We start from the raw sequence: 230,686 nt of genomic DNA, 5'->3' as shown, positions 1-230,686 counted from the left end.
AAGATATCCTAACCATGCCAATGGAAGTAGTAAACCAAAGGTGACAAAAATCAACACGGTAATAATTGCACCATAAAGCCAGACATTAAAGTGGAAATTAATGGCTTCTTTGGCATTTTCCCTCACAACGGGGTCATCACTGACGAATAGCATGGCAATAGGTACACCAACAGATACAAATGCCGTACTAAAAAAGATGGCTCCGTGACACAGTGCTGATAGAAGCTTTCGCTTGTCCGTGTCGTACATTTAGTATCTCCGATTAAATCAAGTTTTAACTTACCCTATCGACCCTATCACGAGCATCGTTGTCTTAAGATTAAAAGACTCGCTAAAGTTGGAAAAAGTTAAGTTAAGTTAAATTACAAGGCGATCGCATATCAATTATGTCTACTGAACTTCAATCTGAACTCGATCAAGCTGTTAAACAACGTCGCAATTTTGCGATTATTTCCCACCCTGATGCTGGGAAAACTACGCTGACAGAAAAGCTACTTTTATACGGAGGTGCGATTCACGAAGCTGGAGCCGTAAAAGCACGCAGAGCGCAGCGCAAAGCGACTTCTGACTGGATGGCAATGGAACAACAAAGAGGTATTTCCATAACTTCGACGGTGTTGCAGTTTGAATATCAGCATTGTCAAATAAATTTATTAGATACCCCAGGACACCAAGATTTCAGTGAAGATACTTACAGAACTTTAGCCGCAGCGGATAACGCGGTGATGTTGATTGACACGGCTAAGGGATTGGAAGCGCAAACCCGAAAGTTGTTTGAAGTGTGTAAAATGCGGGGTATTCCGATTTTTACATTTATCAACAAGCTTGATCGCCCAGGCAGAGAACCTTTAGAATTGTTGGATGAAATTGAGCAAGAATTAGGCTTGCAAACTTATGCGGTAAACTGGCCCATTGGGATGGGCGATCGCTTTAAAGGTGTATTCGACCGACACAAACAGCAAATTCACCTCTTTGAACGCAGCGCTCACGGTAGTCGCGAAGCCCGGAATACAATAATTGACTTAGGCGATGCAAAAATAGAAGAACTATTAGAAGAAGAACTTTACTATCAACTGAAAAACGATTTAGAACTTCTCGAAGGAGTCGGACCGGAACTTGATTTAGATTTGGTGCATCAAGGAAAAATGACCCCTGTATTTTTCGGTAGCGCCATGACCAACTTTGGGGTAGAATTATTCCTCAAATACTTCCTCGACTACGCCCTGCAACCAGGTGTTCATAATAGCAGCGTCGGCGAAGTTCCCCCCACCTATCCGGAGTTTTCGGGATTTGTTTTCAAACTTCAGGCGAACATGGACCCGAAACATCGCGATCGCGTGGCATTTATCCGCGTCTGTACAGGGAAATTTGAAAAAGATATGACGGTGAATCACGCTCGCACTGGTAAGATTATCCGTCTATCTCGTCCCCAAAAATTATTTGCTCAAGAACGAGAATCCATTGATGTAGCTTATGCAGGGGATGTTATTGGTTTAAATAATCCTGGTGTTTTTGCGATCGGCGATACAATTTACGTTGGGCAGAAGTTGGAGTATGAAGGTATCCCCTATTTCTCGCCAGAATTATTCGCGATTCTCAGAAATCCCAACCCCTCTAAATTTAAACAATTTCAAAAAGGTATTTCCGAATTGCGCGAAGAAGGTGCAGTACAAATTATGTACTCAACTGATGAAGCCAAACGCGATCCAATTTTGGCAGCAGTAGGTCAGTTGCAATTTGAGGTGGTACAGTTTCGCTTGCAAAATGAATATGGTGTGGAAACCCAGCTGGAATTATTGCCCTACAGCGTCGCTCGCTGGGTTGAAGGTGGTTGGGAACCTTTGAATAAGGTGGGACGTTTATTCAACACCACTACGGTCAAAGACAGCATGGATCGCCCAGTATTGCTATTCCGGAATGAATGGAATTGTCAGCAATTAGAACAAGACCATCCAGAATTGAAATTGAGCGCAATAGCGCCGGTGTTTTCCAGTCAACCAATGGAGGGATAATTCATTGGTTATGGCACTCATCGAACCCGGATGATTTATGAGGATAAGTTCACAGAAATTGGAGTCCAGGAATTTCTATGCCGACCAATGCCGAATCACCTTTGGAGGCTGGTTTGGCTGCCCTGAAACAAGGGGATTATAAAAATGCGATCGCTCAACTAGAACCGATTGCTAGCAATACTGATGCTCGTTTGGTTACTGTATTGCAAGCTAAAGTCGGGTTGGTGATGGCTTATGCACGCAGCGGCGATAACTCTAGAGCGATCGCCCTGTGTCAAACTCTTACAGAGATTAACAATCCTCAAGTTAAGCAGTGGGCAGACCGCGCCCTCAAAGAATTAACAAAACCAAAAAAATCTGATATACAATCAAAAAAATCGGAAACTGCATTTGTCCCGATTAAAAATTCCCACGAAAATTATCGCCCAGAACCGGAGCCACTTAACCCATTAAATTCGTCGGTAACACAAGTAGTAGTCAAAATTAATAATCCCAGCAACGAATCAGATAACTTTTTACCACCAACTAATCGACTTGCCAAAAATACACAAATGTATTGGCGTCATGCTGGACGCGCAAAGGTATGGCAACCGAGGCATAAATCAAATTTACTACCTTTACGGCTGCTCACAGCAGGAACATTCGTTGCTATCTTTTGGGTGATCCGGGCAATTCTGAGGCTGCTGATGCATTGGAGCAATAATATTTTATCTAATATCCGCTTGCAGCCTTTGCAGCTTTTTTATCGAGATCCAACTCAATTTCTATTGATAGCATTGGGCATTCTGATATTAGCATCCCCTTGGTTGTTAGATTGGTTGCTGGCTAACTTTTATGGAGGGCGAGATTTGCCAAAAGAAACCTTAAATATTCACAGTCGAGAGACGATACGACTGCTACAACGTTACTGTCAACAACGACGGTGGCGATCGCCCAAATTAAGCGTTTTACCAATCGCGGCACCAATTGCCTTGAGTTACGGTTATTTACCCCGCACTGCTCGAATTGTAGTTAGCCAAGGGTTATTAGAGCAACTAGCAGATGATGAAATCGCTACGATATATGGCAGTGAGTTGGCGCATATTGCCCACGGTGATTGTGTGGTAATGTCTTTGCTCTTGCTGGTAACTTTGCCGATTTATCGAGTATATGAACAAGTTTCCCAGTGGACGGACAAAATATCAAACAAAATTTTGCAAGTACCGGGAGTAGTTATATCTAGTCTGGCTTATGGGGTTTGGTGTTTGCTAACTGGCACGGCTTTATGGTTATCTAAGGTGCGGCTTTATTATAGCGATCGCCTAGCTGCCGAAATCACCGGTAATCCGAATGCTTTGGTTCGCGCTTTACTAAAAATTTCTATTGGGGTTGCAACTGATATCGAAAAGCAAGAACAGACTTCTGGGCAGCTTGAAAGTCTGAATATCTTAGCACCAGTCAGCTATCAACAGAGCCTTTGTTTAGGTAGTATTGCTGGGAAAATTCCTTTTGAATCATTTTTAATGTGGGATAGTCTCAATCCTTATCGTCAATGGTTTACAATCAACAATAGTCACCCAATAATTGGCGATCGCATCCAACGCCTTTGTGAAATAGCTCGTCATTGGCATCTAGACCTAGAACTATATCTCACCAACCAACAACCTTTAAAAATCAAGCGTCATTCTCTTATTTTACAAATCGCGCCTTTTTTAGGAATTCCTTTTGGTTTGATGTTTGCTGGTATTTTATGCCTAATCTGGCAAATAGCATTCGCATTCAAGTTGTTAAATTTGAAGTGGATATACGACGATTGGTCATTCGTTACAGGTTGCGTACTTATTGGCATTAGCATCGGTATTTTCATGCGGATTCTTTATTTCTTTCCCGATGCAGATATGAAACCTTCGATACTGCAAAGTTTCTGGACTGATGCTAGCAACATTGTACACACTGGCGATCGCTTGCCCAATTTCTTAGCTAACCCATCAGCCCTTCCTATCGATAGTATCAGAGTGCGTCTTGTCGGTAAGTTATTAGGTCGTCGCGGCACTAGCAATTCCCTAGAACAAGACTTAATTTTACAAACTAACACTGGTTTAGTGAAATTACATCATATTTCTGGGCTGTTACAGTTAGCCAATCCCCAAGACTGGATTGGTCGGCAAATTACTGTCACAGGTTGGTTTCGTCGAGGTGCTACTCCTTGGATTGATATCCAAAGCTTAGAAACTCAAAACGGTCAAACTATTAATAGTCATCATCTTCTTTGGTCTATGATTTTGGCAGTTGCAGCACTAGCTTGGGGTGGGTACATCCTTCTGAAGGGGTAGTTGATGGTTAATGGTTGATGGTTGATGGTTAATGGTTGATGGTTGATGGTTGATGGTTGATGGTTATCCACTAACCACCATCCACTAACCACTATCCACTAACCACCATCCACTAACCACCATCCACTAACCACCATCCGCAGAATGTAAACAAAAGTTGCAGATTATTTTCGCCCATGTTAAATTTATTTGCAAAAATCGCAACTGAGATAACTAAGCTTCCGAGCTTAAGGTTTAGTTTTGTCTGTTTGAACCAATTTATCTGCCTCAATGCTGACAACAGAGCAACAAATCAACCAGCCATTAGGTGGTTTTTATTTCTCAAACACAAAAAAAGGGAGAAAATATGTATTTTATGTTACGATGCAATCATGATATTGTCGTAAATGTCAGCGTGGAACTGGCTACGTAGAAAATACCGTGGTAATGTAAAGAATGGCGTTTGGTTATCCCGAACAAGGGCATAGAAAAAGTTTTTTGTGGCAGGCAGTGTGCCGTTAAATTTACAAATCTTAGAATTAAGGTGTAAAAGAGCGTTGTCGCGCTTGACTATTAAACAATTTGATCCTGGCGAAAAACTGTATTGTATAGGTTGACAGTTTGGAGTGTAAAAGTTGGTTCATGGCAGTTTTGATCAAAAGCATCTATATAAAAGCCAAAACCAAGGGATTGTTTTCTTGCCCAATCATAATTCATCTAATGGAGGTATAGTTCATGTCCGTTCGCCTATACATAGGTAATTTGCCGAAAGAAGAAATAGACCGTCAAGAACTGCAAGCAGTTTTTGCTGAAGAAGGTGAAGCTGTCACCACCAAACTAATCAAAGACCGGAAAACAGGCAAATGTCGTGGATTCGGTTTTCTGACAGTTAACGACGACGAACATGCAGACCAAATTATTGAAAAATATAATGGTCGCACGTTCAAAGACACTGCCATTAAGTTAGAGAAGGCATTACCTCGCACGAAAGGTGAGGAAAATGAAGACCAGCAGCAGCCGCAACCGCTGCAACAAGCAGTTCCGAAACCAGTTACTGTAAGTAACGCTGGAAACCCTGTTCCTAACACTGGTGAAAAAAGCAGCCGTCGCGATAAAAGCTCTAAAAAGCCTCGTCGCGGTGGTGGTAGTGCTTCTAGCAATACCAGCAGCAGCACCAACGACTCTGATGCGGTTCGTCCAGATCCCCGTTGGGCATCTGAACTAGAAAAGCTCAAGGAAATGTTAGCTGCACAAGCGACAAATTAATTCATGTCGCAGATAAATTAAAAATTAAAAATCAATTTAAGTTGATTTTTAATTTTTAATTGTCGTTTAATTTAGCTAAGGGGTAGTTGCAGCGATTGTTGTAAATGCGATCGCAATTCTTGGGCAAACTGCTCTCTATGGCTAAAATTATCAGTGCGAATTGGTTTGCGTTCAGGATCTAACATCCAGCCGTAATCGCTACCTAGACGTAGCTTGTCTTGGTAGTCGGCAATTGAGACAATAAGCCCAGGTGAAGGACTGTTGTCTACACCGAGGACGCGAAATACATAATTAAAAGTATTCTGCTTGCCAGAAACGACGGTAGAGGGTTGACCGTATTCAGCCAAGAGATGCGATCGCACAAGCGCGACTAAACCAGGTTTTTCCAAATCATCCAGAGTGCGAACTGCCAGAGTCAGGGCGAAGTAAAACTCTTCAACAGGAATAAATTCTAATTGCATAGGCATATTTTACCGCTTCATGTTCCCATAAATTAGGCGATGGGGTGAAAACACCCAAAATCATAGACTTCTTGCACTCCCAAAGGGGAAAGGGAAGGGGAAGTCCTTAGCATACCTTTATAACAGTTGCATATTTTTGTATATATAAATACTTTTTATTATCTAAAGATAGATTTTTTAAATGGTTCCCATAAATGAATTCTCAAGATTGATTCATCTTCGGTGATATAAACTATTACTTTCTTATATATTTATTATTATTTATCAGAAAGTATTTTATGTTACAAAAATGTCGCAGGTAGTAATATAGTATATTCTCCAAGTTAAACTTCAACCACTTACTTGTCTGCAAAAAAAATGTAGTAAGGGCATTGTTTGGATTATAGAAATATATCTTAGCCCTTAAATAACACTTTTTTCAGGAGATAAATAAGTGAAAGTTCCAGTTTTGAAAGTGTTTATACATATAAGTATTGGGCATCTTTTCCAAATGAAAAGATGTCTAAAAACGTATGAATTAGCAATTTGAAGATAGGTTAATTTACGTAATGTTCCGGAAGTGATTAAGTTTATTTTATGAATGTTATTAGAAATAAATATAGGATTTTCTGTATAAAGCAATTAAATATAGACACTTAACCAAAAAGAATATTTCTACTAGCAGATGTGAAAAGATATGTGACATATTAAATTAAAATAACAATATGTAAACTTTATTGACTAACTGTGAAGTAAAAGCTAGGCGCAAGCTTGGAATTACCTAAAACTTTCTTAAATCAGCAACACAACACACAAATCATGGACTCTACAACTCAACGACGTATTGCCTTAATTTCAGTCCACGGAGATCCCGCGATTGAGATTGGAAAAGAAGAAGCTGGAGGACAGAATGTTTACGTGCGGAATGTGGGTGAAGCATTGGGTCAGTTAGGATGGCAAGTTGATATGTTTACCCGCAAAGTAAGTGCAAAGCAAGAGACGATTGTGCAACATAGCGAAAATTGTCGAACAATTCGTTTGCAAGCTGGTGAACTTGAGTTTGTACCGCGTGATGATCTTTTTGAGTATTTGCCAGAATTTATAGATAATTTTCTTCAATTCCAAGCAGAAAATGGCTTTACATATTCGTTGATTCACACAAATTACTGGCTGTCTAGCTGGGTAGGAATGCAATTGAAGAAAATTCAAGGAAGCAAACAAGTTCATACCTACCACTCTTTGGGAGCAGTTAAATACAACACAATAGAAGATATTCCTGAGATTGCTAGTCAGCGTTTAACAGTGGAAAAAGAAGTGTTGGAGACAGCAGAAAGGATTGTAGCGACCAGTCCGCAAGAAAAAGAACACATGCGCGAATTGGTTTCACATAAAGGTAATATCGATATTATTCCCTGCGGTACAGACATTCGTAAATTCGGTTGCATTGATAAAGTTGCAGCTAGAACCAAATTGGGAATAGCAAGCGATGCCAAAGTTGTAATGTATGTGGGACGTTTTGACCCCCGCAAAGGTATAGAAACCTTAGTGCGTGCAGTGGCTGAGTCTAAGTTGCGTGGAAATGAAAACCTGCAATTAATTATCGGTGGTGGTAGTCGTCCTGGTCAAAGCGATGGCATCGAACGCGATCGCATCGAAAGCATTGTCAAAGAATTGGGAATAAGCGATATTACCACTTTCCCAGGTCGCCTCAGTCAAGAAATTCTGCCAACTTACTACGCAGCTGCGGATGTTTCTGTAGTTCCCAGTCACTACGAACCGTTTGGACTAGTAGCGATTGAAGCGATGGCTTGTAGTACACCAGTAGTCGCGAGTGATGTCGGTGGATTGCAGTATACAGTTGTTCCTGAAGAAACTGGTTTATTAGCACCACCACAAGATGTAGCCGGTTTTGCAGATGCAATTGACCGAATTCTACTCGATCCAGAATGGGCAGAAAAATTAGGTAAAGGTGGTAGAAAGCGCGTTGAAAGCAAGTTTAGTTGGGATGGTGTCGCAACTCAGCTAAGTGAACTTTACACCGAACTGTTGCAGCCAGAGTCAGTACCGCCGGCAACAGCAAAAGAATTAATGCAGTCAACAAGCGAATTAGTGCAATCAACAGCAAAAGAACTAGTGGATTCAACAGTAGAATTAGTCCAATCAACACTAAAAGAACCACTTTTGGTTGCGAAATAACGCTCTTAGGTAACAGATAATGGTGAGTGAGGAATTTGGAACTAAGCAATAATTTGCCGTTCCTTGTCCTCACTCACCATTATCAGGGGAGGGGAAAAGGGGAAAGGAAAAAATTATATTCGTTTAATCAGTGGACTTTTTACTTTTTAAATTATTTATTAGACATCGACCGAATTTAAATATGCGTTATCCAGAATTATTAGAGACGTAGCACTGCTACGTCTCTACATTCTTTTTGACTATTAGACATCTCCAGAAAAGACGTAAAGACGTTCCGTCGGAACGTCTCTACATTCTTTTTCGGAGATGTCTATTATATAGATGAAGACAAATCTCATGCCTATGCACTGTTCTAATGCAGCATATAAGAATGGTGTAAATGCAAAGCCCTTTATCGTCAAAAATCGCACTATAAGTTAAAACTCAGCGATAGAATCAATTAACTTAAAACCCCAAGGTTTGAGAGCTGCGATCGCTAGTTCTCTATCTACACCATCATAAGCTTCCCATTCGGACGGGTGATCTTTAGGATGTCCGTCACCGACATTACCTGCAACTTTTATTATCGGAGAGTTTGACAAGCGATCGCGCTCCAGCCCTTTTGGAAGTGCTAGTTTAAGTTTGTGACCGATGAACTTCGATCCGGTTGAATTATTAGCTACAGATTCACGGATTAAACAGATATCACCAGCAGTCCCCCAAGTAGTTGGGTAGATGTGGAGAAAAGATATATAGCTTTCTGGTTTGATGGCTCTTTTTAGAACTTCCATTATCTGTAATCCTTACAGTGTGAGTGAAAAATCATATAAATATTTTCTCTCACTAGCTGCAACTATTTTTATTTTGCAAGCCTGCTCAAGATACAGTTTATCCAAGTAAGTGCTGCTGTATATATCTGGGAAGTGCAATCTCCTGCAATGCGATCGCTCCTAGAATTATGTATAGAGCTGACGGCTACTTGTCAACCGAAAAGTATTGAAACTCTCATCGGATCAATGGATTTGCGTTTTGTGCTGCTGAAATTATGGTTTGCTCAATTCTCTTCAACCTAGTCTCTGGACGTTTTGCACTGTCAATCCAAAATAGAATGTTCTTCTTCAATGAATTACTAAACCCCTCGAAATTATGGTTGGCTGAAGAGTTTGCTTCTAAGGCTTGCTTCAAATCTATCGGAATGGTCAATGCTTCAATCGCATCCAAGGAGTTCCATGAGCCATCTTGTTTGGCAGCTTCAATTTTTTCTAGACCTACCTGAGTCATCAAGCCTTGTTCGATTAGCTCTTGAATATATTGCTTATTTAATTTTGACCATACACTTTTGGGTTTGCGAGGTGTGAAGATTTGCTGATAACGGTCTTCATCCAATGATTTTACTTTACTGTCAATCCAACCAAAGCATAAAGCTTCTTTGACTGCTTCGCTGTATTTAACGCTTGTTTTACCGCTTTTGACCTTGTAGTAAATCAACCATATACCAGGCAAGGTGAGATGAAACTTTTCCAACCACTGCCGCCATTTTTTGCGATCGCTGGCATAAATAGATTCCAGTTGGTCATCAAATTTTGGCATTACCGAAGATTGTAGGGGATTTTAACGTTGAAAGCCCAATAGATAACTTTAATAGGACTTACGCACTCAGTCACGAGAAAACAAGATTTTGAGATTGCTTCCTTGCGTCGCAATGACGGAAATACGTAGTTCGTGCGTAAGTCCTAAAGAAGCATATCGCTAACGATCGCACTCTTTCTCTCCAAATCACACCAAATTTATACCACACAACACCCATCAATTGTAACTTCAAACTGCGATCGCTCTCTCTTACCTCTTCCTTCGCGGTTCAATTCTCATTCCTAATTGACAAAGCGCGATCGCATTTTCTATCTACAGCAGCTTGTCTAGTGTAATCGGCAAATCGCGGACGCGCTTGCCTGTTGCGTGGTAAACTGCGTTGGCGATCGCCGCAGCAACTCCGGTAATGCCAATTTCACCAATTCCCTTGATGCCAAGGGGGTTTACATGGGGATCGTGCTCATCCACAAACAACACTTCAATTGCCGTAACGTCTGCATTAACTGGCACATGATATTCAGCTAAGTCACGGTTGACAACACGTCCTAGATTAGGGTCAATTACAGTGTGTTCCATTAACGCCATGCCAATACCATAGACAATCCCACCAACGAGTTGACTATTGGCTGTCTTCGCATTCAGCAAGCGTCCAACACCAAAGCTGCCTACCCAGCGCGTTACCCGGACTTCACCCGAATCAGGGTTAACCCGGACTTCTGCAAACTGGGCGCCAAATGAATGCATGGAATACTTATCTTTTTCCTCTCCCGGCTTGGCATCTGCACGCGCTTCGATCATTTTCAATTTATGCCGTCCGAGAATTGCTCCATAAGTTTCGGTTGCGGATGATTTATTCTTTAAGAAAAGGCTGCCATTCTCGGCAATCACATCCTCAGCATTTGAGCCGTAGAGAGGCGATTTTTGATCGGCAAGTGCCAATTGCATCAGCTTACTGCGAGCTTCAGTTCCCGCCAAATGTACCGACGAGCCTACACTAGCAGCGGTTTGTGAGCCACCGGAAACCGGCGTTTCTGGTAGATTAGTATCACCCAACTCGATGCGGATTTTCTCAACTGGTATACCGATCGCTTCAGCGGCAACTTGAGTCATTACAGTATAAGTTCCCGTACCAATATCTTGGGAACCAGTTCGGATAACGGCTGTACCATCTGCCATAATTTGAGCGATCGCCGATGCTGGAGAACGGTAAGTAGGGTGTGTAGCCGTTGCCATCCCCCAACCGATCAAATAATTGCCATCCCGCATCGAACGAGGGGTAGGATTGCGCTTTTGCCAGCCAAATCGCTCTGCCCCTACTTTGTAACACTCTCTGAGTGACTTGCTCGACCAAGGCAATCCTTTACTCGGATCGACTTCAGCATAGTTACGCAAACGCAACTCCACCGGATCGATCTTCAGTTTGTAAGCAAGTTCGTCCATTGCCGATTCTAAGGCAAAGGAGCCGGAAGCTTCTCCTGGCGCACGCATGAAAGTTGGTGTTCCCTGATCAAGCTGAACTAGACGATGGCTGGTTTCAATATTCGCGCAAGCGTACATCATCCGTGCGCTTTTACCAACCGGTTCGATAAATTCATCGAATGTTGAAGTCTGGGAAGTTCCAGCGTGTCGCAGTGCGGTTAATTTTCCTTCGCGGGTTGCACCTAGAGTAACTTGTTGAATTGTTTCTGGTCGGAAGCCAACAGATCCATACATTTGGATGCGTCCCAACACCAGCTTAACTGGACGCTTAACCTGCCGTGATGCGATCGCTGCTAAAGGCACATGCGACCAAGCCGAACCTTTGCCACCAAAGCCACCACCGACATAATAAGACATAACGCGGACATTCTTTGGTTCAATTCCCAATACTCCGGCAACTTTTTGTTGAGCGGGAAAAACCCCCTGAGTGGCATCATACAGCAGCAATTGATCGCCTTGCCAAACCGCTGTTGTCGCATGAGGTTCCATCGCATTGTGATTTTCCACCGGGGTGGTATAAGTTTGCTCGACGCGGACAGCAGCACTTGCTAGTCCCTGAGTGACATTGCCTACAGATGCATCGGGTGGTTCGTTTCTGGGAATTTTCCCCTTAGGGATGTATGCTTTAGAGAGGTTCTCCCGCATATTTATGGTCGGCTTCTCTTCCTCATAGCGAACTTGCACCAACGAGGCAGCGTGCATCGCTTGTTCAAAGGTATCGGCAACCACAATACCAATATGCTGACCGCTATAAAGTACAATGTTATCTTGTAGCACTTGCAGCTTGCGACCGCCTCCTTTATCTCCAAATGCTTTTGGTGCGTTGAGGTGAGTAATAACTGCTAGTACACCCGGTAATCGCTCCGCTGCTTTTGGATCAATTTGAGTGATTTTACCTTTAGCGATCGCACTTTGAATTGTCACTCCATATGCAAGCTTGGCAACGGGAAACTCAGCCGAGTAACGCGCACCACCAGTTACTTTCAGATATCCATCAACTCTATTTAGCGGTTTACCGACAACTTTGTTTCTATCTGGTGTATTCATGCCATCCCTCCCACCGTTGTCAGTGCCTTGACAATTGTGCGTTTAGTTAGTTCTACTTTAAATGCGTTGTACTTTTGCGTTTTCGCTCCCCGGATAGCAACCTCAGCCGCTGCTTGAAATGTTGCCTGGTTTGGTTGCTTATTTACGAGTGCTTTTTCAGCTTCGTAGGCACGCCAAGGCTTTGTTCCTACCCCACCAAGGGCAATGCGTGCCGTTTGAATGATCCCATTTTGAATATCTAATGCAGCCGCAACTGATGCCATTGCAAAGGCATAAGAAGCGCGATCGCGTACTTTTAAATAGTGCGATCGCTTTGCAAAATTAGAAACAGGCAAGTCAACGGCAACAATTAACTCACCATGTTGCAAAACTGTTTCCCGTTCTGGTGTACTGCCCGGTACAAGATGAAAATCTACCAGGGGAATACTACGCGCTCCCTTGGGACCCCGTGTCTGCACAACTGCATCAAGTGCTACCATTGCCACAGCCATGTCAGAAGGATGAGTGGCAATGCAGCGATCGCTTCCGCCGAGAATAGCATGAATGCGGTTGTAGCCCTCAATCGCCGGACAGCCGGAACCAGGAACCCGCTTGTTACATGGCATAGAAGTGTCGCGGAAGTAGTAGCAGCGAGTACGTTGCAGCAAATTTCCGCCTACTGATGCCATATTTCTTAGTTGCGGTGATGCACCAGACAACAACGCTTCAGACAGCACAGGGTAGCGATCGCGAATCATTGCATCATATGCAACCTGGTTATTACGTGCCATTGCCCCAATCCGCACGCTGTTACCCTGCATTTCTATCTTGGTTAGCGGCAGTAAGTTAATGTCAACTAACTCTCTTGGTGTCTGCACATTCAGCTTCATCAAATCGATTAAGCTAGTACCACCGGCAAGATACGAGGCTTGAGCAACTGGAGTCACCAATGCTACAGCATTATCCGCTTGTCCTGGTTTCTTATAGCTAAACGGCTGCATCTTTTTTTCCTTCTAACACATCGCGCACAGCATTGACAATATTTGGATAAGCACCGCAACGGCAGATATTGCCGCTCATCAGTTCGCGAATATCGGCATCAGATTTAGCGTGTCCTTCTTTTACCAAACCCACCGCCGAACAAATCTGTCCCGGTGTACAATAGCCGCACTGAAACGCATCGCGGGCAATAAACGCGGCTTGCATTGGGTGGAGTTTTTCTCCTTGTGCTAAACCTTCGATAGTTGTAATTTTCGCGTCGGTGTGCATAATGGCAAATGTCAGGCAGGAATTAATTCGCTGCCCATCAACTAGCACCGTACAAGCACCGCATTGACCGTGGTCGCAACCTTTTTTAGTACCAGTCAAATTTAAACGCTCACGCAGCACATCGAGTAGTGTGACACGAGGATCGATTTTTAGCGCGTGTTGTGTTCCATTTATATGTAGTTTGACATCAACAAAATTACTTGGTATTGCTGATAGAGTATTAGACTGAGGGTTTGCTTGAGCTTGGGTCTTTGTTCCCAAATTCTCCAACATAGCCCCCAATGTACTTGCGATCGCAACCTGACCAAACCTTCGGCGTTTAAACCTCAGCCTCATATCTACAATTTTAAAGTTGTAAGTTTAACTCGCATATTAGAAAAAATGTTGTAGTAAAATATCTGTCCGCAGTCTGAAGTTGTCTTGAAGACAAAGTTGCGATCGTTATTTGCCTAACAGATGTACATTTTAAATTAATCTTATAACTTAGCATCTTCAACCAATTATTGCTACTCTTAAGGCAGTAAATTACGATTTATTCACAGATTTATATCTTCAGCTTAAACTTCATCCTATGCTCATCGAATTTAGTGTCGGCAACTACAGATCGTTTAAAGAGCAAGTCACCTTTAGTATGGTGGCAGCTAACCTTGTCGCACAAGATAAAAAGCTTGATGAAAACAACGTTTTTGAAATAGATGATGATTTAAAACTACTTAAAAGCGCGGCAATATATGGTGCAAATGCTAGTGGTAAAAGTAACCTGGCTAAAGCTTTAAATTTCATGAAATGGTTCATGGTTAATTCTTCTAAAGAAACTCAAAGCACCGAAAAAATAGGTGTTGAGCGATTTCAACTTAGCAGTGAAACCGAAGCTAAACCATCTTTGTTTGAAATAGTATTTTTAATGAATGGCAAGAAATATAGATACGGATTCGAGGCAACTCGTGACAAAGTTGTCTCTGAATGGTTATTTTATGTTCCTAAATCAAGAGAAACTAAACTTTTTAAGCGCACACTGGACAATATTAGTGTTTCTAAAGCATATAAAGCTAATGGTATTCAGGAGAGGACAAGAGATAATGCCCTCTTCTTGTCTGTATCTGCTCAATTTAATGTCAAGATTGCAGAAAAAATCTTAGATTGGCTGACTAACAGTATCAATGTTGTCTCTAGTTTAAATGATAGAGGCTATCGAGGATACACAGTTAGTTGTTTCATGAATAACGAAAATAAAGATGAAATTCTTCAGTTACTCAAAAAATTAGATTTGGGATTTAGCGATGTACAGGTAGAAAAAATTGAGGTGACTGTTGATTCTTTGCCTAGTGAACTGCCTGATGAAATAAGAAAAATTATTAGAACAAATGCGGCAGTAAAAGCAATATCAGTTAAAACCATACACCGAAAATTTGATGAAGCAGGAAATATTATATCTACAGAAATTTTTAATTTAGATAATCAAGAGTCTGAGGGAACTCAAAAAGTCTTTGCTTTGGCAGGACTTCTTGTTGATACACTGAAAAATGGTAAAGTTCTAATCATTGATGAATTCGATGCTAGAATTCATCCTTTGATCAGCCGTGCAATTGTTGAATTATTTAATTCCAACGAAACGAATTCAAATAATGCTCAGTTAATATTCATGACTCACGATACGAATTTACTTAGCAATCAGCTTTTTCGTAAGGATCAGATTTGGTTTGTTGAAAAAAATAGATATGGTGCAACAGATTTGTACTCTTTAGCAGAATATAATATACCTAACGATGCGTCATTTGAGAGTGATTATATTAAAGGTAGATATGGTGCAATTCCATATATCGGAAGTTTGAATCATCTAATCGACTCTCATGCCTAGAAAAAAGGAAAACTATCGTGGATATCACGAACGAAAAGTTAATACTAGGGAAATCAGGCAGAGATTCTTGATTGTATGTGAAGGAGCAAAAACCGAACCTAACTACTTTAGGAGTTTTCGTGTTTCTAAAGATGTCGCTGAAATAAATGTGCAGGGTAGGGGAGAGAATCCAAGCAAATTAGTTGAAAGCGCAAAGGAACTAAATCAGCAAGATGATTACGATCAGGTTTGGTGTGTTTTTGATCGTAATTCTTGGACTAAAGAAGATTTTAATAATGCTATTAATAATGCTAATGATCAAAAATTTAAAGTAGCTTATTCTAATGAAGCGTTTGAACTATGGTATGTCCTGCATTTTGAATTTCTCAATACTGGTATTCCTCGAAGTGATTATCTTCGGAAGCTAACTTCTTTACTTGGTCGTAAATATCAGAAGAATAGCGAAATGATTTATGATGAGCTACTTGAGAAGCAATCTTTTGCTATTAGAAATGCTGAAAAACTTCTCAAACAATACGATCCTCACAATCCAGAGAAAGACAATCCATCAACAACAGTGCATCTGTTAGTGCAGGAACTGAACAAGTTTATTCAGTAAACAGACTCTCCGCGTCTACGTACTACTCACCAATTAGTGCGTAGACGCGGTTTTGTAATTGCATCACTCCGTTATGCCAATACGTCGGTTCGTTATGCCAATACGTCAGTCCGTTATGCCAATACGTCAGTCCGTTATGCCAATACGTCGGTCCGTTATGCCAATACGTCGGTCCGTTATGCCAATACGTCAGTCCGTTATGCCAATACGTCAGTCCGTTATGCCAATACGTCAGTCCGTTATGCCAATACGTCGGTCCGTTATGTTAAATCAACCTTTCTAACCTTGCCCTATCTGAAAATTTCACCTTTCTGTTATTTTTTTTGTTGCAATGGGTACATTAAATATACAATTTACTAAGTATGCATGTATGGCTCCCCAAAATACAACAAACCGTTTGCGCTCTCAAACTATTAGTCAAGATATTGACTCATTGCACGGTTTGCAAACCGTCAGCACCTATAACACAACCCGTGCTGATGCCTCTAATGCTAACTTACAGCAAGCTTATCAGGCGATGTTGATTTCTCAACAAACCGAAACCGAGAAACTAGCTATATATCGTGCTGCTGCTGATGCTGCCCGATTAGCAGAATGGGAATTTCATAATGCTGTTTTAGCGATGAAAGAAGTCGTGCGGGGGCAATATGGATCAGATAGCGATCAAGCTCAAGCGGTGGGATTGAAGAAAAAATCAGACCGCAAGCGTCCTTCGCGCAAAAAGTCGGTTGCAATGGCAAGTTAATCAAGGTGAACTATTTTAGTGTAAAGCGATCGCCCTTAAAGAAAAGTTGGCGATTGCTTTTTTTAAGTTTTTAATTGCAGCGTTGCGGCAAGTCCCTGAAACAGAAGCGACTTGACTGTTATAGAACTTACGCACTGTACAAAACCACTATCTTGTGTATTAACGTAAATACGTTGTTCCAGGCGTTTGAATGTCACTTATGATTGTTGGCGATCGCAATAATCAATTGAAAAATCTAGCTAGAAGCCTTGAAAACTATACCTGTCATTTTGGCTTTTCTGTCAATGCGTAAGTCCTAAATATATCCTTGAGCATAGGGAAGATGACGAAGCGTTTTCAATTTACGTTGAAAGATTTAAAAACCCTGAGGCAAAGGTGTATCCACCACCGAAAAGTTTAGATGACCCAGAAATTGACATAATACTTCGTGAGCATTTGGAGCAGCGGCACAATCCAGCGTAAAAGTAATGGTATTCTAATTCAGTTAAAGTCCAATGTGCTTTCGTTTCCAGCCATTCGATAACTTCTTGTTTTTGCTGCGAACCAAGTAACCGCTATGATAGTTGAGGTCTGCTATGCTTTGACTAGATGAAAATAGAAGCATAGCGATCGCCAACACTTGAATGTCAATAATTAATCGCTTTGCAACCAGTTGACTTTACCACTCTCACAGCTGCTTGTAGCGAAATCCGCGCTAACTGGCTACCATCACGCCTAGAGCAAGTTCATCAGCGCGATCGCTATACTATTGCTGTGGCATTACGCACCTTAAAACATCGAGGTTGGCTAGAGATTTCTTGGCATCCTCAAGCTGCTCATATTTGTATTGGCGATCCGCCACCCAGAAAACCTGATACATTTACATTTAGTCAACAATTAGTCCATCAATTAGGTGGTTTAGCGCTGGTTGCAATTGAAGCGATCGCACCTTGGGAACGTGTGATTAATTTGCAGTTTGCTCGTCGTCCAGGTGAAACCGCATTATATCACCTGTATGCTGAAATCATGGGCAAATATAGCAATGTCATCCTCACTGATGCCAAGAATGAAATTATCACTGCCGCACATCAAGTTAGTCAGCAACAATCTACTGTCCGTCCAATTCAAACTGGACAATTTTACGAAATTCCACCCAAACTTACTAATACTACCCCCAATTTGAGCGAATCTCAACAACGCTGGCAAGAACGAGTCAGCTTAGTACCAGGAGCGATCAAGCGTCAGTTACTCAAAAGTTATAGCGGTTTGAGTGCAGCACTGTTAGATACTATGTTACAGGTAGCTTCGTTAGATCCAGAAGCCGCAACCGATACCTTGCAACCCGACGATTGGCAAAGATTATTTCAGCGCTGGCAAGAATGGTTACAAGCTTTGGAGGAGCAAAAATTTCACCCAGCTTGGACAAATAATGGATACACTGTAATGGGTTGGGGTGGAGTTGCACCAGTCAAAGATATCCAAGAATTAGTTTACCGCTATTATACAGACGAAATCAATCAACAGGTATTTTCTCAACTCCGCCATCAGCTGACTCAGAAGCTAAATAATATTTTGGCAAAATTACGGCTGAAGGCTGATACATTTAAAAAACGCTTGCAACAATCAGAGCAAGCCGATGAATATCGCCAAAAAGCTGATTTATTAATGGCGTATCTGCAAGAATGGGAACCAGGGATGAAGGAAATTACCCTTGCAGACTTTGAGAATGGTAAACCTGTAGCGATCGCACTTCAACCCGATAAAAATGCAGTGCAGAATGCCCAAAGCCTTTACAAACAGCATCAAAAACTCAAACGTGTCAAAAATGCTGTAGAACCGTTGCTAGCAGAAGTCAATGGTGAAATTGGATATTTAGAACAAGTAGAAGATGCGATCGCGCAAATAGACAAGTATCAAACGATAGAAGATTTAGAAGCTTTAGACGAAATCCGCGAAGAACTGATTGGACAAAAGTATCTAGAAGATCCAGAATACCGCAACCGCACTTCTAATGAAGCTGCTAGCACTAACTTTCATCGTTACCGCACTCCCAGCGGTTTTGAAATCTTAATTGGTCGCAACAATCGCCAAAATGATTATCTAACGTTTCGTGTCGCCGGCGATTATGATTTGTGGTTTCATGCTCAAGAAATTCCCGGTAGCCATGTTCTACTACGTTTAGAACCCGGTGCTGTGCCAGAAGAAGCTGATTTGCAATTTACCGCCAATCTTGCTGTATACTACAGTCGCGCTCGTCAAACCGATCAAGCACCTGTAGTCTATACTGAGCCAAAGCACGTTTATAAACCCAAAGGAGCCAAACCGGGAATTGCCATTTATAAACAAGAGCGCATCCTTTGGGGACAACCGCAATTAGTCAATAAGTAATGGGCATTGGTAATTGGTAATCGATAAGAATCATCTCCTTGTCCCCTTGTCTCCCACTCCCCCACTCCCCCAATATCCATTGAATTATTCTTAAAGATAGAGGCTGATTGTTTTTTTCTTATCTTTTTTTATTAAATCGCAATAAAAAAAGTGTGTTGACTGCTACAATATTGTGAAGAAAGATTGCTCGTCAAGTTTTGGGAACGCGCAATTCGGATTAACTCTTTTGAGAAGACAACGTTAAAACATTTTAAAGACCAGCTGTGGGAGGCTGGTCTTTTTTTTATATCCGTGTTTTTCTAAAAGCTACTTTTGTTTCTTGTCGTTCCACAACTACTCCGTTAAATCCACAATAGATTTTCTTTTTCTTCCTCCTGACAGGGTTTGAAAATGGTGGACTTTACTTAGATATAGAATAATCAAGTAATAAAAAATACTAAATAATAATATTTTTAAGTATACAGGACTTACGCACTCATCTCACCAAAACCTTGAATTGAAGTAGGGGCAATTCATGAATTGCCCCTACAAGAAGATTTTTCGGCTTAGAAGGTGAAGGTGGTTCTCAAGGCACCAATCACAACATCATCGTTATTATTGTTATGATCTGGCGCTGTTAACCAAATTACTCCTGGGGTGATAGAGATATTGTCGCTCACTTGATACTGGTAGAAAGCTTCAATGTGATATGAAGTATCTCTGTCTCTGGAGATTTCATTGATGCTGGAACCTGTTACTTTTGGTTCCATCCCAAAAATGATACCAGCTAAATTGCCTTTTTTACCCAAGTCTGGGAATCCCAAAGTTACTGCCCAATTCCAAATATCAAGTTCTCCCCGGTCAACTAATCCTCCCTCAGTGGATAAATTGCGTGCGTTAGTGTAGCCTACCCAACCACCCAAAACAAATTTATCGCTCAGACCTAACGATGCTTCTATACCGTAGGAATTACTCGCAAACGGTACATTCACTTCACCGGGTTCTCCCGTAACAGCAGGAGGAGCAACAAGTTGAGATCCCAGGAATGATATCGGATTTGCCCGATTGCTGCCAGTACCCAACTCTTGATTGTAGGCATTGATGTAAGTAAAGCCAATGGTAAAGCGATCGCTTGGTTTAAATGTTAGCTGTGCCAACGCTCCATAAGGTCCATTGAACAAACCATTATCAGAAGTCGGATCATTAGCTGTACTTCCTAAATACCCTAACGAAAGAGATAACTTATCACCGAACTCTTGATTTATTCCCAACCCCGCACCATCCAGATGGTAATAAATTGAGTTACGCACACCAAAGCTCGATAAAGCACCAGATCCACCATCTCCATCAAAGATATTCACAGTATTAGTAATGTCGTCTGCTGCACCGGCATTGGCAAGAACAATCACCTGTGTCTTTTCGCCAATGGGAAATTTATAATACAATGCATCAATGAAAGCATCATTGCTAGCATCTGCACTAGTTTCGCCAAAAAATAGACTACCCTCTGGTGTGCGAATGTTAGGGCTGACAATATTATTAGTCTGGATTCTGGTAAAAAGTTCATCTTTGCCTGTGAAGCTAGTATTAAATTCTATACGTACCCGCGCTCCCAGTGTTGTATTTTGCTCTTCAATTCTCTCATCATTAACTCTTCTTCCCCCCAAAACATCGCTGACAACAGCGACAACTTCACCACTTAGTTTAGTTGTGGTAGAAAATTGATTGGCTTCTAACTCGGCAGTTTTTGCTTCTACTGCATCCACACGACCACGCAGAGTAGCCAATTCCGCAGCAAATTGCTCTTGCAATCTTTGCAATGTGGCTAAATCTTCTTTTGTTACCAAATCAGTTGTAGCTGTAGCGATTAGTTCGTTAACTCGATCTAAACAAGCATTCAAACCAGCCGCAAACTCATACCTTGTCATCGCTCGATTACCGCGATATGTGCCATTCGGGTATCCTGCAATACAGCCATATCGTTCTACCAACGATTGCAACGCTTGGAATGCCCAGTCTGTGGGTTTGACATCTGAAAGCTGAGAAACTGAGTTCACTTGTGACATCTTTTGGTCTTCGGTGTTACTCTCACTCACTAGCGGGTCAGTTATTTCCCAAGTGGTTGAAGTTTCTCCTCCCATAGCTCCAGAACCAACAAATAGCATCGCACCGAACACTGCTGGAGTAGCCAACAAAGACTTCCATACTGTTTTCATTTTTTTGCTCACACCTACTACTGTCTTTCTATGACAGCTTGTCTTATTAAAAAGTCTTCTCAATTAATTTATCAGATTAACAGATTTTTAATAATAAAAAATTATTACTCTTGAAGTAATATCAAGTTCGGATAATTAGTTATAATTCCCGCAGTTATTGCACCCCACCCCCAGCCCCTCCCCGTGAACGGGGAGGGGAGCAAAAGCGTAGCTTTGGCGGGGTGGGGTTCTTCGGTTTTAATAAGTAATCAAGCGAACTTGAAGTAAAGCCAGAGGAGAAGCGGCATTATGCTATTGCAAATATATAGATAGCAGACTTTGGCGCGTTAGCCGTACCCTGCGGGAAGCAAGCTATGCGGAGCGTCTCGTAGAGAATGCTTTGGCAGAGCCATCGCTCTTTTAAATATATTGCAAACATACCGAGAATGAGAATTATTATTCTCATTCTGAGATAGAATAAGTCTCATTGTCAATACGCAAGCGTCTTTTAAAAGGGGAAAAAACAGTGTTCTCGAATCGTGTAGTAAATAAAACAGGCAGCAGCATTTTGTCTTTTGTTGCTTTATTACTGCTGACCCTTGCAGGATGTAGCCAAGCAAACACAAATCAGGCAACAAGTTCAGTTAAATCACCGAAAATACAAGAGGCTACATCTTGGCAAAGAGGCAAAACAAAGATAGTGACAACGTTTTTACCGATGTATATATTTACCAAAGCGGTGACTGGAGATGTAGCAGATGTAGAAATTTTACTGCCTCCGGGTACGGAGGTGCATGAATACCAAGCTACACCGAACAACGTGAAAGCGATCGCAACTGCAAATGTATTGGTAAAAAATGGCTTGGGTTTAGAAGAATTTCTCGAAAATACAGTAAAAAATGCCCAAAATCCTAAATTAGCTCAAATTGATGCCAGCAAAAATATTAAACCTTTAAATGAAATTTCTCCGGTAGAAAAAACCACGAAAGAAGAACACGAACACGCTGAGAGAAATCCCCACGTCTGGTTAGATCCAGTTTTGGCTAAACAGCAAGTTATCAATATTCGCGATGGTTTAATAGTTGCTGACCCGGCAAATAAAGCTACTTATGAAGCGAATACAGCAAATTATATTAAACAATTAGAAAGTTTAAATAACGAATTTGAACAGACTTTAGAAAAGACTCCTAATTGTACCTTTGTCACCTTCCATGATGCATATCCATACTTAGCACAACGCTATAAACTAAAACAGCTTGCTGTAGTAGAAATTCCAGAAGATCAACTTACACCAGGAGATGTGCAAAACGCAGTTAATGCAGTAAAAAAGTACAAAGTTAAAACTTTATTTAGCGAACCAGGAGTAGATAATAGATTGCTATCTAGTCTTTCTAAAGATTTGAATTTGACTTTACGTCCGCTGGATTCTTTGGAGACTGGTAAAACAGATCCACAATATTATTTTGAAGCGATGAAAGCTAATTTGCAAACTTTAGAAACTGCTTGCAAATAAAGACGCGAAATTTCGCGTCTCTACAAATTAGGAGTTAAAAAGTATTGTGCCTGTTAATAACATTCAGACAATGGACTAATAACTAATGACTAATAACATTCCTGTTTTAAAAGTAGACGGATTAACTGTATATCAAGGCAAAACAACTGCCGTGAGAGATGTTTCTTTTGAATTATTGCCACAAACAAATACAGCTATAGTTGGTCCCAATGGTGCGGGTAAAAGTACTTTAGTCCAAGCGATTTTAGATTTGATTCCGCGCAGTAGTGGCACAATTGAAATATTTGGTCGCCCAATTACAAGGTTAGGGCATTTACGTCATCAGTTGGGTTATATGCCGCAAAATTTTATATTTGACCGCAGTTTTCCGATTTCTGTTAGTGAATTGGTAGGACTAGGATGGGTGAAAAAAGGGGACAGGGGGGATAGGAGGGACGACAAGGGGACAAGGGGACAAGGGGACAAGTCATTTTTTCATAGGTTGTGGAAACAAGATTCGGAAAAATCAGTAGCAGTAATAGAAGCTTTGCAAAGAACGGATGCTTACCATGTCCGAAATCAAGCTATTGGTACTCTTAGCGGTGGTCAATTAAAGCGAGTGTTGCTAGCTTATTGCTTAGTGATACCAAGGAGACTTTTGATATTAGATGAAGCTTTTGCTGGAGTCGATATGCAAGGTGTGGCGGATTTTTATGCTTTGCTGAATGAATTAAAGCAGGAAGAGGGTTGGACGGTGTTGCAGATTTCTCATGATATTGATATGGTAAGTCGGCATTGCGATCGCGTTCTTTGTCTTAATCAAACTATTGTTTGTACTGGAAAGCCAGAAATTGCTTTATCCCCAGAAAATCTGTTAGCAACATACAGTCCTCTTTTCAGTCGCTACCATCATCACCACAACTAAAAAATTAAGTATTAAGTCTGATTTATCCTTCATCCTTTTCATCAAGGTGTTCTGCAACAGCTTGGTAAAGATGGAAAATATGGCTGTCGTGAAGTTGATAGAAAACATTGCGACCTTGTTTGCGATAACTTACTAAGCGCATTGCTCGTAAGTTTCGCAATTGATGAGAAACAGCAGATTCACTCATTTCTAATAATGCGGCTAAATCGCTGACACAAAGTTCTTCTTTAGCTAAAACAGAGAGAATTCGCAAGCGATTAGCATCCCCTAAAAAGCTAAAAAATTCTGCCATACGTTGGGCTTTATCGCTACTAAGAAGCGATTCTTGTAGGGGTTTAACATTATCACCACCTATCTCGTCTTTTAGCTCATTGTGTATATCTTCTGTATTGGGAAGAGAATTAGTCAGAGTATAAGCAACAGTATTTTTGGCTGACATAGCGGGAAAAATTCAAGTGCAATTACTTTATGAGTCGAAACATTATATACTTCCAGTATAACTATTACAGAGTATAAGAAATTACTAATGTTTTTAAGCGATGATAGTCTGTTAAGTTGGCTAGCTGTCACCAATGGTAATGACTTAGTGACGTTGTTAGAATTTCCCTTCATGCAACGTGCGATCGCTGGTGCTGTTTTAATGGGAATACTTGGCGGTGTTTTAGGTAGTTTTGTCACCTTGCGTTCCTTATCTTTTTTCAGCCATGCTGTTGGTCATGCTGCTTTGGTAGGGGTAGCGTTAGGTGTGTTATTACAGTTAAACCCCACTTGGATGTTACTACCGTTTACTTTAGTTTTTGGCGTTGTTGTCCTCTACTTGATTGACAAAACCGATTTAGGTAGCGATAGCGTTCTAAGTATTGTCTTGTCAGGGGCATTAGCTCTAGGCGTAATTCTCACTAGCCTGATTCAAGGATATCGCGGCAACTTGATGAGTGTACTGTTCGGCGATATTCTCGCTATCAATACCACAGATTTAATTTTGACACTGTTAGTGCTTGTCTTAAGTAGTATATTCTTACTTTCAACCCTGCGGCAGCAAATTTTATTAACCCTTAACCCCGCCGTAGCAACAATTCAAGGCATTCCAGTACAATTGTATCGCTACGCATTTGTAGTATTGCTGTCATTAGCCGTTGCTGTGGCAATTAAAGCCGTCGGGGTTTTACTGGTAAATGCCTTTCTAGTAATTCCTGCCTCAATTGCGAAACTAATAAGTCATAACTTTAGCCGCTTTATGGTAATGTCAGTTATTTTCGGCTCCACCACCAGCATCGCTGGCATAATCATGTCGGGTCTTTTTAACTTTGCCTCTGGTCCAAGTATTGTTATTGTGCAGTTTATCGTATTCGTAGCTGTTTTTAGCTGGGTCAAGTTGACTATGAAAGGGGCATAAATTTTTCTTTCCTTCAGCTAGTTGACGAACCCTTATTAGTTTGCTACTATTAATAATCGTGGCAAGCAAACGTCCCGCCGGGATAGCTCAGTTGGTAGAGCAGAGGACTGAAAATCCTCGTGTCACCGGTTCAAGTCCGGTTCCTGGCATATGCTACACAAGGCTTTCAAGCTTTGTCAATTTAGTTAAAACTTTATCTGCCTCCTACCTGCCTAAAGACAGTTTATTTTAAGGGTTGATTTATCAGGTTTATTTATAAAAGCTGATGAATCAACCATTAGAGTGAATATGCTTTTTGATCAATTGGTGAAAGCGATCGTCGGCTGAAATTATATCGGGGATGGGGACAGAAGTAAGGGCAGGTGTCGCTGTCCCAACCTCCTTCAATCTACTAGAGTGAAAAAAAACTATTTTCTGAATACAGACACAATGCAACAGATAAGCAGCTTGAACACAAATTTAACCGACTTCGCGGGCTAATTAAGCAGCTTGCGGGCTTTTTAAACAAAGAATCTGGCTTTATTCTTCGGGATGACGAATACTAATATGTTCTCAAACTTAAGTGTTCGATCTATTGTGGTGATTATTTTGGTGGTCGGGTCGTTTGCTTTGGCGATCGCAGATCATAATTTTCGCCCAACGTTAACACTTTATGTAAACGGCGCATTTTTACGGAAAGGCTGACAAGTGTAACCGCACCTTGGGCGCGAAGGACTCTGCGTTTAGCGCAACGACTGAGCGCAATTGGTTTATCTCTGGGCGGTGCAGCAGGGGTAAGACTCTCAGAGCAATTGGGGGTAACAACTTCTCGTAACACGCTATTAAAATTAGTACGCTCAATCCCACTCCCGCCAATCGTAACGCCACCTTGTACTTCAAACTTTTTCTTGACTTCTGAATTCTGACTTCAAACTTAGTTATGAGCTATAGAAATCAGTTCATTACCATTACTTATCAAAGGGTAAAAAACTTAGGTAATTATGAGAGCGAACGGCTAGAAATGACGGTTGAGGTAAATGAAGATGAAGACGAGGACGAGGACGAGGATGAAGACGACGACGATTATTAACCCGCCTGACGAGCCGGACTAACTCACCGGCGAAACTCCCCTTTTCTTGGGGAGTCGCGGATCGAGTCCAAATCAATCTGCCTGTAAAACGTGTGCAGTAACTTAGGGCTTTTACACAGAAATAAAAGCTTTTTCATCTGTAGTATAAATGAACTATGGGTTGCCCAAAACTCTTGATTAGACGTAGCAGTGCTACGTCTGGTACATCTTTTCCACTCCTATGTCTATTGTATAATTAATTCCGTAAGACTACTTATATCTTAATACGGTTGGTGTTAAGGATTATTGGTGGAAATCCTAGATGTGTAGAGACGCGAAATTGAACTTCGTCCCGCTTCGCTAACGCGTCTCTACATTCGGTTGGTGATAGATTTACAGTCCTAACTCAACTGTATTGACTTATATCTGACATCAAAACAAAAAGACGCTAAGTAATTCTTAGCGTCTTTGCGCGAAAATATTATCTTTAGCGGTTAACTTTAAACCATCTCTGATGGTGCTTGCATTATTGGTTGGGGTTGGGGTTGAAACATGAATAGGGAGTATACCACATCTCGGCGGATATTCACCATCATATCCAAGAAAAGTTCATATCCCTCGCTCTTGTACTCAATCAGGGGGTCTTTTTGACCGTAGCCGCGTAGTCCCACAGATTCTCGCAAGGCATCCATTTGTTGTAAGTGTTCGCGCCAGAGGGTATCAATCCGCTGTAAGATAAAGAACCTTTCAGCTTGTCGCATCAGTCCGGGCTGCACTTGGTCAACTTGAGCTTCCTTCATATCGTAGGCAATTCGCACCTGTTCGTGAAGGAAAGCTTTAATTTCGCCAATTGTCATCTCTTCTAATTGATTTGGCTGCAAGTCTTCCAGCAGATAGACGAATTCTTTGACTTTCTCAACTAGCTTTTCTAATTCCCACTCTTCTGAGGGCAAATCGGGGTTGATGTAATAGTCAACGATCTCATCCATCGTTTTTTCAGCGTACTTGATAACCTGTTCTTTCAAGTCTTGCCCTTCCAACACTCGACGACGTTCAGCGTAAATAGCGCGACGTTGATTATTCATCACTTCGTCGTACTCAAACACCTGTTTGCGGATGTCGTAGTAGTAGGTTTCGACTTTTTTCTGAGCGCCTTCTAAACTGTTGGTGAGCATCTTCGACTCAATGGGCATATCCTCTTCAACATTAAAGGCTTCCATTAAGCGGGCAACGCGATCGCCTCCAAAAATCCGCATCAAGTTATCTTCTAAACTTAAGAAGAATCTTGTCGAACCAGGGTCCCCTTGGCGTCCTGCACGTCCACGTAACTGATTATCTACCCGTCGCGATTCGTGGCGTTCTGTACCAATTACGTGCAAACCGCCTAACTGCACTACTTCTTCGTGTTCCCGACTAGTAAACTGTTCGTATTCGTGCTTGACGCGGTTATAAGCTTGGCGCAGAGTTTGAATTACTACGTCGTCAGTTGGCGCTTTTTCTGCCGCTACAGCTACTTTATCTTCTGCTTCTAATTCGGGTAAACTGCGCTCACCATACTCCCGCACTGCGACTTGTACAGCTTCTTTCAAAAGTTGCTCTGTTTCTTTTGACAGTTGAATCGGGAAGACTTGTGGCGAAGCCTTCCAAGTTTTCACCTTTTTACCAGGGACAAAACCATGTCCACCACTAGATACTTTGGGTAAACCACCATCTCTGTGGACACCAAAAGTATCTTCATCTTCGGGTTGGACGATGCGGGGCATAAAGTATTCCCGCAGCTTCAGACGCGCCATATATTCAGAGTTACCACCCAAAATGATGTCAGTACCTCTACCAGCCATGTTCGTGGCGATGGTGACAGCACCTTTACGTCCGGCTTGGGCGACAATTTCTGACTCTCGTTCGACGTTTTCGGGTCTTGCGTTGAGCAATTCGTGGGGAATATTTTGCTCCTTGAGAAGCCCGCTGAGATATTCTGATTTTTCTACGCTGGTGGTTCCTACCAGCACAGGTCTACCGATTCGGTGCATTTCGGCGCATTCGTTGGCGATCGCCCTCCATTTCCCAGGTTCAGTTTTAAAGACCATATCAGACAAGTCTTGACGCAGCCTTTTCCTGTTGGTGGGAGTTACAGTTACTTCCAGTTTGTAAATTTTTTCAAACTCAGGTTCTTCTGTCTTTGCTGTTCCAGTCATTCCTCCCAACTTGGGATACAACAAAAACAAATTTTGATAAGTAATCGTCGCCAAAGTTTGCGTTTCCGGCTGAATTTCTACGTGTTCTTTAGCTTCAATTGCTTGGTGTAGTCCATCACTCCAGCGTCGTCCTGGTAACACCCGACCGGTAAATTCATCGACAATTACCACTTCCTCATTGCGGACGATATAATTTACATCCTTGAGGAAAAGTTCTTTTGCTTTAATCGCATTGAAAATAAAGTGTGCCCACGGATCTTCCGGGTCGAATAAATCACTTACTTCCAAAAGATTTTCAGCTTCGGCAAAACCTTCATCGGTCAACAGCACGTTCCGCGCTTTTTCATCGACCTCGTAATGGTCATCTTTTTTCAGAGTAAGTGCAATTTCCGCTGCTTGCAAATATTTTTCTGTCGGTCTTTCTACCTGTCCAGAAATAATTAGAGGTGTCCGCGCTTCATCAATGAGAATTGAATCTACTTCGTCAATTACGCAGTAGTTAAATGGACGTTGCACAACATCTGCCATTGATGTTGCCATATTATCACGCAAATAGTCAAAACCGATCTCGCTGTTAGTCACATAAGTGATGTCACAGTTGTAGTTTTTTTGACGTTCGGCGGGAGTCATATTTGCTTGAATTAGCCCCACACTCAACCCCAAAAAGCGATGCACCTGTCCCATCCATTCCGCGTCTCGACGAGCCAGGTAATCGTTTACGGTGATAACGTGTACACCTTTACCGCTTAAAGCATTTAAATAACTTGGCAAAGTCGCAACCAGGGTTTTGCCCTCCCCGGTTTTCATTTCGGCAATTTGCCCTATATGCAGCATAGCACCACCTAAGAGCTGCACATCAAAATGTCGCAATCCTAAAACACGCCTAGCTGCTTCCCGGACAACAGCATAAGCTTCTGGCAAAAGATCATCTGTAGTTTCACCTTTAGCAAGTCGTTCTTGAAACTCTGCTGTTTTACCCTTTAACTCTTCATCAGAAAGAGCTTTAACTTCTTCTTCTAAGAGGTTAATTTCAGTAATGTAAGGTTGGTATTTTTTAAGTTTACGAGCGTTGGGATCGCCCAACAAAGTTTTTAGCATGGCAGTTTATTCAACTAAATCAAGAGGGATGGAGATTAAAGGTTTGGCATTTATTATAAGCATTTAAGCCAACCGAGCCGTGGCAGCGCAAGGTCGATAATTTGAAACTTATTTCATAGTATCATTTTGGCTTCAGCTAAGGGAGATGGGGAGACAGGGAGACAGGGAGACAGGGAGACAGGGAGACAGGGAGACAGGGAGAGGGGGAGACAACGAAGAAAATTCCCCTTGTCCCCTTGTCCCCTTGTCCCCTTGTCCCCCACTCCCCTTGTCCCCCACTCCCCTTACTTCCACTCTGGACTTAGGCTACGAAAGTTGAAGTCGGTGGCACTTGGGTGACAGCTGACACAGCTACCTACTTGTAGTGGGCGTGGTAGTTGCACTTTGGGATGCAAAGCTTTAAAATAGCGGGAATCCTTGAAGCGATAAGGTGTTGGTTCTTCTTTCAGGTGGGAACGGGAAAAAGTTAACAGATATCTCCACACGAGGATGCGGGGTGGATCGACTAGGGGTTTGAGTTGTACACCGTAGTGCTGGGAATCTTGCAGAAGATTTTTCCAAGTTTCGGTGGGAAAAACTGCTGGTGGAAGGGCAATGTGACAATTAGAGCAGTTTTCTAGATATAGTTGTTGTCCTAATTGGTATTGTGCCGGCACTATGTCAACCGTACCGATTTCTGATGTATTTGTAGCTGCTTGTACATTAGTTGCCAAAGCCAGAAGCCAGCCCATAGCCAGACTCCACGCTAAAATTATCACCATTAAACCGATAGTTTTTCGCTTTGTTGGACGGGATTTACGCTTCACAAGATTTGACATTTCTCTCACTCACAGATATTTAGATGATTTAATTTCACTTTAGAACTTTAACTAATTCCTTGGCTTAGTTAGGTAGGAAAGTCAATAAAAAGGCGATCGCAGTTGGCACTCAGTCAGTGTGGAAGAATTTGTATGTTTGCTTGAGAGCGATCGCTATCTATGAATAAAGCAGCAAATCAAATGTCAGCAATTTCTGCTTGTATATCTAAATCGCTAGCCATTGCAGCTAACTGTTCATTCATATATTTTTTATCAATAAATTTATATGCTGTTAGCTTCTTTTCTTGCACTTGTCTTTTAATACGTTCTAGAAGCCATTCTTGTTCTTCTAGAGACAAAGTACGGATTGAACGCTCTATTTCTAATAAATGTGGTGATATCATATTGCCTTTGTGCTAACAACAGCCGATTTTATAAACATAATGTACCATCAGTCTCAGCTTCAGCCACACTGGAAATTTAAATGCGAGATTTCATGAACGGAAGCGCAGATTATACTTGCGACGTTGTTACAGCACTTCCCGGTGTCATGAGGTACAAGAACCCCACCCCCAACCCGCTCCCCGCAAGCGATGAGGGGGCTATTATGTACCTCATAACAAAGGAATCTGCTGTATAAAGCAAACTCATCAAAAGAACGGAACCGCGCTGCCTCAAAATCATCCAACCCACGCTGGATGCCGTCAATAGCTTCTTGGGAGTCTTGCGCTTCCCACTCCAAAGCGCTAGCCAGCATTTGGGCTGCAACAATACTTACATCCTGCCCGCTTTGTGGAGCGAGGAGAGTATATCCGTTTATGCATCTGAATTATCGGCTATTTGAATTTCTTGCTCGTATTGCGCGTAGTTTACCGCCGTAGGCATCGCGGATTCAATTATTTCATTACTAACATCTGAAATATCGGATTTGGAATAAATTGTAGTGAGTATAATTCCTTCCTCAGTTTTCAGATAATAAATGACTCGATAGCCTCCACTTTTTCCTTTTTGGATGTTGCTATTTTTGAGACGAACTTTGAAAACCTGATATTTAACTCCAGCAATTCTATCGCCAAGGATTTCACCTGCTTTAAGTTGGTCAATTAAGGGTTGGAGATCGGTACGAATTGAACGATAGCGTTTGGCAAGTTCTCGAAGATCCCTTTTAAAACGAGGTGTAAGAGCAATCTGAATTGGCGATGGTTCACTCTGCATCGATACCTGACCACATTTCTGAGAGGGGAATAGTTTGTCCAGTTAAAGCCTCGTGTAATCCTTGGCGAATACCTTCAATAACAACTTCTGTAGGTGTTTCATCTGGATCTGTTTCGTCATCTTCGGAAAGTAAGACGATAACACGAACGCGCTGTGGTTTGATGAATCCCAGCGATTTATCGAGCGTAAGTTGTCCACTCTCATTAATTGTCGCTGTGGTTTCAATTGCTTTCATAGATGGTGATAGTGTTGTTAAATATCGAGTCAATTCAACCTACTTCTAGTCTAGTGCAGCATAAGCGCCTTTATCAGGAAAGGCACTTATGCTGGAGGCACTTATACACTTATGGAATTCTGATTCCTGCCCTCTGCTATAATATTTTTGCAATTAAAATTGAACAATAATTATTTTTTAAGATACATAAAAATTATAAGGTATTTTTGCTTTCTGTGGTAAAGTACTTGAGAGCATACGCTTGTATTGTTTATCCTGTACATTTCGAGTTTGTTGATTTTGAAAAAGAAGGTGGAGATTTCGTGTCTAATATAGAACCTTCAAATAATTCTTCAGTACCCTTATCTTCTAGAAAAGCAAATTTTTCATGGAACGTATTCAAAAATTCATTTCTTTTACCTATATTTTCTATTGGGCTTCTAGCTGGAAGCGGTTACTTATTTTATACTGGAGAACCTGAAGCTGGTGCTGCATTAAGTGGATCTGCAATGAAACTGCAATTAATTTATCGTAGAGACCTAGCAGTGCTACGTCTCTACAAATACCTAAATGCTCATCTCTAACATTCGCTGCATCGGACGCAACGCTGCTAATCGGATCTCTTCAGACATCGTAATTTCCGGCGATCGCTTCTTCATTGCCAAATACAACTTCTCCAGCGTATTCAACCGCATAAACGGACACTCATTACAATTACAATTATTCATCGGCGGTGCGGGAATAAATTGTTTGTGCGGTGCTAATTTGTGCATTTGGTGAATGATTCCAGGCTCTGTAGCCACGATGAATTCTTTTGTTGGACTTTCTTGACAATATTTGAGTAAAGCCGCTGTAGAGCCAATAAAGCTGGCGTGGCGCAATACGGAAGTTTCACATTCTGGGTGAGCGATCGCCTCCGCTTGGGGATGTGTTATTTTTAACTGCACCATCTTCTTCTCAGAGAAGGTTTCATGCACAATACAGCTTCCTTGCCACAGTACCAAGTCTCGCTTTGTTTCTTCCATCACATACCGTCCCAAGTTGCGATCGGGAGCAAAAATAATCGGCTGCTCTTTCGGTATCTGCTCCACTATTTTGACAGCGTTGGAACTAGTGCAGATAATATCACTCATCGCCTTAATTTCGGCAGAGCAGTTGATGTAAGAAATCACCAAATGTCCTGGATGAGCAGCTTTAAACTCTGCAAAATCCTGCGGTGGACAACTATCAGCTAAAGAACAACCAGCAGTCAAATCTGGTAAAAGTACCAATTTGTCAGGATTAAGAATCTTTGCCGTTTCTGCCATAAAGTGAACACCAGCAAAGACAATTACATCAGCATTAGTTTTAGCTGCTGCATTTGCCAGTTGTAGTGAATCGCCAATAAAGTCTGCGATATCCTGAATATCTGGCTCTTGATAATAATGCGCCAAAATTACCGCGTTGAGTTCTTTTTTCAAACTCTCAATCGCGGCAAATAAATCCCGTGGTAATGCACCCAGTTGGGTGTTTTCTCGTTGAGCAAGTGCAGTGTTAAACACAGTTAGGAGTTGCTAAGAGATGCAAGTAATTGTCTTGTAGAATTAATTATAGTAGTTTTTACCAAAAATAGAGGGAGGATTACCCACCTTCTTTGCGAATGTGCCAAAATAAGCTTGAGTTTCCTATGCTGGTAAGAAGATGGCAAGGAAGATGGCATGAGCAGTCAGAAAAAAACAAGCATGGTGAAAATAGCTGTAGTCGGAGATGTTCACGACCAATGGGAGGAAGAAGATGGAATTGCGCTGAAACATCTGGGTATTGACTTAGTGCTATTTGTCGGCGATTTTGGCAATGAGTCGGTTTCGGTGGTAAAAGCGATCGCACGAATTGACATCCCCAAAGCTGCGGTGATGGGAAATCACGATGCATGGTACTCGGCAACTGATTGGGGACGCAAGAAATGTCCTTACGATCGCACTAAAGAAGATTGGGTACAGCAACAACTCGATTTATTGGGTGAAACTCATGTAGGTTACAGTAAGCTGGATTTTCCCGATTTGAATTTATCTGTGGTGGGGAGTCGTCCCTTTACCTGGGGTGGACCGCAGTGGAAATATAATGATTTTTACGAACAAAGGTATGGAGTGACGAGTTTTGCTGAATCTAGCGATCGCATTGTGGCAGCCGCAAATAGCGCCGCTTATGAGACAATTATTTTTATCGGTCACAATGGACCAGTTGGTTTAGGCGATCGTCCTGAAGACCCTTGTGGTAAAGATTGGGAACCAAAAGGTGGAGACTTTGGAGATCCAGATTTTAGTGAGGCGATCGCCCGAACTCGTGCTGCTGGTAAAAGCATTCCTTTGGTAACATTTGGTCATATGCACCACAGTCTGCGATTCACAAAGAAAATGCTGCGAAAGTCTGTTATAGCGACAGAAAACACGATTTACTTAAATGCCGCGAGTGTGCCGAGGATTGTACAAAATAATAGCGATAGACTGCGTAATTTCTCTATAGTCACCTTGGAAGCAGGGGTTGTTTCCCAAGTCTCTTTGGTTTGGGTTGGCAAAGATTTCACCGTTGCTTCCGAGGAAATTTTATATGAACAACCTAATCAAGTAGTGCAAACAGCGTAAATGATGGTATAGTACAATATGTCTGTCTTAGCTGACAGTCTCCTGGAGAGGTGGCAGAGTGGTCGAATGCGCTCGACTTGAAATCGAGTGAGCCGAAAGGTTCCGTGAGTTCGAATCTCACCCTCTCCGTTTGATTATTTGTAATAGGTTCAAGAAGTACGCAGAAAATTTGGACTGCCAGAGTGAAAGTTTATTGGACAGAAACAGCTTTCGATTTAAGTACGGCTAACCGAACCTATAGCTTTAAGTTCCTCGTTTTAATACTTGTATAGCTTTAAATCCTTCCCATGTTTGGCTAAAGAATACGATGGGAATAATCAAACCTACTGGTTTACCAGTTTGAATCATATTGTAAATACCAGTTAATAAATTTAGAAGCATAAAACCTACAGCAATTAACAAAGCAAGTTTTGATTTACGCTGTACGAAAAAACCCAAAAGTAAGTAAAGTAAACCAAAAGTAAAAAAGAGAATTCCTATTATCGTTGCTTCGCTGAATTTATTGCCAGCAACAAATGCTAATATCCCCAGAAAAATATTCAAAACTCCAACTGCATAGACTGCACGGTAGGCAGAAGATAATTTTTTTCGGTAATCTGATATTTGTTGTGTTTTACTAGTCATGATTTGTTAAATTTATATTGCTCAATTAAATTTTTATTTTTGAAGTGTAGAAATCTAATTGCTCTAATCTAAATCTTGCGAAAAAATTAGAAATCTGGGAGAGCTTTTTTCTTCCAAACATGAGAAATATTTTTGTATTGACGGTCTAGTTGGGTGGTTGCACAAGTAAGCGATCGCGCTTTTTCCTCAAGCTGGCTTATCTGTTTCATGAAACTAACCGCAAACCCCAACATAAATAATGAAAATACTCCTGTAAAACCTTGAGTAACAATATAGGCAACGCAACTACCAAACGCACTAATAAATATAATGATTTGAGCTAGCGCTCCATACATATTAAGCCGCACAATAGATTTATATTCTTCTAAAGATTTATCATTAGCGATCGCTGTATTATTTTCCAGAAATTTCTCAAGTTGAGCTTTCACATAAAAAGTTATAGCAATCGATAACAACGATAGTCCAATATACGCAAAACGCAAAAACATTGTTTTACCCCATAAAAATAGTTGGCTAATTACTGCTATGAATAGCATGTATTCTTTATACAATTAATGGTAAGAATTAATCCTGGGCGATCATACGGAAAATTTAATCTTACGTGATAATACTTCCATATACCGTTTTTGAAGTAGCAATTACTTACTTCTTAGCATTAGTGTCTACACTTGTAATTGGTCTTGTTTATATTGATGTACTCAAAATTTACAAGCAAGTACAATTTGAGGGTAAGAAGATATCTGTATCTGAACTAGGAACAATGTTGCGTGAGAGAATTGAATACTATACAAAACCTGGTTGGGAAAGTTTGAAATTAATTTTAGTCAATGGTAGCGGGAACTTCGCTCCGTCTATGTAATTTACACCCAACAAACAATTTAGCGATCGCACAGACAAATAATTTGCGCGATCGCCTCGTCTTTATTTTTGGCTTGCATCATGCTAGCATAAAGGATAAATCCTGCTTGGAGGTCAACCAATGGCTACCCTTTATGTCAGAAATTTACCCGATGATTTGTATGCAAAGCTGCAAGAGTTAGCTGCATCTCAGCACCGTTCAATAAATGCCCAAGTTATCACTTTGTTAGAACAAGTCTTAACAACTCAAGCACAAGAAACAGAAGAACAAAAGCGACAAAATATCCCAAAAGTTTTAGAGGAAATTCGTCAACGTCGTGAAAATCGTCGGACTGATATCGAATGGCTCGATAGCACTGCTATGATCCGAGAAGATCGCGATAGATGACTACTCCTTTTAGGTGCGTCGTGGATGCTTTTGAGGTTCCGCTCTTGTCCTGAATTAAAATGCCGATCAATTGAAATATTCAAACAACCAAATAAACCATCTTAACCACAACTATAGCGTTTCCTAGTCTGCTGAGGTACAAATTTATCTGCGTCCATCGGCGTTTATCTATCTTCCGAAGCGGTTAATTCAATATTCTGTACCTCATGAATGTGGGAATCGCTATATCATCGACGCATTAACCAAGGTAATGGTACGGCTAAGTTAGTCTTAGCTTTTTTTTTCGGATTGTAAAATCACGGGTTTGTGATAATTAGATGTATAACCAGGTAAAATTTCTACCCCAGGCTGAGTTAACCTAAGTGTTAAAGAAAGTCGTACTTTACCACTTTGATTACGTATAGAACGATGTACAAGATTATCAGTAAATAACACAAATTCCCCAGGACGTAACACTACAGGAATAGCTTTTTTTGCAACTTCATCAGGTATCTCAAAAAAGTGATTACCACTAAAAGGATCGGTTACTTTTATCTGACAATTTTTAAAGTAAGTATTAGGTATATACTCAAAACCATTATATTCATTAACTTCTGTCAAAGCTATATAAGCATGGATAGTTTTACCATCCCCTTTAAGTAATTTAGGATAAGAATCTTGATGCCAAAAAGGAATTAATTGTTGACTTGGATAATTTACCCATAGTTCCGATCGCCATAATACTAAATTCTCTCCTAAATGTTCAGTCAGCTTTTCTAATAAGCTCTTATTGTGACATAATTGCAAAATTATGGGTGAGTCTAAATGTCTCTCCATGTGAAAAGATTTTTTTAAAAGTTGAACTATTATAATGGAAAAAGACCCCAAATCAAATTTAATCAATGCTAATAATAGCTGAGTAAAGATTATTCTTTTTGGCAATATTGGCAAGACTTTATTTAAAATATTTTTGGTAATATCAGCCAGTTCATTGCTGCTTAAATTGAGAGAATTTGGTCCCCAAATGCCATCAGTTTCATCATAAGTAATTTCCTGCAAATTCTGCTGTTGATTGCAACCAGTCCATAATAAACTACGTTCCCATAATTGCTGTAATATTTCTTGATTTTCTGTTATTTGAGGTAATGAAATTTCTTTGTTATGACTATCTAAAAATTTTCCACTAATATTTTGATAGTCTGGGGAAGTAGTACAAACCAAAGTACTATATGCTCCAGCTTCCGGGGAAAGACCTAAACCTAAATATTTACTGAGGCGATGCCATATAGTAATATTTGATTGCACAAAACCTGGATGAATTGCGTTAACAGTAACTTGAGAATTATTTAATCGTTGAGAAAGTTCTTGGGTTAATAGCAATAAGCAGAGTTTAGAAATCGCATACAGGTTTAGAAAATTTAACGGTGTTCTTTTTACTAATAAATCCCAGTTAATACCACTTGGATATAATGCTAAATCTGACGAGATCATGATAATGCGACCAGGTGCAGATTTTTGGATTTTTTCTAGTAATAAATAAGTGAGCAAGAAGTGACCTAAATAGTTAGTTCCCCAAATTAGTTCAAACCCTTCTTTTGTTGTACCTCTGCGGTTAAATATACCTGCATTATTGACCAATATATGCAACGGTAAATTTTTGTCATTGAATAGTCTGACACAGTTATGAACTGAATCTAAAGAAGCTAGGTCAAGTGGTAAAAATTCCACATTTTGATTAAGAGTAGTTTGCCGGATGTATTCTATAGCTTTTGCTGCTTTAGTTGCTGAACGACATGCAATAAATACATGATTACCTAATTTGGCTAAACCTACAGCCGTCATTAAACCTACACCGGAATTACCACCTGTAACTAGACAGACTTGCATAATTGACTATTTCTCAGTATTTACTCACAACCAGTTGCCAATCTTGATTAAAATGTATCTTATTCACTTTCTAGTTAAGTAGGTAAACATAATTAATTACACAATGTCCGAAGCGAATGTAGCAAAGCGAAATGTTCGCGGAGCGTCTCCGACAGGAGAAGCAATCCCAGCACTTGCGATTGCTTCCTTGCGTCGCAATGACTGTAATTAATTTTGTTTGGTTACTTAGGTTTTCCAGAGAATTTACTGTTTAAATAACAGAATCTAATAATACTATCACAGGGTAGCTTTTCACTTTCCCCCCTAAAAATAAGAGTTTGCAGTCAGCAATTCCCAATTCAAATTTTGACAGTGGGTACAGTCTACCTTGAGGATAAAGAGCGATCGCTCACACCATCACCAAACAAATTTTTTTCAAAAAAGGTTGAGATGAACATTTGGTAAGTGTTAGCGTCTAAATGGTGACACAGGAGTTGAACGGATTTACCAAAGTATGAAGCGTTTTATCAGCCTTGCCTTAATATCTACCATTCTCGCACCTTATGGTGCGAGCGCTACACCACCCAGAAACCCAGACAAAACTGTAAATTGTGAAATCTTGGTTGTTGGTGGTGGATTATCTGGGGTTGCGACAGCTTACGAAGCTTTACTCGCTGGTCGCACAGTTTGTCAGACAGAAATTACCGATTGGTTGGGGGGACAAATTTCTTCTCAAGGAACATCTGCGTTAGATGAACGTCCAACGCAACGTGCTAAACAATTCTATTCTCGCGGTTATCTCGAATTGCGAAACCGGATTGAGAAGAAATATGGCAAACTTAACCCTGGTAACTGCTGGGTAAGCGATTCTTGCTTTCTTCCCCGTGATGGACATGAAATCCTCACTTCTCTGCTCAAAGATGCGGAAAAACGCGGTAAAGGCAAGTTACAATTTTTTCCCAACACCGTAATTAAGGATTTGGAACTTAGTAGCGATCGCAAAATCATTAATAGTGCGATCGCGATCGAACACAAACCAACTGGTTCTACACCGCTCAACACTTATACTTTATCTCAAAGCATCGAAGACGCTTATCGCTACGAAAATACATCTAAGTTCACTAAAAACATCATTCGCTTCGTCCCCAAGCAAAGAAGTAAACCTGGTAACAATGCACCTAACTGGTACGTTGTAGACACCAGCGAAACCGGCGAAATTATTGCTCTTGCTGATGTTCCTTACCGTTTGGGTATTGACGATCGCACTTACTTAGAGCCTTCTTCCTCTAGTGCCACAAATGACCAATATTGTACTCAAGGCTTTACCTACACCTTTGCAATGGAGGCAACCAAAGACCCGCAACCGCAAACAATGCCTTCATTTTATCAGCAATATTCCCCATATTACAGTTATGAATTAAAGCGTTTAGCAAGCTTTCCCTTAGTTTTTACCTATCGTCGCATCTGGAGTCCCCAACCGGGAGAAGCTGGACAATTTGGCGGAGTCAAGTTTACAAATCCCGCACCTGGGGACATCTCCATGCAAAACTGGACTTGGGGTAACGATTATCGCCCAGGAACCGCCCAAGATAATTTAATCTATTCGCGTCAACAATTGCAAGCTAGCGGGCAGTTGCAGCCAGGAGGTTGGCTGGGTGGATTGCGGACAGACGCTTTACGCAAAGCTGAAGAAAATGCCCTTGGATATTATTACTGGTTAGTAGCCGGGACGACAGATTCGCAATTAGGAGATGGGACGAAACAGCCGCAACCCAATAACCGCTTTCTTTCTGGGCTAAATTCCCCGATGGGGACAGTGCATGGTTTATCGAAATATCCTTACATGCGGGAAGGACGAAGAATTATCGGGCGTCCTAGTTGGGGACAACCCGCAGGCTTTACAATTTGGGAAATCGATATTTCTCGCCGCGATTACAGCGATCCGTATTACGCAACAACACTGGGAGATAAAGAGTATCGTCGGTTACGAGCAGCACTTTCAGGTTTAGAAGCTGCTTCAGTACTTTCCGGACAAACCCCCGCACAAAACGCTATGCGGCGGACTCGTTCAACAATTTTCCCTGATGCTATAGGTATCGGTCACTACGCGATAGATTTCCATCCCTGCATGGTGAACAGTCCAGCCGAAGCACCCGGTAATAAAGAACGTGAGGGTGAAAGACGCGGCGCCGGACAAGCTTATCCCTTCCAAATAGCCCTGAGAGCGATGATTCCCCAGAAAATCGACAATTTGCTAGTTGGGGGCAAAAGTATTGCCACCAGCCACATTGCTGCCGCTGCATATCGAGTACACTCATTTGAATGGTCGGCTGGTGCAGCTGCGGGAACTATTACTGCCTTTGCTTTGAAAAATGCGATCGCACCTTACCAACTAGTAGACAATTTGCCGCAACCAGAACCGCAACTCGAAGCCGTCAAACGTCTCTTACAACAAAATGGCAATCCCACTGCTTTCCCCGATACCTCAATTTTTAATGAAAATTGGGAAGATTGGAAGTGATTGGTTGCTTGATGGTTGATGGTTGTTAGTTGATAGAGGACTCATATTTGATTTTTCAAAAGATACGTAGGGTGTTGCACACCCTTGTATCTTACAACAATTATATTTTCTTTATTAAACTTAACAAATCAGCAAGTAACTAAACATAAACATAACTACGCAATCTAATTTATTGAGTTACAGAGAAGCAAGCATAGCTAAAATAATTTGAATTTTCCCCTATGATACTTACTCACTGCTGTTGTTGAAGTTTTAGGCAAGTAAGTCTTCATGATTGTGGTTCATTAAGGAAATCAGAAATTTTTGTATTATTTTATACTTAAATTTCTGAAATAATGCCGTATTTATTCTTGTAGGCTGATTTGAATCATTTAGTGGTTGTAGAATTACTTATTTTCATAATTTAACCATATACTTATGCTTCTAAGGGGTGCTACAGATAAAAGACAAGTAGCTTTAAACTAAAGTCATAAAACTTGCTTTTGAATCGGCTGGTGGTTCTCTTGTGACCATACAGTCCGCGAACGACACAAGAAACCTCCTTTCTTGGCACTGGAGTAAAAATATTTTTAGGGTGCTATTTCCAATAAATTCCTATTTACAGTTTTTGAACTAATGAGTCTATCTAGTTCTTTTACGGATTTTTCCTTAGCGGAATTGTTCCAATTGATTGACCAAGGGCGAAAATCAGGTTGCTTGAGTGTATGTACTTTACCAGACCTTCATGCTGCTGGATCTAAATCCCTACATTACTATATTTGGTTCCGCCAAGGGCGTATTGTGGCTGCGGCTAATCGCTTAAATGGTCAGGAATTAGTATCTAAGATAATTAAAAGGAAGTGGTGTAACCCGCAAAGAGAAAATATTTCTAGAAGTGCTACAGGAACACCTTTGGGTTTAGAGTTTAAAACTGAAGGATTGCTGAGTGCGGAACAACTTAACTTATTATTTGCCAGTCAACTGCAACAAGTTCGGGAACTGTTTGAAATTCAAACTGGTGTATTTAAACTTGATAGCAAGGCTACTTTACCTTGGACAGAAATGACAGGATTAAGCCTAAGAGCAACTGAAGTAGCACTGATGGCTTTGAGAGCATTGAAAAACTGGGAAGTATTAGCTGATGTGCTTCCAGATATCAGTTCTGGTATTAATAGTATTACACAAAACAAACCACAATTTCGCTTGAATCCTTTCGAGTGGCAAGTGTGGGAGTTTGCAAATGGAACTGTTGATTTAAGTGCGATCGCTTTTCAACTCAATCAACCTACACTAAGAGTTCAGCAAGCTGCTTTTCGACTAATGCTTGCAGGTTTGGTAGAAGAAATTTCTTTCCACCAATGTACACCTGAACTAAATAATTACCCGATGGATGAAACTCAAGTAAACCCCTCTATTTGTGGGCAAACAAAAGTCCCAGAACCAAACATGCTGAAGCTAAGTACAGCATTTTTACAAAATTTAGTCGGCTTTTTAAGGAGTAAAGCTTAATGGAAATCCTACGCATAGTAATTACAGGTGGCGTAGGTGCAGGAAAAACAAGTTTGATTCGCACAATTAGTGAAATTGATGTTGTTGACACGGACAAGAAAGTTACCGATGAATTAGCAGAACTGAAAGCTAAAACTACAGTAGCTATGGACTTTGGGCAGATAACCATAGCAGCCAATCAATCACTGCATCTTTATGGGACACCAGGACAAACGCGATTTGACTTTATGTGGGACATCCTAATTAGTAAAGCTCAAGCTTACATCCTGTTAGTAGCTGCACACCGTCCCGATCATTTCCGTTATGGTCGCAAAATTTTCAAATTTATGAATGAAAGGGTGCAAATTCCTTATTTAATTGGGGTGACTCATACTGATTGCGCGGATGCTTGGGAATTAGAAGATGTAGCGTTAGCTTTGGGCTTTGTGGATGAATCTACTCGACCCCCTTTCATAGCTGTAAATGCTACCGAAATAGCTTCAATAAAAGAAGCATTAATGGCGATCGTTTTAGAATTAGCCAAATCTCGCTAGCATCAACTTTAACAAACAAAGTAAATGCAAAAAAAAGAATGCCAAAAGTAAAAAAGGACTCTTGCTTTTGTTAGCGTTTTCCTTTTAACTTTACCTTGGTAGTAAATTATCGAAACCTATGTCATGGAAATAACTCTATTGCAATAAGCAGTTTACCGCTTATGCCTCTAGGCAAAATCCTGAAGCTATTGGCAGAGGCATTTCAGAAAACGCCTACTAAGTCTGTAAATGCATCAAAATTGCCAATAACGGAGAATACGACCTTACCAACAACTACCGAAAATACTGAAACATTACCCCTAATTACAAAATCTCCGTCACCAATAAGTACGGAAAAAACGGAAAATGCATCAAAATTGCCAATAACTGAGAATACGACCTTACCGACAACTACCGAAAATACTGAAACATTACCCCTAATTACAAAATCTCTGTCACCAATAAGTACGGAAAACACGGAAGTAGATTTACCAATAATTTTGGAGAAAAAAGTCATGATTAACACTTCGATGCTACAAGACGAACTGCAAAACTTTGTCAGCGGCACCTCTGAGGTTCAAGGCGCAGCTTTAGTCAGTCCTGATGGGTTGGCTTTAGCTTCGGTTTTACCAGGAGGTATGGACGACGAACGTACCGCCGCAATGTCTGCATCTATGCTTTCTTTGGGTGAACGCATCGGACGCGAACTAGCTCGCGGTAACGTTGAGCGGATTGTGGTGGAAGGTGAGAAAGGTTATGGAGTTTTGGTTGGCTGTAGTGGTGACGCTGTTTTATTAGTTCTGGCTAATGCATCAGTCAAACAAGGCTTGTTGTTTCTAGAAATCAAACGAGCCGTTAGCAGAATAGCACCTTTGCTTGGTTAGCTAATGACACAAAGCAACCCGTATTCAGATTTGTGGATTGCCGATTTTCTCTCTTAAGTTGCCATGATTAATTTACAACTAATTTGTAACTTTAATTGCAACAACATAAAAGAAAAAATGAGGAAAGTTTTCTTAGATTGAATCTGATGATTTATCAGGTCTGGGTCTACTGTAATCAAAAAAGTTGGTTTTTATTAATCTTAGGAGAAACGCAATAATGGCTTTAGAACCACACTCCTTTATGTCCACAATGGAAAAGCGTATGGGCTTTACAGATGAGGACAAAGCTCTACTAAAATCTGAGGCAAGCTGGGGAGTAGAAATTGCTCCAGAGATGGCAGACCACTTTTATGCTTATCTTGGGCGCGACCCAGAAATGGATGAGATTTTACACGCTAGTGAAGGGCGGATTCATCGTTTGCGGGAAACGTTTATTGAGTGGTTTTATGAGATGTTTACAGGCATGGATGAGTGGGGAAATGACTATGCCGATCGCCGTTGGAAAATTGGTCTAATTCACGTCCGCATCGGCATTGGACCTCAGCATGTTGTGCCAGCGATGGCAACGGTAATTCATCAGGTAGGTAAACGCTTAAAAAATGATGGTAAAAGCGAAGACCTCAAAGAGTCTCTTGCCCGAATTTGCATGATTGATTTGGCTTTTATTGAGCAAGCTTATGTAGTAGTTTCTTCGACGGCTGTACTTAATGAAACTGGCTGGTCAGAGGCTTTATTTAGGCGCTTAATTGCTAGTGGTGCAAAAGCGATGTAACACAGCACTCAATACGGTTCGGTTAAGGGAAATTGTAGAAATTGTAGGTTGGGTTGAACGAAGTGAAACCCAACAAAGCCTTGGAAATGTTGGGTTTCGTTCCTCAACCCAACCTACAAATTTTTGTTTTTTTAGCTTAACCGAACCGTATTGACACAGCACTTAGTCCTCAGGCTGAAAACCTGAGGCTATACAAATAAAAAAATAATTTGTAGAAGAATCTTTTATGTTACGCCCAACACTTGGAGATTTCAGCAGTATAGTTTGTTTCAAATCGGCAATTGTCGGCATGGAAGATGCTTTGGGTGAAAAAGCAACAGCGATCGCTTTAATTGCAGCCGGTCGCAGTCGTGGTAAACATTTAGCACAAGAGTTAGGTTTAGTCGCAAACTTGTCTCTAGACGATATTGCCTCAAAACTTAGGTTTGCTTTAGGTAAAGAAGGCACTTGTTTATGCATCATTAACCGTATCGAAGCTCAAGCAGATGTTATCAAAGTTTACACTTCGGAAACTTTATGTTCTGCCGGGGAAGCTTTAGGTTCAGACCGTAAATGTACTTACACCCTTGGGGCTGTTTGGGGAGTATTAGAGCAAACCCTTGGTAAGCGCTTGCAAGGAAAACACGTTGAATCTGTGCTTCGCGGTGGTGAGTACGATGTATTTGAGTTTACTCAATTGAATTGAGAATTGCTACAACTAACTACTATCCACTAACTATTTTTCATGTTGTTCGTAAGCAGCGACAATTCGTTGAACTAAAGCATGACGCACGACATCTTTTTGAGAAAATTCACAAAAGGAAATGCCTTGAACATCTTTTAAAATACGTAACGCTACCGTTAATCCAGATTCTTGGTGAGGTAACAAATCGGTTTGTGTTATGTCACCTGTAATTACCATCCGAGAATGAAACCCCAAACGAGTCAAAACCATCTTCATTTGAGATGGTGTGGTATTTTGAGCTTCGTCTACAATGATAAAAGCGTTATTGAGAGTGCGTCCCCGCATGTAGGCTAGGGGTGCAACTTCTATTACACCGCGTTCCATCAAATTCGGTACTTTTTCGGGATCGATAAATTCATTGATGGCGTCGTAGAGTGGACGGAGATAGGGATTTACTTTTTGTTGTAAGTCTCCAGGCAAAAAGCCGAGTTTTTCACCGGCTTCGACGGCAGGACGAGTTAAAATAAGTTTTTCAAATTCGTTGGACAGAAGTGCTTGCACAGCAACGACAACAGCGAGGAAAGTTTTGCCAGTACCAGCAGGACCGACGCAGAATGTCAAGTCTCGCTGACGTAGAGCGTTAATGTACTGTCGCTGACGAAAAGTTTTGGCACGGATTTCTTCTCCGCGACGAGTTCTGGCAAGAACATCTCGCTGCAACTCGTGTAATTCTTCTTCGCGATCGCTATCCAAAGCCTGACGAGCTGTTAAAATATCGGCGCTAGTGATGGTATTACCTTGAGTCCACAAATTTTCAAGCGATCGCACTAATCGACTAGCTAAATCAATTTGTTTTTCTGTACCAGCAATGTGTAATTCCTGTCCCCGTAGCACCAGGTTAGCTCCTGTTTGCCTGGATATGGTTTTGAGATTTTCTTCATGTTGTCCCGCTAGTGCGATCGCGCTCTCGATATTTTGCAGTTGAATTGGCAAGGCATCTACCTACTTATTTCTTAATGTGTGAGGAATTGTTCTTTTTGACATCCTCCTCAGCAATAATCGGAGTAAGGCTACTTAATTTAGGGTCGCATGGCAAGCCACACGACCTTAAATATAATTTTGGGGATAAATTACTTCCTAGTCGAAACTAGATCGGACGCGGGGTTTAACAATAGGTCTTGGTGAGTCGTTTCCTTCTCTTGGTCTCGATTTGGGTGCTGGTAATCGCTCTTCGGAGTCTTCATCAAAAGACATACCTTCTCGACCTTGGGCATTACTGCCGTAGATATCTAGGTATACTGATTGTCCAGCTGTTTCGGCGGCTGCGGCAATAACCGTGCGAATCGCCTGGATATTACGTCCTCCGCGACCAAACACTTTTCCTTTATCTGAACTGTCAAAGGCTATGCGAATCCAAATTCGTTTGAGGATGTGAGAAATTTCACAATCGACGCTCAAAGACTGCGGAGATTCCAAAAACGGCTGCACTAAAAACTTTACCAGCCTAACGTAGTCAGGACTGGCTGTCTTCGATTTTGTTTCGTCGTTATGATGCGGCTTTTGCACTGAGCTGTTCAAAAACATTAGCTTTTTGTAAGATGCTACGCACGGTGTCAGTTGGTTGAGCGCCTTGTTGCAGTCGCTTCACGATACCGTCAACATCGAGTCGGACTTCATCGGTTCTGGGGTTGTAGAATCCAAGTTCTTCTAGAGGACGACCATCGCGGCGAGCGAGGCTGTTAATAGCGACAATACGATAACTTACTTCCCGTTTTTTTCCGTATCGCTTCAAGCGCAGTTTAATCATGATTGAGAAAATATTCTCCTATGCGTGACCTATGAGTTTGTAGGTTGTTGATGTTGGAATGCTAATTTTAGCACTAGCCTAGCATTAACTGCCATGAGTCAATGGGGACTGGGGACTGGGGACTGGGGACTGGGGATTGGGGACAAGGGGGAATTACCCATGCCCATTGCCCCATGCCCCATATCCTAAAGATTACCAAAGCCTTTTTTCTTTTTATCCTTCTTTTTCTTTTTGGCAGTTGCAGCACCAGTATTATAACCTCGCCATCCTGGGGCGGGGGGACGATTGCCTGCTGGGTAGGGGTTGCCCATACCACCACCGCCGAACATACCGGGCATACCTGGGATACCACCACCTTGACCCATTTGTTGCATGAGCGATCGCATTTTTTGGAAATCAGCTACCAACTTACTCACATCGGGTTCTCTATAACCAGAACCACCCGCAATTCGCCGACGTCGGCTGGGAGAACTTGCCAACAAATCAGGATCGTGGCGTTCCTGTTTGGTCATAGAGTTAATCATTGCTTCACAACGCTTGAGTTGTGTTTCTCCCTGCTTTAGCTGATCGTCTGATAGCTTGTTCATCCCTGGAATCATCTTGATGATACCACCCAGCGATCCCATGTTTTTCAGCAGGCGCAGCTGTTTGAGAAAGTCAGTAAAATCGAACTTTGCGGATAAGATTTTCTCCTGCATTTTCTCGGCATCTGCCAAGTCGATTTCTTCTTGAGCCTTTTCTACCAGCGTCAGAACATCGCCCATTCCCAGAATTCGCGATGCCATCCGCTCAGGGTAAAATGGTTGGAGAGCCTCGACTTTTTCACCCACACCGACAAACTTAATCGGTGCCCCGGAAATTTGCCGCACTGATAAAGCCGCACCACCACGGCTATCGCCATCAAGTTTGGTGAGAATCGCTCCAGTAATGCCGATTTGCTCGTGGAAGGTGCGGGTGAGATTTGCCGCTTCTTGACCGGTCATTGAGTCCACCACCAAGAGCGTTTCGTGTGGTTGGACTACTTCTTTGATGCGGGCTAACTCTCCCATCATCTCTTCATCGATTTGCAAGCGACCCGCAGTATCGATAATCACTGTATCAACACCTTCGGCTCGACCGCGTTCGATACCTTGACGGGCAATTTCTACTGGATCGGCATCGCTTCCCAGTTCAAAGACTGGCACGTCAATTTGCTTACCCAGTGTTATCAACTGGTCAATAGCTGCTGGACGATACACGTCTGTTGCCACCATTAAGCAGCTACGTTCTAATTTACGTAAATGTAAAGCTAACTTAGCTGTGGCTGTGGTTTTACCAGTTCCCTGCAACCCAGCCATCAGCACAACGGTGGGCGATTTTTCAGCTTGTGCTAAGGGAACATTCACATCCCCCATCACCTGCACCAGCTCATCGTAAACAATTTTAATGAACTGTTGGTCAGGTCGCACGCCAGCAGTTACCTCGGCTCCCTGAGCTTTTTCCTCGACTCCGGCAATAAAATCTTTGACTACCTGAAGATTGACATCTGCTTCCAACAAAGCGCGACGCACTTCTTTCAAGGCGTCTTGAATATTGGATTGGGAAATCTTGTCCTGTCCTCGCAGTTTCTTCCAGGCAGCTTCTAAACGGTCAGATAGAGCATCAAACATAATTTGGTTACAGGTAATTAGCCGACAAGGAAGCTAGCAATAGTGTTTGGGTGCCACTGTTTAACTTCCGGTATTTTCAGGTGCTATTTACCAGCTTAGTGGTTTTCATTCCGTCTGTAGCTACCGAATACCTAGTACCCCGCACTCCCCCAACTTTAAAGGGGAATGGGGATTTGAAGAGGGGGAATGGGGAAAAAAAAAGAATTATTACCAATGCCCAATGCCCAATGCCCGATGCCCAAAGTAATGTAACATTTCTATATCACAATATATGTTGAGTTATGATTAATACAATTTATGGATTTCCTAACAACAGACATTTCCAGTAGTAAGTGCGATCGCTCTCCCCCACTTTTGAATTTATCCAAGCACCAAATGACCCAGCCAAAGTTTCAGATATTTAATAAGTGTCATAAATTATACACGTAAATAAAATAATTTATACATTAAAAATGATACATTATTTTGAGGATTAGAAATTTATCAATCAATTGAGGATGCGATCGCCTTATATATTCTTATCAAAATTCCCTAATTAATCCACCACTGCATGACTGATAAAAACTTCTCTAGTTTTCATACGTCTAACAAAATGCTTTGGTTATGCCACGTTATGTCAGCAAGAGTGCATCATATCGTCTAATTTCCTATTTTGCCTTAGAGTGTTCCAAAAAATAAATGATCCAAAACCCGTCATTGCGTTCGCGTTAGCGTGCGCGGAGCGCTCACGAAACGAAGTATAGCGTAGCAATCGCAAAGACGCTGCTTTGAACATTACACTTTGCTCCATTGGCTTCGGACAATTGGGCATTTTTTTACTTGGAGTACTCTTAGGACTTGCGGACTGAATCACTGATAAATTCTGGGCTAATTAAACTAAATTGTAAAAACAACAAGGAAAGTATTTAAGGATGACTCTAACTAATCGTAAAAATAGTACTTTTTCTCAAAAAGCGAAAGCAGAAATCATTTCATTGCTCAAGCCGATTATTATTCTGGCTGCTATAGGTCTTATAGTGATGCTGCTGACCAACGGTAAACCACCAGCACTTGTGGTTGGTTTGAGCTTTGGCTTAATTGCTTGCTTTGTAAGCATAAGCCAACAGAAGCGGCTTTTGCAAAACTCTAAATTGACATCTCAAACTGACAATTTATCAGCAGTTAACCTCAACGATGCGGAAATTAAAAAGCTATCAGTTCATCAAGATTTGCTACAAAAATTAGTTGATAAAGTATCTGAAGAACAATTAAACAAAGCTCACTTTATCCTTGTTAACCTCAGCAATGCCAGCCTCAATAATATCATCCTTGATGATGTATATTTCATTGGTACTAATCTTAGGAATGCTCAGTTAGTAAATGCCAGCTTTTTAAATGGCAACTTCTGCGGTGCTAACCTCAGCAATGCAAATCTCAGTAGTGCCAACCTCAGCAGTGCCAATCTCAGCAGTGCAAATCTCAGCAATGCAAATCTCAGCAATGCAAATCTCAACAATGCCAACCTCAGCAGTGCCAACCTCAACAATGCTCATTTAATGGGTGCCAACCTCAGCAATGCCAACCTTAGCGATGCCAACTTCAACAATGCTCATTTAATGAGTGCCAACCTTAGTGGTGTCTATTTATGGAATGGCAAGTTGAACGATGCTCAATTAATCGGTGCGAACTTCAGCAATGCTTACATGAACAGTGCCAAGTTGAAAAATGCCAATCTCAGCAGTGCCGATCTCAAAAATGCTAAACTGAGCAATGCCAAACTTAAGGATGCTAACCTCAGCAATGCCGACTTGAGAGGGGCAGACCTCAGCAGTGCTAATTTGAAGAATACTAACTTTAGTGATGCTAATCTCAAAGATGCAAATTTATGTGGCGCTAATTTAGAGGATGCGAACTTAAATAATGCTGACTTGAGAAATGCTGATTTGAGAAATGCCAACTTCAATAATGTGAAAGTCGAGAAAACTCACTTTGGATATAATCAAAGCTTTTCTGAAGAGATGAAGCTAGAGTTAAAGCTTTTAGGGGCAATTTTTGAGGGTAATTGGTAACAGTTGACACTATATGGTGGAAGGTTGTATGACTAGCAAAACTTTGATTCAGCCAGAAGAAATAATTCACTTATCTGGTATTAGTTGGCAAACTTATGAAACTTTGCTGGCAGAACTTAATCATAGTAGGCGCCTGCGACTTACTTACAATCGTGGCAATCTAGAAATCATGGCACCTTCTCCTGAACATGAAATTTACAAAAAGACAATGGGTCGATTTGTGGAAACCCTAAAATAGTTGTTAGGTAGAGACGTTCCGCCGGAACGTCTGTACGGGAGTTAGGAGTTAAAGGGTTATTTTTTTAGCAATAACTACTATTCACCAACCACTATCCACTAACAAACAACCAAATCCTCTACAGCGCTGGCTTTATTTGGCAATGCAGCTGTTAAAACTTCACTGCCTTCTGTTGTAACTAAAACATCATCTTCAATGCGGATTCCCCGTACATCGGCAAATTGAGATAAACGCTCCCAATTGACGATTTGATGATACTTTGAGCGCAGGTTAGCATCATTTAAAATCGCAGGGACTTGATAAAAACCAGGTTCGATTGTAACTAACATTCCGGGACGGAGGGGACGATTTAAACGTAGGTAGCTTAAACCAAAGCGATCGCTTCTTTCTCTTTCCTCTTCATACCCAGCTAAATCCCCCAAGTCTTCCATATCATGCACATCCAAACCCAGCAAATGACCGATTCCGTGGGGGAAAAACAGCGCGTGAGCATCCATTTCTACTAAGTCTTCCGGATTTCCTTTGAAAATGCCTAAATTTACTAAACCTTCAGCAATGACGGTGCAAGCTAGTAAATGAATATCTTCATACTCTACACCAGGGCGCATTTTGGCAATGCACGCATCATGAGCCGCCAATACTACATCATAAATATCTCTTTGGGTAGATGAAAATTTTCCCGATACAGCCCAAGTGCGAGTGACGTCAGCTGCCCAACCCATTTCAGTTTCCGCACCGACATCAGCAAGTACTAAATCACCAGGTTGCAAAGAATGGTGATAGTGTTCATTATGCAGAACTTCGCCATGAACGGTGACAATACTGTTGTAGGAAGTAGTCATGTTATGTGCTATAATCACTGCTTCCATCGCTGCCCGCACTTCGGCTTCTATTTTGCCGTTAGTTGTAGCACGCATACCAGCTTTGTGCGCTTCGACGGTAACAGCAGCGGCTTTTCTTAACTCGCTTAATGCAGTATCGTCGTGGGTAAGTCGTACTGTAACAATTGCTTTGGCTAACTCTAAGTCAATTCCGGCTGGCTGAATTTGCGGTAAAACTAATCTATCCAATAGTTGCGACTGCTGAGTCCAAGTAGCAGCATCTTGCACAGCAATTGTTGCCGCACCTTTTATTGATAATTCTAATTCCACCATTGGTTTAGCAACATCCGCGCCAATTTTTTGGGCGATTTCTTCACGAAAAGGCGTTTCTCCATGCCATAAAGCGCTACTAGGTTTAGGATCGTCCATGAATAGTTCTAACTTCCCAGTTTCTAAGCGAATTACCGCGTTTGGCAAGGGAAGTCCCGCAAAATAGAGGAAATGACTGCTAGCGCGAAAAGGAAAGACATTTGCTGGAAAGTTACGCGGACTGGTGTTTCCTGACCAAAGAATTGCGGGAAAATCAATTAGGCTGGCTAGTTTTTGTCTTCGCTGCCGTAGAGTATCGACGAGGGAGTTAGAAGTGTTTTGTATCAGCATTGGGAAATGGGCATTGGGCAATGGGCATTGGGCATTAGACATCGATCGCTCTTTTATGATGCGTTATCTGAAACCCTTGTAGAGACGTAGCAGTGCTACGTCTTTACACTCATTTTCACTCCTATGTTTATTGGGCAATGGGCATTGGGCATTGGGTATGGAGAATTGGTAATAATTCTTTTCCTAATCCCCAGTCCCTAATTTTTGTTGTCGTCTTTATCGTCGTCTCTGTCGTCATCTTTGTCGTCGTCATCTTTGTCGTCATCTTTGTCGTCGTCATCTTTGTCGTCATCTTTGTCGTCATCTTTGTCGTTGTTAGACCGGATAGGCTTTTGGTTAGTCTGATTGTTGTACTGAGCATATTGTTGATTTTGTTGCTGGGTTTCAGTCTGTGGCTTTGGTTCGTCGTTACCGCAGCTGACTAACCCCGCAGAAGTTAGCGCGGTTGTTATAGCAGCAAGGATGTTGGCGATCGCCTTGCCTCTAATTGCGGATTTAATGGACAAAAGTGGAAAACGCATAAATATATCCGTCGTTACGATGAATTAATTTACAGTACTACGTCACGTTCTTGTTGTTATCTAACTATCGACAAGGATCTCAACGAGTGAATTTGTCACAATAGTTAAATGAACTTATTTCTCAGGTAAAAAAATGTCTGCTAAAAATCAAGCTAAATTGGACAATACGCCAACTGGCGATTGGTCGATTGAGCAATTGCCGGGATTAAGTCAGGAAGAACTAGCCCAACTCCAAAATTGCGGTATCTTTACCACAAAAGCGCTGTTTCAACAAGGAAATAGTTTGCAATCTAAGGTAGCGCTGGCAAATAAATTACAAGTTCATCTTCAGTATGTAAATAAGTGGGTGGCTTTGGCGGATTTGGCTCGGATTCCCAGTGTGGGGACGCAGTATTGCGGATTATTGCTTCATGCAGGTATAGGTTCGGTGGCACAGTTGGCAGAAACTCCCACCCACAGATTGCATCAACAAATTATGCGCTTGCAGGTAGCAACCATGCAGCGAAGAGATTTATGTCCGGCGATCGAGTTAGTTCAACAATGGTGTCAGCAAGCAAAAACAGTTTTGCGTAATTGATTATACTGCAAATGTTTCTTGGGCAAAGGCAATTTTTTCTTGAACTCCTGAGAGTTTGGGCAAAGCACTATCAATGGCTTCAAGTCGATGAATAAGCCCTTCTCGATTGGCAATTTGAATTGAAAGACCGGGACGAGCGTTTATTTCTAGTAACAGCGGTCCTTTTTCTTCGTCTAAAACAATGTCAACGCCGAGATAGCCAAACTCTGTTTTGTCGCCTAACTTGGCAGCTATTTCTAATATAGTTTGCCAGTGGGGAATTTGGCGATCGCGCAACGAATGTTTCGTTTCCGGATGATTATCAATGTAGCTGTTTCTCTGAATACCCGCCAGCGTCTTACCAGTCGATAAATCAATACCCACACCCACACCACCTCTATGTAAATTAGCCTTACCATCAGAAGCCCGTGTGGGGAGACGCAACATTGCCATTGCCGGAACTCCGCGATAAACAATTACTCGAATATCCGGAACTCCTTGATAAGCAATTTCAGCAAACACAGGATCGAATTGCACCGCATATTCAATAATCGCTTGATCGGTTTGTCCTCCTAACGAAAACATGCCGCTGAGAATATTGTAAATGTGATATTGTAAGTCTCCGGGTTTGAGAATTGAACCGCTAGCTTTGCGATAGCCCTCATCTGTTACATCACTAATCACTACAATCCCATCCCCACCGCTACCACGAGCAGGTTTAACAACAAAGGATTTGTGTTGTTTAATAATATTTGATAAGTTTCTCACCTCACCTTGGAATGAAATAACTCCATAAGTTTCTGGAACCGGCACACCAATAGTTTGAGTAATTTTTTTCGTCTCTAGTTTATTGTCCGCATAGCGATATAGCTGACGCGGATTGCTAGCAAAGATGTAGTCTAAGTTGCGAGCATTAATTCCTAAAATGCCGCTACGCCGAAGTGAAGATGAAAGCATACCAGCTTATACCTGTGTTTGATTTAACTGTCGTTGTAATGACCTAAATCGAAAATATTCAATTAGTTTGTAGCCGTTGTAGCGTCCGACAAGAATATTCAAAGCTAAAACTAACAGCAATAGTTCCGGGAAGGCAAATGCTAAATGCTGCACGTAGTCATTAATGATGCAGAAATACCCAATTGTGGCTGCTAAAAGGCTACCGAGTCCGGCAATTATGGTTTCTTTTGCTCCTTCTTCTTCCCATGTCACTGCTGCCCGTTCGATTGTCATCGCCAGAATCACAATTGGGAACAAAGAAATTGACAAGCCCAGCCTAATATTAAAATGTTCCATTACAATTGCCAGAGCAGCCATTATTAAGACGGTTGCTGTTAAAATTGCGGCGAGTCGAGGCACAATTAAAAGCTGCAATCTATTCAAATAGGCACGAATCAAAAGCCCGATAATTACAACTAAAATAAACAGCGGAACGCCAACAATCAGTCCAGTTTGGCGGAAGGAAAGGGCAATTAATATTGGTGTGAATGTCCCAAAGGTTTGCAATCCAATTATCTGGTGCAAAATGGAAATAACTAAAGCACCAATTGGAACTAAGACAAGTACCTGAAAGACTCGCTGATTTGCTAGTGGCAGGTTGAACAAGGAGTAGTCTAAAAGTGGATTTAAGCCTTTTTCATCTTGCAAAATTGCGCTTGTCAGTCCTTTGTCAGTGTTGGGTTTAACAACGACTTCTAAAGCGATATTGTTTACACCTTTGGCTTGTAAGACACGATCTGAACCGTACCACCATGTTAGATAGCGGTCTTGCTCTCTAAAGCTATAGTCGATGGGATCGAAGGCTAACCAGCGATCGCCTACTTGAATTTCTAGCCACTGAATAAAGTCGGTGGAATATACTTCTTCACTTCTCAGCAAAATACCGTTACCAACTCGTGCCGGAATGTTGGTTTTATTCAACAAAAATGCGGCTAATTCTGGGGTAGATTCTTGATTTCTCAAGTTTCTTCTGATAGCTTGAACTCGAATGTCATCTTTCAAAAGAGATATTTGATAGATTTTATTGGCTAAAGATTGGCGATCGGTTGATTGACTTTTAGCCTCATTCAACAGCGCGTTAATTTCTGCACTTGGCGAATTTTCCTTGAGATTATCTTCAACTCTAGCGGTATTTTCGCCAAATCTTACAAGTTCTTGATCGACCAATCGGCGTCCGGAAATTGGAACTACTTCGGTTCCTGCTGTAGCGGTATCTTTCCGGCGAATTATTGCTCGGTAAAATATAAACTTATTATTAGCGTCATCCTGCCTACTAAATACAGCTATTCTATTTAATGAATTCTCCAAGGTTTTGATTTTACGTTCAAATCTTCCATCCGTAAAATCTTCACTATCAATTCTGTACCGTTGAGATTCTTGGGGAAGATAAAGTTGAATGCTTGTTGACTTTGCCTCTTCTTCTGAAGGCAGTAATGATTGCTGAGAATTCAACGATAACTTTGCTTCAACGTACCAACTTCTATAAGCTTGGTTGGGAAACAATGGTACATCTGAATTAGAAAGTTTATGGAAAAAGATTGCTAGTCCAATCGCTGTTAAAAATAATGCTAACAGCAAAGCGCGAAAAGTCCGATTCACTATTGTGCCTCCTGAGTTGCACATGATGGTTGTGCAGTGAACGTTGCAGATGAATCAACAGCCAACTTGCCTTCTTTTAGCATGTTGCGTCCGATTAAAACTGGATAGTTAAAATCTTGTCTATCTGCAAGGTTTACTTCCTCTTCAATCCATCGACCCGCAATACAGAATTTCATTCCTACGACCGGACGACGTATATCAGCACCTTCGCGACTTTTAATTTGCACCCATCGCACAATCGGACGCTCAAAAACCTCTCCGTTTTTCTTTCCATCCCTAAATCTAAATTTAATCATTCCACCAGATTCTGATTTGTTATCTGGCTTTTCTAAAATTTCGGCATTTATAGAGGTTGTTGTCGCACCTGTATCAAGCTTTGCTTTAACTTCTTTCTCAACACCAGGAATTATTACTTTTTCTACCCACCCGACAGTTTTTGTTTCTTGTTCTGAGGAATTAACGGCTTGAGTCTTTTGCAAACTGCATCCCGCTCCAAATAACAAAGTAATAAATATGACAAAGAAAATTGCTTTGCTGGGATACGGCGTATCCAATTTAAATCTATTTTTCATGATCGCTAACCATCTATACTGAACAAAATTCTATTTATAAGTAAAAGTACTTTACTATATTTGTTAATACTATCGATCTAAAGGTAGATTTGTTACGTTTTATCAGAATATATTTGAGATTGCGGAACGAAAAATATGTTAAATATAATAAAAAATACTTAATTTTAATGATAAAAAATATTACAATTAAGTTTGAATTAAAATTTGCATAAAAAACTATACCAAAATAATGATTTAAAGGATTTTTAGATAATTAGTGAATTGAAAAGTAAATTAAGCAAATAAAGAGTTATGAATTTAATTTAACTCCTAACTCCTCACTTTTAATTCCTCACTCTTTCACCAGGACTCCATTAAGAAATATATCAGCGAGTCCTTCTGCCATTTGTTGCATTTCTTGAGGAGAGGCATCAGGTTGCATTAAGGTATTATTGGAAAAGCCTGCGATCGCAAACATTCCTAAAAAAACTTTGGCAACCAGTTTAGCATTCGTTTGGCGATAGATGCCTTTATCCATCGCACTTTGAAAGAAAGCTTCAGCAACATCGCTCATTTTATCAATGACTTCTAATTGAATGCGATCGCGTAAATCTGGGTGAAACTGCGCTTCTAAAAAACAAACTCGCATCAAATCGACATTTTTGTGCATATTCCACATCCGCCGGCGCATCACTTGTGCGATCGCCTTATAACTGCCCATTTCACTCAATTCTGTCAGCAAATCTGTCAGAATCTCCACCCAGCCGTTAGTCGCTACCTCAATCAAAATCGCCTTTTTATTCGGAAAATGACGAAACAAGGTACCTTCAGCTACACTCGCTGCCTGGGCTAAATCGCGGGTAGTCGTACCGTCAAATCCCTGTGAAGCAAACAACCGAAGTGCTGCGCTTAAAATGCGGGTACGGGTTTGTGCCTCAGCAGGTGGGGAAGAATTAAAAACTCGCATAATATTTATGGTGATATCTCCGGAACAGGATTTGTAGCATTATTGTCTAATGTGAAGTATAAAAATCATAGAAAGCTTAATACAAGATTAACGCCTTGTTTTATTAGAGTATGGGGAATTGGGCATCGGGCATTGGGCATGGGGCATTGGCAATAATTCTTTCCCTCTCTTCAAATTCCCCAGTCCCCAATCCCCAGTCCCTAATCCCTAATCCCTAATCCCCAGTCCCTTTATTTTCCTTATGAAGCAGCTTAGTTACTTCTCACCAATTGTAGATTTTAGCTTTTTCTCAAGCTTGAGAATACCCATTCGTCGGCTAGTTGTAACCCTTATTTTGCCAATATTCTTTTGTTGGGGGTTGTTACCTGAAATTGCTTTCGCTAAAACGCAAACCCCACCACCTCCAACTTCGATTCAACCTTATTTAGATCGAGTAATTAAGGAATTGACGGAGTTTCGTCTTGATAATGGCATGAAGTTCATTGTCTTAGAACGCCATCAAGCGCCTGTAGTTTCTTTTCTAACTTACGCTGATGTCGGTGGTGTGGATGAGCCAAATGGAAAAACAGGCGTAGCGCACTTTCTGGAGCATTTGGCATTTAAGGGGACAACGATTCTTGGTACAAAAGACTACAAAGCAGAAAAACCTTTACTAGACCGTTTGGATCAGTTAGCTAGCCAAATTAAAACAGCGAAAGCTGGTGGTAAACAAGATGAAGTTGCTAAGTTATCTGCTGAGTTTAAAAATTTGGAAGCACAAGCAGCCAAATTAGTCAAGCAAAACGAGTTGGGGCAAATTGTCCAACAGTCGGGAGGTGTTGGTTTAAATGCGAATACTTCCACAGAAGCCACTCGCTATTTTTACAGTTTTCCTTCTAACAAGTTGGAATTGTGGATGTCTTTGGAATCTGACAGATTTCTCGATCCTGTATTTCGCGAGTTTTATAAAGAAAAAGATGTAATTTTAGAAGAACGCCGTTTGCGGGTGGAAAATTCTCCTATCGGCTTGATGGTGGAGAAATTTAACGATACTGCTTTTAAAGTACATCCTTACAGGCGTCCGGTAATTGGTTATGATGAGGATATCCGCAACCTAACACGGGAAGATGTGCGGAAGTTTTTCGATGCGTACTATGTACCGAGCAATTTAGCGATCGCCATTGTTGGAGATGTTAAACCAAATCAGGTGAAACAACTGGCGCAAACTTACTTTGGACGCTTTAAGGCTAAACCCAAAGCACAAACGCAAGTCCCCGTGGAACCGGAGCAAAAGCAAACGCGGGAAGTTATTTTAGAATTACGTTCACAACCTTTGTATTTAGAAGGTTATCACCGTCCGGCAATTACTCATCCAGATAATGCAGTTTATGACATTATTAGCAGTTTGTTGAGTAGTGGGCGCACGTCGCGCTTATATAAGTCTTTGGTAGAACAACAACGTTTGGCGCTGACTGCTCAAGGTTTCAGTGGATTTCCGGGAGATAAGTATCCGAATTTGATGTTGTTCTATGCTCTCACGGCTCCGGGTCACAATGTTGATGAGGTGGCGATCGCTTTAAGAAAGGAAATTGACTCTTTGAAAACTCAGCCTGTTTCACCTTCTGAGTTGGATCGAGTGAAGACGCAAGCTCGTGCGGGTTTGTTGCGATCGCTTGATTCTAATATGGGTATGGCGCAGCAATTGTTGGAATATGAGGTGAAAACTGGTTCTTGGCGCAATTTGTTTAAGCAGTTGGATCAAATTGCGGCTGTGACTCCTGCGGATATTCAACGGGTAGCGAGGGAAAGTTTTACACCGGAAAATCGCACTGTTGGTAAGTTGTTGTCGAAGAAGTAGAGACGACGATTTATCGCGTCTGTGTTTTGTACGCGTAACACCCAAGAATTTCGTGCCTGAACGTGTAGGGTAATAACCGCAACATCACGAAGAAATGAGAAACGAACCGCCAAGACGCCAAGAAGGAATGGAGAGAGATATGTATAAGGTAAGGGGTCAGAGGAAGAGGATAATTTTGTATTCGTTGGTGCTTTGTTTTACTCTGTTGCTTGTGGGAATGTTTGATTTTGCTGTGGCAGCGACGGGAGCGAAGCCTTATACTGAGTTGCGGTTTGCACCTTTACCTGAGGTGAAGTTGCCGAAGTACGATCGCTTTGTGCTGCAAAATGGGATGATTGTATATTTGATGGAGGATCGCGAGCTGCCGTTGGTGAGTGGTAGTGCTTTGGTGCGTACTGGCGATCGCTTTGAGCCGGCTGATAAGATCGGGTTGGCTGATTTTACTGGGGATGTGATGCGAACAGGAGGAACTCGCAAGCATACTCCCGATCAGCTAAATCAGATATTGGAACAACGGGCAGCTTCGGTGGAAACTGGTATTGGTGAGACTTCGGCTGCTGCTGGTTTTGAGTCGCTTACTGAAGATTTAGAAACGGTGTTTGGGCTGTTTGCCCAAGTGCTGCGAGAGCCGATGTTTGCTGCTGATAAACTGGAGTTGTCGAAGACGCAGGAGAAAGGTAGTATCGCTAGACGCAATGATGATCCTGATGATATTGCCAGTCGGGAATTTAGTAAATTGATTTATGGCAAGGATAGCCCTTATGCCAGAACGACGGAGTATGCAACGATAGATAAGATTAAGCGTGAGGATTTGATTCAGTTTTATCAGCAATATTTCTACCCGAATAATATGATTTTGGGGATTGCTGGCGATTTTGATTCTAAGAAGATGCGCGAACTTGTTCAAGCTAAGTTTGGTGATTGGAAGGCTAACCCCAATTTGCCTAAACTTCAGTTACCTGTGGTGAAGCAAGCTAAAACAGGTGGTGTGTTTTTTGTCAATCAGCCACAATTGACTCAGAGTAACATTCTCATCGGGCATTTGGGGGGACAGTTCAACAGTCCCGATTATCCGGCGTTGGATGTGTTGGATGGGGTGTTAAATGGATTTGGGGGACGCTTGTTTAATGAAGTGCGATCGCGTCAAGGTTTAGCTTATTCTGTTTACGGTTCCTGGAGTCCCAGCTACGATTATCCTGGGTTATTCATTGCTGGGGGACAAACGCGATCGGATGCTACTGTACAGTTTGTTAAAGCTATGCAAACTCAAATTAAGCGCATTCAAGCTGAAAAAGTCACTCCCCAGGAATTGGCTTTTGCTAAAGAGTCTACACTCAACTCGTTTGTTTTCAATTTTCAAGACCCGAAACAGACTTTATCACGTTTGATGCGCTACGAATATTACGGCTATCCGGCTGATTTTCTGTTCCGCTATCAAAAAGCTGTAGCTGCAACCACAGTTGATGATGTGCAACGGGTAGCGCAGAAATATCTCAAGCCAGAAAATATGGTGACACTGGTAGTCGGGAATCAAAGTGCTATTAACCCTCCATTGACTCAGTTAGCAGCACAGGTGACTGCGATCGATGTGACAATTCCCGGTTCACCACAACCGCAAGTGCAGAATTAATTACATCATATCCGACAAATTGTAAAGACGTTCCGCCGGAACGTCTCTACTAGTAATATTACAGTGTCTTCACACTAAACTATTGTTAAATTTATGGAAAGATGAAATCATTTTATGAAAATTTTACACAATTATATGGAGTCTTGTTTTAGTATATTTACGTAAGGATTTTTTTCTAACTGCATTACCGTTTTTTGGGTGCAAAGACGATTAAATTATTTCTCAACAACAAATTTACTTTAGAAATTTCCGAAAAAGAATGTAGAGACGTAGCAGTGCTACGTCTAATTAAGGGTTTCTGGATAAAGCATATTTAAATTCGGTAGATGTATGTTTGATATCATGTCCGTTTAATTAACAGTAATAAAAACGTCGCAACCGTCGTAGAGACGTTCCTTTCGTAACGTCTTTACTTTACATCATAAGTAATTTTCCGGACATGATATGAAGGATGATTCATAAAGAATTTTTCCAGGTAATTCTGCTTGGCAAAATTACCGCTTTGAATGCGTAACTACGACTGAATTGTAACCAACGTAAAAAGTAACTAGGAAAGCAATGTATGAAAAAATACATAAAATTCTGTAAGCGCGTCTTGTTATTAGCTACGCCGGCGATCGCCAGTTCAATGTTAGCAATTTCACCCAGTAAAGCTGCTACATTTGCTTCTTCTCAAGGACAATTCATCTTTACACAATTCAGTCAAAGCCCTACAGCAACTTCAACTAATACTGACACAGAAACCCTTGTTATTGGTATCGGTAACGGTATGGCAACTGCATTTGCTGAAGCCGAAGCAGCTTTTATCGTTTCTCCACCAATAGCATTAAATTCATCTTTAAGCATAGCCTTGGGTGAAGGTAGAGATTACTTAGGATTAGCAAATAGCCAAGCTACAGTTATAGGTAACTTCGATGTTGATGCAAATACAAATTTTTCTTTTGACTTTTTAGGTAATTTAACGTTATTAACATCTATAGACAATCCTCCGGCAGAAAATGCTAGAGCTTTTGGAGATATATCTTTCGCTTTATTCGACACTAATAATAACAGTCTTTTAGACATTTTTAGCGTTGCCGGTAATTTAACTACGGAAGGCGATGAAGATTTTATTGGTGTTCAAAAAAGTGACAATGTTATCTTCATAAATAGAGGTAGCAATTTTAATTTTGGCGGTCAAGAAGAATTTATCACAGCTTCTTTTGCGGGTTCTTTACAGCGTTATTTTCCTAATCAAACAAATTTAACTTTAATCGAAGTCAAGCGAAATCAAGCTAGAGTTTCCGTACCTGAACCTTCAACTAATGTAGCTGCTATCTTAGTTGCTGGTGTTATTGGTGTGGCATTGAAACGTAAAAAAACTAGCCGATGGGGAAATTAGAAATTAAACTGGTGTGGAAAATGCGTTTTGATGTTTTTTCTCATCTTTTTGTTCATGCGAGTTAGCTAACAATACCTCAGCGATCGCTTGAGAAATCCCAAAGCCAGGACAATGTTCCATCCAGAAAAATTCACCCACAGGATTAATCTCAAGGAATATATGCCGACCGTCAGGTGTTAAAATGATATCAATTGCTCCATAATTTAAACCAAAGTGAGCCATTAGCTGAAGTAGCTTGTTCTCTACATCCTGGGGTAAATCGTAAGGTTGCCAAGCATTGAGTAAGGCTATTCCTTGTTTTCGCCAGTCGTAACGAGATAGTTGCAAACTTTGGGAATCAACCGCAGCAGTGAATATACGCTTACCCACAATAGTTGTCCGCAACTCCAGCGCTTTGGGTATTTTCTCTTGAAATGTCATTGGACACAAATCCAATCCATGCAAATTGTCTAAATCTGCATCTGTAACCGGATTAGTAAATACTACATGCTCTTGTCCTTTGCGATCGTAGATAGCAAAGGAAGAAAGCATTTTTGCAATCATACCCTCCTCGCACTCTTGGGAAAATTCCTTAACTGCTTGGGGATTATTTGTAATCAGCGTGCGTGGTATATCTAAACCTAGCATTCGTGCTACTTGTAGTTGTAGCTGTTTATTATCGGCAAGACGGATATTTGGCAATCTATCTAAGTGAAATCCCGGTATACTGGCAATCATACCCTGAATAGTAACACGAGATTCCTGCACCGAGGCTTGTCTTAGTTGCGAGTCCATTGTGATAGGAATTTTTGCAGCGATCGCAATTCGTCGATACCAAACTGCTGATACTTCGCTCAAGTCTAATTTTTTGTTTTCATCAATTAAAATTAGTTGCTGTTTTTCTTTACCGTAGTAGACATTTAGCTGTAGTTGAGTCGGAAATTTGTCTGTATCAAAACGAAAAGCTTTTCCTCCTTGTGCTGCGATCGCTTGCATTACTAGAGGAATGCTTTCGTTATCTTGGCTATGGGTAATTATTAAAACTGTCATGAGCAAAATGCATGATTTGAAATTAAATACTTTAGGGAAGTAAAGCCGAAGCGATCGCTTCCGAAATCGGATAATCCAAATCTCGCTCTAACATTCCCCATTCCCCTACAGGATTAACTTCTAAAAAGACATATTCTCCTGCTGGTGTGACGATAAAATCAAAGGCTCCAAAAAGTAGCCCAAACCTTCCCATAAACTCTTTGATCGCAAGTTTGACAGCAATCGGCAATTCGTAAGGCTGCCATACACAAGCTTCGTTTTTCGCACAACGCCAATCAAGGGTAGATGTATTATAAACAGATGCGTCTAGCGCTCCCACAAAGAAATTACCATTAACAAATACCACCCGCAATTCCCATTGTTTGGGTATTTCTTCTTGAAAAACCATCGGACAATAACGCAGTGTTTCCCCATCAAGCAAGTCTTCTTCTTTAACAGCACTGGTGTAAAAAAAGAAAGGGGAGCCTTTCATACTCATGGAAATAGGAGTTAACAGTTTAGTCACCATTTTCCCCTTCACCTCAGAGAAAAACTCCCTCACAGATTCAGCATTGTTGGTGACAAGAGTCCGAGGGATAATAAGACCAACCTCAGACGCTACCCGCAATTGATGTAGCTTGTTTTCCGCAACAGCAATTTGCTGTAAATTATCTACCCAACGCGCTTGACGCAAACTGTCCCAAAAACCATTTAAAGTTGCTAATGACTCCCTAGCGCACGCTGCTTGGAATTGAGGAGCCAATTCTGTATTCATCTGGGGAGCAAAGATCCGACGCATCCAAACTGCAACTACCTGATTGCTATCGATAGAATGTAGATGAAAAGATGCTTGATCGTATTCGAGTTTGTGACTGCTTTTATTGCCCAGTTGCTGTTTCAGTTTCACTTGTAGGGGAAATTTATCAGTGTCCAAGCGAAACGGTTGTCCGCCCCGTTTTGATACAGCTTGTGCTACTCTATCTATTGTGAAAAAATCACCACTGTGGGTGATTAATAAAACAACATCACGCGATAGGTGCATAAAAACATTTATTTTTGTAGTGAGCGCTTCAGCGCTCTCAAAATTGACAATTTTAGGTTTGACTACAAATCAATCAAAGCTTTATTCTATGGGAAAAGCGTGATCGTCACCATCTGATGGATACTTTTGTGTCACAGCATATTCATCAGCATCTGATGGATACTTTTTGGTGACAATTCCTCCACCCCAATCATACTTATCCCGGAACTTGTTAGTGACAATTCCTCCACCATGACCACCCTCTTCGTTGTCGGAGGGGTATTTTAGCGTCACAAATGTAATACCTCCTTCAACTGCTTCCATTTCTTCAGAGGACAAATCTTCGCAGAATTGCCCTTCTAAGTAACGAGCAAAGAATGGTACTTTTGAAGAATTAAAATCTGGCTTATGATTGTCAGACATGTGGATTGCTCCTTTAGGTCAATGTAAAAAGTGTATACTCCCTTCCCACTTTCAAATTACCTATTCTCTCTTTACCTCTTACCTTGGCATACTTGGCGACTTGGCGGTTAATTCATAGGTAATCTTTTGAATGCGTGAATGCGTGACTTCCGCCTTGCGGTACTAGTAGATTGCATTTTCAGCAGGAATGAGCGCAATCTGAAACTGTGTCGTAAGCTGTCATTTGTTTGGTAGATCAATCGCTATTATCTTAACAATATCCAAATCAAAGTTTTGTCCTTCTAGAGAACGAGTTTTTACCTTCACTTTATCAAAGCCGTCAAGAGTGTAATCGACATCAGCGATAGGATCGTCGCCGATCGCCAGAGCTATTCCTCTACCCTTTAACTTAGAACCACCGTTACCCAAACCCCTGAGTGCAAGGTTTGTATCAGTGACAGCGAGAGAATTAGACCCTTCAACTGATGCATTAGCTTCTATAGTCGCACTAGCACCACCTAAAATAAACTCGCTTTCTGGAGCATTATCTAAATAGGATAAATCATTGATTAGCATCATGAGTCTTCTTTTTTAACTAAATAAATTGACGGGATTAGGTTTGTGTATTCCACTGAAAAAGTATTTGACTTTTTCTAAAATTTCCTGGCTCTCTAGGCAGGAATGAGAGTTTTTTGATCCCGGTTGCTTGCAGTTTGTTCTTGCAGCACCAGATCCAAATTATAGTGAGCTTCTGCCAAGTCAGGCTTCATAGAGATGGACTGCTGATAGTAGGCGATCGCCATTTTTAAATCTCCTGCTTGCCTACACTTAAAGCCTAAATCGTTGTTTATCGCTGCGTAATGAGCTTGTTTATCAGGGGAGAGCTTTCCTTGGGCATAAAGTGCATTGGCTAAGTTAACCTCAGCTTCAACGCAATCAGGCTTTAGTGAGAGTGCTTTTTGATAGCAGGCGATCGCATCTTCAATATCACCTCGTTGATGCAGTGCATAGCCAAGGTTATTGTATACGGCGATCGTATCAGGCTCTAGAGCTAAGATTTGATTATAGGTTTCTATCGCTTCCGATAATTGACCTTGAGTTTGATATAAATTCCCCAAGCTAAATAAAGCCTTGATAGAATTGGGCTGAATTTGAAGCAGGGTTTTTAGGAGATTTTCCGCAGTTTGGTACTCACCTTTTTGCCTCATCAACACCCCTAGTCCATAGAGTGCTTCCGGATGATTTGACTGAGTTTCCAGAATCTGACGGTATCCCTGCTCGGCTTTGGTGAGTTGGTTTGCTCGATGATCCTGAACACTCAAATGAAGCGCTAAAGGAATAATTCTGACATCAAGTTGTCTATTCTGGCAATCTTTGTATTTGACTACGATATGCTGAATCCGACGCTCTTTAGCCCCAAAAGAATACTTGTATTCTTCATTTCCCTTTAAAAAATCGTAAACTTTAAATCCATTTTGAATAGCGTATCGGATCGCCTCAGCATGGAGGATAAGTCCAGGTGGCGGATTTTTAAAAGTTTCATCGCGACCTGCGATGAAAAATAGCATGGATTTTTGATGAACATCAACAAAGTTAGCGATCGCTCCTAAAGGTGTGTCCCCTTTCCATAGAACCGGTAAATACAGACAGTTATTTTCAAAACAATGACGTAAAATAGCGCGAACGTAATCCATAATTACGTCACAGCTATCCCCTTTTTTATGTCTCCATTTTGACTCCCATAACCTGAGTAATATCTCAATATGAGACTTCAGATTGTTTGCATCAACGTGGGTAATATGAAACTCGTCAGAGCTTTCTATTTTCTTTAAAAAGCGCCTGATTTTTTGGCGAGTATTTGAACTGATATAGTTTTGCAGATATTGATTCCAGTTGTCTACCAATGAAACATAAGGGGCAATATAATTATCAGTATCTTTTCCCTGATTTTGAATGCGGTGTTGATTGAACTCAAATTTATCTCCAGAGAAATGCCTCAAGAAGAGGGACATTCGTGTATCTGTTTCTAAAATATTTTGTACATCGAAAGTAGACCATGTTAACTGCTGCTGGATGTCAGCAGCAAAGGCGGGAATTACCTCTTCTTCATAACCTGGTAGGCAAATAAGTCCCGTGTAATCTGCCACGCTATTTCCTAACATGTAGAGTTTAGTATAAAAGCCACCTCGATCCTGCTGTTCTAATACAATTTTCACCGGGAAAAATGCAACATAGGATGAATCCTGGGTATTTGGTTTGGCAGCAAATATGAACCACGGCTCATGTACCATCTGCAACCATCCAGACAGCCAAATCCAGGATAAGAAGAACTGAGCTTGAGGATCAGCCGCGTATACAGAATCCCAATTTTCTCTTATTTTCTTAAATTTTTCAAAATTATTAATTATGTCAATGTGCATATCGTTTTTGCCTCTAAATCCACATTCCGTACCCTAAAGTGTCATACTACGAATTTTGGACGGATCGCGTTACTCAAGTGAACCCATTTTTGTATAAAATTTAGCCTTTGTTGTGGATAAAAAACCGAAAAAACCGATTATCACAGTAGGGGGTGCAGAATGTTGGATTAATGGTTGGTTAAATCAAGTGAAATTGAAGTACTACTACTCCGAGATGAAGCAGTTTGGTTTCCAGTGTTTGCATATGCTGTGGCTGTTGCATCGGCTCTACTATAGTCAAGGAAACCCAAGTTTTCAACAGTTGTCTTGGTTTGAGTATCAGTATAAGTATTCTCACCGATGGCAACTGCACCTGCACCAGCTGTGGCATTTTTAAATCTGGCTGTTGTTGTGGTAACTGTACCAGCGTAAACTTTGCCACCTACTACAAGGATGCTTTCGTTAATCGAGTGTAAATAACTTAAGTCAGAGATGATTAAGAAATTTCTCACACTTACCTCACGATAAAGATGTTGATGAACTGCTGCTATTAGATTTTGCGTAACTGCTGGATCTATTACCAGATGAAACGCATACAGAAACACTTTGACTAATCTCAACCTCATCATCACTAGATGTTTGGACTACGCTTTTAGCCTCGGCAATTACTTTCCCATCAGGTGAGACTATGCGTTTAACCACAATTTTATGTTTAGTCATAATATTAACAAAAACTATTGTTTATTTTCAAAAAATAGCAATCACATTTTAGTGATTGCAGCAAATATTAACTAAGTAGAACGGCTGGCGAAGGAGACAGCATAATTAACATTATTTAACTGTCCAGTTGCTCCGCCCAATACTTGTTTACCATCTGGAGTTAAGGCACGATATCCATAATTTTGTCCGTTTGGATCGCTGAATTCTTCAAGTAAATATTCCCCTGTTATTTTTGAAGATTGTTTGGAAAATCCAGGAATATAAGTTATTAACCAGTCCAATATATCAAGTTTCCTTGCTGTATTTTCTGATAATCCGCCTCGAACTTGACTAATATTGGCTATTTCACAAAAGCTGATATCGGAAATTTTTAATTTGCTCATATGACTCCTTATGACTTATTAAATACTCGGAAAAAAACAGCCAAAAGCTATCTATAGTTTTTGGCTGTTTTCACGTAGAGCTATTTCGTTGCTCTAGTATTCAACGGTTAATAATTAGTTTGAAGCAGCAATAGAGGTGCTGCTAGAAGAATATGGAGTGGTAAAAGCGAAGGTTTGGGTAACAGTATTGTAACCTTGAGCTTCAGCTTCAGCAGTAGCTACGTTGCCGTCGATGTCAGCCTTTACATCAATATCTTTTTTGATACTGAGGTATTCCTTAACATAGAGGGTAGTTGACTTGTTATATTTACCACTGCCTAGATAGATACCACCAACAACAGCAGAACCTTCAGTAGCTTCCAAGTAGTTCAAATCTGAAATAATCATGGGTTTCTCCTGGGAATTAAAGTTAGTTTCTGGGAATTTTTATTGCGAACAACTTCTTTTTGTTGTTTGCGTCTTGAGCAAATAACTTATTTCCGTCGCTCACATTTTTAATATAACAGATTCCTTTTAAAAGTCAACAGGTTTTTCAGATATTTTTTAGAAATTTTTCTTTTATTTGTTAATGCAAATGCTTCTTAAAAATTAGCAGCAAAAAATAGGCAATAATATTTTGTGTTAATGCCTATACGCAATTTATTGATTATTTTTTAATTCTTTTGAAGCTGATAAGCCTTTAATAGCAAACTTTTTAAATAAAAAAATTTTATATTTATGTGGATGTGTATGAGATTTTTTACAAAAAAATACCATACATCCAATTTATATTGGACAAATTAATTAACAAATTACTGTCTTATAATTTATTTAATTACTATTAAGTAAAAAACTAAATTAAGCCTTTAGTAATTCATTTGGCAATTGTAAATTACTATCCGAGTCTAGCTGCGTAACGATTTCTAAACTTTCAAATTGTTGCTTTAGCCAAGCCGAAAACAATTCTGTAATAATTTGCTGACGTAACTGCTCATCTAATTGGGGTTGAATTATTTCTTCAATCCAAATTAGATAAACTCCTTTTTGGGTGCTAATGGGTTTGAGAATTTCTGGTGGACTTGCAGCAAATACAGCCGCTGCAATTTCTGGACGAAAATCTTTACGGTGTTTAAGTCCTTGATATCCACCAGCACGACGAAGTTCTGGTTCTTGAATATATAAACGGGCAATTTCTTGAAAAGTAACTTCGCCTTCTTCTAGGGCATAAAACAGTTCTAAAGCCAAGTCTCTATCATCCAAAATGATTTCATAAGTGACAGCGGCAACATAGTCAACTTGGTGTTCATAGAAAACTCTTTCTACTTGAGTCGAAAAAAGATGATTCGCTAACTTTTCATAAAGAACCTTGTCGTGAAGTAATTCTTCAAAGTCATTCAAAGATAGATGATATTTTCTCAGCCAATTCCAAGTATCTTTAGCTTTGACTAGTTTGTGTTCTAGCCGGAGTTTTTCACTTTCTTTTTGGATTTCTTCCTCCTCTACTTGAATACCAGCTTCTTGAGCAGCTTCGGCAATAATTTTTTTAAATGCGATAGCTTCTAGAAAATTAGGAATCTGACAGGATAGCTTGAGGCTGCGAATGATGTCTGAATTAGAGATAGTTAGATGTTGAGGCATAATATAATTCCTCCACTTCTTCAGGACTTACGCAACAACAACGTAATTTCGTAAAGCTCACCGGGGAAAACTTCCCCCAGTAGACTTGATGTCATTGCGCTCGTGGCATTGTGAGTGCGTAAGTCCTATTCTTTGTTATTAAACAGGGATTTTGAAGCCGAGTCTAGGTCACTTTGGTTCTAACAATGGTTCTATGCAGATGCAGATATCGTTGATAATTCCTTATCAATCTTTTCTGCTAGTTTATAAGCCATTAATTTGGGATTTCGGTAGTTACTGGCAGTTTTTCTAAATCCCCATCGTCTAGCTTCAACTTCGGAAACTCCAAACTCTGCGGCTAGTTTGTGGTAAGACCAGCCATATTTTCTCATTAGCTCAATTGGATGCATACAATAACCTTCCTCTTGCAATAGCTATATCTACATTTCAGGTAAGTTCCCGGCACTGGTAAATCTCAGACGGATTTAATATCTGAAGTACTCGGACAGAATTGATCAGACATCAACCGAATTTAAATATGCGTTATCTAGAACCCTTAGAGATGTAGCAGTGCTACGTCTCTACATTCTTTTTCCTTCACACCAAACAATAAGGGGGTAGATTGATTTTTTCAAAGTGCCGTAAAATAATCAGACTTGATACCCGTAAATTGAAAGTATCAACTACATCTCCAAACCGCCTTTTTGGAGCTTCTTAAACGGATCTAAAACGAAGTCAATCACCCGTCGTTGACGAATAATGACCTCAGCATTTGCAGTCTGTCCTGCACTTAATGGAATACGTTTTTTACCATTTTCGATATACTGCTGGTCTATGGTGACTTCTAACTCAAAGTTTTCTGTATTTCCTTGGGGTGTTTGACTAACTTTAGAGTCGGGAGAAATCCAAGTAAGTTTTCCTTGGACGATGCCATATTCTTGGAAAGGATAGGCATCAAACTTGATTTTGACAGGCATTCCCACCTTCAAGAAACCGCTATCTTGACTGGGTATCTGAGCCTTGAGTACGAAGTTAGTATTTTTGGGTGCAATTTGGGCAATCCTCTGTCCTGGTTGGACAACTGCTCCCGGTTTAGTGGTGGGAAATTCAAAAATCACACCATCAATAGGCGATCGCACGATTCGTTGCTGCATTTGCAGCTTTAAGGATGTTATCTGGCTTCCAGCTTGGGCAATTTGGGATTGTAATGTCCCAATTTGTGTATCTAAATCTTTCACTTGTTGCTGATTTCTCAACATAGCTAGTTTCCCGGTTTGCAATAGACTTTGATAGCTATTTTGTTCTTCTTGTAATCGAAGATTTGCTTGCTTAATATCTGACTCCAACTGACTCATTGTGGACTGATAGCGATTTTGTTCTTCAGCTAAACGTAATTGAGCTTGTTTGATGTCAGATTTAGCTTTTTCATAAAGTCGTTTGCTTTCTTCTTCTTCTTTTTTGAGTTGGTCAACTTGGTTTGTCGAAACGGCACCATCGTTAACAAGCTGGCTAAAACGTTGCACTTGTCTTGAATCTATACTCAAACGATTTTGAGCCGATTTCTCGTCATTTTTAGTGGTGCTAATTTGCTGCTGTGCTTGACTGACTAATGCCTGTTTTTCTAACTTTTGTAAGTTATAAATACTTTGTTTCGCATCCAGATTTTGCTTTGCCTGGTTGACTTGAGAGATTTTTTCTAAGGCTTGCGATTGATTTTGTTGCTCCTGAACGCTAAGGGTTAATTGCAGTTGTTTTTTGATGACATCGAGTTGCGCTACTTGATTTTGTAAGCCTTGCAACTTTTCTTTGACTTGTTCCATATCGGTTTGCAAAATATCCGATTCAAGTTCCAACAGAACCTGTCCTGCTTTCACGCTGTCCCCTTCTTTTACTTTGACAGCTTTGACGCTGCCACCTATGGATGTGTCTAACTTTTGGGTTGCACCTTTTGGTTCTATACGTCCTCTGGCACTTCCTGTTTCATCTACCTTTGAAAGCGTTGCCCAAGGTAACAAGACAAATGCAAAGCCTACCAGCACATACAACACACCACGAGTCCAAACTCTAGGTAAGGCATCCAACAGTTCTTCGGTGCCGTAGTACAAGTCTTGAGCGTTATCTGATGTTTGGGCAGATTCTTTGGAGTGCGTATAACTTTTATACTCATCCCCCTCATCTTGGGGGAGTGGGGATGACGAATTAACAGATGCATATGGCATAGTTCTATTTCCCAGAATAGGGTATGGGAGAGTTAAGTCTAAGAGGATGTTTGAAAAGTCCTCTTGTTGGTAGCAAAACGTTTTAGATCCCCCTAAATCCCCCTTTTTAAGGGGGAATTTAATTCCGGTTCCCCCCTTTTTAAGGGGGGTTAGGGGGGATCAACAAGTGCCTAAAATCACAGTTAACTACTTTTCAAACAACCTCTAAAATCCTTGGTAGAGACGCGAAATTTCAATCCTTGGTAGAGACGCGAAATTTCGCGTCTCTACAGGTCTAAAATCAGTAACACCAAGCGTATTACCTAGACTCAACCTGCTTGAGCTAGTTGTTGTTGATTCAAGTAGTAATAATGACCTTTTTTGGTAATTAATTCATCATGAGTACCGCTTTCTACTAATACGCCTCGATCTAAAACTAAAATCAAATCAGCATTGCGGACAGTAGAAAGGCGATGGGCAATAATTACACTTGTGCGTCCTTTGAGAATTGTTTTCAGGTTGTTCTGAATAATACGTTCTGATTCGGAGTCTAAATGACTGGTAGCTTCATCAAAAAGTAATAAACGCGGATTTCCCAACAAAGCGCGAGCGATCGCTAGACGTTGGCGTTGTCCGCCAGATAACATACCACCAGCTTCACCTATTTGGGATTCATAACCCATTGGCAGTTTCTGAATAAATTCATCAGCTCCTGCAAATCGTGCTGCTTGAATAATTTCTTCTAATGATGCTTCTGGGTGAGCGATGGAGATGTTTTCACGAATGGTACTACCAAACAGAAAGGTATCTTGATCGACTACACCAACTTGAGAACGGAGCGATCGCAACGATACGCCACTGATATCATGACCGTCAATCAATATTTTGCCATCTGTCGCCGGGTATAAACCTAAAATCAATTTACTCAAGGTTGTTTTTCCCGAACCACTGCGTCCGACAACTGCCACCATTTGATTGGGCTGAATTTCAAAAGTAAGATTTTCCAGCACATTCGTTTCACTTTCTGGGTGATAGCGGAAGGTGACATTCTGAAAGCGGATATTACCTTTAAGTCTATCCAGTGACTTGCGGGGTTTATTTTGTAAGTCTTCTTCTGGTTCCGCTTCTAAAACATCATTAATCCGTTCGGTGGAAATAACGATTTCCTGCAATTCATTCCACAGTCCAGACAGCCGTTGAAAAGGACTCAAGACGTTACCCACCAACATATTGAAAGCAACTAATTGCCCAACGGTGAGATCCCCTTGAATCACCTGCCATGCACCAAACCACATCAATCCTGTATTCACAAAGGTTTGGATCGTACCACTGAGAATTTGCAAGCGGATGCCGATTATCTGGGCGTTAAAGCCTTTTTTGATCAAACTATGCAGCAGTTCTTCCCAATGCCACCGCACCGTCTGTTCAATTGACAATGAGCGAACTGTGCGAATACCGGTCAGCGATTCTATGAGGTAGCTATTTTCTTTAGCACCAGCGTTAAAAATCTCTCTGGAAATGCGGCGTAAAATATTGGTGCTAGCTAGTGCCAAGATAAAAAATGGCGGCACAGTACACAGCACAAATAATGCCATTCGCCAGCTATAACTAAACATCAAAGCTAGATAGACAACCAATGTCAGCATATCCAGGATGATTGAGAGTGTCTGCCCAGTTAGAAAACGCTGAATTTTCTGGTTTTCTTGGATGCGAGAGACAATATCCCCGACATAACGCGACTCGAAATAAGAGAGGGGCAAGCGCAGGGTATGTTTGATAAAACCTACCAGTAAGGAGAGACTAACGCGGTTTGCCGTGTGATACAGCAGATATTGCCGCACTCCATTCATGGCGATACTAAATAAGCCAAAAACGATCATTCCCACCCCGATAGCGTTTAAGGTGGCAACGCTGCGTTGTACAAGCACTCTGTCTAGCAACAACTGGGTGAATACCGGCGTTACTAGTCCAAATAGCTGCATCAGCACGCTTGCCAAAAAGACTTCTATTAGTACCCGGTAGTGGGGTTTGACTAACTCAAAAAACTTCCAAAAGCCTGTACTTTCGGCTTTGGCTTCTTTGAGCAGAGATGTGGGTTGCAATAACAATGCATACCCTGTCCAGCCTGTGTTAAATTCGCTTTTGGTTAATGTGCGTTGTCCAAGGGCAGGATCGCCTACTATGACTCGCTTTTTCGTAATTTCATAGACGACGATGAAGTGCTTACCTTCCCAGTGAGCGATCGCTGGCAAAGATTGTTCTGCAACTTTATCTAGACTGGCTTTCACCGGACGGGTGGTAAAACCCAGGCTTTCTGCTGCCGCTGCTAAAGCACGTAAAGATGCCCCACTGCGGTTGACGTTGGTCATATCCCGCAAGCGATTGACACTAAAGTGCTTGCCCCAATAGTGACCAATCATCACCAAGCAGGCAGAGCCGCAATCTGAAGCGCTTTGTTGAGCATAAAATGGATAGCGCTTGGTGAGGCGTCCCCACCAATGCCCTGCTCGCACTTTGGGACTAGGAAAGAAAGGACGCTGTTTTTTTGGCTTTTCTTTTGATTTGGGATCGCGCTGGGGAAAGGGAATGATTTTAGCAGATGTATCAAAATGTTCTTTTGAACTTGACCTGCTTTTTCGCTGCGGACGTTCCACTGAGGCAGACTTAACAGAGGTGGAATTGATAAAAGACCCTAATTCCGGGCAGTGTTGCAGTGCCGCAGACACATCGTCACTTTTGAGAATATAAGCGATCGCTTTTTCTTTGACGTGCCAATTATTGTTATCAATTGCACATATATTACCAGGGATCAAACAGCGTCCGTCAGTATGTTGCAATTGACCGCGACGCAAGAGCAATATCTGACAACCTTGAAATACTGTTGCTGGTATCGGTCCTAGCTCTAGGTAATGCCGTGAAAAATAAGATAAGGCTTTGAGCATTCCCGGAACAGCAGAAGTATGTCCCGCAAGTTGAGAGTTTTGCCGACATAACAGCATTAAATCCCAAATTTCGGCGCGTTCTCTGATGCGATCGCTTATACTTGGATGTTGGCGAATAACGAATTGCAGCGCTTCTAAGGGGATATAGCCAAGCTTTAAATTAACAGAAGCTCTCGCAGCGTAACTTCTCAACTCTTCTTCGGGAAACAGAGTTACCTCACCAAATGATTCCCCAACACAAAGAGTAGTAATTAAGTCCTGAGCGCTATCTAAAAGTCTGCATTTACCTGCCAGGATAATGTAAATTCCCGGCTTTGCTTCTGCTGCTTGCCAAAACTCCTTAGAAGAAGGTGGTTCAACAATTTCAAGCAATGCCAAACACCTATCAAGTTCTGCTTCCTCAAGCGTTTCACCCCAAATTTGGGTAAGTTGTTGAGTTAACTGTTGCCGTGAAAACATAGTTTCCTCCTGCAAATTTCAGATAATAGTCAAGAGTTTTTAATATTTGACTAAAGATTAATCGAAACTAAGTTAGGAGTTAGTTTGCCAGTTGCAGATATTAACTCCCACATGCTTAGAGGAGTGAATTTTTCCTTCTTTGTGAAGTGGATGCGATCGCGTCCTTACGTACAGCAGGTATCGCTCATTCCATCCGACAGCAATCAAATACCGCAATATTTCTGCTAAACAACTTAATATTTTATACTTTTGCGTTGGAAATTCATCCGTGGAAGCCAGGAATATAATTTTTCTCTGAAAACTATATTTTGGCTGCAAATTCGCACCGAAATTCTTTACCCGATCTTGACATCCAAAAGGTGTTAACAATTTGCTTTTTTGCAAGTCGTATCTCTCAACAGCCTTGTCTTTAAAGAAATGTTGTGACATAATTTAATCCAGTTGTCGTCAACGTAAAACGTGGGCAAGTTCGTCTACAGCAGCTGTTTCTCTAAGCCGGCAAGCTAAAGTTTTACAGCTGTTTGCATTAATTAGCCTTTTAGGACTAATTAATTCGTTACTTGATGTGCAACTAACACCGGGTTTCCCCCCTGTGCTTTGCGAGTCTAGGGGGGTTATTACCGGGTTGTATCATTTTGTGCGTCAATATCCAAGGTTAATTAGATTCTCTGGAAATATAGCGACGCTTAAAAATTTTTAGTTACATGGCATTATGTTTTTATTTTCTTCCCTAAGCAAATATTTTCACTGAAAACGTTGCTAGATAAGGTAAGAGGTTTAGATATGTTTTTGCATCGGCAAAATCATTAAATGCGTAGATAGGCATAAGTTTTAGCTCTACTTTACCTTGTCCTCGATTTTCTTTTTCAATGCTGCTGATAAAGGTTCGCAAAATTAAGACTGCAAAACGAATTTTCAGCCAGCAGTAGTAAGCAACCTTGACAAAACATGCATAAACCATAGCTATTGAGTCCCTGATAAACAACAGTATCTGACACAGCACCTCAACTAGTGAATTAGTCGCTAGTTAAACATAGAATTTGTCAGACTTTTAGAACTTATATCAATGCGTAAGTTTTATTGTATTAATTTTAACCTCACTTTCTCAACGTCGGTTAAGCTTAGAGAGCTTTTTTCTGTTATGGGTATTGAAAAATCAACTTATGCACTTTTAGGATAAAAACGAGAAAAATCTCAGAAATTTATTCCAACCGGAATTTGATGTTCAGCAAATACTAAAGGTAAAGGCTGTAACGCGGTTGTCAAGTTGGTTCACACAACCGCTTGTTTACGAAGTGCATCAGTTCTAGCTTGACAAAAATCTGATTGACAAATGTTGTAACTCTTTTAACATAGCTCATCAGTAAATATTTGTAATATAGTTAATGAGGGTCTGCTAAAAAGTCTTATTTTGATCAGGACTTACGCACGAACTACGTATTTCCGTCCCTATCGACGCAAGGAAGCAATCTCAAAGTCTTGTTTTCTCGTAACAAGTGCGTAAGTCCTATTGATTATCTGATTGAACTCTAGATTACAGGTGATAGATACTCCTCAAAATATTTCAACTTGTTAAAAATGGTTAAGAAAATACTTTTCAACTGTTCTAGCCATGATTAATTTTTTCGTTAGCTTACCATTACCTCTTTTATAATCACCAGATTCTTAATGAATTTGAAATGATCTAAAAGTCAATTTCAGCTACAAAGGGATAGATTCTGATATTATCCACTCTCACACTTCTTTGTTAATAATACATTTCGGTATATTTAGTCAAGATATTCTGATAATGAAATCAAATCTTTATCGCAACTTTATAATTTATTAAAATGTTCATATTCTATTGTATTTAACATCACCAAATAACTTTGAGTTAATTTAAATTTTATTAACTTTGCTTGTGATAAACGTTTTATCACCTATAATTTCCAAGTTCAAATCTGTTTATGTCAAATTTTATTTTTTACAGGCAAAATTTAATCTAAAAATAGATTAATTATATTAAATGACATTTGTGCATCTACCTAAAGGAGTAAAATTTTATATTTTTTATATTCACATATGTATATTTTAAGCATCTATCATAAGTATGAAAAATTATAGTCTGACTCATATCTCACAAGAAATAAGCTTTAATCGGACTTTTCTCGACGTAGGTAGCTATATTTATAATTGTGATAAATTAAGCATATAATCTAACTCCGTAGCTAGCCACTGCTGAAACATATTATTTAGAATTTCTTGATATCTTTCAGGTGATAATTCAGCACTAATCAACTCTTCAACCATTAAAAGATGATAACCTCGGTCGGTTTTCACAGGTCCAATCAACTGAGATGGTATTGTTGTAAATACAATAGCAGCTATATCTGCCTCTATGGAACAACGGTAGACTTTTCCTTCGTAACCGCACTTCTTTCGGCGATTATCATCAATATCATAAAGGTGAGCTGCATCATAAAAACTGATTTCACCTTCTTCAATTTGATAGTAAAGTTCTTGAGCTAATTTTTGGGAATCAACAATGATTTGATAAAAGATAACTTGCTCAAAACTCTGACGATTTTGGAGAAAAAAACTTTCTACTTCTTTAGCAAACAATGTCTGAGCCAATTTTTGTGACAGTAGATGATTGCGGATTCCGACTTCCCAATCATCCGAACTAATTAATTCATCTGTTAACCATGACAAAGTATCTGTAGCTTTTTCCAAACGCTTTTCACGACGTTGACGATTTGCTTCTGCCTCAATTTCCTCTGTCGTGACAATAATCCCTCTTTTTTGTGCAACCTGACATATCACCTTTTGAAACAAAATCTTTTGACAGACTTGTTTGAAATTGATTTCGCTTTTGAGGAAGTTGACAATCTCCTCCGGTTCAACAACTAATTTTGAAATTTCATTCATGAGTTTTTAATTATCATAGCTTTGGCGAAAGCTAATAGGGCATATAAGTTATTATTACCGAGGTGAAGAATGTGGAAGCAAAAAAGGAAAAGGTTAAAAAGTATAGAGTTATTTTATTTCCGTACCTTTCCCCTTTTTTCCTTTTCTCTTTCCCCTTCTTCCTTCATCCATGCCCTATTCTCAATTACCAAAGCTATAAGTTTCTGACACACTGTTAATTAAGATTACAGAATTTTTCGGAAAATTCTGGAGCGATTTCTGGTCTTAATTCAGATTTTATGGCTTGATGCTCATGAATCTGTGTTCCCAACTGTTGATCTAAACCGCGACCACGAATTTCTGTTTGATGTTTGCCAACCACTTCTAAATAAGCTAGGTCTTTCATTTTGCTTAAGCAACTAGGTGAAAGATTACCTTCAGACCTTTTTTCGGAAGATGATTTGACGATTTGTAAATTTTCGTTGTGCTGTTGATTTGACCTTATCTGCTGAGTGTTTTCTTTGAGCAATCGATTATAGGTGCGGTAGGGAATGTAATGTAAAGGATTGTACCCGGCGAAACGTAGCATCAAAACACAAGCCCAGGAATACTTTCCGGCAAGAATGGCTTCAACTACCTGGTCTAATTGCTCAGGATTAATTGGCTTATTTAATTTGTGACTAATGTTGGTAATATCTTGATTCATGGTTTTAGGTGTCTTGGATTAAGTACTTAACTGTGGCTTTGATTTTTGGTGGCAAAATTGAAAGAGTGCATCAAGAGCGCTTTGTGAGCAGCTACTTGATTAGCTCATTCGGGGATGGGTTGGTAGATGATTGCGTGTGACAAAGAGCGATCGCTATAAAAGCTCTTCAACATCAAATTTGATTTGCACCTTGATGTTTGTTGACAAAATCTGCTGATTGCTAAAGCATTCCTAAGCAATAAAACTAAGCGGGAGCATCCTGGATAATTATTAAGAGCGATCGCACAAACGTTTGTGCCACTTACCAAAGTGACCTCTCACAGATGCGCCATTTTACAGTTTCCTGGTTTTTTTTGCATCTAGGTTCATTTCTGACCTGCTTGCTTGACTTGAGATTTCAACTGCATTTACTAAAATGATTTTTTCCATAAGCTGACCATTGATGGGAAACTCGACTGTTTGTAATCAAGTTTGTGCTTGTCCTGCCGCAATCCTGTCTGATTCCCTTTGGTGTAAAGGCAATGAACTAAGCCGAAGAGTCAGACTAAAAGCTGTTGCTTGGCTGTAAGTCAAAGGTAAATTTTTACCTTTCGTCATGACAGATGACTGGCAAGAAAAAGTCTGGGTGTGGCTTTTGGTAGATACAGCTTTGTCAAAAATTAAAATTGTGCCAACTCCTAATTTAATTCCTTTTCCCTGATAAATAGATGTATTAAAACTTACATTTTTGTTAGGAGGGCTTAAGAACAAACCGATGGTTTTCAGACTGGCAAAGATAAAATCTTCATCTTCAATCGTTAAGAGTAACATTTGTATTTATACTATTTTTTGCGGTTAATGTCATCTGCCATTTTGGCATTTTATAAGTCAAATTTACAGTTCATCTTGTGAGATTTACTTAAGTATTGTGCAACTTTATATTTTGTCCTTTATTAATTAGTTTATAGGGGGTTACACCCCTCATTTAATAATTAGTTGAGACTCTTTCTTGGTTGTCTTTATTGTCAAGTGTGCTATTAAATAAAATTCTTAATAAGACATAAACAGAAGTATATTTATGGTATTTTTTAAACCAATATTATTGATTCTTATCAATAATTCATTTGATAAAATTTTATATTATTGCTGTGGCAAGTTTTACCCTAACAGCTTACTCGTAAAGACTTTAGCTGTTATGACATAATTGAAAAATCAGCATAAAGAGCTTATAAGTTTTGCATAAAAATTTGCAATAAAATATAGATAATTAGTTGTGAAATGTGAGTAAAGATGATATAATGTTATAACCCATAAAAATAAATTTTTGACAAAAAAGACGCAGCAAATTAACCCAGTAAATTGTTGAGTTATTTAGTAAATTAGATTAAGTAGTGAATTTAACTAAAGTATTTCTGAATATAAATGTTTTGAATTTGAGACAAAAGAATACCAGTGAGATTACAGGTGCATTTGCTGTTGAGATAAGTGGTAATAAATACCGTTAATTGCCATCAGTTCCTGATGAGTGCCCTGCTCAACAAGAATACCTCTGTCTAAGACAAGTATGCAGTCAGCATTGCGAACGATACCGAGATGATGGGCAATCAAAAAAGTGGTGCGATTCAACCAGGCTAAATTTTGTTTAAACTGACGTTGTGATGCATCAATCAATATTCGGGGATTTCTCACAAGGGAGCGAGCGATCGCTATTTTTTTTAGCTGTTCATCAGATAGCATCAAACCTTGTCCCCCCACTTTGGTGTTGTAACCGTCGTGCAGCGCTTCGATAAAGGTGTGTGCTTCGGCTAACTTGGCAGCTGCGATCGCCTGATCGAGAGTAAACTGCGAGTCAAATAGGGTAATATTTTCCCAAATCGTCCCGGAAAACAGAAAACACTCTTGTTGCACCACACCTAACTGACTTCGCAACGATTGAAGAGAAACATCTGCAATATCATGTCCATCAATTAAAATCCTTCCGGTGCTTGGAGGATATAAATCAGCCAGCAAATTTACTAAAGTGCTTTTACCCGCATCGCTAGCACCAACAATGCCAATCGTTTGTCCAGGTTTCACCTGAAAAGAAATATTTTGCAAAATGTGCTGTTCACCTTGGTTGTAACTAAAAGACACATTCTCAAAAATTACCTCACCCTGAATCGGTGGCAGCACCGATAGGGGTTTTTGAGGATTTTCTTCAGGGACGCAAGCAAAGACATCATTCAGCTTTTCTATGGAAATCAGCACCTGTTGGAACTCATCCCACACTTTCACCAAAGCCAAAACTGGGTTGAGGACATTACTATATGCGATGTTAAAAGCGACAAACTGACCAATCGTCATTTGCTCGCTCATTACCAGAGTCGCTCCGCACCACAACACCGCTGTAGCACCGAGGTGATTAAGCAAATTGCTAATTAGTTGCAAGTTGTTAGCTAGTTTCTGCCCCTGAAACCGCACTTTCAACATATCCAGAAAGCGCTCTTGCCAACGGGAATTGATTGAGCTTTCCGCTGCTGCGCTCTTGATGGTGGTAATACCTGCGATCGCTTCAACTATTGATGAATTTTGCGCTGCTGCTGAAACCGCGATTTCTCGCGACACTCGATTGAGCAACGGATTTGCTGCTAAATTCAAAATTGCGATCGCTAAAACAAACAGCGAAACCAGCAATGTCAGCGGCAAGTTGTAAAAACTCATCAATCCGATATAGACAAAAGCAAAAAGTGCATTTATAATTGCACTCACAGCATGACGAGTGAGGAACTGTTGGATTTTACGGTTTTCCTGAACATGGCTGATTATATCTTCGACTTGGCGAGAAGCGAAAAATTGTAACGGCAGTTTTAGCGTGTGGCGAATAAAATTGCCAATTAATGTCAAGTCGATTTGGTTCGCAAAATAGTCTAGAAGGTGTTGATAGACTGCGGAAAACCCTATACGGCAGATGCCAAAAAAAAGAAAGCTGCCAACAAGCACATTTAATGTGATGCTGCTTTTCAATGGCATCATGTCGAGAAACAACTGAGCAAATAAAGGAGTTACCAGCCCAAAAATCCCTAACAACAATGAAGTGAGAATAATTTTCTTTAAAAGCTGGCGGTAATCCCAAAATAACTGTAAATAGGGCGTATGTGAAATTTTTTCGCTTTCAATCGCTTGGAAGCGTTCTGTGGGATTTAAAAGCACAGCATATTCTGTCCAGCCAGCGGTAAATTCTTGTCGCGAAAGTGATCGCTTACCGATTGCCGGATCGCAAATGATGACGCGATCGCCTTTAACTTCCCAAACAACTACGTAGTGAATTTGTTGCCAGTGGGCGATCCAAGGGCTAGTTTGCCATTCCAACTTACTCAAAGAAGCCCGCACAGTAAGCGTATCATATCCCAAGGTTTCTGCGGCTGCGGCTAAACCCCAGAGAGACGCACCGGTTTGGTCTATCTGTGCTAAATTACGCAAAGTGTTCATTCCTAAGCGTTTACCCCAGTATTGGCAAACCATCGCCAAACATGCTGCACCACAATCTGAAGAAGTGTGCTGTTGAATAAACGGATAGCGACACCATAAGGAAGCGATTGACCAAGGTGGGTTTGCTTGGGGAAACTCTAACTCTAAGTTGCTATAAGATGTCAATAGAGGAAATGTCTTTGCAATCGGCTGTTCTTCTTCGATTTCCTGTTGATTTGCTGTGCCAGTTTGAATAAGTGGCTGCTGATTGGCTAATTGAGGAGCCAAAGAAGCCAATTCCCAATTTTCTCGCGGTAGGTGATATAATAGTAGATCAGTTTCGGCAATCCAAGTTGCTAGGGTCATCGAATATCCCCAGCTTTCCCCGACAGATGGTGGCTGAATGTCTGATGAAGTGCGAATCTTGCCACTTGCCAGCCAAAAGCGTCCTTGGTCAGGTGGAATTGCATCATCTAAAGATGAACCAGCAATTATCTTGATTTGTTTGAAGTTGGGTAAGAGTTTTTGTAGTTTTTGGCTGGTTTGCGAACGAAATTCTGTATGGGTTTTGAAGAAAATCAGCGTTTGTCGCTCATAAGCTGTTTGCCGTAAATAATCTTTAAGATTGGGTATTTGACTGAACCACGGTTTTAAGTCATTTAGGGTAATGCAAGCAATCAAACCCGGAGTTGATGCGATCGCTCTATATTGTAAAGATTGATTAATGAAAAAATCGTCTGCCCCAAAAACCTGCTCTGCTACAAGCAACTGAGTTGACACTTTTCGTCTTTGAGTTGCGTCAAAGCCTAAAAGTCGCACTTTTCCACTGCAAACTAAGTAAACAACATTACGGCTATCTTCGTCTCCAAAGATACGGTAACTTGTCAAATCGTCACCTAGCTGAAATTCCAGAATTTTCCAAAAAGAGCTAAAGTCAAATGCTAGATTTGTATTACCAGCAACTAACCTCAACAATCCGAGGATAGCACGGGGAGTGGGATGCTGATTACTTGTATATTTCAGCTCTCCCTGAACTCTTAACGATGAAAAGGAGTTCATGGCTTAATCTTAATATCTTTTAGTAAACTTTTTAACTTTGGCAGAGCGTGCTATTATATACCAGAAAAACACTGATAATTACTTCAGCCGATTGGGTTTAGCTTTATTCCAATAGCCTCTGAAAAACGCAATTTATTGTGTTTTTAATTACTAATTGCTTTTCTATCATTTTTCGGCGGCTTTTATTGAAAAAACTGTATAAAATTAAACATTTGTTTGGTAAACCCAATTACTTATTCTACCAGTGTATTAATTGTCATCTAGTGCATTATTAGAAAATTTCGCCTATCCCCGTTAATAACCCTTCCATACCTTATCAAAATTTAACTTATCCTTTAACCGGAATTTCCAAAAATAATCAAGCAAATAACTACTATAACTTGTCCTCTTTTAGTTTAAACATAGATTGCGGATAAATGTAATTGAAAAGGATTCATTTGTATTCCACATTTTTATAGATAAAGTTTTCACAGATTGTGGCTTCACAAAAAAATCCTGATAAAAGCATTTATTTTCAAAAAAATTGTGCATTGTGAACATTATTGGTTATAGTTTTGGCTCAATCTAGTAATATTTGCATTTTCTAAACTAGTAATGTTGAGTCTTTCCTTGGCTCAAACCTAACCACTACTCATCTTTTCTATTGCTTCTTTAAATAACCGGAAAATGTAACCATAGATGTAGAAATATTTTTGCTCAAGACTTATCGCAGATTTTCTATAAGTATGCGGGTTTAATTGAGTTGACCTAGTATATATAGGTGTATAAATTAATTATGGGTTGCCTGAAACCCTTGTAGAGACGCGAAATTGAACTTCGTCCCGCTTCACTAACGCGTCTCTACAAGGGTTTCTACTATTCACCAATAACTAAGTAAATAGCCCAAATTGCCATTGGACGGAGATAAGTACTGGCACGAAATGTACCAGATGCGGTGATTGCTTCTGGTGTGCGGAATTGCAGACCATTGTCATAAATTTGCTGGACAACAGCTTGCGTCAAGCGAAATGCTTCGTTTTTCATTTTCATTTGTACCAGAAAAGCTGCCAGCCCAAAGTTAATTCCGATCCAAACTTCTAGAGGATGAGTAGCTTGAGGATTTTCTGGTGAACCATCAAGACGAAGACCGTTAGCAGCACCAAATTTGCCATTATGGAATTTGAGAAAACAAGTATTATAAACTGTTTGTAAGGCAGAAAAAGCGCGATCGCCTGAAACAATATCAGGTAAATTTAACAAACGAGCATAAAATTGACCGCATAATTGATCTGCCATTACCACATCAGAACCACTTTCACTATCAAGTCGGTAATATTGACCATTCCAAAGTTTTTCTTCGTAGATAGAGCGAGATTGTTCTAACCAACCCTCATAAGTAGATTTTCTCTCTCTTAACTCCTCTGCGACGGACACGTTCCTCAACGGGGGGGAACCCCCGCACGGAAGTGTCCTCTTCTCTGCGCCTCTGCGGTTCGTAATCAGAATATCACTTATTGCGATCGCTGCCTCTAAAGCCGCCAACCACAAACCACCACAATAAGCACTTATACCTAGCAACCGCCAATCATCAAAAGTTTGGTCAGGGGCACCGGAATTTTCTGGGATACCATCACCATCAATATCAAAATCTTTCACATAATCAAGAGTCTGCACGATCGCATTCCAGCAATCACTTAAGAATTCTATATCATTAGAACCCGTAAACAAAAAGTCACGGTATACCTGCAAAACAAAATCACAACCTAAATCCTTCCATAAATTACAATCTTGATAGCTGGTATAATTTGTTTTCTCCCAGACGTGTTCATTCGGTGCGCCTAAATCGTGAGGTGTTGCGCCTGCCGCTTTCCGGATTGCTCTCGGACTTTCTGTTTTGATAGTCAAATAGTAGCCAATGATACGCTCAGTTTCATCACTTTTTGGAATAGCCCGTGCAAAGGCACGAATTACCGCTTTTTCCAGTTCCGGAAACAGCATCAATAAAGCAAAGGAACCATATAACCGGACATCAAGACTTTCATACCAGCGGTAATCTAAACACTCTAATACTGCAAATTGACCGATAGGATCAAGTTCTGACGCTGCACTCCAGAGAGTACCACCGCTAGTGAGGTTGTAAAGCTCATTAAACAAAGCCATTTTGAACCAATTTGGCAAATCTTCGCGGTTGAGAATTGGTTGTTGCCAAGTTTGAATTTGCGATCGCCAACTTTGATATTGTTGAAGAGCAAGAGAAGCGATCGTCCAAGCATTCTTGCCACTGCGACCAAAAAAATCTGTATATCTGCGGTAATAGTTGATTCCAGAGGCAAATTCTGTCACCGGAAAATCCCAACTAAGAACAAAGGGAATTTCTAAAGTTTCCCCAGGTTGCAGAGTAAAACGAACCGCAAGCGCAACTCCTATTTGTTCCCCCACAGTTGCCGATGTTCCATCAAGATAATTCGTCAAAGAACCATCTTCTGCGAAGCTTTGCCACACATCCTCACCCGTGCCAACTGGGTTCCAGCGGCTATGGTAGAATAATTCAACTTGGGGATGTTTTACGCTAGCAATGCACCATTGCCCTTCACCTTCTTTTACAGGTTCATTAATACCAGCTTTATCCAACTCAAACCCAATATATTGACTATCTTCAACTCTTGTGTTATAATTGCCTTCGCTTTGACCCAAACGCGGTTGATACTCGTAAACTGGACTACCATCATCGCGCACTCGCACTTCAGGCGATTTGACAGCATTAGTAAACCAGCCCACCATATTTTGCCAAGTGAGCATAATGCTTAAAGTAATAGGTGCATCACTTGGGTTATGAGCAGTCCAGACAAACATCGCCACCGGATAGCTAGTTTCTTGGTAATTATTTGCCCATACAGGCGAAAACTGCTCGCAAGTTAACTGTGATTGAAACACATTTTCATACACAAACCAGCTGCGCGGATATAAAGCGTGATAATTTCCCGTAGTGACGCGATTCATCGCGTCCCCTTCCGGATACCACTTCCACCCAGCCAAACTCTCATCCTCAGGAAGTTGCGTACACAAAGCGTATGCTTGAGAAGATGTCCCATCTGACTCAAAGACACTAAATTGACAAGCGGGGATCGTTTGAAAAGTATGTTCCCCCCCGTCAATATGCCAAAGGTTAAAATCTCCCCGTGAAGAACGACCGATACAACCAGCACCGAAACCTCCTAGAGGCATTCCATGCCAGGGACCATCATCAATATTGCTGGCATAACGAACAGTATAAGGTTTGTCCCACCCTTTACCAATGGGACGGCTCCAAGCGCAAGAAGGAATTTCTGGGGAAAATTGATTTGTCATCGCCTGATGTTATAACATGCAGTCACGATTAAGAAGACTAACGCATTGGTGTCACTTTTCTCAAGTCATTTATTCAGTAAACCAAAAAGTTTTTTAGAAGCCTTGCAATGTGGGCATCTAGGGCGAAGGTGCAGTACAGTCAGACCTCACTTCCATTCCTCTCTCCTGCAAGGAGAGAGGCTTTGATTCTTGCTCCCCTTCCCTCTCTTCTCCTGTCGGAGACGCTGCGCGAACGAGACGCTTCTCTTCGAGAGGCTTCGCCAACGCGAACGTAGGGAAGGGGTTGGGGAGCCAGTGCGTTGGGCGGCTCTGCCGACTTGAAGCACCTGGCGTGGTTAGGTCTGTATTGCATCCAAGCGCAACCCGCTATATGCGATCGCACTATGCTAATAGTGAGGGTTGGGGATTATTTATGGTTTATTTTAACTTTTTCAATTTACGAATTTTCCCGTAATTACAGTTGTTTGTGCTGAAATACTCCTTTGAATGCTTATGTTGATGTTTTACTTGCAACTATATAATGTGACCTCTTGCACTCATTCCCCTAACACCCCACCCCCAGCCCCTCCCCGCAAGCGGGGAGGGGAGACTTTGACGCAAGTCAAAGGCGGGGTGGGGTTCTTTTTTTGATTTATGCAAGAAGTATAATGTGACGTATTAAACCAGTACAAGCCTTCAAGAATCAATAAACGAGGGTGATATGCCAGAAGAAGACCGCAGTGCCAAAGTTGGAGGGAGCGCTGACCGCAGCGCGATTATTACTGGCGATCGCAATACCGCTACTATCACCATCACTAACTACTATTATCGTGAAAGTACAACAGTATTACCTATTGAATCTACTGATGCTGCTGACGAAATTCTTGCCTGCCCTTATCGTGGTTTGTTTCACTTTGGTCCCGATGATGCGGAGTTTTTCTTTGGACGTGAGGTATTTGTAGAAGAACTATTCGCAGCGACTCAAAACCGTAATTTTATACCCGTGTTAGGTGCGTCGGGAAGTGGGAAATCTTCGGTGGTGTTGGCAGGATTAGTGCCAAAGCTGCAAAAAGCAGCTCGCTGGAAGTTTACCCATTTTCGTCCTGGTTCCGACCCTTTCCATGCCCTAGCTTTGGCGCTAGTTCCCCTTTACACACAAAATCTGGATGCTACTGATAAGATCATCCAAGCTCGTAAGTTGTCACAATCCCTTGGTGATGGTGAAATCTCTTTAGCTGATGTATTTGCCCAGATTCACCAAAATCACCCCACGGATCGGGTGTTGCTGATTGCCGATCAATTTGAAGAAATTTACACTTTATGCGCGGATCATAAAATTCGCCATAGTTTTCTAGATAGTTTATTAGTCAGCTTTCAATCCTCTGCTTATCAGTCCCAATACAATCATGTGCTAGTTGCAACCATGCGGGCAGATTTCTTGGGGAATGCTCTGTTATATCCCCCTTTTGGAGATGTATTGAAAACTGATATCAAGCTGATCAGCTCGATGAAGCATGATGAACTTTCACAGGTGATTGAAAAGCCTGCTGAGAAGTTGGGGGTGACTTTTGAAGGGGGACTGGTGGAACGCATATTAGATGATGTGGAAAAAGAACCGGGGAATTTACCTCTTTTGGAGTTTGCGTTGACGGAATTGTGGCAGCAGCGAAAGGGTAAACAGTTAACTCATACAGCTTATCAGCACATAGGTAAGGTGCAAGGTGCCTTGGCTCGTCATGCAGATCAGAATTATGGTAAGTTGAGCGTAGCCCAGAAAGAACAGGTACGGCGGATTTTCATCCAATTAGTGCAACCGGGTGAAGGCACACAAGATACGCGACGACTGGCAACGAAAGCCGAATTGGGTGAAGAACGCTGGAAATTGGTGAAACAGTTGGCAGATGATCGATTAGTAGTCACCAGTCAAAATGCTGCTAACCAAGAAACTGTGGAAGTTGTTCATGAAGCGTTGATTCGTAATTGGGAAGAACTGCGGCAATGGATGAAAGCAGACCGTAGCTTTCGCGCTTGGCAAGAAAGGCTGCGGTTTGCAATGCTGCAATGGCAAAAAATGCAACGGGATGAAGGGGTATTATTGCGGGGTGCAGTGTTAAAGGAAGCGGAAGAAAAGCAGAAACAACGCCGAGAGGAACTGAGCGCAGCAGAGCTTGAATTTATTCAAGCTAGTGTAGCACTGCGTCAAGGTAGTAAGCAGCGAATTTACTTGAGTTTGGGGGGGATTGGGAGTATCCTTTTACTGCCGCTGGGGATTTGGGGTTGGTTGAATTATACAACTTCCGGGCAATTGACTCAAATTCGCTGGCAATTGACTAATGTGAGCCAGCAGATAAGAAATCCTGAGTATCAATCACAAGCGGCTGTTGCCTTTCTTAAGGATAAAAATTCTGCTCAAGCCTTGAAGCTTATCAGCCAGATTCAGGATTCAAAACCCTTAATAGCCATTGCCGAAGCCTATGGCAAGCTCAACCAACCCGAAAAAGCCGCTGATTTGCTAAAGCTTGCGATCGCCTCTGCCAACCAGATTCAGGAGTCCTTTTCCAAAGCCTATGCCTTAAGTGCCATTGCCGAAGCCATTGGCAAGCTCAACCAACCCGAAAAAGCCGCTGATTTGCTAAAGCTTGCGATCGCCGCTGCTAACCAAATTCAGGATTCCGATGACAAAGCCTATGTTTTAAGTGCCATTGCCGAAGCAGAAGCGAACCTGAAAAACTGGGGACAGGCACTGCAAGCTACGCAACAATGTCCCAGTGACGATTGTAAGGTGGAATCGCTGGCGAAGGTTTTAACGGTTCATGCCGAGCAGCAGCATCCTGAGTTGAAGGAGGAGGAGAATGAGGAGGAGTGAACTTTTTTTCAAAGTAAAAATTATTGAAAAAAGGCATCGATATCTCTTGCACTATGAAGAACGCGCTCTTATTTCGATTCCATCTTCAATTTGTTGGTAAAAGATGAAGTAACGTCCAGCAGGAAAACTTCTCATTCCATTTGAAATTTCACCTCTTTCTCTGCCCATCTCAGGAAACTGAGCCAATGTAGCAAATCGCTCAATTATGCTATCAATAAGTCGATTTGCACTATCCTGGCTCTCATTAGATATATACGACCAAATATCATCAAGGTCTGAAGTTGCATCACCAGTAACAACTATACGGTTCATTATTTTGCCTGAGAGTTCTCTTTTTTCTTTTGCCCTCGTTGTTTTATTTCCTCACCAAGCGTTTTTATCGACTCGGTATCATAGACAGTAAATTCGCCACGTTCTATTTGGTCAATACCCTTTTGAATTTCTTTTTTTAGCTCCAAAAGCCGAAATTCTTTAACTTTATCGTGTTCCTGTAGGAGTCGTAAACTTTCGCGGATAACTTCGCTAGCTGAGGTATAAAGTCCAGTAGCTACTTTATCGTGGACAAGCTTTTCTAGTTCTGGAGTCAGTGAAATGTTCATAAAATTACCTGGTATGCGGGAAACAACGAATGCGTCTATCTTAATAAAATTAACAAACTATAGCAATTTTCGTTATTATCTTACACAATATACGATAAGTGCATGAAAAAAATCCTCATCCTCTCCGCCAACCCTAAAAACACAAGTAATTTGCGCCTAGATGAAAAGGAGGAGGAGGAGTGAACTTTTTTTCAAACAGCGATAATTAACGAACAGTAAATCATCCCGTAGGGTGCGTTATGCCTACGGCATAACGCACCTTGAATTGTTGGTGGTGCGTTGCGCGACAACACACCCTACTGGACTAGCTTAATGTTTGCAACCAAGAAACACCCGTCAGATTGCTATCGACTGTAGCTAATTTCAAATTGTAGTGAACTGCTGTAGCTGCAATAAATCTATCCGCTGGGTCTTGCTGCGGTAGTTCAATATGGCGACTTAAAATAGCAATTTGATAAACAAGGGGAGCCTCAAGAATTTCTAGGGTTTGTAAGGCTAAATCGATCCATGCAACTGCATCAGGTTGTAACGAGATTCGTCCCTTTTCTGCTAGGATTAACGTTTCCCAGATACTAATAGGACTAAGCCAAAGCTCGGTTGTTTCCTCTGCAATTACGGTTTGGAGGTTGGTAGATAGACGTTCGTCACCCAGGAGATACCAAAGCCAGATGTGGGTATCTAGTAAAAGTTTCACTGAAGCACTTCCCAGGTCTTAAGAGGAACTGCTGGAGTTATTAAATCTCCAAAAATTTCCCCGCTTCCTTTCATTGCTCCAAAAGTTGCACGTTTGGGTTGAGTTGTCGCAGGAGATATAATTACTAATGGTTTGCCTTCATGGGTAACAGTTAAGGGTGTTTTAGTACGTTGTACTTCTGTTAATAGTTTCTGAAGATTTTCAGGTAATTCGTTGATACTAATTTGTTGCATTTTGGGTCTAATAGCTTAGTTTATCTTTTTTCTCCCCATTCTATCTGTATGATACTGCAAAAATCCTCTCCTTAATTTCCTGCAACACATCACCATATCAAACAACACCATGAAAAAAATCCTCATCCTCTCCGCCAACCCTAAAAACACAAGTCATTTGCGTCTAGATGAAGAAGTGCGGGAAATCAAAAACACACTTGCTATATCTCCCCATCGAGACGACTTTCAACTCATCACTGAATCTGCGGTACGAGTGGATGATTTAACCCGCTTTTTGTCTAATCATCAACCAACAATTGTTCACTTTTCCGGACATGGCTCTGGTACTGATGGATTAGCGTTGGAAGATAATTCTGGACACAAGCAAGTTCTCAGTACACAAGCCCTGGCAAAGCTATTTGATTTGTTTCAGTCACAGGTGGAGTGTGTTTTACTCAACGCCTGCTACAGCGAAGCACAAGCCACAGCAATTCACCAACACATTGATTGCGTAGTGGGGATGAATCAGGCGATTGGAGATAAAGCGGCGATTAAGTTTAGTGTCGGATTTTATACAGCTTTGGCTGCGCTCAGGAATTATGAAGATTGTTTTCAAATGGGTTGTACCTCCATTGATTTGCAGGGAATTCCAGAGTATTTAACCCCTGCGATCAAAATTAGGCGACGGCGTTATCAGACAGTACAGCCAACAAATCCAGTAAAATCTGACAAGGATAATAATATGAGTAATGATAACAAAAGCGGGCAAAACCGTTCAGTTTCTATTGGAGGTAATGCCACTGGTAGCGCAATTATAACGGGAGATAGTAGCACTGCAAACGTCAATTTTCAACAAGTCAGTTTACCTGAACCTGCAAGCGTCAACATAGAGGCAGAACTCAACGCCTTACGTGATATACTAGCGAAGTTAGAAACCTCAGACCGTCGTAAAATTGACAATGCCTTTGCTGATGCCCAGGAAGAGCTAAATAAGCCACAGCCAGATAAAAACGAGGTGGGTAAGGCATTAGACCGAGCTTTTGACTATGCCAAGAAAGCCGAAGGATTTGCCTCGGCGATGGAAAAACTTCAGCCACATCTCGCTAAAACTACTGCTTGGCTAGGTGACAATTGGCACAAATTGCTAAGTTTGGTGAATTTAACAATTTAACTTTTGACTTTTGTCTCAATAGTCATTGTCAGCTACACAAATTCCCTTACATTTAATACCGTTCGTAGCTGTGCGCTGACAATGAGAACATAGAACAGTTTCGTTTTCTGTTTCTTGATTGAGCTTTATTAGAGTGCAAGCAGGTAACTTGTCTTTTTCAGTCTGGAGTTTTACAGTCATAAGGACAGAAGCATTCGTGACAGGTTAAGACGACAAAACTATTAGACATCTCCAGAAATCCATTATGCGTTGCCCGAAACCCTTGTAGAGACGTTCCACTGGAACGTCTTTACGTCTTTTCTGGAGATGTCTATTGGTCAATTCCCAATTACCCTTAATCTTAAACCAGGTACTGGAAAGTGTAGCACAGCGTAAATCAACCACCTATTCCAAATCGCCAAAAACTTTGCCCTATAAGCTTTTTGACTTTTGAATGCGTGACTTCTGCGTGTTTAATTTACCTAAAATAAATTTTTATGTTTTTTACGTGTAATTACTGGGCATTATGTTAATACTGAGTCAAAACCTTTTTAAAGTATTTTAATATGAAACCCCAGAAAAGCAACCCGAAAAAGAGTTTAATTAGGGAATTATTTGCGAAAAAAGCCCGGATATTCTGGTTAATTTGGATGTTTATCATGGCTTTTGCGGGTATTTTGCTATCAAATAGTTTGATGGGAAACCAGCAAGCTTTCGCTACGTACCCTAGAAATGACTTTCAACTTTTACAACCTGCTCCAACTCAACCAATAAGCTATTATGACTATTTTGGCAAACTGCTTAATCCTAGAGCAGCAGCGAAGTTAGTTAAACAGCAAGGACTTAACCCTAGTGCTCCCATTTCTTATCAAAAGGTAGGAGCAGTTCAAATCACTCAGGAATTAATCAACAAAGGGGAAGATATATACTTCAATCGGAAGATTGGTGATACCTTTGGTCTACAAGGGGTATTTGGTTTTGCACAAGGTTTTGCTACCATTGTGCCAGAAATTAGAACAGCGATCGCACAGTTGGGTGGTCAACCAACAACAAACTTACAAATTAGCCTTCAGAATGATATTGTCTTAGGTAGCCGGACTTTTCCTGCCGGAACTGTGCTGAATACAGGTTTAAAAGTGGAAAAGGGAGGAACTTTTCCTTTGGGATTTTTACCTGACGAGAAAACTGGCACAATTGGAATTAGCTGTGCAGCCTGTCATGCGTCTGTTTCAAATGAAGGTAAACGGCTGGCAGGAATCCCAAATGGTGAACTTGCCATTCCTTTGTTAATTGCATTGTCACCAAATACATCTGCTGGGTTTGCACGGTTGAACTTTAATCCCCTAGACCCACAATATCAAGGTAATGGTAAGACTATTATTGACAGCAAAGGTCAATCTGTAAAATTACCTGACCCTGAAAAGTTTGAAAAAGCCTTCGATGATGCCGTTTTGGATGTACCATTCGGTAATTTTGAGAGTTCACCGGATGGCATTAACAATACCACTCAAATTCCCAGTGGTTTCACCTTTAAGAATCATCCTTATTCAGCTGACGGACAGAGTGCTGTTGGTCCATTTGCTGGACTCAGTGTATTCAACAATGCGGTTCACTCCTCGGAAATTAATCTGTTAGCAGCTGCTCAATTAAGTCAAGAAACTCTGAAGATTGACTCAGAAGTATATATTGGTACATTTCTTCAGAATGCTGCCGATCCAAGGTTACGTTTACCAGATGGAGTGAAACCTTCAGTCTGGCTGCGACAGAAGCAGCAAGAATTAGGTATTCCCTTCGCAGAATTGGAAGACCAAATTTCTGCTCCCGGTGCGGGTGATTATCCCAATCTAAAACCTAGTTTAGCTACATACAATGGGTTATTTTTCAGTCCCAATAGCGACAACCCAAACGACATAGCCAGTGGCAAATTCTTCTTTGCAAATAATGCTATGTCTGCTTTCCAAAATAGCTTAGTACCACCTGCAAACCGCACACAGTCAAACTGGAAAGCCTTAAAAAGTGGTTCGGTGCAGCGAGGAGCAAAAGTGTTTCAGAAAGCCAATTGTGCAACTTGCCATATTCCCCCCTTCTTTACCGACAACACAATTCATCCCATTGATGAGATTGGTACTAACTCAGCCCGTGCCAAGTCTCGCTTAGGACTAAATAACTTGTTAGTGGAACCGAAGTTATACACTTTTGATACTACCGTTCCTGTGTCTGCTAACGCACAAGTACTGGACGTACCAACAGAGGGTATCTCCGAGAGTCCTACAACATTACCCAAGGGTATATTACCGAATGGTGGTTACAAAACAACGACTTTGCGAGGCTTATATTTCAGCGCACCCTATTTACATGATGGTGGTGTAGCAGTGCGAGAAGGAAGCCTTGCATTTTTTCCTGATGGCAGATTTCAGGTTGTTGATCCCAGTGGTTTAGGATTAACTGGTACTCTAAGCCAAGGTTTAACTGCCGATCCTGCTAGCAGTTTACGTGGGTTATTAGATCGGGAACTTCGTGAGAAAGTTGTGGGAGCCAACAAATTGAATCCTGCTTTAAGTCCAGAGCGAAGTAACCTAGATGGCACAGGTCATGAGTTTTATGTAGATAATCAGGCTGGGTTTAGTCCACAACAACAAACAGACCTGATTAATTTCTTACTAGCACTTGATAACGACCCTGGCAACTTTTAATAGATGAACGTGCCTAACATCTTCTAGGGCAAAGTTCAGTGTCGCTTTTTTGCGATCGCACCTGCGGAATATGGGCTGAAGTCCTCGTATTATCAACAGAGGACTTCAGTCCTCACTACGCAAGAATAATTTTAATAAATCGTTAACTCTAAGATAAACTAGGCAAAATTGGGCAACAAGATTGCGTTACCATCCTAATAATGTAAACCTAATTACAAAAGCTTATGGAGCCATCTCTTTCAACCGAGGTGATTCTGACGCATCCGCGCCAATCCCTCGGCAATGTACAATTTGATTGGACACCGCAACCCGGAAACTATCTCGATTTGGAAGGTAAAACCTACGCAGTTTTAGAGCGACGCCACAGATATCAGCTTAAGGCAGGACGTTACTGTTTACAAAATATAGCTCTTTACGTACAATCCGCCAAACGACCATCAGAGAATAGTTTCGTAAACGGACGTTGGGTAGTCGGAGATGCCACCTGCCTCTATAATGCTAATTCAGAAATTATTCGCTGTGCAGTTAACCCAGAAGGACCCTGTGATTCTTGCCGTTTCTATGAAAAGTTAGGAGTCGCAAAGCTGTAGAGACGTTCCGGCAGAACGTCTGTACTAAAGTTAGGAGTCAGCAATTCCCTTGTCCCCTTGTCCCCTTGTCCTCCACTCCTAACTCCCACCGGCAAACGCTTCTCCTACAGTTAGTCGGGTACCATTAACAAAATCCCAGCCTGATTGAGGACGTTTGCCGGCTTGCTGAACTTCTCGTAGCAATAATAAACCATCGCCAGTTTGAGCGATCGCTCCTATTCCCTTGACAATGCTGACCACAATTCCTGGATTACTTGACATTATTGACAAATCAGGCAACTTATGCTGTATTTCTTGTAATTCTGGTGGTAACTCACTCCAAAAAGCAGAACCAAGGGGAGCAGTGGCAGTAATTTTTAGCGGTTGGTTACGAAAGGTGGCAGTGCAGTTGGGATAAAAGCCTCTAATTTGATTGTGTAATGCAAAAGCGCTTTTTGACCAATCCAACGCATAATCTGGTTTTTTAATTAAAGGTGCATAAGTAGCTTGTGAATCGTCTTGAGCAATTGGTTGAATCTGTTGCCCTTCTAGCTGAGATAGCGTTTCCACCAGCAAATCAGCACCAATTAGAGATAGCCTAATTGCCAAATCTTGAGCATTATCCAGTAATTTAATTGGTGTAGTCGCTTTCAGCAGCATCGCTCCGGTATCCATCCCCGCATCCATTAACATTGTCGCGATCCCGGTTTCCTTCTCACCGTTATACAAACACCACTGAATCGGAGCCGCACCCCGATATTTTGGCAAAATCGACCCATGTACATTAATACAACCCAATTTGGGCATATCTAAGATTTCCTGAGATAAAATCTGCCCATAGGCAACTACGACAAACGCATCTGCCTGTAATTGTTTAAGTTTAGTTAAGGTTTCAGTATCTTTTTTTATGCGTTGGGGTTGCCATATTGGTAGGTTCGCAGCAGCGCTGACAGTTTTTATCGGTGATGGTGTAAGTTTGTTACCCCGTTCCCGGCGTTTATCTGGCTGGGTAACTACTGCCAAAACTTCAAATTCTGGATGATTCAGCAATTTTTCGAGGGTAGGTACAGCAAATTGGGGAGTACCAAAAAATACGACTTTCATAAGGGACTGGTTGTACTGGGGACTGGGGGATTGAGTATTTTGTTTAAGCTAACTAAAAAATTGCTCATTTAGCTGTAAAATAATTTCGTGCTTGTAAAAGACAGCATCGCTAACCAGGGTTATAATAAATCATCTGGCAGATAAGCCAGTATGAAGCGCATCTACTTTTGGCTTTAATTCCCTTGCGATGTCTAAGAACAAAACGTTCTGAGTTTACGCACTCAATATCGTTCCTAATAGTTCCCAAAGACTTCGGCTTTTGTATTCCGTTGATATCAATTAACTAGTAGTTTGCTTAAGTAAGCATTGTAACTTCAATTGCAATGTCTGTCTTTTGGTAGATGCAAGTAGTACTTTTAGAGTATTATTGGTTGTGCCTTTACCAAATTTTTCAGTAAGGTCATACTTTTACAGTTATCGGGGTCTCGTGTGTGGCATGAAATAAAAATAGGCTGCCTATAATAGGTTAGCTTTTAGTTTTATTAAAGCCACAAGAAACAAACACGTCATATGAGCGCAGGTTGCCAGTAAAAGTAGTAAGTACAATTGATGCGTTCAACACCCGAATCGGGCGATCGCGAAGCGCGCCCTACCGCCCTACCGCCCAAAGGGCGTTTGCTTCGTTCTGAAAAAACGAAGAAGGGGTTTTCTTCTATGAAAACCTCTTGGCGGTAATAAGGGCGATCGCGTTTATTTTGGTGTAGTTGAGTTTTAGCAGCGGCGAATTTCTGTATATCAGTAGTTCCTCTATGCTGAGTGTCAGTACGTTGCTAGCATATTCAAAGTAAAAACTCAGTACTTTTTCAAGGTATAGGGCATATTACCTGGGTTATGTAAAACTGTGCAAAATTTGAATAAAATATCTCGTTCAACCAATTGGTTTGTTGTTATACATATAATGTAGTTTGCCTCATTACTGTCTCAGCAGGTGCTCCTCGCACAGCAACCCGCCCTCTAGAGAGTTAAAACATGCTTAAAACCCTTTTGCTGTCAGGATGGTTCCGCGTACAACCATTCAGGAAGTATGTTGTCGTAGTGCTTTTGATCGCACCTTTAGTGGCTGCATTGGGTCACTCTAGTTCAGCGAAACAATCACAGGTAGCTCAAACCACTCCTGCGTCAGGAAACTCTGACTCAGAATCAGTGCAAATGGCTGCTGTTAACCTGGAAATATTACCTTTATCAGATGAAATGCAGCCTTTGACAGCAGAAGATGATTCTCTGTCAAATGAAGAACCGACTGTTGACCCTTTGGCAGCAGTTGAACTCGCACCATTAATTAAGGAAGAGGGATCTACTTCCGATCCCTTAGCAGCGGTTGAACTCGCACCATCCACGAGTGTATCTGCCAGTCAAAATAATTTAGTCCAAAGATTGAAAGCTGGTAAGCTCAACTCTTTGACAAGCGAAGATACTATTATCGCAATAGATAAGCCTGCTGATGAATCATTAGACGCAGCGACAATCTCGCCGGCAACAGGGCGATCCCAACCAAATACAACAAACATAAATGTAACTCCCAACCCTGATGAGTCTCAAACAGCACAATTAGATCCCATAGGAAGTCCTTATCCGATTCCTTGGCAATGGATACAGTCAACTCAAGAGGCTATGAGTTCCAAGGGTGGTGGAGTGCGCTATTACCGCAGTGTACCTGTACTTTCTCCGGATGGTAAATATGCTGTTTATAGCCGCGTACAATTAGAAGTCAAGCCCCAAATGCACAATAGCCGGGTTAGCAGTGTTCTGTTTATTGAAGATAGGCAAACCAAGAATTTACGGGTAGTGTCTTCAACTTCTTATAATAGAGATGCGCTATTGAAGGTTAAAGTATCATCACCAGATCCTAACGGTGAAGGGACTATTGGCGTTTTAGTTCCTCTGAGTTGGTCTCAAAAAGGCGATCGCTTTTTAGCACGTAGATTTGAAGCAGTATTTAATACATCTGATGCCTCAGATAGCGCGGTTATTTGGGATCGACAAAAAAATAATACTAATATTGTTGCCCCTAGCAATGGTAACGAAGAAGAGCATGATAAAATTTCCGTGTTGTTAGGTTGGAGCAAAACTCAGCCTGATAATGTTATGTTCCGTACTGGTGAATTAGGAGATGAAAACTGGCCTTTAGTAACAGTTTCTAGCGATGGTAAAACCGGCGCAGCAACTGAGGTAGATCAGCCGATTACTTATGGTGAACAAGTCAAACAAGTTTGGGCAGGTCCACAAGTGGCTTATCGATAGTTTATACAAAATCTTCTTATTATTCTCCCGTTGTAGCGATCTATAACGGGAATTTTTTGGGCATTGGGCATTGGGCATTGGGCATTGGGCATATGGAAGAATATCTCAAAGCAAGTGAAGTGATTGATTGGCAACATCCGACAATTGTGGAACTTGCAAAAAATATTGCATTAAAATATCAAACATCGGAAGCGATCGCTAAAGCTTGTTTTGAGTGGGTAAGGGATGAAATTTATCATAGCTACGACTATCAAATGAATCCTCTAACCTGTCGAGCTTCAGATGTACTCAAATACAAAACAGGTTATTGCTTTGCCAAGAGTCATTTGCTCGCAGCACTATTAAGAGCTAATAGTATTCCCGCAGGATTTTGCTATCAGAGATTGAGCATTAACGATAATGGTGAACCTTATACCTTACATGGTTTCAATGCAGTTTACTTACCCCAAATAGGTTGGTATCGTGTTGATGCGAGAGGAAATCGTCATAATGTTGATGCTCAATTTGTCCCCCCAAAAGAGCAATTAGCTTATAAAATTCAATTTCCCCAAGAAGCAGACTTTGAGAACATTTTCTCTGAACCATTTTCGCTAGTTGTGGAGGCTTTACAAGCTTATAGTCAATGGAATGATATACTTCTTAATCTTCCAGATGTTTCTTTGGAATTGTTAGAAAAGTATAATCTTGTTTTGAGAACTGATGTTAATTAACAATTGTAGAGACGTTCCGGTAGAACGTCTCTACGACGTTTTCGATGTTTTAGCCAAAATACCAAAAAAGTCTGGAAATCGTCTCTAGAGATAGACAATTAAGGCGCTGTCCCCCACTGCCTCATTCACAATAGTGTTAATATTGGTACGCAACTCGCACTTCAATAGGAGTAACTAGTTGTGCAGACAGATTTGTTAGGTTTAGAAATTAGCAAAGGGGAACTCAGACGTTTGACAGGATTCGATCCAGATGATGTCTTTCGACCCTCCATTATCAAAGATAAAGAAAAACGATGGGGATTTTTCTTAAATGAAATGCTTGTGGCTTTAGCGCTTACCCCGATAATTGTCGGGTTTATTTATGCATTTATCATTTTGCCGACAATTGGGTCTTCAGTTTTAATCGGAATCAGTTTACTAACTATTGTACCAATTGCCGTACTTTTTGGGCGGTGGTTGTGGCGACGAAAAACCTGTCCCCATGCACTGACAAAACTTTTAGATGAAGTTGATAAATATCATGGAGTTATTCAAGCAATAGATATTAACGATCAACTGGCAACATCGGGAAACGAAAGTACTATCAATGATAGGGACAATGTTATCGCGGCTTTGCAACTTATTAGAGAAGATTTAGTTCGCGCTATGAAAACAGAGCGTATTTTGCGAGATAATAAAAAATTACTCGCAAATAACCAAGAGTTATTTGTGAATAATTTAGCGAATCTGCAAGATTTACAAGTTAGTAGTCAGGCAAGCGAATACGCTCAACTTCTGAATGAATCATTGCAGATTGCCGTTGAGGTACAAGCGGAGATAAGAAAGTTACATTCTTCTAGTTGATTTTAATGAGCAAAAAACCAAAAATAATTGTTTTGGATGATGACCCTACAGGTTCTCAAACTGTCCACAGTTGCTTGCTATTGATGCGCTGGGATGTGGAAACTTTACGCACAGGTTTACAGGATGATTCTCCAATTTTCTTTGTACTAACTAATACAAGGTCACTACCTCCAGAATCAGCCGCATCGGTAACTAAAGAAGTTTGCCATAACCTCAAATTAGCGTTAAAAACTGAAGAAATTAACGATTTTCTGATTGTAAGTCGTTCTGATTCGACTTTAAGGGGACATTACCCCATTGAAACTGACGTTATTGCTGCTGAACTCGGTCCCTTTGATGCTCATTTTCTCGTACCTGCATTTTTTGAAGGAGGACGCATCACCCGTGATAGTATACATTACTTAATTATCGACGGCGTACCGACTCCAGTACATGAAACTGAATTTGCCCGTGATTCGGTTTTTGGCTATCATTACAGTTACTTACCTAAGTATGTAGAAGAAAAAACTCAAGGACGTATTAAAGCTGAAGCAGTAGAAAGATTTTTACTGTCCGATATTTGTGCTGGTAGTCTGGAAAGGCTAATGAAACTGAGCGGTAATCAGTGCGCTGTCGTTGACGGTGAAACTCAAGCTGATTTAAATCGCTTTGCTTTATACGTGCTGAATGCAGCGAGTCAAGGGAAACGCTTTTTATTTCGCAGTGCTGCGAGTATTTTAACTGCTTTGGCGGCATTACCTCCCCAAGCGATCGCAGCCGAAAATATGGGTTCTTATGTCCGTGAAGGTAAACCGGGTGCAATTATCGTCGGTTCTCATGTCAAAAAAACTACTCAGCAGTTAGAAAAATTATTACAAGCTGACGGTATACTAGGAATCGAAGTCAATGTACAAAGATTGCTTGATGAGCCAAATCAATCTGCTACACTGCTAACTGAGATTGTTGAAAGTACCCAAGCAGCACACAAAGCGGGAAAAACACCAGTAGTTTATACTAGTCGTCAGGAACTTTCTTTCAAAGATGTAAAAACACGGTTGGACTTTGGAGAAAAAGTTTCCGGCTTATTAATGGATATTGTCCGGGGTTTACCATCTGATATAGGATTCTTAATCAGTAAGGGTGGTATTACCTCAAATGATGTCTTAAGTAATGGTCTAGGTTTGATAAAAGCGCGTTTACTCGGTCAAATTTTAGCTGGTTGTTCGATGGTAATTACTCCCAACGATCATCCCCAGTTTCCTAACTTGCCAGTGGTGCTATTTCCCGGTAATGTCGGTGATGCTGATGCTTTGGCAACTGTATATCGAACATTAACTAAAAATAGTGGGTGAGGATGTTGTTGCCTACAACTAATCTAATATTAAACTTCTTGCACTTATTTAGGGAAAGAATAAAGGGAAAACGCAAAAGAGGTCAGAAAAAGCTTTTACCCTTGCCCACAAGAGTCTAAAAGTCAATGAATGAACTCTTAACAGATCGGGTTCAGAAAGAAGTATGAAAATCCCTCTTCCCTAGTTCCTAGTCCCTTTTGTTTTGGCTGGTGTCAAATGACTGGTGATTATGCTATTTCCGATTTAAATTCTGCCGATAATAACGCAGAGTCAATTTCTAATTTTTCTGATGTAGAAGCAAATTCTACCCCAGGTGATACAGAGTCAAATTCTGTCCTTCCCGATCGCGAGGTAGATTCTGTCCTCGTCTATTTACAGTCTAATTCTGAATCAACCGATCCTGAGCCAAATTCACCGACCGAGGAAGATGTAAAATCAAATGCCGACGCTGATGTAGATTTCACTGAAGTACCGTTGTTAGATAGCACGGTAGACAATAATATCCAAGTTCAGTGGAAAAGTGAGTCAGGAAGGCTGTTGTTAATTTTACCAACAGAATCCCAAGTGCCTCCCTCAGAAGTCAGCTGGTCGGAAATTTGGCAACAAATGAAACTGCGGTTAAAAGGTGGCGATCGCTTTCGTTTACCGAACACACCAGTGCATCTAGTGGCACGCGATCGCTTGTTGGATACCAGACAACTCCAAGAACTCGCCGAATCTTTAAATGAAGTCGAACTTCAGTTAAAATCAGTTTCTACCAGCCGTCGGCAAACAGCGATCGCTGCGGTATCATCTGGCTATTCTGTAGAACAAGTACAAGCTGAATCTACTCTCAATTTAGCCTCACAAACAGCCGCACAACCCCTAGCAGATGCCCTTTATCTGCAAATGACCGTGCGCTCTGGACTCGAAATTCGTCACCCAGGTAGTGTAATTATCTTGGGAGATTTAAATCCAGGTGGTATTGTAGTCGCAGATGGAGATATTCTAGTTTGGGGTCGTCTACGTGGAATTGCTCACGCTGGTGCCACTGGCAATCGCGAGTGTCTAATTATGGCTGTACAAATGGAACCTACCCAATTGCGGATTGCCGATGCTGTCGCTAGGGCACCCGAAACATCCCCGTTGCAATTTTTCCCAGAAGTGGCACATATCACCCCTGAAGGAATTCGCATTTCTAAAGCAAGTGATTTTTCCCGCTCGCAATTAAGTAAGATTTAAGATTTAAGGGGAAAGGGGAAATTATAGCCAAGCTATGGAGTAAAGTCCTATGTTATGTAATTAAATTCAATCCATAAATCAATCACTAAAATAATAAAACCTTTCCCCTTTCCCCTTTCCCTTCCCCTTTCCCCCTCCTGTTCGATCATGACTCGCATTATTGTTACAACCTCCGGTAAAGGAGGTGTGGGTAAAACCACAGTTTCCGCAAATTTGGGTATGACTTTAGCCAAAATGGGGCGTCAAGTAGCCTTGGTTGATGCAGATTTTGGTTTGAGAAATTTAGATTTGTTGCTAGGGTTAGAAAATCGCATCGTTTATACAGCGGTGGAAGTACTAGCTAGAGAGTGTCGTTTAGAACAAGCTTTAGTTAAAGATAAGCGGCAGCCAAATTTGGTGCTTTTGCCCGCAGCTCAAAACCGGACTAAAGATGCCGTCACTCCCGACCAGATGAAATTATTAGTGAATGCACTGGCACAGAAGTATCAGTATGTATTAATTGATAGTCCTGCCGGAATTGAAATGGGGTTTAAAAATGCGATCGCTCCAGCCAAAGAAGCTTTAATTGTCACTACCCCGGAAATTGCTTCCGTTCGGGATGCCGATCGCGTAGTCGGGTTACTAGAAGCACAAGGCATCAAGCGGATTCATTTAATAATTAACCGCATTAGACCCGCAATGGTTCGGGCAAATGATATGATGTCAGTTCAAGATGTTCAGGAACTTCTGGCAATTCCCTTGATTGGTGTAATACCCGACGACGAGCGCGTGATTGTTTCAACCAATCGCGGAGAACCTTTGGTATTAAGCGATACTCCCTCTTTAGCTGCCACAGCCTTTGAAAATATTGCTCGGAGATTGGAAGGGGAAACAGTTGAATTTCTTGAGCTTGACTCATCCTCAGATAATATCTTCACTCGTTTGAGAAGATTACTGTGGACAAAGATTGTTTAATTTCCAGTCTTCGCACACTTAGTAGCAATGATTCTTGAATTTCTCGAAAGACTTTTTTCTCGCACTTCTGACACCAGTCGCACTCAAGTTAAACGTCGCTTGCAACTGGTGATTGCTCACGATCGCGCTGATTTAGATCCTCAGACGTTAGAAAAAATGCGGCAAGAAATCTTAGCAATAGTTTGTCGCTACGTAGAAGTTGAAATGGACGGTTTAGAGTTTTCCCTCGAAAGCAACGAACGAACGACAGCCTTAATTGCTAATTTGCCGATTCGCAGAATTAAAGAAACTGTACTAACAAGTGAAAATACTGAAAAGCCTCAGTAATTTTACTAATATTAATCTGATAAACAAGCGATCGCATTAAGTAAAAATAAGAAAATTAGGGATTTGTACGAAAAGTGAAGGTGTCAGCTTGTATTCTAAATCAGGATTGTTGCTTTCATAGCTGGTATAGAGGCTTTTGCATCGATTGAGAATGCTTATAAATTGCAGATAATAAATCATAAAACCCTGATTTTGGCATTTATTAAGCGATCGCATTCTCAAGATATACTAGTTGTATGAGAAGTGCGATCGCTTTTATCTTATACAGTTTAGGTCGAACTCACCTACCCTTATGCTTAATAAAAATCGAAATCCCCTAACTACCAAAAATTGGATCAAGAAGTTGACTTGCTTTGTCGGGATTGCTGGTGTTACTACCCTGGTCACTTTTCCTGTCTTAGCCAAAGTCTATTCACGTTACGCTCTTTTTCAACCTTCTGCTTACAGCAGCGTTCCCTATCGCAATTCCAATAAAGACATTGCTCAGACGCTAATACAAGATAGTAAATTTGCCAATCTTGTGGGTGAATTAAAGCAAGCTGGTCTTCTGGATACTCTCAAGGAAGGTAATTTCACAATTTTTGCCCCAACGGATAAAGCCTTTAACGCTTTACCGAAAGATGTCTTCAAGCGATATAGTCAGTCGGAAAACCGAATGAAAGTCTTGAAATATCATTTGGTTCCCGGTCAAATTACTGAAAAAAGCGTTGATAGTGGTTCAGTTACCACTCTTGAAGGTCAGCCTGTAAAAATTGTTGTTAACGAGTCTTTAGGTACAGTCAAGTTAAATGATGCGACCGGTAAATATCCTTCTACCGTCGCTAGCAACGGTGTCATCATTGAAGTTGACAAAGTACTTCTACCACAGGACTTTTAAGTTGATCTTTGTGAAGCCGAAAAGTAAGTATCGGTAGTTTGAAAAATGTATATAACTCGTGTGGGATAGGTATTTTGCCTATCTCTTTTTAAATATTACGTTTCTGATTTGATCAGGACTTACGCAATAACTCTCTCAAACTCTTAATTCTTCTCCTTACGGAGACGCCAAGGGAGAAGGGGAGACGCTAACGCGTTGGCGGAAGCCGACGCACCAGAAGGCGGTTCGTTTTTTGGTATTTTTGCGTAAGTCCTATTGATATCATGTCCAGGCAATTAAGCAAACAGATCCGGAACCCCAAACAGCTTTAGCTCCCCTCCCCCTCCGGGTTCGCCACTTCGACGGGACGGTACAGGCAACCGCCGAGTGGACTCACCGCTTGCGGGGAGGGGTTGGGGGTGGGGTTCTTTTATTATGGGTAATTTGGCGGACATGAGACGAAGTTTCTACATCTTTACATGTTTCACTATTAAAGTGAAATGATGTAACGTCTGATTATTTGATCATGTTTAACTCTTCACGAGGAAACCCAAGTTCAACAGCTTGGTTATAAGAATTGCGTGCTTCTTGAGTTCTTCCCAATTTCTGTAAAGCATATCCTCGGTTAGCCCAGACATAAGGATCTTTCGGTTGAAGGTCTTTAGCTTTATCAAAAGCAACCAAAGCCTCATCGTAACGGTTTAGCTCTAACAATACCGCACCTTTGTTCACCCAAGCATCAGATAAGTCATATCTGCGTTCAATTGCTTTTTCAAAGGATTTTAAAGCTTCGTTATAGTCTTTCATATATTGTGCCAGCAAACTTCCTCGCGTAAACCATACTTGATAATCTAGCGGACGAATTTCAGTAGCTCGATTAAAAGCGAAAAGTGCTTCTTGAGGTTTTCCTAAACCACCAAGGGCATTACCTTTACCAACTAAAGCTTCATAAAAATTATTGTCAATTTTTAATGCCTTTTCATAAGAATCAAGCGCTTCTGGAAGACGGTTTAATTTTAGTAAGACAGATCCTCTCTCTGTCAAAGCAACCACATCGTTCGGTTTTCTTCTGAGAAGATCGTCATAAGATAACACTGCTTCTTCATAGAATTTCTTTGCAGCTTGCGATCCTTGCAAAAGTTCTGTAACCAAACCTATTTGCTGCCAAACATTTGGTTTGTCAGGATTGATTTGCTTCAATTTTTCCAGAGAATCGTTTGCTTCTTTATACTGTTTCAACCCAATATAAGCTAATCCCTTTCCACTCCAAGCTTCCGGATTATCAGGGTTAATTTTAAGTACCTTTTCATGTACTTCTAAAGCTTCTTTATATCTACGTAACTTATATAGCGCTTTACCTTTATTATTTAAGCTTTTTGGATCGTTAGGTTCAAAAAAGAGCGACTTATTATAAGATTCTAAAGCTTGCAAATCGCGCCCTATACTTAAATAAGCATCACCTCTTCCTTTCCAAGCTGTGGCAGAGTTGGGATTAATTGCTATCAAGTTTTGAAATTGTTCGAGAGCTTTTTCTGGTTGACGTATATCAAGTAAACGATTACCTTGATAAGAATAATATAAAGGTCTAATAAATGGATGAATAAATTCTATCAATAATGCGATCGCACCTAATGCTGTCAGTAGAAGTGTGATTTTCCACAATTTTGACCCTGAGAAACTACTTACTGTTGTCTTCTGGTTAGATGTTGGTGGTTGTTTAGTATTTAAATTATTAGAACTTTGGCTGACAGTTGGGAAGTCAGCTATGTTGAAAGGATTAATTGTATTTGCATTATAAGGTGTGTATAAACTACGGATAAAATCTTCTTCGTTGATTGCTGTAAAGTCACTCAAATCATTAAGAACATCTTCTACAGACTGATAACGTTGTTCATGATTAGGGTAGACCATTTTTGTTAAAATGGCAGATAAAGATTCATCAATATCAAGCCCATCAGCCCATATAATGTTGTCTTTTGCATCCCGTTTTAAATTTTTGGGTGGTATTTTAGTTAAAAGCTGGATTGCGGTAATACCTAAACCGTATATGTCACTGTAAAAACCTGGTCTTCCTGCCATTTGTTCTGGAGGAGCATATCCAGTAGTTCCAATCATTGTCTGGGTATGCTGTTCTTGAGAAGATGAGTAGTTAATATCTAATTGTTTGACCGCACCAAAGTCAATTAAGACAAACTTCTTGTCTTGCTCCCTTCTCATCACATTCGGGGGTTTGATATCACGATGAATAACATTTATTTGATGCAGATATTTTAAAATAGAGAGAATTTCCTTCAGAAAATTAATAACTCTTGCCTGTGTCCATTGCTGAACAATTAGATTTTGCAGAGGTTCACCGTCTATATATTCTTGAACTAAATAATAATGGGTTTGTCCATTTTGTTCGTCTTCAAAATAATTAAAATATTTTGGTATCTGTTGCTTTTGTTGCAAATATTTCAAAATAGCAACTTCTCTTTTAAATAAAAGTTTTGCTGTTTCAATAATATCTGAGTTTTGCGGGTAGAGTTGTTTCACCACACAAGGACAGTTAGACGACATAGTATCTTCAGCAAGAGAGGTTATACCAAAGCCTCCTCTTGCTAATTCTTTTATAATTTTGTAGCGTCCAACTAGTAATACTTCCTTCTGTTTCGCCATTTTTAGTTAACTTAGTTTTTTATGCTCAAGCGATATCGTTTAACTAAGCATTTCGAGCGGAATTCATTGTATAATTTTATTCTCCTCATTCATTGCACCCACATAGAAATCAACTTATTTATATAACCCGAATCTAAATTTATGTTAAGTGACAACTATATATTATTTTCAGCTTAACAATTCATTTTTAGCTTTAACTTAGTTTTAATTTACGGATAATCAAAGACACTTCTAGGTTTTTACCCTGAGCCGTGAGTTAACTTTTATTATGATTCTAGTGACTATAAATAACAATATGTGGTAAATAAATTTTAACTTAAATTAATCATAGTCCGTTTATTTTTATACAGCGATCGCCTTGAATAACAAAAATTTTGCTGAGGAGTACATAATACTATGATTCTGGGCAAGCATCACAGGGGCTTGAACAATCTAACTGCTTTGTTGATCGTGCAAGCGTTAATCACCTTTTCTGCTCATAAAGCCTTAGCTGAAAGCTTGACTGATGAGCTTCTGGAGGTTGAAATACCTTTTCCGGAATTTTTGACTCCTGGTTACAACACTACAGCAACGCCTCTTATTCTATCTCAAGTTCCCAATCCTGTTCCACCGATACCACCACCTTCACAGCCAAATATCAATCCTGTTCCACCGATACCACCACCTCCACAGCCAATTCCGATTCCCCAGCCATTACCAGAAACTCCTATCGAGGAAACTCCAGGGAAACCTCCTTCATCTGAACCACGCCCAGAGATTCCTGGAAGTATCACCGTTAAAAGCTTTGAGTTTGAAGGTAACACAGCATTTAATGATGAAAAGTTAAGAAAAGTTACAGAGGAATTTACTAATACACCAATTACTTTTGCGAAATTATTACAAGTTGAAGCTGTAATCACAAAGCTCTACACTGATGCTGGGTACATTAATTCTGGTGCTTTTATTCCAGCCGACCAAGCCTTTTCTAGAGAGGGTGCGGTAGTCAAAGTTGAGGTTGTTGAAGGTGGAATAGAAGGCATTAAAATAACAGGTAATCGCCGTTTGAACTCAGAGTACATCCGCAGTCGGATTAGACTTGGTGTTTCAAAACCTTTGAACCGAACTCGCTTGTTGAAAGCGCTGCAAGTATTGCAAACTAACCCCTTGATTAAAAATATTTCGGTTGAACTGTCTGTGGGATCGCGTCCGGAACAGAGTTTACTGGAAGTCAAGGTAGTAGAAGCAGACTCATTTAGAACAGAATTTTTTGTTGATAATGGTCGTGTTCCTAGTGTAGGTAGTTTTCGTAGGGGTGTGCGGATCAACGAAGGCAATTTATTTGGGTTTGGCGATCGCGCAACGGCACAATATACGAATACCGATGGTAGTAACACCTTAGACTTGAGTTATTCAGTACCACTCAATCCTCGCAATGGTACACTTACTTTATCTGGCGGATTTGCAGACACTAACGTCATTGAACCACCCTTTGATCGCATTGATATTGTAGGTGACTATTTTTACGTAGATTTGAGTTACCGCCAGCCGATAATTGAAACAGCTACCGAAGAATTAGCATTAGGTCTAACTTTATCTCGACAGCAAAGCCAGACCCAAATTTTAGGAGAAAACTTTCCGATTTCTCCTGGATCTGACGATAATGGGGAAACTCGCTTATCAGTTTTGCGGTTCTTTCAGGAATATACACAACGCACTCCCCAGCAAGTTGTAGCCCTTCGTTCTCAATTTAATCTTGGGGTAGGGTTGTTTGATGCGACTGTCAACAGCCAACCTCCTGATGGAAGGTATTTTTCCTGGAGGGGACAAGGACAGTATGTGCGACTTTTAGCACCGGAAACCTTGTTTGTATTTCGTTCTGACGCACAATTTGCAACCAGATCCCTTTTACCTTTAGAGCAATTTAGCATTGGAGGATTGCAAAGCGTCCGGGGTTATCGTCAGGATCAGTTTTTGGTTGATAATGGCTTTTTTGCTTCAGCGGAATTTAGATTACCGATTCTGCGGGTAAATCAGATAGACGGACTTTTGCAAATAGTACCCTTTATCGATTTTGGCATTGGTTGGAATAGTTCAGGGAATTCTAATCCCGATCCGAACACTTTGGTGGGAACGGGGGTAGGTTTGCAATGGCAAATGGGGGATCAGCTTAATGCTCGTCTTGATTATGGTTTTCCCTTAGTTGAGGTTAATTCAAGCGATCGCACTTTGCAAGAGCAAGGTCTGTATTTTTCGATTAATTACAGTCCTTTTTAGGCGTCGGTAAATAATTGAAAATCCTAATTGACGCTTCGGTGCAACTTATGGAAACCCCGCTTCCATTCCTCTCCCCCACAGTCCGAGAGGCTTTGATTCTTGCTCCCCTTCCCTTGTAGGGAAGGGGTTGGGGGTTAGGTTTGCGAGAAACATGACTTACATTTTTTCACTTTCTGGCTTCGTTGCTATCCCGCCTTGGAATTAATTCCAAGGCTAATAGCTAAAGTCCTCTAAAGAGGACTAAGTAGGGCTTGCTGAAAAATTTACAGGTATGTCATTACGAGCGTAACGGAGTGAAGCGAAGTAATCGCAAAGGTTATAAGGCTTTTACATTCTGTTACATAAAGGAGAAATTTCCAGTCCACGCTTTGTGGACTTAGGCTATTAGCCCGCAATTTATTGCAGGGTAGGAGAGCAACGCAAAACCAAGGTCTTTGTAGGGGGGAGGTTTACCAGAGGGTTTCAAGAATAAGTCGCACCGAAGCATTATTTCAAATCAACAACACACCTTTTGAAAATTTATTACCACAAAAGATTATGAAACCGAATTGGAAAACGCTTTTTCTCTTGACTACCTGTTGCACTCTGGGTTTGATGACCAGCGTTAGAGCGCAAATCACTCCAGATAACAGTTTGGGTGCAGAAAATTCTAATATTAATCCTGATAGTATTCAAGGTATTTCCTTTGATCGGATTGGTGGGGGTGCAACTCGTGGGGCAAACCTTTTCCACAGTTTTCAGGAATTCAACGTTAATAATGGACAGCTAGTATATTTTTCCAATCCAGCGGGAATCGCAAACATTCTCACCCGCGTTACTGGGATAAATCGCTCTAATATTTTGGGAACATTAGGTGTATTGGGTAATGCCAATCTTTTCTTGATTAATCCCAACGGAATTTTCTTTGGACCCAATGCCAGTTTAGATTTAGGTGGTTCCTTTTTTGGAAGTTCGGCAAACAGTCTTTTATTTGACAACGGGTTTGAGTTTAGTGCCACCAACCCCCAAGCACCACCATTATTAACCGTAAATATTCCCATTGGTTTGCGATTTCGGGATAGTCCGGGAGAAATTAGCGTACAGGGTCTTGGTCAAAATAATGGTTTAGCAGGCATCTCAAGTGGGTTTAATAATCCCACTTTGGAAGTACCAGTAGGACAGAATCTAACTTTAGTAGGTGGAAATGTCAATTTAGATGGTGGTGTTTTGCAGGCTACTGGAGGTCGAGTACAGTTAGGAGGTTTGACAGCAGCAGGAACCGTTGGAATTAATGCTAATCAAACCTTGAATTTTCCCGATGGTGTAACGCGAGGTGATGTATCTCTGACCAATCGGGCAGGAATCAATGTCATTGCTAATCAATTGGGTGGTGGAAGTATTGATATCAACGCTCGAAATATCGGCATCTCTGGACTAAGTTTACTGACTGCTGGCATTGCCAGTAATTTAGAAACGGCTAACAATTCAGCCGGAAATATTACCCTGAATGCAACGGGAGAAACAAGAATAAATCAAAGCCGAATTGAGAATAATGTCAACACGGGAACTATTGCTAATGGTGGTAATATCGGCATTACAACTGGTTCATTTGTCATGAACTTAGGGGACTTGAATTCCACTAACTTTGGCTCTGGTAGCGCTGGCGATATTTCTCTCAATGCCCGCAATGAAGTTTCTATTAATAGCACTAATGTATTTAGTAATGTAACGCGAAATGGTCAGGGGGGTGACATTACTATCAAAGCTGGCTCATTTTCTTTGCTCGATGGATCACCATTGCAATCCAGTGTTCGTGAAAATGGGCAGGGAAATGGTGGCAATGTGAGGATTGATGTTCCGACTGGCACTGTTAGGATTGTTGGTCGCGATTCAGATGGAAATTCTAGTAGTATTTTTAGCGATGTGCTGTCAGGAGCCAGCGGTAATGCGGGCAACATTATCATCAACGCTGGCTCTATCTTCACTGATAACGCTTTATTAAGAGCGAGAAATGAAGGTAATGGATCTGCCGGCAATATATCACTACAAGTTAGTGATGCGATCGCCTTAACAAATGGTACTCAAATCAGTTCCAGCATCTTTGGCACAGGAAATGCTGGTAACATAACTGTTCAAGCTAGTGGCACTGTTAGGATTGCTGGTAGCGATTTAGACGGAAATTCTAGTGGTATTTTTAGCGATGTACTGTCAGAAGCCAGCGGTAATGCGGGCAACATTTTCATCAACGCTGGCTCTATCTTCACTGATGATGCTTTATTAAGAGCGAGAAATCAAGGTAATGGATCTGCCGGCAATATATCATTACAAGTTGGTGATGCGATCGCCTTAACAAATGCTACTCAAATCAGTTCCAGCATCTCTGGCACAGGAAATGCAGGCAACGTGACGCTTCGGGCAGAAAATGGAGATATTTCCTTTGCTGGGAGTGACATCTTCAGTACGGTGGAGTCTGGAGGAATAGGCAATGCTGGGAAAATTGATATTATCACCAGAAATCTTTCCCTAACTGATGGTTCTCAACTGCAAACTTTAGTTCGCGCTGGACAACAGGGTAATGCTGGTAACATAACTGTTCAAGCTAGTGGCACTGTTAGGATTGCTGGTCGCGATTCAGACGGAATTCGTAGTGGTATTTTTAGCGATGTGCTGTCAGGAGCCAGTGGGAATGCGGGCAACGTTACCATCAACGCTGGCTCTATCTCCACTGATGACGCTTCATTAAGAGCGAGAAATGAAGGTAATGGATCTGCCGGCAATATATCGTTACAAGCTGGTGACGCGATCGCTTTAACAAATGGTTCTGTAATAAATTCCAGCATCTCTGGCACAGGAAATGCAGGTGATGTGACGCTTCGGGCAGAAAATGGAGATATTTCCTTTGCTGGAGGGAGTGACATCTTCAGTACGGTTGAGTCTGGAGGAATGGGCAATGCTGGGAAAATTGATATTATCACCAGAAATCTTTCCCTAACTGATGGTTCTCAACTGCAAACTTTAGTTCGCGCTGGACAAGAGAATAATGCTGGTAACATAACTGTTCAAGCTAGTGGCACTGTTAGGATTGCTGGTCGCGATTCAGACGGAATTCGTAGTGGTATTTTTAGCGAAGTGCAGTCAGGAGCCAGCGGTGATGGCGGCAGTATTACCATTAATGCTAATTCTATCTTCACTGATGACGCTTTATTAAGAGCGAGAAATACAGGGAATGGATCTGCCGGCAATATATCACTACAAGTTGGTGACGCGATCGCCTTAACAAATGGTTCATCAATAAATTCCAGCATCTCTGGCAGAGGAAATGCAGGTGATGTGACGCTTCGGGCAGAAAATGGAGATATTTCCCTTGCTGGAGATAGTGACATCTTTAGTACAGTGGAGTCTGGAGGAATGGGCAATGCTGGTAAAATTGATATTACCACGAGAAATCTTACCCTAACTGATGGTGCCCAACTGCAAACTTTAGTTCGTGCTGGACAAGAGAATAATGCTGGTAACATAACTGTTCAAGCTAGTGGCACTGTTAGGATTGCTGGTCGCGATTCAGACGGAAATCGTAGTGGTATTTTTAGCGATGTGCTGTCAGGAGCCAGTGGTAATGCGGGCAACGTTACCATCAACGCTAGTTCTATCTTCACTGATGACGCTTTATTAAGAGCGAGAAATACAGGGAATGGATCTGCCGGCAATATATCACTACAAGTTGGTGATGCGATCGCCTTAACAAATGGTTCTCAAATCAGTTCCAGCATCTTTGGCACAGGAAATGCAGGCAACGTGACGCTTCGGACAGAAAATGGAGATATTTCCCTTGCTGGAGATAGTGACATCTTTAGTACAGTGGGGTCTGGAGGAACGGGCAATGCTGGTGGCATTGACATTACTACAGGAACACTTTCTCTGAAAAATGGAGCTTCTCTAAGTGTTATTACATCTGGCATGGGAGATGCAGGCATCGTCAAAATCCAAGCTAGCGATATCTCTCTTGATGGGGTCGGAAGTACTGGATTTTCTTCTGGAATCTTCAGCACCGTGCAAGGGAATGCTGTAGGCAACGCTGGTGGCATTGACATCACTACAGGAACACTTTCTCTCTTCAATGGTGCGATTATAAATGCCAGCACTTTTGCCACAGGAGACGCAGGCACAGTCAAAATCCAAGCTAGCGATAGTATCTTTGCTTCGGGGGTAGGAAGCAATACAGTTACCAGTGGCATCCGAAGTAATGTGCAACAAAACGCCATCGGCAATGCAGGTGGTATTCAAATCTCCACAAAAAACTTATCTTTCACCAATGGCGCTCAAATAATAGCCAATACTTTAAGTAATGGAAATGCAGGCAACGTGACGATTAGTGCAAGCGATCGCGTATCTTTTACTGGAGTTAATAGTGGTATATTTGCTAACACTGCTTCTGGCTCTACAGGTAATGGGGGAAATATCACCATTCAACAAGAGCAGAATAGGTTCCCAACAATTGCGATTAGTGACGGTGCTGAAGTAACGGTAGATAGTCAGGGACAGGGACAAGGCGGTAATCTATCCATTACAGGAAATAGCTTAACCCTCGATCGCGGAATTATCAACGCCTCAACTCAATCAGCTAACGGTGGTAACATCAATTTGACATTACGAAACTTTATCCGGTTGCGTAACGAAAGCCTTATTTCTGCTAACGCAGGCGGTCAACAAGGTGGAAACGGCGGTAACATCACAATCAACTCTCCTTTCATTGTCGCTTTTCCCCAAAATAACGACATTACCGCCAATGCTGGCAACGGTAGCGGTGGGCAAGTAATAATTAATGCTACTTTGTTTGGCATAGCCCCACTCAGCGCAGCAGATTTGCAGAGATTACGTCCTGACGATTTAGATCCCAGACAATTACCAACAAGTGACATCACTGCCATTTCACGAGATAATCCGTCTTTAAGCCTTCCTGTACAAGTTGATTCCCCAGATGTTGACCCCAGTCGCGGGTTAGTTGAACTACCAGAAACTGTCACAGATACCACTCAACAAGTTGCTCAAAATCCTTGTAGACAAGGTTTAGGCAATGAATTTGTTGTCACTGGACGTGGGGGATTACCAACAACTCCTAATGAAACTCTCAGCAGTGATAATGTTCGCGTTGATTTGCTACAGCCTGTTGCCAGTTCCGGCAATTCTCCTAGCGCAAATATAAAGCCTGCAACCACTGTTACTGCCAGACGCGTACCAGCCCAAGGATGGATATTTAACGATAAAGATCAGGTAGTTCTCACAGCATACGATCCCACCAATACAGATTCTCAACGTTCTTTTAGAACTGCCGCTGCTTGTCCTGCACGTTAACATTTTTTTAACTTTGTAGTAGGCACTTCAGTGCCTAAAATAAGCGCTCTTTGCGCTTACTACGAGTTTATAAATAGTCGGACAAAAATATTTACAGTCATTGCTTCGTTCCTCGCAATGACATTGTGTAATTAATTCTGTCTGACTACTTATTTATGTTTTTCGTGTAACAATTTAGTCCGCCTAATCGCGGACTTTGTTCGTGTAGCCGCGATTTTAATCGTCGGGACTACGAGTTTATATTGATGTTTTTCGTATAACAATTTAGTCCGCCTAATCGCGGACTTTGTTCATGTAGCCGCGATTTTAATCGTCGGGGCTTCTATACCGAATCAAAAATCTGTAACTTGTGTGTACACCGTAGCCTTGTTAAGGAGAGGGGAAGGGGGTGAGGTCCTGCGCGTTAATATTTTTTGACAATTTTATTGACAAAAAAAAGATAATCTGGTATAAAACCTAAAAAGGTAAGTACGATATGGAACAGAGTTGGAAAACCCTCTTTCTATTAACCTTTTTTTGCACCTTTGGTTTAATGACCAGTGCGAAAGCGCAAATCACTCCAGATAACAGTTTGGGCGCAGAAACTTCCACAGTTGGACAGCCAAATCAAGCAATTAACGACATTCCCATCAATCAAATCGATCAGATTAATGGAGGTGCAAGACGCGGGGAAAACCTTTTCCATAGTTTTGGCGAATTTAACGTCAATGCCGGAAGAGCAGCCTATTTTTCCAATCCAGACGGGGTTGGAAACATTCTCACCCGCGTCACTGGGGTAAATCGCTCTAATATTTTGGGGACATTAGGTGTATTAGGTAACGCCAATCTCTTCTTGATAAATCCTAACGGAATTTTCTTTGGACCGAATTCTAGTTTAGATGTGCGTGGTTCCTTTTTGGGAAGTTCGGCAAACAGTCTTCTATTTGACAACGGGTTTGAATTTAGTGCCACCAACCCGCAAGCACCACCTTTATTACAGGTGAATATTCCCGTTGGTTTACGGTTTCGAGATAACCCCGGAGAAATTCGCGTACAGGGTCAGGGTAACAATCTCAGCTTTGATTCAGAAGATTTTACCTTTACAAGAGGATTAACTCCCCCCGGTCTTGTAGTCCAAGCCGGTAAAACTCTCGCTCTTGTAGGGGGTAGTGTGAACCTGGAAGGAGGAAATTTAATCGCTGATGGTGGCAGAATTGAAGTTGGCAGTGTCGCAGGTTCTAGTGTAGTCAGTTTGACACCCATAGACAAAGGCTGGCAGTTGGGATATGAAAATGTGTCTTCTTTGGGGGACATTTTTTTGTCTGGAAAGGCATCAATAGACACTAGTAGCAATGCAGGTGCTGGAGATATTCAAGTACAAGGTAGAAATGTCAAACTGACTGATGGTTCTGGAATTTTTGCTTTTACTGGCTCTGAAGCTGGGGGAACTGTTAGCGTTAATGCTTCAGATACTTTGGAAGTCATCGGCACGGGAGTATCAGAAAAAGGTTTGGTTCCTAGCACTTTATATACAGCCGTCTCCCAAAATGGCAACGGTACTGGAGGCAATTTAATTCTGCGAACTAGACAGTTTATCCAACGCGGTGGTTCACAGGTCGGATCGGATACTTATGGTGTTGGCACTGCTGGTAACACAATTGTCAACGCTTCTGAATCTGTGACACTAAATGGCATATCAGACAATGGTGCTATTTCCACTGCCTTAGGTACTGTTGTCCAGGGAACAGCAAGCGGTAATGGTGCTAGGTTAACTGTAGAAACAAAACGGCTCCGGGTAGAAGATGGGGCACTACTGGTAACTTTTACTTTCAGCCAAGGAAACGCAGCTTCATTAGTTTTAAAGGCTTCTGAGTCAACGGATGTGATTGGCTCTAACAGTGCTATATCTAGTAGAGCCTTTGGAGATACAACAGCTAATGGTGGTGCGATAAACTTGGAAACTGGAAAGTTAATTATTCGGGATGGGGCTGAAATAACTGCAAGTAGTGAAGGTACAGGAAATGCCGGCGATATTAACGTGAAATCTCGCTCTATTTTTTTGGATAACCAAGGAGGTATCAATGCTACAGCTAAGTCAGGAAATGGCGGAAATATTTACTTAAACGTGCAAGATTACTTGCGTATGCGCGGCAATAGTGAAATTTCTACCTCTGCTGGTGGAGACGGTAATGGTGGCAACATTTTTATCAATAATCTGCCAAATTACCGAGGCTTTGTGATAGCCGTACCTTCAGAAAATAACGATATCACCGCTAATGCTTCCCAAGGTCGAGGAGGAAATATTACAATCAATTCTCCCCGCATCTTTGGGCTAGTAGAACGTAGTCTAGCAGACCTTGAGAGATTAGGTGTTCCAGATTTAAATCCGATAAATCTATCCACAAGTGACATTACTGCTTTTTCGCAACAACCCCAACTAAATGGTACTATCAGCATTCAACCACCAGAAGTTGACCCCAGTCGCGGGTTAGTTGAATTGCCAGAAACTGTCACAGATACCAAACAAAAAATTGCTCAAAGTCCTTGTAGACAAGGCATCGGCAATGAATTTGTTGTCACTGGACGCGGTGGTTTACCAACAAGTCCTAATCAAGCTCTCAGCAGTAATAATGTCCGCGTTGATTTGCTACAACCTGTTGCCAGTTCCGGTAATTCTCCTAGTGCAACTATAAAGCCTGCAACCACTGTAACTGCCAGACGCGTTCCTGCCCAAGGATGGATATTCAACGATAAAGGTCAGGTAGTTCTCACCGCATACGATCCTACCAATACAGGCTCTCAACATCCTTTTAGCACTGCTGCTGCTTGCCCAGCGCGTTAACATTTTTTGACAATTTTATTGACAATAAAAAGATAATCTGGTAACAAACCTATAAAGGTAATATTATATGGAATGGAGTTGGAAAAGGCTCTTTCTCTTGACTACTTGTTGCACTCTGGGTTTGATGACCAGCGTTAGAGCGCAAGTTTCCGCTGATGGAACATTATCTACCACCGTTACCAGCCCCAATAACTTAAATTTCACCATCAATAATGGCGATCGCGTTGGAGGAAACCTTTTTCACAGCTTCAGAGAATTTTCTGTCCCCAATGGTGGTTCGGCTGTTTTCCAAAATGCTGCGGATGTGCAAAATATTATCAGCCGTGTAACAGGAGGTTCTTTATCTCAAATTAATGGTTTAATTCAAGCTCAAGGTAGCGCGAACTTATTTTTACTCAATCCGGCTGGTATTTCCTTTGGACAAAATGCTCGTTTAAGTATTGGTGGCTCATTTTTTGCGACCACAGCTGATAGTTTATTGTTTGGTGACGGGATTGAATTTAGTGCCACCAATCCGCAAGCAGCACCTTTATTAACCGTAAATATTCCTATTGGTTTGCGGTTTCGGGATAATGCGATCGCTTCTCAAGCTGGTTTTGGTCAATCAAATGCAGTGGTAAACGCGGGTAATTTAACTGTCAACCCCGGACAAAACTTAACTTTAATCGGTGGCACAGCTATAAATGCAGGACAACTCAATGCTCCTAGTGGTGAAGTTACTTTAGCTTCTGTCAACAGTGAAAGTATTGCAAGTTTACAACCAACAGGCTCACTTTTAAGTTTAGAGGTTGTTGGAGATAAACAAATTGGAAGTGACATTTCTCTCGCACCTTTATTAAATATTCCTGGTTTTACAGTCAATGGCAACGGTGGAATTGAATTCGCCGGCATTTTAGTCCCAAATCAAGCAGGCACCACAATTGTCACAGGAAGTATCAATACATCCAGTCCCACATCTGGCGGGACTGTGAAAATACTGGGCAATCAAGTAGGATTGTACCCAGGTGCGCTAATAAATGCCTCTGGAAACACTGGGGGAGGCACTGTTTTGGTGGGTGGTAATTACCAAGGACAGGGACAATTATTAAATGCCTTGGCAACCTATGTCAGCCCATCGGCAACTATTCTGGCAAATGCTTTAACTCAAGGTAATGGTGGTAAAATTGTAGTTTGGAGTGACCAGTCAAGCCGAGTATACGGGACTTTACAGGCAAAAGGCGGGGCAGAATTTGGCGATGGTGGTTTAATTGAAACATCTAGTTTCAAGTTCTTGGATGTGGCAGGTGTTGCAGTTGATGCCAGCGCTAGCAATGGCTTACCAGGAACCTGGTTAATCGATCCGCGTAATGTTAGACTGGGATCTTCTAATACCTCAGGTAGCTTTAGCGTTGGTAATCCTAACGTTTTCACCCCTAACGGTGATGATGCCATAGTTGACATCCGGGAGATTGAGACTCATCTGAGTAATGGCAACAACGTCATCATCACCACTGGCAACACTGGTACCCAAGAAGGCAATATTACTAATGATAGTTTTGGCTTCAACACAACCAACACCGTTCCAGTTTCACTAACGTTACAAGCTGCAAACGACATTAATCTCAGTGGTTTTGGCATTACTGGACTTCTTTCACTAACATTACAAGCTGCAAACGACATTAATCTCAGTAGTTTTGGCATTAATGGACCATTGAACATAGTTCTAGAAGCAGACAGCGATAAATCAGGTCAGGGCAATATTAGTATTAGCAGGGCAGCAATTGACACTATAGGAGGGCAGTTTACAGCGACTGCCGCAGGTTTGATTTCCTTAAATAATGGTGCTGGAATTAACAGTATCAATGCCAGTAACCAAGCAGCCGCTCCAATTAATATTACTGCTGCCAATCTTACTCTCGAAAGTGGTGGTGGCATCACCAGCAGGACTTCTGGGGCTGGAAAAGCCGGAGATGTCAATATTACTGCCGCCAATCTTACTCTAGAAGGTGGTGGCATTACCACCGCGACTTCTGGGGCTGGAAAAGCCGGAGATGTCAATATTACTGCCGCCAATCTTACTCTGGAAAGTGCGGGCATCACCAGCGCGACTTCTGGGGCTGGAAAAGCTGGAGATGTCAATATTACTACATCCCAATCAATTGCACTTTTGGGAAGCAGCGGCATTAATAGTCATATTGGCAACGTAGATAATCAAGGAATGGTCAGTAATACTGACGGTACAGGTGATGGGGGAAATGTCACTATCAAAACTAATTCGCTGTTAATTCAAAATCAAGCTGGTATTGGTGGTATAGGCAGAGGCAGTGGAAATTTAGGAACAGTTAATGTGACTGCTAATGATATTCAACTGCGAAATCAAGGTGTAATTAGTAGCAATGTCACAGGAAACGTAAATACTGGAAACGCAGGAGACGTGAATGTTTCCGCGAAAACAATTACATTAGATAATACCATCATTCGCAGTTCTACCGATGGTAATGGATCTGCCGGCAATATATCACTCCTTGTTGGTGATGCGATCGCTTTAACAAATGGTTCATCAATAAATACCAGCATCTCTGGCAGAGGAAATGCTGGCAATGTGACACTTAGAGCAGAAAATGGAGATATCTCCCTTGCTGGTGTGAGTAACATCTTTAGTACAGTGGAGTCTGGAGGAATGGGCAATGCGGGGAAAATTGATATTATCACCAGAAATCTTTCCCTAACTGATGGTGCCCAACTGCAAACTTTAGTTAGTGCTGGAGCGCAACAGAGTAATGCTGGTAACATTACCGTTCAAGCTAGTGGTACTGTTAGGATTGCTGGTCGCAATTCAAATGGAAATCGTAGTGCTATTTTGAGCAATGTACTGTCAGGAGCCAGCGGTAATGGAGGCAATATTATCATCAACGCTGGCTCTATTTTCACTGATGACGCTTTATTAATAGCGAGTGGAGGGAATGGACTTGCAGGAGATATCACTCTCAATGCTCGTGATGCGATCGCTTTAACAAATGGTTCATCAATAAATTCCAGCATCTCTGGCAGAGGAAATGCTGGCAATGTGACACTGAGAGCAGAAAATGGAGATATCTCCCTTGCTGGTGTGAGTAACATCTTTAGTACAGTGGAGTCTACAGGAATGGGCAATGCTGGTAAAGTTGATATTATCACCAGAAATCTTTCCCTAACTGATGGTGCCCAACTACAAACTATAATTCGCGCTGGAGCACAACAGAGTAATGCTGGTAACATTACCGTTCAAGCTAGTGGTACTGTTAGGATTGCCGATCGCAATTCAAATGGAAGTCCTAGTGCTATTTTGAGTAATGTACTGTCAGGAGCTAGCGGGAATGGAGGCAATATTATCATCAACGCTGGCTCTATTTTCACTGATGACGGTTTATTAATAGCGAGAAATGAAGGGAATGGATCTGCCGGCAATATATCACTTCAAGTTCGTGATGCGATCGCTTTAACAAATGGTTCTCAAATAAATTCCAGCATCTCTGGCAGAGGAAATGCTGGCAATGTGACACTGAGAGCAGAAAATGGAGATATCTCCCTTGCTGGTGTGAGTAACATCTTTAGTACAGTGGAGTCTGGAGGAACGGGCAGTGCTGGGAAAATTGATATTATCACCAGAAATCTTTCCCTAACTGATGGTGCCCAACTGCAAACTTTAGTTAGTGGTGGTGGAGAACAGAGTAATGCTGGTAACATTACCGTTCAAGCTAGTGGTACAGTTAGGATTGCCGATCGCAATTCAAATGGAAATCGTAGTGCTATTTTGAGCAATGTACTGTCAGGAGCCAACGGTAATTCAGGCAATATTATCATCAACGCTGGCTCTATTTTCACTGATGACGCTTTATTAATAGCGAGAAATGAAGGGAATGGACTTGCAGGAGATATCACTCTCAATGCTCGTGACCAAGTTTCCCTCAACCAAAGCAGTATCCAGAGCGACGGTAATTCAGGTAATGGTGGTGATATTACACTCAACATAGGCAACTTTCTGCGATTGCAAAATGAAAGCTTGATCTCTGCTAACGCACGCGGTCAACAAGGTGGAAACGGCGGTAACATCACAATCAATACTCCTTTCATTGTCGCTTTTCCCCAAAATAACGACATTACTGCTAATGCTGGCAGAGGTAGCGGTGGGCAAGTCATAATTAATGCTACTTTGTTTGGTATAGCCCCACTCAGCGCAGCAGATTTGCGAAGATTACGTCCTAACGATTTAGATCCCAGACAATTATCTACAAATGACATCACTGCTATTTCACGAGATAATCCGTCTTTGAATAATAATAATGTGCAAGTGACTTCTCCAGATGTTGACCCCAGTCGCGGGTTAGTTGAACTACCAGAAACTGTCACAGATACCACACAACAAGTTGCTCAAAATCCTTGTAGACAAGGCATCGGCAATGAATTTATTGTCACCGGACGCGGTGGTTTACCAACAAGTCCTAATGAAGCTCTCAGCAGTAATAATGTCCGCGTTGATTTGCTACAACCTGTTGCCAGTTCCGGCAATTCTCCCAGCGCAACTATAAAACCTGCAACCACTGTTACTGCGAGACGCGTACCAGCCCAAGGATGGATATTTAACAATAAAGGTCAGGTAGTTCTCACCGCATACGATCCTACCAATACAGGCTCTCAACGTCCTTTTAGCACTGCGGCTTGCCCAGCGCGTTAACATTTTTTTAAATTTGTAGTAGGCACTAAAGTGCCTAAAATAACCCAATACGGTTGGTGTTAAAGATTTTTAGTGGCGTGCGATTTTAATCGTCGCGGCTTCTATACCGAATCAAAAATCTGTTGCGCGGTCAAGTTTAACTGCGGGAAAGTAGGCGATACCATACGGTCAGTTCCTCGAAACGGGGTCATTTGATATTCGCCGTCAATTAATTCGCACACAAAAATTGTAGGCTGTTTGGGATTGCCGATAAATTTACGCCCGCCCAACGCAGCATAGTCCACAATCCAGTATTCGGGTATTCCCATTTCTTCATAATCCCCGAATTTATCGTAATAATCATCACGCCAATTGGTTGAAACGACTTCGACCACTAAGGGAACGGATGCGGGTAAGGATACGGTTGATTGCTTATCCCACAAGAGTTCATTTACAACATTGTCGTAATTTAGTACCAAAATATCAGGGGAATAGGTAGTGTCATCACCGGGTGTTTTTACAAACGCAGTTTTGGGAATGCGGTACGGTAGTCCCATCTGCAAAAATTGAAAAGTTATTTGTGCGGCTAAAAATCCGACAACACCCTCATGTTTGCCTGTTGGTGGGGGCATTTCGATTATCACTCCTTTGTGTAGCTCGTAACATAAGCGTGAATTTTCTGGATACCATTCGATGAATTCATCAAAGGTAAATAGTTTTGGTTCCGTTTGTGTTTGTGTTTGGGTCATAACGTGCAATGCATCTCTTTCCACTCAATGTATCGCGCTATGAATTAATTTTTTGGGATAATTTATTTTTTGGAACTCCCGAAAGAAAGTTTTCCGCAAACAAAATCAGCCCCGACGATTAAAATCGCGGCTACACAAACAAAGTCCGCCTACGCGGACTAATCTGGAAATAGGGTTTCAAATTTAATTTGGCGAGAGTAATAAAAAAGCGTTAAAAAGGCACTGCTGCTGCTTGTCCTGCGCGTTAACATTTTTTGACAATTTTATTGACAAGAAAAAGGTAATTTGGTAACAAACCTAAAAAGATAACATTATATGCAATGGAGCTGGAAAACGCTTTTTCTCTTGACTACATGTTGCACTCTGGGTTTGATGACCAGCGTTAGAGCGCAAGTTTCCCCTGATGGAACATTATCTACTACTGTTACCAGCCCCAATAACTTAAATTTCACCATCAATGATGGGAATCGCGTTGGAGGAAACCTTTTTCACAGCTTCAGAGAATTTTCTGTCCCCAATAATGGTTCGGCTGTTTTCCAAAATGCTTTGGATGTGCAGAATATTATTAGCCGTGTAACGGGAGGTTCTTTATCTCAAATTAATGGTTTAATTCAGGCTCAAGGTACCGCGAACTTATTTTTACTCAATCCGGCTGGTATTTTCTTTGGACAAAATGCTCGTTTAAATATTGGTGGTTCATTTTTTGCAACCACAGCTGATAGTTTATTGTTTGGTGACGGGATTGAATTTAGTGCCACCAATCCGCAAGCAGCACCTTTATTAACTGTGAATATTCCCATTGGTTTGCGATTTCGGGATAGTCCAGGAAATATTACTAATCAATCTGTGGTACAGGATAACACTGGTTTTGGTATAGGACTTCAGGTAAATCCAGGAAACTCCTTGGCGCTGGTAGGTGGTAACGTCAGTTTAGAACAAGGTGGAAGACTGACAGCAGCAGGAGGAAGAATTGAGTTAGGAGGTTTGGCAGGAGCGGGAACTGTAGGATTACAAACTACTGGCAATACGTTTACGTTGAACTTCCCTGCAAATGGTTTGTCAAACGTCAGTTTACTTGATGATGCACGAGTAGCTGTGCGGAGCAATGGGGGGGGAGAGATTGTAGTTAACGCGAATATCTTTACAGCAACCAATGGTGGACGACTGGTAGGTGGTATTGAAGGTATCGCAACAAGAAACGGAGGCGATATTATTGTCAATTCCAATGAGTTTAACATCTCTGGTGTTGGGCAGAGTGGAATTGGGGCTGGAATCGGTCAACAAGTAGTAGATGGTGCTTCTGGCAATGCAGGTAATATCATCGTCAATACCAAATCCTTTAATGCTTCATCAGGGGCGCAGTTGCAAAATAGTGTACTGTTTACAGGAACAGGGAATGCAGGTGATATTACCATTAATGCTGGAACAATTTCCTTTGTTAATGGTAGTTCGATAAATGCCGATACTTTTGGTAATGGAAATGCAGGCAACGTAACGATCAATGCGAGCAATATCTCTTTTGATGGAGTATCAAGCGATGGATTTACCTCTGGCATTTTCAGCAATATCGAAGAGAATGCTGTAGGCAACGCTGGTGGCATTGACATCACCACAGGAACACTTTCTCTCAAAAATGGTGCTGAAATTAGTACCGGCACCTTTGGTGCGGGAAACGCAGGGAGTGTAAAAATTCAAGCTAGCGATATCTCTTTTGATGGAGTAGGAAGCAATGGACGTTCTTCTGCGATTTTCAGCGCTGTGGCAGAGAACGGTAGAGGTAACGCTGGTGGTATTGACATCACCACAGGAAAACTTTCTCTGAGAGATGGCGCTTTTCTAACTGCTAGCACCTTTGGCATGGGAAATGCAGGCACCGTCAAAATTCAAGCTAGCGATATATCCTTTGATGGAGTAGGAAGCAATGGATTTTCTTCTGGAGCCTTCAGCGCAGTGCAAGGGGATGCTGTAGGCAACGCTGGTGGCATTGACATCACCACAGGAACACTTTCTATAACAAATGGCGGGGTTGTAAATGCTAGCACTTTTGCCACAGGAGACGCAGGCACAGTTAAAATTCAAGCTAGCGATACTATTTTTGCTTCCGGGGTAGGAAGCAATGGAGTTACCAGTAGCATCCGAAGTAATGTGGAAGATAACGCCATCGGCAATGCAGGTGGTGTTGACATCTCTACAAAAAACTTATTTTTCACTAATGGCGCTCAAATTACTGCTGGCACTTTTGGCAGAGGAAATGCAGGGAGTCTGAAAATTCAAGCTAGTGATATCTTTTTTGATGGGGTAGGAAGTACTGGATTTACTTCTGGAATTTTCAATAATGTGGGAAGTTTTGGTATAGGCAATGGCGGTGATATTGACATCACCACAGGAACACTTTCTCTGACAAATGGCGCGGTTTTAAGTGCTAGCACTTTTGGCAGAGGAAATGCAGGCAATATATCACTACAAGTTGGTGATGCGATCGCCCTAACTGACTCCAGCCAAATCGCGAGCTTTGTCGGATCAGGAGGGGAAGGAATTGGCGGTGATATCGATATTCGTGGGCGATCGCTTACTTTAACAAATGGTTCTCAAATAAATTCCAGCACCTCTGGACAAGGAAATGCCGGCAATATATCAATACAAGTTGGTGACGCGATCGCCCTAACTGACTCCAGCCAAATCGCGAGCTTTGTCGGATCAGGAGGGGAAGGAATTGGTGGTGATATTGATATTCGTGCGCGATCGCTTACTTTAACAAATGGTTCACAAATCCAAGCTAGTCTTTTTCGTCGAGTCGGCGATATTCCTGGTGGTATTGGTACAGGAGGAAGTATCAAGATTAATGCTTCAGATTTTGTCAATATTTCTGGTTTCGATCCTGTTTCGCTATTTCAGAGTGGAATATTCGCTTCCGCCGAAACAGGTTCAACTGGATCAGGGGGAAGTATAGACATTACTACTGGTGCTTTTCGTTTAACAAACTTGGGAATTGTAACAGCTGGAACTGCGAATGGTAATAACGGAGGCGATATTACCATAAATGCCAAGACTTTTGAAGTAACAAATGGACTAGTTCAAACATCTCTTTCTGGACAATCAGAAGCTGGTAGATTATTCAGTGCTGGTGATATTCAGTTAAATGTTACTGATTCCGTAAGTCTCAAAGATAGTTCTGTAATAAATTCCAGCACCTCTGGACAAGGAAATGCCGGAAATGTATCACTACAAGTTGGTGATGCGATCGCTTTAACAAATAATTCTCAAATAAATTCCAGCACCTTTGGAATAGGGGATGCAGGCAATATATCACTACAAGTTGGTGATGCGATCGCCCTAACTGACTCCAGCCTAATTACGAGCTTTGTCGGACAAGGAGGGGAAGGAATTGGTGGTGATATCGATATTCGTGGGCGATCGTTCACTCTCACAGAGGGAAGTCAGATACTAACAGCTCTTTTCCGTGAAGGAAATGGTTTAAGTGGTGGAAAAGGAAGAGCGGGAAATATTGAAATTAATGCTGCGGATTTTATCAATATTCTTGGTGTTGATACAACAGGATTCTCTAGTGGATTGTTTGCCAGTGCCGAAAGAGGTACAACCGCAATCAGTCCTCAAGCTGCGGGAAACATTAATCTTACCACTGGTGACTTTCGCATAGCAGATGGCGCGGTGGTCAATGCCTTAACTGACAATTCTGGTGACGCTGGAAACATCACCATAAACGCCAATACCTTTACAGCTAGTGGTGGCGGACAACTAATCACAACTACTCGCAACAGTGGAAATGCTGGAAATATTAACCTAAATATTCGCGATCGGATTACGATTTCTGGTAGTGACCCTAACTTTAATCAACGATTTGAACAAGCTGCACAATCTGGTCCATTTGATGACATTGTTAACAATCAAGGACCCGCAAGCGGTATCTTCGCTAACACTGCTTCTGCCTCTACAGGTAATGGGGGAAGTATCACTATTAAACCTTTGCAGAATAGGTTCCCAACAATTGCGATTAGTGACGGTGCTGAGGTAACGGTAGATAGTCAGGGACAGGGACAAGGTGGTGAAATTTCCATTACGGGAAATACTTTGAGCCTTGATCGCGGAATTATCAGCGCCTCAACTCAATCAGCTGACGGTGGTGATATTACACTGAACTTACGGGACTTTCTCCGGTTGCGTAACGAAAGCCTCATTTCTGCTTTTTCAAGGTTCGATGGAAACGGCGGTAACATAACCATTGATGCTCCTTTCATTGTGGCTTTTCCCCGGAATAACGATATTGCTGCCAATGCTGGCAGGGGTAGCGGTGGACAAGTCCTAATTAGGACTAGACGTTTGTTTGGAATAACCCCACTGAGTCTGGTAGATTTGGAGAGGTTGCGTCCTAACGACCTAGATTTTAGACAATTACCCACAAGTGACATTGTTTCATCTTCACCATTAGGTCCTCAGGTGCTATTGACTTCCCCAGATGTTGACCCCAGTCGCGGGTTAATTGAATTGCCAGAAACTGTCACAGATACCACACAAAAAATTGCTCAAAGTCCATGTAGACAAGGTTTTGGCAATGAATTTGCTGTCACTGGACGCGGTGGTTTACCAACAACTCCTAATGAAACTCTCAGCAGTAACAATGTCCGCGTTGATTTGCTACAACCTGTTGCCAGTTCCGGCAATTCTCCTAGCGCAACTATAAAGCCTGCAACCACCGTTACTGCAAGACGCGTACCTGCCCAAGGATGGATATTTAACGATAAAGGTCAGGTAGTTCTCACCGCATACGATCCTACTAATACAGGTTCTCAACGTCCTTTTAGCACTGCGGCTTGTCCAGCGCGTTAACATTTTTTGACAATTTTATTGATAAGAAAAAGGTAATCTGGTGGCAAACCTATAAAAGTAACATTATATGCAATGGAGTTGGAAAAGACTCTTTATCTTGACTACGTGTTGCACTCTGGGTTTGATGACCAGCGTCAGAGCGCAAGTTTCCGCTGATGGAACATTATCTACCACTGTTACCAGCCCGAATAACTTAAATTTCACCATCAATAATGGCGATCGCGTTGGAGGAAACCTTTTTCACAGCTTCAGAGAATTTTCTGTCCCCAATAATGGTTCGGCTGTTTTCCAAAATGCTTTGGATGTGCAGAATATTATTAGCCGTGTAACGGGAGGTTCTTTATCTCAAATTAATGGTTTAATTCAGGCTCAAGGTACCGCGAACTTATTTTTACTCAATCCGGCTGGTATTTTCTTTGGACAAAATGCTCGTTTAAATATTGGTGGTTCATTTTTGCAACCACAGCTGATAGTTTATTGTTTGGTGACGGGATTGAATTTAGTGCCACCAATCCGCAAGCAGCACCTTTATTAACTGTGAATATTCCCATTGGTTTGCGATTTCGGGATAGTCCGGGAAATATTACTAATCGATCTGTGGTAGAGGATAACACTGGTTTTCCTGTAGGACTTCAGGTAAATCCAGGAAACTCCTTGGCGCTGGTAGGTGGTAACGTCAGTTTAGAACAAGGTGGAAGACTGACAGCAGCAGGAGGAAGAATTGAGTTAGGAGGTTTGGCAGGAGCGGGAACTGTAGGATTACAAACTACTGGCAATACGTTTACGTTGAACTTCCCTGCAAATGGTTTGTCAAACGTCAGTTTACTTGATGATGCACGAGTAGCTGTGCGGAGCAATGGGGGGGGAGAGATTGTAGTTAACGCGAATATCTTTACAGCAACCAATGGTGGACGACTGGTAGGTGGTATTGAAGGTATCGCAACAAGAAACGGAGGCGATATTATTGTCAATTCCAATGAGTTCAACATCTCTGGTGTGGGACTTCAAAGTGAATTTGAGGCTGGAATCGCTCAACAAGTAGTAGATGGTGCTTCTGGCAATGCAGGTAATATCGTTGTCAATACCAAATCCTTTAATGCTTCTTCAGGGGCGCAGTTGCAAAATAGGGTACTGTCTACAGGAACAGGGAATGCAGGAAACATCTCTATCACTAGTAATTCACTATCCCTTACAAACGCTTTCATAGATTCCAGTACTTCTGGTAATGGAAACGCAGGCAATATATCACTACAAGTTGGTGACGCGATCGCATTTACTGATTCTAGTATTGTCACTGCCAATGTACAGCCAGGAGCTTCAGGCAGGAGTGGCAATATTGACATTCAAGGGCGATCGCTTACCGTCACAGATGGTTCTCAAATCCAAGCTGGTCTTTTTCGTCAAGACAGTGATCTTCCTGGCAGTATCGGCACAGGAGGAAGTATCAAGATTAATACTTCGGATTTTGTTGATATTTCTGGTTTCAGTTTTTCTAATGGACGTAGTGGAATATTTACTCCCGCCGAAACAGGCTCAAATGGACCTGGGGGAAGTATAGACATTACTACTGGTGCTTTTCGCCTAGCAAACTTTGCAATTGTAATTGCTGGAACTGCGAATGGTAATAATGGAGGCGATATTACCATAAATGCCAAGACCTTTGAAGCAACAAATGGACTAGTTGAAACAACTCTTTCTGGACAGGCAGAAGCTGGTAGATTAGTCAGTGCTGGAAATATTCAGTTAAATGTCTCTGATTCCGTAAGTCTCAAAGATGGTTCTGTAATAAATTCCAGCACCTCTGGACAAGGAAATGCAGGCAATATATCACTACAAGTTGGTGACGCGATCGCCTTAACAAATGGTTCTGTAATAAATTCCAGCACCTTTGGACAAGGAAATGCCGGCAATATATCATTACAAGTTGGTGATGCGATCGCCTTAACAAATGATTCTGTAATAAATTCCAGCACCTCCGGAATAGGAAATGCAGGCAATATATCACTACAAGTTGGTGATGCGATCGCCTTAACTGACTCTAGTACTATCACCACCAATGTACAGCAGGGAGGTTCAGGCATAGGTGGCGATATCGACATTCGGGGGCGATCGCTTACATTAACAGGTGGTTCTCAAATCCAAGCTGGTCTTTTTGCTGAAACAAACGGTGTTCCTGGTGGTAACGGCACAGGAGGAAGTATCAAGATTAATGCTTCAGATTTTGTTGATATTTCTGGTTTCAATCCTGTTTCAAGACTCCGCAGTGGAATATTTACTCCCGCTGAAACAGGCTCAACAGGACCTGGGGGAAGTATAAATATTACTACTGGTGCTTTTCGTTTAACAAACTTTGGAATTGTAACAGCTAGAAATGATAATGGTAATAACGGAGGCGATATTACTATAAATGCCAAGACATTTGAAGCCACAAATGGACTAGTTCAAACATCTCTTTCTGGACAAGCAGAAACTGATGGATTATTCAAGGCTGGTGATATTCAGTTAAATGTCACTGATTCTGTGACTCTCAAAGATAGTTCTCGCCTAATTTCTAGTAGTTTTGGAGAAGGAAATGCAGGCAACGTGACTATTTCTGCGGATGGTGCTGTATCCCTAGAGAACGTAAGCCGGATTTTCAGCACCATCGAAAGCACAGGCAAAGGCAATGGTGGTCAGGTTAATATCCAAGCTGGATCGCTTTCTTTAAAGGATGGTTCCACTGTTGGGGTTAGCACCTTTGGACAAGGTAATGCAGGCAGCGTTATTATTAAAGTCCAAAACACATTTTCTGCGGATGGAGTAGGAACTGATGGATTTTCTTCTGGAATCTTCAGCAGTGTGGCAGAGAACGGTATAGGTAACGCTGGTGGTATTGACATCAGCACAGGAACACTTTCTCTCTTCAATGGCGCGGTTATCAATGCCAGCACCTTTAACAGGGGAAATGCAGGCACAGTCAAAATCCAAGCTAGCGATATCTCTCTTGATGGAGTAGGAACTGATGGGTTTTCTTCTGGAATCTTCAGCACCGTTCAAGGGGATGCTGTAGGTAACGCTGGTGGTATTGACATAACTACAGGAACTCTTTCTCTCTTCAATGGCGCGATTATAAATGCCAGCACTTTTGCCACGGGAGACGCAGGCACAGTCAAAATCCAAGCTAGCGATAGTATCTTTGCTTCGGGCGTAGGAAGCAATGAAGTTATCAGTAGCATCCAAAGTAATGTGCAACAAAACGCCATCGGCAATGCAGGTGGTATTGACATCTCTACAAAAAACTTATCTTTCGCTAATGGCGCTGAAATTACCGCCATTACATTTGGCAGAGGAAATGCAGGCACAGTCAAAATCCAAGCTAGCGATATCTCTCTTGATGGGGTCGGAAGTACTGGATTTTCTTCTGGAATCTTCAGCACCGTCCAAGGGGATGCTGTAGGTAACGCTGGTGGTATTGACATCAGCACAGGAACACTTTCTCTCTTCAATGGCGCGATTATAAATGCCAGCACTTTTGCCACAGGAGACGCAGGCACAGTCAAAATCCAAGCTAGCGATAGTATCTTTGCTTCGGGCGTAGGAAGCAATACAGTTATCAGTAGCATCCGAAGTAATGTGCAAGATAACGCCATCGGCAATGCAGGTGGTATTGACATCTCTACAAAAAACTTATTTTTCACCAATGGCGCTCAAATAATTGCCAATACTTTAAGTAATGGAAATGCAGGCAACGTGACGATTAGTGCAAGCGATCGCGTATCTTTTACTGGAGTTAATAGCGGTATATTTGCTAACACTGCTTCTGGCTCTACAGGTAATGGGGGAAATATCACCATTCAACAAGAGCAGAATAGGTTCTCAACAATTGCGATTAGTGACGGTGCTGAGGTAACGGTAGATAGTCAGGGACAGGGACAAGGTGGTGAAATTTCCATTACGGGAAATAGCTTAACCCTCGATCGCGGAATTATCAACGCCTCAACTGCTTCAGGTGACGGTGGTAACATCAATTTGAACTTACGAAACTTTATCCGGTTGCGTAACGAAAGCCTAATCTCTGCTTCTGCTGGTGGAAACGGAAACGGCGGTAACATCACAATCAACTCTCCTTTCATTGTCGCTTTTCCCCAAAATAATGACATTATCGCTAACGCTGTTGGTGGTAGCGGTGGACGAGTCACAATCAACCGTAGCGCTATTCTATTTGGCATAGCCCCACTCCGTCGAGCAGATTTACTAAGGTTGCTTGGTGACGGCAATCTAGATCCCAGACGATTGCCCACAAGTGACATCACTGCCTTTTCAGAGCAAAATTCCAACTTTGGTGACAACGTGCAAGTGACTTCCCCAGATGTTGACCCCAGTCGCGGGTTAGTTGAATTACCAGAAACAGTCACAGATACCACACAACAAGTTGCTGAAAATCCTTGTAGACAAGGTTTTGGCAATGAATTTATTGTCACTGGACGCGGTGGTTTACCAACAAGTCCTAATGAAACACTTAGCAGTGATAATGTCCGCGTTGATTTGCTACAACCTGTTGCCAGTTCCGGCAATTCTCCTAGCGCAAATATAAAGCCTGCAACCACCGTTACTGCAAGACGTATACCTGCCCAAGGATGGATATTTAACGATAAAGGTCAGGTAGTTCTCATAGCATACGATCCTACTAATACAGGTTCTCAACGTCCTTTTAGCACTGCGGCTTGCCCAGCGCGTTAATTTTTTCTATATAACTTGACAGGAGGAATAAAGCGTGTATAAAAAACAATCTGGATTGAGTCGAAAATTGAAGGGTTTTATCCAAAGAATATATAAGAACGCGATAAAGGGTTTTAAAGTCTCACGTAAGACTTTCCAAAAATCCTCTAAAAAGCGATCGCTCACCAAAAATCGCAAAGCGTCTCCGCTCTTTCTCGCAGCTTTATTATTTATTCTCTCAGCCACAATCTCACCTGCAATCGCCAAAGCTCCTTCATCAACTTTTGTTGTCCAAAGTCCCCAGAATGCCGAGCAGCAAGCTAACAAAGCTATTCAATTGTATCGTGAGGGAAGATTCACAGAAGCGGCAGCGGCATGGAAATTAACAGCTAATGTTTTTCTGGCTCAAGGTGATAAATTAAATCAAGCAATGGCGTTGAGTAATTTATCTTTGACTTATCAACAACTCGGACAATGGGAACAAGCATCTGATGCGATCGCCCAAAGTTTACAAACTCTCAAAACCCAGCCAGAAAATAAAGAAAAACTCCAAATCCAAGCTCAAAGTTTAGACGTTTTCGGCTCTTTGCAAAGGGAAACAGGACAATCGGCAAATGCTCTCAACTCTTGGCAAGAAGCTGCAAATCTTTATGGCAAAATTAATCAACCTTTAAAAGTTGCCCAAAGTAAGATAAATCAAAGTCAAGCAATGCAAGATTTGGGACTTTATCCCCGCGCTTGCAAGACTTTATTAGAAGTGCTGAATAAACAGATTGAGGGAGTGAAAACTTGTCAAGAGTTAGGACAATTAAGTAAAGAAAAATTAACTCAAAACCTGACAAAATTTGACAATGAATCTCCTAATTTAACTGTAGCGATAGGCTTAAGAAGCCTTGGGGAACTGCTACGATTAGTTAGTCAGCCAGAGCAGTCAGAAATCATTTTAGCAAAAAGTTTAAATCTAGCTGAAAAATTGAATTCTCCCCAAGACATAGCTGCTACTTATTTAAGTATAGGTAACACTGCACGAGACATAGCTGAAAGAGAACCAGTTCGCAGCACAAGAGAGAAGTACGAAGAAAAAGCTGCTTCTGCTTATGCTAACGTGATAAAGTTGTCTCCGTCGCCAATGGTAAGACAGCAAGCACAACTGAATCAATTAAGTTTATTGCTGAATCAACTAAGTTCTTCGTTCAACCTTAAGCAACTGACAGCAACACAAGTATTTAATGAATTGACAGCAAGAGAAGAATTATGGCGATCGCTTAATTCTCAATTAAGTACTTTATCCCCCAGTCGTACCGGAGTATACCAGCAAATTAATTTTGCTCAAAGTTTTATTAACTTAATTAAGTTAGTTCAGACAACAAAATTGACCCCCAGTGCTAATTCTCAACTCCCAACATTTAACGACATTGATAAAATCTTAGTTAGAGCTACAGAACAAGCCAGAAGTTTGGGAGACAAACGAGCTGAAGCTTATGCATTGGGAAATCGTGGTGGACTGTATGAACTCACTGAAGCAACACCACAAACACAAGCCGAAAAATATACTCAACAGGCTTTGAGTCTAGTTTCAAATTTTGAAGCGCCAGACATAGCTTACCAATTTTTCTCGCAGATGGGAAGAATACGTAACACTCAAGGAGATATAGAAGAGGCGATCGCAGCTTACACCAAAGCTTATAATGCTGTTCAATCATTACGCGGTGATTTAGTCGCAAATAATGCAGAAGTACAGTTTTCTTTTCGCGATCGCGTCGAACCAATTTACCGAGAGTTAGTTGATTTAGACTTACAATATGTTGCTAGTTTGAATAAAGAAGTAAAAAATGACAAAAAAAGTCAAAAATTGCTCACACAAGCTCGGAATGTCATTGAATCTCTGCAAGTAGCTGAATTAAACAACTTTTTCCGGGAAGCTTGTGTAGAAGGAGTTGCGAAACAGATTGATGAAGTAGACAAAACAGCAGCGGTTATTTATCCAATAGTTTTAGGCGATCGCTTAGAGGTTATTCTTAGTTTACCTAACCAACCTTTAACCCTTCATACAAAAAAGATTTCTCAAGAAGTCTTTGAGGAAACTATAGAAAATGTGCAGAGGTCTTTGAAAACACCTGACAGTCAACCAAAGGGCTTTTTACCTGAATACCAAAAGTTATATAACTGGCTGATTCAGCCACTACAAAAGGAATTAGCAACAAGTAAAGTTAGTAACTTAGTCTTTGTCCTAAATGGGAAGTTGCGGAATATCCCGATGTCTATTCTTCATGATGGTAATAATTATCTCATAGAAAAGTATCCCATTGCTGTAGCTTCTGGTTTGCAACTAATCGAACCAAAACCGTTAGCTGAGATTAAATTAAGAGCATTAACAGCGGGATTAAGCGAAGTTGGTCAAGAATTTACAGGACAATTTAAGCCCTTAATATACGTAGAAGAGGAACTCAAACAAATTAAAAACTCTGGAATTCCATCTCAGCCGATCCTCAATGCTGAATTCACTACCAAAGAATTAAGAAAAGAAATTGGTGGTGCTGGTTTTCCTATAGTCCATCTAGCTACTCATGGTCAGTTTAGTTCTAAAGCTGAAAATACCTTTATTCTTGCCTGGGATAGCCGAATTAATGTTATCGACTTTGGTAACTTATTAAGAAACAGCACATTTAATCAGGGTAAACCAATTGAATTATTGGTTCTCTCAGCGTGCGAGACAGCTAGTGGAGACGAACGCGCTGCTTTAGGCTTGGCTGGGGTATCAGTCCGCGCTGGTGCTAGAAGTACTTTAGCAACACTTTGGTCAGTAGAAGATGAAAGTACTGCGAAAATTATGGGTGAATTGTATCGCCAATTAGAGCAAGCTAAAGAAAAGAAAATAAATAGAGCAAAAGTACTGCAAAATTCACAACTGAGTCTGTTAAAAGATTTGAAACAGACGAAATACAATCATCCCCATTACTGGGCGCCTTTTGTTCTAGTGGGGAATTGGCAATAGTTCAATACAGTTGGTGTTAAGCCCAAAATACCAGTGTAGAGACGCGAAATACCAGTGTAGAGACGCGAAATTTCGCGTCTCTACAGGTCTAAAATCAGTACTAAAAATCCTTAACACCAACCGTATTGGGCAATAGTTGCATCGAATTTGCCGAATTCCTGGTGTTGTTCCTGTTCGGCTTCAGTAAAAAGTTATACAGAAGATTGCGCTAAACATCGAATACACGTAGAGACGTAGCAGTGCTACGTCCCCTACCAGCCGGCTTCAATGTAAGGAAAGTGTCCCTAGTCCCTAATCCCCAGTCCCCAGTCCCTTTTTCACGGATAAAGTCCTCTGTCATTCAACGCTTGGGCTACACGACCAACCCCCAAAGTATAAGCTGCTGACCGCAGAGAAATTTGCCGTACCTGCGATTCTTGCATCACTCTTACGTAAGCTTGCACCATCAACTGTTCCATTTCCCGATTGACGCGTTCCTCATCCCAAAATAGGTAAGAAAGACCTTGTACCCACTCCAAATAACTCACCACAACACCGCCCGCATTCGCTAAAATATCCGGTAACACGATTACTCCCCGCGCTTCTAAAGACTCGCTTGCCTCAAGTGTTACAGGACCATTAGCCGCTTCTGCAACAATTTGCGCTTGGATTTGATTCACATTTTTTTCAGTGATTTGATTTTCCAAAGCCGCTGGAATTAAGACATCACAGGGTAAAGTTAGTAACTCGTCATTGGTAATTGGTGATGATTGCGGGAAACCAACAATACTTTTACGGTTCTGTGCCGCATAAGCTTTCAATGCAGGGATATCAAGACCAGTTTCGGAATAAACTCCTCCTGAACCTGTGGAAACGGCGATAACTTTCGCTCCCGCTTCATGTAGCAATAAAGCCGCTGCACTACCGACATTACCAAAACCTTGAATTACTACTCGCGCATTGGCTAAGGATTGAGAGCGATCGCCTAACGCCTCACGAACTACAATCATTACACCGCGTCCCGTTGCCATTTCCCGTCCCCGCGAACCCCCAATGGAAAGCGGTTTACCAGTCACAACCCCAGGCACAGCATGACCTACATTTACAGAGTAGGTATCCATCATCCAAGCCATCTCACGAGATGAAGTACCCATGTCTGGTGCAGGTATATCTACACTCGGACCGATATCTTTAATCAACTCGCTCATGTAACGTCTGGTAATTCGTTCTAATTCACCAACGCTGTAGCGTTTTGGATCTATTGCAATACCTCCCTTAGCACCACCGTAGGGAATACCTAGCAACGCACATTTCCAGGTCATTAACATTGCCAGTGCTGACACCTCCCGCAATGTCACCGCCGGATGGTAGCGAATGCCACCTTTATAAGGTCCCAAAATATCACAGTGCTGTACCCGATGTCCAGCTAGAACTTGCACTTCACCATTATCCCGTTTTATAGGAATGGAAACTGTGACTACCTTGCGTGGGTGGCTAAGTATTTCCAATAGACCTGGATCTAAATTTAATTCTTTAGCTGCTGCCTCTAAGTAACTACAGGCTTGGTCAAATGGGCAAATGTGCGCGGGTGTTGCAGTTTCCAAGGGTAACAGGGGTGTTGAAACCATAAAATGTTCTCCCAATCGCGGTATCCACGCGAACCGAATATATATATGGCTACCTTATCCTTTTTTTTTGAATAAAACCATTTTCGGTAACATTCGTTACAGTTTTTTGAGATAGCTTATAATATAGAAAAATCTGAAATTCAACCGTCGTAGAGACGTTCCAGCGGAACGTCTCTAATGTTTTTGCCCTGTTTGTTTCACGAGTCCGCAGCCGGTAGCCATCTGAGGAATGGCAACGGTAAAAGGTTACTAAGGTTAGCAATCACTACTAACAGCCACATAGCATCAAAGTTTGTCTCGGTAATGCCTAACTGATGCATTAAGACTGCACCTAATTCGTGGGAAACCAGTCCACCTAAGTTTGTAATTGACATCAACAGGGCAAAAAATGTCGCTTCTACTCCTGGGGGACACAGCCTTGCTGCTAGCACCAATACTGGCATATAAGCAATTTCCCCCATCACTTTGATAATGAGATTATCACCGATACTAAACCAGTGGTCATCTATACCCAAAGCCCGATTTGTGTGAGTTACCAGCAGCAGCATTGTCATTCCCAAAACTGTGGAAATAACCGTACTCCAACCAAAGATGACACGAAACGGAACGGATTTCAGGAAACGCTGAAAAATCCAGATACCAATTAATGAAGCAATACTCGTCACCAAACGCACTCGTCCTAAAAATTCTGGTTGAAAGTGTAGTTCGTTGGTACTGAAAAAGAAAAAGGCTGAATCAGCGCTTGGCATTGCTAGCAAAATGAAGAGAAATGCTGTTGGTAGCCAAATCGTTTTTTGAGAAACGGCTTTGCTTAATTGCTGCAATTGATGCTTGATTGTTGGGGAGTTGCTGCTATTGTTATCTTCCTTAGTAAGGCAGTCCCCACTTTGGACGGCAGCAGAAACGTGCCTTTGTTTTGCGTCGATAGGGAACTGACTCTCCGGTTGGGTTTTGCTTACAGGTGTTTCCGCAATCAACCAAGCTACCCCGGAAACGATGAGGGGAAATGAGGCTGTAATCAAAAATATATTGCGGGTAGTGAAATGCTCTAAAAGCATTCCGCTAAAGTAAGCTGTGATCAAACCGCCTAAGGCTACAGTACCCCAGCTAAGGGATTGTAGGGAACCTGCCGCTGCTTGAGATTCTCCTCTTGCACGTTCGACAACAAGTGAGTCAACTATGACATCACTCAAGGCAACAGATAAAGAAGTAAGAGCGATCGCTAATGTAGCTGCCCAGGAAGTGTCAACAATTGTTGCGAGGCTGACCCAAGAAATTGCTCCAAGTATCCCCGATAAAATCAAGTATGGACGACGCCGATAGCCAAAAATTGGCAAGCCATCGGAAATAAAGCCAAATACGGGTTTGATAACCCAAGGTAACATGACAATGCCCATTAATGCCGAAACCTCAGCCGGACTCAGCAATAGTTCATCTTTGAGGAAAAAGCTAACGGCTAAACGCGCCAAGCCTAAGATTCCTTGAACTAAGTAAACAGTAAGAATGGCAAGTAATTCAACAGAGGGTTTGTTGCCAAAGAAAATTTTTTCTGTTACTGAGTCTTTTACCTTGGACAAGCCAGAGGAGGAAATCAGCATTTGGTAAATACAGTTTAACTTTTATCAACTTTTATTATGATATCCATTTTCCCACCTTGGGCGATCGCTTCCAAGGAGGATATTAAAACCTTATAGGACGTATTCAGGCAGAACAACAAATAAACTAAGTACATTTTTGGGTAAGAACGAGCGCGTTTTTTAACGCACTCGTAGCGCGGAGGTAAGCGCAAAGTGACGCAGAGTTTTTATGATAAATTTTCGTCATGAATTAATGCGATCGCTGTACTAAGACGTAGTAGATTCTAACTTGCTAATAGTTTTGGACAAGGCTTTGCTGTGCGACTTTTAGGTGAATCTTAAAACTCTTTAGCCAAGGCGATCGCCGCATTTTGTCCACCAAACCCAAAACTTAAACATAACACTTGCCGAATTTCAGCTTCACGCGCTGTCGTTACGAAATCTAAATCAAACTCAGCCTCTTTCAACCCAACACAAGGCGGTAAAATTTGATTTTTTAACGCCAATAAGGAAAAAGCCACTCCCATTGCTCCCGATGCTCCTAAAGTATGACCTGTTGCGCCTTTTGTCGAACTTACTGCCACATCTTTAGGAAACAACCGCTGTATTACCATACTCTCTATTCGGTCATTCATCTGAGTACCCGTACCGTGAGCATGAATGTAATCAATCTCCGAGAAGGTTAAGTGACTGCGTTCTAAACATTGCTTTATACAAGCGATCGCACTTCTACCTTCAGGTTCAGGTCTAACGTCATGATATGCATCTGCTGTCAAGCCAAAACCGAGAATTTGACCATATATTTTTGCTTGACGCTGCCTTGCTAACTCTGTTGATTCCAAGACAAACACAGCCGCACCTTCACCTAAAACCAAGCCTTCGCGGTGTTTATCAAACGGATAAGCTCCAGTTTTCGCGCTTGCGCCCATTTGTTGAAATCCAGTTATTGTTAGCGGTGTAATGGGAGCTTCGACTGCGCCGGCAATTACTCGCTGACATTGCCCACTTTGAATGAGTAAAACTGCTTGAGCGATCGCCCAAATTCCTGTAGAACATGCAGCCATCGGTGCTAAAACTATCCCTGTTGCACCGATTTGTCGCGCTGCGGCGATCGCATTCATATGAGGCAAACTATCCAACCAAGAAAGAGGAGAGGGGGAGGGGGGGAAAGAAGAATTATTCTCCTTGTCCCCCTTGTCCCCCTTGTCTCCCCATCTCCTTGTCTCCCCATCTCCTTGTCTCCCCCTTGCCATCTCTTCCCAGGAAGCCTGATGACTGCGACTTGAGCCGATGACAACGCCACAATCAGCCAAAGGTGGAATTAAAAGAGCATCTTTCAAAGCCGAATCAACAACTAGTTGAGTTAGTATTCTTAACTCAACTGGTTGCTTACCAATCAAACCTAGAGGACGTGGTTCTAAATCTGGAAATGGTTGATGTAATTTAATTCCAGATTTACCAGCAATTAATTGCTGCCAACTATCCTCTAAGCTTGTACCCAAAGCGGAAACAAGACCAATACCAGTGACAGCAACTAATGGGGCATGGGGCATGGGGCATTGGGCATTGAAGAAATTCTATTAGAATAGAACGCGCATCGAAAATCAAGTTTCTTTAATTACCAATGCCCATTACCCAATGCCCATTGCCCAATGCCCAATCTTACTTCCCGCCATTTTTCAAATTTTCTGCACCTTGGGTGACTTCAGCAGAGTCAATGCGATCGCCTTGCTGAATTTTGTTAACTACATCCATTCCTTTGGTGACATTGCCAAATACGGCGTAGCTACCATCTAGAAAGTCGAGATCGGCGAGTGCAAAATAAAACTGGGAGGAAGCAGAGTCTGGTTGTTGCGATCGCGCCATTGCTACAGCACCAAGTTTATGTGTCAAAACAGGCGTTTCAGTAATCGTCTTGCTGTATACAGGCTGCTGTGCACCTTTTGGCTTAATTTCTAAAGGTATAGAGCGCTCAGTTCCAGTTTTTGGGTCAATAAAACCACCTGTTCCCAAAAGTTGTGTTGGTGTTTTCGGGTCTTTACTTTTGGGATCGCCTCCTTGAGCCACAAACGGTTGCGGTTGGCGCACTACTCTATGAAAAGATAACCCATCATAAACACCCCGTTGGACTAAATCGACGAAGTTGCCAGCGGTAATAGGGGCGTTTGTGCCATCTACTTCGATAGTAATCGGCGAACCTTTCACGGTCATCACTACAGTAGCCTTACCTTCGAGTCTTGGTAAATCTTTCATTCCGGGAATACTCTGATTATTTGTATTTTGAGATCCAGAGCTTGCCTCTGTAGTTGTCTTGGTGCTTGCTTCTGTAGCTAACTCGGTAGCTGTGGAGGATGGGGAAGCATTATTAGCAGCCTGCTGTGCTGAACATCCCCCCAACATCAATCCACCAACAATCACTAGAGCAAGTAAAAACTGTGGAATTTTTAAGCGCATTGTTACTTACAAAAATTTTCGGCTAGTTTTCCATTCCACTTCTTCAGTCATGTGGAATGAAAGACAGCATAAGTACTAAGCATACCCTTAAACCACCAGTGCCGCGAGGCAAATCATATTTCATAAGTAGTGAGCGCTTCAGCGCTCAAAATGGCACTCAAAGTGCCGACTACAAACAAAATACTCAATAAAACTCTGTCAAACACAGCTTTAAAGTCCTTCTAGTGGAACTTGCAAAAAGCGGGCTAACTCGGCACCTTTAACTTCTAACTCTGTTAGGGATAATGGTTGACCTACCCGTGTGAGTGGAATATCTCGGCGACCTTTAGCTCGCAGGTAAAGAGCGCGACGTGGATTTAGACCCTCTTTAAGATCCACTCGAACAGATTGTACATCTTGTGTGGCAAAGTCAAGCTGAATGCGACGGTTTTTGCCAGGAAATCCCCAGCGGAAAATTTTTATTTTCCCAGTTTCCCGATCAAACTCGTTGTATCCGCCTCCCACATCCCATAAAGTTACTAACCACAGGTATAAGGCTAAAAGAAAGCCAGCAACGGAATATAACCCCATTACCAATCCTTGAGGGACGAATACTAGTTGAGTTGGATCGCTAACTATGAGTAAATTGACTTTGAGGTAACTGGATATTGCTGCCAGCAAAAAGCCTGTAGACCCTAAGGTAACGATAGTTGCCCACAAGTAGTTGCTGAACCGACGAGAACCGAGAACTTTTTGATGTAAAACGTTTGTAGCGGAGCGATCGCCTGTATTGATGGTTGTTGATGCCGTCATTGAACTGCCTATTTCGCGTAATATCTTCACCTAAAAAAAGTCTGCCACCCCAAGAGGATGTATTGCAAGCAAGTTTTCCGACTCTAGTTTTAAGATTTCTGAGAAAACCTGTGTCAAATTGTAAAAATTCTGATATTCATATTAATTAAGAGCCTCGTGTTTGATACCTGATTTACTAACGTGGATCGACGCAAACCGGGCAAGATGTGATAAATTAAGAATCATTAAGTTACCACAAGCTAAATATAGCAGTAAGTGGTGATTATGAAGGCGCAACTGAGAAATGGCGTTGATTAATTCGCTAGATTCTCAGAATCTCAACAGCATGTAAGCTGGTGAGAGTGTCAAAAAAACGTTAATTCCTCAAAACGTCCAAAACGTCGCAATTTTAGTAAAAAGAGGATTTCCTGTAATGACCATCGCAGTAGGACGCGCCCCCAGTAGAGGGTGGTTTGACGTACTAGACGACTGGTTGAAGCGCGATCGCTTTGTATTCGTAGGTTGGTCAGGGATATTATTATTCCCAACCGCCTTCCTGGCACTAGGCGGTTGGCTAACCGGTACAACATTCGTCACCTCGTGGTACACCCACGGGTTAGCCTCATCATATCTGGAAGGCTGTAACTTCCTGACAGTAGCAGTATCGACCCCAGCAAATAGCTTGGGACACTCTTTAATGTTACTGTGGGGACCAGAAGCACAAGGCGACTTCACCCGTTGGTTTCAATTGGGTGGATTGTGGGCATTTGTGGCTTTACACGGAGCCTTTGCTTTAATCGGCTTCATGTTACGCCAATTTGAAATCGCTCGCTTAGTAGGGATTCGTCCTTATAATGCGATCGCCTTTTCTGCCCCCATCGCTGTATTCGTCAGCGTATTTTTGATGTACCCCTTGGGACAATCAAGTTGGTTTTTTGCTCCTAGCTTCGGCGTAGCGGCAATTTTCCGCTTCATCTTGTTTATCCAAGGCTTCCACAACTTTACCCTCAACCCCTTCCACATGATGGGTGTAGCCGGTGTATTGGGTGGTGCATTACTTTGCGCGATTCACGGTGCAACAGTTGAAAATACTCTGTTTGAAGATGGCGAAGGTGCAAATACCTTCCGTGCCTTCAACCCAACTCAATCAGAAGAAACCTACTCAATGGTGACAGCAAACCGTTTCTGGTCACAGATATTCGGGATTGCTTTCTCCAACAAGCGTTGGCTGCACTTCTTCATGTTGTTTGTCCCAGTCACAGGCTTGTGGATGGCAGCAATTGGAATTGTCGGTTTGGCGTTGAACCTGCGGGCTTATGACTTTGTATCGCAAGAATTGCGTGCGGCAGAAGACCCAGAGTTTGAAACTTTCTATACCAAGAACATTTTGCTGAACGAGGGTATCCGCGCTTGGATGGCTCCTCAAGATCAGCCTCACGAACAATTTATATTCCCTGAAGAGGTACTACCGCGTGGTAACGCTCTCTAATAGACCTTCGGTAATGGGCAGCGGACGTGACCAAGAATCCACTGGATTCGCTTGGTGGTCTGGTAATGCTCGTTTAATCAACTTATCCGGCAAACTGCTAGGTGCTCACGTAGCTCATGCTGGCTTGATTGTATTCTGGGCTGGAGCGATGACTTTGTTTGAAGTCGCTCACTTCATTCCCGAAAAGCCAATGTACGAACAGGGCTTGATTTTACTACCTCACCTAGCCACCTTGGGCTGGGGTGTTGGTATAGGTGGTGAAGTCATCGATACCTTCCCCTACTTCGTAGTCGGTGTACTCCACCTGATTTCTTCGGCAGTACTAGGTTTTGGCGGTATCTATCACGCCGTTCGCGGTCCAGAAACCTTAGAAGAGTATTCTTCGTTCTTTGGTTACGACTGGAAAGATAAGAACAAGATGACCAATATCATCGGATTCCACCTGATCATCTTAGGATGCGGTGCGCTTCTGTTGGTGTTGAAGGCAACGTTCTTTGGTGGGGTATACGACACCTGGGCACCAGGCGGTGGTGATGTTCGCGTAATTACTAACCCCACACTGAACCCAGCCACTATCTTCGGTTATTTGATTAAATCCCCCTTCGGCGGCGAAGGCTGGATTGTCAGCGTCAATAACATGGAAGATATCATTGGCGGTCACATTTGGGTTGCCTTTGTCTGTATAGCAGGCGGTATTTTCCACATTCTCACCAAACCCTTTGCTTGGGCACGTCGCGCCTTGATTTGGTCTGGTGAAGCTTACCTCTCCTACAGTATTGGCGCTGTGTCCTTGATGGCTTTCATCGCCTCCCTCATGGTTTGGTACAACAACACCGCTTACCCCAGCGAATTCTACGGTCCTACTGGTCCTGAAGCTTCTCAAGCTCAAGCTTTAACCTTCTTGATTCGTGACCAACGCTTGGGTGCTAACGTCGGTTCTGCACAAGGTCCTACCGGTCTAGGTAAATACCTGATGCGCTCTCCTACTGGTGAAATCATCTTCGGTGGAGAAACCATGCGCTTCTGGGATTTCCGAGGTCCTTGGTTGGAGCCTCTACGCGGTCCCAACGGTCTTGACTTGGAAAAAATCAAGAACGATATTCAGCCTTGGCAAGCTCGTCGTGCCGCTGAATACATGACTCACGCTCCTCTAGGTTCTTTGAACTCTGTGGGTGGTGTGGCTACGGAGATCAACTCTTTTAACTACGTATCTCCTCGCGCTTGGTTGGCATGTTTCCACTTTGTCATGGGCTTCTTCTTCCTGGTTGGTCACTTGTGGCACGCCGGTCGCGCTCGTGCTGCATCAGGTGGATTCGAGAAAGGAATCAACCGTGATACCGAACCAGTAATGTCAATGAAACCACTTGACTAGATTACAAAGTTTTTAACTTTCATCACTGACAATCAATAGTTTTAAGGCTCCTGTTTTTCAACAGGAGCTTTTTTTTACTATCTTGAATATTAAAAAAATTGCTCATTTTCCCTTTCCCAAATACTTCCGTCTGGCATGAGGGTAGCGATTGAGTAGTTCATCAAGCTTCATTTCATCTACTCCTACTAATCGCAATTTATCTAAACAATTCCAGAGATTTCCGCAACTAAGTCTGAAGCTTTACTCATTAATCTAGTGTCAATATCAACTTGATAATTCCGCTGTTGTAAAACCCCCATCACAACATCTTCTAAATCTGCATTTCCCTTTCTCGCACCCAAACCATTAATTGCACATTCAATCTGCCTGACGCCACAATTTAAGGCAATCAGCGAATTTTTCACTGCCATACCTAAATCATCATGACAGTGAACTGAAACCACAGCTTCATCAATATTTGGCACGCGGTTAAAAATCATTTGTAGAAGTTGCGAAAATTCTTCTGGTGATGCCAAACCTAAGCTATCAGGAATATTAATTGTCTTAGCACCACTCTTGATTGCAGTTTCAATAGCTTGACACAAAAAATCAGGCTCACTTCTAGGAGCATCAAATGCGCTCCATTCGATATCATCGCAGTAATTTCGTGCCAGAGATACACTATCTTTGATTATTGCTAATACTTGCTCTGCACTGATAGATTGATTTTTCAGATTTACCAAACTATAAGTATGAATTCTGCCTCTTTTGGCTGGTTTAATCGCTTCAGCAAGAGTAATTATTTCATCTTTATTTGCACTTGCTAATCCGCAAATAATAGAATTTTTAATTATTTGAGAAATTTGGAAAACTTCTTCAAAATCTTTTTGATAAATGCCTGGATAACCAACTTCAATAATATCTATTCCCATGTTTTCTAACAGTTGGGAAATGCTGATTTTTTGTTGCAAATTCATTTTGACACCAGGGGTAAGTTCACCATCACGCATGGTGGTGTCAAAAATTAGCACTTTGTTATTAGCTGGTGACATATGTAGAAACACGATGCTTTTGGTGCTTCGCGAATGTAAGCTTGTTTTAAAATTTTTGAAACCTTCACTCACAGGACTTACGCAATTGTAATCAGAAAACAAGACTTTGAGATTAGTTCCTTACATGGCAGTGACGTAACTGCGTAGTTATTACGTAAGTCCTGACTGAAACTATTAAAATTTACAGCAATAAGATAAATTCTTCAACGCTCACCTCAATATCTCGAATTATAGCTCTTAAAGTTCCTTTAGCAATTTCTGAGTGGTCTGGAACAATAACTTGGGCAAATGGCTCATCTCTCCGCATAATAATATGACTGCTTTCTCGACGTTTTTCGTAAAAACCAATTTTTTCTAACGCTTTAATACAATCTTTTGCGGAAATGCTAGGTAATTTGCTCACACGACTACCAAAAAGGTTTCAAAATTATCTTCGGGTACAGATAATCCATCTTCTTCTAAAGCTGTAATGTAACCTACGATCGCCTCTTTAATATTGGAGAGAGCATCGTGTTTGGTTTTTCCCTGACTAACACATCCTTTCAAGCTTGGACATTCTACAATCCAAACGCCGTCTTCGTCTTTGTAGAGAATAACTTGCCTCATATCTTAATCTATAAATAACCCTTATTCTAATATTATATTCTTTAAGTGGAAGCGCAAAGTTGGAGTAATTGCACTTAAAGAAGGGTGGTTTATACTCACAAATTTGAACAGCTTAGAGTTAGCGATCACTCTTTTACAAAAAAAGATTTGATAAAGTTAGAGGTAAGGTCTTAATTCGCTGTTGACTGCGCTTCTTGATAGATTATTTCCTGAAACTGAATTACGTCTTTTTGCGGATCGGAATGGCTTACTTTCACCGATATTTGTTCCCCTAAATTTACCGATCGCTTAAAAGTCATGGGCAATTGCAAGCCTAAATCTTCTATAAGAATTAGTGCTAAATTGCTATCTTCCCTCAACCACATCAAAACTGTAACTTGCCAAACTTGCTGTGGATGACGCCGCAAATATTCTAAAGCCCAATATCTATTAGTTTGCCTTTCCACCATCGTTAATTCTTGGGTGATGGCAGTCACTGTCATCATCACTTCTTTGAGTTCATCTGCTGTAAAGGGCAGAACTTCACCGCGCAGATGTGCCTTTAGTTGAAAGTGGGTGAGTAAGTCGCTGTAGCGACGGATGGGAGAAGTGGCTTGAGTGTAGGTATCTAATCCCAAACCGGCATGACGCAGGGGGTTGATGCTCATTTCACTTTTCGGCATACAGCGACGCATAGCACAAGCGCGGACAAATCCGGCTGGTAGCAGTAGCAATTCTTCGTCGGGGGGCAATTCTGGCTGTGGCTGACCGCGAAATGGCAGAGGAATGTTGTTAGTTTTACCGTAGTGTGCCGCAACTTCACCGGCAAGAATCATCATCTCGGCTACGAGTTGGCGCGATTTGGAGTCATCTAATATGTCGATGCTGATTTCGTCATTTTTGACTTTAATCATTGCTTCCGGCATGTTGATGCTGATTGCTCCTTGAGCATAGCGCCATTGTTTGCGTCTAGTTGCTCCGTTGGCGATCGCTTCGATTTCTGGTTCAGCTTCTACGCCCAATTCCAGCATTTCATCGACATCTTCATAAGTTAGCCGATATGTCGGTTTAATTAAACTCGCATGTATGCTATAATTATCTACTGCCCCAGATTGATTTAAAATTATCCCGAAGCTGAGAGCGCAACACACCTTACCCTGAATTAAGCTCATGGGTCCGGTTGCTAGGAGTTCGGGGAACATGGGAATCATTCCCGTAGGCAGATAAACTGTACTACCGCGTTTTCTGGCTTCTAAGTCTAATTCGTCTTCTGGCTCTAACCAGCGTGTGGGATCGGCAATATGTACCCACCAGCGTTCTTGCCCATCTGCAAGTCTTTCCCAACTTAGACCATCGTCTATCTCAGTTGTGCTTTCATCATCAATTGTGTAAACTTTTAAATGTGTGAGATCCAGGCGATCGCTATCTAAGTCTGCTGGTGGAAAATCCAAACGCTGTTGCGCCACTTCTAATACCTTGCTAGGAAACTGAACCGGAATTGACGAACGACGTAGGAATAAGTTCTCATGAGGACTCCACCAACCCAAATCAATTAATAGTTGAAAGGCTCCTTGGGGGGTGGCAGGACGCCCTAGCATGGTGATGGTTTCCAATACTGGAGCCGGGGGGGGATAAGCGCGACCCAAAGTGTCATAAGTTACACCCCCACGCACGATATCCGCAAGTAGAGCTGCATATTTTTCTACTGCTTCTATTCTATGGCGTTCGTGCCGCTGCCACTCCACCGATTCGCCTTTGAGCGCTTGTTCTACACGATCTAAAAATTCCTGCTGTCCCTTCGCTCTTAAAGCCTCTATTTCTAGCTGGTGTTTGCGTTCTGCAACAGCCGTAGCGCTTCTAGGTTCGTAACCCTCTCCCTTTTGCTTGAAATACATTTTATCATCTGATAACAAGCAATGAGCGGCGTAACACAAAGTCGCATCTGAATCAGAAAATAGCAAATTCGCCATTTCCTTGGGAGTGACGGTTTCTCCATCCTCAACCAGTAATTCCCAAGCGATCTCCAAACTTGATGGATCTAAATAATCCTTAACTTGTTCTTGAAAGCTTTTAATTTCTGAGGGCTTGTAGGTTTGCCCATTCACAGTATAGGTGATTTGTCTAGGCGCGAGGCTGTGGGACTGACTACGTTCATCTACCACAAACCAACGGGTTTTGCCGTCTGGTTTTTCTACTACACCCAGACGGCGATCGCCTTGAACTCTAAATTCAACTAGCGTCCCCTTCTCCACAACTCTCGCATCTTAATTAGTGAATACTTTTAATTAATACTTATGAGTCAGGAGTTACGAGTTAGGAGTTAATAAAAAACTCATAACTCAGCACTCATCACTCACAACTCTTTTTAGCCTTCAGCATTGATGAAAGGCATCAATGCCACAATCCGGGAGCGTTTGATCGCTAATGTTAACTCTCGCTGTTGCTGAGAAGTCAGTCCGGTAATCCGACGTGGAAGTATCTTACCTCTTTCGGTGACAAATTTACGTAATAAATCCACATCTTTATAATCGATTGGTTCTCCAGGCTTAATCGGAGACAGACGACGACGGAAATAACTCATCTTTTACTTGATTTCCTTGTGAACGGTATGTTTGTTGCAGTGGGTGCAGAACTTGCTCAGTTCTAGCCGATTGGTTGTGTTGCGACGGTTCTTTGTACTGGTATAACGTGAAACACCAGGAGAACGTTTATTTGCATTTGACCGACACTCTGTACACTCTAGGGTCACAATTATGCGAGCACCTTTACTTTTAGCCATAATCTTACAAACAGTAAAGCCTGAAGAGAATTAACACAAATTACTATTTTCTCATATTACGTCGTGTTTTTTCAACTAGTCGCTTGATTTTTATATCCAGCGAATAGCCTCGACGCGACGAAACTATCATAGTACCAGCATAGCGATCGTGCAAAGCCTGACGCATCTGGGTATCTGATAAGGCTGCCCCACAGTCTATTGCCAGGGGAATCACTAGCACTATAGCAGTGGGGTTTTTAATAATGTTGCCGAGGGCAATTGATATTAAAAGCGCACCAAAACAAATTATAGCTTCTCTTTTGAGAAGAGACTGCAAATCTGGAATTCTGCCTACTACTTGCCCATCTTCCACTTCTAGCAGCTTCATGTCGAAAGCCCAACGTCCTAAACTCTGCCCTTGATTGTTGTACACTACCAACACCCGCGTTATTCCCCAACCAATCACAAAAACTAATATTTGCACAAATTGAATGCCAATTTGATCGCTACCGAATGTCGAACTGAGTAACCAGACACCAAGGAAATCAGTTGCCAATGCCATAGCGCGTCGTCCGATGTCAACCTTAGGATAATGTTTTTGGGGTACTCGGTCGATAGTCATACAAAATAAGTGTTTATATAGGGGTTGGCAGATGGTGCGGCTGATTAATTATTGCTAGTGCATCTGCAAATCGAGTAATTGAGCGAATTCCCGGTACTGAGACAGGCTTTTGTGCTAGTTCATCCATAATATCGAATTGTATGGTTTGTTTTTTAGGCTGCTTGAATAGAACAATCCTCACAGTGCTAACTTCTGCTAATTCTTACTTAAATTCTTCAGGAACAACGATAATCCCATTCTCAACTTTGGCTGGAAATTCCACGTTAGACATAATTCATACTCCAAAACGCATCCGATCGCTCTTTTAAAACGCAAAACTCGGTGCAATGTATCTTCTAATGGCTCACGGCGTAGAATTGGTATAAGTCCTCTTCTACTAAAACGTGTATCTTTTCACTTTTTAGATATCAAGACTGCATCAACAATTGTATCAATGTTAGAGATCAAGTTACCAATTCATGAAACTTTTCAAAGTACAGTTCAAGGTGAAGGATACTGGACTGGTTCTTTAGTAGACTTTATTCGCTTGTCTGGATGTCCAGTGGGCTGCCCTTGGTGCGACACTGGTTATAGTGATGGTGGTGCCAAATTACCCCGAACTTACCGTTCCATCCACGAACTTTTAGCTGAGATAAAATCTCCCAGAGTGGTAATCACTGGTGGAGAACCATTTATTCAAAAGCATTTACCTGAATTGGTGCAAGCTCTTTTGGCAGAAGGAAAGAAAGTCAGTATTGAAACTTCTGGAGCTTTTTGGCAAGAAGTCTCTCCTGCGGTTTGGATTACTTTATCTCCCAAGGAACACGTTAATCCTAGATATCCAGTGCAGAAGCAGTTTTGGAACCGGACAAATGAAGTGAAGATAGTGATAGAAACTGGTGCAGAAGTTGACTTTTATCAAAAATATCTATCTGCTCAATCTAGCCTGCCTGTTTACTTGCAACCTGAATGGAACAATTCAGCAAAAACCATACCTTTAGTTTTACAATTGCTACAACAAAATCCTCACTATCGGCTTTCTTTGCAAATACATAAATATATTGGAATCCAATAGACATAGGAGTGGAAATTAATTATCGTTAACCGAAACCCTTGATTAGACGCGAAATTTCCCTTGATTAGACGCGAAATTTCGCGTCTCTACATCTTTTGTGGAGATGTCTAATAGACATAGGAGTATAAATTAATTATGCGTTGCCCTAAACCCTTGATGAGACGTAGCAGTGCTACGTCTCTACATTCATTTTCACTCCTATGTTCAATGACAAACTAGAGAAAGTTAACAGGGAAAGTAAGAATCGCTATGTTTTCAGTCAGTGATGCAGAAGCAATTATTTTAAATTTGGTGCGATCGCTCGATAATCAGCGAGATACAGAATTTGTCGATTTACTTGCAGATAATCGCATTCTCGCGACACCTGTCACAAGTAACTTAGATTTTCCCCATTGGGATAATTCGGCGATGGATGGTTACGCTGTGCGTTATGAAGATGTACAGAATTCTAGCGAGGAAACACCAGCGGTTTTGGAAGTTGTTGAAAAAATTCCCGCTGGGTATCAGCCTCAGTGTACAATTAAGCTGGGGCAAGCTGCGCGAATTTTCACGGGTGCGGTGATGCCAGCAGGTGCGGATACGGTAGTTATGCAGGAAAAAACTCGCTTGGAAGATAACCGCGTTTTCATCCTCACTACACCCAAACCGCAAGAATTTGTCCGACATCAAGCATCTTATTATCAAGCTGGGACAGAATTACTGCCCGCAGGAATTGTGTTGAATGCGCCGGAAATTGCCGTTTTAGCTGCTACTCAATGTACGCAATTACGTGTTTACCGCAAAGTGCGTGTAGCTATATTTTCCAGTGGAAATGAATTGGTAATGCCGGACAAACGGCTGGAACCAGGACAAATTGTGGATTCTAATCAGTATGCGATCGCTTCTTTGGTCAGACAAACTGGGGCAGAAGTGTTAATGTTAGGAATTGTTAAGGACGAGCCAGAAGTTTTAAAACAAACGATTTCTGACGCTGTTGCTAATGCCGATATCATTATCTCTTCTGGTGGGGTTTCCGTGGGAGATTACGACTACATTGAGCAAATTCTCGAATCCTTAAACGCAAAAATTCACATTCGATCTGTGGGAATCAAACCAGGTAAACCGCTGACTTTCGCTACCTTCCCAAATGAGAATTGTTTATATTTTGGTTTACCAGGAAATCCGGCTGCGGTTTTGGTGACATTTTGGCGATTTGTGCAACCGGCAATCAAAAAGATGTCTGGACTTGCTGACAATTGGCTGAGTTTTGTGAAAGCGCGATCGCATTCGGAACTGCGATCGGATGGCAAGCGGGAAACTTACCTTTGGGGTAAGTTGCATTTAATTGATGGATTTTACCACTTTCAGGTAGCTGGTGGTAGTCACACTTCGGGAAACTTAATAAATTTAGCGCAAACCAACGCTTTAGCTATTCTACCTGTGGGTAAAAGTTTAATTAATCCTGGTGAGGAAGTGCAAGTTTTGCAAGTTTTTGGGTGTTAGTTGTTGGTCAAGAGTCAAGAGTCAATAGTTATTCACTATCCAATAACAACTATAGCGTTTCCTAATCACATGAGGTACATCATAGCCCCCTCCCTGCTTGCGGGGAGGGGGTTGGGGGTGGGGTTCTTGTACCTCACTCAAGCGAGAACCGCTATAACTATTACCCACTATCCACCATCCACTAACTCTTCCCATTCCGATTAATCCAAATACCTCTGAGTCCAACTGCTTTGGCACCGTGATAATCTTCTTTAATGCTGTCGCCGATGTGCCATGCTAATTCAGGTGGACAGTTATGCTTTTCTAAAGCAGTAAGAAAAATTTGGCGATCGGGTTTAGCGGCACCTACTTGGGTGGAAATTGTAATAGAAGTGAAAAATTCTCTGAGTTGCAAATCTTGTAATACCGAATAGATGCGAGAATCGAAATTAGAAATTATCCCTAGTTGAATTCCTAAACCTTGCCAGTTGACTAATGATGCTAAAACATCAGGATAAACAAACCACGGTTCGGCTGTACCAAAGTGAATATAAAGTTCGCTAAAAAAAGCTGAAAAATCAGAAAATTGTGGGAGAACACCTGCACGTTCAAATGTGTGACAAGCTATTTGCAACCACCAATCAAACTCACGCTGAGGAATATCTTGTAGTTCTGCACCGGGAAATATCGGTGGTGAGGATGCTTTAAAGCTTTGGATAAATGCTTTATTTAAAGTATCGGCAGGAACTTGCACACCAAATTCTTGCGCTATCTGACTATAAACTTCACCGACACTGCCTTTAACTCCGAACAGTGTACCAACAGCATCTAAAAAAATAACTTTAGGTCGTTCCATAGTACCAAGTGTTGAATGCTTTAGTAAAGTAGATTTTAAATTAGTAAGGTGCGTTAGCAACTGCGTAACGCACCCTATTAAGAAGCAATATTTGTAACGCTTTCTGAAGGTAGATGGAGACTGGGGACTAAAGAAAGAGATTTTTATAATTTGTTGTGTGATGAAATCATATTATCTCATGCTGTAACCGTCGTAGAGACGTTCCGACGGAACGTCTCTACAATATGTATGAACCGTTAATGCTATCACATGAAAGTCTCTAGGACGAAAGTATTTCGATGATAGGACGTGCTAGCCAATTAAAACCAACTTTTAGCTGATGATCTAAAGTTGGCATCCGATAGAGGTAAGCTAGACGACGAGCAACAGCTGCCAAAGAACCATCTAGTTTAACTCCTAAACCGGTGAGGGTAGCATTGTCTATCCCCAGTGTCATCATTTCCCCTAACTGCTGGTAGCGGAAGGGAAGTAAAGGGCGATCGCTTAAAGTTGCCCAAATATTCCACGCTGTATAATCAGCTTGTTGAAAAGCTGCTTGGGCGGTTGCGGGAACTTGCTGACCTTCGATATCATGGGAGTCTGCTAAGTCTCCTAAAGCAAAGATTTCTGGATGGTCAATTACTTGTAGAGTTGGTGTAGTGGTAATTTGACCGCGTTGATTTTGTTTAAGGGGAAGATTTTTAACTACTGGACTAACTCGCGTTCCCACTGTCCAAATTACTAAATCTACGGGAATTGTATCAACTTGATTTTTATAATCTAGGGAAATGCTATCTTGAGTAATTGATTCAACTTTGGTTTCTAAATCAATAAACACACCCTTCGATTCTAATGCTTTTGTCGCAGCTTCACGGTTAAACTCTGGGGAAGTCCGCAAAATTTGATCGCTGAGTTCAACTAAACGAAAGCGTCCTCTTTCCCCTAATCTGTCTGCAAGTTTGCAAGCTAACTCAACACCACTGTAACCACCACCAACAATTGCGATGCGAATTTTGTCTAGTGATGATTCTTCTAAAACGCGCAGACGTTCTTCTAGATTATAAGCATCAGCAATGCTGCGGAAGGGGTAGGCGTGGGATGAGGCACCAGGAACCAAATCTAAGGGTGTTTCTCCACCAAGCGCTAAAACTAAGCGATCGTAGGGAATTTCCTGACTATTCTGTAAGTGTACTCTTTGCTGGTCTATGTCAATTTCCGATACGATTGATTGACAAAAACGTACACCTGTGCTTTGTAAAAGTTCTTCAAAGGGTGGGGCAATTTCCCAAGTTTGCAATTCCCCGGTGAGAAGTTCGTAGAGGAGGGGGGAAAATAGAAAGCGATCGCTTTGATCTACGAGAACAATTTCCGGTTTTTGGCTGGATTCCCAAGGTAACTGACTTAAGCGTAAGGCAGTATGGAGACCACCAAAGCCTCCACCAAGTATACAAATTCGTGCAGGTTGTTGAGTCATCGGTCTTTAGGTCGGCATTGGAGGGAGTTCTTTTAGTTTAATGATTTATTTCTCTCTTGTGACCATTAACCAGCTATCTTGATATTTTCCCTCATGTAGTTCATGTTTTGGCAATATTTTCACTTTTTCAAAGCCACATTTCTCGTAGCAGCGGATAGCACGAGTATTCTTCACGTTTGGATCGATGGCAATTTTCTCCGCTTGTAATTCTGCAAAAAGATAGTTGACAAGGGTTGATAATATTTTCGTGCCAATTCCTTGATTCCAATAATTGCTTTCACCGATAAATAAGTCAATTCCATAAACATTATTTGTTTCATCTAGACAATAGCTTTGTCTGTCGTTTTCCGATAAGTCATCTAGCAAGCAATATTGGATATAACCAATAGGTATATTTTCATAATAAACGAGACAAGGGATAACCGGATCATCTCCGATAACCATAGGTTTGTATGTTTCGATGATTCTTTCTATAGGGAAAGGATTATCTCTTCCTTCGTAAAATTCTAAGATTCTCTCATCAGTCAGCCATTTTGCCATTAACTGATAATCGCGTATTTCGTCTTGCATGTGACGAATCATTATTTTATCGTTTTCAATCTTCATATAAGAATTTATTTGTTAATTAATGAGGCAATTATATTGATACTCATTGCTAAAATGGTAGTATTAAAAAAGAAGGATAATATTCCATGTAATAAAGCTAAACGTCTCATATCTCGTGATGTTGTTTGTACATCAGAAACTTGACTTGTCATGCCAATGACAAAAGAAAAATATAAAAAGTCCCAAAAATCAGGTTGGCGTAGACCCAAAGGGGCTTGTCGTGAGACATCGCTAGGAAAATCTAGACCACCGGCTATTTGCTCATTACTGCTTTCATGGTCTTGATAATAATTGCGTGCATATTGCTGTGCAAATACTGTATGCACTAGCAACCAAGAACCGATAATTGTCGTCACAGCAAGTAGAACATGTAGAGTTAACAGCATTGGAGAAATTCCCTTATCAGTGAGTAAAAATCCAATAGCTAAGACACTAGCGCAAGCAGCAGCAACAATTAAAATAAAGATAGCCACACGACCTTGATATTCAAGTTTAGCATTACGTCGCATTGTTTGTGGGGTAGCCTTGAACATCATCACCAAACTCAAGGTTAACAAACAATAAATCCCACAATTCCAAGCAGCGAGAATGCGTGTAGGTAAGTGCAGTGAATGGGGAAGTATGACTAATACGAATGTGGCTAAACAAATAGAAGTAGCCAGTCGGTGTCGAGAGTCTATTTTTTTAATATAATTAGGTAAATCAGGCGATCGCATATGTTAATTAAAAGAAAAACCATAATTAAAAGTATATCTTGCTTACAATCACCGATAGCAACTTTAAATAAGAGCGTGAATTCCTCTTTTTACCAGACCATTCCAAATGTTTGAGTTCATCTTTTTTAAACGCAAAGGTACGCTAAGGTTTACGCAAAGGTACGCAAAGGTGTTAACGAAGACTCTGCGTACCTCTGCGCTTCCCTTAGCGTACCTTTGCGTTAAAATATTATGCCTTAATTCGGTGGATCTAACCTATTTACAAACGTTGCCCAAATAATCATCGGTGAACCCACAGCTAAACAGAATAACCACTGTTGAAAACTCAAAGGTGCAGTTGAAAATACTTGATTAATTAAAGGCACATGAGAAAAGACAATTTGCAAAGCGATCGCTCCCACAATTCCAAGTCCAATCGCCGGAATATCGACATTTTCTTTAATCGTCCCATCCATTTTGGCAATGAGGTTAGGCACTAACTGACTAATACTCAGCATGTAAAAAATTCGTCCTGCAATCAAAGAATTTATCGCCATTGTTCGAGCTAAATCTATATTTCCCGTCGAGGAGCGAATATATTCAAATACTCCGAAAATCACCAACCAATTAAACAAAGAAATTGCTAAAATTCGCTTTATCCGACTCCCAGAAAGTAACGGTTCATTGGGATGACGTGGTGGTTGTGTCATCACGTTTGCAGCTTTCGGTTCAAAGGCTAAAGGTACCGTCATTGTGATGGAATTGAGCATATTTAACCAGAGAACTTGTAACGATAAAATCGGTAAGTCTCTCGATAACAAAGTGCTGAGTAAAATTGTCATCGATTCTCCACCGTTGACAGGGAGAATAAAGCAAATTGCTTTCAGAAGATTCTTATAAACTGCCCGTCCTTCCTCGATCGCAGCTTCAATGGAAGCGAAATTATCATCAGTTAGCAGCATATCTGCTGCTTCTTTGGCAACTTCCGTACCTGAACCACCCATCGCAATGCCGATATCTGCTTGTTTCAAAGCCGGTGCATCGTTTACACCATCCCCCGTCATTGCGACAACTTCACCTTTTGATTGCAAAGCTTCAACTAAACGCAGTTTCTGTTCAGGTGCGACACGGGCAAATACTACACCTTCTTCGGCGACTTGTGCAAGTTCGGCTGGATTCATTTGCGCTAAATCTGCACCAGTAAAAGCCAGCACTGAACCATTTTTATTGATTCCCATGCGACGAGCGATCGCTTGTGCTGTGACTGCATGATCGCCTGTAATCATCTTTACCTGAATTCCGGCATTTTGACAAGCTTGCACGGCTTTAATTGCACTTTCACGGGGTGGATCGATCATTCCCTGCAAACCGAGGAAAATCAATCCTGTCTCTATATCACCATGATCCACCGTCGTTTGCTCATCTGACATCGGCTTTTTCGCCAAAGCTAGCACCCGCAAGCCTTGCCGTGCCATAATATTCACTTCCCGCTCAATGGTGGTTTGGCGTAAGGTTTCGACACAATCCATTGGACGTGTCTGTCCATCACTATTTAGCATCAACGTACAGCGCTGGAGAATCGCTTCTACTGAGCCTTTGACGTAAATCGTCTTTCCCTTTGCAGTTACGTGCAAAGTCGCCATGTACTGGAAATCTGACTCAAAAGGAATCCCATCTAGTTTGGGCATTTGCTTGGCAAGCATCGACTGGCTAAAACCCGCTTTTTCGGCAGATGCAATTAACGCGCCTTCTGTCGGGTCGCCCAATACTACCCACTTCCCATTCTTCTTTTCTAAATGCGAGTCGTTGCATAACAAACCTGCAATCAGACATTCTTGCAATCCACGATGGCGATTTAAGTCAACAACTTTGTTATCAATTACAATCTCCCCTTCAGGATTATAACCGACCCCAGTCAACTTATATTGATGTCCCGCCGCATAAATTGCTTGCACCGTCATTTGATTTTCAGTCAAAGTACCTGTTTTATCGGAACAAATCACAGTTGCACTTCCTAAAGTCTCCACCGCCGGCAATTTGCGGATAATTGCATGTCGCTTTGCCATTCGCGAAACGCCGATCGCTAGTGTGACTGTAACTACGGCTGGTAAACCTTCAGGAATCGCACTCACAGTTAAAGTGACGGCTGCTTCTAAAGCATCTTGGAAATCTCTGTAACTAAGTCCAACTACAAAGGTGAGGGTTGCCAATCCCAACACCATATACAGCCAATTTTGGCTGAATTTGTCGAATTTGCGAGTTAAGGGAGTGGAAACATCTGTATGTTGCTCCATTAACTGCGAAATTCGCCCAGTTTGAGTATTGTTAGCGATCGCAACTACAATACCCATTCCCTGCCCAAAGGTAACGAAACCACCTGCATACGCCATATTTTTCCGTTCGGCGAGGGGTGTGTCTATCTTTAAAGGTTGGGTAATTTTCTCAACCGCTACAGATTCACCTGTGAGCGCCGATTCATCAATTTGGAGATTTTTAACTTGAATTAACCGTAAATCTGCGGGGACTTTATCACCAGAGGTAAGCAGCACCACATCCCCAGGAACTAACTCTTGGGAAGGAATGCGTAATTTTTGACCATCGCGTAAAACTACGGTTTCTGTAGTTATCGCTTTCGCTAAAGCAGCGATCGCTCCTTCGGCTTTTGATTCCTGTACGAAACCAATAATCGCGTTGGTTGTGGTGACACCCCAAATCACTCCCGCATTCACAAAGCTGCCAGATAGCGCTTTAACCAATCCCGCACACAGCAAGATGATTAGTAACGGTTGGTTAAATTGCGTCAGAAACTTTAACCACCAAGCTTTGCTTTTCTTCGCCGTAAGTTCGTTTGCGCCATATTTCGCAAAACGCTGTTTAACTACCGCATCACTCAATCCAGTTGTTGGATCGGTTTCCAATAAAGCGATCGCTTCGGAAATTTCCCAAGAATGGCAAACTGGGGTTTGCTTTTCTGATAACCCTACGGCAGATGTTATTACTTGCATGACTGGAGACAATTTAAAGTGTTGTTTAACATTTAGCACGAATTTATAGTGCCAAAATATTTTTGGCACTAAAATATTTTGATGTTAACAATAGTTACTTTCAATGGTTTATGCTTGCACTAGCGATGAGGACTCGATAAAGGCGAAAAGCGTGTAATGTCTACTTCATTAGAATTGATTGGGCGATCGGCGGAATTTCAGCGGATAGTGGAAGTATTGGCTGAAGATGGTGACTTGCTGATTGTGGGTGTACCTGGAAGTGGACGACGTACCTTAGTGCGAAGTGCGGCGCAGGCAGTGAAAGCGATCGTTTTAGAGGTAGACTGTATACGCGCCACTGATGGTGAAAGATTTTTACAATTATTGGCTGAGACAATTAGTCAAAGCTTTGATGCAGCAGAAATTAACGCTTGGTTAGACAAGACAGCTAGAGAACTTTTTGCTTTTCATCTTGAAGAAACCGGCGGTAAACTTAAACTGCTACGTTCTCTCAACCAAAAACAGTTATGGCAAGCATTTGAAATATTAATTGAGTTACCCCAACAATTAGTTACAGGTTCAAATCAACGCGTAATCTTGATTTTACAAAGTTTCCCTCACATTCGTTCTTGGGATCGTAATAATTTATGGGAAGGGACGCTGCGACGAGAAATTAAGCGGCAAGATAGGGTGAGTTACATTTTAATTGCCACGATTGCGGAAACAAGTAACCAAACTGATTATCCTTTAGAAACGGTGCAATTAACTCCTTTAGCAAATGATGTTTTGGCGCTTTGGACAAGAGAAATTTTGCAAACAGAAGAATTGAGTTTTGATTTCCGTTCCAAAGCATTGCAACTATTTCTAAATGCCGTGCAAGGACACATTGGTGATGCAATGGCATTGATTCGCCGCTTGCAAATTTTGCGCTGTTCAGATAGTATGATTACTGAAGAAGATGTAGAGCAAGCAATTAGCGGATTGCTGAAAGATTTATCGATTACTTTTGAGTCTTTACTAATGTTACTTCCGGCAAATCAAGTGCATCTTTTAGAATGTTTGGCAATAGATCCGACTGATAAACCTCAACGTCGAGAATACATTCAAAAACATGGTCTTTCTCGTGGTGGAAGTTTACAAGGTGCTTTAATTGGACTTCAGCAGAAAGGCTTAATTTATGATGCTGAACATGGTTATAAATTAGCATTGCCATTACTAGCTTTGTGGTTGTCTCAGCGGTTAAGTTAATAGACATCTGCTAGAAAAGACGTAGAGACTACAAGGTACACCAACTACAGTATATCTTGCCTCTAATCACCGATGGCAATTATAAATAAAAGCGTGAAACCCTCTTTTTACCAGACCATTCCAAATGTTTGAGTTCATCTTTTTTAAACGCAAAGATACGCGCTCGGTTTACGCAAAGGTACGCGGAGGTTTTAACGAAGACTCTGCGAAACGAGTGCGCTTACCTTAGCGCTCCTTTGCGTTAAAACATTTTTTTTCTTCTGTTTTAACTTTCTCTAACTTTTTTGGTGGGAAGCCGATTTTGGCATTATTATAAAGACGTTCAAATTCTCGGATATAATGAGCCGCAACTACAGGATTTTCAATTACTAAAAGTGTTTCGTCAGTATATCTTGCCTCTAATCACCTATGGCAATTATAAATAAAAGCATGAAACCCTCTTTTTACCAGACCATTCCAAATGTTTGAGTTCATCTTTTGTAAACGCAAAGGTACGCTGAGGTTTTAACGAAGACTCTGCGAAACGAGTGCGCTTACCTTAGCGCTCCTTTGCGTTAAAACATTTTTTTTCTTCTGTTTTAACTTTCTCTAACTTTTTTGGTGGGAAGCCGATTTTGGCATTATTATAAAGACGTTCAAATTCTCGGATATAATGAGCCGCAACTACCGGATTTTCAATTACTAAAAGTGTTTCATCGTTACCATTATTTGCCGCTTCCGACCAATTGTGAGAACCTGTAATTACTCTTTGCCCATCTATCACACCGAATTTATGATGCAACAAATCACCTTTGGGCAATAAAGGTATACCAACTGTGGTAATGGGATTTTGCCAAGGATGGTTATTCAGTTCATATTTACATTTGTTACTCAAAGCAATCCCCATCATATCTAATGCTTCACTATATGAACGATAGGCAAATTGAGGTTCAATCAAAGCGCGAATTTGCACACTTTGCTGATGACGATTTTCTAAGATATTAACTAAAGTTTGCTCAGAAAAGACAAATAATGCCATATCGACAGAATTTTTCGCAGAATTTAAAGTTTTACCAATTAACCCGTTACTGCTTTGACTCCAAGGTTGAGTTGGAGAAGTTGGTGAAAAATGCACAGTAATTTTGCTTTCACCTAAGGTTATTTGTTCAGGTAAACGCATTGGTTTTTTCAAGCCAAATTTACTATTTGATTTTCCGGCTTGTCCATCGCCCCACATGATGTTAAACTCTTTGGTGAATAAAGCGGCTAATTCGGGACTATCTATATTCAATAAATTATTGGCGTTACCTAAACTGGTATTATTAGAATAATCTCCATGAATGTCACTCAAAGTAAAATTAGCTGAAGTAACAATCACAATGCGATTATCGACAATCACAAATTTATGATGCATCAAATCGCTACCTGCCGAGCCATCTGCTATATCATCAACTATAGGGACTTTCGCATTACGTAAAATCGCCAAAGCATCTCTTTGGTTGATTTCCTCTGAACTAAGTTGATTATCTTTGTTAATGTCTATAAATTGTCGAAATTCTTGATATCTTTCCTTTTCTCTCTTATTTAACTTACCAACTTCTGCCGCAGTGAAACTACTCCAAGAACGACTATAAGTGTTTTCTAAGATTAATCTCACCTTAACCCCAGCTTTTTGTCTATCAACCAACGCTTCTGCAACTTTCGGTAGACGCAATTCTTGTACTGCGACATCTACTGTTGATTTAGCTTGTAAAATTGCATCAACAATCTGTTTTTCTAAATCATCCCCAAAACGAGTTTGCTGTCGATAAGGTTCTTTATATTCTGAAGACTGGGAATGGTTAAAGTAAACTTGGACTAACAAATCTTGGGGTAGCGGTTGAAGACTTTTACTGCGAGACTGGACTGGTTGACAACCAGCGAGGGTAAGTATCAGTAAAAAGATAAAATAAAAATGTCTTTGGGGAGAAAAAATTTGCACCTTAGTCTGCTAATCGTTAGGTGAACAAATTTATAATTCCCAAATAATAAAGTTTTTCAACACAAAAGTTGCTAGCGTGTGTTCTCCCGCAATATAATATGCAAATTTACTTAGATTACAGTGCAACTACTCCCACTCGCTCGGAAGCGATCGCCGCAATGCAAGCAATCCTCACTCAACAGTGGGGCAATCCTTCCAGCTTACACGAGTGGGGACAGCGAGCCGCAACAGTTGTCGAAATTGCGAGAATGCAGGTTGCGGGATTAATTAACGCTGCCGATCCGCAATCGATTATCTTTACTTCTGGGGGCACCGAAGCTGATAATCTGGCAATTATGGGTATCGCCCGTTTGTACGCGGTTCCCCAACATATGATAATATCTAGTGTGGAACATTCTGCGATTTCTGAACCTGCGCGATTATTGGAAATGTGGGGTTGGGAAATAACCCGTTTGCCGGTGGATGGGAAAGGTAGAGTAAATCCTGTAGATTTAGAAGCAGCGTTGCAACCTAACACCGTACTGATTTCCGTGATTTACGGTCAAAGTGAAGTTGGGACAGTCCAACCAATTGCCGAATTAGGAAATATTGCGCGATCGCACAACGTCATATTCCACACAGATGCAGTCCAAGTAGCCGGGCGATTGCCAATAAATGTACAATCGTTGCCTGTAGATTTACTTAGTCTGTCTAGCCATAAAATCTATGGATGCCAAGGTGCCGGTGCGCTGTATGTGCGTCAGGGAGTGGATTTAGCGCCTTTGTTGAGTGGTGGAGGGCAAGAAATGCGACTACGTTCAGGTACGCAAGCAGTGCCAAATATTGCCAGCTTTGGTATAGCAGCAGAATTAGCAGCACAAGAAATAGTAACCGAAATACCGCGTTTAATTAAATTACGCGATCGCCTATTTTCTCAATTAACTGATATTCCTGGTTTAATCCCTACAGGTGATATGATTTCCCGCTTACCTCACCATATTAGTTTCTGTCTGCAACAAGCTGATGGGGAAAAAATTACTGGTAAAACTTTAGTCCGGCAGATGAATTTAGCTGGTATTGGTATTAGTGCAGGAGCCGCTTGTCACAGTGGTAAACTTAGTCCAAGTCCGATATTGTTAGCAATGGGTTATTCCGAAAAAGCTGCCTTGGGGGGAATTCGTATAACATTAGGACGCGATACCACTGAAGCCGATGTAGATTGGGTAGCGATGGTGTTCAAGCAAGTTTTGGAAAGGTTGATACCGGATTTATCTTTAGGTGACATACTCCTACACTGACTGAGTACAGAGAGCGTGTAGGCTTCTCAGAGACTCCAGCTATTGCTTCGGACGAAAACTCTCGCTTTTTTTAGACTGCACGAGATGCCCCGACCCACTGTTGAACAAGTACCAAAAAGTATGTTCTACCTTTGTACCGCTAGAATTTTACCCATTCACGGAGACGACACAAAAATGTCTATTATTGAATGGAACCCCATATTCTAGATTGTCCAGGTTCAGTGTACGACCAGCATTTTCGGCTTTGTCTGTACTTATTTATAATACCATTGATTGTGGTATTTGTCTTAAGAAATATAATGAATATGGGTTATGGCTCGACATAGTAATTAATTGTTTTGGCGTAGTCAAAAAACATTAATTACTATCTCTCTCCACTCCCGCGCATTCATCTCAGACTCCTAAAAGTGAGTGTGAGGCTTCTGCTGTTTTAGCTAAAATTTAGATACAGCATTTGTTGGAGTGTTTTCTATGTCCCTGCAAGAGCTTAAAGAGCAAGCCCGTCAACTGCCAGCAAGCGATCGCCTTGAACTCGTTCGTGCGATCATTGAATCCTTGCAAGATGTTCCAACCCAACCACCTGAGCGATCGCGCATCATCAAGCAGATGAAAGGTTTATTGAAGACCGACCAACCATCACCGACCGATGAACAGGTGAAGTCCATACTAGAAGAACGTCGGTTGGAGAAGTATCTTTAGTGAGAGTTCTGATTGATACAAATATTATTTAGAACAATAAATATAATAACTCTTACTTATGTAAAGCTATGGAGAAATAATAAGCGTTCTCTGCTACGCTCTAAAAACAATCCCAAAAAATAAACTTAACAGTTTTTTCCCAAAGAAAAGCCAATTCAACCAAAATATGATGTGAATAGCTACTATTACCCAAAATACAATTTGGTATGAAACCTTGCGACTTTTGTGACGTAATCTTCGTTGGGCGATGAATGCCCCCAACCATCCACCCATAAATTCACACAAATGTAATGTCCTTTCTGATACTCTCCAACGCCCCTGCTTTGCACGAGATTTATCATCCGCGTACAGTGTAAATGTAAGAAAACTCATTACAGGATAGAGAATCAGAGGAATTGGGTTGAAAGTCGTCAGTGCAAAATTCATTGCTCCTAAACCTGGTAATAAAGATAAGAGTAATACCTCCAATATTAAAGAAGATTTTGCTTTAGGCTTGAGTGTTTCTTTCTCTATTGCTTTATATGAGATTATTGGCATAGGTTTCGATACAACTCCCTCAATGGAAGCGTTGCAAGCATGAATTCTTCCGTCTTTATCAACCGTTAGCTGATAGCAAATCACATCATCAACTTGTGGACGATGATTTGTTTCTTTGAGTGCGGTGATATGCAGAAAAACGTCTTGACTGCCATCACTAGAACGGATGAAGCCAAAACCCTTATCATCCTTCCATGTTGTTAATTTACCTTTATGCCAAACAGGTTTCATCAAAGTCCTTGATATCAATACTTAATTCTTATAATTCCCATATAAAGATAAAATGATTCATATTAAAATTTAGAGCGTTGCTGAATTGAAATGTAAAGACGTAGCAGTGCTACGTCTCTACAAGGATTTTGGTATTACGTAAAATCCTGCGTCATACATTAAATCAGCAACGCCAAAAAATGATAATGGTTTTTTGAGCCTTTCTGCATCGCTGCCTCAAAAATAGCAACAAAACGCAGAAATATAGAACAGAAAATCTAAAATAGTAATCTCGGCGCAAATACGCCTTACAGTTTAATAGAATCTCAAATCTAAAATCGTTTAAAATGGCTGAACTTCCTAATACCTTAGAAGATGCGATCGCTCAAGCACAAGTAGCTACCCAAGCAGCGCTAACGGATGGTTATACTCGTCTCCAAGTTGAGTTAGTCTTCCCAGAACTCAAACATATGTCAGTCGCAGAGCAATTTCTACCAGCTTTTCAAGCATATGATTCTCGTCTCAAAGTTTTCTTTACCGATGCCGGTGCTGCGGCTCTTGCCCGTCGTGACTGGGCAGGTGTACCATTTAAAATTGAAGATATTGGCAGCGGTAGGATTGCTTCTCTAGAATCAAAAATTCAGCCAGAAGACGAAATTTTCTTATTTGTCGCTCCCACTTCTGTAGAAGTGCCACAGTTGGAAAAACTATGTGAATATATAGGCGATCGCCCTTTTGTCATTTTAAATCCTCGCTTAGATGAAGCAGGTGCCGTGGGTATCGGTTATGCAGCACGAAAAACACGCGATCGCTTCATTAGTACTCTTGAATCATGTTACTATCTGCGTCCTGTAGATGATGAAACAGGTGTATTTCGCTGCTACCCTCGACAGTGGGAAGTCTGGGTGCAAAAAAGCGGTAATTACGAAAAGATAGCCGATTTACCCAAAAAACCAGCCGGTGACGAATTGGATCTAATTCTAGCAAAAGGTTCACAAACCTCATCTGATGGTACACCGGCGAAAAAGCCTGGTGTATTCAAGAGTTTGCAACGTTTCCTAAAAGCGTTGAGTAGTTAAATTTTATTAACAGGAATATGTAATGGAACGCTCAAAAATAGTGGCAATTATTACAGGTGCAATTTCGATAATTTTAGCGATCGCCTATCTAATTCTTGTCCAGTTGCTAGACTTTCGAGGTGAGATGAAACCTGCCCCCATCAGCCAACTTAACCAATCAGCAGTCATTGCTTATCATCATCCAGTTTCTGACAAGGAGATAAGACTAGTATAAAATATATCTTAAATAATCTATTTTTTAGATACCCGACTTCGAGCGATAAGTCGGTTATCTTGTTTTTGAGGATCTGTGCTGATAGCGATCGCTTGCGCTCTTCATTGGTTTGGGCAGCTACGCTTACGAAAAATGCTCGTCATGCTGATGCCTGTAAATAGCATAGCAATCAGTCCTAAACCAACAAGAAAAACTTCAGAAGGCAGAAGGCAGAAGGCAACCCACCCTTACTCATAGTGGGATTGAAACAAGGACGTTTTATACCGTCCGTGCAAGCCATCTTGAGTATAATTATTTGTTTAAACTGGGCTTTAAACCCACAAAGTAAGTTTTAATTGATACTCCTAACATAAGTGCCTTCTGCCCTCGAACTTCTGCCTTTCTTGTAAATAGGTTTGCCAATACTACCGAAATAGCTACCTTGATGAATTGTCATTAATAATTCAATGTTAAAATTGGCGATTTTGGTAGCAGATAGATATGAATCGACGTGAATTTTTCGGCTGGGTTTGGACGCGATCGCAACTTCTTTAGTCGTGATTTGAACCTTGATTCTCTAATCTAAAAATCAATTCTTTGAGAATAAAGGCTGCTTAGGCAGCCCATCAACTGGACTTTTAACTACTTATTTAAGCGTGAGAAGTGTAAGTATCAATACTATTGATTTCAAACTCACACGCTCTAGAGACTACTTCTGCGGGTAATTCATCAAAACTGACTAATGGTAAATAAGAAGGGTTTGCTATTAGTTCTTTCGCCAATAAAAATCCAGCAATTGTCCAGGTTTGAAATTTCCTGGCTTGCTTACCCATTAATCGCCCTTTTTTACCATCATAATATTCGGGCCATTCATCATCACTCAAACGTGCTTCGGCAATTTCAATCGCCATTTGTGCCAGATCTATTCTGTTAGTTTTTACCGCTGCTGCCGTGAACATCCACGTTAAAACGGGCCAGCTGCCACCATTATGATAAGACCAGGGAATATTTTTGGGGTCACATCCAGTTACAATTCTGTATTCTTCATTTTCCAAAGCGGGGAAACAGATTTTCATCGGCATATCTCCCACTAAATCGTCCCATCGTTTCTCAATGAGATTCATAATCGCTTGCGATTGGTCAACACTTGCAAGATCGGAAATGATTGCCATCAAGTTACCCAGTGCAAAGAAGCGAGTATCTAGTTGCGATGGTCCAACATTACCTGCTAGATAACCACCTTTTTTTGGTAACCATTTGTCTAATTCATAATAGGGAATAGAATCTGCATATACATTGAAAAGATTAACGGCAGTCTTGCCATATTCTTCACCCTTAAAGCGATAAATTGCATTTAGGCGATTGATATCTATCCAATAATGCTGACGAATATGAGCGCATAATAGAGGTAAGCGGTTATCAATTGCTTCAACAATATCTTGATTGCCTTTACAAATTAGTAACTCGCGAGCCGCACGCAATGCAGTATAAAATAGAGTTTGAATTTCTAAAGGATGACCGTAGATACCGAGACGACGATCAATCATACAAGCCCCATCTGGAACTAATAGCGTTGGATACATATCAAAGCGAGTCGCCAAGCAAAGTTCCATAATTAACCTGATACCTTTTTGGAATTCAGGTTGATAAGCTAGAGAAAAATCTTTGGTAGAAATGACATAAGCACGCAATAAAATCATCCACCACAGACAAGAATCAACAGGTGTGACTCTAGCGATCGCGTGTTCGCCGAAATCAGCTTCTAAAGATTCTTCACCATTATTTAATACTACTTTAAAGCTAGCTGGAATCAAACCCCTACCTGGCTTATAAGCATCTAATTCTCTTTCTTTAGGCTGTAACTTTAAGGTTTCTTCGAGAAAATTACGCACAATCTCCGCTCTGCCTTTCATCAGAAAAAGTAAGGCAGAAGAAACAAAATCTCGAACAAAACACTGGTCATAATTCAGGGCTTCTACTGATACATCAAAGGCAGCTACAGTGCCTACCGGACGCCCTTGATAATAAAGAATTGATTTCTCTAGTGCTGCCCATGCTTCTTCGTCTACACTTTTAATTGTTACTAATTTGTTTAGTTGCATCGCTCTTTATATCTCCCTTGACATTGTGTAGTTATATTGTGTCTTGCGGTAGATGCACCCGAATTCTTATTTTTGCTATTCTGATCATAACAAAGACAATTTTTTGAGCAGCAATATAATTACATAATTTACCTAGTAAGTAGGATATAATCGCTGCTCAATACACAGTTTATTTGAAATTGTGATGGTTTTTGGTAAATTATGTTTATAGGAAATTAAACCTATTTTCTCTTCAATTCAGTAATAACATAATTGTTGATAAAATTGCAGTCAAATATACTTTGAAATAATTACTTTTTCTGTTGAAATAAATCTTTGAAAAAGCAAGCCATACTTAATGCACCGTATCGGGTTTACATGAAACTAAACCGGAAGCAGTCTATTTACTGAAATAAAATTGTTCCCCTATTAATTAATAATTTATAACTAATTTTCGTTATATGCAATATAATTTGCAAATTTTCGTCATCATTCTTTCATAAAAGCAAAATATTTTAACATACATATCTTTTCCTTTGTCAGCGTTCTTATCCAGTTAAAAAGTCAGAGTGTCGCTAGAGAAAGGCATACAGCCTTTACATAATTAACCACAAACAAGTAAAAGATAAATGGAGACAAAATAAAGTTATTTTTGAAACAAAAATAAAATTTGTACCCATTGAACTTAAGTAATATTATCGATGCAGCAAAAAAATTAAGTACTTTTTTTCTAGTTAGAGAAACTTTGATGGCAATATACCAGTCCGATCGCAAGAGAGTGAAAAGTTAGATTCCCGACTTCTTAAATAAATCGGGAATCTGAAGACCGTGAATTTTCAGTTGGGATTTAAGATTGCTATAGCATTCGATACAGAATAAGAAAGCAAATTACTCCGTTATTCACAGGCTAATTTGCAAAGACTATATAATTTCCGTAACTCATGAGAGGATTTGTTGCTTGTTTCGACAATAAAACAGCATTTGTTTGTTACCCTCTCCACGGAAACTACAATACCAACTATCGCATTAATACAGACACGCTTAAAAGCGCCTACAGTATGCTTGTTGGATAGTTCTTTTTTTATCCTGTTAAGATTTAAAACTTAACAGCTATTTTGTAACTATTGTTACGGATGCATAATTAAATATAGTATATCCATTTACTGGAGACAACGGGTACAGATCGGCAAGAATTTATAAAATCTTCCAGATATTCTTAAAGTTAGTGTAAAGTACAACTTCAGATCAGGTTGCGTCCAGAAGCTAAAGCTAAGGTTAATACACTACCAACAATTTGCGATCGCCCAAGTCTGCTGCTTGGTATGAGTAGATTTGCTTATGATATTTTTGTAAAAGCGATCGCTCAAACATCGCAATATTTATATTGACTGACAAGTAATTTAACTTAGGAATGTGGATTAAATTTTCCAGGAATTATACTTGATATTATACAGGGCATAATTATATGAATAATCTACAATCACTTAATTTATCAAGTTTACCAATCATATTACCCAGGTAAAATTTATGTTAAAAACCTCTCAATCTGTAAAAAGTCCTACGGTTGACCGTTTACTCAATCTTTGGGCACAGCGGTACACAGTTGATTTATCCTCTTTATCTTTAGAAAACGGAGTATCCCCTGATTCGTTGCTCAAAGCTTCATCCCCAGAGGGTCGAGCTTTAACTGCTACTAAGTTAAAGGATAATGTATTAGATATCAACTGCAACATGGCGTGGATACAAACGAAAACCCTTTACTCTTATATTCCTAACATTTTAGATTTGAACGAGGCAAGGCGAATAACTCAATTTGCCTTTAGGGTGTATAGAAAATTACTAGAAGTTTATCAAAAACAGTCCATAAATAACGTCTCCGTTTCGGGTGAAAGTAACGGTAATTCCCTTCTTATATGGGGTATACCAGCAGTTGAGGAACTAGGATACGCATTAGAACCAATATTAATGGTGTTTCAAGAACAACACATTATATCTAAGGATTGGCGTGCCCTTGGTTTTTTGACAACGCAGTTGAATTTTAGCAATAGTTTAATTCTGAAAAAACTTACACCATCTGAAAAAGTATTGCTTGCTTCTTACTTAAATTTTGTAGAAGAGCAAGTTGCTATGCCGTGGCAGCGAGTCTGCAATCAAAGTGCTAAATATGAATTGAATTCGCCTGAATTTATTATTGTAGAGCAAATATTGCCAGATGCTAGGGATATTGCTCAGAATGTTTATAATCAACTTGTAGAATTATTGCCCAATCATCGTAGTCGTCGGGGAACATTAAGTCATTCTGGTGTAACACACTCTTGCCTTCGTGACTTAAATATGTTTCAGGCTTATTTATGGCTGTGTTTTTTAGAGAAGAGTATGGCACCATTTGAAGAAGAATTACTTCCTTTGTGTCAGATGGTTGTGGAGGGAGTGGAAATTCAATGGGAAATCACAGAAAAATGGTGTCAAGTATTAGGGGATGAAATTATTAGCCGTGTGAATCCCGAACAAAAGGCTTTGTTGCTGCCTTATACTGAGCGAATGCAGGAGATATTTTTGAAAGAGCGATCGCGCTTGGGTTTTGAAGAGGAATCTTTTGAGAGAAATGTTTGATTTGTGGAAATCACCAAGGTGCATTGGTCGTTCTTTGTAGTGTGTCCGTTAGGACAAATGATACCATTCGCTAAATAGATAATTTTTCCACAAAACTTTTATGTTCTGGTGTCGATAATCCCTGCTGCAAAACAGCTAATACTTTCCCTAAGTCTCCCGATAATAATGCTGATTTTGCTAACCGCAACCCCGGAAACATTTGAGAGCAAACTATATCATCTGTGTTCGGTTCAATTTGGATATACTCGCCTTCTTGTAACCTAAACCAATCAAATTGATGGTCATAAACTCGCCAGACTAAATATTCTTGCACTTGATTACGACGATAAACTTTTAATTTTTCATGCAAATCATAGGAAGCACTAGAAGCAGCAATTTCTACTATTAATTCTGGCGCACCTTGGACATAATCATCTTTGCTAATCGTTGATTGTCCACCTTGTTCTATTCTTAATAAAGCATCTGGTTGGGGTTGATTATCGGCATCTATTAAAACTGTGCTATTATCTGCAAAACCTACGCCTGGTGTCGCTGCTTTGTAAACTCCCAGCCAAGCCATAATGTAAGCATGGGGTTCTCCATGACTTTTGATTCTTAATGGTGATGCCAAGTAAACAACTCCTTCAATCAATTCTGCTTTTTTTAGATTAGGCATAGCATGGTAGCGTCGTTCAAATTCATGACGAGTGAGCTTATCGCCACTTTCTAAAGGCGGAATTGTCAACAGTTGATAAGTTCTGTCAGTGGATATCATAATTTTCTTAGCGGATGACGACGAATTATTGACATGTTAATAATTATCAACTATCCACTATCCACTATCAACTAAAGCGTTTTAATGATGTCGGCAAAGCCGTATATGCTGATGATCAGCAACAGTAGTGCTGTAATTTGGGTGATTCGCGTCTGAGGTGAGGGAGCGATCGCTTCTCGCACTAAGATGGAAATAGACGCTCCAACTACTAAACTCAAACCCAGTATCAAAAAAGGTCTATCGGGTATAAAAGTCGCAATTGTGAGCATAGCGATCGCCAACATCAACATCAATAGCTCTACAAACCGAGGTGGGTTGTATTGGCTAGATATCACAATAGTCTGAAACCAAAAATGCCAAAATCTCATCACTGGGGATTGGGGACTGGGGACTGGGGATTGGGAAGATGAGGAAGATGAGGAAGAATGACTCTTGTAGAGACGCGAAATTTCGCGTCTCTACAACTCCTAATTTCTAACTCCTGATTTTTGACCTGTACCGTTTGCTTGTGTAGTATCTTCAGCTACCTCTACACCAAAAACGCGACAAAAGGTTTTTTCGACTTTATAGCCAGAATCAATGGATTCTAAAGGGTCTTTCCGCAGTCGGTGACGCAGACATAAAGTAATTACGCGACGAATATCATCAATTGTTACTTCGGTGCGTCCTTCAAATGCTGCGATCGCTTTCGCCGCACGATTGGTTACAATGTCACCACGCAAGCCATCTACATCAAGTTGCGAACAAACTTCCGAAATCTTTACCCGCAAGTCATAATCAATTTTCACCGAAGATAAAAGCTTCTGAGCATTGACAATTTTCTCTTGTAGTGCTTTTTGAGTAGTTTGGTTTTTATCAACAAATTCCAATGGATTTTGGTCAAATTCCGCTCTTTGCTCCACGATTTCCACTCGCAAAGCTGGTTCTTTCACCGTGCGAATTTCAGCGTGCATTCCAAAACGGTCAAGCAATTGAGGACGTAATTCACCTTCTTCCGGGTTTCCCGAACCTACTAGCACAAAACGCGCCGGATGTCTAATAGAAATACCTTCACGTTCTACAGTGTTCCATCCGCTAGCGGCAGAATCTAGTAGCACGTCTACCAAGTGGTCATCAAGTAAGTTTACTTCATCCACATAAAGGATACCCCGGTTAGCTTTTGCTAAAAGTCCCGGTTCAAAAGCTTTTACACCTTCAGATAAAGCCTTTTCAATATCGATAGTACCGCAAACCCGGTCTTCTGTAGCTCCTAGTGGCAAGTCTACCATGATGACTTTTTTCTGAACTACAGGAATTTCGGCTCCTTGTTCTATTAGAGCGCGAACTTCATCGCTCATTATATCAGGGTCGCTGGGGTCACTGTTGAAGGGGTCATTGGCAACCACGGGAATTTCTGGCAACAAATCAGCCAGCGCTCGAATGGTTGTGGATTTGCCGGTGCCGCGATCGCCCATAATCATTACACCACCAATTTTCGGGTCAATCACATTTAACAGCAGCGACAGTTTCATCTCTTCCTGACCGACAATTGCCGTAAACGGAAACACTACCCGACGTGTATTAGCTGTGGTTTGAGCAGTAGGACTCACGCTTATTACCTTATCAATATTTTTCTTATTACAGTTTTTTATTGTGCCACAGTTGCGGAGTATGGTGAAAGGTAAATTGACACTCCCCGCGATAAATCGACGGGGATTCTTGGTTCAATACTATAAAACAAGACTTTGAGATTGCTTCCTTACGTCGCAATGACGCAAATACGTAGTCCGTGTCTAAGTCCTGATTCAGATAGTCTTCAACATCATGTTAAAGTACGATCCATTAGCTTGCTTTCCCTCTTCTGACGAACTGCCCGACTCGGACGATACTCCTGTGGATAATCAACTGCAACATTTAATGCCAAATTTGCTAGAAGCTATATTAGCTATGGCTTGGGCAGATCGGATGAATTGGTTTTTTGGTGTTGATATGGGAGTATATTATGACCCTAATCTACCGCCAATAGTACCAGATGGATTTTTGAGTTTGGGAGTTGAGCGGTTTTTTGATGAAAATCTCCGTCTGAGTTATGCAATTTGGGAAGAAGAGCAAGTTCCCATATTTGTGTTGGAAGTAGTTTCTCAAAGTTATCGTGGGGAGTACACAACCAAGAAAGACGAGTATGCAAAGCTAGGAGTTTTGTATTATGTAGTGTACAATCCCAATTGCCGCCGCAAGCCACGTTTTGAAGTTTACAAGTTAGTAAATGGCGAGTATCAATTACAAGATAGCAATCCTGTATGGCTACCAGAGGTTAATTTGGGAATTGGCACGGAAACGGGAACTTATCAAAGTATTACACGGGAGTGGTTATATTGGTATGACGAGCAGGGAAGAAGATTGTTAACACCAGAAGAGCAAGCAAAACAAGCTCAACAACGTGCCGATATATTAGCAGAAAGGTTGAGAGCGCTTGGTGTAGATCCTGATTCAATTGCTTGATAAATTTGCTTATATTTTTATATTAGACACAAGAAGTAAAAATGAATGTAGAGACGTAGCACTGCTACGTCTAATCAAGGGTTTCGGGCAAGCCCTAATTAATTAATGGAGATGTCTATTATAAAAACTGTGGCTGCATAGAGCAAACTTCAGGTGATGTTGGAGAGGAGCGATCGCATCGTAATTTAGCTTCGGTTTTTGCGAATCCACACTCTCAAGTCTCGCTTTGCCTGGGTTTCTCGTTGCTGTGTGCAATTACTCAAAAACTCATAAAGCTGCTCTTTGGGAACACCAGGAAATGTTGGACTCGAAATAACTTCTTGATATTGACCATTGTGAAGCTCATAAATCTTCAATATTTTACCATTGTAGCGCCAGAATTCAGGCACCCCTAACTCTGCGTAAAGAACATTTTTGTTGATATCGGTGTGGGTGATGTCAACTTCTACGACTAAATCGGGTGGTGGATCGACGTTGAGATCGACGATTTTACCTCGCACCAGCAGTTCATTGGCAATGTAGTATCCCTGATCAGGTTCAGCCCCCGCTTTTAATCCAGGTCGATCAAGGGTGGTCGATTCCATGCTTTTAATGTTGAGATTTAACTCTTCGGTTAAAATCTCGATAAATTGCCCAATTAACCCACTCGAATTTTCGTGTGCTTCTAATGGAGTCATAATCTCCAGAATGCCGTTGTAGTAGGTCAGATGAGCGGAGCGATTTTCACCTAAGGTTTTACGGATTGTTTGATAAGCGTCCCAATCGACATGAAGAGATACACGCTTTTCTGGGAGCGATCGCTATATAAAATTCGAGAGAAAAGTTCAAAAAATCGAGAGCATTTGCTCAATACTGCTAAAGAATTAAGTTTACAGGTATTCATCAAAAAAAAATCGTTAAAATCTGCCCTAATAGCAGTTTATAATTGCGACAAAATACTGCAATATTATTGCCTAAATCTAGCCGTGAAAGTCTTGCTAAGAGTAGGAAAGAAAAATTGTTTGTAAGAGCAATTATGTTTTAATAAGGGTTTAAATTGTGTATAAGTTGTATAAGTTATACTAAAACATTCAAAAGGTAGAGGTTATATTGGGCAAAGTTTGTAATTATTAAGTATGCGGCGAAAAAACTCAAGTTGAGATTCAATCTCAACTTGATGATAATAATAGAGCCACATTTCCGAAATTCAACATACTAGAGAAATCCTAAATGAGTACTACAATTGACAACTTCACTAAAAATCTTCATGACAATTTAGAAGCGGTTGAAGATCGGGTAAAATCGTTGAAGGAAAGTATTCAATCTGCGCCGAAAAAAACTCAAATTGAGATTGAATCTCAACTTGATGAAGCGAAATCAAAGCTAGACGCTAAGAAACAACAATTCGATGAATACCGGGCAAAGCTGAAAACTCAATTCGAGGAAAAAGAATCTGAGGTAAAGTCCCATGTTGAGGAATGGAAAACGAGTCGCAAAGTAAAAAAACTCGAACATCGGGCAGATAGAGCTGAAAACCATGCAGCTACGGCAACCTACTTAGCGATCGCAACCATTGAAGAGGCTGAAAGAGCAACCTTAGAAGCGATCGCCGCCAGACTAGATGCCGAAACCGCTGCGGTAACTACAAAGAACTAAGACAAAGGACAAGCCACCTTTAATCAATGGCGATCGCACATTCAGCGGACTGAGTTTCTTTCTAGTGCCTTAAATTTAATTGAAGCAATGCTCTCAGGGGAGCATCCCAGTTTTTCAAATACCCACAGGCTGCAAGCCTGGGGCTACACAAACGTTCGCGCAGCGTCCCGAAGGGAAGCCTGCCGACCCAGACTAAGAAAGAATTTCAGCCTGGGTCGGCAGGCTTTGTTCGTATAGCGATACCCTTCTAGGGTATTGGTTAAAAAAGTGGGATGCTCCCTGCTCTCAGTGACGCAACATCACGAGCATCTTCAAAGTAGAAGACTTGATTTTGACTGAACTTTAGTCAGGTCAAAAATATAGCGATTCCCACATTCATGAGGTACAGAAAGAAAGAAAGAATTAACCGCAGATGAAGATAGATAAACGCCGATGAACGCAGATAAAATCAAAATCAAGAAAACCTATCTGAGAAAATCTATGATATTCAAAAAATTCTTCTCAACAATTTTACTTGGACTCGCATTATCAATCGGATTCTTTTTTGGTGTTGGGCAACCCTCGATGGCTGCGGCATCTTCCCCTACATTTATGGTTGGGATTAAGGTTGCACCGAGTTTGCAATTGGGAGTCGATCGCTTTCTCACTTCGATTCCATTAGGCTATTACACCATCGCCAGTGTCGAAAAGTTGAAAAGCCAGTTAGAGAATTCTCAAACCATGTTGGTGGATGTGCGAGAACCCTCTGAATATCAATCTGGACATATACCTAACGCAATTAACATTCCGCTCCGAACACTAGCGCAGAATCTGGATCAAATTCCGCACGATCGCCCTGTGGTGTTGTATTGCTCCTCCGGTTATCGTTCGGCAATGGGAGTGATGACATTACACTTGTTGGGCTATGAGAATGTGCAGGGTTTTCCACCTAGCTTTGCAGCTTGGCAAGTCGCAGGAGAAGCGATCGCTTCCAGATAATGCACCAAAACAATTTGGGATTTTATCCCAAATTTTACTCTGGAATTTCAATAAATTTTAACTTTATTAGGACTTTTGCCATGAACTCTATCTATTTTAACGGGTCTAAAATTCGCCCGATGCGCTGGCTGCTGGCTGCTTGGATCTGCGTTTTACTAGTTGTTTGCAGTCCCCTACCCGCTTTTGCTGCTGTGACGCAAATTGAAGAATATCCAGGGCAAATGCTGTATCAATCCCGGCAAAAGCTGCGAGATCAGACCGGAAATTCCTGGCAAGCGATCGCCTTCAAGCGTATTCATCCTGAAGGTAGCGCTATTGTCTCTCTGCGGCTAGTGGGCTTTCCTGGTACGGTGGAATTCGATCACACTCAACCACTGACCCTGAAAACATCTATGGGGCAAACACTGACTGCTACGGATATTTCTAGCAACATTTCTTCGGATACACTAACCCAAGCGAATGTCGCAGAATATAACATTAAGTCTATCTTACCGCAGTTGAAGTCTGAAATCCCCATTCAGCTAACTTTACCAATGGTAACTGGCTCACCGATCAAGTTACAAATCCCATTTACGGCAATTCAAGAGTGGCAAGCAGTTTCTGCTTTCTGAAAGCGGTTGAATTGGAAATTAAATTCGTCAAAAACACTCAAGGAAAAGTTACGGGATTAGTTTCGCGGGAACGGGAACGTGATACGCCTGCTCAAAAAATCAAGTGAAACAATCTGTCATTATTATCCTTTATTTATTGATATATTCGTGACAAGATATTGCAAAAAAAAAACAGTAATTGATAAAAGATGAAAATTATAAATCAAAAAGAGCGATCGCTAAAGCAAGTTGGATTTTTTCTGCTTTATACTTTTTCTATAACATGGTCGTGCTGGTTGATTATTATCATCGGCAACAGATATTTTAATACTCTTTGGTATGGTGAGCCTTTATTTTGGATACCGATGTTAATTGGCGGGGTGAGTCCAGCCATTAGTTCGTATATTATTTATCAACAGTTCAAGGAAGATTTTGTTGAAGAATCTTTTGTGAAGTTTGTCTTTGGTAAAAAAATAGATAAAAAAGTGTGGCTGATATTTGGATTGTTTTTAATTTGGCGTTTATTTATGGTTTGGATTGCTTTTGGAATCAAGAATCCTATATCCATTCTCTATATCTTAATTAGTTTACCAGGACTTATAATTGGAGGTGGATTAGAGGAATTAGGATGGCGTGGGATTTTGCAACCTAAATTAGAAAAGGTAATTAATTATTTACCTTCTGTCCTGATTGTGGCAATTATATGGAGTATATGGCATTTGCCATTATGGTTTATAAAAGGGACACTTCAAACTTCATTCCCATTTGGATTATATTTATTTTCAGTAATAATTATAAGTTCCAGCTTTACAACTCTGTATAAATACACAAATAACTTATTTTTCTGTGTAATAAGTCATGCCTGGTTTAATGGATGTATTGTTTATTCAGCTTTATATGTGGGTAATAATGGAGCCATGCAGCTAAATTTGAATTGGAAAGTAATTGTTGTTTTTTCCATCGAGCTAATAGTATCCGTCATTTTAGGAATAGCATATAGTCGGAAGAAATCCCTTCTGTATTAAGCAATGCTTTCCAAATACGAAAAAGAACTTCATTTAACAACAATTATGGATAACACCAAACCAAAAAAACACTCACCATCAAAATTATTTCTACTGGTTTTTGCTCTTAGTATATTTTTTCAATGTCATGAGAGATAGTCGATGTTTTTATCGTTTACGAGGATGAAATCTATGAAATGGCAACAATTAATTTTAGTTTTTATAACCAGCATTTGCTTAATATTTGCAGGCAATGCTCTGGCACAGACTGATATCAATATCAATAATACCAACCTCATTCGCTTCGGTGGAAGTGTAACCGTACCAGAGAATCAAGTTGTCGAAAATGCCCTAGCTTTTGGGGGGAGTGTTACCGTATCACCTAATGCCAGAGTTTTGGACACTGCGATCGCTTTTGGCGGGGATGTCATACTGAAAAAAGGAGCGCGGGTAGAAGCTGATGCTTACTCTTTTGGCGGCAAAATCGTCCAAGAAGAAGGTGCGATCGTTGGTGGTGAACGTGCTACATTCAGCGATCGACATGGCATGATGTATGGTTCCAATCGAGTCAGAATTAACTTCTTCGCTCAGTATTTCTTCAATGCCATTTTTAGAATTAGTGCCGCTGTAGTAGCAGCGATTCTCGGACTGATTATTTTGCACACCAATCCACAGTTTCTGTCTTCTTTGGCGACAAAATTGGGTCAACACCCTATTTTGACTGGTCTATGGGGAATTGGGGCGATCGTCTCTTTTGTCTTTGCCACCGTGTTTCTGGCGATTACACTCATTGGTATTCCTTTGATTCCACTCCTAAGTCTAACTGCGATCGTCACTTCTCTAGTAGGGTCATTAGGTGTGGCACTTTTTGTGGGTCAATGCCTGCTCAGTAATGGCAATTGGTCTTTACAACAGCAGTTCTTGGTGGGTTTGGCGATCGTGACAGTTTTGACACTAATTCCATTTTTCGGAGGGTTAGTAGTTTTCCTAGTCAATCTGTTGGGCTTGGGTGTTATCTTGCTGTGGCGATTTGGTGGAGAAAAACCTCAAATAGCTACTTAAATCAGCTATCTAAACTGCAAATTAAACAAAGTTAAGGCTTTAATTATGGATTATTGACTAATTCAGCAATAAATTTACTGTATTCATCTTTCATGAGTAAATCTATATTTCGTCTAATGCTTCGCCTTAATGTATGAACAGTTTCACCTGTTATGGGATTAAATCCTTCCTTTTGATATTTTTGCCAATAAAGTCCTACACCTCGCTTTTGCCAGTTAGGTAGTTGATTAAAATTAATTCCATGTTGGAATAACAGTTCGTTTTTATCAGCAACAGATAATCCTTTCATCATCGTGGTTGCTTCAGTTGCGTTTTTCCCATCACGACGCAAGCACCAATAACAATGAGCATTTAAAGCATTCCTGTGAGCATCTTCATGTCGCCACCGAAAATAATTCACCACTTCTTCTATATTAGGAAGCTGGGAAATGCGACAGTCAAAGCAAGCAACATCACCTAACAACAAAGAAAATTTAGCGCTTGCTTCCCCCGCTAAAACTGAGTTAAGTTTTCTGAGTTTGCGGTTAAAAGTAGTCTCGTGTTCAGCAAAAAGAAGGGAAATTTCATCACTTTGAGTATAAGCATACTTAATATCTATGCCACAATTCATTAGATGCTCTATCGTTGTCAGCATCATCTCTCGAAAGTGGACATCATAGGGAGATTCAAATTGATGTACTTCTTTTGTCAGGCGAGTAAAACTGCGTCCATCTAACCTAGCAACTATGTGAAGTCCCGGCAGAACACAATAATCGTGGGATGTTTCAAATACCCGCATTCTACTATCTAGTTCATCAAATTTCATTCTGCGATTCCTCAACAATAAATGAATAATCTAACTCACTTTTAACTGTATAAATAACATCAAATCCTTCTTGAAAATGCGGTTTAATTAATTTTTTATATGTGCCTAATAGTCCCACAAGCGGCACAACTTGTTTAGATATTCTTTGACTATTTCTTCGCTTGCACTCTTCTAAGTCTGCTTGAAAATAATAAGCGACCAATTGAAATTTTTTGGCTTTGGCTGGGATGATGTAACGCTTTCTTTCTTCAAGAGTAGGGTTAGTGTTATCTACAACAAAAGCTTGTTTACCTTCTAAACAAGCTTGTAAGATAATTTGCTCTCGATGACGAGTTTTAAGCATATCCATGTTAATGCGGATGTGCGTATTAAAAAAGCGCTCACGATAAAAAGTAGACTTACCTACACCTTGAATACCAACAAAAATAATGGCTTCCATTTTTCATAGTTAGTAATTAGTAATTAGTTCATACTACCTATTTAGTACTTGTTTATAGCGATCGCTCGGCTAGAAAAGAGCCGGACGATCGCACTGATCAACTAATTTCTTTAATTTACCAACGCCTTTGTACTCCCGCCATTTGTCGTCCCGTTCTCTGTATTCGGTATCATCACTGCTGCGATCGCCGCCGGTGCAGTGTTCCCCACAGGTCGTTTACTACTCTTGCGTGGTCTACCCCCTGCCTGAATATACTGCAAACTGTTCTTGCCATAGCGCGTTGCCACACTCATCAACATTTTTTCCGAGTAGCTTGTCAAATCCTGCTCTAGCAATTTAATCTGCCCCACCGCTTCATCAACTGTGGAAAGCATTGTGTTGTAACTCGATAGCTTTGTTTGCAAGGTTTGAATCCGCCTTTCATACTCCGCTAAACTCAAGCTATCGCTAAACTCAAGCGTTTCGCTAATCGATCGCATCCCCGATATCCGTAGCGTTGCCTTATCCAATGCGATAGAACTGCGTTTCAGTCGTGCCATGAATGCCTCTCCTACAAAAACTCGTGTGAAAATTAATACAGACTTATGGTTCCACTTTAGCCATTTGCCGTTCTTCTTTCCCTGAGGGAAAACCACCAAAATTGATGTGAAGTTTACGGTGAAATCTCATATTTATTGCCTAATTTCACTTAAAATATCTCTAATTGAAAGTATAAATAAATTTTTTCTTCTTCTTAAGCCCTTCAATATCGTGTTGAAGTACCCAAAAATCGTTTTGAAGTACCTAAAAATCGTTTTGAAGTACCTAAAAATCGTTTTGAAGTACCTAAAAATCGTTTTGAAGTACCTAAAAATCGTTTTGAAGTACCTAAAAATCGTTTTGAAGTACCTAAAAATCGTTTTGAAGTACCTAAAAATCGTTTTGAAGTACCTAAAAATCGTTTTGAAGTACCTAAAAATCGTTTTGAAGTACCCAAACATCGTTTTGAAGTACCCAAACATCGTTTTGAAGTACTTGCGTTGCTTTTATGAAAAGTGAAACTAAATTCACGCTTTGCACTTATTCCCCTAACACCCCACCCCCAGCCCCTCCCCGCAGGCGGGGAGGGGAGACTTTGACTTCCGTCACTCGTGGGGGTGGGGTTCTTTTTTTGATTTATGCAAGAAGTCTATTGATGAATAGCGATCGCAAGTTCAATTTTCATCAATAGGACTTACGCAAAATGACCAAAAAACGTTCGCCCTTGGCGTTGCCGGAGGCTACCGCAGAGGACGCAGAGAAAACAGAGGAATAGAGTTTGAGAGAGTTTTTGCGTAAGTCCTGATCAAATCAAAGACGGGTATCATTTCAAGCTATGCGATGGTCGCTTTGCGAACCGGCGAAGCCATCGCGCCATTCGCAACTAATTTTACAGCATACAGAAGGTTTTGAGTCCGTCAAATTTTAGCTAAAATGTTCTAGTGCCGTGATTCAAAGCGCGATCGCTCAAGTTCCTCAACGCAACCCATAATATGGCAAAAGATTTGTATCACGAGCAAGTTAAACGCGCTCTTAAAAAAGACGGATGGCAAATAACTCACGATCCATACGAATTGCGTATAGGTGGAGTTGAAATGTATATAGACATTGGCGCGGAACAGCTTATTGGTGCCCAAAGGGGAAATGATAAAATTGCGGTTGAGGTGAAAAGTTTTATTAGTCCCTCAAGGATTTCTGATTTTCATTTAGCGCATGGACAGTTTTTAGATTATCGCTATGCTTTAGAAGATAAAGATCCAGAGCGAATTTTATATTTAGCAGTACCTCGTTTTGTTTATGAAACCTTTTTTAACTTAGCTTTTATTAATAGTGTGGTACAACGCAGTCAAATTAAACTTTTAGTTTATGACTTAGAAAAGGAGACGATTGAGCAATGGATAAAGTAGCTCTCTACAGGCAATATATTCAACAACTAATCCAAGCAAAAGCCGATCGCTCGATGAAATCTGCAAAGGATGTTGAGGCTCAACCTATTTTTGATACGGAGCGAGATCACTATCAATTAGTGTATGTGGGTTGGAAGCAAAATGATATTAGAGATTATGGATGTTTGCTACATTTAGATATTAAAAATGGCAAGATTTGGATTCAATATGATGGTACGGAAGATGGTATCGCCTATGAGTTATTAAAATTGGGTGTACCACATGAAGATATAGTTTTGGGTTTTCAACCTGCTAGAGTGCGCTCTGATACTGAGTTTGCTGTAGGTTAGGTTTAAATATTCATTGATGAATAGCGATCGCAAGTTCAATTTTCATCAAATCAAAGGCGGGTCAATACGGTTCGGATAAGATTTTTTGATGAAAATTATAGATCACAAAGACGCAAGGGAATCGCCGTCTTTACAATAATAAGCCCTTTGTAGAGACGGCGATTCCCTTGCGTCTCCTGCCATAACCGAACCGTATTGAAAGGCGGGTATCATTTCAACCTATGCGATGGTCGCTTTGCGAACCGGCGAAGCCATCGCCCCTAGAGATAAAAAAGTCTATTTAACAGAGGGAAGCTTTAGTTCTATGCCTACTTTCTGACCTATTTCCAGAACATTGTTTGTAAAGTCTGTCATACCTGCGATCGGGGCAGCGACTAGAGTACCAGCAGCTAGTAAAGCTACTAGACGCTTTTTAAGTTTGGGTAAATTGCGTTCTTTTTCTGGCTTTTTAATTTCTTCTTCTATATCATCAATATCAATGGTGATGTCGTCGCGGGTTTCTGGTGGAAATTGGGCAGCAGTTTGGCGCATGGTGCTGATGATTTGCATTAGTTCTGCTATGCTTGCACCCCTTGTTTGATTTATATTGTCTACTCTAGCTTGGGCTTCGTTTTGAGCGACAAATCCAATAGTTGCGTCTTTGAAGTCATTTTGGTTTTTATCACCTTGGATTTTATCACCTTGGATTTTATCACCTGCAACATTATCGCCTTTGCCGTATTGATTGATATTGTTAGACATAGTTTTGAGGGGTTTGTAATGGAGTTTTAGGAGTTGATGGGCTGGTAAGGCTTGCATGGCATAGGTTTGACCCTCATCATCGCTAAATTCTACTTCGTATACTTCGGGAGCGAGGATTTCGACAATGGTTCCCACTTGACCTGCAAGCAAGTTATGTTCAAATAAGGGAGTTTTAAGAGCAACAATATCTAATAAGTTTAGTTTGTTTGGGGTCGCAAGCATAGACATTACCTCAGTTTTGCAGTTTGTTGCGATCGATAAACCCTAATTCAAACAGGACTTACGCAAAAACTCTCTCAAACTCTATTCCTCTGTGTTCTCTGCGTCCTCTGCGGTAGCCTCCGGCAACGCCAAGGGCGAACGTTTTTTGGTCATTTTGCGTAAGTCCTATCAAAGTTGGGTAACTTCATCCTGTTTTATTGCCTTCGACCCGATCGCCTGCAAAATTATCGCCTTCTCCATGTTGGTTAAAGGTTTTAGAACGGCGATCAACGACATTAACTGTAAGAGGTGAGTCACCTCCTTCTATATCAATAGAATGATCGCCTTTTGACTTTCTTTGACGTATGTCTTCATAGCCATCTAAAAGTTGACGCAGATCGAGTTTTAATTTTAGTTTGCCGATGGTGATTGTGCTTTCACCCATTGCCTCAAGTCCTAGAAGTTCTTGGTAGTCGAGGGGTGGATGTTTGGGGTGATTGGGGACGGGAACCCATTCGGTGATTTCGAGATTGGGGAGACTTTTGTGGATTTTTTGGAAGACATCGCGGATAATGCCGAGAAATAAGCGGCGGGTTTCTTTGCGTTCGCTAATGGTGATGAAGATTTTTTTATCTTCTGGATCGGCTTTGATCCGAGCAATGTTGTAGATTTCGTTGTTTTCTTGATATTGCAGCATTACGCCACTGCGCCAATAGATTTGCTTATAGATTTTTTCGTGGGTGATGACGATGAAGCGGGAGATGATGCTTTCCGGGAGAACTTTGTAATGGTATTGAAATTCCAGGGTTTCACCGTGCAGTTCTGTTTCCTCTGGTTCGTCTTTGGGCAGAAGTCCCGCAATCAGGAATTGTGGTGGTTTACAATCTAATTCAAAGCAAAGCTCAAATTCTTTCATCAGCCCGATCAAATAGTCGTGACGCTTGGGGGGATATCGCTCTGGATTGAGGATGCGGATGAGATCGGCGGGGGTAAAAATGCCTTTGGTTTGAGTTTTGAGGTTTTCATCGCTCAGGAGCGCGTAAATGCCTTCTGTCACCCAGTTGGGTTTGAGGACGTTGGTATCTTTGAGTATGGGATGCTCGCGGAAGTTGAGAACTAAGCCAAGTCGATGCAGCAAGTCGATTAGTTGCTCTTGGTTTTGTTCTTCGGGAATTTTGTTTTCGTAACAGATGCCGATATAACTGCTGTAGGTGATAAAGTCTTGGGGCATGGATTCGAGTTTTTGTTTAACCTCAAACCATGTCAGAGGTAGAAGATCGTAAACTTCTTTGAGTTTGCCGATTTGCTGCAAAATAGCGGTGCGAAGTTCATCAATGCCGATATTGTCTTGGCAGGAGGTTTCGATAATGGCTTCGATGTTAGGATATTTTTCGCGTAATGCTTTGCGGTTGATATCGAGGGGTTGTTCGTCTTTTTTGTTGCCAACGATAATCACGGGGGACTTTCCGCCGAAGCTTTCGATTAGTTTCAGCCAATATTCGATGCGGTTTTCTTCTTCGCTGGTGCGACAATTACAAACTAGGAGATAGAGGCTGCGCTTAGTCAGAAAAAACTGATGGGTGGCATGATAAATTTCCTGTCCGCCAAAGTCCCAAACATTAAGACGGATGTCTTTGCTATTAACCTGCACGTTCCAAGTTTCCACATTGAGTCCGTCGGTTTGGGATTGATTTTTATCATATTTATCGCGGATTAGTCGCTCGATCAGGGATGTTTTGCCGACGCTGCCTTGTCCGATGAGCAAGAGTTTGGCTTCGTTGAGTTGACGCCTTTCACCGCTACGGAGTAATTGCAAGTAATTGAAAATGTCTTTAACTGAACCAACACGATCAGAAGATCCTAAAATCTCTGGTGAAATAGGCAGCGGATTTCCCCGTAAATCTAGTGTTTCCAATTTCGGCAAACTTTGTATCGCCTCTGGAATCTCGGTTATTTTGTTGTAACTGAGGTCAAGCTGCGTCAGATTGGTTAATTGTGCGATCGCCTCTGGAATCTCGGTTATTTTGTTGCCACTGAGGTGAAGCTGCGTCAGATTGGTTAATTGTGCGATCGCCTCTGGAATCTCGGTTATTTGGTTGATACTGAGGACAAGCTGCGTCAGATTGGTTAATTGTGCGATCGCCTCTGGAATCTCGGTTATTTTGTTGCCACTGAGGTGAAGCTGCGTCAGATTGGTTAATTGTGCGATCGCCTCTGGAATCTCGGTTATTTGGTTGATACTGAGGACAAGCTGCGTCAGATTGGTTAATTGTGCGATCGCCTCTGGAATCTCGGTTATTTTGTTGTAACTGAGGACAAGCTGCGTCAGATTGGTTAATTGTGCGATCGCCTCTGGAATCTCGGTTATTTTGTTGTAACTGAGGTCAAGCTGCGTCAGATTGGTTAATTGTGCGATCGCCTCTGGAATCTCGGTTATTTTGTTGTAACTGAGGTGAAGCTGCGTCAGATTGGTTAATTGTGCGATCGCCTCTGGAATCTCGGTTATTTTGTTGTAACTGAGGTCAAGCTGCGTCAGATTGGTTAATTGTGCGATCGCCTCTGGAATCTCGGTTATTTGGTTGATACTGAGGACAAGCTGCGTCAGATTGGTTAATTGTGCGATCGCCTCTGGAATCTCGGTTATTTTGTTGTCACTGAGGTGAAGCTGCGTCAGATTGGTTAATTGTGCGATCGCCTCTGGAATCTCGGTTATTTTGTTGTAACTGAGGACAAGCTGCGTCAGATTGGTTAATTGTGCGATCGCCTCTGGAATCTCGGTTATTTTGTTGTTACTGAGGTGAAGCTGCGTCAGATTGGTTAATTGTGCGATCGCCTCTGGAATCTCGGTTATTTTGTTGTAACTGAGGTGAAGCTGCGTCAGATTGGTTAATTGTGCGATCGCCTCTGGAATCTCGGTTATTTTGTTGCCACTGAGGTGAAGCTGCGTCAGATTGGTTAATTGTGCGATCGCCTCTGGAATCTCGGTTATTTGGTTGATACTGAGGACAAGCTGCGTCAGATTGGTTAATTGTGCGATCGCCTCTGGAATCTCGGTTATTTTGTTGCCACTGAGGTGAAGCTGCGTCAGATTGGTTAATTGTGCGATCGCCTCTGGAATCTCGGTTATTTGGTTGATACTGAGGACAAGCTGCGTCAGATTGGTTAATTGTGCGATCGCCTCTGGAATCTCGGTTATTTCGTTGTTACTGAGGTGAAGCTGCGTCAGATTGGTTAATTGTGCGATCGCATCAGGTATTTCAGTCAACTTCTGCCCCGACAAGTCTAACTCTCGCCAACCCTCAGCCACAGCGCGATCTATCAGTACCAATAACTCATCCTGCGTCATAATTCCAAGGAGAAGGGTGAGGAAAGAAGATTGATGAATATGATCTTAACTGATTAGGGAAAAGGCTAAATTATCACTTTTTGGCGGTCTGTCAGTTCGCTATTTGGGATATTGTGGATTTAGGCGTAGGCGTAGCCCGTCGTAGATATCGCGCTCAGATGATGGGAAAAGGCGATCGCAAAACATAATAGCCATCATTACCAATGCTCTGTAACCAATCCATCCACATAATCAAAATCTGAATCATCGGTCACAAGCACCCAACCATGTTCCAGACAATGCGCTGCAATCCAAACATCATTCATCGGAATTGGTCGTCCTTTGCGCTTCAAAGCCGAACGAGTCTGAGCATAGATAACTGCTGTTCGCTTTTCCACAGGCACAACCGTACAAACTTCCATAAACTCCAAATATCGAGGAAAATTTTTCAACGGTCGAGTCGAGTTCTCAGCCCCAAACAGTAACTCTCCCGCTACTACCACCGACAAAAATATTTCTGGTAACGCCAACACCCTTGAAACAACATCAGGATCACCATTCAAAAAACGTATTGCAACAGAAGTATCTAATGCAATCTCACCACTCATTTAAATCAACCTGACGACAATCAGCTTGAATTGCTTCCTGTAAATCAGCCGCCTCATCATCACTCAAAATACCAGCAAATTTTGCTAGAGGATGATGACTACGCGTTGTCTGAACACGATGCAAAAAATCTAACATTACTTTGACTAACTCATCTGGAAGCTCTGCAATTTCTTGGATAAGCTGCTCGCGGCTAGTCATACATTTGCCCTCTTTAGCAAAGTTTATCGTCAATATTATAACGAATCAGTCTCAAAATCAATTACACAGGTTTAGCGATCGCGTCTTGAGATGTTGCGATCGCCTAAATCAAAAAATATCCTCATAGATATCTGTCATCGTTAGCGATAAATTGACCGAATTTAAATATAGCGCTTCTCGTTTGAATCAAATACAGATTTATCTGCGTTCATCTGCGTTCATCTGCGTTTCCTTAATTCTTTGATGTATTGCACCGAACTGAGAAGCCCTATATGCGTTATCCAAAATCAGACGAGACGTAGCAGTGCTATGTCTCTACATTCTTTTTCATCCTTCAGACAACAGCATGATGTAGAATAGAAATCCCGGTCACTGGGCAAATTTAAATAAGAAAGATGAATCAGTTTCCCGCAACCAGCAGCAGTGTGGTAAAGGAAAAAGCCTTAGAATTAGGGTTTCACAAAGTTGGAATTGCATCTGTAGATCATCTCGATACTACACACGCCCAGCGGTTGCAAGCATGGTTAGAACTGGGTTATCATGCCGATATGGAATGGATGACTTCGCCGAAGCGTCAGGATATTCGGTATTTAATGCCAGAAGTGCGATCGCTTATTTGTGTCGCTTTAAATTATTACACACCTCACCAACGTCCCGGAGGTGAAGAATATGCTAAAATGTCGCGTTATGGCTGGGGACGAGACTATCACAAAGTCATGCACAAAAAACTCAAGGTGCTGACTACTTGGTTGCAGGAACAAGAAAAAGGTATTCAAGCGCTTAGTTATGCAGACACAGGACCAGTGCAAGATAAAGTATGGGCACAACAAGCGGGAATTGGTTGGATTGCAAAAAATGGTAATGTGATAACTAGGGAGTATGGCTCTTGGGTATTTTTGGGAGAAGTGTTGACCAATCTGGAATTAGAGAGCGATCGCCCACATACACAACACTGCGGTACTTGTACTCGTTGTCTTGAGGCTTGTCCTACCAGTGCAATTACTCAAGAGTTTGTAATAGATGCCAATCGTTGCATAGCTTATCATACAATTGAAAATAGGGCAGAAAAATTGCCACAGACAATTACACCTCATTTGCAAGGTTGGGTTGCAGGTTGCGATATCTGCCAAGATGTTTGTCCTTGGAATCAGCGTTTTGCTCGTACAACCGATGTGGCAGAGTTTCAACCTTACTCTGGGAATATTGCACCCAAGCTGATAGAATTAGCCAAAATCTCAAATGAGGAGTGGGATAAACAATTTCCGGCATCCGCATTCAGACGAATTAAACCAGAAATGTTACGAAGAAATGCCCGTGCTAATCTAGACAATAAACTAGATGCATAGCGCACTTGAGCAAACTAAGGTAAAGGCTTACATTCAGTCATGAAGTCAACTTCAAACTTCATACTTTATACTTTATACTTCAGATGACCCAGAAAGTAATTATTTTTGATTTTGATGGCACAATTGCCGATACAGTAGATGCTCTAGTAAGTATTGCTAATCGTTTAGCCCTAGAATTTGGTTATATACAAATTACTCCGGAGGAACTTGACCTGATGAGGAATTTTACTTCTAGAGAAATTATTAAGTACTCAGGTATCTCGGTTTTCAAGATTCCTTTTTTAGTCAAAAAAGTGAAATCAGAATTAAAAGATAAAATACACGAATTCAAACCAATTCCCGGAATTAAAGAAGCATTAATAGAACTGAAAAATGATGGAAATAGGCTAGGAATTATCACTTCTAATTCTAAAGATAATGTCAGAGACTTCCTGCAAATAAATGATTTAGATAATTTATTTGAGTTTATCTACTCAGGGGTGACAATTTTTGGCAAGACAACAATAATTAATAATGTCTTAAGACAAAAACAACTAAAAACTCAAGAAGTTATTTATGTAGGTGATGAAACTAGAGATATAGAAGCATCCAAAAAAGCAAATATCAAAGTGATTGCAGTGACTTGGGGTTTCAATTCCGAGGAAGTTTTAAACAAGCAAAATCCCAACTTTTTGATTCAGCAACCAAGTCAACTGCTAGAAGTGATAAAAAGTTGCTAATTGTAATTTGGTAATTAAATAAAATTTATTACCCATTGTATCATGTCCGGCAAATCACACACATTGTAAAGACGTTCCGCCGGAACGTCTCTACGAGGATGGGTTCCGGCGGAACGTCTCTACGAGGGTGGGTTCCGCCGGAACGTCTCTACGAGGGTGGGTTTTTATTACTGTTAATTAAACGGACATGAAATTACCTATTAACAATTAGCAGCAAGCATAAAAACTTACTTTCCGGCTTGACCTTTTTTTATAGCTTCTTCTACTAGGTCATCACTGACGTTAGTAGCACCTTCATTTGCAGAATTGCCAACATCCTTAGCCATGTTCATATAATCAGCGGGATTACTAGTTGATTCTGCCTGCGTTGTTGTCTCTTCTTGTTTCGATACCTCAAACTTAGGTGCAGTTGCAGCGTTGGCAGCTGCTTCACCTTCTTTTGTACGGTCAACATCACTGACGCTGTATTTCTGTGCGGCTTTGTAATCTCCCTCGACATCGACTGTTGGTGCTTTTTCTTCACCACTAGCGATGCTTTCAGCAGCTAATTGCGCGTCTTGGGTAGAATTTTCCGCGACATTGGGCTTCACTTCATCAGGCATAACTAACCCCTTAAGTAACTTTTCTATTTATGAGGTAATCCTAACAAAGTGATGTCTCATGTTCTTGGTATCTACAGATAGATGTTTACCTCTATTGAAAGATAGATAAATTTTTGTAGCTTTAATTTTTAAAACTCTTTCTCTTGGAGGTCGATAATAAAGTCATTAATAGTCAAGGTAAAACAGGTATCACTTTGAACTTTTTGATTTAATAACTTCGGAGAAAAATTATGACTGCAAGTTACAATAAAGCCGATTCTCAAGCCCAGACCAACACAACTCAAAAAGTGGTGGAGGCATTTAACAAGCTGGATACTGATGCGAAATTAGCTTGGTTTTATTTTGTTTATAAAAAAATGGGTAGTTCAATTACTCCAGCAGTACCGGCTGCTGCGGAACCAGAACTAGCACCAAGGTTGTTAGGAGATTATTATGAATTATCTGAAGAGGAGCAATTAAACGTGATGCGCGAAATTGTGAATCGTAAAGATACAGAATATTCTCGTGCTTATGGTGCTATCAAAGAAAATAACCAGCTCTTGGTTTGGTATGCTTGGGCAATCGGTATGGATGAGAAAAAAATAGTTGGAATGCCAGCAAATTACAATGCTAGTGAGCCGATAAATAATCTGCTTTCGGAAGTAGAAGGATTAGAATTTGAAGAGCAAATTTCTATATTCCGGACAATTGCGAATGAAATGGGTTACACCGATGTGAAGCCGATTGAAACGCAAGCACAAACTGGTAAAACGTCAAGTCTTTAATATTTGTAGTAAGCACTTCAGTGCTTACTACGAAGAATAAGTTTTCGATTTACTGCATGTGAGCTAAGTCGGATGCTGTCATGTTGGAGTGTACCACTTGACCATCACGAAACCAAACTATGCGTTGGGTTTGACGAGCAACTTCTGGCTCATGAGTTACCATGACTACGGTGATACCACTAGCGTTAAGTTCGGTGAAGATATCTAATACTTCTTGGGTTGTGCGAGAATCAAGGGCGCCGGTGGGTTCATCAGCAAGGAGGACGACGGGACGGTTGACGATCGCACGAGCGATCGCTACTCTTTGTTGTTGTCCTCCTGATAGTTGAGTTGGTTTGTTGTTGAGTCGCTTTTCTAAACCTACTCTGCTAAGTGCTTCGGTTGCGCGATCGCGTCTTTCACTGTTACTCACACCGGCATACACCATCGGCAAAATTACATTTTCTAATGCCGATAGTTGAGATAATAGGTGGAATTGTTGAAACACAAACCCTAACTTTTTGTTACGAATATGTGCCAAAGCGCTATCGTCTAGTTGTGCGACATCAACGTTATCTAAATAATAATGTCCTGATGTCGGACGATCCAAACAACCGATAATATTCATTGCGGTGGATTTACCAGAACCAGAAGGTCCCATAATCGAACAGTATTCGCCCTGTTCTATAATCAAGTTGACATCGTTAAGTGCCTTGACTTCTGTTTCCCCAGTACCATAAATTTTAAAGACATTCTCAATCCGAATAATTGCTCTCTTAGGAGTGGGATTGGGAATACGGGAATCGGTAATTGATAAAGTGTTTGCCATAAAGATTTTCTTAAAAGATGATTAAAGCAAGGAGAATCACAGTTTTGGTTGACATGGGAAAGCGTTAAAACGCGTCTTTAAAGCCATAATAAACACACGCTAGACTACCTATCAGATAGACAAACCAAGTCATAAAAAAGCCGATCGCCCGTGCTGGTGAGGGTCCATAAGTCTGAATCAATCCGTATCCATGAGCAATTCTGGCGATGGTCAGCGTAGCTCCCAGTAGCCATACCAGCCAAGTCTGGGAATGCATCAACTCAAGCGCAATAATTAAAAGCAATGCCAGAGGTACATATTCTGCGAAATTACCATGAGCGCGGACTTTACGTTGTAAAATACCATCATCTGGAATTGTGTCTCCTATTAACTTTTGAGTCGTGCTTTCGATTAAAGCAGCCCACGGGCTTGGGTTGTCGAGAGGATTACGCTGTATCTTGACATCATCTTTTGACTCACCATGCCAAACCCTAGTTTTTGTGCGTTCCATTGTGGCAATGTAGGAAAGCACAAAGGCGATGATACCGTTAAGTCCGATAAACAAAGTTGATATGGGAATCGTATTTTCATTCATGATTAGGGCAAGGGGCAAAGGTTGAAGGTTTTTTATTCTTTTTTCTTTTACCTAAGATTAAAGTTAACCTTTTTTGCAAAATGTTTATACGCTGTTAAGCAAAGCCAATCCTTAAGCGCTACGTAGCGCGACAATCGGATCGAGTTTAGCCGCACGACGTGCGGGGACAACACCAAAGAATAAACCGATACCACCAGAAACCCCAACGGCAAGAGCGATCGCTACCGGAGAAATTGCCGCTTCTAAAGGAGTCAACGCTCCTACTAGCATAATGCCACCGATACCAATTCCAGTGCCAATTAAACCACCAGCGGCTGAGAGAACTACTGCCTCAATCATGAACTGTAGCAGGATATCTTGTTGAGTTGCACCGATCGCTTTTCGCAATCCAATTTCTTGAGTGCGTTCCGTGACGGAAACAAGCATAATATTCATGATGCCAATCCCACCGACAACTAAGGAAATGCCGGCGATCGCTGCAAGCATAATTGTTAACGCACCGCTAATTTGACCGACAGTTTGCAGCGCATCTTTTTGAGTGCGGATGGTAAAATCATCTTCGTTGATTAATTTGTGTCGCAATCGCAGCAAGTTAGTAATTTGAAACTCTGCTGCATCTACACTGTCTGAATTCTTTGCCGAAGCGACGATATAAGTTACCTCTAATCCGTAGGGAGAAGTTTTCCCCACCAAGCGATTTGCAGCGGTGGGAATCGGTGTTAATGCTGCTTCGTCGTAATCGGCACCGACGCTGGAACCTTTGGGTGTTAATACTCCAATTACTTGAAAGCTGGCATTTTTGATTCGCATTTGCTGCCCGATGGGGTTAGAATTACCAAAGAGTTTTTCTGCCAAATCAGCACCTAACACCACAACTTGGTTGCTGCGCTTCATGTCTATGTCGCTGAAAAACCGTCCTTTTGCCGTTTCAAAATCCCGCACCACCAAGAAGGAAGGAGTCGTACCGATAATGTTGACATCGGTGTTGCGGTTGCGGTAAGTCACCACCTGCCTGCTGTTTAATTCCGCCGTCACACCTGCTACACTTGGGACTTGAGAAGCGATCGCCAGAGCATCTTCTAAAACTAAAGTTTTTGGGACATCACGGGATATGCGCTCAGTTTCTTGATTACCGGGAATGACAAATATGACGTTTGGTCCCAAGGACTCCAGTTGTTTATTAACGTACTTTTGTCCACCTTGCCCGATGCCAATCATCGCAATCACCGAGGCATTTCCGATGACAATACCCAACATTGTCAAGACACTACGCAACTTATTTGACAGCAGAGTTGTCCCTGCCATTTTCACGCTTTCGAGAATGTTCATAAGAATTGGGAATAGGGCAATGGGCAATGGGCATTGGGCAATGGGCAATGGGCAATGGGCAATGGGCAATGGGCAATGGGCAATGGGCAATGGGCAATGGGAATAAAAAGAAGCGATCGCGTATTTCACTCATACCATGCCCCATGCCCCATGCCCTATGCCCTATGCCCTATGCCCCATGCCCCATGCCCCTTTACCCTTTATCCCTCTTTTGTTCGATTTTATATTCTTTTGGAGGGTCAATAAAGACGCGATCGCCTACTTTAACTCCCTCTAAAATCTGAGTTTGGTCTTTGATTTGCGAACCGATTGTGACTTCGCGAAACTGCGCTTTATTTTTCGCGTCTGGGATTAACACACCAGTTTGACCCTTTTCGGTAACAATCGCCACCGTTGGCAATACTAAAGCATTTGACAAGCGATCGCCTAAGAACGTCAAATCGACATTTAAGCCAGAACGCAATTTATCTGCCCCCGTATCCAATGCCACCCGTACTTGAAAGGATGTTACACCTTGTTCTACCACTGCTTCTGGAGAAATTAGGCGTACACTTCCTTTAAAGACTTGATCTGGATAAGCATCAGCAACAATTTCCACACTTTGTCCTTCTTTAATTCTACCAATATCAGCTTCCGGCACTTGCGCTAGCACTTCTAAACCTCGTGCGACAGCGACAATTGAACTAGAAGTTGCTGAGGCACTACTTGAAGCCGAAGTTGTGGGAGTGACAAAAGCGCCGATGTTAGCATACTTCTGGGTGACAATTCCCGCAAAAGGTGCGCGGATAATCGTATCTTCTAAATTAACTTGCTCCGCCTTCAATTGAGCTTGCGCTGACGCTACACCTGCTTTACGCTGATTAATTATTTCCGGACGGGTGCCATTTTGCATCAACTGCAACTGCGCTTTTGCTTCTTCTACTACTGCTTTGCGTTGAGCCATTTCTTCGGAACGACTACCAGCTTGTTGCAGCGATAATCGCTTTTGTGCTTCTTGCAAATTCGCGATCGCGCTTTTATCTTCGCTGACAAATTGATCTAATTCTTGCTTTTGAACTGCTCCCTGCTGATATAAATATTGGTAACGCTTGACTTTTTCGCTGCTATAATTCGCCTTTGCTTGAGCTGCATCTACCAAAGCTTGAGCTTGAGCAATTTCTTGAGGACGATTTCCTGCTTGTGCTTGGGCTAATTGCGCTTGGACTTGTGATAAACGCGCTTTCGATTGATCGATTTCTTGAGGACGACTTCCGGCTTCAGCTTCGGCTAATTGAGCCTGAGATTGGGCTAAATTGGCGCTAAATTGCTGGATTCTCGCTTGAATGTCTGCACTATCCATGCGGGCAAGAATTTGTCCTGTTTGGACGCGATCGCCTTGCTCAACATACAATTGTTTTAAAATTCCCGGATTTTTCGGGCTAATATTCACACTTTGAACTGGTACAACCTTGCCACTACTGGTAATCCGCAAAGTTACGTTTTTCGCTTCCACTGGCACAGTTAGTTGCGTAATATCCTCTTTGCCTGTACCCTGATTCACAAACATGTATGTCGTCGTTGCGCCAACAACCACCACACCAGCAGCCATCAGCCCAATCAACCAGGAAAATGGATTCTTTACTTTACCAAATACGGGGACTTCTATTTGCGTAGTCATATATAGCCTGTGAAAAATGATGCGGTTGGCGGTTGATAAGCGTTTCAACAACTTGAGGAAATTATTAAAAAGGGACTGGGGACTAGGGACTGGGGACTAGGGACTGGGGACTGGGGACTGGGGACTAGGGACTGAGGAGTGGGAATAAAAAGGGATTGGGCAAGATTAATTATCTGTGGTGCGGCAAATCGAGAATTCCGTGATTTCGGAAAATAAAAGATAGTTTACGTTTACTTAAGTTTTTTATCATACTAACCTCCTGTACTTATAAATCACTTCACCTGAATGGGTGACTTTAGTGATGAGTTACGCAACTTGGGGACTGGAGACTGGGAACTGGGGATTGGGAAAAAAAATAACATTCATGTCTCTTCCTAATCCCTCATCCCTAGTCCCTAGTCCCAATGCCCAAAATTTAGCTGTCGCTTATAGCTGAGATCGTTTAAGCTAGCTGAAAGAATCTTTAGAATTATGGTTAAGAGGCGTTAGTGTGCCCAAATTAGTTCGATTAATTTCGCTTTTAATTGCCTGTAGCTTCTGGAGTTTGCCTTATAAAGCTCATGCACAGGCATTGATTCCTCACACACTGCAACTTGATACAGCAAAATTGGAGCAGCAGGGGTTGAGTCTGGCACAAGAAGCAGCTCAACTAGCGCAGTTTCAACAGACGGAAATGGCTTTACCACGAGCAAAGTTGGCATCTCAACTCGCTCCTAAGAATGATAAAGTATGGTTTCTCTTAGGTGGCTTGTATTTGCAAAACAAGCAGTTTGATACGGCGATCGCTGCTTTAAATAAGGCACAATCTCTCAACCCCAAAAATGCTGACGTTCAGTTTGCTTTGGGTTCAGCTAATTTTCAGCAGGAAAAATACCAAGCCGCAGTAGAGTATTATCAAGCGGGTTTGAAGTTAAAACCCAATGATTCAGAGGGTTTGTTTGATTTAGGGAATGCCTACTATAAGTTGAATAGATTGCCAGAAGCGATCGCCCAATACAATAAAGCAGTAGCCGCTAACAAAAAATTCTGGCCCGCGATTAACAACGTCGGGTTAATTAACTACGAACAAGGCAATATCCCCGGCGCCATCAAGCAATGGCAAATGGCTGTTGCCCTGGAAAAACAAGCCGCAGAACCTTTATTAGCATTGGCGGTGGCACTGTATACTAAAGGCGATCGCGCTTCCGGCTTGGCAATGGGAGAAGCTGCACTGCGAATTGACGATCGCTATGGTGATTTGACTTTCCTTAAGGAGAATCTCTGGGGCGATCGGCTTCTAGCTGATACGAAGAAATTCCTCGAATTACCTCGCATTCAAGCCGCTCGCCAGCCAAAAGAAACCCCGTCAGTCAATAAACAGCCGCAATAAGATGAGGGGGAGAAAGGGGCATGGGGCATGGGGCATGGAAAGAATCGTATTTATTCACGCACTCGCGCATCCGAACTTCTTTAATTCCCATTGCCCATTGCCCAATGCCCATTGCCCAATTCCCAATTCCCCCTTGCTTAAAAGCACCATTTAACAGTACATATATACTAAAGTGTAAAAAGTAAACAGTCGCCCAACATATTGATGGACGACGGTTACTAAATAAATTGTCAATTGTCCTGTTTGGGTAGCAGTGCGATGATTTGGTCAACAAACTGTTGATGGTCAACAACTGGTTTAGAGATGTAACCATCAGCACCGCTTTGCTTGAGAAAGTTCTCGCGATCGCCTTCCATCGCGTGTGCCGTTACCAAAATAACAGGTAAATTTGCTGTCTGTGGATCTGATTTCAACATTTGTGTAATCTTGATACCATCAACAGACTGACCTTGGTAAACACTTCTTGAGAGAGAAACATCCATCAAAATAATGTCTGCTTCACCAGAAGAGGCAATTTTCATTACCTCTTCCACGTTTTCAGTATGTTTTACCTGCAAGCCACCGCGCTTGGTCAAAATTTTGGAAAAAACACGAGCATTAATTAGATCGTCTTCGACAATCAAAACAGTTTTCATCGAAAATGTGGGTGGAAACCCCGTCCTTCGTTTGACGGCTTTATATTGGATTTAAACACCATTACCGCTTTGGAGTTACTCAATACCGTGTAGTTTTGTTTTCTACTTTCGCAATTGACAATTACGAACTGACATCTTTCACCCTGTAGGCATAATGGTTTTGTTCCTTGCGGAACCTCCCTTTCGGGGTAATGTGAGCAAGCGCCAATGTTATTGGTCGGTACTTTCCGCTTCGACACTAGCTTAACCCTCTAAACTTGTTTAATCGTTCGGTTTCAGAGTCCGGAACTGGCTGCGTATCCCGGAGTGAGAACTTCAACACTTACCAATAACGTAGTACACAAGGTACTGAGTCGGGTCAACTAATCCTAAAGGATTGAGGCTAAAAGCCTAAGCGCCAATAGGTGCGGGGTGTTGACGAGAATTTAACTTATAGGGGTGAGAGAAATTACCACTTCAATCAAAACAGTTGTCTACCTACTTTAAAAAAATCAATGTGTATCCCCATGATATGACGGATAATACAACTGATTTTTGCCTGATGACTGTCAAGATTGTGTTAAGAATTTCATTTCATCCGTTATGCTGTGGTTGCTGGTGTGTTCATTTATAGAGATTTTTGTGTAGTGAAAATTCAGGGAAAAAACTCATGGCAAAACAGTTAAATCTTCTTTCAACGGGACAGGTAATCACCACAGCCCTGCACACGGAGATGCAACGGTCTTACCTTGAATATGCCATGAGTGTGATTGTCGGGCGGGCGTTACCAGACGTGCGTGATGGCTTAAAACCAGTGCATCGGCGCATTTTGTATGCCATGCACGAACTCGGTTTAACCCCCGACAGACCCTATCGGAAGTGTGCCCGTGTAGTCGGAGACGTACTAGGTAAATATCATCCCCACGGCGACCAATCGGTTTATGATGCTTTGGTAAGGTTGGTGCAGGAGTTTTCCAGTCGGTATCCCTTATTGTCAGGACATGGCAACTTTGGCAGTGTGGATAACGACCCACCCGCAGCGATGCGCTATACAGAAACGCGTCTTGCAGCCATCAGCCATGAGGGAATGCTGACAGAAATTGGGGAAGAAACGGTGGAATTTATCGGTAACTTCGATAATTCCCAACAAGAACCAACAGTGCTACCAGCACAGCTACCGTTTTTGTTGCTAAATGGCTGTGCGGGTATTGCGGTAGGAATGGCAACGAATATTCCACCGCACAACTTAGGAGAAATAGTTGATGGGTTAATTGCTTTAATCGACAATCCTGATTTGAGTGACGAAAAATTATTTCAGTTAATTCCGGGTCCAGATTTTCCCACCGGTGGGGAAATCATTGGCAATGCTGGCATTCGCGAGGCATACAGCACAGGTAAGGGTAGTATTGTGCTGCGAGGAGTTGCCCAAATAGAGGAAATGGCACCTGTTAGGGGTAGCAAACGGCGAACAGCAATTATTATTACAGAATTGCCTTATCAAGTGAATAAGGCAGCCTGGATTGAAAAAGTAGCGGAATTAGTCAATCAAGGTCGCTTGCAAGGAATTTCCGATCTGCGGGATGAAAGCGATCGCGAAGGTATGCGCGTAGTCATTGAACTCAAACGCGATACTAACGAACAGGATGTTCTTAGGCATTTGTATCACCAAACCGCTCTGCAAACTAATTTTGGGGCAATTCTTTTAGCGATCGTTGATGGACAACCAAGACAACTTAGTTTGCGTCACCTCCTGGAAGAGTTTTTAACTTTCCGCGAACATACTCTCAACCGTCGCTACACTAATGAATTGCAAAATGCACAAAGTCGCCTGCATTTGCTCGACGGCTTGCTAAAAGCATTATCTAACTTAGATGATGTGATTTTCATTTTGCGGCAAGCGGCTGATGGTGCTAGCGCAAAAATCGATCTGTGTAGCCTGCTTGATTTGACTGAAGTCCAAGCAGATGCAATTTTAGCTATGCCGTTGCGACGCCTCACCAGTTTAGAACAGCAAAATTTACAGCGAGAATTTGAGCAATTAATTGACGAAATTGACTTATTACAACGGTTGCTCAACGACAGAAAAGAGTTACTCAAAGCGCTGAAAAAAGACTTGCGTAGTCTCAAGCGCAAGTACAGTGATGCTCGTCGTACCAAACTTTTGGCTCTTGATACCCAGACTCATAAACTCCTTGAAGACAACCAGACAACCAATAAGGAGGAGAATCCCAAATCCCAAATCCAAAATCCAAAATCTGAAGAGCCAGCAGAAGAAGTTATTTTAGAGTTTAGCCACCGGGGGTATGTGCGCCGTACTCAGCCATCAGTGAAAAAGCCGAAAGCTGACAACGGTTTGCCGGATAATGATTTCATTATCCAAACAGCAGTAACTGATACAAACAAAGAGTTAATGGTCTTAAATAGTGGTGGCAAAGTCTACCCTGTGAACGTGGGAGACATTCCCCCAACTACGGGGCGTTCTCCACGGGGAAAACCGCTGATAACCATGCTCAGTAGTACCGCTCAAGGTTCTCAAGAAGTTGTTATTAACCGCTTTGTACTGCCAGAAAACTCTGAAACCTCGCAAATGATTCTTTTGACAAAGCAGGCACGAATTAAGCGCCTCTCCCTTGGGGAATTTACTAACCTGACTCGTCGCGGAATTACAATTCTAAAGTTAAAAGACGATGATGAATTGTTATTTAGCCAATTTGCTACTCCTGGAGAACATCTGATTGTTGCCAGTTCCGGTGGGCGATTGTTGCGGTTTCCGATAAATGATGAACAACTACCGATTATGGGTCGTACTGCTGTCGGGTTGCAAGCATTACGGCTGTTGAAACATCAGCAAATGGTCGGCTTTGTCACATTTGCTAAGGATAGTAATTTATTGTTGGTTACTGAAGAAGGATATGCCAAACGAATAGCAGTGAAAGATTTCAAACTAGCTAATCGCGGTGATTTGGGAACGCAAGCGCTGAAGTTTAAAAGTAAAACTGACAATTTAGCTGGGATGGTTATAGCGATCGCCCGAACTGAAGTAGCGCTAGTCACAAATCGAGAGCGGGTACTGCGTCTAAGTGTAGAAACAGTGCCTTTGTTAGGCAGAGATACTACCGGTGAAAGCCTTCTTCAGCTTAACCGCGATGAAAAAATCATCACCGTTGCCCAAGTGTACTCTTAAGCAGGGTGATAAATTGGTTCCAGTAGTAGAGACGTTCCAGTGGAACGTCTCTTCTTGCTAATTATTATTATTAATATTTCAAAGCACTGTGTATACCAGCAAACCCTACATAACACCAAAGATTAGGTAAAAAAGTCTTAATATTTGACATCATTACAGGTATACTAATTGCAACTATATCTCAATAAATTGATAAGTTGTGAGAAAGCAAAACTGAAGCGCTCTCTAACCTCAGCCTTAATGATTCACGTTCCAGTGGATTTCTTAGTCTGTTCTTAATATCAGTGATTGCTATCAAAGTCAACAAAACATCACAGTGTCTTAAATATCATGTTGCATTTTAGAAAAATATTGTTATATTAGTTTACATAGAGTAACAAAGTTTCGTAAATCCACTCTGGAGCGCCAACAATGACTACAAATACTACAAAAGTTACCACCCCCGTAATCGAAGATCGCAATGCTTGGCGTTGGGGCTTCACCCCACAAGCAGAAATTTGGAACGGTCGCTTGGCAATGATTGGCTTTTTAGCCGCTGCTTTAATTGAGATATTTTCTGGTCAAGGCTTTCTACACTTCTGGGGCATCCTCTAATATTTACAACGATAAATATCTTAAATTAAATAAATAAAAAAACCTGGGAGCGTTAATTCACTCCCAGGTTTTTTATAATTTTTGATTCTTAATGATTGGAGCGTGGTTGATTGATAGTTGATAGTTGCTGGTGAGCTACTGCGCTATGGCGGCTCTGTCAACACTCAACAGTTATCCACTATCAACTATCAACTATCAACTATCAACGCTCTTACCTAATATATTCCTTGAGAACACTGTTGCGATTTGGGTGGCGTAACTTGCGGAGTGCCTTCGCCTCAATTTGACGAATCCGTTCGCGGGTGACATTAAAAATTTGTCCAATTTCCTCTAAAGTCTTCATGCGACCGTCATCCAAGCCATAGCGCAGTCTCAGAACATCGCGTTCGCGGGGACTAAGACTGTCGAGGACTTTTTCTAGGTCTTCGCGCAGAAGATTTTTGGAAACTTGGTCTTCAGGGGTTTCGCCATCTGACTCAATAAAATCGCCGAGTCGGGAATCTTCCTCTTTACCAATAGGCGTTTCTAAAGAAATCGGCAGTTGTGCAGATTTAGCAATAAACCGCAGCTTCTCAATGGTCATTTCCATACGAGTAGCGATTTCTTCTTCAGTGGGTTTGCGACCCATTTCTTGAGAAAGCAGCTTGGTGGTTTTCTTAATCCGAGAGATGGTTTCATAAAGATGAACCGGAAGTCGGATAGTGCGAGATTGATCGGCGATCGCACGAGTAATTGCTTGACGAATCCACCACGTAGCGTATGTAGAAAACTTATAACCTTTTTCGTGGTCAAACTTTTCCGCAGCGCGAATCAAACCTAGGCTACCTTCCTGAATTAAGTCTTGGAAGGACAAGCCACGATTCATATACTTCTTGGCAATTGAAACTACCAAGCGGAGGTTAGATTGCACCATCTTATCTTTCGCCCTGCGACCGACATGCAGGCGATAACGAAATGCTGGTAGCGGCAGTTGCACTGCTTCTGCCCATTCGCTGTCCTTAGGATCGCGATCCAACTGCTCTAAAAGTGTTTCGCGTGCTCTTTCTAATTCCAATAAGTCGGCAATCTTTCGTGCCAATTCAATTTCTTCATCTGCCCTAAGAAGACGAATACGACCAATTTCTTGCAAGTAAAGCCGAATCGAATCTTCGGTGTAATGCTTTTTCTTGCTTTGGGTCCGGCGACGCGATTTAGCGGCTTTCCCAGACTTTGCGTCGTCCTCATCAGACTGAGGCTCTAAAAATTCATCGTCGCCTTCATCGTTAATAAGCAAGTCCTCTTCATCCTCGATTAAGAGTTCTTCTAACTCGAGCTCAGGCTGATTCATTATTTCTAGGTCAGGCTGATAAATGCTTTCGAGTACGTTGTTAGCCTGGTTCATGCCGCGTTCCTCATGCTCCTTGCAGAATCAATTCACGAAAGATGTTTTTAGTGCTCTTGTAAATGAGCTTTTTGACAACCGAAAATATAGGACAAGTCGGAGAAAGCCACTAATATTTCCGGAATTTTTAAGCCTCCCTGGGGAGGTGTTTCTAGCTTAAGTGCGAAGCCGCCGTTTCAACAGACTTCTCATGATGAAAGTAAACGCCATAAGTGTTGGTGTTGCACATCACTTTTGACTAACTGGTCTAAAAAAAACTCACCACTCCATATAAAACTAATATGACTGTTGGGAGATGTTTATGTAAAGACTGTTCCGATTGTAGCCTGTTTCACAGAAATTGCACTCTTTTTGTGTAATTACAATGAAGTCTTTAAGTAAAGTTGAGCCTGTTCTACCTAAAAAGTATTGAGAAAAGTAATTATACCCTTAAATTTTGCCAAATCTTTTTGGGATTTACAGTGGCATTATCATTACATTCAAACTGAGGTATAGTTGCCTTTATCTAATTCCTAAGTATGATGTAAAACTTTAACTACTTAGAAACCGTGCATTTAATCTTAACTCAGTTTAGATGTTTGAGTGCAGCCCTTCTTACATTTACTTCATATCTTACTGAGTGATAATTTGTGCAAGATAGACATCGCCTTAAAGCTAAACAGTTGAGATGCTATAAGTGCTTCATTGAGTGCTTCTCTCTCTATGATTGATTAAGCTTACCCTAGCACCAGTTTCCAAAGTGAACAGTTGTGTTGCTCATATTCAAGCAATCAACTAGCTTTTTTCCAATCACCTAAACTGAGGAGTTAAGGTATTGGACAGAATCAGCGCTCTTTCAATTCGGTGTTAATCACACCTTAGCGCAAGAATTGAAATTTCAGCCTTATGAAACTTGACAAACTGTTCTTATTGTATACAAGGATATTTTAATCAATTCACAAAAGATTTGACACGCCAGATTATAGATATTAGCCTACAAAGCGTCAAAAGTGCATGGCATTTATACGAAATTGTTACTTGTGCTACAGCACATGAAGATATGAGCAAGTTTTTGACAATGTGCTGTTTGCGCTTAAAAGCTAGAAATTTGAGCCAAGAGCAAGGACTAGGGTCAGATGATGGCAGGGCGAGTTAGTTGGGATGCTCCGGTGAACCAGCGACTACTAAACTTTAGACTACTTCCATCGCTTTGATTAGAGCCTCAGTAGTAGGGCTAACTAACTTGCACTAAATTTAACTAAATTACGGAAAAACTTGACAATAAATCCTTTTTATGAATAAGCTAATATTTCTGCTCGCCTTATTTTTCAGCTTCAAAAGTTCAATTGGCAGGGTTTTTGACATTTAAATCATTAAACATAATAATTAAGTAAAGGACGTTAATAAAACTATTTAATAAAAATTTTTCTCAAAAAAAAATTTATGTACTTATTTTAAAACCAAGGCACAAAAAAGCCCCCAGTTATTGCTGATTGCGTCAACTGAGAGTTATTTAATTGACTTACAGCAGATTTCAGGTAAGTGAGGTACATGCGTAAAAACTAAAACCTGTAAAGACTTTCCGCCGGAACGTCTTTACGTGTATTTAATAACAACACAATCTGCTGTAACTATATTTGCTATCCCGTGCTTAAGACTTACTTAAAATTGGGTGGCACAATTACTTTGTCAACTACATGCACAATACCGTTGCTAGCGGGAATGTCAGCCTGAAGGACTTTAGCACCGTTGACTGTGACAGTGTTGCTGGCACTATCAACTTTTATTGTTACAGGAGTACCCTCAACTGTTTTGACTTTTCCGGATGCCAGCTGGCTAGAGGTGACTTGCCCAGGTACAACATGGTATGCCAAAAGCTTGACTAACTTTGATTTATTTTCTGGCTTGAGGAGTTTGTCTACAGTACCTTTTGGTAATGCGGCAAAAGCAGCATCAGTAGGTGCAAATACTGTGTAAGGTCCTTTCCCAGCCAATTGTTCAGTTAAACCTGCGGCTTCTACTGCCTTTGTTAAGGTTATAAATGAACCCTGACTGGCTGCTGTCTGTGCCAATTCTCCCAAATTTTGGTTTGCAGTTGTGCCAGTGGGTGTTGGTGAGACAGAAGGAACGGTAGTTGCTGGAGTTTCTGTTGTGGGGGGAACGGTTGTCTGAGTTTCTGTCGCGGGAGGAACTGTTGGATTTTCGGCAACAGGTTGACTGTTACAAGCAGACAGAGCAACAACACTGGCTACACTAATGGCACTGAAAAATACTTTTGCTAAAATGCTGTTACTCTTTTTCATGGTCTTCCCAAAAGTCAAGATAAATTAAGAACTATTTAAAAATTTTAATAATTGTTCAAAGTAATCCCTCAGCCTAGCGAGGTAGTTTTTCAAAATATCTATAGTACTTACGCACTCGTTACCAGAAAACAAGACTTTGATAGGACTTACGCAAAAAGACCAAAAAACGAACCGCACTACTATCGCAGAGAAGCCAGCGCGTTGCGTATTTTCCCAAGGCACGTTTTCGCTCTTAAGCTTCCCCCGAAAAGCTGCCGCCCCGTTGTAGCGACTGGCGCGACACAGAGGAATAAGAGGTTGAGAGAGTTTTTGCGTAAGTCGTGTTTGAGATTGCTTCCTTGTAAGCTTCCCCCGAAAAGCTGCCGCCCCGTTGTAGCGACTGGCGCGACACAGAGGAATAAGAGGTTGAGAGAGTTTTTGCGTAAGTCGTGTTTGAGATTGCTTCCTTGCGTCGATAGGGACGGAAATACGTAGTTCGTGCGTAAGTCCTAATCTAGACAATCTGACCAGATGGATCTACATATGTCTATTGTTTGCAAACACCATAAAGATGATTCCGAATACAAAGCCTGTTACTTGGACAGTATTTCTGGGAACTATGTACTTGTAGTTTGAAGATTATTTTCCAGCAACCAGAATGTTCTCTTTATCTCGTCAAAGTGTTAATACATTTATTTTACTCTTTTTGTGTATCTTCGGAGTTGGATTAATCCAATTTCCACGACTGCAAAAACAGAACAGTAGCAATGAACTTGCATCTTTAAAAATAGAAAGAGAAATTAATTCCGAAAAAATGCGTCTTCGTTTCCTGAAACAAATGCCCACCTTTGGCTATAAAAACTTAATTGCTGATTGGGTATATCTCGATTTTTTGCAATATTTTGGGGATGATGAAATTCGCGAAAAAACAGGTTACAGTCTAAGTCCAGAATATTTTGAAGTTATTCTGGGAAACGATCCGCGATTTTTAACAGCTTATATTGGTCTTTCTACTAGTACTTCTATGTATGCTGCTATGCCAAAAAGGTCTGTTGCATTAATGGAGGAAAGTTTAAAGTCACTATCTCCTTGGGTTCCGGAAAGGTCTTATTATGTGTGGCGTTATAAAGCAATTGATGAGTTATTATTTTTAGGTAATTCTCCAGCGGCGAGACAATCTTTTGAAACTGCGGCAAAATGGGCGAATAACTATTCAGATGAAGAAAGTAAACATGTTGTAACTCTTTCTCAAAAAACGGCTGACTTTCTCAGTCAGAATCCTGATAGTAAACATGCTCAAATTGCTTCATGGGCAATGATTTTAAATAATCATGTTGATGAGAAAACTCGTAAAATAGTAATTGAAAAAATTGAAGCTTTGGGAGGAAAGGTAATCACGACTCCTGAAGGAAACCAAATTAAATTTCCCATAACCTCTAACTACTAACACTTGCTTTGTTTTGGTATAACGGCAAAATAATTGAGTCTGAAACCCTAGAGTTAGCAATTGACGATCCGGGGTTACTTTATGGAGCGACGGTTTTTACTACACTGCGGGTTTATGACAACTCGCTGGATAGTGGTTTAACTAACTGGCTGTCACACTGCGATCGCCTAAAATTTAGTTTAGAAACTTTTGGTTGGCAGCAACCAGATTGGAAGCGTCTGCGTCAAGGTGCAGAAGTTATCATGGCACACTTTCCTATTCTGAGAATTACTATCTTTTCTGATGGACGAGAGTGGATAACTGGCAGATTATTAATTCCGGATTTGACTTTTAAGCAAAAATATGGTATTGATTGCGTCCTTTCACTACCAGAATATTATCGCAGTCTTCCCATTCACAAAACTGGAAATTACCTGAGTGCTTGGTTGGCAAAAAATAGCGCTCAAAAGTTGAATGCTCAAGAAGCGATTTTAGTTTCAAAAGCAGGAAATTGGTTAGAAACGAGTACCGGCAATCTTTGGGGATGGTTTGATGGCTGTTGGTGGACACCTCCAAAAGAAGGAATTTTGCCAGGAATTATGCGTGAGCAATTAATAAATTACCTTCACACTCAGCAGCAAGTAGTGAGAGAGGAACCTTGGACACCAGAGTTAGTCAAAAAATTTGAGGCGATCGCCTACAGTAATTGTGTAGTCGAAATTATCCCCATCCACACCGTCATTCAGCCGACAGGAAAGCTAGAATATGATCCCAGACATCCAATTTTTCAGCAATTGCGGGAACTTTATCTAGCATGAGGGTGCGGCAATCTGATATACCTTAAGATAAGTTAACATAATTCTTATAATGCCCTCTCCTAACAGAGACACTACGCGATGGCGCGAAACGCCGGCTCAAAGCTAACGCACAAAAAGTATTGGAGGATTGACCAAGCGTGAATAAAAGATGGAGAAATGCGGGGCTGTACGCGCTGCTTTTTATTGTTGTCATAGCTTTAGGAACAGCATTCTTTGACAAACAACCGCAAAGCAGAGAAACATGGCGATACAGCCAGTTTATTCAAGAAGTTGAAAAAAATAACGTTGCAAAAGTCAGTTTAAGTGCAGATCGGTCTACGGCTCTTGTGAAGTCGAATCAAGGAACCCAATTTATAGTTACCTTGGTCAACGACCCAGACCTGATTAACACTCTCAGCGCTAAAGGTGTTGATATTTCTGTCTTGCCACAAACCGATGAAGGATTTTGGTTTAAGGCACTCAGCAGCTTATTTTTCCCAGTATTGCTTTTAGTTGGCTTATTCTTTCTACTGCGTCGTGCCCAAAATGGTCCGGGTAGCCAAGCAATGAACTTTGGTAAGTCTAAAGCCAGAGTGCAAATGGAACCCCAAACCCAAGTTACCTTTGGTGATGTTGCGGGTATCGACCAAGCAAAGTTGGAACTAAACGAAGTTGTAGACTTTCTCAAAAACGCCGATCGCTTTACCGCTGTTGGTGCAAAAATTCCTAAAGGTGTGCTGCTAGTTGGTCCTCCCGGTACAGGTAAAACTCTCCTAGCTCGTGCTGTAGCAGGTGAAGCGGGTGTTCCCTTCTTCTCCATCTCTGGTTCCGAGTTCGTAGAAATGTTCGTGGGTGTAGGTGCTTCCCGCGTGCGTGACTTGTTCGAGCAAGCTAAATCTAATGCACCGTGTATCGTCTTCATCGATGAAATTGACGCTGTAGGTCGTCAACGGGGCGCCGGTTTAGGTGGTGGTAACGATGAGCGTGAACAAACCCTCAACCAGTTGCTGACCGAAATGGACGGCTTTGAGGGCAACACCGGCATTATCATTATTGCTGCTACCAACCGTCCCGATGTATTGGATGCAGCATTGTTGCGTCCTGGTCGTTTTGACCGTCAAGTTGTCGTGGATCGTCCTGATTATGCTGGACGCAGCGAAATTCTCAAAGTTCATGCTCGTGGCAAGACTTTGGCAAAGGATGTGGACTTGGATAAAATTGCCCGTCGTACCCCTGGTTTCACCGGTGCGGATTTGTCCAACTTGTTGAATGAAGCGGCAATTTTGGCAGCACGACGCAATTTGACGGAAATTTCAATGGACGAAATCAACGATGCGATTGATCGCGTGTTGGCAGGTCCAGAGAAGAAAGACCGAGTAATGAGCGAAAAGCGCAAGACTTTGGTAGCGTATCACGAAGCTGGTCACGCTTTAGTTGGTGCTTTGATGCCAGATTATGATCCAGTGCAAAAAATTAGCATTATTCCTCGCGGTCGTGCAGGTGGTTTAACTTGGTTTACCCCCAGCGAAGACCGGATGGACACTGGTTTATACAGCCGCGCTTATCTGGAAAATCAGATGGCTGTAGCTTTGGGTGGTCGGATTGCTGAAGAAATCATCTTTGGTGAAGAAGAAGTGACTACAGGTGCTTCTAACGACTTACAACAAGTAGCGCGTGTTGCTCGGCAGATGATAACCCGATTTGGTATGAGCGATCGCTTGGGTCCAGTTGCCCTTGGTCGTCAACAAGGTAACATGTTCCTCGGTCGGGATATCATGTCAGAACGCGATTTCTCCGAAGAAACAGCCGCAGCAGTTGATGAAGAAGTCCGCAAATTGGTGGATGTAGCTTATCAACGTGCTAAAGATGTTTTGGTTAGCAACCGTCACATTCTCGATCTCATCGCGCAAATGCTCGTTGATAAGGAAACTGTGGATGCTGATGAGTTGCAAGAAATCCTCGTGAGCAACGATGTAAAAACCGCTGCGTTTGCATAATTACCGAGGGCGGGGAAATCCCGCCCTTACACGAGTTATACCATGTGTGTTTAATTAACAGTAATAAAAACATACCACCGTCGTAGAGACGTTCCGCCGGAACGTCTTTACCTTATTCGGAGAGAAGGCTCCCGCCATAATCTTTGATTTGGCGGCGAGATGAATCGACGGCGAAAAATGAGACGTTCCCCGACCATAACTGGCTGCAAGCCAGTAAGGAAGAGGGAACAGTTGAGTTTTTCGCAAATCCATGTTATCATTTACGTTAATAAACATGACGTAAATATGCTGGTATTTGAGGCAAAACTTGAGGGAGAAGACGGACAGTATCAAGCGCTTGATGAAGCGATTAGAACTGCTCGTTTTGTTCGCAATGCAAGCCTTAGATACTGGATGGACAACAAAAGTATTGGAAGATACGACCTCAGTAAGTTCTGCGCTGTCCTTGCTGCCAATATAGAGTTTCCTTGGGTCGCCAAGTTGAACTCGATGGCAAGGCAGGCTAGTGCTGAAAGAGCGTGGTCTGCAATCGCTCGGTTTTTTGATAATTGCAAGAAAAGCAAGCCAGGGAAAAAGGGATTTCCGAAGTTTAAGAAAGAACAAACGCACGGTTCTGTTGAGTACAAAACCTGTGGGTGGAAACTTTCTGACGACCGCAGGTATATCACTTTCTCGGATGGATTTAAAGCAGGAACCTTCAAACTTTGGGGAACTCGTGACCTGCACTTCTACCAACTTAAACAGTTTAAGAGAGTGCGGGTTGTGCGCCGTGCAGATGGCTATTATTGCCAGTTTTGTATCGACCACGAACGAGTAGAAAGGCGAGAACCAACGGGTAAAACTATTGGTATTGATGTTGGGTTGAACCACTTCTACACCGATAGTAATGGGGAAACCATCGCCAATCCCCGACACCTGCGTAAAAGTGAGAAGTCTTTGAAACGGTTGCAACGCCGGATGTCGAAGACTAAAAAAGGTTCTAACAACAGAGTCAAGTTTAGAAATAAACTTGCGCGAAAACACCTCAAAGTAAGTCGCCAGCGTAAAGACTTTGCCGTAAAATGTGCAAGGTGCGTGGTGAAGTCTAACGACCTCGTGGCGTATGAAGATTTGCAGGTGCGAAATATGGTCAAGAATCATCCCTTGGCTAAATCTATCAGTGATGCGTCGTGGTCGCTGTTCCGTCAATGGGTTGAGTATTTTGGTAAAGTGTTTGGCGTGGTAACGGTTGCCGTTCCACCTCAATACACTTCGCAGAATTGCTCTAATTGTGGTGAAGTTGTCAAAAAAACTCTTAGCACTAGAACTCATATTTGTCCTCATTGTGGACATACCCAAGATCGTGACTGGAATGCGGCGCGGAACATCTTAGAAAAAGGATTGAGTACGGCGGGTCACGTCGGAACTAACGCCTCTGGAGAGACTGATCAATACTTGAGTGAAGAAATTCCTTCAAGCAAATCAACTCGTTGAAAGAGGAAGCCTAAAGAGCGATCTTTGGAATCCCCCGCGTTGCTCAGGAGTACCTGAGCAACGCGGTGGGAGGATGTCAAACTGAGAAGCGCTATAGTAACCGAAATTTTCTGATTTCATGAGAGCGATCGCTTTAATTTCGCTTTAATTTCAACGCATCACTCGCCGATACTCCATCGCCCTGAGTACCAAAATACCACAAAGCCGCTGCCGCTTCACCCCGCGTCACTGGCTTTTTAGGTTGAAACAGCGTTGTATAACCAAACACCCGGCGAATATTCGATTGTTCGGCATTTTGAAAATCTGCCAACACAGCGCGTAAAGCTTTCGGGTCAATTTTCCCCACATCCTGAAAACCCCAAGTTTGCTTCACCGCGTCTAAATTTGCCCCTGGTAAAGCTTGACGGGTATCTAGGGGTAATTTCCACAAAATCAACTGTTCCCGCGTTAGAGGTGCATCAGGACGGAATAAAACTTCTGTAGAATCTCCAGACAAAGGACTCGGAATCAAACCAGCTTCCGCTAAACCTTGAATTTGTCCAAAATCAGGATTAGTTTTTGCCACATCACTAAAAGCTGATTGTGCGCTTTCCGATGCCAAGCGAATCTGTTTCGCTGGATTATTAGCATACATCGCATTATTCGCCGCTACCAACCAACGAGCATATTCTTTGCGAGTAATGATTTTATTCGGTTCAAACTGATTTGTCACCGTATCGCTTTTAGCTGCATTTGATTCTACAGACAAAACGCCCAATGCTGCCAAATCTTCGATGTGTTGCCGCAATTCTGGCAGTACTTTATTTAAATCGCTAAATTCTGACGTTGTTTTGCTAGCATCTGGGGTAGTTGCTGGCTGTGGTGCTACATTTACAGGTGGCACAGGTCCAATAAACTGCGAATCCCCAGTTTGAGAAACGTTATTATTAGTTTCGCTCTTGTTTGGTGTAGGTTGTGCCGTTGCAGTGACATTACCTCCATACTCAATCAACAATTCAGTATTTGTCTGGGGTTGATTGGGTGCTGCATTGGTGACTGATTTCGGCTGTATGGAAACTTTAATTTGTAAATCATTCCGCTGCGCTACAAAAACATTAGACTGTTGGTCTGTAGGTTGTTGTAAAATCTGCCAGTTATTCGCCTGAAACTGATTGCGATAAAATTCTTCAATTATATTACTGGGGTCAGAACTCAGCCAACGAGTTGATACACCATTGCTTGAGGGTGTAACTTCTTGTAGTTGGGCATTGGTATAAAGCGGAATAGTAGCGGGAAAATCAGCAGGTAACTTAACTGTTGATTGGGGGAGTTGTTGCGGTTCGGTTTGCTTCGCTTTGCCAAAAATAACAGAGTTGTTTTGCAGTCGGGGATCTGCTGCCAAAGAATCCTCAAGATTTTTGGCAACAGGACTGCTAGCACAAGCTGTTAACGATGAGAGTAAAACAGCCAAACTCAGAAATACAACTGGACGTTTACAAAGCACAACAGGAAATCACAAAACAAGTGTCAATTCCTACCCTAGCGCAGACTGTCGAGAATTTATTTAAGTATCAGATTTTGTTAAGCTGTTGCGCTTACAGTTTGCAATGCTTGAAATTTCACTTCCTTTGCCTCAAACTTTCTCCCCCTCTCCCTCTCCCCCCCTCTCCCTCTCTGCCTCAACGATAAAATTAAAAGCTTCACGGCTTACCAATGCTTTGGGAGTAAGTTCACGGCAAATTTCTAGCAGTCGAGTGACAGCACGTCCTGCCGAAAACTTTTCCGCAACGTATTGGCTAGACTCGAAACCCCGCTTAATTGCTTCATCCGGATTATCTAAGCAGTATCGCATACATTTAGCTAATCCTTCTACATCTTCATTTTCAAAAAAGAGGCTGTGCGGTCTACCTAATTCTGGGAATCCTCCCATATTTGAGACAATTGAGCAGGTTTGAACGCTAGAGGCTTCTAGCAGTACATAACCTGCTGGTTCTTGCCAACGAGAAGGAGCTATTAAAGCCAAAGCATCTTGAACTTTTAGAAGTACTTCTTTTTGAGGAAGTTTCCCTAAAAAATTAACTTTGTTGGCAATTTCTAAATCAGACGTTAGTTGTTTTAATTCCTGAGATTGTCCGCCATCGCCAATTATAATAATTTGAAATTCTTTCTTTTCATCTTGTAAAATTCGCGCTGCTTTTAAGAAAATATCTACGCCTTTGTCTGTAGCTAATCTGCCGACAAAAATAAACTTATATGGATGAGATAAATTTTCTTTAGTTTTCAGTTGATTTTTCGATTTGATTTCAATCGGATTGTATAAAGTATCGACTGACCAAGGAAAGGCAGAAGATTCTCCCAAAAAATTGCTGCAAGCTGTATGACCATCGGCTAGTAGTGCAGTAGAAAGACGAGTTAATAGGCGTGCCCATTTGACAAAAGTGTGTAATTTCCACTTCAATGGGTAGTTAGCTTTGGGTAACGTTTGTTTAAATTCGGTTTTTAGCCGTTGTGTTAACTTCATCCGCTCGTAAATAGTATGAGTAGATTGATAAATACAATAATGGTATTTAATAATTATCTTTTTTTGCAAAATCTTACATAGCAAGGCAAAAGATAAGTCATTTGAATTCATATGGACTATATCTGCCCAAGTAATATAACTAAACCATTTGGCGATATTGTCTTGTTTTGTAGATATAGTTTTGACTTCGATTCCTCTGGCTTCGAGTTCGGGAATAATCGAATTAATATAAGTTAAAACACCACTAATTTCGTTTTCATTATGACGGTGTTGAATTAATATTTTCATGGTTAAGTAAACTGTAGCGATAGGGAGAGTTATAGTTAGAGTGTTCCCGTAGATGCTGCTAAAGTAACATTTTAGCTTTCAAAATATGACCCAACGACTGAAGTCGCGGCTAGACAAACGAAGTCCGCCTACGCGGACTTAAAATGAATTTTACGAACTTATGCAAAGCTGTACTAAGTCCCGCTACAAAACACTCGCTGTGGGACTGAATCCCACTTTCCTTGTTTCCCCAGTCCCCAGTCCCCAGTCCCCAGTCCCTAATCCCCAGTCCCCAGTCCCTTGTTCACATAGTTCTCTAAATCTTCAATTTGCGGTGCGGGTAATTGATTGAGAATTCGCCAGAGAACTGTGTAGCTGCCATCAGAACGCCGACGAACTGGACGAAAGGCGAAAATGATGTCACTGCTGTGCATTTGTTGTAATTGGTCAAGGTGGCGTCGCTGGATTGGGGTTAGAGGCTGACCACTTACAATTATGTCTGGTAATTGGAACTGTAGCGATCGCACTAAATAAGTACGGTTCAATTCTGCTGAAGCATCAGCTAAAATTATTTGATGATTCAAGTTCTGGTTTTTCCCAGTCAAAAACCGCCGTTGCTCTACTTGCAGTGCCTGCAATTGCTTGGGAGGCTGATAGTTCAGAAAAAATTCTCGCGTTTGCGGTGAAACATCTTTCAAGCTTGCATCCAATTTTTCTAAGGGGATATCGCCGACATTCACCATAAAGTTGTAATTTAGTCCTTGTTGCTTTAACTCAAAGTTATCGCCAACCATCACAAGTGCTAAACTAGGGGTAAATCCGCCTTTAGCCTCACCCAAGGACGGAAAAGGATAGCGATCGCTCACACTTGGTTGCAATCGATTCTGGAGTGTATTCAGTGGACGATTGTAAGCTGTATGCGGCAAGACGCGAAAAATACCAGTATTAGGTGAAGTGAGAAACTTTGCGTAAATCTGCGGCTCTTGAGGGTCGAGATCGTAGGCAAAACGATCAAGTTTAGTAACATTTTCCTTCGGATTGTTAAATTTTATGTCCGGGGGAAATGCTGCTTGTGCTGTGCTATTGAGTTGCTTGGCAGTTTCTATAGTAGTCAACGCTTCTGCTGGAGGTGCGATCGCAGGTTGCCGTGGTGGTACATAATCAGCTATGGCTGTTTTCTGTGTTCTAGCGATTATTTGTGGTGGACTTGGTGGTATCGGTTCCCATGTGGAAAAAGGTATCGCTGGTTTTCCCAAGTTAGGATACTGCATGAGTGCGAAAGAAAGCACTGGATCTGATTGTCGTTCACCAGATACTAGTGGTAACTCTCGTACTAAAGCCAATTCTCCCCGTCGAGATAACAACCTATCTAATAATGGAGCAAGGTTTGACAATTCGGAGATCGAAGCGTACAAAGAACAATATATTTGTATTTGTCCTACCGTTAAATGTTCAGGTAAGGGTAATCTCGTAGAAGAATCCGTTGGAGTACATAAAGCTTTTGGGCTATTGTACTGATATTTGAGAAAACCTTCTACGGCTTTAACTTGAATTGTTAATTGCCCCCGAACAGCTCGCATCCGATTCGGATCAGGTTGAGATAATGCTCGCTCTATGCGAGCAATCAAGTTGATCTGCTGCTGCACTAACAAACTGGCAGATTTATAAAAGGGGACAAGGGGAGGGGGAGACAAGGGGACAAGGGGAAATTGTCTTCCCATCCCCTTGTCGGACGGCAAGCGAAGGGGGTTTAAGACCTCTACCATTTTATTGGGTGACTCGGTAAAAAGTGGGGTCTTAATCTCCATCTGATTTGTCCCCTTGTCCCCTTGCCCCGTTGTCTCCTTGTCTCTTCCTTCAAATTCAGCAGCTAACGTATTTCTCGGAACAGAAATTAGCCAAAAAACAACTAAAAAGCTGAAAAATATGTGTCTCATGTTAAAAACGCAGATCGAATGGGAGTATGAAAAATCTAAAATAGATATTAAATTGAGAAAAACGCTCCTACCATCGACAATTGTCCGTTTATTCTAATTTTTCTCAAGCGTCACCGGGTTGTTACCAGTGCTGAAACACGATTACATGCAAGTTTCCCAGGATCAGCCTATTTACTCTGAGGCTCCACTCCAACTGTTACTATTTGTCGATGGACGTCCAAAGTCCCGACAGCAAGTACTGCGAATACGTGCCTTTCTCAAGGAATTACAGGCTGGGTATAAATTTGAACTTCAAATTGTCGATGTTGGGGAACAACCCTATTTAGCGGAACACTTTAAATTGGTAGCAACCCCAGCGTTAATTAAAATCTGTCCTGACCCCAGGCAGATACTCGCTGGCAGTAATATCATCGCCCAACTGAAAACCTGGTGGCCCCGCTGGCAAGCGGTAATCGCCGAAGGTTATTTAAAATTAGAGGAAGAGTTGCAAGAAACTATTGACGACAGCGCTCATGTGGCATCAAGCATAACTTCTATTTCTTCAGTTGTCGATAAAGCTGAACTAATTCAACTCTCGGATGAAATTTTTCGTTTGAAACAGGAAAAAGAAAAACTCCAAGAGCAAATACAGTTTAAAGACCGAGTAATCGCTATGTTAGCTCACGATCTCCGCAATCCGCTAACCGCTACAGCGATCGCCATAGAAACTTTGCAATCTAATTACAATCCTGATATCGGTCAATTCCATCGCCTCAAACCAGCTATGGCTGTACATTTATTCAAGCAAGCCCGCAGTCAAGCTCGCACAATTGAGCGGATGATAACTGACCTTTTGGCAGTTGGTCGAGGAACTGAAACAGATTTTAAGATAATACCACAAAAGACAAATATTGGCAAGGTTTGTTTAGATGTACTAGAGGAATTAGGCGATCGCTACATTGCCAAATCCCAACAAGTAGAAATAGATATCCCCAAAGATTTGCCTTATGTGTATGCCGATCCAGAACGCATCCGCCAAGTGTTGGTAAATCTTTTAGATAATGCCATTAAATACACCCCAATGGACGGTAAAATTAGCATTTGTGGACTGCACCGCACCACTCAAAAAGTGCAGTTTAGTATTGGTGATAATGGTCCTGGTATTCCTGAAGAAAACCGCGATCGCATCTTTGAAAACCACTTTCGGCTAAAACGCGATGAAGCCACAGAAGGTTATGGCATTGGCTTGTGTTTGTGCCAACGCATCGTCCGCGCACACTACGGTCAGATTTGGGTAGATTCTGCCCCTATCGGCGGAGCATGGTTCCATTTCACTTTGCCAGTTTATCCTTCTTAGATATTAGGTAGTGGTTGGTGGATAGTGGTTAGTCGATAGTAGTTCTTTTTTACAACTAACAAATAACACCCAACAACCAACAACTACAGCACTTCCCGGTGTCATGAGGTACAAGAACCCCACCCCCAACCCCCTCCCCGCAAGCGATGAGGGGGCTATTATGTACCTCATAACAAAGGAATCTGCTGTAACACCCAACAACCAACAAATAACACCCAACAACCAACAAATAACACCCAACAACTAACAAATAACATTATCAATCAAGCATTTGCTTAAGAATAATGCGATTGCGTCCCTCAGCTTTTGCTTTGTAAAGAGCCTTATCTGCTTCCACAATTAAAGAAGATGGTTCAGATTCAAAAGTAGGAATCGTGGTTGCTACCCCCAAACTAAGAGTGACGTAGCGACTAATAGTTGATGGCTCGTGCAGAATTTCCAACTCCCTGACTCTGGCTTGCATTGCTGCGGCAAAATGAACTGCTCCACCCATATTAGTATTCGGCATAATTACTGCAAATTCTTCACCACCGTAACGTGCGACTAAATCCTGAGAGTTCTGTACTGCTTCGTTTAAGACAGTACCAACCTTTTGCAAGCACATATCTCCAGCCGGATGACCATATTTATCGTTATAAAGTTTAAAAAAGTCGATATCACAGAGAATAAGCGATATAGGCGATCGCTCTGGTGCTAAACTCAACCACTGAGAATTTAGATAATTATTAAAACGACGACGATTAGCCACATTAGTTAGACCATCCACGTGAGCAAGATGCTGTAGAGCCTTGTTAGCAGCTTCTAGTTGTTTGTATAGCTGTGCTTGTTGTAGCAACCGTCGTACTCGTTGGCGCAATATCCCTAGGTGAATTGGTTTGGTGACAAAATCGCTCGCTCCGGCTTCAAAAGCACGGTCTACTAAGTCTGGATCTTCCAATCCTGTAATCATCAATATGGGAGTGCGCTCCCATAGCTTTGAAATTACAGTAGCACCTAGAGAAGATCCACCACTATCAAAGTTGGCTAAAGCTGTAGCCAAGTTATTTTTAGCAATTTGGATTAGTTGCTTGCAGCAGGCAAAGCCATCCATCACGGGCATAATCCCATCTAACATAACTAAATCTGGTTTAACAGTTAAGAAAGCTTCTAAACATTCCTTACCATTTGTTACCTCCATAACTCGATAATCTTCTTTTTCCAGAAATTCACGCAACAGCACTCTGATGAGTTTGTCATCATCAGCCAGCAGAATTAGAGGAGTTTGGTTGGAAATAGAAGTTGGTTTTATGCCTGACATGAGTTGCGTTCCACAGAGAATACGGCATCTGGAGGCAAGCTATTAATTTATATTTCAAGATTTTGCTATTCCTTTCCACCAGAGCCACTAATATTAATTGAATAAAAAGGAGAAATTCTGACGCTTTCTTCCCTAGCGTTAATTTTACAGGCATTGACTGTCTGCAATTTCCCGGAAAAGCCAAGAATTTACGCTCTGCGGTTGCGATCAAAAAGAGGGGGAAAGGCTAAGAACAACGTAATATGGTTATTTAAATAACTCTTCTTACAAACATCAACGGGACGGAAACCGACTCCGCTGAGGAAAGCGCTTTATTTTCATTCCCTTTCCCCTTTTCCGTTCGGCTGACCTCACGCTGGAAGTCCTTTTCCCTTTTCCCCTTTCTCCTTTATAAGTGAAACAAGTGTAATTGTTTTGAGCCAAGCAAATGATAAATGACTGAGTTGCATAAAAAATCTATCTGGAACACAAAGACAACTTTTTTGTCTTGCCAGGTACATAGCAGGAGTTACTATTTATGTTTCCCAGATACTAACCTGAAATTGCTTTTTTTTGAAAACTTCAATGGTAAACCTTCAAACCTTTATTCTGACGTTACTTTGGATTCCATAGCAAGTAAAAGTCAAGCGCGATCGCCTGACTGCCCCAAATCCCGATCTCAGATTTCAACTTATTAAGCATCGGCAGATTTACCATATTTTTATGATATGGGATTAGTATTTGATTTTTTAAATCCACTACAAGACTACTTAGATTTTTTCAAAAACAATTTACGATTCCTATAATTAGATATAAAGTTACCAATTTTCCTCAATGCCAGACTCATTAATGTATCAACATGATAATTTTGTCGTCCTAGAAACAAACCAACCAGAACAATTTATGACTGCATCTGAGTTATTAGAAAAGTTGAAAAAAGTTCTGCAAAACTTCAACTTTCAAGATTTACCAAAAGACTTACAAAAATTTAATTCTGTGGAAGCTCAAGCTCAATATTTACTTGACACTAGTTGCGAGTTAGATATTGGTGTTGGTCAATATTTGCAGTGGTATGCAGTTCGTTTAGAAAAGTAATTAAGTAGACACGCGAAGTGGAAAAAATGTAGAAACGTAGCTAGCAATGCTAAGTCTCTAGGGGTTTTGGGTAACGCATAATTAATTTCCACTTTCGCGTGTCTAGTAGCATTGTAGTTTTTTTATTACTATTAATGAGCGCGGACATCATCTAGTCGCTATTTGGGAGTGCTAATCAGCGTCAGTTCAAGTTCATCTTCAGCTGTCTGGGTAACTTTAACTTCAACTCCCGGACCAAAAAAATTGGTCATTTTATCTAGCTTTTGTTCCCAAATATTAATTGGTATCATCGGGGAATCAAATTCTAAAATTAAAGCATAAGCGCCATTAATTTCTGTTTCTCTGAAGCCTGTAATTAATGGTCGTTCTTCGTCTGTCGGACTTAAACCCAAAAACGACAAAGCTTTATCTAAATGAGCGTCTTGACCGTAGCTATATTGAGTAATGTCTCTGCGAATTTCCTTTTGAGTCTTAGTTGCTTGCTGTTCGCGTAATGTCAATACTGACGGTGTTGGGGGTTCGGTGAAAGGTACAGGTTTGAGTTCATTTGCTTTTAGTGCTAATCCTCCCAGCAGTAGAGGAATCCCGTAAAAAAATCCGACAAGATTAAGTGTGGCATAATCAGCAGCGTAGGCGACGAAGCCCATGATGGTCAAAATTCCACCGACGGTTATACCGAGTGTTCCCAAGGAAAATTGGCGTAACATAATTTCAGATTAGTATAAATTTTTAAGACCTCAGCTTTATTATCATCGGTTATGTGTCGCACAATCCGAAAGACTATTGTCTCAAGACATGATTAATTTCGCGCGATCGCGTTTCAAGGCTCAAATCAAGGACTGAAGTCCTTACTACATAAGAATATTTTCGCGCGATCGCGTTTCAAGGCTTAAATTAACGACTGAAGTCGTTACTACGATCGCTTGTTAAACTTGAGAAGAGTAAACAAGTCAAAGAAAACAATGGATATACAGACGATAAAAGAACGAATCGGTGTAGTTGAAAGCAAACGCGAGTATTTGCTGAGTCTCTTGGAGCAGCCAAACTTGGGAACTTTAAGAATTGATGTAAATCAGGCTTTAGAAGAAATGGACGATTTAATCGATGAATTTAGACGCACGTTTCCACAAACAGAAAGCAATTAAGCGGACTTCTGCGACGAGATAATACTAAATTACGTCGGTTGAAGCGTGAATTTAGACTTCAACCGACGCCTTTAAACGTTACCATATTTCCTAAGTATCCGTTGTTCGATTTTTAACGAATTTTATGTATTATACAACGGAGCGATCGCTTGCACGACGTTGCCCTAATTGCTTAACCAAATCAATTAGTTCCCTAGTGGGTACATCTTTTTTGCAGAAAGCATCCAAACTACTCATTGCTTTTTTCTCTAGCAACTTCGCGTCTTCCACCGAAGAATAAGCAATGATTTGAGTCTCAGGGTAAATTGCTTTAATATGACCAGAAGCAGACCAACCATCCATCACTGGCATTTGTAAATCTAAAACAATCACATCTGGCTGGTGACGCTTAACCATTTCCACTGCTTCTTGACCATTAGTGGCTAAACCTATAACTTGAATATTTTCTTGGCAGGAAAAAGCCAATTGCAATGTTAAACGAGTCAATTCGTGATCGTCAACTACCAAAATACGCACAATATAAGATTTACAAGATAGCATTAACATTAAAGGGAACCACTAACTACTATAACTTTTATAGTTTATGAGAAGTAGTAGTGGCACTGTCTCTATCTTATGGTTGAATAATTCTTATACATTTATAGATATTAATCAGATAGCTAAGGTAAAAATTAAAGTTTTATTAAAAAACTTGCGTTTTGCTAGTTATCTATGTTTTCCGAAATGTTATGAATCAATCATATTTTAGGCAATGCTATTTGAACGCAATGCCATAGACATGAGAATTTTTTGTGAGTGAGATTCTGGACAATCCTCACCGGGAGTGCGTTGGATATAACTGCCATCAGTTTGTAATTCCCAAGCTTGGCGGTTATCTGCCATCATAATTCCTAAAACTTCTTGCAAATCTTTAGCAATATCTGGTTCTCGCACTGGGGTAATTACTTCCACCCGACGATCCAAATTGCGACGCATCCAGTCAGCGCTGCCGATGTAAATTTCTTCTTCTCCATTGTTATGGAAGTAAAAAATACGGGAGTGTTCCAAAAAGCGTCCGACAATACTAATAATGCGAATATTTTCACTGATATCTTTAAGACCTGGGCGCAAACAGCAAACACCGCGCACAATTAAGTCAATTTGCACTTTAGCGCGAGAAGCTTCGTATAAAGTGGCAATAATTTGCGGATCTACTAAAGAATTCATTTTAGCAACAATGCGTCCAGATAATCCATTTTGAACATGAGCGATTTCGCGATGAATTAGATCCACAAAGCGATCGCGCATATTCACAGGGGCAACTAACAACTGACGATAAGACTTTTGCCGAGAATATCCAGTCAAAAAATTAAACACATCTGTCACATCAGCACCCAAATCTTCGCGACAGCTAAACAAACCAAAATCTGTGTAAAGTCGTGCAGTTTTCGGGTTATAATTACCAGTACCAATATGCACGTAGCGCATAATCCGGTCATGTTCGCGGCGCACTACCAGAACAATTTTGCTATGGGTTTTCAGACCTACCAAACCATATACAACGTGAACACCAACTCTTTCTAATCGTCTTGCCCAATAAATATTATTTTCTTCATCAAACCGCGCTTTGAGTTCCACCAATACCGATACTTGCTTGCCATTTTCAGCAGCATCAATTAACGCATTAACTATTGGTGAGTCACCAGAAGTCCGGTAAAGAGTCATTTTAATCGCCAATACACCCGGATCGTGTGCCGCATGGGTAATAAAGCGTACTACCGAGGTAGTAAAAGATTGATAGGGATGGTGTACGAGTAAATCGCGTTCCCGAATCACCGCAAAAAAGTCTCTGCCATCCTCTACCGCTGACATACCTGGTTCTACAGTTGCTTCCTTAATTCGTTGTAAACGCGGGTGTAATACAGATTGCCACGGTTCGTCTTTGAGTTCTGGCAGCGGTAATGCCATAAAAAACATTAAATCCCGCAGTCCTAAAAGACCGTCTACTTCATAAACATCGCTTTCTGCTAATTCTAAATCTAGCATCAGTCGCGATCGCACGCTTTCGGGAGTTTGGGATTGAATTTCTAGCCGTACCGGACTTCCCCCAAAGCGACGTTTTCGTAATTCTTGTTCAATTGCTAACAGCAAATCGTCAGCTTCATCTTCTTCTAGTGCCAAATCAGCATCGCGAGTAATGCGGAAAGGATGATATTCTTGAATAGTCATGCCTGGAAATAGAGATTCCAGATTATGAGCGATCGCCTGTTCTAAAGGTACACCAGTCCAATTCACAGGTTGTCCGTCGTGGTGAATTCCTAACTCTGGCGGTAAAGGCAAAAATCGTGGTAAGACTTTCGGACTCGGTACTTTGACTCTAGCAAAAAATTCTTCCTCAGTTTCTGGGTTTTTAATCACAACAGCCAGATTCAAACTGAGATTGGAAATGTAAGGAAAAGGATGGCTAGGGTCAACAGCAAGGGGAGTGAGAACTGGAAAAATTTGTTCGTTAAAATAGTTATCTAGATAACTTCGCTGTTTTTGAGTCAATTGGATGTAATCCAAGATATGGATACCATGACTTGCCAACTGAGGTTTTAATATTTGCTCAAACTGTTGGTGCTGTTGCATTACCGCAGGGCGCAATTTCAAACTAATATCATCTAATTGTTGTTGCGGGGTGCGACCATCAGGAGTTAACAGGCTGACTTTCGCTTCTACCTGTTGCTTTAAGGCTGCAACGCGCACCATAAAGAACTCATCCAGGTTAGAACCAAAAATTGCGAGAAATTTGAGACGTTCTAAAAGGGGTGTTCGCTCATCACAGGCTTCATGCAAAACCCGACGATTAAACTCTAACCAGCTTAACTCGCGGTTAAGGTAATATTGTGGATCGCTAAGACTTACTTGGTGAGCGGTTTTCTTAGATTTTGACATGATTATTTAGGCATAGACAGCAACCCATATAAATATAGATTAAATTGAGCGATCGTTTCTATCCTAATCCCCCTTGTCTCATTTCTTCTTCGATGCGGCAGAAATAGGTAATTGCAGATTTTGGTTATAAACAAACTCGCTCTTGATTTCGATTTGTTGTTTGGGTAAAATATCGTTGGGGTTGAGTGAATCTTGGGGAGAAACCCGCAATGTATACTTACCAACAGGAACTCCATCAAGACGATAAAGACCAAATTGGTCAGTCATCGCAGATAAAGCGCGGATACCGGCAGAGTTGATGAGTTCAATTCGCACTCTTTCAATAGGCTGACCTGCTACATCGGTGATGCGTCCGGCTACACCGTATTCTGGTCTAACGGGGAAATCTAATTTAGTGACAGCAGAGGTAGCAACCTGAACGACTGTAGAAGTTTTCGGTACGGAGAGTTCTACAGGTAATTCGTCAGGTTCGAGTTCAACTATATAATTACCTTCAGGCAAGTTGCCGACAAAGAAGTTACCCCTGGAGTCAGTTCTGGCACTACCAACACTTTGGTTGCGTTTATCGTACACGCGGATATTAGAGCCACTTAAATCAAACTTTTTGTTTTCACCTTGTACTACTAAGCGTCCAGCGATCGCTCCACGATCTTTGCCAATACCGCTATAGTTAGCTGGGGCAACTCGACCCCCTGCAAAAGATAAATCTGATACCAGTGATAAACTCAGGCGATCGTCGCCAAATCCGCCAAAATTGCTTCTATTTCTACTTGGGATGCCTTGGTATTCAAGTCTGGCAAATAACCCTGGAAGAACCTGCATACTAGCTCCTGCAAGTGGTCCTATTTCTCCATTTCTATATAACATTCCTAAGTTCCAACTTAGAGAATTAAGGTTACTGGAGTTATGACCAATACCTATAGAATAACGAGGTGCTGAATTGCCTCCAAATTCATTACCAAAAGATAGCTGATAACTATCACTTAAGTTATAAGTTAAATCAGAAATATATGAATCACCATAAGTATTAAAAGAGAATCTTGTTAATCTATTGGGCTGATAGAAAGCATTGAATAAATACCGTCCATCATAATCAGGTCTACCGCTTAAAGATAATGTTGAAAAAGGTCGTGCTGAAAAAGTAGGTAAAATGTAACTAGCAGAGCTGATATCATCTTTGCGATTGCGGGCAATAAATCCCAAATTGAGAGTATTACCGAAGCGATATTTCAATTCCAGACTATGATTAAATAATTGTGTAGAGTTTCTAAATAATCTATAACCTTCTGGTAATGATTGAGAATTAGCATTAATTTCCAATCTGTTTAACTGCACATCCAAATCTGCCGAGTAACCAACTTTATTAGCAGAAGTCCCAACACTTGCAGATAAAACAACTGGATTTGCCAAACGCCAAATTAAACCAGCTTGACTTTGCAACGCATTGGGAACCGCTTGTAATGAACTTTCAAAGGTTAAATTACTTGAAAGTCCTTGCCGCAATTGATAAAAACCAACTGGTTTTCCTTGATTATCAGAATTTACATCTCCAAATAAACCATTTTGGACTAAATTTCCGCTAAAACCTAATCCACCTAGCTGTACATTACCACCTGCGGGAAGTAGCAAATCAGAAGCATTAATTCTGACAGTACGAATTTCGCGGGGTACACGCAAATTGTTGCGGTCAAAAATCAAAACTTCAATTTCATTGCTTTGACCGATAGGTAAATTGACATCAACAAATTCGTATAAACCGTTAAATCCTACTTGTTGCTGGGCAACTACAGTTCCACCAACTCTTAGTTGGACAAAACTTGCAGGTTCGACTTTACCGCGAAATGTTTGTATAGGTCTAGAGCGTCTGGACAAAAGCTCATTTGCACTATAACTATTACCAAAGCTTTCTTCTGGAAGATTGCTATAACCAAATTGGAAACCCGTTAAATCAATGCCATTTAACAGGGGATGTAAGCCAACTTGTTGCCGTCCTAGTTGATAAAGAAATCGTCCGCTATGTTTATATAAAAAGTATTCAGAAATGTCTGGTTGGTCAACAAAATTATTATCTAAGCGCAAACGATATGCCCATCCCCCTAGTCTACCACCCAAAAGTGAAGAACTACGCAGGCTTGTATCTCCGCCAGTACTATCAATATTTAATTCTTGCCGAAAATTTGAAAGTCCGCTGCTAGGTGCAAAAAATTCTGGTTTTAAATCAGCCGTTCTTGATCGATATTGTCCAACATTTCCCCGCCAAGGTAAGTCTGTAAGCAAATTTAAATCAGCGGTGTTTAAGTCTACATTTATGCTTAATTCATCTTTAAGTGCAGACTTAAGAATGTATGTAATACCATTAATTTGCTTTAAGGAATTCGATTGCAGTTTGACAACTCCTAAAGGGGTCTTTACTTGGGTAGCAGAATCAGTATTTTCTACTTTAAAACCAGCAATTTCCCCAAAGCTTTCTAGAGGAATTAGAAGAGTATTTCCCTCTTGAATAATATCTAAAGTACCAACTTCTCGACCGTTGATAATCACACCCACCAAAAAAGGCTCATCGGGTGATTTGGCTAACTGGATAGAACCTTTTCCAGTCAGCTTTTCTATTAACGTATTTCTGCTGTCATTATTAGTAACATTATTGTTTGCTGCTACCTTTTGTTGATTAGGAGCATTACCAATATTATTTTCTGGCTTTTTATTATTGTTAGCTGTTTCTTCTGAAGTTTTTGTATCTGGGTTGAGTGTATTATTTAAGGAAGCAGATATAGATACCCTGATTAGTTCCTGTACAATTGCCAGAATTTTTTCTGTCTGTACATTTGTGTTAGTAGCGATTTCTTGGGTAACATTATTACTGCTGGTATCTTCTGGCTTTTTATTATCTGTAGTTTGTCCAGAAGTAGAATCTCCTGAAGGGTTGATCGCTACTTCAGAAGAATGTTGATTATCTGATTTTATCGAATTATTAGTAGTATTATTTAGCGAAGCATAAAGAGAAGCGCTAATTAATTCCTGCACTGCTGAAAGGATTTTACCTATGGTGTTTTTTTCAGCAGTTTTGTTATTAGATAAGCTGCTAATTAATTTTTGATATCCGGGTTGCTCACCAGAAGTAGTCTTTTTAGAATCTATATTTGCAGAGGCTGTTATTTCCTCGTTAACTGGAGAAATTGATGGTGGGGTGGTGCCAGTATTTTCTGTTTTTGGGGAAGTGGTTGGTGAAAAATCTTTCGCTTGTTTTTGTTGTTCAATTTGAGCTTGAAAACTCACAATTACCGACTTTTTCTTTTGGGATGTAGTGCAAACTACAGCTTCTGTTGCTTGATTAGAAGCCGCTAGCATTTTCCCTAATAAATTGTTGACAAGATCGGATTTTTGAGTTTGTGGCGATCGACAAACCGGATTTTGTGCTTTTATTGGTTGAGCAGCCGAAATTTGTTCTATATCCGATTTGTTAGCAACCTGTTCAGGTGTCAACGTAATAAAAATTGGCGGGGGTGTAGGTGGTAAAGCTAGGTAGAGCATACGTAAGCACAAAGATTGCAATAGCCAGCCATATCTAGGCTGTGAACTGTAATTAAATTGCCTCAGTCTTTGTTGCTAAGTTCTAAGGAAAATGCATTTCACTTAAGACTGGTGAACTCAGAAATCAGCACTATTTAGGGATTGAAAAATTTTTTGCAGCAAACTCTCTCAGGGTTACAATCAATTGACCCTGAAGAGCAAGAACTTTAGCTGTAGCAAAAGCTATTTAGCTGAAGAATTCACAGGTTTAAGAGCAGGTTTTGAGGCATTAGCCGCAGCTGGAACAGTGAAAGGAATACCTGTATCAACCGCCATTCCACTCAAGTTACCGTTGATATCCAATACGTAGTTACCAGGAGGTAGTTGTCTGGTTAAAGGTAGTAAAATTTGGCGACGATTATTTGGCAAAATCGGTGGTAATTCTAAAACTCCAGCTTGAACAATATTTGGTGGTAGCTTGGTCTTTGGATTACCTATACCGACTATAGGTTGTGTTGCTTTTGCACCAGGATAGTTGCCAGCACGCCAAATAGCATATTGACCAGCTATTCTAATATATGCATTGCCTTGATTGGCAACATCAAATACTGCTTTGATACCATTTGGTTTGCTGTCAACAGTTACAGAATTTATCGTACCAACTCGCTTCACTTCTCCTGTATAGCCATAGACAACAACACCTACACGACCGAGAGTGTTAATAGTCTGGGAATTTAGATTATCACCAGGAATTTCTTCTAAATAAATAACAGCACGATGTTCGCCAGGAGCAGGTTTAACTTTGGGACGAATTCCAAAGCGTACAGTTTGAGTGGTGCGCGGTGGAATCGTAAATCTAGAGGGAGTAAAAACAATCCACTGGTCTAGAGATTGCTCGTTGGATGGTGAATCTTCCAATTGATTTTTTTCATCCATTGTCCAATTTCGGACGTAAGCCTTCATTTCTACTGGCTTGTCAGATAAGTTAGAAATTTTAATTGAATTAGATCGGGTGTTTTTGCTGTTAATATCTAATTCGATACGCGGAGGAGTGACGCTAATTTCCATTGCTGTAGCACAGGGTATTCCTAAAGCAAATAACCCAATGAAGCTTAAAGCTATACCTTTTGCAGTTTTCTCGAACATTTAAACTTTTAACTTCCTTACAGAATAAATGTAAATGATTTAAAACTTTACGGACACTGGTTATTATTTGCTGGTACACACACCTCAATTTGTGCGTTAGACATACCTGATGCCAGTTGGGATAATTGGCTAAATACTAAGCGTAATCCGCCTTCCACTACCACAGTATTGTCAGGGCAGGTTGTAATTTGCTGGATGTTTATAGGTTGTGCATCAACTTTATTAAAAGGATTACCCGATTTGTTATCACTTATAACTTTGTACTTAGCATTGTTATTCAATAGAGATGGTAAATCGGTATTATTTACTCGCATTTGCCAAAATCTTTGCAAATCGTGAGTGATACTCGACTTAATAGGCACTTTAGCTGCTAGCAATTGTTCTTGAGGACCACTACCAACTTGTTCTACAAAATCAGAATCATCTATAATTTCGGATGGTGTTATGTCAGGAATTTTACCTTCAATAAGAGATATTTGATAAAGTGCTGCTTGACATCCAGAGGGATTTTGTTGTGCGAAAGCTTTTGATTGTGGCGTAAACAATAGTGCAACAACCATAGTTAAGTAGTATGTAAAAATCTGTCGGCAGTTCATTTTTTCCATGAGAGGGAATTTACAAAAGTTTCAATGATAATTTAGTATTGACTACCAAATTTCTTCTAGATATTGATTAGCTTTTATCGTCAATTATGAATGTTTATTAGTCAGCAGCTTAGTGCAGAGTGAATAATTTCAAGCTTGACTACATATCTCTCATAAATAATGACATAAACTACTATTTAAGTTCGCGCTTGATTGTAATATATCTGTGCAGCAATTAGCTTCTATCTAGAAGATACTGGAAGCAGGCAAAATGCCTGCACCAGAAATCTTTATAGTCTAGGTTTGCTTAAGGAGTGGCAACGGTGATTGCCAATTGACCACCATCGTATGACCCAGCGCTTGGTGCGAGACCATTGTTGAATAAAAACTTAAGCGTTGCCTTACCTGGAATAGCCTGACTATCAGCTAAACCAGCACCAGGAGTTGGAAAAGTATCCCCTGCCTCAACGCTCATAGTGACTGTATCGCTAGCATTCGGATTAGGAGTTGTGCGCGTCAATGTATTTCCGGTTGCAGTGACTTTAACTGTCACGTTAGTCCCTGCGTTAGCCCAAACATAGTAGAGGGGGTCAATTGCCCTACTGATTGAACCCGAAAAAGCTGTTGCCCCAATAGGTCTTACTTTATTAGGAGGTAGAATCGCCGCTGATTCATCATAACTTACACTCTGATCGGGAGCTGCTCCTTGTAAATCCTTTTGGTCAACCACAAATTTCAAATCCTTATATGTACTTAGATAAATTTGTGGTTGTACCTGAATTTTGACTGGTAAAGTTGCGGTCTGTGCTTGAGCAGGTGCTGCAAAAATGGCGCTACCCAAAACGGCTGCACTAGCAGCTAGAATAGCTAAAACTTTGTTTTTCATGATGTCAAAAATCTCTCCGAGGTGTAGGTAGTGTCAATTGATTAAATGTGATTAACTCTCGTTTTATCACTCATTCAAACTAATTTTTTTTATGTTAATTATTGTTTGATAGAGATTCCCTGGTAAGCCCGAGAGTGCATTGATAACTGTCTTATCCAAAGAAAACTACTTAACTGTTATAAAATTGGTACACAGTTGTAATTCTAGGATAAGTACCAGCATTAGTTGTTAGCATTTTGAATTTTAAATTTAGACTTCTTTAAACATCACCACCTTTGTTGGATACGGAAAAATCTGTATTTGGCTATTGTTTAGCTCAAATATGGTTGCACACACCAATGCATGATTTATGTTGGATTTATTAGCAAGAATATGTGACTTAATAAACCAACTAACAAAAGAGAGTGATGGCTGGCTTAAGCAATAAAAAATTCCCTCTGAGATTATTATCGATGGAATTTTTATTAGTAAAATTTGCTGATAATTATTAGCTCCTCCTTGTTACATCTTTACAAGAAGAATTTAACCTGTTTAGGTGAAAGACCACTTCAGTGATAATATGGAATTGTCAGGAGATTCATACTAACTATACTCAGTAATAGCACCGAAGACTTATTTGGAGCCAAAAGCATTAATAGTAACCTAAATTTCAGTGTGCTTTGCCAAAAGTACTCAGCAACTAAAGTCCCGCTGTTTACAGGTACAAAAACTAAGTTTGCCTAACTCACATTAAATTGCTTGTCATTAATAGTACCCCGCCATTGCGACGTTCGCGTAGCGTCTGGTTACAGGAGAAGCAAGCAATCTCATGAACTCTGACATACCACAAGAGAA

General features: G+C 41.3%; 189 protein-coding genes, 2 tRNA genes and 3 pseudogenes (1 of these 194 running past the window's edge). 85 read left to right on the top strand and 109 right to left on the bottom strand.

Going from position 1 to position 230,686, the window contains the following annotated elements; all coding sequences use genetic code 11:
* On the bottom strand, positions 1-249 hold the 5' portion of the coding sequence (locus tag TOL9009_RS0118635; protein WP_029634126.1) for a DUF4870 domain-containing protein. 93 nt of this gene lie to the left of the window's left edge; the window shows 249 of its 342 coding nt (coding positions 1-249); it begins with the start codon at positions 247-249; its stop codon lies off the left edge, out of view.
* Positions 250-386: 137 nt separating this feature from the next.
* On the opposite strand from TOL9009_RS0118635, the gene TOL9009_RS0118630 reads away from it, so the two are divergent.
* The 3 genes from TOL9009_RS0118630 to TOL9009_RS0118615 all read left to right on the top strand — a co-directional run bounded on the left by TOL9009_RS0118630 (position 387) and on the right by TOL9009_RS0118615 (position 5,569).
* The gene (locus tag TOL9009_RS0118630; RefSeq protein WP_029634125.1) at positions 387-2,012 is read left to right on the top strand and encodes a peptide chain release factor 3; all 1,626 of its coding nucleotides are present in this window, start codon (positions 387-389) and stop codon (positions 2,010-2,012) included.
* A 77-nt stretch (positions 2,013-2,089) separates the two neighbouring features.
* The gene (locus TOL9009_RS0118625) at positions 2,090-4,324 is read left to right on the top strand and encodes a M48 family metallopeptidase (protein WP_029634124.1); all 2,235 of its coding nucleotides are present in this window, start codon (positions 2,090-2,092) and stop codon (positions 4,322-4,324) included.
* Positions 4,325-5,038: 714 nt separating this feature from the next.
* Positions 5,039-5,569 (top strand): RNA recognition motif domain-containing protein, encoded by a 531-nt coding sequence (locus tag TOL9009_RS0118615; protein WP_029634123.1) that lies wholly within the window; start codon positions 5,039-5,041, stop codon positions 5,567-5,569.
* 71 nt (positions 5,570-5,640) lie between these two features.
* Here the strand turns inward: TOL9009_RS0118615 and TOL9009_RS0118610 are convergent, their stop codons facing one another.
* Positions 5,641-6,030: a hypothetical protein gene (locus TOL9009_RS0118610; protein ID WP_029634122.1), complete on the bottom strand. Its 390-nt coding sequence runs from the start codon at positions 6,028-6,030 to the stop codon at positions 5,641-5,643.
* A 798-nt stretch (positions 6,031-6,828) separates the two neighbouring features.
* Here TOL9009_RS0118610 and TOL9009_RS39695 point away from each other — a divergent pair.
* Positions 6,829-8,076, top strand: a pseudogene (locus TOL9009_RS39695) (glycosyltransferase family 4 protein); the annotation flags it as partial.
* Positions 8,077-8,621: 545 nt separating this feature from the next.
* Here TOL9009_RS39695 and TOL9009_RS0118600 read toward each other — a convergent pair.
* From TOL9009_RS0118600 to TOL9009_RS39690, 5 genes are all read right to left on the bottom strand, one after another.
* A complete protein-coding gene (locus tag TOL9009_RS0118600) occupies positions 8,622-8,975 on the bottom strand; it encodes a hypothetical protein (RefSeq protein ID WP_029634121.1) in 354 nt (117 codons plus the stop codon).
* A gap of 214 nt (positions 8,976-9,189) precedes the next feature.
* A complete protein-coding gene (locus TOL9009_RS0118595) occupies positions 9,190-9,774 on the bottom strand; it encodes a YdeI/OmpD-associated family protein (protein ID WP_029634120.1) in 585 nt (194 codons plus the stop codon).
* A gap of 312 nt (positions 9,775-10,086) precedes the next feature.
* Positions 10,087-12,300 (bottom strand): xanthine dehydrogenase family protein molybdopterin-binding subunit, encoded by a 2,214-nt coding sequence (locus TOL9009_RS0118590; RefSeq protein WP_029634119.1) that lies wholly within the window; start codon positions 12,298-12,300, stop codon positions 10,087-10,089.
* Positions 12,297-13,280, bottom strand: coding sequence for an FAD binding domain-containing protein (locus TOL9009_RS0118585; RefSeq protein ID WP_029634118.1), 984 nt, complete (start codon positions 13,278-13,280; stop codon positions 12,297-12,299). The genes TOL9009_RS0118590 and TOL9009_RS0118585 overlap by 4 nt, the downstream gene beginning before the upstream one ends.
* The gene (locus tag TOL9009_RS39690) at positions 13,267-13,884 is read right to left on the bottom strand and encodes a (2Fe-2S)-binding protein (RefSeq protein ID WP_029634117.1); all 618 of its coding nucleotides are present in this window, start codon (positions 13,882-13,884) and stop codon (positions 13,267-13,269) included. The genes TOL9009_RS0118585 and TOL9009_RS39690 overlap by 14 nt, the downstream gene beginning before the upstream one ends.
* A gap of 235 nt (positions 13,885-14,119) precedes the next feature.
* Between TOL9009_RS39690 and TOL9009_RS0118575 the strand changes: the two genes are divergently transcribed.
* The 5 genes from TOL9009_RS0118575 (at position 14,120) to TOL9009_RS0118560 (ending at position 19,116) form a co-directional block, all read left to right on the top strand.
* Positions 14,120-15,406, top strand: coding sequence for an AAA family ATPase (locus tag TOL9009_RS0118575; protein ID WP_029634116.1), 1,287 nt, complete (start codon positions 14,120-14,122; stop codon positions 15,404-15,406).
* Positions 15,399-16,004: an RloB family protein gene (locus TOL9009_RS0118570; protein ID WP_029634115.1), complete on the top strand. Its 606-nt coding sequence runs from the start codon at positions 15,399-15,401 to the stop codon at positions 16,002-16,004. Before TOL9009_RS0118575 ends, TOL9009_RS0118570 begins: the two co-directional genes overlap by 8 nt.
* A gap of 370 nt (positions 16,005-16,374) precedes the next feature.
* The gene (locus TOL9009_RS0118565) at positions 16,375-16,749 is read left to right on the top strand and encodes a hypothetical protein (protein WP_029634114.1); all 375 of its coding nucleotides are present in this window, start codon (positions 16,375-16,377) and stop codon (positions 16,747-16,749) included.
* A 261-nt stretch (positions 16,750-17,010) separates the two neighbouring features.
* Positions 17,011-17,211 (top strand): DUF6887 family protein, encoded by a 201-nt coding sequence (locus TOL9009_RS50565; protein WP_072022150.1) that lies wholly within the window; start codon positions 17,011-17,013, stop codon positions 17,209-17,211.
* Between the two features lie 180 nt (positions 17,212-17,391).
* Entirely contained in the window at positions 17,392-19,116 is a 1,725-nt protein-coding gene (locus TOL9009_RS0118560) for an Rqc2 family fibronectin-binding protein (RefSeq protein WP_029634113.1), read from the top strand.
* A gap of 545 nt (positions 19,117-19,661) precedes the next feature.
* Here TOL9009_RS0118560 and TOL9009_RS0118555 read toward each other — a convergent pair.
* Complete coding sequence (locus TOL9009_RS0118555) at positions 19,662-21,311, bottom strand: iron uptake porin (RefSeq protein ID WP_029634112.1); 1,650 nt, start codon at positions 21,309-21,311, stop codon at positions 19,662-19,664.
* 505 nt (positions 21,312-21,816) lie between these two features.
* On the opposite strand from TOL9009_RS0118555, the gene TOL9009_RS0118550 reads away from it, so the two are divergent.
* Together TOL9009_RS0118550 and TOL9009_RS0118545 are read left to right on the top strand one after the other, a co-directional pair.
* Entirely contained in the window at positions 21,817-22,803 is a 987-nt protein-coding gene (locus TOL9009_RS0118550; protein WP_029634111.1) for a metal ABC transporter substrate-binding protein, read from the top strand.
* An 85-nt stretch (positions 22,804-22,888) separates the two neighbouring features.
* A complete protein-coding gene (locus TOL9009_RS0118545; RefSeq protein ID WP_029634110.1) occupies positions 22,889-23,707 on the top strand; it encodes a metal ABC transporter ATP-binding protein in 819 nt (272 codons plus the stop codon).
* Positions 23,708-23,729: 22 nt separating this feature from the next.
* Here the strand turns inward: TOL9009_RS0118545 and TOL9009_RS0118540 are convergent, their stop codons facing one another.
* Positions 23,730-24,146 (bottom strand): ArsR/SmtB family transcription factor, encoded by a 417-nt coding sequence (locus TOL9009_RS0118540; RefSeq protein ID WP_084763247.1) that lies wholly within the window; start codon positions 24,144-24,146, stop codon positions 23,730-23,732.
* 87 nt (positions 24,147-24,233) lie between these two features.
* Here TOL9009_RS0118540 and TOL9009_RS0118535 point away from each other — a divergent pair, with 87 nt between their 5' ends.
* From TOL9009_RS0118535 to TOL9009_RS47440, 4 genes and pseudogenes are all read left to right on the top strand, one after another.
* Entirely contained in the window at positions 24,234-25,103 is an 870-nt protein-coding gene (locus tag TOL9009_RS0118535) for a metal ABC transporter permease (RefSeq protein ID WP_029634108.1), read from the top strand.
* 76 nt (positions 25,104-25,179) lie between these two features.
* Positions 25,180-25,252 (top strand) — tRNA-Phe (locus tag TOL9009_RS0118530).
* Positions 25,253-25,744: 492 nt separating this feature from the next.
* A pseudogene (locus TOL9009_RS50900) lies at positions 25,745-25,969 on the top strand (ISL3 family transposase); the annotation flags it as partial.
* A 53-nt stretch (positions 25,970-26,022) separates the two neighbouring features.
* Positions 26,023-26,172 carry a hypothetical protein gene (locus TOL9009_RS47440; RefSeq protein ID WP_186227593.1) on the top strand — a complete coding sequence of 50 codons (150 nt, stop codon included), beginning with the start codon at positions 26,023-26,025 and terminating at the stop codon, positions 26,170-26,172.
* A gap of 479 nt (positions 26,173-26,651) precedes the next feature.
* On the opposite strand, the gene secA is transcribed toward TOL9009_RS47440, so the two are convergent.
* The 6 genes from secA to TOL9009_RS0118490 all read right to left on the bottom strand — a co-directional run bounded on the left by secA (position 26,652) and on the right by TOL9009_RS0118490 (position 31,691).
* Positions 26,652-29,444: a preprotein translocase subunit SecA gene (secA, locus tag TOL9009_RS0118515; protein ID WP_029634106.1), complete on the bottom strand. Its 2,793-nt coding sequence runs from the start codon at positions 29,442-29,444 to the stop codon at positions 26,652-26,654.
* 284 nt (positions 29,445-29,728) lie between these two features.
* Positions 29,729-30,262, bottom strand: coding sequence for a cytochrome c (locus TOL9009_RS0118510; protein ID WP_029634105.1), 534 nt, complete (start codon positions 30,260-30,262; stop codon positions 29,729-29,731).
* 176 nt (positions 30,263-30,438) lie between these two features.
* A complete protein-coding gene (locus TOL9009_RS0118505) occupies positions 30,439-30,645 on the bottom strand; it encodes a hypothetical protein (RefSeq protein WP_029634104.1) in 207 nt (68 codons plus the stop codon).
* A gap of 59 nt (positions 30,646-30,704) precedes the next feature.
* A complete protein-coding gene (locus TOL9009_RS49460) occupies positions 30,705-30,998 on the bottom strand; it encodes a hypothetical protein (protein WP_199341387.1) in 294 nt (97 codons plus the stop codon).
* 59 nt (positions 30,999-31,057) lie between these two features.
* On the bottom strand, positions 31,058-31,456 hold the full coding sequence (locus tag TOL9009_RS0118495; protein ID WP_029634103.1) for a type II toxin-antitoxin system RelE family toxin: 399 nt from the start codon (positions 31,454-31,456) through the stop codon (positions 31,058-31,060).
* Positions 31,446-31,691: a type II toxin-antitoxin system RelN family antitoxin gene (locus TOL9009_RS0118490; protein ID WP_029634102.1), complete on the bottom strand. Its 246-nt coding sequence runs from the start codon at positions 31,689-31,691 to the stop codon at positions 31,446-31,448. The genes TOL9009_RS0118495 and TOL9009_RS0118490 overlap by 11 nt, the downstream gene beginning before the upstream one ends.
* Before the next feature lie 302 nt (positions 31,692-31,993).
* Between TOL9009_RS0118490 and TOL9009_RS0118485 the strand changes: the two genes are divergently transcribed.
* The gene (locus tag TOL9009_RS0118485) at positions 31,994-32,254 is read left to right on the top strand and encodes a hypothetical protein (protein ID WP_144238273.1); all 261 of its coding nucleotides are present in this window, start codon (positions 31,994-31,996) and stop codon (positions 32,252-32,254) included.
* Here the strand turns inward: TOL9009_RS0118485 and nadA are convergent.
* The gene (nadA, locus tag TOL9009_RS0118480; protein WP_029634100.1) at positions 32,237-33,211 is read right to left on the bottom strand and encodes a quinolinate synthase NadA; all 975 of its coding nucleotides are present in this window, start codon (positions 33,209-33,211) and stop codon (positions 32,237-32,239) included. The genes TOL9009_RS0118485 and nadA overlap by 18 nt on opposite strands.
* A gap of 156 nt (positions 33,212-33,367) precedes the next feature.
* Between nadA and TOL9009_RS0118475 the strand changes: the two genes are divergently transcribed.
* Together TOL9009_RS0118475 and TOL9009_RS0118470 are read left to right on the top strand one after the other, a co-directional pair.
* On the top strand, positions 33,368-34,291 hold the full coding sequence (locus tag TOL9009_RS0118475; protein ID WP_029634099.1) for a TIGR04168 family protein: 924 nt from the start codon (positions 33,368-33,370) through the stop codon (positions 34,289-34,291).
* Between the two features lie 44 nt (positions 34,292-34,335).
* Positions 34,336-34,420, top strand: a tRNA-Ser gene (locus TOL9009_RS0118470).
* A 114-nt stretch (positions 34,421-34,534) separates the two neighbouring features.
* Here the strand turns inward: TOL9009_RS0118470 and TOL9009_RS0118465 are convergent.
* Together TOL9009_RS0118465 and TOL9009_RS0118460 are read right to left on the bottom strand one after the other, a co-directional pair.
* Entirely contained in the window at positions 34,535-34,915 is a 381-nt protein-coding gene (locus tag TOL9009_RS0118465) for a hypothetical protein (protein WP_029634098.1), read from the bottom strand.
* Positions 34,916-35,001: 86 nt separating this feature from the next.
* The gene (locus TOL9009_RS0118460) at positions 35,002-35,403 is read right to left on the bottom strand and encodes a hypothetical protein (protein ID WP_190909774.1); all 402 of its coding nucleotides are present in this window, start codon (positions 35,401-35,403) and stop codon (positions 35,002-35,004) included.
* A 170-nt stretch (positions 35,404-35,573) separates the two neighbouring features.
* Between TOL9009_RS0118460 and TOL9009_RS0118455 the strand changes: the two genes are divergently transcribed.
* Both TOL9009_RS0118455 and TOL9009_RS0118450 read left to right on the top strand, forming a co-directional pair.
* Positions 35,574-35,774: a hypothetical protein gene (locus TOL9009_RS0118455; protein ID WP_144238272.1), complete on the top strand. Its 201-nt coding sequence runs from the start codon at positions 35,574-35,576 to the stop codon at positions 35,772-35,774.
* Positions 35,775-35,894: 120 nt separating this feature from the next.
* Complete coding sequence (locus TOL9009_RS0118450) at positions 35,895-36,161, top strand: FitA-like ribbon-helix-helix domain-containing protein (RefSeq protein ID WP_029634095.1); 267 nt, start codon at positions 35,895-35,897, stop codon at positions 36,159-36,161.
* Positions 36,162-36,431: 270 nt separating this feature from the next.
* Here the strand turns inward: TOL9009_RS0118450 and TOL9009_RS0118445 are convergent, their stop codons facing one another.
* Positions 36,432-38,027, bottom strand: coding sequence for an SDR family NAD(P)-dependent oxidoreductase (locus TOL9009_RS0118445; protein ID WP_029634094.1), 1,596 nt, complete (start codon positions 38,025-38,027; stop codon positions 36,432-36,434).
* A gap of 493 nt (positions 38,028-38,520) precedes the next feature.
* On the opposite strand from TOL9009_RS0118445, the gene TOL9009_RS0118435 reads away from it, so the two are divergent.
* From TOL9009_RS0118435 to TOL9009_RS0118410, 6 genes are all read left to right on the top strand, one after another.
* Positions 38,521-40,527, top strand: coding sequence for an FAD-dependent oxidoreductase (locus TOL9009_RS0118435; protein ID WP_029634093.1), 2,007 nt, complete (start codon positions 38,521-38,523; stop codon positions 40,525-40,527).
* 615 nt (positions 40,528-41,142) lie between these two features.
* Complete coding sequence (locus tag TOL9009_RS0118430; protein WP_029634092.1) at positions 41,143-42,015, top strand: DUF4388 domain-containing protein; 873 nt, start codon at positions 41,143-41,145, stop codon at positions 42,013-42,015.
* On the top strand, positions 42,015-42,548 hold the full coding sequence (locus tag TOL9009_RS0118425; protein WP_029634091.1) for a GTP-binding protein: 534 nt from the start codon (positions 42,015-42,017) through the stop codon (positions 42,546-42,548). Before TOL9009_RS0118430 ends, TOL9009_RS0118425 begins: the two co-directional genes overlap by 1 nt.
* A gap of 161 nt (positions 42,549-42,709) precedes the next feature.
* On the top strand, positions 42,710-43,411 hold the full coding sequence (locus tag TOL9009_RS39680; protein ID WP_038296426.1) for a roadblock/LC7 domain-containing protein: 702 nt from the start codon (positions 42,710-42,712) through the stop codon (positions 43,409-43,411).
* Positions 43,412-43,628: 217 nt separating this feature from the next.
* Complete coding sequence (locus TOL9009_RS0118415; protein ID WP_029634089.1) at positions 43,629-44,183, top strand: protoglobin domain-containing protein; 555 nt, start codon at positions 43,629-43,631, stop codon at positions 44,181-44,183.
* Between the two features lie 226 nt (positions 44,184-44,409).
* Positions 44,410-44,868 (top strand): hypothetical protein, encoded by a 459-nt coding sequence (locus TOL9009_RS0118410; RefSeq protein ID WP_029634088.1) that lies wholly within the window; start codon positions 44,410-44,412, stop codon positions 44,866-44,868.
* A 30-nt stretch (positions 44,869-44,898) separates the two neighbouring features.
* On the opposite strand, the gene TOL9009_RS0118405 is transcribed toward TOL9009_RS0118410, so the two are convergent.
* The 4 genes from TOL9009_RS0118405 to ffh all read right to left on the bottom strand — a co-directional run bounded on the left by TOL9009_RS0118405 (position 44,899) and on the right by ffh (position 48,303).
* A complete protein-coding gene (locus TOL9009_RS0118405; RefSeq protein ID WP_029634087.1) occupies positions 44,899-45,840 on the bottom strand; it encodes a PhoH family protein in 942 nt (313 codons plus the stop codon).
* 144 nt (positions 45,841-45,984) lie between these two features.
* Positions 45,985-46,431, bottom strand: a complete 447-nt coding sequence (locus tag TOL9009_RS0118400; RefSeq protein ID WP_029634086.1) for a KH domain-containing protein — start codon at positions 46,429-46,431, stop codon at positions 45,985-45,987.
* The gene (gene rpsP, locus TOL9009_RS0118395; RefSeq protein WP_029634085.1) at positions 46,394-46,654 is read right to left on the bottom strand and encodes a 30S ribosomal protein S16; all 261 of its coding nucleotides are present in this window, start codon (positions 46,652-46,654) and stop codon (positions 46,394-46,396) included. The genes TOL9009_RS0118400 and rpsP overlap by 38 nt, the downstream gene beginning before the upstream one ends.
* 185 nt (positions 46,655-46,839) lie before the next feature.
* Positions 46,840-48,303 carry a signal recognition particle protein gene (gene ffh, locus TOL9009_RS0118390; protein WP_029634084.1) on the bottom strand — a complete coding sequence of 488 codons (1,464 nt, stop codon included), beginning with the start codon at positions 48,301-48,303 and terminating at the stop codon, positions 46,840-46,842.
* A 911-nt stretch (positions 48,304-49,214) separates the two neighbouring features.
* On the opposite strand from ffh, the gene TOL9009_RS0118385 reads away from it, so the two are divergent.
* Together TOL9009_RS0118385 and TOL9009_RS0118380 are read left to right on the top strand one after the other, a co-directional pair.
* A complete protein-coding gene (locus TOL9009_RS0118385; protein ID WP_029634083.1) occupies positions 49,215-50,351 on the top strand; it encodes a pentapeptide repeat-containing protein in 1,137 nt (378 codons plus the stop codon).
* 28 nt (positions 50,352-50,379) lie between these two features.
* On the top strand, positions 50,380-50,589 hold the full coding sequence (locus TOL9009_RS0118380; RefSeq protein WP_038297291.1) for a hypothetical protein: 210 nt from the start codon (positions 50,380-50,382) through the stop codon (positions 50,587-50,589).
* A 98-nt stretch (positions 50,590-50,687) separates the two neighbouring features.
* Here TOL9009_RS0118380 and TOL9009_RS0118375 read toward each other — a convergent pair whose 3' ends face one another.
* Positions 50,688-52,070, bottom strand: a complete 1,383-nt coding sequence (locus TOL9009_RS0118375; RefSeq protein WP_029634081.1) for an aminopeptidase P family protein — start codon at positions 52,068-52,070, stop codon at positions 50,688-50,690.
* A gap of 197 nt (positions 52,071-52,267) precedes the next feature.
* Positions 52,268-52,591 carry a hypothetical protein gene (locus TOL9009_RS0118370; protein ID WP_029634080.1) on the bottom strand — a complete coding sequence of 108 codons (324 nt, stop codon included), beginning with the start codon at positions 52,589-52,591 and terminating at the stop codon, positions 52,268-52,270.
* Between the two features lie 133 nt (positions 52,592-52,724).
* On the opposite strand from TOL9009_RS0118370, the gene TOL9009_RS0118365 reads away from it, so the two are divergent.
* Positions 52,725-53,168: a DUF4332 domain-containing protein gene (locus TOL9009_RS0118365; RefSeq protein WP_029634079.1), complete on the top strand. Its 444-nt coding sequence runs from the start codon at positions 52,725-52,727 to the stop codon at positions 53,166-53,168.
* On the opposite strand, the gene TOL9009_RS0118360 is transcribed toward TOL9009_RS0118365, so the two are convergent.
* The 4 genes from TOL9009_RS0118360 to TOL9009_RS0118345 all read right to left on the bottom strand — a co-directional run bounded on the left by TOL9009_RS0118360 (position 53,169) and on the right by TOL9009_RS0118345 (position 57,260).
* Entirely contained in the window at positions 53,169-54,104 is a 936-nt protein-coding gene (locus TOL9009_RS0118360) for an alpha-L-glutamate ligase-like protein (RefSeq protein ID WP_029634078.1), read from the bottom strand.
* 6 nt (positions 54,105-54,110) lie between these two features.
* Positions 54,111-55,742 (bottom strand): UUP1 family membrane protein, encoded by a 1,632-nt coding sequence (locus TOL9009_RS0118355; RefSeq protein WP_029634077.1) that lies wholly within the window; start codon positions 55,740-55,742, stop codon positions 54,111-54,113.
* The gene (locus TOL9009_RS0118350) at positions 55,742-56,314 is read right to left on the bottom strand and encodes an ATP-dependent zinc protease family protein (protein ID WP_029634076.1); all 573 of its coding nucleotides are present in this window, start codon (positions 56,312-56,314) and stop codon (positions 55,742-55,744) included. The genes TOL9009_RS0118355 and TOL9009_RS0118350 overlap by 1 nt, the downstream gene beginning before the upstream one ends.
* Positions 56,315-56,645: 331 nt before the next feature.
* Positions 56,646-57,260 (bottom strand): TetR/AcrR family transcriptional regulator, encoded by a 615-nt coding sequence (locus TOL9009_RS0118345; protein WP_029634075.1) that lies wholly within the window; start codon positions 57,258-57,260, stop codon positions 56,646-56,648.
* Positions 57,261-57,501: 241 nt separating this feature from the next.
* Here TOL9009_RS0118345 and TOL9009_RS0118340 point away from each other — a divergent pair, with 241 nt between their 5' ends.
* The 3 genes from TOL9009_RS0118340 to TOL9009_RS0118330 all read left to right on the top strand — a co-directional run bounded on the left by TOL9009_RS0118340 (position 57,502) and on the right by TOL9009_RS0118330 (position 62,108).
* Complete coding sequence (locus tag TOL9009_RS0118340; RefSeq protein WP_038296425.1) at positions 57,502-59,097, top strand: M16 family metallopeptidase; 1,596 nt, start codon at positions 57,502-57,504, stop codon at positions 59,095-59,097.
* A 217-nt stretch (positions 59,098-59,314) separates the two neighbouring features.
* Positions 59,315-60,727: a M16 family metallopeptidase gene (locus TOL9009_RS0118335; RefSeq protein WP_398344928.1), complete on the top strand. Its 1,413-nt coding sequence runs from the start codon at positions 59,315-59,317 to the stop codon at positions 60,725-60,727.
* Between the two features lie 562 nt (positions 60,728-61,289).
* Positions 61,290-62,108: a hypothetical protein gene (locus TOL9009_RS0118330; RefSeq protein ID WP_029634072.1), complete on the top strand. Its 819-nt coding sequence runs from the start codon at positions 61,290-61,292 to the stop codon at positions 62,106-62,108.
* 3 nt (positions 62,109-62,111) lie between these two features.
* Here TOL9009_RS0118330 and TOL9009_RS39675 read toward each other — a convergent pair whose 3' ends face one another.
* The 21 genes from TOL9009_RS39675 to TOL9009_RS0118230 all read right to left on the bottom strand — a co-directional run bounded on the left by TOL9009_RS39675 (position 62,112) and on the right by TOL9009_RS0118230 (position 86,640).
* Positions 62,112-63,137: an MvdD family ATP-grasp ribosomal peptide maturase gene (locus tag TOL9009_RS39675; RefSeq protein WP_038296423.1), complete on the bottom strand. Its 1,026-nt coding sequence runs from the start codon at positions 63,135-63,137 to the stop codon at positions 62,112-62,114.
* Between the two features lie 31 nt (positions 63,138-63,168).
* Complete coding sequence (locus TOL9009_RS0118320) at positions 63,169-64,158, bottom strand: MvdC family ATP-grasp ribosomal peptide maturase (protein ID WP_029634071.1); 990 nt, start codon at positions 64,156-64,158, stop codon at positions 63,169-63,171.
* Positions 64,159-64,239: 81 nt separating this feature from the next.
* Positions 64,240-64,560, bottom strand: coding sequence for a microviridin/marinostatin family tricyclic proteinase inhibitor (locus TOL9009_RS0118315; protein ID WP_029634070.1), 321 nt, complete (start codon positions 64,558-64,560; stop codon positions 64,240-64,242).
* A 219-nt stretch (positions 64,561-64,779) separates the two neighbouring features.
* Positions 64,780-65,118, bottom strand: a complete 339-nt coding sequence (locus tag TOL9009_RS0118310; RefSeq protein ID WP_029634069.1) for a hypothetical protein — start codon at positions 65,116-65,118, stop codon at positions 64,780-64,782.
* 92 nt (positions 65,119-65,210) lie between these two features.
* Positions 65,211-66,959: a GNAT family N-acetyltransferase gene (locus TOL9009_RS39670; RefSeq protein ID WP_038296422.1), complete on the bottom strand. Its 1,749-nt coding sequence runs from the start codon at positions 66,957-66,959 to the stop codon at positions 65,211-65,213.
* A gap of 167 nt (positions 66,960-67,126) precedes the next feature.
* On the bottom strand, positions 67,127-67,450 hold the full coding sequence (locus TOL9009_RS0118300) for a hypothetical protein (RefSeq protein ID WP_029634068.1): 324 nt from the start codon (positions 67,448-67,450) through the stop codon (positions 67,127-67,129).
* 7 nt (positions 67,451-67,457) lie between these two features.
* On the bottom strand, positions 67,458-67,658 hold the full coding sequence (locus TOL9009_RS43620; protein ID WP_072022148.1) for a hypothetical protein: 201 nt from the start codon (positions 67,656-67,658) through the stop codon (positions 67,458-67,460).
* A gap of 71 nt (positions 67,659-67,729) precedes the next feature.
* Positions 67,730-68,041: a hypothetical protein gene (locus TOL9009_RS0118295; RefSeq protein ID WP_029634067.1), complete on the bottom strand. Its 312-nt coding sequence runs from the start codon at positions 68,039-68,041 to the stop codon at positions 67,730-67,732.
* Between the two features lie 114 nt (positions 68,042-68,155).
* Entirely contained in the window at positions 68,156-68,428 is a 273-nt protein-coding gene (locus TOL9009_RS39665) for a hypothetical protein (RefSeq protein ID WP_051502947.1), read from the bottom strand.
* Between the two features lie 450 nt (positions 68,429-68,878).
* The gene (locus TOL9009_RS0118285; RefSeq protein ID WP_029634066.1) at positions 68,879-69,658 is read right to left on the bottom strand and encodes a peptidylprolyl isomerase; all 780 of its coding nucleotides are present in this window, start codon (positions 69,656-69,658) and stop codon (positions 68,879-68,881) included.
* 191 nt (positions 69,659-69,849) lie between these two features.
* Positions 69,850-70,047, bottom strand: coding sequence for a hypothetical protein (locus tag TOL9009_RS0118280; RefSeq protein WP_029634065.1), 198 nt, complete (start codon positions 70,045-70,047; stop codon positions 69,850-69,852).
* A 273-nt stretch (positions 70,048-70,320) separates the two neighbouring features.
* Positions 70,321-71,856, bottom strand: coding sequence for an HlyD family efflux transporter periplasmic adaptor subunit (locus tag TOL9009_RS0118275; RefSeq protein WP_029634064.1), 1,536 nt, complete (start codon positions 71,854-71,856; stop codon positions 70,321-70,323).
* 308 nt (positions 71,857-72,164) lie between these two features.
* Entirely contained in the window at positions 72,165-75,236 is a 3,072-nt protein-coding gene (locus TOL9009_RS0118270; RefSeq protein ID WP_029634063.1) for a peptidase domain-containing ABC transporter, read from the bottom strand.
* 72 nt (positions 75,237-75,308) lie between these two features.
* Complete coding sequence (locus TOL9009_RS39660) at positions 75,309-75,665, bottom strand: hypothetical protein (protein ID WP_029634062.1); 357 nt, start codon at positions 75,663-75,665, stop codon at positions 75,309-75,311.
* Between the two features lie 301 nt (positions 75,666-75,966).
* Positions 75,967-76,197 carry a hypothetical protein gene (locus TOL9009_RS0118260; RefSeq protein ID WP_029634061.1) on the bottom strand — a complete coding sequence of 77 codons (231 nt, stop codon included), beginning with the start codon at positions 76,195-76,197 and terminating at the stop codon, positions 75,967-75,969.
* 1,205 nt (positions 76,198-77,402) lie between these two features.
* Positions 77,403-78,143, bottom strand: a complete 741-nt coding sequence (locus TOL9009_RS0118255) for a peptidylprolyl isomerase (RefSeq protein WP_029634060.1) — start codon at positions 78,141-78,143, stop codon at positions 77,403-77,405.
* A gap of 214 nt (positions 78,144-78,357) precedes the next feature.
* Entirely contained in the window at positions 78,358-78,828 is a 471-nt protein-coding gene (locus TOL9009_RS0118250) for a HetP family heterocyst commitment protein (protein ID WP_029634059.1), read from the bottom strand.
* 104 nt (positions 78,829-78,932) lie between these two features.
* Positions 78,933-79,136: a hypothetical protein gene (locus tag TOL9009_RS45820; protein ID WP_144238270.1), complete on the bottom strand. Its 204-nt coding sequence runs from the start codon at positions 79,134-79,136 to the stop codon at positions 78,933-78,935.
* A 157-nt stretch (positions 79,137-79,293) separates the two neighbouring features.
* Positions 79,294-79,638 (bottom strand): glycoside hydrolase family 25 domain-containing protein, encoded by a 345-nt coding sequence (locus TOL9009_RS0118240; RefSeq protein WP_029634058.1) that lies wholly within the window; start codon positions 79,636-79,638, stop codon positions 79,294-79,296.
* Positions 79,639-80,265: 627 nt separating this feature from the next.
* Entirely contained in the window at positions 80,266-83,313 is a 3,048-nt protein-coding gene (locus tag TOL9009_RS0118235; RefSeq protein ID WP_029634057.1) for a cysteine peptidase family C39 domain-containing protein, read from the bottom strand.
* An 855-nt stretch (positions 83,314-84,168) separates the two neighbouring features.
* On the bottom strand, positions 84,169-86,640 hold the full coding sequence (locus TOL9009_RS0118230; protein WP_029634056.1) for a GH116 family glycosyl hydrolase: 2,472 nt from the start codon (positions 86,638-86,640) through the stop codon (positions 84,169-84,171).
* 700 nt (positions 86,641-87,340) lie between these two features.
* On the opposite strand from TOL9009_RS0118230, the gene TOL9009_RS39655 reads away from it, so the two are divergent.
* On the top strand, positions 87,341-89,485 hold the full coding sequence (locus TOL9009_RS39655; protein WP_260675917.1) for a tetratricopeptide repeat protein: 2,145 nt from the start codon (positions 87,341-87,343) through the stop codon (positions 89,483-89,485).
* Between the two features lie 51 nt (positions 89,486-89,536).
* On the opposite strand, the gene TOL9009_RS39650 is transcribed toward TOL9009_RS39655, so the two are convergent.
* The 4 genes from TOL9009_RS39650 to TOL9009_RS0118205 all read right to left on the bottom strand — a co-directional run bounded on the left by TOL9009_RS39650 (position 89,537) and on the right by TOL9009_RS0118205 (position 91,011).
* A complete protein-coding gene (locus tag TOL9009_RS39650) occupies positions 89,537-89,797 on the bottom strand; it encodes a type II toxin-antitoxin system RelE/ParE family toxin (protein WP_051502946.1) in 261 nt (86 codons plus the stop codon).
* Complete coding sequence (locus TOL9009_RS0118215) at positions 89,797-90,084, bottom strand: type II toxin-antitoxin system ParD family antitoxin (RefSeq protein WP_029634055.1); 288 nt, start codon at positions 90,082-90,084, stop codon at positions 89,797-89,799. The genes TOL9009_RS39650 and TOL9009_RS0118215 overlap by 1 nt, the downstream gene beginning before the upstream one ends.
* A 304-nt stretch (positions 90,085-90,388) precedes the next feature.
* The gene (locus TOL9009_RS0118210; protein ID WP_029634054.1) at positions 90,389-90,778 is read right to left on the bottom strand and encodes a type II toxin-antitoxin system VapC family toxin; all 390 of its coding nucleotides are present in this window, start codon (positions 90,776-90,778) and stop codon (positions 90,389-90,391) included.
* The gene (locus TOL9009_RS0118205; RefSeq protein WP_029634053.1) at positions 90,775-91,011 is read right to left on the bottom strand and encodes a type II toxin-antitoxin system Phd/YefM family antitoxin; all 237 of its coding nucleotides are present in this window, start codon (positions 91,009-91,011) and stop codon (positions 90,775-90,777) included. Before TOL9009_RS0118205 ends, TOL9009_RS0118210 begins: the two co-directional genes overlap by 4 nt.
* Before the next feature lie 109 nt (positions 91,012-91,120).
* On the opposite strand from TOL9009_RS0118205, the gene TOL9009_RS0118200 reads away from it, so the two are divergent.
* From TOL9009_RS0118200 to TOL9009_RS0118190, 3 genes are all read left to right on the top strand, one after another.
* Complete coding sequence (locus tag TOL9009_RS0118200) at positions 91,121-92,161, top strand: CHAT domain-containing protein (RefSeq protein ID WP_029634052.1); 1,041 nt, start codon at positions 91,121-91,123, stop codon at positions 92,159-92,161.
* A gap of 545 nt (positions 92,162-92,706) precedes the next feature.
* Positions 92,707-94,833: a di-heme oxidoredictase family protein gene (locus tag TOL9009_RS0118195; protein WP_029634051.1), complete on the top strand. Its 2,127-nt coding sequence runs from the start codon at positions 92,707-92,709 to the stop codon at positions 94,831-94,833.
* Positions 94,834-95,057: 224 nt separating this feature from the next.
* On the top strand, positions 95,058-95,423 hold the full coding sequence (locus tag TOL9009_RS0118190; protein ID WP_029634050.1) for a DUF6464 family protein: 366 nt from the start codon (positions 95,058-95,060) through the stop codon (positions 95,421-95,423).
* A gap of 78 nt (positions 95,424-95,501) precedes the next feature.
* On the opposite strand, the gene fmt is transcribed toward TOL9009_RS0118190, so the two are convergent.
* Positions 95,502-96,506, bottom strand: a complete 1,005-nt coding sequence (gene fmt, locus TOL9009_RS0118185; protein ID WP_029634049.1) for a methionyl-tRNA formyltransferase — start codon at positions 96,504-96,506, stop codon at positions 95,502-95,504.
* Positions 96,507-97,475: 969 nt separating this feature from the next.
* On the opposite strand from fmt, the gene TOL9009_RS0118180 reads away from it, so the two are divergent.
* The 8 genes from TOL9009_RS0118180 (at position 97,476) to TOL9009_RS0118140 (ending at position 105,010) form a co-directional block, all read left to right on the top strand.
* A complete protein-coding gene (locus TOL9009_RS0118180; protein WP_029634048.1) occupies positions 97,476-98,747 on the top strand; it encodes a hypothetical protein in 1,272 nt (423 codons plus the stop codon).
* A gap of 92 nt (positions 98,748-98,839) precedes the next feature.
* Positions 98,840-99,457, top strand: coding sequence for a transglutaminase-like domain-containing protein (locus tag TOL9009_RS0118175; RefSeq protein ID WP_029634047.1), 618 nt, complete (start codon positions 98,840-98,842; stop codon positions 99,455-99,457).
* 180 nt (positions 99,458-99,637) lie between these two features.
* Complete coding sequence (locus TOL9009_RS0118170) at positions 99,638-100,300, top strand: magnesium transporter (RefSeq protein ID WP_029634046.1); 663 nt, start codon at positions 99,638-99,640, stop codon at positions 100,298-100,300.
* A 5-nt stretch (positions 100,301-100,305) separates the two neighbouring features.
* Complete coding sequence (locus TOL9009_RS0118165) at positions 100,306-101,631, top strand: four-carbon acid sugar kinase family protein (RefSeq protein ID WP_029634045.1); 1,326 nt, start codon at positions 100,306-100,308, stop codon at positions 101,629-101,631.
* A gap of 216 nt (positions 101,632-101,847) precedes the next feature.
* Positions 101,848-102,852 (top strand): septum site-determining protein MinC, encoded by a 1,005-nt coding sequence (minC, locus tag TOL9009_RS0118160; RefSeq protein ID WP_029634044.1) that lies wholly within the window; start codon positions 101,848-101,850, stop codon positions 102,850-102,852.
* A 147-nt stretch (positions 102,853-102,999) separates the two neighbouring features.
* Positions 103,000-103,806, top strand: coding sequence for a septum site-determining protein MinD (gene minD / locus TOL9009_RS0118150; RefSeq protein WP_029634043.1), 807 nt, complete (start codon positions 103,000-103,002; stop codon positions 103,804-103,806).
* A gap of 27 nt (positions 103,807-103,833) precedes the next feature.
* Complete coding sequence (minE, locus tag TOL9009_RS0118145) at positions 103,834-104,133, top strand: cell division topological specificity factor MinE (protein WP_029634042.1); 300 nt, start codon at positions 103,834-103,836, stop codon at positions 104,131-104,133.
* Positions 104,134-104,425: 292 nt separating this feature from the next.
* Positions 104,426-105,010: a fasciclin domain-containing protein gene (locus tag TOL9009_RS0118140; RefSeq protein ID WP_029634041.1), complete on the top strand. Its 585-nt coding sequence runs from the start codon at positions 104,426-104,428 to the stop codon at positions 105,008-105,010.
* Positions 105,011-105,505: 495 nt separating this feature from the next.
* Here TOL9009_RS0118140 and TOL9009_RS0118135 read toward each other — a convergent pair whose 3' ends face one another.
* Complete coding sequence (locus tag TOL9009_RS0118135) at positions 105,506-107,647, bottom strand: serine/threonine-protein kinase (RefSeq protein ID WP_029634040.1); 2,142 nt, start codon at positions 107,645-107,647, stop codon at positions 105,506-105,508.
* A gap of 396 nt (positions 107,648-108,043) precedes the next feature.
* Here TOL9009_RS0118135 and TOL9009_RS0118130 point away from each other — a divergent pair, with 396 nt between their 5' ends.
* The 4 genes from TOL9009_RS0118130 to TOL9009_RS0118115 all read left to right on the top strand — a co-directional run bounded on the left by TOL9009_RS0118130 (position 108,044) and on the right by TOL9009_RS0118115 (position 122,745).
* Positions 108,044-109,900: a ShlB/FhaC/HecB family hemolysin secretion/activation protein gene (locus TOL9009_RS0118130; RefSeq protein WP_029634039.1), complete on the top strand. Its 1,857-nt coding sequence runs from the start codon at positions 108,044-108,046 to the stop codon at positions 109,898-109,900.
* Between the two features lie 537 nt (positions 109,901-110,437).
* Positions 110,438-115,231 carry a beta strand repeat-containing protein gene (locus TOL9009_RS42230; RefSeq protein WP_051502945.1) on the top strand — a complete coding sequence of 1,598 codons (4,794 nt, stop codon included), beginning with the start codon at positions 110,438-110,440 and terminating at the stop codon, positions 115,229-115,231.
* Positions 115,232-115,706: 475 nt separating this feature from the next.
* On the top strand, positions 115,707-118,052 hold the full coding sequence (locus TOL9009_RS0118120) for a two-partner secretion domain-containing protein (RefSeq protein ID WP_029634038.1): 2,346 nt from the start codon (positions 115,707-115,709) through the stop codon (positions 118,050-118,052).
* Positions 118,053-118,119: 67 nt separating this feature from the next.
* Entirely contained in the window at positions 118,120-122,745 is a 4,626-nt protein-coding gene (locus TOL9009_RS0118115; RefSeq protein WP_029634037.1) for a beta strand repeat-containing protein, read from the top strand.
* Positions 122,746-122,846: 101 nt separating this feature from the next.
* Here the strand turns inward: TOL9009_RS0118115 and TOL9009_RS0118110 are convergent, their stop codons facing one another.
* Positions 122,847-123,473 (bottom strand): Uma2 family endonuclease, encoded by a 627-nt coding sequence (locus tag TOL9009_RS0118110; RefSeq protein WP_029634036.1) that lies wholly within the window; start codon positions 123,471-123,473, stop codon positions 122,847-122,849.
* Positions 123,474-123,818: 345 nt separating this feature from the next.
* Between TOL9009_RS0118110 and TOL9009_RS42225 the strand changes: the two genes are divergently transcribed.
* The 4 genes from TOL9009_RS42225 to TOL9009_RS0118090 all read left to right on the top strand — a co-directional run bounded on the left by TOL9009_RS42225 (position 123,819) and on the right by TOL9009_RS0118090 (position 136,011).
* Positions 123,819-128,318: a two-partner secretion domain-containing protein gene (locus TOL9009_RS42225; RefSeq protein WP_186227592.1), complete on the top strand. Its 4,500-nt coding sequence runs from the start codon at positions 123,819-123,821 to the stop codon at positions 128,316-128,318.
* 67 nt (positions 128,319-128,385) lie between these two features.
* Positions 128,386-128,853: a filamentous hemagglutinin N-terminal domain-containing protein gene (locus TOL9009_RS49455; RefSeq protein WP_051502943.1), complete on the top strand. Its 468-nt coding sequence runs from the start codon at positions 128,386-128,388 to the stop codon at positions 128,851-128,853.
* On the top strand, positions 128,796-133,037 hold the full coding sequence (locus tag TOL9009_RS44570; protein WP_051502942.1) for a beta strand repeat-containing protein: 4,242 nt from the start codon (positions 128,796-128,798) through the stop codon (positions 133,035-133,037). The genes TOL9009_RS49455 and TOL9009_RS44570 overlap by 58 nt, the downstream gene beginning before the upstream one ends.
* Positions 133,038-133,071: 34 nt before the next feature.
* Entirely contained in the window at positions 133,072-136,011 is a 2,940-nt protein-coding gene (locus tag TOL9009_RS0118090) for a CHAT domain-containing protein (protein WP_029634035.1), read from the top strand.
* A 317-nt stretch (positions 136,012-136,328) separates the two neighbouring features.
* Here TOL9009_RS0118090 and TOL9009_RS0118085 read toward each other — a convergent pair whose 3' ends face one another.
* From TOL9009_RS0118085 to TOL9009_RS0118065, 5 genes are all read right to left on the bottom strand, one after another.
* Positions 136,329-137,618 carry a Glu/Leu/Phe/Val family dehydrogenase gene (locus tag TOL9009_RS0118085; RefSeq protein WP_029634034.1) on the bottom strand — a complete coding sequence of 430 codons (1,290 nt, stop codon included), beginning with the start codon at positions 137,616-137,618 and terminating at the stop codon, positions 136,329-136,331.
* Positions 137,619-137,815: 197 nt separating this feature from the next.
* Positions 137,816-139,216, bottom strand: a complete 1,401-nt coding sequence (locus tag TOL9009_RS39625; protein ID WP_038297271.1) for a folate/biopterin family MFS transporter — start codon at positions 139,214-139,216, stop codon at positions 137,816-137,818.
* Positions 139,217-139,533: 317 nt separating this feature from the next.
* Positions 139,534-140,748 (bottom strand): beta-ketoacyl-ACP synthase, encoded by a 1,215-nt coding sequence (locus TOL9009_RS0118075; RefSeq protein ID WP_029634033.1) that lies wholly within the window; start codon positions 140,746-140,748, stop codon positions 139,534-139,536.
* A gap of 109 nt (positions 140,749-140,857) precedes the next feature.
* Positions 140,858-141,649, bottom strand: a complete 792-nt coding sequence (locus TOL9009_RS0118070) for a peptidylprolyl isomerase (protein ID WP_029634032.1) — start codon at positions 141,647-141,649, stop codon at positions 140,858-140,860.
* Positions 141,650-141,859: 210 nt separating this feature from the next.
* Positions 141,860-142,441, bottom strand: coding sequence for a photosystem I assembly protein Ycf4 (locus tag TOL9009_RS0118065; RefSeq protein WP_029634031.1), 582 nt, complete (start codon positions 142,439-142,441; stop codon positions 141,860-141,862).
* A 412-nt stretch (positions 142,442-142,853) separates the two neighbouring features.
* Here TOL9009_RS0118065 and psbD point away from each other — a divergent pair, with 412 nt between their 5' ends.
* Together psbD and psbC are read left to right on the top strand one after the other, a co-directional pair.
* A complete protein-coding gene (psbD, locus tag TOL9009_RS0118060) occupies positions 142,854-143,909 on the top strand; it encodes a photosystem II D2 protein (photosystem q(a) protein) (RefSeq protein ID WP_029634030.1) in 1,056 nt (351 codons plus the stop codon).
* A complete protein-coding gene (gene psbC / locus TOL9009_RS0118055) occupies positions 143,893-145,281 on the top strand; it encodes a photosystem II reaction center protein CP43 (protein WP_029634029.1) in 1,389 nt (462 codons plus the stop codon). The genes psbD and psbC overlap by 17 nt, the downstream gene beginning before the upstream one ends.
* A 200-nt stretch (positions 145,282-145,481) precedes the next feature.
* Here the strand turns inward: psbC and TOL9009_RS0118050 are convergent, their stop codons facing one another.
* From TOL9009_RS0118050 to TOL9009_RS0118025, 7 genes are all read right to left on the bottom strand, one after another.
* The gene (locus tag TOL9009_RS0118050) at positions 145,482-146,312 is read right to left on the bottom strand and encodes a beta/alpha barrel domain-containing protein (RefSeq protein WP_029634028.1); all 831 of its coding nucleotides are present in this window, start codon (positions 146,310-146,312) and stop codon (positions 145,482-145,484) included.
* Positions 146,313-146,493: 181 nt separating this feature from the next.
* On the bottom strand, positions 146,494-146,715 hold the full coding sequence (locus TOL9009_RS0118045; RefSeq protein ID WP_029634027.1) for a type II toxin-antitoxin system HicA family toxin: 222 nt from the start codon (positions 146,713-146,715) through the stop codon (positions 146,494-146,496).
* Positions 146,712-146,918: a type II toxin-antitoxin system HicB family antitoxin gene (locus TOL9009_RS0118040; RefSeq protein ID WP_029634026.1), complete on the bottom strand. Its 207-nt coding sequence runs from the start codon at positions 146,916-146,918 to the stop codon at positions 146,712-146,714. Before TOL9009_RS0118040 ends, TOL9009_RS0118045 begins: the two co-directional genes overlap by 4 nt.
* Before the next feature lie 170 nt (positions 146,919-147,088).
* Positions 147,089-149,149, bottom strand: a complete 2,061-nt coding sequence (locus TOL9009_RS0118035) for a ribonuclease catalytic domain-containing protein (RefSeq protein WP_029634025.1) — start codon at positions 149,147-149,149, stop codon at positions 147,089-147,091.
* A gap of 113 nt (positions 149,150-149,262) precedes the next feature.
* Positions 149,263-149,478, bottom strand: coding sequence for a 30S ribosomal protein S18 (rpsR, locus tag TOL9009_RS0118030; RefSeq protein WP_029634024.1), 216 nt, complete (start codon positions 149,476-149,478; stop codon positions 149,263-149,265).
* Positions 149,479-149,481: 3 nt separating this feature from the next.
* Entirely contained in the window at positions 149,482-149,676 is a 195-nt protein-coding gene (gene rpmG, locus TOL9009_RS43615; RefSeq protein ID WP_072022147.1) for a 50S ribosomal protein L33, read from the bottom strand.
* A gap of 43 nt (positions 149,677-149,719) precedes the next feature.
* The gene (locus TOL9009_RS0118025) at positions 149,720-150,277 is read right to left on the bottom strand and encodes an RDD family protein (RefSeq protein ID WP_029634023.1); all 558 of its coding nucleotides are present in this window, start codon (positions 150,275-150,277) and stop codon (positions 149,720-149,722) included.
* Positions 150,278-150,710: 433 nt separating this feature from the next.
* On the opposite strand from TOL9009_RS0118025, the gene TOL9009_RS0118015 reads away from it, so the two are divergent.
* Both TOL9009_RS0118015 and TOL9009_RS0118010 read left to right on the top strand, forming a co-directional pair.
* Entirely contained in the window at positions 150,711-151,331 is a 621-nt protein-coding gene (locus tag TOL9009_RS0118015) for a 7-carboxy-7-deazaguanine synthase QueE (RefSeq protein WP_029634022.1), read from the top strand.
* Between the two features lie 249 nt (positions 151,332-151,580).
* Entirely contained in the window at positions 151,581-152,813 is a 1,233-nt protein-coding gene (locus TOL9009_RS0118010; protein ID WP_029634021.1) for a molybdopterin molybdotransferase MoeA, read from the top strand.
* Positions 152,814-152,994: 181 nt separating this feature from the next.
* Here the strand turns inward: TOL9009_RS0118010 and TOL9009_RS0118000 are convergent, their stop codons facing one another.
* From TOL9009_RS0118000 to TOL9009_RS0117980, 5 genes are all read right to left on the bottom strand, one after another.
* Positions 152,995-153,648 (bottom strand): HAD-IA family hydrolase, encoded by a 654-nt coding sequence (locus tag TOL9009_RS0118000; protein ID WP_029634020.1) that lies wholly within the window; start codon positions 153,646-153,648, stop codon positions 152,995-152,997.
* Between the two features lie 259 nt (positions 153,649-153,907).
* The gene (locus TOL9009_RS0117995; RefSeq protein WP_029634019.1) at positions 153,908-155,101 is read right to left on the bottom strand and encodes an NAD(P)/FAD-dependent oxidoreductase; all 1,194 of its coding nucleotides are present in this window, start codon (positions 155,099-155,101) and stop codon (positions 153,908-153,910) included.
* A gap of 45 nt (positions 155,102-155,146) precedes the next feature.
* Entirely contained in the window at positions 155,147-155,707 is a 561-nt protein-coding gene (locus tag TOL9009_RS0117990; RefSeq protein WP_029634018.1) for a GNAT family N-acetyltransferase, read from the bottom strand.
* A gap of 8 nt (positions 155,708-155,715) precedes the next feature.
* Positions 155,716-156,423, bottom strand: coding sequence for a DUF1345 domain-containing protein (locus TOL9009_RS0117985; RefSeq protein ID WP_029634017.1), 708 nt, complete (start codon positions 156,421-156,423; stop codon positions 155,716-155,718).
* A 236-nt stretch (positions 156,424-156,659) separates the two neighbouring features.
* Positions 156,660-159,407, bottom strand: coding sequence for an HAD-IC family P-type ATPase (locus TOL9009_RS0117980; RefSeq protein WP_029634016.1), 2,748 nt, complete (start codon positions 159,405-159,407; stop codon positions 156,660-156,662).
* A gap of 156 nt (positions 159,408-159,563) precedes the next feature.
* On the opposite strand from TOL9009_RS0117980, the gene TOL9009_RS0117975 reads away from it, so the two are divergent.
* Positions 159,564-160,634, top strand: a complete 1,071-nt coding sequence (locus TOL9009_RS0117975) for a P-loop NTPase family protein (RefSeq protein WP_029634015.1) — start codon at positions 159,564-159,566, stop codon at positions 160,632-160,634.
* Between the two features lie 538 nt (positions 160,635-161,172).
* Here TOL9009_RS0117975 and TOL9009_RS39615 read toward each other — a convergent pair.
* Complete coding sequence (locus tag TOL9009_RS39615; protein WP_051502941.1) at positions 161,173-162,594, bottom strand: phospholipase D-like domain-containing protein; 1,422 nt, start codon at positions 162,592-162,594, stop codon at positions 161,173-161,175.
* A gap of 98 nt (positions 162,595-162,692) precedes the next feature.
* On the opposite strand from TOL9009_RS39615, the gene TOL9009_RS0117965 reads away from it, so the two are divergent.
* Together TOL9009_RS0117965 and TOL9009_RS0117960 are read left to right on the top strand one after the other, a co-directional pair.
* Entirely contained in the window at positions 162,693-163,871 is a 1,179-nt protein-coding gene (locus TOL9009_RS0117965) for a cysteine desulfurase family protein (RefSeq protein WP_029634014.1), read from the top strand.
* A 471-nt stretch (positions 163,872-164,342) separates the two neighbouring features.
* Positions 164,343-164,570: a hypothetical protein gene (locus TOL9009_RS0117960; protein WP_029634013.1), complete on the top strand. Its 228-nt coding sequence runs from the start codon at positions 164,343-164,345 to the stop codon at positions 164,568-164,570.
* A gap of 93 nt (positions 164,571-164,663) precedes the next feature.
* Here the strand turns inward: TOL9009_RS0117960 and TOL9009_RS0117955 are convergent, their stop codons facing one another.
* Positions 164,664-165,338 (bottom strand): DUF1294 domain-containing protein, encoded by a 675-nt coding sequence (locus TOL9009_RS0117955; protein WP_029634012.1) that lies wholly within the window; start codon positions 165,336-165,338, stop codon positions 164,664-164,666.
* A 326-nt stretch (positions 165,339-165,664) separates the two neighbouring features.
* Between TOL9009_RS0117955 and TOL9009_RS0117950 the strand changes: the two genes are divergently transcribed.
* Both TOL9009_RS0117950 and TOL9009_RS0117945 read left to right on the top strand, forming a co-directional pair.
* On the top strand, positions 165,665-166,396 hold the full coding sequence (locus tag TOL9009_RS0117950) for a DUF1995 family protein (protein WP_029634011.1): 732 nt from the start codon (positions 165,665-165,667) through the stop codon (positions 166,394-166,396).
* Between the two features lie 22 nt (positions 166,397-166,418).
* Complete coding sequence (locus TOL9009_RS0117945; protein WP_029634010.1) at positions 166,419-166,610, top strand: hypothetical protein; 192 nt, start codon at positions 166,419-166,421, stop codon at positions 166,608-166,610.
* Between the two features lie 629 nt (positions 166,611-167,239).
* On the opposite strand, the gene TOL9009_RS0117940 is transcribed toward TOL9009_RS0117945, so the two are convergent.
* The gene (locus TOL9009_RS0117940; RefSeq protein ID WP_029634009.1) at positions 167,240-168,691 is read right to left on the bottom strand and encodes a glycoside hydrolase 100 family protein; all 1,452 of its coding nucleotides are present in this window, start codon (positions 168,689-168,691) and stop codon (positions 167,240-167,242) included.
* A 1,506-nt stretch (positions 168,692-170,197) separates the two neighbouring features.
* On the opposite strand from TOL9009_RS0117940, the gene TOL9009_RS0117935 reads away from it, so the two are divergent.
* Complete coding sequence (locus TOL9009_RS0117935; protein ID WP_029634008.1) at positions 170,198-171,283, top strand: hypothetical protein; 1,086 nt, start codon at positions 170,198-170,200, stop codon at positions 171,281-171,283.
* Positions 171,284-171,353: 70 nt separating this feature from the next.
* Here TOL9009_RS0117935 and TOL9009_RS0117930 read toward each other — a convergent pair whose 3' ends face one another.
* The 3 genes from TOL9009_RS0117930 to bchI form a co-directional block, all read right to left on the bottom strand.
* The gene (locus TOL9009_RS0117930; RefSeq protein WP_029634007.1) at positions 171,354-172,037 is read right to left on the bottom strand and encodes a Uma2 family endonuclease; all 684 of its coding nucleotides are present in this window, start codon (positions 172,035-172,037) and stop codon (positions 171,354-171,356) included.
* A 71-nt stretch (positions 172,038-172,108) separates the two neighbouring features.
* Entirely contained in the window at positions 172,109-172,405 is a 297-nt protein-coding gene (locus TOL9009_RS0117925; protein WP_029634006.1) for a hypothetical protein, read from the bottom strand.
* Between the two features lie 99 nt (positions 172,406-172,504).
* The gene (gene bchI, locus TOL9009_RS0117920; RefSeq protein WP_029634005.1) at positions 172,505-173,626 is read right to left on the bottom strand and encodes a magnesium chelatase ATPase subunit I; all 1,122 of its coding nucleotides are present in this window, start codon (positions 173,624-173,626) and stop codon (positions 172,505-172,507) included.
* Positions 173,627-173,840: 214 nt separating this feature from the next.
* On the opposite strand from bchI, the gene TOL9009_RS0117915 reads away from it, so the two are divergent.
* The gene (locus TOL9009_RS0117915) at positions 173,841-174,518 is read left to right on the top strand and encodes a Uma2 family endonuclease (protein WP_029634004.1); all 678 of its coding nucleotides are present in this window, start codon (positions 173,841-173,843) and stop codon (positions 174,516-174,518) included.
* Positions 174,519-174,703: 185 nt separating this feature from the next.
* On the opposite strand, the pseudogene TOL9009_RS39610 reads toward TOL9009_RS0117915, so the two are convergent.
* Positions 174,704-175,264: pseudogene (locus tag TOL9009_RS39610) on the bottom strand (Uma2 family endonuclease); the annotation flags it as partial.
* A gap of 463 nt (positions 175,265-175,727) precedes the next feature.
* Here TOL9009_RS39610 and TOL9009_RS0117905 point away from each other — a divergent pair.
* The 5 genes from TOL9009_RS0117905 (at position 175,728) to TOL9009_RS0117885 (ending at position 179,787) form a co-directional block, all read left to right on the top strand.
* Entirely contained in the window at positions 175,728-176,153 is a 426-nt protein-coding gene (locus TOL9009_RS0117905; protein WP_029634003.1) for a hypothetical protein, read from the top strand.
* Positions 176,154-176,633: 480 nt separating this feature from the next.
* Positions 176,634-177,131, top strand: a complete 498-nt coding sequence (locus tag TOL9009_RS0117900) for a rhodanese-like domain-containing protein (RefSeq protein ID WP_029634002.1) — start codon at positions 176,634-176,636, stop codon at positions 177,129-177,131.
* A gap of 80 nt (positions 177,132-177,211) precedes the next feature.
* A complete protein-coding gene (locus tag TOL9009_RS0117895) occupies positions 177,212-177,742 on the top strand; it encodes a DUF3122 domain-containing protein (RefSeq protein WP_029634001.1) in 531 nt (176 codons plus the stop codon).
* Between the two features lie 188 nt (positions 177,743-177,930).
* Positions 177,931-178,746 (top strand): CPBP family intramembrane glutamic endopeptidase, encoded by an 816-nt coding sequence (locus TOL9009_RS0117890; protein WP_199341532.1) that lies wholly within the window; start codon positions 177,931-177,933, stop codon positions 178,744-178,746.
* A gap of 171 nt (positions 178,747-178,917) precedes the next feature.
* On the top strand, positions 178,918-179,787 hold the full coding sequence (locus TOL9009_RS0117885) for a hypothetical protein (RefSeq protein WP_029633999.1): 870 nt from the start codon (positions 178,918-178,920) through the stop codon (positions 179,785-179,787).
* A 43-nt stretch (positions 179,788-179,830) separates the two neighbouring features.
* Here the strand turns inward: TOL9009_RS0117885 and TOL9009_RS0117880 are convergent, their stop codons facing one another.
* The 4 genes from TOL9009_RS0117880 to TOL9009_RS45800 all read right to left on the bottom strand — a co-directional run bounded on the left by TOL9009_RS0117880 (position 179,831) and on the right by TOL9009_RS45800 (position 182,007).
* Positions 179,831-180,592 carry a tRNA(His) guanylyltransferase Thg1 family protein gene (locus TOL9009_RS0117880; RefSeq protein ID WP_029633998.1) on the bottom strand — a complete coding sequence of 254 codons (762 nt, stop codon included), beginning with the start codon at positions 180,590-180,592 and terminating at the stop codon, positions 179,831-179,833.
* On the bottom strand, positions 180,582-181,031 hold the full coding sequence (locus TOL9009_RS0117875; protein WP_029633997.1) for an ATP-binding protein: 450 nt from the start codon (positions 181,029-181,031) through the stop codon (positions 180,582-180,584). Before TOL9009_RS0117875 ends, TOL9009_RS0117880 begins: the two co-directional genes overlap by 11 nt.
* A gap of 110 nt (positions 181,032-181,141) precedes the next feature.
* Positions 181,142-181,570, bottom strand: a complete 429-nt coding sequence (locus TOL9009_RS39605) for a hypothetical protein (protein ID WP_038296414.1) — start codon at positions 181,568-181,570, stop codon at positions 181,142-181,144.
* Between the two features lie 203 nt (positions 181,571-181,773).
* A complete protein-coding gene (locus TOL9009_RS45800) occupies positions 181,774-182,007 on the bottom strand; it encodes a hypothetical protein (RefSeq protein ID WP_144238269.1) in 234 nt (77 codons plus the stop codon).
* 535 nt (positions 182,008-182,542) lie between these two features.
* Between TOL9009_RS45800 and TOL9009_RS0117860 the strand changes: the two genes are divergently transcribed.
* Together TOL9009_RS0117860 and TOL9009_RS0117855 are read left to right on the top strand one after the other, a co-directional pair.
* Positions 182,543-182,956: a XisH family protein gene (locus TOL9009_RS0117860; RefSeq protein ID WP_029633995.1), complete on the top strand. Its 414-nt coding sequence runs from the start codon at positions 182,543-182,545 to the stop codon at positions 182,954-182,956.
* Positions 182,944-183,285, top strand: coding sequence for a XisI protein (locus TOL9009_RS0117855; RefSeq protein ID WP_029633994.1), 342 nt, complete (start codon positions 182,944-182,946; stop codon positions 183,283-183,285). The genes TOL9009_RS0117860 and TOL9009_RS0117855 overlap by 13 nt, the downstream gene beginning before the upstream one ends.
* Before the next feature lie 276 nt (positions 183,286-183,561).
* Here TOL9009_RS0117855 and TOL9009_RS49450 read toward each other — a convergent pair whose 3' ends face one another.
* The 4 genes from TOL9009_RS49450 to TOL9009_RS0117835 all read right to left on the bottom strand — a co-directional run bounded on the left by TOL9009_RS49450 (position 183,562) and on the right by TOL9009_RS0117835 (position 188,359).
* Positions 183,562-184,248, bottom strand: a complete 687-nt coding sequence (locus TOL9009_RS49450) for a DUF4926 domain-containing protein (RefSeq protein WP_063628694.1) — start codon at positions 184,246-184,248, stop codon at positions 183,562-183,564.
* 184 nt (positions 184,249-184,432) lie between these two features.
* Positions 184,433-187,573, bottom strand: coding sequence for a leucine-rich repeat protein (locus tag TOL9009_RS39595; protein WP_084763244.1), 3,141 nt, complete (start codon positions 187,571-187,573; stop codon positions 184,433-184,435).
* 197 nt (positions 187,574-187,770) lie between these two features.
* Positions 187,771-188,160 carry a type II toxin-antitoxin system VapC family toxin gene (locus TOL9009_RS0117840; RefSeq protein ID WP_029633993.1) on the bottom strand — a complete coding sequence of 130 codons (390 nt, stop codon included), beginning with the start codon at positions 188,158-188,160 and terminating at the stop codon, positions 187,771-187,773.
* A complete protein-coding gene (locus TOL9009_RS0117835) occupies positions 188,150-188,359 on the bottom strand; it encodes a hypothetical protein (RefSeq protein ID WP_029633992.1) in 210 nt (69 codons plus the stop codon). The genes TOL9009_RS0117840 and TOL9009_RS0117835 overlap by 11 nt, the downstream gene beginning before the upstream one ends.
* Before the next feature lie 395 nt (positions 188,360-188,754).
* On the opposite strand from TOL9009_RS0117835, the gene queG reads away from it, so the two are divergent.
* Together queG and TOL9009_RS0117825 are read left to right on the top strand one after the other, a co-directional pair.
* Positions 188,755-189,705: a tRNA epoxyqueuosine(34) reductase QueG gene (queG, locus tag TOL9009_RS0117830; protein WP_029633991.1), complete on the top strand. Its 951-nt coding sequence runs from the start codon at positions 188,755-188,757 to the stop codon at positions 189,703-189,705.
* An 83-nt stretch (positions 189,706-189,788) separates the two neighbouring features.
* Positions 189,789-190,424, top strand: a complete 636-nt coding sequence (locus TOL9009_RS0117825; protein ID WP_029633990.1) for an HAD-IA family hydrolase — start codon at positions 189,789-189,791, stop codon at positions 190,422-190,424.
* Positions 190,425-190,651: 227 nt separating this feature from the next.
* Here the strand turns inward: TOL9009_RS0117825 and TOL9009_RS0117820 are convergent, their stop codons facing one another.
* Positions 190,652-191,026: a hypothetical protein gene (locus tag TOL9009_RS0117820; protein ID WP_029633989.1), complete on the bottom strand. Its 375-nt coding sequence runs from the start codon at positions 191,024-191,026 to the stop codon at positions 190,652-190,654.
* A 230-nt stretch (positions 191,027-191,256) separates the two neighbouring features.
* On the opposite strand from TOL9009_RS0117820, the gene TOL9009_RS0117815 reads away from it, so the two are divergent.
* Positions 191,257-191,790: an orange carotenoid protein N-terminal domain-containing protein gene (locus TOL9009_RS0117815; protein WP_029633988.1), complete on the top strand. Its 534-nt coding sequence runs from the start codon at positions 191,257-191,259 to the stop codon at positions 191,788-191,790.
* Between the two features lie 49 nt (positions 191,791-191,839).
* Here the strand turns inward: TOL9009_RS0117815 and TOL9009_RS0117810 are convergent, their stop codons facing one another.
* The 3 genes from TOL9009_RS0117810 to TOL9009_RS0117800 form a co-directional block, all read right to left on the bottom strand.
* Entirely contained in the window at positions 191,840-192,598 is a 759-nt protein-coding gene (locus TOL9009_RS0117810; RefSeq protein ID WP_029633987.1) for an ABC transporter ATP-binding protein, read from the bottom strand.
* Positions 192,599-192,662: 64 nt separating this feature from the next.
* Positions 192,663-193,190 (bottom strand): MAPEG family protein, encoded by a 528-nt coding sequence (locus tag TOL9009_RS0117805; protein ID WP_260675916.1) that lies wholly within the window; start codon positions 193,188-193,190, stop codon positions 192,663-192,665.
* Positions 193,191-193,283: 93 nt separating this feature from the next.
* Entirely contained in the window at positions 193,284-194,501 is a 1,218-nt protein-coding gene (locus TOL9009_RS0117800) for an ABC transporter permease (RefSeq protein ID WP_029633985.1), read from the bottom strand.
* A 54-nt stretch (positions 194,502-194,555) separates the two neighbouring features.
* Between TOL9009_RS0117800 and TOL9009_RS44565 the strand changes: the two genes are divergently transcribed.
* Positions 194,556-194,747 carry a hypothetical protein gene (locus tag TOL9009_RS44565; protein WP_186227591.1) on the top strand — a complete coding sequence of 64 codons (192 nt, stop codon included), beginning with the start codon at positions 194,556-194,558 and terminating at the stop codon, positions 194,745-194,747.
* Here TOL9009_RS44565 and TOL9009_RS0117790 read toward each other — a convergent pair.
* The gene (locus TOL9009_RS0117790) at positions 194,695-196,158 is read right to left on the bottom strand and encodes an efflux RND transporter periplasmic adaptor subunit (protein WP_029633984.1); all 1,464 of its coding nucleotides are present in this window, start codon (positions 196,156-196,158) and stop codon (positions 194,695-194,697) included. The genes TOL9009_RS44565 and TOL9009_RS0117790 overlap by 53 nt on opposite strands.
* Before the next feature lie 490 nt (positions 196,159-196,648).
* Between TOL9009_RS0117790 and TOL9009_RS0117785 the strand changes: the two genes are divergently transcribed.
* Positions 196,649-197,527, top strand: a complete 879-nt coding sequence (locus TOL9009_RS0117785) for a tetratricopeptide repeat protein (protein WP_029633983.1) — start codon at positions 196,649-196,651, stop codon at positions 197,525-197,527.
* Here TOL9009_RS0117785 and TOL9009_RS49445 read toward each other — a convergent pair.
* Both TOL9009_RS49445 and TOL9009_RS0117780 read right to left on the bottom strand, forming a co-directional pair.
* Positions 197,508-197,639, bottom strand: coding sequence for a hypothetical protein (locus TOL9009_RS49445; RefSeq protein WP_260675915.1), 132 nt, complete (start codon positions 197,637-197,639; stop codon positions 197,508-197,510). The two genes, TOL9009_RS0117785 and TOL9009_RS49445, sit on opposite strands and share 20 nt — an antisense overlap.
* A gap of 118 nt (positions 197,640-197,757) precedes the next feature.
* A complete protein-coding gene (locus tag TOL9009_RS0117780; protein WP_029633982.1) occupies positions 197,758-198,162 on the bottom strand; it encodes a response regulator in 405 nt (134 codons plus the stop codon).
* A 649-nt stretch (positions 198,163-198,811) separates the two neighbouring features.
* On the opposite strand from TOL9009_RS0117780, the gene gyrA reads away from it, so the two are divergent.
* Both gyrA and TOL9009_RS0117770 read left to right on the top strand, forming a co-directional pair.
* A complete protein-coding gene (gyrA, locus tag TOL9009_RS0117775; RefSeq protein WP_029633981.1) occupies positions 198,812-201,325 on the top strand; it encodes a DNA gyrase subunit A in 2,514 nt (837 codons plus the stop codon).
* Between the two features lie 411 nt (positions 201,326-201,736).
* The gene (locus tag TOL9009_RS0117770; RefSeq protein ID WP_029633980.1) at positions 201,737-201,919 is read left to right on the top strand and encodes a chlorophyll a/b-binding protein; all 183 of its coding nucleotides are present in this window, start codon (positions 201,737-201,739) and stop codon (positions 201,917-201,919) included.
* Positions 201,920-202,130: 211 nt separating this feature from the next.
* Here the strand turns inward: TOL9009_RS0117770 and rpoD are convergent, their stop codons facing one another.
* Positions 202,131-203,300, bottom strand: coding sequence for an RNA polymerase sigma factor RpoD (gene rpoD, locus TOL9009_RS0117765; protein ID WP_029633979.1), 1,170 nt, complete (start codon positions 203,298-203,300; stop codon positions 202,131-202,133).
* Positions 203,301-204,246: 946 nt separating this feature from the next.
* Here rpoD and TOL9009_RS45780 point away from each other — a divergent pair.
* A complete protein-coding gene (locus TOL9009_RS45780; RefSeq protein WP_144238268.1) occupies positions 204,247-204,435 on the top strand; it encodes a hypothetical protein in 189 nt (62 codons plus the stop codon).
* A 502-nt stretch (positions 204,436-204,937) separates the two neighbouring features.
* Here the strand turns inward: TOL9009_RS45780 and TOL9009_RS0117760 are convergent.
* Positions 204,938-205,582, bottom strand: a complete 645-nt coding sequence (locus TOL9009_RS0117760; RefSeq protein WP_029633978.1) for a fasciclin domain-containing protein — start codon at positions 205,580-205,582, stop codon at positions 204,938-204,940.
* Between the two features lie 637 nt (positions 205,583-206,219).
* Here TOL9009_RS0117760 and TOL9009_RS0117755 point away from each other — a divergent pair.
* The 4 genes from TOL9009_RS0117755 to TOL9009_RS0117740 all read left to right on the top strand — a co-directional run bounded on the left by TOL9009_RS0117755 (position 206,220) and on the right by TOL9009_RS0117740 (position 211,254).
* Positions 206,220-207,008 carry a hypothetical protein gene (locus TOL9009_RS0117755; protein WP_029633977.1) on the top strand — a complete coding sequence of 263 codons (789 nt, stop codon included), beginning with the start codon at positions 206,220-206,222 and terminating at the stop codon, positions 207,006-207,008.
* An 8-nt stretch (positions 207,009-207,016) separates the two neighbouring features.
* Positions 207,017-207,805 (top strand): aminotransferase class IV, encoded by a 789-nt coding sequence (locus TOL9009_RS0117750; protein ID WP_029633976.1) that lies wholly within the window; start codon positions 207,017-207,019, stop codon positions 207,803-207,805.
* Positions 207,806-207,942: 137 nt separating this feature from the next.
* Positions 207,943-209,781, top strand: a complete 1,839-nt coding sequence (ftsH3, locus tag TOL9009_RS0117745) for an ATP-dependent zinc metalloprotease FtsH3 (RefSeq protein ID WP_029633975.1) — start codon at positions 207,943-207,945, stop codon at positions 209,779-209,781.
* Between the two features lie 285 nt (positions 209,782-210,066).
* Positions 210,067-211,254, top strand: coding sequence for an RNA-guided endonuclease InsQ/TnpB family protein (locus TOL9009_RS0117740; RefSeq protein WP_029633974.1), 1,188 nt, complete (start codon positions 210,067-210,069; stop codon positions 211,252-211,254).
* A 133-nt stretch (positions 211,255-211,387) separates the two neighbouring features.
* On the opposite strand, the gene TOL9009_RS0117735 is transcribed toward TOL9009_RS0117740, so the two are convergent.
* From TOL9009_RS0117735 to TOL9009_RS0117725, 3 genes are all read right to left on the bottom strand, one after another.
* A complete protein-coding gene (locus TOL9009_RS0117735; RefSeq protein ID WP_029633973.1) occupies positions 211,388-212,737 on the bottom strand; it encodes an S-layer homology domain-containing protein in 1,350 nt (449 codons plus the stop codon).
* Between the two features lie 129 nt (positions 212,738-212,866).
* The gene (locus tag TOL9009_RS39585; RefSeq protein ID WP_084763242.1) at positions 212,867-214,042 is read right to left on the bottom strand and encodes a glycosyltransferase family 4 protein; all 1,176 of its coding nucleotides are present in this window, start codon (positions 214,040-214,042) and stop codon (positions 212,867-212,869) included.
* 257 nt (positions 214,043-214,299) lie between these two features.
* Complete coding sequence (locus TOL9009_RS0117725) at positions 214,300-215,958, bottom strand: hypothetical protein (RefSeq protein ID WP_029633972.1); 1,659 nt, start codon at positions 215,956-215,958, stop codon at positions 214,300-214,302.
* Positions 215,959-216,085: 127 nt separating this feature from the next.
* Here TOL9009_RS0117725 and TOL9009_RS0117720 point away from each other — a divergent pair, with 127 nt between their 5' ends.
* On the top strand, positions 216,086-217,294 hold the full coding sequence (locus tag TOL9009_RS0117720; protein ID WP_186227590.1) for a histidine kinase: 1,209 nt from the start codon (positions 216,086-216,088) through the stop codon (positions 217,292-217,294).
* A 259-nt stretch (positions 217,295-217,553) separates the two neighbouring features.
* On the opposite strand, the gene TOL9009_RS0117710 is transcribed toward TOL9009_RS0117720, so the two are convergent.
* A complete protein-coding gene (locus TOL9009_RS0117710) occupies positions 217,554-218,591 on the bottom strand; it encodes a response regulator (protein WP_029633970.1) in 1,038 nt (345 codons plus the stop codon).
* 813 nt (positions 218,592-219,404) lie between these two features.
* Between TOL9009_RS0117710 and TOL9009_RS0117700 the strand changes: the two genes are divergently transcribed.
* Positions 219,405-219,665 carry a chlororespiratory reduction protein 7 gene (locus TOL9009_RS0117700; protein ID WP_029633969.1) on the top strand — a complete coding sequence of 87 codons (261 nt, stop codon included), beginning with the start codon at positions 219,405-219,407 and terminating at the stop codon, positions 219,663-219,665.
* 158 nt (positions 219,666-219,823) lie between these two features.
* Here the strand turns inward: TOL9009_RS0117700 and TOL9009_RS0117695 are convergent, their stop codons facing one another.
* The gene (locus tag TOL9009_RS0117695) at positions 219,824-220,372 is read right to left on the bottom strand and encodes a DUF2854 domain-containing protein (protein ID WP_029633968.1); all 549 of its coding nucleotides are present in this window, start codon (positions 220,370-220,372) and stop codon (positions 219,824-219,826) included.
* 255 nt (positions 220,373-220,627) lie between these two features.
* Here TOL9009_RS0117695 and TOL9009_RS0117690 point away from each other — a divergent pair, with 255 nt between their 5' ends.
* On the top strand, positions 220,628-220,810 hold the full coding sequence (locus tag TOL9009_RS0117690) for a hypothetical protein (protein ID WP_029633967.1): 183 nt from the start codon (positions 220,628-220,630) through the stop codon (positions 220,808-220,810).
* A gap of 129 nt (positions 220,811-220,939) precedes the next feature.
* Here the strand turns inward: TOL9009_RS0117690 and TOL9009_RS0117685 are convergent, their stop codons facing one another.
* The 6 genes from TOL9009_RS0117685 to TOL9009_RS42215 form a co-directional block, all read right to left on the bottom strand.
* Positions 220,940-221,356, bottom strand: coding sequence for a response regulator (locus TOL9009_RS0117685; protein WP_029633966.1), 417 nt, complete (start codon positions 221,354-221,356; stop codon positions 220,940-220,942).
* A 198-nt stretch (positions 221,357-221,554) separates the two neighbouring features.
* A complete protein-coding gene (gene ppk1, locus TOL9009_RS0117680) occupies positions 221,555-223,726 on the bottom strand; it encodes a polyphosphate kinase 1 (RefSeq protein WP_029633965.1) in 2,172 nt (723 codons plus the stop codon).
* A 78-nt stretch (positions 223,727-223,804) separates the two neighbouring features.
* Positions 223,805-227,257 carry a carboxypeptidase regulatory-like domain-containing protein gene (locus TOL9009_RS0117675; RefSeq protein WP_029633964.1) on the bottom strand — a complete coding sequence of 1,151 codons (3,453 nt, stop codon included), beginning with the start codon at positions 227,255-227,257 and terminating at the stop codon, positions 223,805-223,807.
* 222 nt (positions 227,258-227,479) lie between these two features.
* On the bottom strand, positions 227,480-228,382 hold the full coding sequence (locus TOL9009_RS0117670; RefSeq protein WP_029633963.1) for a fimbrial biogenesis chaperone: 903 nt from the start codon (positions 228,380-228,382) through the stop codon (positions 227,480-227,482).
* A gap of 47 nt (positions 228,383-228,429) precedes the next feature.
* The gene (locus TOL9009_RS0117665; RefSeq protein ID WP_029633962.1) at positions 228,430-228,942 is read right to left on the bottom strand and encodes a hypothetical protein; all 513 of its coding nucleotides are present in this window, start codon (positions 228,940-228,942) and stop codon (positions 228,430-228,432) included.
* 331 nt (positions 228,943-229,273) lie between these two features.
* Positions 229,274-229,852, bottom strand: a complete 579-nt coding sequence (locus TOL9009_RS42215) for a hypothetical protein (RefSeq protein WP_029633961.1) — start codon at positions 229,850-229,852, stop codon at positions 229,274-229,276.
* Positions 229,853-230,686: the final 834 nt, after the last annotated feature.

This window comes from [Scytonema hofmanni] UTEX 2349 (assembly GCF_000582685.1).
GTDB lineage: Bacteria > Cyanobacteriota > Cyanobacteriia > Cyanobacteriales > Nostocaceae > Hassallia > Hassallia hofmanni.
Note: the sequence above shows the minus strand (reverse complement) of the source record. Positions and strands in the feature narration are given on the sequence as shown.

Bases quoted from the DNA above. Each gene is read 5' to 3' on its own strand.
- TOL9009_RS0117760 (WP_029633978.1), bottom strand. From the start codon at position 205,582: ATGAAAAAGAGTAACAGCATTTTAGCAAAAGTATTTTTCAGTGCCATT.
- TOL9009_RS0117770 (WP_029633980.1), top strand. From the start codon at position 201,737: ATGACTACAAATACTACAAAAGTTACCACCCCCGTAATCGAAGATCGC.
- TOL9009_RS0117890 (WP_199341532.1), top strand. From the start codon at position 177,931: ATGAAAATTATAAATCAAAAAGAGCGATCGCTAAAGCAAGTTGGATTT.
- TOL9009_RS0117995 (WP_029634019.1), bottom strand. From the start codon at position 155,101: ATGACTCAACAACCTGCACGAATTTGTATACTTGGTGGAGGCTTTGGT.
- TOL9009_RS0117950 (WP_029634011.1), top strand. From the start codon at position 165,665: ATGGCTGAACTTCCTAATACCTTAGAAGATGCGATCGCTCAAGCACAA.
- TOL9009_RS39670 (WP_038296422.1), bottom strand. From the start codon at position 66,959: ATGCACATTGACATAATTAATAATTTTGAAAAATTTAAGAAAATAAGA.
- TOL9009_RS0117710 (WP_029633970.1), bottom strand. From the start codon at position 218,591: ATGTCAGGCATAAAACCAACTTCTATTTCCAACCAAACTCCTCTAATT.
- TOL9009_RS42215 (WP_029633961.1), bottom strand. From the start codon at position 229,852: ATGAAAAACAAAGTTTTAGCTATTCTAGCTGCTAGTGCAGCCGTTTTG.
- ppk1 (WP_029633965.1), bottom strand. From the start codon at position 223,726: ATGTCAAAATCTAAGAAAACCGCTCACCAAGTAAGTCTTAGCGATCCA.
- TOL9009_RS44565 (WP_186227591.1), top strand. From the start codon at position 194,556: ATGGGCAATGGGCAATGGGCAATGGGCAATGGGCAATGGGCAATGGGA.
- TOL9009_RS0118175 (WP_029634047.1), top strand. From the start codon at position 98,840: ATGGAAGAATATCTCAAAGCAAGTGAAGTGATTGATTGGCAACATCCG.
- TOL9009_RS0117665 (WP_029633962.1), bottom strand. From the start codon at position 228,942: ATGGTTGTTGCACTATTGTTTACGCCACAATCAAAAGCTTTCGCACAA.
- TOL9009_RS0118510 (WP_029634105.1), bottom strand. From the start codon at position 30,262: ATGTCAAATCTTGTGAAGCGTAAATCCCGTCCAACAAAGCGAAAAACT.
- TOL9009_RS0117935 (WP_029634008.1), top strand. From the start codon at position 170,198: ATGTTAAAAACCTCTCAATCTGTAAAAAGTCCTACGGTTGACCGTTTA.
- rpsP (WP_029634085.1), bottom strand. From the start codon at position 46,654: ATGATTAAACTGCGCTTGAAGCGATACGGAAAAAAACGGGAAGTAAGT.
- TOL9009_RS0118365 (WP_029634079.1), top strand. From the start codon at position 52,725: ATGTCTGCTAAAAATCAAGCTAAATTGGACAATACGCCAACTGGCGAT.
- minD (WP_029634043.1), top strand. From the start codon at position 103,000: ATGACTCGCATTATTGTTACAACCTCCGGTAAAGGAGGTGTGGGTAAA.
- TOL9009_RS39665 (WP_051502947.1), bottom strand. From the start codon at position 68,428: ATGATTATTTCAGATTTGAACTACTTGGAAGCTACTGAAGGTTCTGCT.
- TOL9009_RS0118320 (WP_029634071.1), bottom strand. From the start codon at position 64,158: ATGCACCTATCGCGTGATGTTGTTTTATTAATCACCCACAGTGGTGAT.
- TOL9009_RS0118350 (WP_029634076.1), bottom strand. From the start codon at position 56,314: ATGAAAAATAGATTTAAATTGGATACGCCGTATCCCAGCAAAGCAATT.
- TOL9009_RS0118310 (WP_029634069.1), bottom strand. From the start codon at position 65,118: ATGATGCTAATCAATGATTTATCCTATTTAGATAATGCTCCAGAAAGC.
- TOL9009_RS39655 (WP_260675917.1), top strand. From the start codon at position 87,341: ATGCCAGAAGAAGACCGCAGTGCCAAAGTTGGAGGGAGCGCTGACCGC.
- fmt (WP_029634049.1), bottom strand. From the start codon at position 96,506: ATGAAAGTCGTATTTTTTGGTACTCCCCAATTTGCTGTACCTACCCTC.
- TOL9009_RS0118235 (WP_029634057.1), bottom strand. From the start codon at position 83,313: ATGAACTCCTTTTCATCGTTAAGAGTTCAGGGAGAGCTGAAATATACA.
- TOL9009_RS0118555 (WP_029634112.1), bottom strand. From the start codon at position 21,311: ATGAAAACAGTATGGAAGTCTTTGTTGGCTACTCCAGCAGTGTTCGGT.
- TOL9009_RS0117945 (WP_029634010.1), top strand. From the start codon at position 166,419: ATGGAACGCTCAAAAATAGTGGCAATTATTACAGGTGCAATTTCGATA.
- TOL9009_RS0118330 (WP_029634072.1), top strand. From the start codon at position 61,290: ATGAAAAAATACATAAAATTCTGTAAGCGCGTCTTGTTATTAGCTACG.
- minC (WP_029634044.1), top strand. From the start codon at position 101,848: ATGACTGGTGATTATGCTATTTCCGATTTAAATTCTGCCGATAATAAC.
- TOL9009_RS39585 (WP_084763242.1), bottom strand. From the start codon at position 214,042: ATGAAAATATTAATTCAACACCGTCATAATGAAAACGAAATTAGTGGT.
- rpmG (WP_072022147.1), bottom strand. From the start codon at position 149,676: ATGGCTAAAAGTAAAGGTGCTCGCATAATTGTGACCCTAGAGTGTACA.
- rpoD (WP_029633979.1), bottom strand. From the start codon at position 203,300: ATGAACCAGGCTAACAACGTACTCGAAAGCATTTATCAGCCTGACCTA.
- TOL9009_RS0118535 (WP_029634108.1), top strand. From the start codon at position 24,234: ATGTTTTTAAGCGATGATAGTCTGTTAAGTTGGCTAGCTGTCACCAAT.
- TOL9009_RS0118495 (WP_029634103.1), bottom strand. From the start codon at position 31,456: ATGCAGAGTGAACCATCGCCAATTCAGATTGCTCTTACACCTCGTTTT.
- TOL9009_RS47440 (WP_186227593.1), top strand. From the start codon at position 26,023: ATGAGCTATAGAAATCAGTTCATTACCATTACTTATCAAAGGGTAAAA.
- TOL9009_RS39660 (WP_029634062.1), bottom strand. From the start codon at position 75,665: ATGTCACAACATTTCTTTAAAGACAAGGCTGTTGAGAGATACGACTTG.
- TOL9009_RS0118190 (WP_029634050.1), top strand. From the start codon at position 95,058: ATGGAGCCATCTCTTTCAACCGAGGTGATTCTGACGCATCCGCGCCAA.
- TOL9009_RS0118270 (WP_029634063.1), bottom strand. From the start codon at position 75,236: ATGTTTTCACGGCAACAGTTAACTCAACAACTTACCCAAATTTGGGGT.
- TOL9009_RS0117990 (WP_029634018.1), bottom strand. From the start codon at position 155,707: ATGAAGATTGAAAACGATAAAATAATGATTCGTCACATGCAAGACGAA.
- TOL9009_RS0117800 (WP_029633985.1), bottom strand. From the start codon at position 194,501: ATGAACATTCTCGAAAGCGTGAAAATGGCAGGGACAACTCTGCTGTCA.
- TOL9009_RS0118505 (WP_029634104.1), bottom strand. From the start codon at position 30,645: ATGATATCACCACATTTATTAGAAATAGAGCGTTCAATCCGTACTTTG.
- TOL9009_RS0118400 (WP_029634086.1), bottom strand. From the start codon at position 46,431: ATGTTTTTGAACAGCTCAGTGCAAAAGCCGCATCATAACGACGAAACA.
- TOL9009_RS0117690 (WP_029633967.1), top strand. From the start codon at position 220,628: ATGGATATACAGACGATAAAAGAACGAATCGGTGTAGTTGAAAGCAAA.
- TOL9009_RS39680 (WP_038296426.1), top strand. From the start codon at position 42,710: ATGCCTCTAGGCAAAATCCTGAAGCTATTGGCAGAGGCATTTCAGAAA.
- TOL9009_RS0117790 (WP_029633984.1), bottom strand. From the start codon at position 196,158: ATGACTACGCAAATAGAAGTCCCCGTATTTGGTAAAGTAAAGAATCCA.
- TOL9009_RS0118015 (WP_029634022.1), top strand. From the start codon at position 150,711: ATGTTAGAGATCAAGTTACCAATTCATGAAACTTTTCAAAGTACAGTT.
- TOL9009_RS0117930 (WP_029634007.1), bottom strand. From the start codon at position 172,037: ATGATATCCACTGACAGAACTTATCAACTGTTGACAATTCCGCCTTTA.
- TOL9009_RS0117885 (WP_029633999.1), top strand. From the start codon at position 178,918: ATGAAATGGCAACAATTAATTTTAGTTTTTATAACCAGCATTTGCTTA.
- TOL9009_RS0117725 (WP_029633972.1), bottom strand. From the start codon at position 215,958: ATGAGACACATATTTTTCAGCTTTTTAGTTGTTTTTTGGCTAATTTCT.
- TOL9009_RS0118000 (WP_029634020.1), bottom strand. From the start codon at position 153,648: ATGGAACGACCTAAAGTTATTTTTTTAGATGCTGTTGGTACACTGTTC.
- TOL9009_RS0118590 (WP_029634119.1), bottom strand. From the start codon at position 12,300: ATGAATACACCAGATAGAAACAAAGTTGTCGGTAAACCGCTAAATAGA.
- TOL9009_RS0118610 (WP_029634122.1), bottom strand. From the start codon at position 6,030: ATGCAATTAGAATTTATTCCTGTTGAAGAGTTTTACTTCGCCCTGACT.
- TOL9009_RS0117905 (WP_029634003.1), top strand. From the start codon at position 175,728: ATGAGTACTACAATTGACAACTTCACTAAAAATCTTCATGACAATTTA.
- TOL9009_RS49455 (WP_051502943.1), top strand. From the start codon at position 128,386: ATGCAATGGAGTTGGAAAAGACTCTTTATCTTGACTACGTGTTGCACT.
- TOL9009_RS0118205 (WP_029634053.1), bottom strand. From the start codon at position 91,011: ATGCAACAAATTAGTATCAACGAATTACCTGAAAATCTTCAGAAACTA.
- TOL9009_RS0118435 (WP_029634093.1), top strand. From the start codon at position 38,521: ATGAAGCGTTTTATCAGCCTTGCCTTAATATCTACCATTCTCGCACCT.
- TOL9009_RS0118475 (WP_029634099.1), top strand. From the start codon at position 33,368: ATGAGCAGTCAGAAAAAAACAAGCATGGTGAAAATAGCTGTAGTCGGA.
- TOL9009_RS0118200 (WP_029634052.1), top strand. From the start codon at position 91,121: ATGAAAAAAATCCTCATCCTCTCCGCCAACCCTAAAAACACAAGTCAT.
- TOL9009_RS0117685 (WP_029633966.1), bottom strand. From the start codon at position 221,356: ATGTTAATGCTATCTTGTAAATCTTATATTGTGCGTATTTTGGTAGTT.
- TOL9009_RS0118345 (WP_029634075.1), bottom strand. From the start codon at position 57,260: ATGCGAGTTTTTAATTCTTCCCCACCTGCTGAGGCACAAACCCGTACC.
- TOL9009_RS0118025 (WP_029634023.1), bottom strand. From the start codon at position 150,277: ATGACTATCGACCGAGTACCCCAAAAACATTATCCTAAGGTTGACATC.
- TOL9009_RS0117900 (WP_029634002.1), top strand. From the start codon at position 176,634: ATGATATTCAAAAAATTCTTCTCAACAATTTTACTTGGACTCGCATTA.
- TOL9009_RS0118110 (WP_029634036.1), bottom strand. From the start codon at position 123,473: ATGACCCAAACACAAACACAAACGGAACCAAAACTATTTACCTTTGAT.
- TOL9009_RS0118135 (WP_029634040.1), bottom strand. From the start codon at position 107,647: ATGGCGAAACAGAAGGAAGTATTACTAGTTGGACGCTACAAAATTATA.
- TOL9009_RS0118595 (WP_029634120.1), bottom strand. From the start codon at position 9,774: ATGCCAAAATTTGATGACCAACTGGAATCTATTTATGCCAGCGATCGC.
- TOL9009_RS0118565 (WP_029634114.1), top strand. From the start codon at position 16,375: ATGGCTCCCCAAAATACAACAAACCGTTTGCGCTCTCAAACTATTAGT.
- TOL9009_RS39595 (WP_084763244.1), bottom strand. From the start codon at position 187,573: ATGACGCAGGATGAGTTATTGGTACTGATAGATCGCGCTGTGGCTGAG.
- TOL9009_RS0118115 (WP_029634037.1), top strand. From the start codon at position 118,120: ATGGAATGGAGTTGGAAAAGGCTCTTTCTCTTGACTACTTGTTGCACT.
- TOL9009_RS0117825 (WP_029633990.1), top strand. From the start codon at position 189,789: ATGACCCAGAAAGTAATTATTTTTGATTTTGATGGCACAATTGCCGAT.
- secA (WP_029634106.1), bottom strand. From the start codon at position 29,444: ATGCTAAAAACTTTGTTGGGCGATCCCAACGCTCGTAAACTTAAAAAA.
- rpsR (WP_029634024.1), bottom strand. From the start codon at position 149,478: ATGAGTTATTTCCGTCGTCGTCTGTCTCCGATTAAGCCTGGAGAACCA.
- TOL9009_RS0118445 (WP_029634094.1), bottom strand. From the start codon at position 38,027: ATGCAAGTCTGTCTAGTTACAGGTGGTAATTCCGGTGTAGGTTTAATG.
- TOL9009_RS0117965 (WP_029634014.1), top strand. From the start codon at position 162,693: ATGCAAATTTACTTAGATTACAGTGCAACTACTCCCACTCGCTCGGAA.
- TOL9009_RS49450 (WP_063628694.1), bottom strand. From the start codon at position 184,248: ATGCTTGCGACCCCAAACAAACTAAACTTATTAGATATTGTTGCTCTT.
- TOL9009_RS0118570 (WP_029634115.1), top strand. From the start codon at position 15,399: ATGCCTAGAAAAAAGGAAAACTATCGTGGATATCACGAACGAAAAGTT.
- TOL9009_RS0117700 (WP_029633969.1), top strand. From the start codon at position 219,405: ATGCCAGACTCATTAATGTATCAACATGATAATTTTGTCGTCCTAGAA.
- TOL9009_RS0117780 (WP_029633982.1), bottom strand. From the start codon at position 198,162: ATGAAAACTGTTTTGATTGTCGAAGACGATCTAATTAATGCTCGTGTT.
- TOL9009_RS0118540 (WP_084763247.1), bottom strand. From the start codon at position 24,146: ATGTCAGCCAAAAATACTGTTGCTTATACTCTGACTAATTCTCTTCCC.
- TOL9009_RS0118425 (WP_029634091.1), top strand. From the start codon at position 42,015: ATGGAAATCCTACGCATAGTAATTACAGGTGGCGTAGGTGCAGGAAAA.
- ffh (WP_029634084.1), bottom strand. From the start codon at position 48,303: ATGTTTGATGCTCTATCTGACCGTTTAGAAGCTGCCTGGAAGAAACTG.
- TOL9009_RS0117940 (WP_029634009.1), bottom strand. From the start codon at position 168,691: ATGCAACTAAACAAATTAGTAACAATTAAAAGTGTAGACGAAGAAGCA.
- TOL9009_RS0117820 (WP_029633989.1), bottom strand. From the start codon at position 191,026: ATGCCTGATGAAGTGAAGCCCAATGTCGCGGAAAATTCTACCCAAGAC.
- TOL9009_RS0118140 (WP_029634041.1), top strand. From the start codon at position 104,426: ATGCTTAATAAAAATCGAAATCCCCTAACTACCAAAAATTGGATCAAG.
- TOL9009_RS0118360 (WP_029634078.1), bottom strand. From the start codon at position 54,104: ATGCTTTCATCTTCACTTCGGCGTAGCGGCATTTTAGGAATTAATGCT.
- TOL9009_RS0118195 (WP_029634051.1), top strand. From the start codon at position 92,707: ATGAAACCCCAGAAAAGCAACCCGAAAAAGAGTTTAATTAGGGAATTA.
- TOL9009_RS0118380 (WP_038297291.1), top strand. From the start codon at position 50,380: ATGACTAGCAAAACTTTGATTCAGCCAGAAGAAATAATTCACTTATCT.
- TOL9009_RS0118275 (WP_029634064.1), bottom strand. From the start codon at position 71,856: ATGCCATATGCATCTGTTAATTCGTCATCCCCACTCCCCCAAGATGAG.
- TOL9009_RS0118315 (WP_029634070.1), bottom strand. From the start codon at position 64,560: ATGTCTGACAATCATAAGCCAGATTTTAATTCTTCAAAAGTACCATTC.
- TOL9009_RS0118600 (WP_029634121.1), bottom strand. From the start codon at position 8,975: ATGGAAGTTCTAAAAAGAGCCATCAAACCAGAAAGCTATATATCTTTT.
- TOL9009_RS0118165 (WP_029634045.1), top strand. From the start codon at position 100,306: ATGAGCAAAAAACCAAAAATAATTGTTTTGGATGATGACCCTACAGGT.
- TOL9009_RS0118575 (WP_029634116.1), top strand. From the start codon at position 14,120: ATGCTCATCGAATTTAGTGTCGGCAACTACAGATCGTTTAAAGAGCAA.
- TOL9009_RS0118260 (WP_029634061.1), bottom strand. From the start codon at position 76,197: ATGGTTTATGCATGTTTTGTCAAGGTTGCTTACTACTGCTGGCTGAAA.
- TOL9009_RS0117925 (WP_029634006.1), bottom strand. From the start codon at position 172,405: ATGAGATTTTGGCATTTTTGGTTTCAGACTATTGTGATATCTAGCCAA.
- TOL9009_RS0117815 (WP_029633988.1), top strand. From the start codon at position 191,257: ATGACTGCAAGTTACAATAAAGCCGATTCTCAAGCCCAGACCAACACA.
- TOL9009_RS0118180 (WP_029634048.1), top strand. From the start codon at position 97,476: ATGCTTAAAACCCTTTTGCTGTCAGGATGGTTCCGCGTACAACCATTC.
- TOL9009_RS39690 (WP_029634117.1), bottom strand. From the start codon at position 13,884: ATGAGGCTGAGGTTTAAACGCCGAAGGTTTGGTCAGGTTGCGATCGCA.
- TOL9009_RS0117860 (WP_029633995.1), top strand. From the start codon at position 182,543: ATGGCAAAAGATTTGTATCACGAGCAAGTTAAACGCGCTCTTAAAAAA.
- TOL9009_RS0118250 (WP_029634059.1), bottom strand. From the start codon at position 78,828: ATGAATCAAGATATTACCAACATTAGTCACAAATTAAATAAGCCAATT.
- TOL9009_RS0118465 (WP_029634098.1), bottom strand. From the start codon at position 34,915: ATGACTAGTAAAACACAACAAATATCAGATTACCGAAAAAAATTATCT.
- TOL9009_RS0117895 (WP_029634001.1), top strand. From the start codon at position 177,212: ATGAACTCTATCTATTTTAACGGGTCTAAAATTCGCCCGATGCGCTGG.
- TOL9009_RS0118295 (WP_029634067.1), bottom strand. From the start codon at position 68,041: ATGAGCAAATTAAAAATTTCCGATATCAGCTTTTGTGAAATAGCCAAT.
- TOL9009_RS0117975 (WP_029634015.1), top strand. From the start codon at position 159,564: ATGTCTACTTCATTAGAATTGATTGGGCGATCGGCGGAATTTCAGCGG.
- TOL9009_RS0118340 (WP_038296425.1), top strand. From the start codon at position 57,502: ATGAAGCAGCTTAGTTACTTCTCACCAATTGTAGATTTTAGCTTTTTC.
- gyrA (WP_029633981.1), top strand. From the start codon at position 198,812: ATGGCAAAACAGTTAAATCTTCTTTCAACGGGACAGGTAATCACCACA.
- TOL9009_RS0118450 (WP_029634095.1), top strand. From the start codon at position 35,895: ATGGCTACCCTTTATGTCAGAAATTTACCCGATGATTTGTATGCAAAG.
- TOL9009_RS0118385 (WP_029634083.1), top strand. From the start codon at position 49,215: ATGACTCTAACTAATCGTAAAAATAGTACTTTTTCTCAAAAAGCGAAA.
- TOL9009_RS0118070 (WP_029634032.1), bottom strand. From the start codon at position 141,649: ATGCGCTTAAAAATTCCACAGTTTTTACTTGCTCTAGTGATTGTTGGT.
- psbD (WP_029634030.1), top strand. From the start codon at position 142,854: ATGACCATCGCAGTAGGACGCGCCCCCAGTAGAGGGTGGTTTGACGTA.
- TOL9009_RS0118370 (WP_029634080.1), bottom strand. From the start codon at position 52,591: ATGCGTTTTCCACTTTTGTCCATTAAATCCGCAATTAGAGGCAAGGCG.
- TOL9009_RS0117740 (WP_029633974.1), top strand. From the start codon at position 210,067: ATGCTGGTATTTGAGGCAAAACTTGAGGGAGAAGACGGACAGTATCAA.
- TOL9009_RS0118075 (WP_029634033.1), bottom strand. From the start codon at position 140,748: ATGCCCCATGCCCCATTAGTTGCTGTCACTGGTATTGGTCTTGTTTCC.
- TOL9009_RS0118625 (WP_029634124.1), top strand. From the start codon at position 2,090: ATGCCGACCAATGCCGAATCACCTTTGGAGGCTGGTTTGGCTGCCCTG.
- minE (WP_029634042.1), top strand. From the start codon at position 103,834: ATGATTCTTGAATTTCTCGAAAGACTTTTTTCTCGCACTTCTGACACC.
- TOL9009_RS39605 (WP_038296414.1), bottom strand. From the start codon at position 181,570: ATGGCACGACTGAAACGCAGTTCTATCGCATTGGATAAGGCAACGCTA.
- TOL9009_RS0117955 (WP_029634012.1), bottom strand. From the start codon at position 165,338: ATGAAACCTGTTTGGCATAAAGGTAAATTAACAACATGGAAGGATGAT.
- TOL9009_RS0118630 (WP_029634125.1), top strand. From the start codon at position 387: ATGTCTACTGAACTTCAATCTGAACTCGATCAAGCTGTTAAACAACGT.
- TOL9009_RS39650 (WP_051502946.1), bottom strand. From the start codon at position 89,797: ATGAACCGTATAGTTGTTACTGGTGATGCAACTTCAGACCTTGATGAT.
- TOL9009_RS0118280 (WP_029634065.1), bottom strand. From the start codon at position 70,047: ATGCATCCAATTGAGCTAATGAGAAAATATGGCTGGTCTTACCACAAA.
- TOL9009_RS43620 (WP_072022148.1), bottom strand. From the start codon at position 67,658: ATGACTAAACATAAAATTGTGGTTAAACGCATAGTCTCACCTGATGGG.
- TOL9009_RS0118545 (WP_029634110.1), top strand. From the start codon at position 22,889: ATGACTAATAACATTCCTGTTTTAAAAGTAGACGGATTAACTGTATAT.
- TOL9009_RS0118085 (WP_029634034.1), bottom strand. From the start codon at position 137,618: ATGGTTTCAACACCCCTGTTACCCTTGGAAACTGCAACACCCGCGCAC.
- TOL9009_RS0118460 (WP_190909774.1), bottom strand. From the start codon at position 35,403: ATGTTTTTGCGTTTTGCGTATATTGGACTATCGTTGTTATCGATTGCT.
- TOL9009_RS0118585 (WP_029634118.1), bottom strand. From the start codon at position 13,280: ATGCAGCCGTTTAGCTATAAGAAACCAGGACAAGCGGATAATGCTGTA.
- TOL9009_RS0118040 (WP_029634026.1), bottom strand. From the start codon at position 146,918: ATGAGGCAAGTTATTCTCTACAAAGACGAAGACGGCGTTTGGATTGTA.
- TOL9009_RS0117875 (WP_029633997.1), bottom strand. From the start codon at position 181,031: ATGGAAGCCATTATTTTTGTTGGTATTCAAGGTGTAGGTAAGTCTACT.
- TOL9009_RS0118255 (WP_029634060.1), bottom strand. From the start codon at position 78,143: ATGAATGAAATTTCAAAATTAGTTGTTGAACCGGAGGAGATTGTCAAC.
- TOL9009_RS0118240 (WP_029634058.1), bottom strand. From the start codon at position 79,638: ATGTTACTCTTAACGATTGAAGATGAAGATTTTATCTTTGCCAGTCTG.
- TOL9009_RS0118050 (WP_029634028.1), bottom strand. From the start codon at position 146,312: ATGTCACCAGCTAATAACAAAGTGCTAATTTTTGACACCACCATGCGT.
- TOL9009_RS0118215 (WP_029634055.1), bottom strand. From the start codon at position 90,084: ATGAACATTTCACTGACTCCAGAACTAGAAAAGCTTGTCCACGATAAA.
- TOL9009_RS0117855 (WP_029633994.1), top strand. From the start codon at position 182,944: ATGGATAAAGTAGCTCTCTACAGGCAATATATTCAACAACTAATCCAA.
- TOL9009_RS0117985 (WP_029634017.1), bottom strand. From the start codon at position 156,423: ATGCGATCGCCTGATTTACCTAATTATATTAAAAAAATAGACTCTCGA.
- TOL9009_RS0118010 (WP_029634021.1), top strand. From the start codon at position 151,581: ATGTTTTCAGTCAGTGATGCAGAAGCAATTATTTTAAATTTGGTGCGA.
- TOL9009_RS49460 (WP_199341387.1), bottom strand. From the start codon at position 30,998: ATGCTGGCTAGCGCTTTGGAGTGGGAAGCGCAAGACTCCCAAGAAGCT.
- TOL9009_RS39625 (WP_038297271.1), bottom strand. From the start codon at position 139,216: ATGCTGATTTCCTCCTCTGGCTTGTCCAAGGTAAAAGACTCAGTAACA.
- TOL9009_RS0117915 (WP_029634004.1), top strand. From the start codon at position 173,841: ATGTTAAAGTACGATCCATTAGCTTGCTTTCCCTCTTCTGACGAACTG.
- TOL9009_RS0118415 (WP_029634089.1), top strand. From the start codon at position 43,629: ATGGCTTTAGAACCACACTCCTTTATGTCCACAATGGAAAAGCGTATG.
- TOL9009_RS0117675 (WP_029633964.1), bottom strand. From the start codon at position 227,257: ATGCTCTACCTAGCTTTACCACCTACACCCCCGCCAATTTTTATTACG.
- TOL9009_RS0118130 (WP_029634039.1), top strand. From the start codon at position 108,044: ATGATTCTGGGCAAGCATCACAGGGGCTTGAACAATCTAACTGCTTTG.
- TOL9009_RS0118615 (WP_029634123.1), top strand. From the start codon at position 5,039: ATGTCCGTTCGCCTATACATAGGTAATTTGCCGAAAGAAGAAATAGAC.
- TOL9009_RS0118285 (WP_029634066.1), bottom strand. From the start codon at position 69,658: ATGCCTCAACATCTAACTATCTCTAATTCAGACATCATTCGCAGCCTC.
- TOL9009_RS0117980 (WP_029634016.1), bottom strand. From the start codon at position 159,407: ATGCAAGTAATAACATCTGCCGTAGGGTTATCAGAAAAGCAAACCCCA.
- TOL9009_RS0117835 (WP_029633992.1), bottom strand. From the start codon at position 188,359: ATGACTAGCCGCGAGCAGCTTATCCAAGAAATTGCAGAGCTTCCAGAT.
- TOL9009_RS0117880 (WP_029633998.1), bottom strand. From the start codon at position 180,592: ATGAAATTTGATGAACTAGATAGTAGAATGCGGGTATTTGAAACATCC.
- TOL9009_RS0117670 (WP_029633963.1), bottom strand. From the start codon at position 228,382: ATGTTCGAGAAAACTGCAAAAGGTATAGCTTTAAGCTTCATTGGGTTA.
- TOL9009_RS39675 (WP_038296423.1), bottom strand. From the start codon at position 63,137: ATGACAGTTTTAATAATTACCCATAGCCAAGATAACGAAAGCATTCCT.
- TOL9009_RS0117840 (WP_029633993.1), bottom strand. From the start codon at position 188,160: ATGAGTGGTGAGATTGCATTAGATACTTCTGTTGCAATACGTTTTTTG.
- queG (WP_029633991.1), top strand. From the start codon at position 188,755: ATGAATCAGTTTCCCGCAACCAGCAGCAGTGTGGTAAAGGAAAAAGCC.
- TOL9009_RS0117695 (WP_029633968.1), bottom strand. From the start codon at position 220,372: ATGTTACGCCAATTTTCCTTGGGAACACTCGGTATAACCGTCGGTGGA.
- TOL9009_RS0118430 (WP_029634092.1), top strand. From the start codon at position 41,143: ATGAGTCTATCTAGTTCTTTTACGGATTTTTCCTTAGCGGAATTGTTC.
- TOL9009_RS0118335 (WP_398344928.1), top strand. From the start codon at position 59,315: ATGTTTGATTTTGCTGTGGCAGCGACGGGAGCGAAGCCTTATACTGAG.
- TOL9009_RS0118490 (WP_029634102.1), bottom strand. From the start codon at position 31,691: ATGAAAGCAATTGAAACCACAGCGACAATTAATGAGAGTGGACAACTT.
- TOL9009_RS42230 (WP_051502945.1), top strand. From the start codon at position 110,438: ATGAAACCGAATTGGAAAACGCTTTTTCTCTTGACTACCTGTTGCACT.
- TOL9009_RS0117960 (WP_029634013.1), top strand. From the start codon at position 164,343: ATGTCCCTGCAAGAGCTTAAAGAGCAAGCCCGTCAACTGCCAGCAAGC.
- TOL9009_RS0118120 (WP_029634038.1), top strand. From the start codon at position 115,707: ATGGAACAGAGTTGGAAAACCCTCTTTCTATTAACCTTTTTTTGCACC.
- TOL9009_RS0118065 (WP_029634031.1), bottom strand. From the start codon at position 142,441: ATGACGGCATCAACAACCATCAATACAGGCGATCGCTCCGCTACAAAC.
- TOL9009_RS0117755 (WP_029633977.1), top strand. From the start codon at position 206,220: ATGTTCTCTTTATCTCGTCAAAGTGTTAATACATTTATTTTACTCTTT.
- TOL9009_RS0118410 (WP_029634088.1), top strand. From the start codon at position 44,410: ATGTTACGCCCAACACTTGGAGATTTCAGCAGTATAGTTTGTTTCAAA.
- TOL9009_RS0118230 (WP_029634056.1), bottom strand. From the start codon at position 86,640: ATGACAAATCAATTTTCCCCAGAAATTCCTTCTTGCGCTTGGAGCCGT.
- TOL9009_RS49445 (WP_260675915.1), bottom strand. From the start codon at position 197,639: ATGGGCATTGGGCAATGGGCAATGGGAATTAAAGAAGTTCGGATGCGC.
- TOL9009_RS0117810 (WP_029633987.1), bottom strand. From the start codon at position 192,598: ATGGCAAACACTTTATCAATTACCGATTCCCGTATTCCCAATCCCACT.
- TOL9009_RS0118375 (WP_029634081.1), bottom strand. From the start codon at position 52,070: ATGCTGATACAAAACACTTCTAACTCCCTCGTCGATACTCTACGGCAG.